Source organism: Capnocytophaga gingivalis (assembly GCF_002302415.1).
Lineage (GTDB): Bacteria > Bacteroidota > Bacteroidia > Flavobacteriales > Flavobacteriaceae > Capnocytophaga > Capnocytophaga gingivalis.
On sequence record NZ_CP022386.1, the window covers coordinates 1325094 to 1555779 of the forward strand.

Consider the following 230686-nt stretch of genomic DNA (forward strand, 5'->3'; position numbering starts at 1 on the left):
GGTGCTAAGAATTCGAAGAGGAACATATAGGGCATGGTCACCAGTCCCAAGCGCCCGTACTTGTAGTTCCACAAGTACTTACGGTAGATCATAAAGAATTGGAACAAACCGCGAGCCCAGCGGGTACGCTGCTTATACATAACCGAATAGTTCGGTGGCCCCTCCGTCCAGCAACATGTATCGGGAATCTCCACGATACGATAATCGTAATTGAAATCTCTCATATAGACAATCATACGAGTGACCATATCCATATCCTCAGCAAAGGATGCCGGATCATACCCCCCTGCATTGATAAGTATTTCCTTGTCAAAGAGACCTAAGCCCCCAGATATATTGGGCACCCCATTGATCACCGACCAACCCATTTTTCCTACCAAGTAGGAACGCAAATACTCGATTTCTTGGAAAGCGGGAAAGAAAGACTTAGGAGGGCTTACACGGACGAGCTTTCCATCTTCCATTTCGCAACCATTGCTCATACGCAGGGTAGCTCCTACCCCTATCACTCGTACCGATGATTTGAGGAAAGGCATAATCATCCGCAACAGGGCATCCTTGGCCAATACACAATCTACATCCGTATTGAGCATATAAGGGTACCTACAAGCATTGACTCCTGCATTGGAAGCATCGGCCTTGGTACCTCCATTGACCTTGTCCACTACGGTAAGCTTGGCATATTTGGGGTTTTTGGACTTGAAAATACGCTTTACGGGCGAGGCTTTGATACGCTCTATATACATAAAGGGCGTTTCTTCCAGCTCATATTCTTCTATCAGTAGCTCCAGTGTCCTGTCCTTGCTCCCATCATTGACGATAACCACCTCATACTTAGGATAGTCCAGGGAGAGAAGCGAGTTCACATTCGAAATAATAGTTGTCTGTTCGTTATAGGCTGGTGCCACAATAGAAATCCCCGGCGCCAAGGGTGAGTTCTTTAGCGTAGTGAGGTCTAAATCCGTATATTTCCACTTGTTATTTCGCAAGTTCTGGCGCGCCATGAGCACCTGTGCACCGATGCACAGAAGAATCATGATCGAATAGATCAGTACCGATATCTGAAAAATATCATAGAGTAGTTCCATTTTCTATAGCGTTCTTTGGTTTAGAGGGTTTTCCACATGCTCAAAAGCCAAGAGTTCCTGAGGCTTGGCCTGTGCTTTTAGTCGCTCGAAGATAGCCTTTCCAGACTCCCCGAAGCACAATAGGGTATAGAGCCCTTGCATTTTTGTCTCCACATTGTGGGTGGTTACTACGGCATTCTCCACAAAAGGTAGGGAATCCTCTTGGGCAAACTCCCCTAAGGTCTTGAGGATTTCCTCCTGAATAAAAGAGGGTTGTACTGGGTATATCCCCATAAGGAAAGTAGCCGCTTCTTTGTACTGCAAGACCCCTAAGGTTCTGATAATCTGTTGGCGGAGCTTCATACCACTGCTTTCGATCATCTTGAGCAAGTAAGGCGAAGCCTCCTTCTGACCATAACAACCCATCTCGTAGACCAAGAACGACTTGAGTGCCTCACCTGCTGAGTGGTTCTGTACCCAATGGATGAAATTAGGGATCGTTTCCTGTGGTTTCTTGCTCAGGATCTCATGGATCTCAATATTGTCCCATTCGGAAAATTGGTCATCGAAATCATTGTCGAAGAACTTGAAGGGGTTATTCTTACTGATATATATGTACAAGCTACGGGCTTTCCTTCTCAGGATAGAGTTCTTGATGGTAGTCATAGGAATAATCACCGACTCGGCTATGACCAGGTTCAGACCCTTTATCTTGCGCAAAGCTCTTTCTTTACGTTTTTTAGAGCCTTTGAGGAGTTCCTCTTCCCAGAATTTTTTGAGCTTGAGCTCCTCCATGAGTAGTTCATAGTTCTTCTTGTTCACCTGGGGATATGTGTCGATGATCTCCAGTATAAGGTTGGTCAGCTCCCGCTTGAATCCATTGTCATAAGAGCTAACTCCCAGATAGTTATGAAAATCACTACTGCCGAAGACCTGCTCGGTAAGGAGAATTTCTTTGATTCTCTCAAAATACTCTCGGCGGAGATAGGCTACTCTCCGCTGTGTCTTGCGTCGCTTGAAGTGCTTTTTGATAAGAAAAAGAATATTATACGCACATAGGCACGAGAGGATAAAAACCAAGGTGTATAATATTTTTAGGAATAAACTATTGATTTGAAACAATTCATAGTAATATTCCACATTCATTAGGAATTTTTCCATCAATTTATTTTACTTTAACGATTAAATCTCAGTGTTTTATGAAAAAAATTTGGGGCAAAAGTACAACTATTTTCCAAGAAAGAAAGCTCAAAGCTGTTAAACGTATTGTAAACTTATCTAAAGGATTTGGAAACAAAAAAGAGGCTGCCTCATAGTCGAGACAGCCTCTGCTTATTTAACAAAAACAATTATATGACCCCTTGGTCGAGCATCGCATGGGCTACTTTCATGAATCCAGCGATATTAGCTCCTTTTACATAGTTGATATATCCTTCTTCTTGTCCATACTTGAGGCAAGCATTGTGGATAGACTCCATGATCTGGTGTAGCTTCGCATCTACCTCTTCGGAAGTCCAAGAAAGGTGAGCTGCGTTCTGAGTCATTTCCAAACCAGAAGTAGCTACCCCACCGGCATTGACAGCCTTACCTGGAGCAAAAGGCAACTTAGCATCTTGGAAAGCTTTGATAGCCTCAGGAGTACAACCCATGTTGGACACCTCTGCTACGAGTTTTACTCCATTAGCGATAAGCGTCTTGGCATCGTCTCCATCCAATTCGTTTTGGAAAGCACAAGGCAAGGCTATATCACAAGGGATCACCCATGCTTTTTTACCTGCGGTGAACTTACTTTCTTTCGCAAATTTTTCAGCGAAAGGTGCTACGATATTGCGGTTAGAAGCGCGGAGCTCAAGTAGGTAGTCGATCATCTCTTGAGTCATACCTCCAGGTACTTCTACACAACCATCAGGTCCAGAGAGACCGATTACTTTAGCACCAAGTTGGGTTGCTTTTTCTGATGCTCCCCAAGCCACATTTCCGAAACCAGAAACTACCACACGCTGTCCCTTGATATCGCGACCGAGCTTTTTGAGCATATGATCTACAAAATAAAGAGCTCCATACCCTGTCGCTTCTGGACGGATAAGGGAACCTCCCCAGTTGATACCCTTGCCTGTGAGTACCCCTGTATTGTATTCGTGTGCCAATTTTTTGTACATACCGTACATATAGCCTATCTCACGGCCTCCTACCCCTACATCGCCTGCAGGTACGTCGGTATCAGGACCTATGTATTTCCACAATTCGAGCATGAAGGCCTGGCAGAAGCGCATGATTTCCGCATCGGACTTGCCTGTAGGATCGAAGTCTGATCCTCCCTTAGCACCTCCCATAGGTAGGGTAGTAAGCGCATTCTTGAAGGTTTGTTCGAAGCCTAAGAACTTAAGCATAGAAGGATTCACTGCCTTGTGGAAGCGGATACCTCCTTTGTAAGGACCTATGGCAGCATTGAACTGCACACGGTAACCAAGGTTGGATTGTACCTCTCCCTTGTCATCTACCCAATCCACACGGAAGGTATGGATGCGATCAGGTTCTACAATACGTTCGATGATTTTTGCCTTAGCAAATTCTGGATGCTGGTTGTACACATCGTGTACTGATTCCAACACTTCATGTACTGCTTGTAAGTACTCTTTTTCTCCTGGGTGCTTTGCCTCCAATGAGGCCATAATCTTTTGTACGTCCATTATTATTTTTTTTATTTAAATAGCTTAGGTTAGTCGTTAGTTATTAGGCAACCTCTGTTCACTGACCTCTGTTCACTGTTCACTGACAACTGACAAGCAAAGGTACGTATTTTTATGAGAATAAACAAGCAAAAAGACAACAATTTTCACTTTCCCTTTATTCCTGCAAGGTTGTGACATAGAAAGAGCGTGAAACCCGTTGCTTTCCTTGTCTTTCTCAAAGAGGACTCTTAGAAATAAGAGAGTATCAAAATAGTAACAAATGCAAAAGGAGAGGCATAGATAAGGCTGTCAAGCCTGTCGAGCAATCCTCCGTGACCGGGGAGGATGGTGCCACTGTCCTTCTTGCCGGCTACACGCTTGAACTTGGATTCGACTAAGTCGCCCAAAGTGCCCGCCACGACCAGTACCGCCGCAATAACCAACCACTTCCACAGCTCTTTGTTGCTATAAAGGGAAAGCCATGCTGCCACCAATAGCGCCCCTACAAAGCCTCCTACGAAGCCCTCTACGGTCTTCTTAGGCGAGACAGAGGGGAAGAGCTTGGTGCGCCCCAAAAACCTCCCTGATACATAGGCGAAGCTATCACTCGCCCAGATAATCGCCAAAAGGGCTATCATAGTGTGTTGCGCCTCTGAAAAAGCCTCAGAGAACTGCCATTGGGAAAACTCCCAAAAAGCAAAAGACGTGGCTGTAATCTCTTGTTCGTTCTTGTATATCTCCACCTTATAGAGCAGTGAGATAAAAAGACATCCTCCCCCTACATAGAGCAAGGCTAAGAGGAATTTCTGCCATTGGGTATAGCTCACCGCCTCATGCCTGTAGAGGTAGAAGCCTAAGTATACATCGGTGGAAATCACTGCCAAAAGTAGTAGGTATACGACAAAATTATTACTGAAACCCTCCATTGGGATCAGATAATTGAAGCACCACCACAAGCACAGAAAAGCCAAATAGACGGCACTACTGGAGAGGCGTACCAACCTCTTGAATTCGTAAAGACAAATAAGTCCAAAGACAAGGAAGAGAAAGCCAAAAGCCTCAGCATTGGAGAGCATAATGGCAGTAAGAAGAAGGAATACATATAGGATTCCTGTGATACTACGCTTTAATAGTTCGTTCATTCGTTGGTATTTAGATCTTCTAAGAGAAGTAAGTAAGTGGTTCGATAACAATTCTCATAGAGAATGGAATCTTTTTCCTTAGGAGGCAAAAAAGCCCTAAGAGTACGGATATTGTTGGGGCGGTTCTGCTGTGTCTGCCTATTGAGTCCTCCCATAGCATCGAAGAGCGTGGCAACAATCTGGCTTATTTTGGCCACTACCACAAGGTTCTGAGGGAGTTCGTCCAAGTGCTTCTGCCCCAGCTGTCGGGAAGAAAATAACAGAGACCCTTCCTCGGCTACTAAGTACTCACAATCGGTGAGAAAGTGGGTAGCTTCTTGGTCATCATCGGTAAAAAAAGTATGAGGTACAGCCGAAAACAAGGCTTCTACCTGCTCATTGTGCGAAAAGACAAGGCTGTCAGCGCCCTTGTCCAAGAGTATCGTTTGTAATATATTAGGGAGCTCTATTGGATTCTCTATGTAGATAAAGATACCTCCTTTATTCTTGAAGTTGTTTACAAACGCTTCGTCAATAGGGAGATCGCTATTCTTTCCTTCGTATACTTCAGAAGGTGCTTCGGAAAAAGCTCCTTTGAATAATTTTTCAAGCCATTTCATCTACTTTAATGATTAATGATCAATGATTAATAATTAATGATTTATTGTTGAATGGTCATTTACCTATAGTTGGTGCATTTTTTATAGCTTGTGCTTATTATTTAGGTAAAGTTGTGTGAGCAATAACATTTTCCACTTTTCATCCCTCACTCAAATGAGGGGGTAAAGGTAAGGAAAATAATAGAAAGAAAGAAATGTTTTATGCTTTTATTTTATTTTTCGTCCTTTATGACTCCTTCCCCTCTGAATCTTTTTTAATCTCTCCTAATATGCCCTCAGGTCAGGGGTATTGCCTTACGATCTACACAAACTATGTTCTGAATGGCTGCTCAAAACACTCCTCTTACATAGGGAAACGCTCACGCACGTTAAAAAAGTTAATTTATAGCCAAAAACTGTTTTTTTAACGCCCTTTTTTTAGAATGTTTTTGTAATTTTGCGCCCTCTAAGATATAACATGGATATTCGTCTAAAGAAAAAACGCTTAAAAAACAGCAACCAACTTACCCTGAATATAGGAGGCTCAAAGAGTGAGAGCAACCGACTACTACTACTCAAGCAACTCTTTCCTTCCTTAGAAATAGAAAATATCTCCCCCTCGAAGGATACAGACATGATGTCTCGAGGATTGCACCTTCTGGGAGAGGAAATCAATGTAGGAGACGCCGGTACGGCTATGCGCTTCCTTACAGCTTACTATGCCTGCTGCACTGACCGCAAGGTGGTACTGACAGGCTCGGAGCGTATGCAACAGCGTCCTATAGGTATTCTGGTGGAGGCACTACGTCAGTTAGGAGCTTCTATTGACTACCTTTCTACAGAGGGCTTCCCTCCCCTATCCATAACAGGAAAACATATAGAAGGTGGAGAGCTGACCATCAAAGCCAATGTCAGCAGCCAATACCTCTCCGCCCTGCTCTTGGTAGGGAGCACCTTCCCCAAGGGACTCACCCTACACTTGGAGGGAGAGATCACTTCCCTACCCTACCTGAGGATGACCCTCGCTCTCTTGAACCAATTGGGGATAGAAGCAGTACTGGAGGATAATATCATCACCGTATACCACACCCCTGAGGTAGAGGCACAAACTATTGTAGTGGAGCCCGACTGGAGCTCTGCCTCATACTTCTATAGCATGATAGCTCTCAGTGAGGTAGGCACCTCCCTATTCCTGAATCATTATAAGAAGGAAAGCCTACAGGGAGATCGTATCTTGGCCGACATCTACCAGAGCTTTGGGGTAAAGACCATCTTCTGGAGGGATAAGATACAGCTGATCAAGGAACGGGACGACTTCTCTACTATTTTCTCCTATAATCTGATGGATTGTCCAGATATAGCCCAGACCATAGCTGTCACTTGCTTTGGCTTGGGGGTAGAGTGTTTCCTTAGTGGCTTACACACTCTCAATATCAAGGAAACCAACCGATTAGAAGCGCTACGAGACGAGATTACGAAACTTGGCGGAGAGGTACACATCTCTCAAGGGGAAATATGGATAGGGGTTCCTCGCAAGATAGCCCGCAATGTCTCCATAGCTACCTACGGAGATCATCGTATGGCCATGGCCTTTGCCCCCCTCTGCCTGAAAGTCCCTCTTACAATCGAAAAGGGAGAAGTGGTGGAAAAATCCTACCCTAACTTCTGGACAGATTTTGAGAATATCAGCGAGTAGTACTCGGTCATAATATGACCAAATAGCTTTCGTTTGTAGCCATAATACCCCTTATGAGAAGTTGCCTAAGGGGTGGGCGTGGTGTAGGCTGGGGGATATAGCTAATATTCAAACTGGGAAAAAAGATGCAAACTATGGAGATAAGAACGGAAAATATCCTTTTTTTACTTGTGCTCTACTCCCCTTAAGATGTAACAATTATTCTTTTGACATGGAAGCTGTATTATTGCCGGGGAATGGTGCTAATGTTGGAGAAGTAGTCTATTTCAAAGGTAAATTTGAAGCTTATCAAAGAACTTATATTCTAAATTTTAATATAGGAAATATCCGTTTTTTTTATTATGTATTAAAAGCACTATGGAAAAAATCTCTTGAAGGGAAACAGTTTGGTTCAGCGACAAATTATATTAGACTTTCTAATATAGAAGAACTATTTTTCCCTCTCCCTCCTCTTGCAGAGCAACATCGCATTGTTCAGCAAATAGAAAACTACTTTACAGTTTTTAACCAAGTAGAAAACGAATTAGCATAGGGGCGAATGACCATCTATGAGCGAATTGCATTCAAGGGCGAATGGCCATTCGCCCCTACGGCTTACCAATTGACAACCGTATCTACAATGGCTTGCTGCTCGCTGGCAGTACGTCTGAGATAGATACGAGTGGTCTCAATACTTTCATGCCCCATCAGATCGGCAAGGAGCGTAAGGTCATTGAAGCGCTCTAAAAAGTTCTTAGCAAACCGATGTCTGAAAGAGTGAGGATATACCACTTTAGGATTAAGCTGGTACTTATGAGCAAAGACCTTGAGCTGCTGGGCAATTCCTCTTGGGGTGATACGTTTGCCAAAGCGATTGAGGAAGATATAGCCTGAAGTAATTCCCTTTGCCTTAAGCCATTGGCTACTTTCTTCGCGCAAGAGCTTTGGAATGTATAGGCGGCGCACCTTTCCACCTTTGCTATAAAGATCCAAATAACCTTGAGTGAGGTGTTCCGCTTTTATCTGAATCAGCTCACTGACACGAGCTCCGGTAGCGGTGAGAAACCACACGAGAAAATACCAATCCTCATATCCTTCCTTTTTGAGCTGTGTCTTTAGGAAAAGATAATCCGCATGGCTGATTACATGCTCTAAAAAGTTCTTTTGCTGTACCTTTACAAAGGACATCTTCAGGGAACCTTTCTTGACGAAGTCTAAGTACTTATTAATCGCCTGCAAACGTAGGTTGACGGTTTGTGCTTTGTACTTGTCCAGCAGGAAATTCTTGTAAGCCATCAGGTTAGGCTTGTTGATAATGGGGTATTTTTCTAAGAAATACCTCACTGTCCACACATACGACTCTATCGTATTGCGCGCTAAGTTGCTTTTCTGTAGAAAAGACTTGAATTGTTCTATCATTTCTTTAAAATTTAGAAATGATAATAAACGAAGTTTTTACAAACTATCTTCTATGGTATCTAGAAAAGAAAAATAAGTCTCTATTTTTTGGACGATACGGTGCTGCTCTGCAAGAGGAGGAAGAGGAAAAAATTCTTTCTGTAGAAACTGAAAATGCCTACTATATCCTCTGTTTTCAATTTTGTAAGAAGCATTGAGAATGAGATAATAGAGATATTTTGATAGATTATTGTTGGGTAGAATAACTTTAACCCCATCTGCACCCACAATAAAATCAAAATCTATATATTTTACAACTCTCGTATGGTCTCCAAAAACAATGATAAAATCTTCTACCTTTAGAACCTTTGTTTCATCAGAAGAAAAACCTTCTATATAATTAGCACTTTGACTTATTACAGGAAAATCCCCATTTTTTTCTATTTCAGACTGCAAAATCTGATACGGTTTTGTAGCTATGGTCTTCGTGATATCCCCCAGCCTACACCACGCCCACCCCTTGGGCAACTTCTCATAAGGGGTATCAGTGGCAGTTGTTTTGCCTATACGCTTAAGAAGTGCTTCCGCAGGTTCATCATTAGGGTCTTGGTGAGTGAGTTTGCCCGCTATGGCATAGTTGAGCACCTGATTCCTCGCCTGCTTAACATCGGATTTGAGCTGCTCTTTATGGGTTTCTATAGTATCCACAAGAGTAAACAGCTGCTCTATCTTTTGGACAATACGGTGTTGTTCGGCAAGAGGAGGGAAGGGAACTCTCATATTCTTAGATTGAGATAAAGAAATATTTATCTGTCCTGCTGAACCTTTGGTTGATATTGAATTGATTTCTGACATTTCAGACAGGAAGTAGAACAAATATTTATTGATGATATTTTTGTAAAGATAGGGACGTATAAGTACTGCTGCTTGATTAAAATTACTTTCAGGCAAAGATGTAGGTATAATAGCCAACTTTCCTAAAGGAGGTCCTACTATATTCATTATAAGATCTCCTATTTCTGTTTTTGAGCGTTTTAGTATCCCATTGTGAATAGATTCCTTAATATACTGAGGTTTGTAATCAAAGTCAATAGCTTGATTTCGCAAATTATAAACTTTTAAATATGGTATTCCTTTATCAACAAATGAAGAACTTTCGGGAGTACTTCCTGCTGCTATATAGGCTATCTCCCCCAACCTACACCACTCCCATCCCTCTGGAAGTTCAAAGGGGACTTCATCAATCGGTTCGTTGTCTTTTTTATCTCGTTTGAGTTTTTTGTCTTTGATAAGCTGCTCTTTCTCTGCACGAATACGCTCCAAGAGCACAGAGGCAGGTTCATCGGTGGGGTCTTGGGGGACTAACTCCCCACGGATAGCTAGGTCTAATATCTTTTGTCGTATTTGCTTAGTGTTCATGATTCAAGAAATTTATCAAAATCCGATTGGAAAAGGCGGTCTTGTACGATACGATACTTTTCAAACTCCGCTAAGGCATGGGTATGAGCGATCTCGGCGGTGATTTTACCAGCGTCTTGTAAGACCTCTCGGTCGGCAAATTCTAAAAAGCGGTTGAGGCGTACCTCCCAATCACTCATGGTCATCGGGATATGCCTTAAGGCCATATCTTCTGCCATATCCAAATAGGCAGAGACCAAGCGCTGTAGCTGTGCCATCTCATTTTCTGTAAGGTAGTTCTTGGCAACGACCACATCAAAGGGATAGATTTTCCCCTCGGGGGCATCCTTCCAAGAGGTCAGTCCCATGTGAGGCTTTTCTGCATTGGCTCGCTCGTAAATTACCTCAGCAGCGGTATGTCCGTGGATAGCCCAATGTAGTTTGTTCTGTACAGTGGCAAAAAAGCGCTTCGTAGCGGAGGATTTAGGATCGTAATCAATGGAGGTGGCGTAAATGTCAGTGATTTTCTGATAGAATTTGCGTTCGGAGAGGCGTATCTCTCGGATACGCTGTAGCTGTTCCTCGAAATACTTCTTTCCTAGCAGGGTTCCATCGTTTTTCAGCCGCTCATCATCCATGGCAAAGCCCTTGATGGTAAATTCTTCTATGATTTGCGTAGCCCATTTGCGGAACTGCACCGCCCTTTCCGAATTGACCTTATAGCCTACCGCAATGATTGCCGACAGGTTATAGTGCTTCGTATTATAGGTTTTCCCATCATCGGCAGTTATTAGAAAATTTCTAATAACTGAATTCTCGTCTAATTCATTGTCTTCAAATATCTTCTTTAGATGGTAATTGATAGTAGGGATTTCTACCCCATAGAGCAGCCCCATCATTTTTTGGGAAAGCCATACATTCTCGTCGGCATAGAGGCTTTGGATATTGCTCTCTCCTGTGGCGGTGACAAAGGTCAGATACTCCGCTACAGAAGCCCTTAGCATGTCTTTAGGTTTCTTTGGACTACTCATTTCCCATAATGGCTTTTAGTTGTGCAATAGCCTCAGTGATTTTGGCTGCTTTTTCCTCCATAGTGGCTATGAGTTCGCTCAAGGGGATGTCTTCGGTTTCTTCTCCCTGACGCATCCAGCTTAGGTCAAGGCTTGTTTTGTCACGGGCACAGATTTCCTCATAGGTGTATCGGCGCCATCTGCCTTGGGGATTTTCCTCGCTATAGGTTTCTTGGCGCTTAGGACGGTCGTCACGCTGATAGCACTGTACAAACTCGTCAAAGTGTTCCCGCTTGAGGGGATTGGTTTTCCCGAAGTTAGGCATATTACTACGGAGGTCATAGAACCAAACCTCTTGAGTATTGCCTTTGTCCGAAAGTCCTCGTTCGAAAAAGAGCACATTGGTCTTGACCCCTTGGGCATAGAAAATCCCCGTAGGTAGGCGCAGGATGGTATGTAGGTTACACTTTTCCATAAGGTCTTTGCGGATACGTTCGCCATCGCCATCTACAAAGAGCACATTGTCGGGGAGTACTACGGCAGCACGACCGCCTTTTTTAAGACTGCGGTAGATATGTTGTAAAAAATTCAGCTGTTTGTTAGAAGTAGGAAAGGTGAGGTCGTCACGGGTCGCACGTTCGCCCCCTTTCTTGGTGCCAAAGGGTGGATTGGTCAGTACCACATCATAACCAGTCATCTGCTTGCCTAAGGAGGAAAGCGTATCACCAAGCTGTATAGGTCCTTTGATATCGTGCAGCATGGCGTTCATCAGTGCCAAGCGGTGGGTCTCATGCACCAATTCGCCTCCTGAGAAAGCCTCATTGATCTGGAACTCTTGCACCTCTTGCGAAAGAGAGAAAAGGTCATCAGTCTGGTCTTTGATATACCGGTCAGCGGCAATCATAAAGCCAAAAGTACCACAAGCAGGGTCATTACAGCGTTCACCCGCTTGGGGGTTCGTAAGTTCCGTCATTACATCAATGAGCACACGAGGGGTAAAGTACTGCCCTGCCCCTGATTTCTTTTCGTTGGCGTTCTTCTCTAGCAAGCCTTCGTATAGGTTACCCAAGCCTTCTTCTTTGGCAGAATACCAATCAAGAGCATCAATGGTCTTGATGATTTTCTCGAGGTTTTTAGGCTCTTCTATATTGGATTTAGCCCCTGCATAGATTTCCTGAATCCTTCCTCGGCACTGTTCGCCCAAGTGTTCTAAGAGCTCCTTATAGAATTTCTTTAGTTCTATACCGTCTTTGCTCACAAGAGTGTCCCAACGATAAGCCTCAGGTATTTCCCCTTCGGAATTGGTTTCCTTGGCCATTTTTAGGAAAAGGATATAGGTCAGCTCTGTTACATATTGATGGTAGGTGATACCATCATCACGGAGCACATTGCACAATGCCCATAGTTTGGCTACAATTTCTTGGTTGTTCATAGTAATAATTTATATTTAGAAAGGGCGAATGACCATTCGATTAGAGGGTAAATTGCCTCTCATATTCATAGAATTATCATTAAGGGTCTTTATTATTGATTGATATTATAAGACATAAAGTTCTAATGATTAATAATTTAAAGAGTACTAAAAAAACATAAAGATTCCTGCATTATCACATATTTTCTTTCGGTTATTTATAACACATTCTTCTAAAAAGCAACCCAAAAAAACTCTACCTCCTCCAAATATAGGGCCATTCCTAAAATCTCTCAGAGTAAAGATAGTGTCTTTTAGTATAATCTTAATAATGTCTTCAGACTTTAAGTTTTTAGGACTATTTATCACTATGTTATGATCTAGAATCCTATAATCTATCACAATAGTGTCTTTATTGTGAATTTGTAATATTTGGGCTCCTTGTAGTTCAAGTTCTTCAGGAAAATAGAAGTTAAATTCCTCATAATAGAAACCTATATTTGAATCATTGAAACATTTTTTAGAAAGTTCCTCTTTCTGCTTCTCATAATAATTCGATATAATTACTCTAGCTATGATAATAGCGGTAATAACCATTATTACAATTATAATCCTTTTTGCCCTTTTATTTAACCTTAATGTAGCCATTGTAATTGTTGATAAAATGAAATAAAGAGATTGCTATGTTACATATTTTCCCCCAAGAATAAACTGATAAAGAAACTTCCACAGAATCAAAAAAGTCTTTCTTTTTTCAAACTTAAGTTCAACTTTTTATGAAAAGGAGCTACATGCTCTATTTATAACTGGTACGAGCGACACGTTCACACCAGTATATGAACTTTTGTTATGTCGAATTTACGTTAATTACAAATTTTAACTTACACTATTTCAAACAAATATTCCTTTAATTCATCTACAATTTCCCCCAGATGGTTTTTAAATACCTTATTGATCTTCTCGTAGCCTCCTGCATTTTGGAAAGCTCCGGTATCAAAGTCGGCCTTTTCTATATATTGTTCCTTCTCTAAGAAAGTCTTGACACGGTCAAGCCATTTGGTTTCCATAGCATTGAAGCTGTGTGTCTGTTTGAGCTTTTCAAAAGCATTGTCCAAGCGTACTTTATAATCCACTAGGGCACTGCCCAAGGCTAAGGTACGTATCATACCAATGAGGTCGGCGGTGATCTCTACATTCTTGGCATTGTTCCATGCCTTATTCAGCTCTTTCAGGGTATAGCCTTCTTGAGCCATTTCTAGGTAAAGATGCTTCAGATCACTACGAGTAAGCTCCGAAGGGCGTGTACAGAGCAGGTTCAGGGCGGTGAGCTTATTGCGATTCTCCGCTATATAGGCTGAGAATTGTTCTATATAGTCCCCTGGGCGTTTTTCGGTCTTGCCATAGCCTACATAGTGTTCGCGTACTTCATCTGGCTTGTCACTGATATATTTGTACTTTACTGTCTTAGGGTGGGAATAGAACAAACAAGCAATAGCTTTTACATTCTCTTTGATAAAAGTCTTTACCTGTTCGGTGGGTGTATTTTTAAGGGTGGCTAAAAAATCCTTAGGGGATACCCCCTGACTCAGGCTACAGAAATAATCAAAATCCTGCTGGCTAATATTCTTTTTTCGTCGCTGCAATCGAGCTAAGAGCTGTTGGGTATATTTGGCAATCAGCTCAGGGTCTTCAGTATGTTCAAAGCCATTGATGATATCTTCTAAAGTGGTATTGGGATTCACTACAATAGGTACCATTTCAGAGACTTCTGCAAAGAAATCAAAGACTCCCACGGGATCATATACCTCAAAACTCTCCTTGTTTATCTTAGGACAAAGGCGGGTAGCGCGCCCCATCATTTGCTCGAAAAGAATACGTGATTTCACCAAACGTAGGAATACCAAAGTGGTAATTTCAGGCACATCCACTCCTGTGGTAAGCAGGTCTACGGTTACTACTATATTAGGGTTGATCTCATTTTTGAATCGCTTAATAGCATCTTCCACTCGTTTCTTATCCCCTATGCTACCTGTTATCTTTTGGATAGCATCGTTATCTACTCCTTGCTCAGCATAGATTTCTTTGAGAATCTTCACCACAAGGTCGGCATGGGCATCATCTACGGCAAAAATAAGGGTCTTTCCTTCGCCAGTAGGGTCTAAGAATTGAGAAACTTCCTCCAATACAGCACGGTTAAACCCTTCTACGATGATATTTCGGTTGAATTGTTCTACCTCAAAGTTCAGTTCGTCAGGTATTTCTGACAAATCTATCACTTCATTTTTCTCAGCGTCATATACCTGTACAGTTTCTCCTTTAGCAAAGTGAATCCCTTCTATACGCTGTTGGGTAAAAATATGGTGAGGTAGGTTATAATCTACTAAAAATCCGTCCAATACAGCTTCGCGATAAGAATACTCAAAGACAGGTTTGCCAAAGAGCTGGGTAGTGTGTAGGGCAGGGGTAGCAGTAACTGCTATTTTCACCGCATCGAAGTAGTCAATTACCATAGTGTATTTGCTGATAAAATCCTCCTGATTGCGGAAATCAAACTCGTCCTCGCTCATCTCTTTATCAAGGATATAGCCGCGGTGTGCCTCATCTACAATTACCAAATCGTAATCCGATACGGAGGGCATATCCTCCGCTTCATTATAGAGAATACGCCTTACCATAGCCTGTACAGTGCTAAGTTGTATTTTGGTTTCTTTCGCTATTGTTTTTTCACCAAGTTCATTGATAGGATAGATATTATAAAGCGTTTGTAGGTCTTCGAGTTTTACATCCTTGAACACATCAAGTGCCTGCCTTCCTAAGACATTACGGTCTACCAAAAATAAGATACGCTTAAAGCGTTTGGCAGCCAAAAAGCGGTAGATCATCGCCAGCAAGGTGCGTGTCTTTCCTGTCCCTGTTGCCATAGAGAGGAGCACCGAGCGGCGCCCTTCTGTTAAGGCTTTTTCGGTGGCTTCTACAGCGCGGATTTGGTAGGGACGTAGGTTCAGTCCGTTGGGGTCTCTCAGCAGGTCATAAGGGGTCTGAGCGAGGTCTTGAGTAGCTTTGGCTATATCTTGTGCCAAATCCTCCAAGAGTCCTTGAGGACTTTTCCAGCCTTGTAGTGCTTTAGAGATATTGCCATTATCTCGTACATCTAAGAACCAAATCCCTGCTTTGGTATCCAATTGCTTAAGGTATTTTCGCCCATTGGTGGCAAAAAGGAAGGGTACCTGATAGTCTCCCCATTGCCCAATAAGATAGCAGGCATGCTCTTTCTTGACATGGGTGGCGTAGTCCTTGCATTGGTTGGAGAGGATACTTGAAATATCTTTGTGTTTGGCTTTGGCCTCCACGATACCCACCAGTTGTAGACCGACAAAAAGGGCATAATCGGCAAAACCTTTGTCTGTCGGCCATTCGGCAATGGCAAGGTTTTTCCCTTTCTCAGGGCGGGTACCTTTGCTATAGCGTAAGTGCTCTGTATCGGCCTGCCACCCTGCTTCACACAGTTGTGCATCAATGAGCTGGCGTGTTTCGGCTTCTGAGAGTTGAAGGTTTTTTGTATACTGTTGGGTACGGCGTGCACGCTCTTTTTGAGCATTTATAAACTCTTTGGTCTGGGCGGCTTCCCAATAGCTTTGCTGTTTTTGTAGTTCAAGGAGTTGCTCCGTAAGGGCTTTGATTTGCTGATCTTGCGCTTCTTTTTCTGCTTGTAGCTCAACGGCATTGGGAATATCCCCCTCCTGAGGCATAACAAAGGTATGCCCTCCTGTTCCCTCACCATAACTCAGGGCATACCACTGAGCCAGGTGATAGGCCATTTGCAAGAGGGTTTTAGCTGAAGTAAGTGAGTCAAAGCCTGCATGAACCGCCTCGTTACCTCTTTGTCTCAACTCGTTTAATATACGACCCAACTGGTGTTCTATAATCCCTTCCCGCTTAAGCACACTGATTCTATTGGCCTGATTGTTATCATAAGGCAGGGGAATATGTTCTATCTGAAACACCTCATTGACCATAACCTCGGCAAACTGGCGTAGCTTCATCAAGCAGCCATTGGGGTCGGTATATAGGTACGTCTCCGCCAAGTGGGCAATACGATAGAGTATATGGGGTTCAATCTCTTTTAGAAACTCAAAATTACTTCTCATAATGTAGCCTTATAGGAAGTTACAAAAGTAGCATATTCTCCTTAAGATTTTAACTATATTAACAAATAATTAGCAAGTAAAACACTTCTCTTTTTACACTTCTCTCTTCACTCCTCTGACTCCCCTAACGAGTATCACACTATAAAGCACACATAGCACTATAGCCAAAGCGAAAGCGACTAAGGGCAAGGTAAAACCTGTGGGAGTGAAAGGAAAGAGCTGGGAGAGCTTGGCCATATAGAGGTTGCGCAACCCATAGCAGAGAGACAAGGCAGCAATTATCGCCCCGATGGTGAAGAGACTGACTGCCCATTGGTAATAGCGGGCGATCTGGGCGGGCGTATAGCCTATGGAGAGCAGCGAATGGATCTGTTCCTTGTTGCGCTGCAAGACCAAATGCAGGCTCAGTACTACCACTCCTACCGAGAGGATAAGGATCAGAAGGGCGATCCCTACCACTACCCAGAGGGCAGAGGAGAAAAAGAAACGCATCTTACTTAGCTCCAGCTCGTCCTTGGCTATGGTGTAGTTATGAGCCTTGAAATAAGCTAAGATTTCCTTTTGGGAAGGATCATGAAACTCTACCAAGAGGCGTGATACCTGTGAGGTAGGCGACCCATAGGTAGCGTTTGCCCAAGAGAGAAAGTCCTCAGGAACAAGAATAGAATTGATCTTGGCAGAAAAGCCTACAATACGGCTGGAGAAGGTCGCTTCCTTGCCATTGCCTGAGAGGCGCAATCCGAAGGTGAACTTGTCTATCAAGCCCTTAGAGAGTACGGGTAAGCCTTGGCTCTGAGCAAAGCCAAAGTTATAAAGGGATAGGTAATTCTCAGGGATGATAATAGGCACAAAAGAGCGGGATGGATTCCACTCCCATTGGTCACTCTTGACATCGATATACTTATCGGGGATGCTCTCAAAAAAAAGGTCTGTAGCGAAGAGTGGGAACTCTCCCTCACTCTCACGAGTGTAGGCCATGATCTTGAAGGTAGCCACTGAGAAGGGTGCCATACTCTTGACAAAAGGTTCTTGTCGTAAGGATTCCTGCTCGGCTGGGGTAAAGTAAATCATCTCCTTCTGGAGGGAGCCTATGGCGGAGATAGGCTTGGTCACCACGGCATAGTTGTTTGAGAAAATATCCGTCTGCTCCTCCAGCAAGGGCTTTACATCCCTATAGAGCTGCCAGATGCCTCCGAGCAATACCACAGCAACCATCAGGGCGAAAGCATAGCCCAAGAGCTGTCCCTTGGGGAGGGTTTTTCGTTGGAGCTTATGGAGCATACTTTAGGGATTTAGAGCTGTAATACTTGGTCATAATTAAGTAAGTCATTGACTTCCAAGGAGGTCATTAGTAATGTAGCACCTCTCTGGGAGCATTCTTCTTGTAAGAGCTCACAGAGCAGATGGGTATTTGCCTCGTCCAAATGGCTGAAAGGTTCGTCCAAGAGGAGCACCTCGAAGGGCTGGGCTAAGGCACGCAGGAAGGCCACACGCTGGCGCTGTCCTAAGGAAAGAGCTGCCAAAGGAGTATCTGCCTTATGAGCAAGCCCCACCCGCTCGAGCAGTTGGCTAACTTGCTCAGAGGAAAAGTAGCCCGTCAAGCGGTTCTTGAGCTGTATATTCTCCTTGGCTGTTAGCGAGGGGAAGAGACGCAGGTCTTGGAAGAGGTAACTTAGCTTGTTGCTCCGGTACGAGAAGAGGTCTTTGGGGCGAGCCACTCCATCGTAGGTAATAGTACCCTCGTAGGTGTCTCGATCCCCATAGATAAAACTCAAAAGAGAGGTCTTTCCCCTACCCGACTGAGCGCGAATAAGATAGCGCTTGGCTGGAGCAAAGACGACCCCCTCCCTCAGATAGATATCCGAGGGATGTAGCTCGGCTTCTTCCATATAAGTAGGCTTGAGATGGCGTAGAACGAGTTCCATTATTGCTTATTCTTCATCTTTTTCGATTATGATATCTTCGTCCGTTGCGGAATCCTCTTCATATACTCCATCATCTTCGTATGTGCTGTCGTCTTCGGTGGCCTTATCCTCTTTGTTGGCTTTAGTTGTATCGACCTGCTTGGCAAACTGAAGAAAGCTATAGAGGCTGTTGCGCTTCACATTCCTCATATGATAGATAAGGGTAGCGGTGTTCTTCTTAGCATCAGCTTTGATTTCCAAGTTCTTAGAATGGTCTATCATCCACTGAAGAGAAGCCTCGTTGCGGGAACGTTCGTCGGCCTTCATTGCCCTCTTGAACACGGAGGGATAGTCATCCATATTCAAGTTAAAAAATCCATAGAAGGTATTCTTACTTGCCTGTGAGGCCAAGGAACTACTATAGGCGTTATTTTTGCGTTTCCCAGCGAGGAAGGCATCTACCTCATCGGAGGAGTTGCTTATGAAAAAGGCCTTGTCGTTGTAGGCGAAATATACATTTACAAAGAAGAAACTGAGGCTATAGCGGTCACCATCTTTGGTAAAGGATCCCTCTTCAGCGACCATCTTGTCCAAGATTTTTTTATCATTGACCTCAAAACAAGCGCCTATTACTGGGATAGGGATACTCATACCCGTCTGGAAGTCCTCCAAGGCTATGACGAAACTACCTCCAAAGAGGTTCAAGAGGTTATCCAGCTGAAGGTCTTTCTTAGCAAGCCACTCCTTGATATCGGCTTCTTTGACGAGTTCGGGTTCTGCTTCCTTGAGGAACTCATAGTAATGCTTCACATTGAGCGCCCCTGTGATTGCCATAGGCATTTTCTCTGGGAAATGCTTGAAAAGCTTTTTGTTAAAAGAGGCATCTCCTATATGGTGTTTGTCTAAGAGCTTTTGGTATTTTTCGTTGTATAGGGTACGAGCTGAAAGGGCTATTGCCTCTTTTTGGAAATCCAAAGTAGCATAGAGATAAGTACCCTGTTGTAGGTTGAATAGCGAGGGGGAAAGGGCGGCAGTGGAGGGTAGCTTCTCATCTAAGGTTGCGTAAGCAGATGCTACATTGACCCATATACTGATGTCCTTCTGATCGTGAAGGAAGTCTCCAAAACCACTAAGTGCTGTGATTTGCTTTTTAGCCTCCAAGGAACGGAGTTGCTTGGCCTTCAGGAAGGTTTGCAAGCCTGAGGAAGACTCTCCCTTGTCGTCCTCTGCCCCCAGAAAGAGCACTTTGTCATCATCCCAACTCAATGTATACTTACCCTCAGATAGGTTCAGCAACTTATAGCCACCTTCCTCGGTAAGGTTCTTTTCCTCTTTAGCCAAGGCAAAAAGTTGATTGAGGGTGTTTTCAAACTTTTTCTTATCCGAAAGGACACACGCTATCCCGATATAGTTCTCCATACCATTGCCCCCTTGTTGTCCATACTGGAATAAATAGACAGGATCTCGAAAGCGTATCCCTGAATTTCTTGGGTTGCGGAGCAGCTCTCGAAGGAAATCCCGCTGCTTGTCTGTTAGGGAAAGACTATCAATCCACTGCTTGAACTCCGCTGAGTCCTCAGTGGAAGCAATATCCGCTTTTTGGTAGAGTGACTTAAAGTCAATAGAGACTACCCAAGCGGCATCGCTGGGGACCAGCGCCAAAGAGGCTGGCTGCTTAGAACAAGAAGCCAAAAAGATAAGGACTAAGCCAAGTAAGAATCGCTTCATAAGTTTTGAGTTTTTAATTTTAAGTTTTTAATTTTGAGTTTTAAGTTTTTAATTTTGAGTTTTTTAATTCTAAGTGATTAGTTTCTGACAACCACTCTCTGTTCACCGCTCTCTGTTCACCGTTCACTGACAACTGCTCACTGCTCACTGACAACTGTTCACTGCTCCTGCATAGATCTAAGTATGGTAAGGACAGCTTCGGTATTGCCTTCGTCAAAGCGTCGTGCCCAAAAGGTATAGACCCAGCGGACGTAACCATCACTGGGGCTGTTACTATCCGTTAAGTCTCTTTCAAACTCGGGGATATCGTACTCCTTGAATACCTTTTTAAGCCCTTTTATATGGTCTTCTATATAGGAAGAGCGATTCATCACATCAAGAATGTCCTTATAGAGTTGGCCATTCTCTCCTTGTAACTCATAGACATTCAATAGGTCTGCTATTTGTCCATTGAGTGTACGGTGCATATAGGTATTTTCCCCTAACTGCCCGCTTTGATACATCGCCTCCATAACACTATCGCCAAAATAGTACCAAAAGGCAAGGAGCTTATTGTTATCTCTGTCTATATAGTGCTGGAGATGATAGAGTGTAGGCTGTTTTCTGGATAGGGTATCTCCCTTTGCATAGATACTCATAGGATAGAGATACCCATCTTCTTTGATGAAAAATTCATTTAGATCGTATACCTTTTTATAGGCTTCATTATTTAGGAGCTTTTGTAGGGAATCCTTATTGAATGCTACAAAATCCCATTCAGGGGCTTTTACTTCTTCTCTTTGGTAAGTATCTTCGGTATCTGTATCGCTAAAGGTCTTGCGCTCTTGCCCTATATAGCTACCGTCATACTGGCTCTCATCAACCACTTGGGCGGAGGGACGACGCAGCAGATCAAAATAATCGTAATCGGTATTGAGTTCTCCCTTGAAAAAGAGATAGATACTCACTCCCAGCCCATAAAATAGGCCTACGCCAAAGAGCCCTAAGAGGCTCATCCCCATAAGGCGATAGCCTTTTCTGCTAAGAAAGCGCCCTAAGAGAAACAATACGGCTGTTATAGGTAACAGGGCAAAGAATATATAGCTAGAATTGTCCCTATCTTGGGCATCGTCAAAAGAGGTGAAGAGTGTCCAGAAGAGTGCTCCTACAGCCAAGACTCCCAAGAAGATTCCCTCAAAAAGAAGGATATCCTTCATCCACTCAGTCAGGGGTAGCGGCTCTTTCTTTAGCAACTGACGAATCTTCGTCACTACCGCGCCTATGAGGATACTTATCCCTATAAGTAACACCCCTACTAAGAAAGCCGCAATAACAGAATAGTGAAACCTATGACCTATAAGCGCATCCAAGGAGGAAAGCAAAGGCGGGTTCACTACCTTGGAAAGGGCAGTAAAGGGTTCTATTTTGGTCAGAGACCAAATAAAAGGATCCAGCCAATAGACCCCTGCCAAACATAAAAAGAAGAACCCCAAGACAATGAGCTGCACCCAAACAATGGCGGGCATCATTCGCTTTAAGTTTTGGGTTATGAGTTTTAGGTTCATAGACTTCTAAACTAGTGCAAGATGAGACGCAACAACTTCATCCAAAGGAGGTTTTTCTATAGGATAATGCTCATCTTCATAGCTTTCCACAAGGTCTGTAAGAAGCATTAATTCTATATAATCTGGATTATCCTCAGGGGTATTATCATCAACCACTTCTAAAAGTTGGTCTATACGCTTCATAATAGCGTTGTATTGTGTTTCATTTTTTATCATAATCTTATATTTTATCTATATTTTCTATATCATCATATTCCTTATGAGTACCTACAAATCGAATATACAGAATTTTAGGTGTAAATAGTATAAGAGCCACTATTCTGAAATGATTACCTTTAATATTGAAAACAAAACGTTTGTTCCCTACAGCATCTACGCTGTTAAAGCTCTTTTTTATATCTGCGAAACATGTCCATTGAGCATCTATTGTTTTTCTATACCAGTCCTCCAAAGATAGTTTCGCATCAGGATAAAGAGTATAGAAATCAACCAATGCTTTCTTAGCTATGATTCTCTTAATTTATTTTTGAATACAAAGGTATAAAATATTTTGATACACAAAACATTTTTTTTGAAAAAATGAAATAAAAGTCAGTATGGATAACGTTTTTTTACTATCTTTGCCTATTATTTTTAAAAAACCAATTTTTATATGAAAAAAATTATTTTTCTTTTATGTTTCCCCTTAGTCGCCGGAGCACAGGAGGTACTCTCTGGACGTATAACAGATAGCTTGGGAGTAAGATATGGCATTAGAGGAATCAAGATTAGTGATTAGTAACTAATGACTAATAGTTCAAGTGATATTTTTCACTCTTCGCTTTTCACTCTCCTGCTAACTCGTTTTCTTATAGTTCCAAATTGCCCAGCTGTTCAGCAGCAAAGCAAAGCCTACTAAATACAAGAACTCAGTACTGAGTTGTGCAAAACTACTGCCTTTCAGCACAATAAGGCGCATCGCATTCACAAAATGGGTTATCGGAATGGCGTTGCTCACCTGCCTACTCCACGCCGGCATACTGTCTACACTGGTGAGGAAACCGCTCATCAGTAGGAAGATCATTATAAAGAAATAGGCAATAAACATAGCTTGCAACTGCGAATTAGCATAAGTGGAGACCAGCAGTCCGAAGCCGAGAATTGCGATGAGGTACATTATCGCAAAGGCGTATAAGGTGAGTAGATTCCCTGCGGGGAAGATACCATAGACTACATACATCACCACAAGCCCCAAGGTGAAGAGGATTAACCCTACTACCAAAAAAGGAGTGAGCTTGCCCAAGATAAACTGCCACTTCTTGATAGGTGTTACATTTATCTGCTCAATAGTACCTATTTCCTTTTCTTTAACTACATTGAGAGCTGAAAGAAAGCCCCCGATAATGGTGAGTAATATAGCTAAAATGCCTGGAACAATATAGCGAGTGTATTGCATATAGGGATTGTACCAATGGGTACTCTCCACCCCGATTTTGGCTACATTACCTATGCGCTGAGGTGTTTTTACATTTACATCGAGCTGAGTGTTGAAGTCGCGTATCACCGAAAGCAAATACGCCCCTCCTAACGACGACTTACTCCCGTTAATGGCATCGAGAGAGACACCGAGAGGTTGCTTTCCTTCGCGTACGAGGTTGCGCTCAAAACCTTCGGGGACTTCCAAAACTACATCAGCTTTGCCATCTTCTATCAGGGCGATACCTTCCTTATAAGAGAAAGGAGCATCTACAAGCTTAAAGTACCCTGACGCAGTAATCTTCTGTATGAGCTCGTGCGAGTACGGACTCTGGTCGTGGTCGATATACACAAGATTGATATTCTTCACGTCGAAATTGGCAACCAAAGGCAGTATAATCAGCTGCATCATAGGCGCCACAAGCATCATTGCCAAGATCGTCTTATCTCGGAATATCTGCTTAAATTCTTTTTGGAGTATAAAGCTTAATACTTTCATTTCTTCTTTATTGTAATCTAATCTTAAACTTCTTCATTGCAAGGCTTAAGAAAATTACCGCCATTGCTATTAATATCAGCGTTTCTTTCCATACGTAAGTGAAATCTAATCCCTTGAGCATTACTTTCTTTACGATAGCGTAGTAGTAACTAGAGGGGAAGACTTTGGATATTCCCTGAAAGATAAGAGGCATATTCTCTATGGGGAACATAAAGCCAGTAAAGAAAGCCGTAGGGAGCATCATTCCCATCATAGCGATGAGCATAGCCGTTTGTTGTGAAGCAGTAACGGTGGATATGAGTAGCCCCAACGACAAACAGATGATGATAAACAAAGTGCTTTCGGCGTACAGCAACAGCAGATTGCCACGTATCGGGACATCGAGCATATAGACCGATAGCAGGAGTATCACGGTGAAGTTGATGAGCGAGAGAATAAGGTAAGGCACGGCTTTGGCAATGAGTATCATTATAGGTTTGAAAGGCGATACCAAAAGGATTTCCATAGTGCCTAACTCTTTTTCGCGCACCACCGCTACCGATGTGAGGGCAGTGCTCACTATCATAAAGACGAGCGCAATCACCCCAGGAACGAAGTTCATAGAGCCATTCTGCTCCTCATTGTACAGCATTCGGTTTTCAACGGTTATCTGGTAGGGTAGTTGTACAGCAGGGTTCAGCTCTTGCTGATAGCTAGCTACCATAGTTGAGAAGTAGTTTTGCACCGTTTTAGCCGTGTTGGGGTCGCTCCCATCGGTGATGAGTTGTAGGGGAGTGCCACTGGGGGTGTAGAGGTCTTTGCCGAAATCGGGAGGGAAGATGAGCGCAGCTTTTATTGTGCCACGCTTGAATTGGTCTTCTACTTGATTGTAATGGTACAGAGGCTCTTTTAGCTTAAAATACGGACTTGCCTGCAAGCGGTGTGTAATTTCTTGGCTATAGGTATTATTTGCCTCATCTAATACAGCGATACCAATGTTCTTGACCTCGCTGCTGAGGGCTTGACCGAAAAGGATAATCTGCGCTATTGGGATACCAAAGAGTATGAGTAGCGTGCGACGGTCGCGGAATACGTGATAGAATTCCTTGCGTATAAAGGCGATGAGTTGTTTCATTGTTTAGTCTGCTGAACGTTTTGCTTTACGGGCGAGTTGGTAGAAAACCTCGTCCATTGAATGAGTGTTAAACTGTGATTTAAGTCGGGTGGGCGTATCCATTGCTTCCACTTTGCCGTCTACCATTATGCTGATGCGGTGGCAGTATTCGGCTTCATCCATATAGTGGGTGGTAACGAATACAGTGATGCCCTGTGCCGAGGCTTCGTATATCATATCCCAAAACTGACGGCGCGTTATCGGGTCTACGCCACCGGTGGGCTCGTCTAAGAACACGATTTCGGGATGGTGGAAGATAGCCACCGAGAAGGCGAGCTTCTGTTTCCAGCCCAGCGGTAGCGAACCTACGAGTTTGTTGGCTTCTGCCTCCAAGCCAAGCTTGGCGATAAGCTGGGTACTGCGGGTTTTGATTTCCTTGCGACTCAAGCCATAGACACCTCCGTAGAAGGTGATGTTTTCCTGCACGGTGAGGTTGTCGTAGAGCGAAAACTTCTGACTCATATAGCCGATGTGCTTTTTAATCTGCTCTTGCTCTCGATAGACATCGAAGCCTGCTACAGTAGCCTCGCCCGAAGTAGGGTAGGAGAGTCCGCAGAAGATGCGTATAGCGGTGGTTTTCCCCGCGCCGTTGGCACCGAGGAAACCGAAGATTTCGCCTTTTTCAACGGTTAGGGAAATCTTGTTCACGGCTTTGAAATCGCCGAATTGCTTTGTTAGGTTATGACAGTGGATTGCGTTCATTTTATTAAATTAGCAAATTAGCTCCCGTTCCCCCAAAGGGGACAACTTATAAAGGGGATTGATAGCGATTGAAGGAGTGCTTTTTATTTGTAATAATAATACCAATTTCCGTTATATTCTTTATCACAATCTTCTTGAGAGGCGAAAGTACAGTCTTTTATACCTTCTTCCGGGTATTCCTTCTTGCGTAGTAATTGTTTGTGATAATTGCTTATTTTTTGTAATAATCCTATCTCTTTTGCTTTATTTAAAGCTTCTTCTGTCTCGAAAATATAAGACACAAAATAATCTTGTGGGGCTATATAAGCTCCAAAATCTAAGGAAGCATATACTTCACTAAAGGTTGCTTTTACCTCTTCTTGTGTTTCAGCAACAATATTTTTCCATATTTTGCTCATTGTTTATCTTTTTTAATTTCAACTTTGCCAAAGTTTTGGTTCAGAATTTATATATTCCCTTTTTCCTCCATTAGGCGGATAAAACTGTCCTCTATGGTGGGGGTGATGTGCTGCCAATCGAGGTGGGGGAAGGTGGTTTTCAGCTGTTGCTCGAATATGGGAATGTGGGTGTTTTCCTTGAGAGTAAGGTGTAGGTACTCGCCAAAGGGGTAACAGCTATCAATGTAGGGGTCTTCGCGCAGGTGCTGGAGCAGTGCGTACAGATTGGACGCCTTGATAGCATAGAGTGCCGTAGGGTACTGAGCGATGATTTGCTCGGGGGTGCTGGTGGAAAGCACCTTGCCTGATTGTATTAAGGCTATGCGGTCGCATAGGCTGGCTTCGTCCATATAAGGGGTGGAAACGAGTATGCCGATACCTTGCTCCTTCAGTTTCTTCAGCATCTCCCAGAACTCTTTGCGCGAAACCACATCTACCCCCGTGGTGGGCTCGTCTAACAAAAGGACTTTGGGCTTGTGAATGAGAGCGCAACAAAGAGCTAACTTCTGCTTCATACCCCCTGAGAGCTTGCCCGCGCGACGGTTGCTGAACGGCTTTATTTGCTCGTAAATATCTTTGATAAGGTCGTAATTCTCAGAAATAGTCGTACCAAAAACGGTAGCGAAGAAGATGAGGTTCTCCTCGACAGTGAGATCTTGGTACAGAGAGAAACGCCCAGGCATATAGCCCACGTGCTTGCGGATTTCCTTATAATCTTTGACGATATCCCAGCCCTCGATGCTTGCAGTGCCCTCATCAGGCAAGAGGAGGGTGGTGAGCATACGAAAGACGGTGGTTTTGCCTGCCCCATCAGGACCGATGAGCCCGAAAAGTTCGCCCTTTTTAACTTCTAAGGAAAGGTGTTGCACGGCGTGGATATCGCCGTAGGACTTGCTGAGATTATGTATAGTGATACTTGTCATTTTTCAAGGATATAATCGTCTATAAGTTTGATATGCTTCTGAGAAAAGAAGGTTCTTAGTAAATAATAATTGTCACGACTCAATTTCATATGTAAAACGCACTCTTTCTTGGAGGTGTACACCTTTATTTGAGGGTATACCCTCGTAGCGATCCCTTCGTTGATAAAGGAAAAACATATATGGAGAATGTGGTTTAAAGGGATTGTCTGCTTGAGTGTTCTCCTATAAAAAAAGTAAATTGACTCGTTTCGTATCTCTAAAGTATAGAGTGTATTTGGGTAATTCTTTATAAAACTATAAGCGAAAAGAACTATACCAATTATTAAAATAGCAATTAACAAAGGTTTCCCCATAGTAATATGCTGTAATATCCACACATTAAAGCATACATAACAAACAAATGACACACCCTGAAAAACTTTATTGTTTACGCCTTTGATCCTAATGACAGTAGGTAACTCTCCTTCTGCATATGGATTGTAAAGGGTACGATTTTTGAGTCTCATTGTAAAAAATAGTACAAATAGCACCATCAGCCCTATCATAGGAAAAAAGAAGTGGATAATTTCCTCTGTATCCCTACTAAAAATAGGGGGAAACTCCTCCAATGTGATATACAAAAAATAGCCAAGTGGTACTATCATTAGCACTACCAGCGCTATTTTCAGTAATTTTTCAGGGGATATCCCTTGGTCTTTTAAGTCTTTTTCAGGGTGTTTGTTTTTTGTGGTATTCATCAGTTCAAGGACTTATAAGTTACTACTTTTTGTTGCTATATAGCTTGCGACATTGTGTTCGTGTAGGTTGCCATAGGGTGTCACGAGCTACAAACTAGCACCAGCTGGGGGTATATTAGTTTAGGTATTTTTGGATAAGGGTAGATAAATAGGCTTTATCCACAGCAAACCATTGGCTTTCTTCTTTTTTATCTTGGTAACTCCAATGCTCGAAAAGGAACTTATCAGGTGTTGGAATAAGAGCTGCAATGTGTGAGTAATAGTATTCTCCCTCTATAATAGGCTCATAACCTTTTATCACGCATTCACTAATAATCTCAAGGGTATCTAAACTAAAGGCATACCATATTCCTTGTGTACTGGAGAAAATACCAAAATGCTCGTCTACTTGCCATATATTAAGTATACCCTCACCGTCAGTATCAGAGAGTTGTTTTTCTTTTAGTATCTCAAAATCGGGATAGGAAGCTAACATCAGTCTGTCATCAAAGTTAGTAAGAAGGGAACGATTGCCAAGAGTAAACATATATATGTAGCTATCAGGCAGTTTTTGATAGATTTTCAGTTCATTACCTTCTAAAGCAATATAGTAACTTTCTGACCAACCTGCACCATCTAATAAGGAAATAGTTACTTCATTTTCTTTAGGCAGATGGGTAAGCCATAAACTCGCTGCACCAAAAGGGTCTTCCATCTCCAATGAGGCTATAGTTTTGCCATTTTCATCAATAGCCATAAGAGTAAAAGTCTCATTCTCATTGTATAAGGCACACCATAGGTAGGTATGATTTAGAGATTCTTCGTAATGAAGCACATCCCCTTTGATAAAGTATTCTTTACCTGTTTTTGTGTTCTTTACCGAGAGTCCTTCATCGGTAAGAGTCATAAGTTTATCCCCACTGTTGAGTTTTTCAGGAATAGAAGTAAGGGTTTGAAATTGTTCAATGTAAATCATAGTATAAAGGTTTTATTTTTCTCTTTTCTTCTTGTACCTAACCACAATAGAAGTATAAGTACCCACATTATAATACTTTCAGGAAGTATTTTAGTACAGCTAGCCCAATTGCTGGGTAATATTATTCATTTTTCTGATTTGTCAATTTATCGATTTTGCCAATGAGATACAAACTCTTTTCTTGGTAGGCACGAGCTACAAGAAAAGCACCAGCAAAATTATTTTATTTGTTTTTCTTTGCTATTATTATATCATATATAGCTCCATAGATTAGGAAAAAGATAAATACAATCCCTAACAAAATGGGCTCTCCTATACTTATTGAGGCATTTTTATCTAACAATGATATTTCACCTCTTTCGTATTTTTCGAGTAAAGAATCTTCAAAGTGCATAAATAACATAGAGGAAAAACTGAATAATATACCCCAAAGAATACACCTATATCCCCAAATGAGTCGTTTTTTATAGGTAAAATAACATATTGGCAAGAATAGTATTGTTATCACTACCACTATCGTATTACTTAACTTAAAAGCCTTATTGAAATATTGAGGGGCATACTCTATATTAGTTAATAGAATAAAAGCGAGTAAAAATAAGATAGCGCTTACTTTGCCAAAGTGTTTGTTATGTATATTTATGTTTGTCATTTTTTGATTTGTCGATTCATCAATATGTTATTTTCTTAAAATGATTGCCATTTAAGCAGTTGGAAATCATCTAAAATATATTCTTTTCCCGTGTAACTATTATAAAAATAAATCTTATTTTCTTCTGCTTTGACAGAAGGATACCAGTCATCTAAACAGGCAAATCTACTATGTTTCGGATCAATAATTAGGGTTACAACGCCTGACCATTGATGAGGTTTCACGGCTTCTATTGATATAAAGAAACTTTTGGTCGATTTATCAACACTTATTTGCTTGATATTTCTCAGGTAGCACCAATAGGGCAATTCATTGTTTGACTCAGGGAAATATACAGAGCAAACCTCATCTCCGTGTGGAGGCTCTGTTTCATATCTTAACAACATACACCCTCCTAAGTAGGCTACTTCGTATGTATACTCTGTAAGGAGGGTTATTCTACATTCTTCTATATCAAACATATTTTACTAATTATGAGGTTACTTTCCGTTTTCTATATCAAGGCAAAAGCAGAGGTCTTTGCCTTCGGGGTCTTTTTCTATATAACAATCTTTTCGCAAGGGATAATCCCAATCGCCGTTAAGGTTTTTTACTTTCTGATAAGGGGGTACATATACAGTGCCTTTGTCCCAAAGGATTTGAGCATATAGTACTCCGTTGCAATAGGCATAATGCCCAAAAGGGTTCATTTCCTTTGAGGGGTAACACATCTGAAAGTTCTTACGACCGTCATAATCGCGTAGAGCTTGCGCCCCCATAAACTTCTGAGTAAAGCATTCGTTATCCTCACCGAGCTCGTTTTTGTACAATTCGTAGAATGCAGGACGATCTTCTTCGAACAAAGCGTAATCGTCGGCACTTATCCGGTAATAGCGTTCATAGCCTGCTGCCCAACTTACAAGTACTTTCATCAAATGGGTTTCGAGTGCTTCACAATATCCTAAGGTAAAGAAATGTTCTCGGTCTACGAGTTCTTTAGTGAGCTTTATGTGTTCTATGAGTTTTAATTTCATTTTCAGTAAAATTGTTATATTTTTGCCACGAATTTAGATACTATACTTATATGCATTACCTATACCTCACTTTAGCGATTGTTTTAGAGGTCTTAGCCACCGCTCTTTTAGGTAAATCGGAAGGGTTTAGCAAATGGTTGTTTGCTGTAGGCTCACTATTGTCTTATGGTGTTTGTTTTTATTTTTTATCCTTAGCCCTCAAGAATATTCCGCTGGGGGTAGCCTACGCTATCTGGTCGGGGGTGGGGATTGTACTGACAGCCATTGTGAGTATTCTTGTTTTTAAGAGCAAAGTAGATTTGCCTTTTGTACTGGGTGCGGTGCTTATCATCGCTGGCGTAGTGGTGATTAACCTTTTTTCAAAGGCAAATGGACACTGATTTTCCCTTATTTTTTGTCTTTTCTTCTTGTTATCAAAATAAATACTACGCATATTACCAGTCCTACAAGAGCGGGTTTGGCTACTGACCAACCGCTTGCGCCACTGCTCACTACGCTCCATAACAGTTTTAAAAGCGCTGCTAACACTACGGTGTAGAGCAATAAGCGCCATTTTCTCTTCCACGCTGAGACTATCAGCAGATAGAAAAAGAGCGGTACACTTAGTGAGAAAAGTATCTTTTTTGTGTCCCACGTGCCTTTGAGATAGTCCATTTCGTAGGCTAAGAAGCCGAGCACCTTAGGGTCGGTTTGTTGTGGAGTGGGGAACCAAAACATACTAGTAAATAGGCAAAAGATACTTAATGACACTCCTGCATACGATTTTCTCAAAGCAAAATACACCATAGGCACGATAAAGAGTGGACGGACATACCAGCTCAATATATTGTGATGTCGCACAAAAGTCCACTCAAAAAAGGAGTCATTAGTGAGAAAGACTACTATAAAAACTATGGTAAGCAGGACGAAAACCGTTGCTATTACTTTGTCGTATTTCTTTAACATAGGGTTGTATTTGTTAGTAAGCTACAAAAAATGTGCTAAGAATGTGAGCTACAAGCTCTATTCTTGATAGACACGAGCCATAGGCTCGCGCCAGCGGGGGGGTTCATATATAAATCTCTTTTTATTGTTCTTTTTTTCTTGCTCCTAACCACAATAGGAATATAAGTAGCCACATTATAACACTTTCAGGAAGTATTTTGGTAAGGTTACCTCCATCGCTTGTTAGGGTACTAAATGCAATACTTGCCCAACGTACTGCTAATAAAGCCATTACAAACTGAGCAATATACTTGCCTGCGTTGTCGTTTTTGCACAGCGCTATAAGCACTAAAGCAACACCCATTACTATGTTTTCGGTAGCTATGATATGCCAAAGATAATTGAATGTTACCCTGCTTTCGGCATCGATGTTGGTGTTTGACAAGGCAGGGAAAAGGGTTGTGAAGCCGTTCATTTCGTGAGTAACGGCAGAGAGTAAGCAAAATACTCCCACTACAAGGTAAAAATAATTACGTATCATATTTTTTTTATAATTGTTACTAATTCGATTTATGTGTTATTAATCTTAGAGAAAGAGGCGGGCGAGAAGGCTCAGGAGCACGAGTGCTAAGGTGATGAGTGATAGGTTGAAGCTGGTTGTGCGCTTATGTTGCCTCTTTCTAAGGCTGTGTTGGTACATAAAATTAAGGTTGATTTCGGCTATTATCAAATAGATGAAAAATAGTGGGAATATGATATAAGTTATGATAAAAACGACTTTGGATAGAATTATCCCAAAAGTTGAGTCGCAACAATCGGGATATAGTAAGCGCATTGCTACTATAACGAGTCCGAGTATGGCTGCGGATAAAAACGCAATACTTAGGTATAAAAGACGTCTTTTCATCATTGTTTTTTTGGATCTATTATCTACCTTAATTTATTAACAATTTGTTGTCTTAATGACAAAAATACTTACTTATAATAACGTTCCAACGCTTCTTTTGCCACTTCTACAATCTTATCGTTTACATCTTTGGCAAAGGAGATTACACGACAGGGAACAAGTACCATTATGAGTTTTTCTTCGTGCCAAAACATATAACAAACATGTGACATTTTCATTATGGGGTCGAATGCTATATAATCTTTATCCTTTAGAGAGTGTACAAACTTCATTAACGACTTATTGGCTGATGAGAACGAAGATAATACGTACAAGTCGATAATGTGATCGAAAAAAAGTTCTGTATTGGTATACACATAAAGATTCGTCAGACAATAATGTGCTTGTGGGTTGCGAACCAATATTTTATTCTGCGATAATACCGACGAAAGCGACCACATCAAAAGTCTATGTGTAGCTTCAGCTTCTCCCTTCTCTCCTTTCTCTATGGTAAAGTGTCGTGAAGAATAACAAAACTTCTGATGCTCTCCCATATTTTGAATAGCAAGACTGTCTTTTGCTAAGTGGGTATATTTTTCGAACTCGTCAAATTCTCGTATATTCCTAATACTGTCTACAGTTTGTGCTATCCCGCATACAGAGACAAAGAAGATGACAATACATATATAATAACGTTTCATATTGCTTGATATTTTAATTATGATTATGACAGAGTAAGAGATTGAATTCTTCTCAAGTTGATACTTTTATTCATCATCTAAAATAATTAACATTAAATGTGAGAGAAGTTAGCTTCGAAATTTAACTTCTGAGCTCTAATGTTTAGCCTCCGAACTTATATGGGAGTGATGGCTCGGATGTTCATATTTTTTGTTATTTTTTATTTCTAAAAACGAACTACCATAAAGACTTACTTCTACTTCTTCAACCTCTTTAACAGAACATACCGCATTGCGTCGTAGAAAAGAGCAGTGGATAAATGTCCCGTGTTCCAAATTTCCACTTCCAGATTTCCATAAGCGGAAGCGTGCTGGTGAAGTGGTAAAAACAGATCATAGCGAGCCATAACCGGAAATACATTTGGGGATTGATTTTCTTGCCATTGGGCTGAGAAATTTAAGTGATGTGTAATGATTTTGTTTCGCTCAATTTCACTTTCAGTAATATTTTTCTTCTGGAAAATAAAAAACTTTTCGTGTGCTACTGTTCCTACTATCGGTACATAGAAATCCGCCGAATTATATGCCACTCGATGCCTGTTTGCTATCACAGCCCCCAAGCTAAATCCGCCAATTTCAATAGTCTGTACTCCTTTTTGTCGTAAAGTGTGAATCAGCTTTTCGGTTAATTTCACACTCATTGCCATCGTTGCCATAAAGGTCGATAGGTTTGCTGTGCCCTGTTTCAAAGCCCCTTTTTGCTTGTGAAAAGGAGTTCGGACTACGATTAGGTTTATACCCAAATCATTGAGTATCTCTTTTTTGAAAATCTTAGAAAAAATCCCGTAAAAAGGATATTCCGATGCTCCGTGATGAAAAATGAGTGTATTGGAAGTGTCCGAATCCCATTTGTATACTAAGAATGCGGGATCTAAGACACCTGCTTTGGTAGAAGCTTTTACCTCGTATAATCCTTCTTTGTCCCAATCGGGAATTTCTAAATTTATAGCTTCTAAGTGTTCTGTAAAATCAACTGTTTCCACTCCGTTAGGAAAATAAACAGGTTCGGAATAAGCTACTTTGTCTACCAAAAAATTCAGATTAAGAGCAGGAATTTCTTTTTTAATTGCAGAATCTGTTGCTTGTACGAATGTTTTATCTATTTTTTCGTAAGACGGGTTTCTAAACAACCACAAAAGACTGATTGCTAAGAAAATAATAACTGATAATAAAAATAAGTATATCATTTTTTTGATTTTCATCATAAGCATTTTTAAATTACCCTTTTGCTCTCTGTGCCCTTACTTTGGCAATCACGTCCCATTTGCCCGATGCGTTTTTAAGCTCTTTCCGCCATTTGAAGGAAGTAGATGTTATCTCTGAGAATACATATCTCATCTCTTCAGTAGTATTTTCGGTTAGAATAATATCCTCCCCTACCTTGTAAGCTGTCAAACGGATAGCCTCTCCTCTGCAAGCATAGAAAATATCCCATGCTGAAGTTTTGGGATTGAATATCCGTAGCGTAGTCCCATATTCAGCATCTGGTTGTTTGTTTTGCAAACGCTCTGAGCGTGAAGGGACAATAAAAACATCTTGTATGGCTGCCCCTTCTAGTACCCAAGAGAAAATCCATTCGCCTTTTACTCGTCTGGGTTCGTCAACCTCTAGATGGTCTACCCATTCGATATCCCACTCGCCCACAAAAACTCCAAAAAAATTGTATTCTTCCGGTATATGTGGGTCTTTTTTGTCATAATACAATGCTTTGATAAACTGATTCATAAATTATTAGATATTTTTGTTGCTATTATAATGACAAAGATACGAATTTTTTGTTTTTGTCCCTACCCTCTCCTATACAATTTCTCTTTTCCATACATATTTCATATGTGTAAAGAAATATACCTAAAGCTAATAAGAAAAATGTTGAAAATAGTCACTTTTCTTTGGTCAGTTTATTTTTTGAACACCACTTCCCCATACATTCCAATCTTTAAATAACCATCGTTTTTTACTTTAACCTTGATAGCATAGACCAGGTTGGCGCGTTCGGATTTGGTTTGAATCGTTTTTGGAGTAAACTCGGCCTTACTGGCTATATAGGTGATTTCGCCTTGATAGGTGCGTTGTGCTCCTTCTCCTGCATCGGTGCGGATGGTCACTTGCTGTCCTAACTTGATTTGGGTCAGCTGGTCGCCAGTAATGTAGGCTTTGAGAGTAAGAGTCTCGATATTGGCAATTTTATACAGTGGCTTCCCAAAAGTCTGCATTTCACCTTTGAGAGCGTAATTGGTGAGTACTGTCCCTGCAATGGGGTTGATAATCTCTCCTTGGTTGATTTGTGCTTGAACAGCCTGAGCATTCTTTTGCAAAGGGGCTTCTTGGCTGAGCACATTGCGGTTCTGGGTGTTGATATTGGTTAGGCTCACCTTGAGTTGGTTCTGAGTAACGGCAAGTTGCTTGCGGAGCTGGTCTACTAAAGCGGTGAGGTCGTCCAATTGCTTTTGGGTAGCAGCGCCTCCCGCCACGAGTTGTTGCACACGGGTAAGCTCGCGCTCCTGCTGTTCGAGTTGTGCTTTCTGTACCTCGTATTGGCTACGGATGAGCGCTACTTGGTCGGCAGGACTTAGGGTCTTCTCTTTGAGGGAAGAAATGGTAGCCTCGACCTGCTCTTTTTGGAGCTTGAGGACTTCTACATTGATTTGCCCCACCTTTTGTCCTTCGGTGAGGGTCTTGCCTTCTTCTACTTCGTAGGCGATGAGTTGCCCTGTTTGCTGGGCGGAAACAATCACTTCGTCGGCAATGAAGTTGCCAGAAGCGTCGAATTGAGGTTTGTTGTTGCAGGCGATAAGGACTGCAAGGGCGGTGATGAGTGTTATCTTTTTCATTTTCCTATGATTAATTGTTGTTGTTCTTGGGCTTGTAGCAGCTGTATCTCATGCAATAGGAGTGTTTGCTGTGCCAGATGCCAAGCATTGACCTTCTGCAGGTATTCGTGGGTGGTAATCACCCCGTTGTCCAACTGCACTTGGGCGGCTTGGGCTACCGAGTGGCGTAGGGCAGCGCTCTCTTTGTCCTGCTCCATTAGGCGCTGGAGCTTGCCCAGCTGTGTATCCTGCTGGGTAAGATCCAGCTCGGTGCTCATCAGGAATGCTTTGCGGTCTGCCAAGAGCGATTCCCCTTGTAGGCGTAGGAGTTGCTTCTTATTCGAGAGGCTATAGAGCGGACTGAGATTCCACTGCAAGCGTACCCCTGCTATATAATACCAGTCGAACTCGTTCTTGATGATATTCAGCGTAGGGCGACCATAAGCCCCCTGAAAGAAAAGGCCTATTTTAGGTAGATACTCCGAGGTAAGTAGTCGCTCTTGAGCATCTAATACTGTCTGTCGCAGGTCAAAGCCTCTGAGCTCAGGACGGTGATTGCTATGACTAAGTACCCTTGGCTCGGGACGTTGCAAAGCTGTATCGAAGGGCAACTCCTTCCCTATAAAAGTGCTAAGCATTTTCAGATACATCCCTTTTGTGGCTTCATATTCTGTACGTTGCATCGCAAGGCGCAAGAGTTCCGCTTTGAGCTCTGCTACATTGCTCGGCAGAGTGGTTCCGTGCTTGAGTGCCACCTGTGCTTTTTCCAATTGTGACTGTAAGGTTTCGGCGTTCAACTGGTTTTGAGCCAGTTGTGCCTCTATAAGCAATACCCCAAAATAGAGATTGCTCACCCGTTGCTTCAGGGCATAGAGTTGGGTCTCCACTGCCTGAGCTTGCACGGCACTTTGTGCTTTGGCGAGCTCTTTTTGTGCTCGAGTAGCTCCTCCATTATAGAGGAGTTGGCTCACCTCTCCTACCACTTTATATTGGTCTTTGCTTACCTCTGGTAGTGCTATAGGTAGTGGTAACCGCCCGATAGACTGGGAAAAATCAATCGTCTCGGACTGGTAAGTAGCCTGTGCCGAGAGACTCACTTGTGGCAAGTAAGCCTTGTTGGCATTGGCCAAAGTATAGTCCTTACTCTTGGCTATCAAGTCCAACTGCTGTACTATTGGGTAGTGCTCACGGGCTAACTCATAACAGCGCTCCAAGGTAAGTCTCTCTTGGGCAAAGACTACTACAGGTAGGAATAAGAGTAAAACTGATAATCGCATTTTTTTAATGATTAATGGTTAATGAGTAATAATAGAATTTAATCATTTAGTTTAACCAATTGGTTAATATATGGGTAAAAAAATATAAACTATTCTTTTGAGGACAAAATTGGCTCCTCTATTTCTTTCATGGGTGCTTTACCTCACACCCTGCTCTTATGAGGGATTGGGGAGGAACAACATCCCTTTGATCCATTGTGGGATAAGGGTTTTTCGCTCGAGCATTAGAGCTTTATACTCTTCCTCAGGTAGGTTGGTAATTGCACTTAATATAGGCTTGGCAACAAAAGGGAATATCACCAACCCAATGACATTGAGAATAGCGTGCATTAAGTTAGGCTCGCTGATTTCGCCACGGGCTACAGCTTCAGCATATTGACGGGTGAGCACCGAGTTAGTAAATGCTTCTCTTATAGGACTTTGCTCTACAAAGAATTGCGGGTTAGGACGCACCTCGTTGAGTATAAAGGTTGGCAGGTCAGGTTCTTCCAAGAGCAAATCGATATAGTTAGCCACTACTTGCTCTATTTTCTCCTCTAAAGAGGTACTTTCATCATTGAGGATAACACCTACTCCTTTAAAGAATTGTCCCATTGTTTCCATCATCACAATGCCAAATAACTTTTCCTTGCTACGGAAATAATAGTTGAGCATCGCGTGATTGATACCTGCTTCCTCGGCAATGTCGCGGGTGCGAGTGCCTGTATAGCCCTTCTGGTGAAAGACTTTACGTGCTGCTGCTTTGATACGTTCTTCAGTGGATGTGTCTTTAGTGTTACTCATTGTTGTTTGATTTCAGGGGCAAAGGTATATTAAATATTTGGATTAACCAAATGGTTAGATGTATTTTTTATATTAATTGTTAGAAATCTTTTTTAAACGGTAAAAAGGTTAATTTTCAGCCTCATATGCAGCACACAAAAGCATAGAATTTTCCCCACTTTCTAAATTTGTTGAAAAAGGAATGATAAACCTAAATTATTTAGTAAAGAAAAAATTTCAAACGGATTACGCTGAGACATAGAAGCATAACAATCAGATAGATATATTACTAAACAAATATAATATTGAATAGATAAAACAGCTATATTTAAAAATAATAAATTTATTTTAGTTCAATCTAAAAATAATTTGTACCTTTGTCGAAAAATAACAAAGTATGAATTATAAAGTATTTATTTTATCAGTGGTAGGTGGATTGAGCTTGACTGCCTGTGAGAAAGAAAAGGGAGAGGAAACAATCTTATCAGTCACGAAAGATGTAAAAATGTTAAATGCAACATCGTATCAGAAATGGGTATATTACTCATTCGAAAAAGGTGCTGTGGTAGAGGTGAGTTCTCCAGAAACAGACCTTAGCTGGGACATTGCTTTTCAACGTTGGTATATAAAGACCAATAGTGGCACATCGGGAAAGGGAAAAGGAGGAGCTATTAACACTAAAAAAACGGATTGGAATAAGGTGGTTTACGCCTCGCCCTCTGGCTACAAAGAGGATGCAATAGGAACCCTAAACGGCTGGGACATCATTAAGAATGTTGAAACCAAGAAAGAAGGTAGTTTTTCACAAGAAGCTTCGCTATATGTAACTTATATAAGTGGAGGAAAGTATAAAAACCGGAATGAAGTTTACCTCCTAAAAACAGCTGAAGGTAAGTTTGTAAAAATTCAGTTCTATGATTATGTAAATGAAAGATTAAAAGGAGGTTATCCAAGTTTTAGATATAAGATAAGTAATGATGAGAATTTTTAATATGAAATATTTGTGGACTGCACTGTTTTGGTTATTAACAGTGCCATCTAATGCACACGCTATTTGGATTGAGACCAATACAGAGGCAAAGGTAGGTGATTGGCATGAAGTACGGGTATTTTTTGGTGAACCTAATGAAACGAACAAACCTACACCTACTGAAAGGTGGTATTCGGATTTGAATACGCTTTCGCTTTTACTAATATCTCCTTCAGGAAAGGTGGTCACTCTAGAGAAGAAGCAGGCCGAATTATATTATTATGCGAATTTCAAGGTAGAAGAAGAGGGTGTCTATACACTCAGCATCAACCATCTAGTCGCTAAGGTGTACAAACGAATGCGATTGAGATACCAATCCGTTGCTTATGTGAGTACGCATCCGCTTAAAGAGACAATTATTATGGGGGATAAGTCTTTCTTCCGGTTGGGAATAGTTCCTGCTGAAAAGGAAGGGCAGAAGTACAAGGCTTTCTATAAAAAACGTGGCCTAAAGGAAGAGAATGTTACCTTTGACTTTTCAGTAGATAAAAGTGTTACCGTTCGTACTGATAAAAAAGGTGCTTTCTATTTCAATCCTGATACGTCTGATAGATATGTACTGAATTTGGCTAAGAAAAAGAAACACCGAGGAAAGCATAATGACAGAAAGTATCTTTTTGATTATATCTGGCTGACTTTTAGACATTAGCCCCAAACTAACCTACTCTTTCGGAGATAAATCCTTTTAACGAATAACTATAAAAAATAGCAAAATTAGTCATCAGTTTTCTCTCATTAGTCTCTAATAACCGAAAATCAAAAACTGATGACTAAGCACCGAAATTTGTTATTAGTTTTTTGTCATTTGTTATTAAATTTTGTATATTTGCCCTTTCAATACACATAAAATGACTTTCCCAACCGACCTTGCCATAGCGCAACAAGCCAAAATACTGCCTATCAGAGAGATAGCGAAAAAGTTAAATATCTCCGAAGATGATATAGACCCCTATGGAAAGTACAAGGCCAAGCTGCCTTTGTCCTTGATAGACCCTAAGAAGATTGCCCAAAACAAACTCATCTTGGTTACTGCCATTACCCCTACTCCCGCCGGAGAAGGCAAGACTACTGTGAGCATCGGTCTTACCGAGGGACTCAACAAAATTGGCAAAAAGGCCATCGCTGTCCTTCGGGAACCTTCCTTAGGCCCTGTCTTCGGTATCAAGGGGGGTGCCGCTGGGGGTGGTTACTCCCAAGTGGTGCCTATGGAGGATATTAACCTACACTTCACGGGCGATTTTGCCGCTATCGAGCGCGCCAACAACCTCTTGGCGGCTGTCATAGACAATAATATACAGAGCAAAACACACTCCTTAGGTATAGACCCTCGTACAGTAGTCTGGAAGCGTGTGATGGATATGAACGACCGTGCCCTACGCCATATCATCGTAGGCTTAGGCGGGACTACTCATGGGATTCCCCGAGAAGATGGGTTCAACATCACCCCTGCTTCCGAAATCATGGCTATCTTGTGCTTAGCGGAGAACTTTTCCGACCTCAAGCGCCGCTTAGGCAATATCTACGTAGGAAAGAAATATGATGGCACTCCTGTTTTTGCTCGTGATCTCAAGGTCGTAGGTGCGATGGCGCTACTGCTCAAGGAAGCTATCAAGCCCAATCTGGTACAAACCCTTGAGGACAACCCTGCCATCCTACACGGAGGTCCTTTTGCCAGTATCGCCCAAGGTACCAATACGGTAGTAGCTACCAAAATGGGGCTTTCCTTAGGCGAATATGTAGTTACTGAAGCAGGTTTCGGGGCTGACCTCGGCGCCGAGAAGTTCCTCAATATCAAGTGTGTATCAGCTGGACTCGCCCCCAATGCGGTAGTTATTGTCGCTACCATACGCGCCCTACGCCACCATGGAGGAGCTACTAAGGAAGAGTACAACACTCCTTCCTTAGAACGAGTGAAGAAAGGTATTGCCAACTTAGAAAAACATATAGAAAACGTACAGTGCTTTGGTCTGAAGGCGGTAGTGGCCATCAACCACTTCCCGCATGACAGCCAGGAGGAAATTGCCTATATCCAAGCCTTCTGCAAAGAACGAGGCGTGGAAGCAATTGTCAGCCGGGGCTTTAGTGAGGGCGGCGCAGGTACCCAAGAGCTTGCCCGTGCGGTGGTAGCCTTAGCCGAGAGCGGGGAAAGCCACTTTACACCCCTATATGACCATGCCGCTTCGGTAGAGGAAAAAATAAAAACGGTAGCTACCCGTATCTATGGGGCTAAGGGGGTAAAATATAGTTCCACAGCCCTAAGCCAGCTCAAGCAGATCAACAAATTAGGTTTCGATAAGCTCCCTATCTGTATGGTCAAGACCCCTAAGTCGCTCAGCGATGACGAGAAGAAACTGGCACGCCCGACCGACTTCGAGGTAACTGTCCGTGAGTTCGAGTTTGCCTCAGGCGCTGGCTTTATCATCCCTATCTTAGGAGACACCGTTCGTATGCCTGGCCTTCCAAGTGTCCCTGCGGCCGAAGGTATGGATATTGATGATGATGGAATCATTACAGGACTTAGCTAATGACAAGTAACTACTCCCTAATGACTAAGCCCTCTTTAGAAGAAATAACTAAAAAGATAGATCAATTCCTTGAGTACACTGCCCTCGGATTCTCTGGGGGTGTGTAAGGAGCAGTGGGCAGCGTTCGTATGGGCGTATGCCTAGAACTATCACGCCCAGCAACAGGGATTTGAGCGGCTCTCTATAAGGACTGCCGAGGGGATAGAACTGATTCCCTTAGCCAGTATTCTCTATTTACAGAGCGATAAGGGCTATACAACATTCTGCCTCGAAAGTGGGGAGACAATCCTAATCAGCAAGGTACTCAAAGTATACGAAGCGCTTTTGCCCGCCTCACAGTTTATACGCTGCCACCAATCCTATTTGGTCAATGCTCGTTACGTGCGAAAGTATTACAAAGAAGGCATTTTAGAACTGACCACAGGCGAACATATTCCTGTGGCCGAACGCCGCAGGGAGCTGGTACAGCAGTGGTTAATGAAAAGCGAGTGACTCGCTTTTTTCTTATTTATAAGCGGATATCTACCCATCTCACGCAAATATTGATTCTTTTGTTTATAAATGCTAAAATTATTATATCTTTGATCTGTATAACATAAAACCTTTAAATAATGAATACTGAGATTCCACAAAACATGGCAGCCTACTTTCAGGCTCACCCAGAACAATTTGTCCTCAAAGCAGATGTAGCAAAAAAATCCACCTATGGGCTACTCTTTGCGGTTTGCTTGGTACTGATGATAAAGCCTGACCTTATCCCTGTGGGCGAGCTATGGATATGGCGTGTCATCGCTTGGATTGGTATGGGCTTTGCAGGGATTAGTTTATTCCTTGCTTCTGATTATTACAACAAGCAAACCCAAACCAAGATCAAACAAAAAGGACATAAGAAATTTGATTCTGGACACACCACCGTGGAAGAGCTTTCCCGCCTTTTAGAACAAGGCAACTACCAAGAGCTAGCGAACCTACCTTCCAAGAACAACCAACCTCTACAGATGTATGTCTATGAAGATACACAGAATAAAACCTTCTATCTCCTCTTGATGAAGTATTTCTCTCCATCAGATTTCAGAGGGGTTACTCCTGTGAAAGTGGTCTCTGGGGCGGACTATGACCGCTATAAAATGGTTATTAGAGCCATTGATGGATACTAAAATAGTGACTAATGACAAATGACAGATTCTATAAAAGTATTTTATTTGTTATTTGTCATTTGTTTTTATTTTTGTACATTTGCGACATATTTAGATAGAAATGTACAGAACTTAAATTAAGGCACTATGACTACCACTACTTTATCACCCTCAGAACCACATTTCCTTACAGACAAACAAGGAAACACTATATATGCTGTATTGCCCATAGACCAATACCATCAAATGTTGGATATAGTAAGATCATATGAAATGGGAGATGATCTACTTACAGAAGAAGACATTAAAGAGATTACTATATCTAGAGAACAACTAAAAATGGGATTAGGAATAAAAAATGAAGATGTTTTCAAAGAAATAGAAGAAAAAAGAAAGAAAGGATGGAAATAATTTGGTCTCCCAAAGCAAAAGATAATCTTTTAGAAACACTTGAATATTGGGAAGTCCATAATGGAAGTCCGTTATATTCAGATAAAATCATTGAGGAGATAAAATCCCTATTACAAGAACTCTCAAATAACCCTTATTTCATGGGAAGATATATTGAAAAACTAAACTTGTATGTAAGACCTATTTTAAAAGGAAGATTCCTAATATATTTTCAGCTAAAAGAAGACAATTCAATAGAAATACAACATTTCAGAAGTTCTAAACAAGAATCTCTGGAATAACTCAAAACTCAAAAACTCAAAACTCAAAACTTATTATGACCCTATCCGAAGCTAAAGCATCTGTCCTCTATGAGGCAGGAAGAGAAAAGCGTATTACCTTGAGGAACCTTATCATCGTCGGGATACTCGTACTTATAGGAATTTTCTTAGGCGTGAAATACCTCCTACCTATCCTCTCACAACAGGTTACCAATGTACCTACTTATGTAAAATTCATACTCCCCTTAGCCTTGCTTCTGACCATAGGCTACCCTCTTGTGCGAGTATGGAAAATCTTCAAGCGCAGGGAACAAGTGGAAGAGGCCTTCTCCTTAATCGCCAAAGGAGAAGAATGCCGTATCACAAGTGAGACAGACGACTACCTCACCGTAATTCCTTTTGGCAAGCGCTCTCGTATCAATATGGATCCTATCTCCTACCTTGGGGTGACGATCAAGAACAAGAACTACTTGCTCCCTGTTCATTACCGTGCCGGTTCGGCTGAGATCAAGCGCGTGCTTACAGGAGCCGATGACGGAGCTTACAAGGAAGTCATGTACGAGCTCTATAACAAGCCACAGGCCAACTCCCTATTTGACAAGGCTGCTGAGAGAAGTGAGGTTGATAAGGCTCCTATCTCCCTAAAACCTGTTTCAGAGTTCCGCTCCTTCGCCCAGAAGGAATTAGCCCCTACCCTCGCCTCTATGGAGAAGGCGCGTAGCACCAACCAAAGTATGTTCAAGGGGCAGACGATTATCGCTATAGCTTTTGTAGTGGTGATGATGATCTTAGTCTTTACAGGAGTGATCAATTTCTCCTCTCAGACAAGTGTGCTGTATTTCATCATTGGCTTCGCTGTTTTTGGCTTTTTATACAGTTTCCTTTCTATGCAACATGCCAAAAAGAAATTGGCAGGCACAGAGGATTACACCCAGCTCAAGACAAAGATTTTCAGTCGTATAGTGCACTACATCAGCCCTGATTTCCAGTATATAGAGAAGGGACATATAGGCATAGGGGATCTTTTGGCGTCTTTCCTTTTCCGCCAAGAACGCTATGATCTTACTGGCAGCGACCAGATTGTAGGTCACTACAACGGAATACCTTTCCAGTCCTGCAACTTAGCGCTGACCTATCGCCCTACTATTCGCTTAGAAAAAGAGCCCGATGATATCGCTTTTTATGGAAATTATTTTGTGGCTCGCTCACCCAAGACCTTTGAGCACCCTATTGTAATCCACCCTGTCAAGAGTTTCTTCGGCACGCTCAATGATAATGATATAGCCGCTTACCTCAACACAGGGGGCGAACGTATTCGCTTGGAAGACCCTGAATTCCAAAAGATGTTCGAGGTATACTGCGACGACCAAGTTACTGCCCGCTATGTACTTACTCCAGCTTTCATGGAGCGCCTCAAAAAGCTCAACGAACGCTACAAAGGACAAGTATATATCGCTATCAATACCGACAATATCGTCATCGCTACCAATCATGGAAATGTACTGAGCTCGGTAGATAGCCCCATCGGTGCGCTCTTCCAAAAGATAGACCTCAACTTGGTGACCGAGGTATACGAAGAACTTGTCGAACAATTACAAATGATAGATACCCTGAAACTTAGCAATCAGTAGTGGTCTGTTCCTGACAACTCAAAACTCAAAACTTAAAACTCAAAACTTAAAACTCTTTATGGTAACTTACATTCTATGTGGTATAGGAGTACTCGTAGTCCTATATGTAGTGATGGCCTTCAACAGGCTTTCTACGCGTCGTAACCAGATACAGAACGCTATCTCCTCCCTGGATTCTCTTTTTATCCAGCGAGCAGAGCTTATTCCGAATCTTATCGAAACTACCAAACAGTATATGCAGTATGAGCAGGAAACACTCACTCAGATTACAGAATTGCGCTCCCCTACTGTTACAGAGAAACAAAATCCCTATCTACAACCCGAACAGGGCAAAAAGGTACTGATGAATTTCATGGCACGTGCTGAAGAATATCCCGAACTCAAGGCTAATACCCAGTTCATACAGTTGCAACGTGCTTTTTCGGACTGTGAAGAACAAATCTCGGCCGGTAGGCGCTATCTGAGTGCCTCCATCACCGACTATAATGATGCTATTGTTACCTTCCCCTCCAATATCATCTCTGGACTTTTTGGATTTACCAAATACCAATGGCAGTATGCTACCGAGAAACAGCGACAAGCCATCGATGCGAAGGAACTATTTAAATAATGATCAATGTTTAATGATTAATCATTAAACATTGATCATTAAACATTAATCATTGATCATTATTTCACTGCTATGCATGAGATTTCCACAGCGACTCCTTTAGGAAGTTTAGCCACTTGGTAGGTCTCACGAGCAGGGGCGCCTTCTCCAGGGAAGTACTCCCCATAGAGCGTATTGACCGTATTGAAGTTGGCCAAATCGTCCAAGAGGATGGTTGTCTTTACTACTTGGTCAAAGCTATACCCTGCTTCTTCCAGAATAGCTTTAATGTTTTTCATCACCTGTTGTGTCTGTGGTTCTATTCCTCCAGCCACCACCTCGCCTGTGGCAGGGTTGATAGGAATCTGTCCAGATACATACAGAGTGCCATTTGCCTCTATGGCTTGGCTGTAAGGCCCTATAGGTGCAGGAGCCTTAGAAGAAAGAATGACTCTTTTCATATTTTATAAGTATTATAGATTTTTTTAAGAGGGTTTATTAATTATTAATTATTAATTATTAATTATTAATTATTAATTATTAATTATTAATTATTATTCATTGATCATTATTCATTAATCATTGATCATTAATTAAGTACTCTATCTGGCGACTTGTTCTTCTCCCACTTGAGGTCGGAAAGCATAGAAGCCTTAATTCCTATGAAGAAGTACCAAGAGTTACGATCTCCAAAGGGCGAAATGCTAAAGGACATCCTAAAGCTGTTCAGATCTCGCTCAAAACGCAACTGGGTATAAGTTACCCCTTTCTCCTTGAAATCATATCCAGAGGACGCCCCTACCCGCATCTTTGGGGTGAGGTCTATATTTCCCGATACCATCAGCGAATTGGTCGAAATCATAGGATTACGGTTGGTGTTCGAATACGAAAGCGAGTACGCCAAGGTGATATCCCATGGCATAGAGGCATAGTAAAGGCGTTGTTTCTCCTCCTTCTCCTTATCGTTGGGGTCATCTTCCTTCATAGGTTTACTCAGATCAGTATTCATCGCCGAACCGAAAAGATCATCCGAACGACCTCCCGACTGGGTATTGTCCGTATTTTTTCCTTTCTTAAAGTTTTTACTGGAGAAAGAATAATTCAGGGTCATATTCGCATTGGTAAGCCTAAAGAGACTTCCCCCGTTATTGATATTGAACTTCTCCATCTGTACCCCATTGGCATCGATAGCATAGGGGTTCATGGTTGCACCAAAGTTCAGCCCGAGCTTATTGTCGAAGAACTGGGTACCGCCTGTCATATTCAGCGGAGAAAAACGCTTAGTCACTAAGTCATAGCCTGAAGAGAAGTTCAGACTATTGAGCAGCATCACCTTCTTTGGCTTACCATCTATAGAATCCTGCTCGCGATTACGTACTTTTGCCTCAAAGGTATTGCTCAGTGAGAAGCTCATCGAGCTGGACTCATTGCGCCCAGGAGCCCCATAGAGTCCTCCCTCAAAACGGCTATAATCACGCTTGGTACCAAAAGCATCGGCTATATAATAGTTGTAATAATTGTCAAACGAAGGTGTATATCCATAACTCACCGAAGGGCGCATTACATGGCGTATAGCCTGTATTTTCTTATCCTTGCCAAAATTGAAAGTCCCATAGATGGTTGTCCCTAAGCTCGTCCCAAAGTTATAGGTCATATAGCGAGAAAAACCATTAATAGTATCCTTGCGTATCTTGCCCGCGAGCTCATCATAGTCGTGATACTTGACCGTCTTGAACTGCCACACTTCATCCAAGGAAGTATTCAAGGACATACTGACAAACTTGAGAATCTTAAAGTTAGTTGAGATAGGAATGCTATGACGGAACCCTGTTTGCCCCTTATCAAACATCTTTTTAGAAAAGAAATCCCTATCAGAAGTATCGTACCTATTATCCCCCTGTAAGCTATAGTTGAAGTTGATATTCTTTATCATCCCCTTCTTAGGCGTTCCTTCCTTAGCAAACGGATAGATACGCTCCATGCTCACCCGCATCGCCGGTAGGGTCATCTGGATACTCTGGGTATTGGTGTTCTGCGAGTGAGAGGCCGTAAGCGACAGATTCACAGAAGGATACGAAGGAAATGTACGTGAGTATGAGATGGACGAGGATAGGGTGTTGTTCAGAAAGTTAGCCGAGTTCTGTTGGTTATAGGAATTACGGTAATAGGTCGAGCTCCCCAAGTTCACCGAAGCGGAAAAAGTAGAGAGTGGACTGGCCTTGCTATCCTGAGAGTGTGACCACTGTATGTTGTAGATAGAGTTGCGGCTATAATCAGGGAATCCCCTTTGGCTATAGATCAGGTTCTCGTAGCGTACCCCGAAATTGCCCGAATATTTATAGCGCTTGCGATAGGTAGAGGCTCCACGCAATCCGTAACTCCCATTGGTATAGTAATCCCCAGTAAGTGCCAGATCAAAATAATCTGAGATAACAAAGTAATACCCTCCATTCTGCAAGTAGTACCCCCTGTCATTGACCTGTCCAAAAGTAGGAAACAACAGCCCTGAGGTACGAGAATCCACCATAGGATAGTAGGCAAAAGGCAATGCTATAGGGGTAGGTACATCTGAGATATACATATTGCTAAAGCCCGCAACGATTTTCTTCTTAGGAACAAACTTTGCTTTGCGCAGGCGGATATAGTAATCTGGATCTGAAAGGTCTTCCGCGGTGGTGATCATCCCCTCCTTCAAGAAGTATGTAGAGTCATTCTCTTTTTTGATAATCTGAGCTCGTATCTTATTCTCGTCCTGTATGGTATAGGCATTGCGGATGATTGCCTTCTTAGTCACATAGTTAAAGCGAATCGAATCGGGTTCTATCACTTGTTGTGCTTGCTTGAAGACAGGTGCTTGTACCAGCTCTCCCACACTATCCTTGATACGCCCGGCATAGGCTTCTCTCTTTTGGTAATCGATTACACTAATCCCTGCCTTCAGGTCAGTATCCTCATAGGTAATCTGTGTCTGGTCATAGAGGGTAATTTTGCTCAAGGGCTTGCTGATCACCACACAATCCTTGGCATGATAGCGCACCACATCGGTAAGCATAGCGGGTTTCTTAGGTAGGGAATCCTTGACCTGTGCTAAGGTATCTTTGCCCTTACCAAGGGTATCTTTACTCTTGGTAAGAAGGTCTTTCCCCTTGGCTCGAGATGAAGCGCTCTTTAGGGAATCTTTGCCCTTGACAAGGGTATCCTTCAGAAAAGCCTCTATATGCTCACGTTGCGGAACTTTGAGCTCCCGCGGTCGCTGAGCCGAAAGTCCTACAAAACAGGCGATAACCCCTATGAGAATGGTATATTTTTTGTAAATATGCAAAATATAAGCAAGCCTATGTAATAGTTCAACATTTTTTTTTACCTTTGCATTTTGAAAATCAAAGATTTAAGCAATAGGTAAACTCTTTATTTTCAGAGGTCAAACTTACGGATATTTTTTGTATCCTAAAAGCGATAAACGAAGTTTGTGAATGTTTTTAAAGAAATTTTAGAATTGATGAAATATTTTTATTATATTTTTTTACTTTTTTCTCTCTCTGTCTCTGCTCAGACCGAGCGTTTCAAGGTGGTTTTAGATGCGGGACATGGAGGAAAAGACCCTGGAAAGGTACATAAGAAAATATTTGAAAAAGAGATAGCCCTGAATATCACCCTATTGGTAGGAAAGGAACTGGAGAAAGATCCTTTGTTCAAGGTTACCTACACACGTAAGGATGACCGCTTCATTGAGCTCTATGAGCGTGGAGCTATTGCCAATAAGGCCAAGGCTGACTTGTTCATCTCCATTCACTGCAACTCCTCTCCCAGCAAGGATGCCCATGGGTCGGAATCCTATGTATTGGGACTACATGCCAACGACCTGAACTTCGAAGTAGCCAAGGGGGAGAACCAAGTAATCTACTTGGAAAAGGACTATAAGGAGCGCTATGCAGGGTACGATATCAACTCGCCTGAATCCTTCATAGGCCTTTCCATCATGCAGGAGGAATTCCTCGAACAAAGCATACAAGCGGCCAAGCGCATACAATCTTCCTTGGCCGAGAATCCTGTACACCGCGATCGCGGGGTCAAGCAAGCGGGATTCATTGTCCTACACCAGACCTATATGCCCTCGGTACTGATAGAAACAGGCTTTTTAAGCAATGCCGAAGAGCGTGATTACCTATACTCTGCCCAAGGACAGAAACAAGTAGCTGAGGCCATTGCCAAGGCTATCAAGAACTACCGCTATTGGCTCAAGAACAGAAACCAACTCAGCCCTGAGAATGCCGCCAATGATCTTATCTATAGGGTACAGATAGCCACTAGCAACAAGGACTTGGCTGCTACGCCTTCCAACTTCAAGGGACTCAGCCCAATCCTCAAGGAAAAAGTAGGCAACGCCTTCCGCTACTATTATGGTAAGGAAACAGATCTTAAAAAAATAGATGAACTCTTACAAATCGCTAAGAAAAAGGGATTCACCGATGCCTTTATCGTCTCTTTTTCTGCCAATGGCAAGAGAAATGTACAATAGCTGTTCACTGCTCTCTGTTCACTGTTCACCGTTCTCTGCTCACTGTTCACTGAATTTATTTGGTTATTCCCTCTTAAAATCGTATCTTTGCAGAAATCAGCCTGACAGACTATAGTCAAACAGAAATGGTTTGGGAAAAATTAGCGTGAGCATGTGTAGGGGCGAATTGCAATTCGCCCTTGAGAAAGAGCAAATAAAGAATTGATCTCTTGTTCTATTTATTCGCAATTTAAATATGATTGACTATAACAACTAAAAAAACCTATAATTCTTAGAAAATGAAAATACAAAATTCTGAACTTATTCTCTCTGGGGAGGGGCGTATCTACCACCTCAATATACAGAAAGAGAACATCGCTCCTACTATTATTCTCGTAGGAGACCCTCAGCGCGTACCCGTGGTCAGCGCTCATTTTGACAAAGTAGAATTTACCGCTCACAAGCGAGAATTTGTCACTCACACAGGCTACTACCAGGGCAAGCGCCTCTCGGTAGTCTCCACCGGAATAGGCCCTGATAACATTGATATTGTCCTGAATGAATTAGACGCTCTTTTCAACATTGACTTAGAGCGAAGAGTACCCAAGCAAGAACACACTCCCTTGACTTTCGTTCGCTTAGGCACCTCCGGTAGCCTACAAGCCGATATCCCTGTGGATAGTATCGTTCTCTCCGCTTATGGCTTGGGCATGGACAACCTCCTACACTCCTACAAGGATAGCCCTAAGGTACGTGAAAGAGCTATGGAAGATGCCTTTATCGCTCATACCCAATGGAATATGGACAAGGGACACCCCTGTATCGTACAAGGGTCGGAAGCCCTCCTCGAAAAGCTCTACTCTCCTGAGGTGTTCAAGGGCATCACCGCCACCGCACCTGGATTCTATGGCCCTCAGGGACGCCAACTTCGCTTGATCCCTCAGGACGAACATCTCAATGAAAAATTGGAATCCTATGCTTTCAACGGCTACAAAGTAACCAATATGGAGATGGAAACCGCCGCTATCTATGGACTGAGCAAGCTCTTAGGGCATCAAGCACTTTCGATGAATGCTATCATCGCCAACCGACCTGCAGGTACCTTCAGCGCGGATCCAGGTAAAGCCGTAGAAAAATTGATACAATATGCTTTGCCAATCATCTGCAAGGAGTAAACAGTGAGCAAAGAACTATAATCACAAAAAATCCTCACCATGCTATGGTGAGGATTTTTACTTAAAACTAACTGGGTTTCTAATGAGGTTAAAACAACTGATATAAAAACACTAAAAAAGAACTTACTCATTAGAACACGTAATGGAAATGAAATACTAAAAACATTCCTTACAGACGGATTTTTACATCCAAACAACAACAGTGCAAAGATATAACTTTTTTCCAAATAAACAAACATTATTTTTAATTATTTTAAATAAATATTTTATTTTATTGATATACAAGTGGTTATAAATACGCATAGCAAGAGAAACTCATACATTTCCACAGAGAGAATACATTGCATTTTCTCCTTATTGCCGATACGAGCTACAAGAAATGCGCCCATAGGCTCTGGTAAATAAAAAATATCTTTTATCTTTGCTCAAGATGTTGTACTTTTGCACTTAGAACTGATACCACAGATGAAACGACTTGATTTTTCCGAATTTCTCAAGAGTTATGCCTTTGTTATTGGCGTACTTAAGTCCTTTGCGATCCTCTCCTGCGCCATAGCGGGGTGGATCTTTGGCAATGTCTCGGCGGGACTTACAGCAGCCACTACAATCATTATGATTGCCCCCAGTGACATCCCAGGCAACCGCAAGCACCACTTGGGAGGGATTGTCATTGCGACCCTTTTCGTAGCTATCAGTTCCGTAACGGTCAATTTTGCTCATGCTTACGGACACCTCTGGCAGCTCCTCGCCCTGATGGCATTGCTCACCTTTGGTTATGCTTATATCTCCCTCTATGGAGCGCGTGCGGCCATGGTCTCTATTGCGGGGATTTTCACCCTTACCTTGGCCTTGGTACGCCCCCAGAAGGGCATCGATATCCTATACAATGCCTTGTATATATTCATGGCAGGGGCTTGGTATATCTTCTTAGTACGCATACTGATGTGGATACGCCCACGCCAATACAGCGAACAGCTCTTGGCAAAATGTATGACCCTTACCGCCAAGTACTTACAGATACGCGCCCTACTAATCCGCGACACCGAACACCGCTCCGCCAACAAGCAGCTGCTCCTCTCCCTGCAGTCCTCCCTCAATGAAGAATACGAGAAACTACGGGCTGTCCTCTTGGACTCTCGCTCCAAGTCGGGCAAAACAAACTACCTACAACGACAGTTCCTTATCTTTATCGAGATGGTGGATATCTTCGAACTGGCCATTGCCAACCCGATTCCTTATGAAAAAGTAGACAAATACGCTACTAAAAATGCCGGTTTCTTGGATCAATACACCCATTTCTTAGAGGAACTATCCCAAATACTCCTTAAGATGGCTGAGTACATTGGAGAAAGAAAAAAAGGCACCTATGACATCAGCCTCAAAAGTCTCTTAGAAAAACAATTACTCTTCAAGCAGACCTATCTCAGCATCAGTCAGGAAGGTTCTTTCTCTGAAGAACAGATGCTTTTGGAGAAAATGTACCTTTATCTAAGCAAGCAAACACAGAATATCTACAACGTACAACAGATATTCAACAACTATTATACCCAAGAGGTGAGCTTCCGCGACGAAAAGAGTTTCCGCCGCTTTGTCAGCGCGGACAACTACTCCATCAAGCGCTTGGCAGATCACTTTTCTTTCCAGTCCTCCTTCTTCCGGCATGCCCTTCGCCTTGCCATCGTTACAGTCATTGGTTACCTGATAGGGAGCGCCTTTGAAGTACAGAACCCCCATTGGATTCTCTTTACTGTATATGTGATCATGCGCCCAGGGTATGGCCTTACACTCAAGCGCTCCAAGGACAGAGCCTTGGGTACCCTCATAGGAGCAGGCTTTGCGTTTGTCTTAGTATATATATGCCAATTTGTACTACACTTGGACTATGAAGTTTATAAATATATCTATGGAGCAGCGATTCTTATGAGTATGCCCTTTGGCTACGGGCTATTACAGGAGAACTTTAGCATGAGTGCTATTTTCCTTACCCTATACATCGTCTTGGCTTATGCTCTTTTCGTCCCTGATGCGATGAGCGTAGTACAATACCGAGTGGTGGATACCCTAATCGCCTTTGTTCTTTCGGTAAGTGCCAACTACTTGCTCTTCCCCTCATGGGAGCACAAGAACTACAACCTACTGATAGTAAAGAGCTTAAGAGCCAATTTAGGCTATACCAATGAACTTATCAAGCGAGCAGAGCATCCAGAAATCACCACCGAGTACAAGGTAGCCCGCAAAAAGGCTTTCTTGGCCTTGGCCAACCTGAATGCGGGCTTGCAGCGTATGTTACAAGAACCCAAGTCCCAACAGAAGAACTACACCCAGCGCAATGAGATACAGGTACTCCAGCAGGATTTCCTCTCCTGTGTGGCCACCCTGAGTACGCAGCTCAGTGAGCACCCCTCCCCTATCATCAAAGACCTTTTCGTCCGCGCCATACAGGAGATACAGCACAAGCTCCAGCACTGTGTAGCCCTCTTGGACGGCAAGCTCGATCAGGAGATACGTCCCTTTGACCCGAAGGTATTCCAAGAAATACGCCAAGCAACTCTGGAACTTTTTGCCCAGCAAGACAAAACCCCTACCACTGACAATCCCTTAGCCACCATCCGCCCCCAAGAGATGCTCTTCTACACCGAACAACTCAACTACCTAAGAGAACTGACAGAGAATATTGAGAAAATGATTAAAGCCATTGTTACGGATTAGTGGTATGTGATTATTGTATCTTGACAATAGTAATACCTTTATCAATATTGTCAAAGTCATTATCGGAAGTTACCAATATCCAGTCATTTTTAGCACATAGTTCGAGATAATAAGCGTCATTGTAGTCTATATGGAAATTCTCTATGATATGATTGCTATTAATAGCATTGAAGTCGTCTGGATATTTTTGTACAAAATCTAAATCATAGATCTTACGGAGCATTATTTTCACATCCTCAAGATTATTTTTATAGTCTTGACTTTGTTTGTAATCCTTTTTGTAATCCCCTGACACATTTTGAGGATGTTTTTTCCATATATTAAAGAAAAAACGCATGGAAGTATTAGCAAATTCACTCACCACAAGGCTTACCAAGGCTATCTGTATATTGTAAGTAGAAATATTCTTAAAAAAACGCGTTGCTCTTTCTTGCTTTTTCTCATTGCTATTAATCATAGGAGCAAGTAGCATGATCCAAATATTATTGTCAAAGAAATAGGTTTTATTTGCTTTGAACTCATATTGTTGATAGGGGATAATAACATTAGGCATCTCTATAGAATTTCTTCAACGGCTTGTTCAAAGGCTTCTTGGTTAGCAAAATATTCTTTGGCATAGGTCGCTACCATCTTAAAAAGGGCTTTATCCTTATCATCTACATTTACTAACTTGAGATGACTATTGAGAAAATCACCCTTAAAATCTTGATAGAGCTTTCCTATAGCCATATTAAGGAAGGCCGTAATGACAATAGTAATCCCTTGAAAATCCAATTCTACTATATCTTCTCTGCGAAGTGCTTCTACTATAGCCTGATAAACCTTCTTGCCATCATCGGAGCTAACTGCCAAATCCGAATCTATGATGTTTTTAACTGTCAAATGTTGGTTTTTCGTTTCCATACTTAAAATATATTGTCTAAACTCTCTTCTTTTAACCAGTAATAGTGTTTATCATTTAGATTAAATGATAGATTTATTAGTGTTCCTCCAAAAGGAGAGATTAACCCTTTAGTAATGACTTTCCCATTGGAAAATTCATAATATCCATCAGAAGAAACAATATGTATTTTCCCTTTATTGAGCTTGATAAATTCGAATATAACACCTAATCCCAAGCCTCCAACTTCCCTTTTAGTGGTATTCCCAGAGACCATAGCCCATTGTATTGCTTCTCTTCCTGATATTTCTGTTTCTAAGAAAGAAGAAACATTCTCCTTAATCGTAACCCCTCTATCTACAATCGTGAAATGAAGTGGCTTTTTAGGATCTTTTGGAAAAAACTGTCCACAGACATGTATGTAATTACACCTGCCGTGTGTCCTTGCGTTTTCATATAGTTCAAAGATATTTTTAACAATCTCACGACCTAATCGGTCACTAAGAGAAGGAAACTCTGGTTTGGAAAACAATTGCCTGATATAATCATAAAATAAAGCATCTTCTTTAGGATTTAGCCGTTGATACCTTAAGGAAGTATCGTACCTGTCAACCAATTCAGAATAACCATAATTCACTAAAAAACTATTTTTCCTCAAGATATTAGAGAGCTTATGAGGTATATTTTCTAAGCTGATAGTATTCCCATTGCTTTCCAATTTTTCAAAAAGCGCGCCTATAAGTGCACATAGGTTCGCCTCCATGAAATCAATTTGACTGAAATCAAATAGAATAGTTTGATTGTGATATTGTAGGGATTGGTTATATAAATCACACAAATAATTATATCCTCGAAAATCACTTTTTATTTGTCTTTCAGAAAAGAACACCCTTTCCACAAGCCTCTGATTTAAACCGCAAAAATACTAAATATTTCGCTCCTTTACAAGAAAAAAGAGAGATTTAGATTTTAGGGACTAAGAGTTAGTTCCTAAAACCTATCATCTACCTTGCAAAATTACAATATTGAGAAGCAAAAGTCAAGAAAACAATAAGATAAAAAGTAAGAATTTATACAATACATATTCAACTAACAAGAATAATTTTTTAAAACAAAAATACAAATTTTATTTGTATATATAAAAATATTTTCTTAATTTTACACGTTCTAAGAGCTATTTAAAAATCAAAATTGCTTAATCTTTAAAAAACCTAAATATGATTCAAAGAATTTTTCATCCTATAGGCCAAGGTGCTTTTTATTCTGAAAGACATGAAAATCATAACATTGTCTATGATTGTGGAAGTATGTGTGTTAGTAAGAGTAAAAAAGTTGTATCTCAAAGTTTTAGCAAAGAAGATGTAATTGATATCCTTTTCATCTCGCACTTTGATTATGATCATATATCTCTGATTGAAGACTTAAAGACAACAGTAAAAGAAATCAGAAATGTTGTAATACCATTACTACATAATAATGAAAAGATTTTATTATCTAATATATTTAAAGCTCTAGGAGAAAATAACTTGGCAACCTTAGTGAAAGAGCCTAAGGAGTTCTTTGGAGCAGAAACTCGTATTATTAGAGTCGAACCTAGCTCTGAAGAAAAAATAAATGAAGGCACCCGATCTATTTTCTTAAATGATGCAAATCAAAAACTACAGATATCAAGTGGAACTCTAATAGCTATAGAGAAAAATTCTGATTGGATTTTTATTCCTTTTAATTATGAATACAAAGACCGAAGTAAAAAATTTCTTGATAAATTGAAAAAGAATGGTATTGACATTAATAAACTTGAAAACGTACCTGATGATTATACCGAATATCGGAAGATAATAAAAAAAACATATGAAGAAGTAGGTGATATTAATGAAAATTCCATGTTCTTATATTCAGGCCCCACCATCAATAAGAAAAATTTTTATTACACTTACCTATATCGTCCAAATAAACACTATTGTTATTTTTATTTTCACCCCTTTCACAATATAAAACAAGACCGAGTTGCTTGTTTATACACAGGTGATGGAGATTTAAACATTGTAGATGGAGAAAAAACGGTTATAGAAAAAATATATGAGAGATATTGGAATTTAATAGGAACGATACAAATTCCTCACCATGGAAGCCTATATTCTTTTAACAATAAGATACTTAAAGACAATGTATTTATTTGTCCTTTCTCTGTAGGAAAGAATAATTTACATGGACATCCTTCAGGAAAAGTCATTAGTGAAATATTATCACACAAGAGTTACCCTATATATGTAACAGAGGATGTTGATAGTATATTTATTGAAATAATTGAAAAAAAAATAAAGAGTAATACTCTTGTACATTAGAGGTAGAAATAAAACATCTCCCTCTCTTACAAAAAAGAAAATTTAAAAATAGTAGGCTTGCCTTGTGGCAAGCCTACTATAGTTTTAGGAGTTTTCCTCCTTATTCTCTCCCTATTTCTCTTCAGGATTTTCTGTTTTTTCTGGAGTATCTTCTACCTTCTCTTGAGCCAATTTTTCTTTGATTTTGTTCTCTATTCTTTCTTTCACTTCCTTACTAATACCTCCTTTCTGTTTTCGTTCTTGCTCGAATTTTTCAAGCCTTTCTTTATGTTTTTTGAAGCCTTCAAGAAAAACGGTCTCACCAATTGTCTCTGTAGATTGTTGTACAGCACTTGTAAGACTTTCCAAGACAGCATTTTTTATCTCACGCCCTGAAAACCCTTCTGAAATCTCAGCTAATTTCTTACAGAGTTCCTCTCTGTTTACTTCCTCAGAAAAAGGCACTTTAGAAGGAATCGTAATAGAAATAATAGCTTCTCTATTTTCCAAAGTAGGTAAATCAAAATGAATATGCTTCAAAATACGAGATTCAAAAGCTTTATCATAATTATCCGCTAAGTTGGTTGCAAAAACAACAACCCCTTCAAAATCCTCCAATAGAATAAGCATCTGACTTCTAAGAGAGTTAATCGCTTGATCAGAGCTACTGGATACATTTTGGATACGCTTACCTAAGAAAGAATCAGCCTCATCAAAGAAAAGCACGGCATCTGATTCTTTGGCAGTGTTGAAAGCCTTGAATAGGTTCTTAGGAGCATCCCCTACATATTTGGATTCAATTTCTGCATAATTAACGGCAAGAATATTCTTATTCAACATCTTAGCAATAGCATGAGAAACCATTGTCTTTCCTGTACCAGGTGGGCCATAGAAGTTTAGTATAAGCTTAGGTTTGGCATCCACTTCTTCGAATCCCCAATCCTCATAGATACGTTTCTGATTCTCTATAAGTGTAAGGGACAGAAGTACATCCTCCTTTACTGAAGGAGGCAGGATTACTCGCTCCAAAGAGAATTTAGGTATTTGTGGAATAAAAACCATTTCTTCTTGCTTCCTATTATTAGAAGCCGTATTTGATTTCTGTCCTTCCATTTTTTCCTTATTTTTAAAGATATAAACATTAGGCAAATCCTTAATAAAGTCCTTATAGTCTCTAAGAATTAGGTTTTTACGAAAATAAAGAGCCTCTTCCAGTTTCTTATTTCCTTTATAAAGATCTTCTTCTATAAGAATCCCTACCCTATTAGATATTTTTACCTCATAAAATTTACCTGCTTTTTTATCAAAGTCCTCCTCGAAATAAAGTCCTTCTTGTACTTCTGTTGCAGTTGTCTTTATTTTTTGGATAACTTCAAGAACTTTAGATGAATAGTCATTCATAGTTATGTAAGTACCAATTTCTTTTTATTCAATTCTCTATCAAGTTCAGGGTCTATTGAATCATAACTTGCCTTTTCCGCATAACGTATCTCTCCATTCTCAAAAACCCCTATAATTGTCTCATTAGGATTATCACGAGATATAAAACCTCTTTCTAATCCAATGTCTATTGGAATTTCTTTCTTTATTCTACTGCCTATATAGGAACTTGTCATTTTTTTAAAAGCTTCTTTCTGTCTTATTTTTTCAGAAGTGTTAGGCGATTTTTTCCAATTATTATAATTGGTTCTTATTTCCCTATCTACAATTACTTTAGAAAAAAATATAAAAGGCATAAAGGTTAACCCTACTACATTTCCTATAAAATTTGCACCTTGCTTTACAAGATCAGGATTCTTGAGTGCAAAATTAGTAATTTGTGCCGCAGTCGAATTAGGTTTGTTTAGGATATCATCGCCTATTTTTAATAGCAGACTAAATAAATTCATATTTTCTAATTTAAAACAATCATTTCTTTATCTCCAAAAGCATCCTTTAAGTTACTATCTATTTCCTTTGTAGCAACAATTAGGGTATTATCTTCCAATATCTCTTCTTTACTTTCATTATAGTAAGTAAGAACAAAATATTTAAAGCCTTCTTCAAAAACGATTCCATAATCGTTTGATTCTTTGATAGGAAACATTACAGGTTTATTATCTTTAATACTTACTCCTTGCTTTACAAAATACTCTTTCACATAATGAAGTGTCAATTTTTCCACCTTATTTTGTTTCAATTTTGATACTTTTTTTGTATTCTGTTTTAGAAGGAAATAAGCTATTCCTCCCAATACAACTACTGATGAAATTATAGCGAATGTTTTCATTAGCGTATATTTTTAAGTTAAAACAATCATTTCTTTATTACCAAATCGAGACTTAGTTGCTTCATCCAAGTTCTCTGTCTTTATGATTTCTGTTTCTTCTTCTATGATTTCTCCTGTTGATTCATCATAGAATGTATTAGCTATATAATCCTTATTATCATCCAATCCAATAGAGATCTCATTATATTGCCCCTGATCCATTAAAGACTTAAGTTTTATAGAAACTGCCTTAATATTTGGGTGCTTCTGTTTTATTCTATTATACCTTGCTTTGAACCAATTTACAATATTTGCAAAAAAATTGAATATAGCAACAGCGATTTTTTTAATAAAATCCCATGCTCTTTTAAAAAAACTTATAAGTGTATCTAACATAGTTTTATAATTTAACAATTAACAATTCCTTATCCCCAAAAGCCTCCTTTAATGCTTCTACCATTATATCACAACGAACACAGATAATCTTATTCACGTCTAAAGCTTGCTTATCTTGATCCATATATTGTAGGTATAGCTCTAATTTATCCTTCTTATTGCGTCCACCATTAAGTACTGCTAAGAACTTAGCATCTTCCACTTTTGTTTCTCTGATAATTTCCTTTAGGTTTTCCATATCCAATTTTTCTGTGGTAATCATCTCACAGGGCAAATCGGTAGCATCTTTGACTCTCTGAGAGAGGTTATCTATGGCTTCTATTATTCCATTTTGGAACTTTTCCATCATTGCAGTAAGTTTTTCAAGATTTTCCTCTACAAAAAAATCTTGTATTTTACCTACTGTTTTTTCAAAATTTAGTTTCATTTTAAACTTGTATTTAATTAAACAATTATTTTTCTATTAATCTGTCTTTATACCTACTCCAAGCATTTTCATAAGAAGAACGAGAGCCTTTAGGAATTTCTATGTCTATATTTGGATTAGGAAAAACATCCTTGCCAAGTGTTGGAGGGGTCACAGCTTTAATTCTAACTGTTTTTAGTGAATTACAACCATAAAAAGCTCTATCCGCAATCAACTTTATATCTTCTCCTATTTCAACTTCTTCTAAAGCTGTACAATCTCGAAAAGCTTGTATATCTATTGTTCTTATACCTTTAGGAAGTATAATTGATTTTAAGGCACTACATCCTGAAAAAGCCTCATTTTCAATTTCTCTACCTTTCACTTCATTTGGTATAGCATTCGGAAAAATGACCTTTTCTAGTTCTTTACAGTTTTCAAAAGCTTTTTCTCCCACTATCACTATATAGGGTGGAAATTCAACAGTTTTCAGTGACTTACATCCCGAAAAAGCATAACCTCTAATCATAATCAAGTCCTTCGGTAACACAAGAGAATCTATAAGATGGGTTTTACACAACCGTTCAACATCTGTTTCATAAATATTAATTCCACAGAACTGAACACCTTTCTGAGAACCATTATTTATTGTAATAGATTTTAAACTGCAATTTTTAAAAGCTCTTCGATTTATTAATAAAGTTTTTTCTAATATAATACTTCCCATTTTTTTATTATTTATATAATTTTCTCCACTTTCAGCACCGCTCCCAAAGTATGGAAGATACTACTGATATCGATACCGAATACACGCTGGAAGGCAGCGATTACGTCTTTTCCACCGTTTACGGAAACGGGGTTGGTGGTAGTCTGAGTAGGGATCACAACTTGCATCCCTGATTCTAAACGGATACCATTGGAGGCTACCGTCTTACTTACAGTTACTTGATATAAGGCCATAACTTTTAATGATTAATTTTCAATGGTTAATAGTTATTCTACAAATAGTTCTTGTTGTTCTTCGACACACAGGTCACTATAAATATTTACAAATTTCATTCTTCCCCCCTCCTTATTTTGCGGCAAAATTATAAATCAACTCGGTCAAACTACGACCACCTTGCAACCATTTTTCTACTTTAACACTTCAATCACTATAGGACACAAAAAAAGCGCGACATTCCTTGTTGCTTATTCTCGAAAGCCCGACCAAAGGCCTACACCAAAAGCAAAAGGAATGCCCACGCCTGAAAACGTAGGCATCTCCACTTTACTTTCCCTTGGTGTTGAAAAAATTGGTCGTATTTTCGAGAATGGGAAAATATAAAGCGAAACGCTATTTCTAATAATTAATGATCAATTGTAATAATTAATGATCGCTGTGACTATCTGTTATTTCTATGTTTTTCCTAATTATAACTAATCAAGCGCAAAGATAGTAAAATTTTATTAATATACAAAGATAATTTATATTTATTTTTCTACTTTTTTCTTATCTTTTTCTGACGACAAAAGTAAGAAGTAAGTCGGTCAAACTATGACCATCTCTTAAATATTTTTACTTTCCTCTCAACTGCAAAAAATAAAACTGAACTCAGTCAAATTACAACCGAGTTCAGTTATCAGTTACCTCTTTTGAGGACTATAGGAATTCACAGCCCCTTAGAGTGTATAGGATTCCCCTATACACTTAAAACTTAGGTTTCAGGCTATACTTTAGGTAGAATTTCTCGATGATTTCTTCTACTTCATCCGCAGTATCTACAATCTTGAAGATATCCATATCCTTGGCGGAGATATTGCCAAACTTGTCCAAGAGCACTTCCTTGATCCATGCTACCAAGCCACTCCAGAACTCCGTGCCAACCAAGATGATCGGAAAGGGTTCTATCTTGGTAGTCTGTATCAGGGTAATCGCTTCAAATAGCTCATCCATGGTACCAAAGCCTCCTGGAAAGACTACAAAGGCTTGAGAGTAGCGGACGAACATGACCTTACGAGCAAAAAAGTAGTTGAACCTTAGGTTCTTATCTCTGTCCACATAGGGGTTGTCATGTTGTTCAAAGGGGAGTTCTATATTGATTCCCACTGAAGGTCCTCCCTGCTCGTGGGCGCCCTTGTTAGCCGCTTCCATGATCCCTGGCCCGCCTCCAGTGATGATACCAAAGCCCATCTCAACAATGCGTCCGGCAATCTCGGCGGCCAAGTTGTAGTACTTACTATCAGGCTGAATACGTGCTGACCCGAACACCGATACACAGGGGCCTATCTCCGAAAGGCGCTCATAGCCTGTGACAAACTCACTCATGATCTTAAAGATCCCCCAAGAATCATGTTGCTTTAGCTGAATCTCTTCAAATTGTCGTTTTTTTACCATATTTTAATAATCAATATTTAATGAGTGATGCTTTCTCTTTTCCTCACATCATAGAGGGAATAACCTGCCGAACAGACATTCAGTAGCGCAACAGAGAGTAAGAGAATCGTATTTAGTAAGGAGGTTTTCTCTTCTCTTACTAAATAATAAATAACAACGGCGACGGAAAAGAGCAGACAGAATACAAAGTAAAAGCTCCTAGCGTCTTTTCTTAAAAAGGATTTCATAGATTATAAGATTAAGGTTTAATTCATTAATAAATGACCTTGCAAAGATACGATTTTTAAAAGTAGAAGTCAAACATTTTCGCCAAGTTTTTTTACCCTCAACCTTTTAGACTTCTGTAGAGTGCAAGCCTACAAGAGATGGGATTTTCAGCAAAAAAGGAAAATAACCCTTCTCTCACGTCTCAAGTATTCTACAGCACTGTTTTTTACAAAAACACAAAATTAACACCCATAGTATAAAATTCCCATTCAAAAAATAGGAAATTTAATAAAAAATAATTAACTTTGCAACCTATTTACTACATTAACCATTAACCATTAACCATTAACCATTAACCATTAACCATTAACCATTAACCATTAACCATTAACCATTAACCATTAACCATTAATCATTAACAATTATGAAAAGTTTTTTCTTTGCTTTCCTTCTTTTGGGAAGTATCCCCCTTTGGTCACAGAACTCCTTGGAGAGACAAATCCTACAGAGCAAGTATGCGGTGGACTCTATCATAGCTACTCAAAAAGCTCATTTGTTCAAGCAGTTAGGCTCAGTAGAAGATCTCTTAGAACAAGGAAAAATATCCAAGGACGAGGCCGAACAGATGAAAAAGGACTTCAAGCAACGTGCCAAGCAGCGCACCCAGCAGCTGCTCTACACGCAAGCTCAGTTCCTTAGAGACCAATTGGACAAGGAGTTACAGTCCTTTCCTGCGGACAGCCTTCTGATGCCCGCCGATTCCTTAAACCCTCACCTTCCTTATGAGAAAACCATGGCTCAGGTGGATTCCTTAGCACAACGACAGGAAGCCAACACTTACCTACGCCGATATATGAATAGGGGGGATATCTTCTCGCCTTATCTGGCTCTGGGGATACTGAACCTACACTCAGCTGGGCATTTTGGAGATAAGCGCCTGAGCCCTCTGGGCTCTAAGTCCTTTGAGTTGGGGATCTATACCAACTACCGCCTAAGAAAAAACGACAACCTGCTGCACCTGAACCTTGGACTCTCTTGGCTGTATCAGAGCTTTAAGATACGCGATGGACTCTACTACCAGCACCAGGCAGGCAACACCCTCTTAGTCCCCTATGGCAGCGAGCTGACCAAGTCTAAGTTCCGCACGCACTACCTGCTCCTTCCCATAGATCTGGAATGGGATTTCTCCAAGGAGGGAATGCATAGAAATATCTCCTATTTCCAGACACATGAGCATCTGTACCTTGGCGTAGGGGCTTTTGTGGGGATTCTCTTGGATGCCAATCAGAAAGTGAATGCCGAGCGAGAAGGAAATACCTATAAGACTCTCATTCGGGAGGACTTACACACCAACCGATGGACTTATGGCCTCTCAGCTCATATAGGAGTCAAGGAATGGAGCCTCTACTTCCGCTATAGCCTTGCCCCTCTCTTTACTGGTAATAGCAAAGGCGAATATCCTTTTATGATAGGCATACGAGCAGGACGATAATTAGTGTTCATTGTTCATTAATTTAAGTTTCAAAAGCTCTGTAACTTATTGATATTCAAAATCTCCCCCTACGCCCTCCAAAGGGGGAATGAGATAGTTTATGATTCTCAAGGAGTTAGAGAGAGGACATTTTCCAGATTGATAGACAATTTTTATCTTTTTCAACGAATTTATTCCCCCTCTCGGAGGGGATAGTCCGTGAATACATGGAACGGAGTATGTGAAGGGAGGTTCGTTTTGCAATATATTGATTATTAACCAATTATAAATACAATTATAACCTAAAAATGACTTGCGAAACTTAAATCATTGTTCATTAATCATTGTTCATTAACCATTCATTTATGCGTTTTTTCTTTCTCCTCTTTACCTTGCCCTTATGGGCACAACAACAGGTGCTTTCCTCCAAGGGCACCCCTGTAGAATATGTCAATATAGGCATAGTAGGAACTTCCAAAGGACTTATTACCAACGAGCAAGGAGAGTTCACCTTGGAAAGGCTTGAAGCAGCTCCGACAGATAGTATTTACTTTTCACACTTGAGTTATAAGCGTAAAGTGCTTTTAGCCAAGGATATACAAAAGAAAATTATCTTAGAGGAGACTGACATCAAGCTCCCCGAGGCTTCTTTTACCTTGCAAAAACCTAAATACTACACCCTTAGGGGCAAGGGGCTGCCTATTGTCTTCAAGCTCTATGGCGAGATGAAGGATGGCTTTGAGCCTACCAGCAATCGCAAGTATCTCAATGCGGAGATAGGAGATTTTCTGTCTCTCAAGCACGATGCACGCCTTACAGAGCTAAGTATAGATATAGACCGAAGTGACTTCTATATGGCTGTACTACGTGTGGTGGTCTACCAGACAGATCGAGAGCATAAGGCCTTTACGCCCTTGCTTAGGGAACCTATTTATATAGAGGTATTTCCCAGTCCCCAACCGCAGACTTTCACCCGCAAGCTCTCCGTCTTTGCCCCTAAGGGCGAGGTATGGATAGGGGTGCAGTTTGTCGAAATGCGTGGCAAAGACTATGACAGGCTTATGTTCCCTGCCACAGTCAATACCTGCTATATCCGCTTTGCCGATGGCAAGATACGCCCTCTGAACAAGCATTTAGGGATTCCTTTCTCTATCAAAGGATACGATTATATAATGGTTAATGATCAATGATCAGTGATTAATGGTTAATGATACGCGCGTTGACACTGATTTGTAGGAGGCTATCCAAAACATTATTTTCAAATTTTATTCTATTGAAAATCAGTTGTTTTTAGATTCTGTTGTAGGGGCGATTTGCAAATCGCCCTTCAAGAATAAGGCTTTTTGGACAGCCTTGGAATTAATATCTATAATCCTTCGATTCCACCTTTATACAACCCTATAATTTTTATTTTAGAACCAACTAAAAACTAATTTCTTTTTCTTATTTAAAAAATATTTCTTTTTTCATTAGTAAATAAAAGAAAATTTGTATCTTTGCGCACTCGATTTGTCACTAATCATTAATCATTATCATGAAGGTTCTCAAGTTTGGAGGGAAATCCCTCGCCAATGGAAAGGGCTTAGAAACAGTACTTTCTATTATCATTGACAAGGTAAAACAAGGACAGGAAATCGCCGTAGTGGTCTCTGCCCGCGACAAGGCTACAGACCAATTGGAGTCCATGCTGGAGCGTGCCGCTGGTGGGGAGGACATCTCGGACGATTTCAGCGCTTTTAAGGAATATCAGCTCGCTGGGGAGGATATTGATTTCTCTGAGGAGTTTTCTGTCCTACAGCGCATCTTCGATGGGGTCTCTCTCCTTGGGGATTATAATGATAAGATCAAGGACAACACCTTGGCTCAGGGGGAAGTCCTCTCGGCCAAGTATGTCGCTCACTTACTTAGAAAGCGCGGAATACAGGCTGCCTTTGCCGATAGCCGTCAGTTCTACGTAACCAATAGCCTCTTTGGCAATGCGCAACTTCAGGAAGAAGCCTCTCACAGGCGTACCTTGGATTATTTTGCCCAATTCCCCAAAGGAACAACTCCTATCGTAACGGGCTTTATCGCTGCCAACGAACTGGGGCAAACTACCACTCTGGGGCGCAACGGAAGCAACTACTCTGCCTCTATCTTAGCCAATATTCTCAACGCAGAAGAGCTTCAGAACTACACCCATGTAGATGGTATCTTCACCGCCAATCCTGAGCTGGTGACCGATGCCAAGATTATCGAGCGCCTTTCCTTCGAAGAGGCCAATGAGTTGGCCAATTTCGGTACCTCTATCCTTCATGCCAAGACGATTATCCCTCTCTTGGAAAAGAAAATCCCTTTGCGTATTCTCAATACCTTCAAGCCCAATGACGCTGGCACTCTCATCTGCGAGGCTCAGGACAGCATAGGCGGAATCCGCGCCATCTCTGTATTGGAGAACTATGCCTTGGTCATCCTCGAGGGGCGCGGGCTCTTAGGGAAAGTAGGGGTAGATGCGCGTATCTTCCGCGCCTTGGCGCAGGCTCAGATCAGCGTGAGTATCATCTCCCAGGGTTCCTCCGAGCGTGGAATTGGATTCTTGGTAACCAATAAGGAGGCTCACAAGGCAAAGCAGGCCTTAGAAAAAGAGTTCGAGTCGGATGTATATAGCCATGATGTCAGCGGGGTGAGCCTCGTAGAAGAGGTAGGGGTAGTCTCCATCGTAGGACAGAACTTGGCCGACTTTGACAAGCCTTACAATGCACTCATTCGCAACCAGGTAATCCCGCTACTGATCAACAACTCCGCCACAGGGCGCAATGTCAGCGTGGTGATCCATAAGAAAGACCTTCCCAAAGCGGTCAATGTGATCCATGGGGAAATCTTCCAAATCTCCAAGCGTATCAACCTGGTGATCTTCGGTCGTGGTACGGTAGGGGGAACGCTTATCGAACAGATTTTCCAGGCTCGTGCCGATATCCTCAAGCGTAGAAATATCAACTTGCAGATCGTCGCTATAGCCAACTCAAAAGAGGTGGTGTTCAATCACAAAGGAATATCCCCTGCGGACTACACCGCCTTCGATACACTCAAGGTTCCTTACCAGATAAGCGAGCTGATCGCTCAGGTACAGCAGCACCATTTGGAGAACCTTATCGCTATAGATGTCACTGCCAGCAAGGCCTTTGTCGAGAACTACCTCCCCTTGGTAGAGAATGGTTTTGACCTTGTATCGGCTAACAAAATAGCCAATACCATCGGCTATCCTTTCTATAAAAAACTCAGAGAGACCCTCACCCAGTATAAGAAACAATACCTCTACGAAACCAATGTAGGAGCTGGCTTACCGCTGATTGATACCATCAAGCTACTACACCACTCAGGAGAGAATATCACCCGTATCAGGGGAATCTTCTCCGGTACACTGAGCTTCCTTTTCAATACCTATTCGGCCAGCGATGCTCCCTTCAGTGAGATTCTCCAAAAGGCTATTGACAGTGGCTATACCGAACCTGACCCACGCGAAGACCTCTGTGGAAACGACGTAGGGCGTAAGCTATTGATTCTGGCTCGCGAATTGGATTTGGAAAACGAGTTCGAGGAGGTCTCCATAGAGAACCTAATCCCTCCTGCTCTACGTGAGGGTAGCCGTGAGGAGTTTCTCAGCCGTCTCAAAGAGTTTGACCCTATCTATCAAGAGATCAAGGACAAAGCACCTCAGGGCACGGTTCTACGCTATGTAGGCGACCTCCATGGCGACCTCTCCCAGACGGCTACCGCCCGCTTGGAGGTCAAGCTCGTATCGGTACCCGTAACCAGCGCCTTAGGACAGGTCAAGGGTGCTGACTCCATTTTCGAGATTTACACCGAGTCCTACGGCGAAAACCCTATTGTGATCCAGGGAGCCGGAGCCGGTGCCGCTGTCACTGCTCGGGGGGTATTTGGAGATATTTTACGTATAATAGGAAATAAATAGTTTACCATGCATATTCACAAAAAAGACCTTGTCGCTACCATTCGTCTTGAGGCTGACGAAATTAGCTTGGATACAGCCAATGTACTGCTAAAGGATCCCACCCTGAAGCCCTGCCATATCATCATTGATCTCTCGGCACTGACCGAGCTGGACGAGGAGCAGCTCGATGCGCTCTTCTACCTCTCTGAGATGTTTCGCAGCGAGACAGAACACTCCTTCGTAGTGGTGATCCCTTCCTATGACCCTGATACCTTCCCTGAGGAAATAGCAGCCTGCCCTACCCTACAGGAAGCTTTGGATATTATCGAAATGGAAGAAATAGAAAGAGACCTCTTTGATGACTAAGAGGTCTCTTTCTTTGGGTATTTTTATATCGTCATACTGAAAATACGTGTCGTGGGCACATTGCGCTGCAATCTCAGGTCAAAGGCCATACAGATATTCCGAACAAAGGGCTTGCCTACATCGGTAACTTCAATACCCTGAGGGTGGAGGTGTATAAGCCCATCTCTTTCCATCTCCGATAGGCGCATTTTTACTTCCTCTGCTTCAGCAAATTGTAGCTGGGGCGCCTCCCATGAGGTGTGGAACTGGCACATCAGGTTCAGTATATGGCGGCGCAGGATAAGGTCTTCCTCCGAGAGGATATGCCCTCTATATACAGGGATTCTGTCCTGGGATAGGACTTCTTCGTACTCCTTGACGGTCTTGACGTTCTGAGCAAAACCATACCAACTATCACTAATGGCCGAGATACCCAATCCTATCATCAGCTGTGTCTTGGAGGCAGTATAGCCCATGAAATTGCGATGGAGTGTACCCCTGACGAAGGATTCATACATCTCATCCGAAGGCAGGGCAAAGTGATCCATCCCTATCTCTATATAGCCGTTGTCCAATAGCTGTTGCTTGCCGATCTCATAGAGGTGGCGCTTTTGGTCTGGGGTGGGTAGGTCATTCTCGTCAAATCCACGTTGACCGGTGCCTTTTACCCAGGGTACATGGGCATAGCTATAGAAGGATATACGGTCGGGGCGCAGGCGATTGGTACAGTCTATCGTATAGCGCATGTCTTCCTCCTTCTGAAAGGGCAGACCAAAGACCAAATCATGGCTGATGGAACTATAGCCTATCTCCCTTGCTTGTAGGGTTACTCGCTCCACATTGGCAAAGGGTTGGATACGGTGAATCGCCTTTTGTACCTCTGGCGAATAGTCCTGCACTCCATAGCTCACACGGGTAAAGCCTAAATCGTAAAGTCGTTGCAAGTGCTCACGGGTAGTGTTGTTCGGGTGTCCCTCGAAGCTGAACTGAAACCCTTCTGCCCTATCAGCTCCTTCAAATATCTGATCGATAAGATACTGCAAATTCTCTGGCGAAAAAAAGGTAGGGGTACCGCCTCCTAAGTGGATTTCCTTGATCCTCGGTCTTGAGGGCAGCACGGCCAAGTAAAGGCGCCATTCCTTCAGAACATTTTGGATATAAGGATCCTCCATCTCATGGCGCTTGGTGATATGCTTATGGCACCCACAGAAGGTACACAAGCTCTCACAGAAAGGCAGGTGTATATATAGGCTAATCCCTTGTGTACTATTGCTTTCTGTAAAAGAAGTCCGTACGGAATCAAGCCATTTCTCATAAGAATAAGAGCTATCCTCCCAATAAGGCACTGTCGGATAGCTGGTATAGCGAGGACCGGGTACGTTGTATTTCTGAAATAAAGAAGACATTTTTAATTGTTAATAGTTAATCATTCCTCATTAGTTTTTCTGCGCTGCTCTCATGAATCTTTTCCCCTTTTATAGCACGATTCTCTTTAGCAAAAAAGCCGCTTTTCTCCTTTCTGTTTTGCCTTTCTCTTCTTGTATTATCACTTTGGTTATAAGTTTGATTTTTTAAAAATAGCTCAAAAACAGACAGATACACATTGGCAAAGGGTATCTACAATGTAGCCATATTCATGGTGCTTGTTCTGAGGGCAAAGTTACAAAAAAGTTTTGAGTTTCGAATTTTGAATTTCAAGTTACTTCTATTCCCCTTCAACCCTATAACCCTTCATTTCTTTATATAGAAAAAATCTATAATAAAAGATCTCTTGTTACCAAATATTTTTTGTAACTTTGCGGTCATTAATCTTAAAGTTAACAGATATGGCATTACAAATAACAGATGCTTCTTTTGAAGAAGTAGTACTCAAAAGTGATAAACCCGTATTGGTAGATTTCTGGGCTACATGGTGTGGACCTTGCCGCATGCTCGGCCCTGTAATAGAGGAAATCGCAACCGAATACGAAGGACGTGTTGTAGTAGGTAAGGTTGACGTAGATAGCAACCAAGAGTATGCCGCTAAGTATGGGGTCAGAAACATTCCTACCGTATTGGTATTCCAAAACGGCGAGGTAGTAGGCCGTCAGGTAGGCGTAGCTCCTAAAAATACTTACACTGAAGCATTGGATTCTCTTTTGTAAAATTTTAATTTTATCTATAAAAAGAGGCTATCCAAAAGAGGTTTTTTTGGGTAGTCTCTTTTTTTAAAACAGCTCATTTTCTAACATCTAAAATAAAATACTATGGATATTGCAAAATATATTGATTACACCTTGCTTAAAGCAACGGCAACACCTGCCGATATCGAAAAACTCTGTAAGGAGGCGCTCGAATATGGTTTTTACTCTGTATGTGTCAATAGTGGCTATGTACCCTTGGCAGCAGAACAGCTAAAAGGATCTAAGGTCAACGTATGTACAGTGGTAGGCTTCCCCTTAGGAGCTATGAGTACCCAAGCCAAACTCTATGAGACTTCCGTAGCGCTTTCTCAAGGAGCGCAGGAGATAGATATGGTGCTCAATGTAGGTCTTTTCCTATCAGGAAATGTGGCTAAGGTACTAGATGAAATAGCCTTACTCAAACAGGAAACAGGCGATCGAGTGCTCAAGGTGATTATAGAGACTTGTTATCTGAACGATGACCAGAAGCGATTGGCAAGCCAGGTATGTGTAGATGCAGGGGCTGACTTTGTCAAAACTTCTACCGGCTTTGGTACCGGAGGGGCAACCCTCGCCGATGTACAGCTGATCCGAGAGGTAGTAGGTGACCGCGCTAAGATAAAGGCTTCCGGAGGAATCCGAGACAAGCAGACCGCCCTACAATATATCTCCCTCGGTGTAGACCGCATCGGAGCTTCAGCTATCTTCGTTTAGGGAAAGATAATATTCCAAATCAATTAGGTAAAATATTTTAGAGGCTGTCCAAAAAGTCCAAAACATTATTTTTCAAATTTATTCTATTGAAAATCACTTGTTTTAGGTTCTGCTGTAGGGGCGATTTGCAAATCGAACTTCATGAATAAGACTTTTCGGACAGCCTCTTTTATACAATAATTATAGCTCCCTCTTCACCACATACCCAAGCTCATTCGCTTAGCTACATTCTTCACTCTTCATTCTTCATTCTTCACTCTTCATTCTTCACTCTCCCCTGCCTGAATCGTCTGTATAAAGATATCACTAACACTCGGGATTTGTTGGTTGAAATGAGTGATTTTCCCCAGCTGCATAAGGTACTGTAGTAGCTCATGTACCTCTTGGGTAGGGCTGAGAGCAACCAGCCATTTCTCCTCGTTGTGGATAGTGGGAAACTGCGCGGCAGTAGGGGTGTAGCGGCGCTGAAACTCCTCGAACGATGTTCCCTCATAGGGGATAATCCCTACCTCATAAGTGTTCTCCTGAAACTGTCGCTTGATGGCAGTAAGCTCTCCACTGAGTAGCAGCTTAGAGCGGTTCAGTAGGGCTATGTGATCACAGAGACTCTCCACCGATTCCATACGGTGGGTAGAAAATAGAATGGTACTACCCTGCTCCCTCAGATAAAGAACTTGATCCTTGATAATCTCTGCATTGATAGGGTCTAACCCACTGAATACCTCATCGAAGATCAGCAGCTTAGGCTCATGAAGCACCGTCGCGACAAATTGTACCTTCTGTGCCATCCCCTTGGAGAGCTCCTGTAGCTTTTTCCCTTTCCAATGGCTGATATCCAAGCGCTTAAGCCAAAAATCCAATCGCTCCTGTGCCCGTTGGCGACTCAATCCCTTGAGTTGTCCTAAGTACAAAAGCTGTTCCCCCACGGTCATATTCTTATACAATCCGCGCTCCTCTGGCATATAGCCTATATGGGAGATGTCCTCTGGTTGCAAGGGATGTCCCTCTAGGAGCACCTGCCCCTCATCGGGGAAGATAATCTGATTGAGAATGCGGATAAGGGTGGTCTTCCCCGCTCCATTAGGGCCTAATAGGCCAAAGATACTCCCGCGAGGAATCTGTAGGGAAACGCTCGAAAGAGCAGTGTGCTTGCCATAGTGCTTGCTAAGGTTTTCTATTTGTAGTAAAAAATCGCTCATAGCTATTTTGTTTTTGTAAGAGAGGTAAAAAGTGCTTCTAAGTCGGTATGACGATGATTCATCTGGAGGATCTTTAGCCCATTCTCCATGGCAAAATCAAAGAGCTTAGGGCGCATATCTTCCTCGGTGTCAAAGGTAAGGGTAAAGAAAAATTCTTCGTTGTTGTGAATAGTCTTCACATGGGGGATACGGCGTAGAAGCTGTTCCTCCACACGGAAGTCAAAGAGTACCTCCACTGTCTGTTCCTTGTCCTGTAGGGCTGTCATAGGCTCGTTGAGGATTATTTTCCCCTGATGAAGGATTAGCACACGCTGGCATACAGCCTGTATCTCCTGCATGATATGGGAGGAGAGCAGCACCACCTTTTCCCGCCCTAAGTCTCGGATTATCTGGCGTATTTCGAGAATCTGCTGGGGATCAAGCCCATTGGTAGGCTCGTCCAAGATCAGCACATCTGGGTCGTGTAGCAGGGTCGAGGCCAAGCCTATACGCTGGCGATACCCTTTCGAGAGGGTGTGTATCTTCTTATGAGCATGGCTCTCAAGCTGAGTCAGGGCGATACTTTCCTCTATACGGTGCTTAGGCGCCTTGTAGATGTCTGCTACATAGCTAAGATATTCCTTTACATACATATCCGTATATAGCGGATTGTGTTCCGGCAGATAGCCAATGTGCTTTTGGGCTTGTTCGCGCTGGGTAAGAATAGAGTATCCTAAGACACTCACACTCCCTTGATCAGGCTCAAGGGCGCCAGTCATCATCTTCATTGTGGTGGTCTTCCCTGCCCCATTCAGACCTAAAAAACCCGTAACCTCTCCTTTGTGGAGGGAAAAGCTCAAGTGATCTACCACGGTTTGTCCCGCAAATTGTTTGGTTAAGTTCTCTACAATAACAGCCATAATAGAGTGTTGGTATACATACAAAAATAAGGGCAAATGTACGGAAAAAATACTTTGGATAAAATATATTTAACTCAAAAAAAACTACTCCCCCATCCCTCTACCTCCCAAAGGGGGAAAACTCTCATCCCTCGCCAATCCTCTTGCCCCCAAAAAGGGGAAACTCTTCATCCTTTCAAGGGCAAATTGTTATACCCTCTGAAGCTAAAAGGCGAATTGCAATTCACCCCTACTGACCCCTGTTCACTGTTCACAGCTCTCTGCCCCCCGCTCCCCACTCCCTGATCCCTGCTCCCCGCTCACTGCTCACTGCTCCCCGCTCCCTGTTCTCTGACCCCTGTTCTCTGTTCACTGTTCACTGACCCCTGTTCACTGACCCCTGTTCACTGACCCCTGTTCACTGTTCACTGCTCTCTATTTTATGTTAAAAATCTCTTGTAATACAAAAAAAATCGTACCTTTGCACCAAATTACTTTTATGGGGGTCGACTGGTTTTGACAGCAAGCCTAAGCATAAAGTAAGCACGCCGAGCTATGAAGCTAATGCTCGTTAATCTCTGTTTCAACACTTTAAATGGCGAGAATAACTACGCTCTTGCTGCCTAATCTGAATTATAGTAAGATTTCTGGCTAAGTCCCTACAAGGTAGGGAAGCGAGATGTCTCTGAAAGCCCTTGTTGATGGCTCGTCGCTAAAGAGACACCATGAATATCAACATGGAACCCTTCGGTGGCTTCTTCCTTGGGGTTCAGCTCTTAATAGAAGCTAAGGGTAGTGTGGGGCGTTTCCACTCAGCACTACCTCGAAAAACAAATGGAAACTAAGCGTGTAGAAAGCCTTGTGGTTACTTGTTTGGACGAGAGTTCGAATCTCTCCGACTCCACTATCCTAAAGCCATTCCCTCCCTTGGGGGAATGGCTTTTGCTTTTTATCAAGACAATCACTTTAAAAACTTCTATATGCATTCGTTAGATGATTTTATCTCTGCTCGTGAGCATCTCGCTCAAGTACTCTTGAGTACCAAGCTCATCTATAGTCCTATTTTCTCAGAGGAATCTGGAAATAAAGTTTTTATCAAGCCTGAAAACCTACAGAAAACAGGCTCTTTCAAGATCCGTGGGGCTTATAACAAAATCCTAAAACTCTCCCCCGAGGAAAAGAAAAGGGGGGTCATCGCCTCTTCTGCAGGAAACCATGCCCAAGGGGTTGCCTATGCCGCTAAGAAGCTGGGGATCAAAGCCGTAATCGTCATGCCGCAGTCTACCCCGCTGATCAAGGTGGAATCCACTCGTAAGTATGGCGCGGAGGTAGTCCTCTATGGCGATGTATATGACGATGCTTATAAAAAAGCAAAAGAGTTAGAAGCCAAAGAAGGATATGTATTTGTACACCCCTTTAACGATGAAGATGTATTGGAAGGACAGGGTACTATTGCCTTGGAAATCTTGGAGGAAGCCCCCGATACGGATATCATCTTGGTGCCCATCGGTGGGGGTGGCCTTATCTCGGGAATTGCTTGTGCGGCTAAGCTCATCAAGCCTTCTATCCGTATCATCGGAGTAGAACCCGCCGGAGCAGCCTCTGCCTTGGAGGCTATCAAGGAGAATAAGGTCGTAGAACTCCCCGAAGCCAATACCATTGCCGACGGTACTGCCGTGAAGCGCATTGGGGAAACTAACTTCGAGTATATCAAGGAATATATTGATGAGATTATCACCATCTCGGACTATGAGCTGATGGAAGCTTTCCTCCTTCTGGTGGAAAAACATAAGATTATCGCTGAAAACTCGGGTATCCTACCTATGGCAGCGCTCAAAAGGCTTCACCAAAAGAATAAAAAGGTAGTGCCCGTGGTCAGTGGTGGCAATATCGATGTACTGATGATCTCTTCCATGATCAACAAAGGGTTGGTAAGCCGCAATAGAATCTTCAACTTCTCGGTGAGCATTCAGGACAGACCTGGAGAATTGGCTAAAATCACTCAGATTATCGCACAAGAGGGGGCGAATGTGGTCAAACTCGCTCATAACCAGTTCAAGAATCTTTCCCGATTCCGCGATATCGAGGTACAAGTCACCGTGGAAACCAACGGACTGGCGCATATCGAAAAACTCACCCAAGCTTTCCGTGAGAAAAATTACGAAATCACACCCACTAAGTAGCACGAGTTCGATATAACTATAATTAACTTACAATAACCTCCCCCAACTCACTCGCCTTAGCGACTTCCTGACAAGGGGGAGGTTCCCTAGATCAATATTATTTCCATTATGAAAAATTGGATTCTTTTTCTTATTCTTATGCTCTGTGGCAACAATTATGCCCAAGTAGGCTCTTTAGTAGTAGGTTATGAGTATATTGGTAGAAATACCTTCCATACAGGAATCACAGGAGAAATTCGTTTGGATGAAGATAAAAAATATGCCTTTTTTGGCAGTACAGGAGTACATCTGACAGGCTTTCAGGGAAGCACACGAGGGATCTTTGAGTTCTCTGCGGCACTGAAGTATTGCCATACATTTGCAGGAGCTACCTATACTCCCTACGCCATCATCCCCAAGGTAGGGCTTGGTACAAAGGATATATATGCTTATGCTGGCTATGTAATCCCCACCAATGCTTATGCCTCTGGCGATAATAATCCCTTGAGAAGGGGCTTTGCCGTAGGAATCAATATCGATCCTAAGGCTCTCCTGATCCTTCCCTTAGCCTTGATCATTGGGGATTCTTTGAAGTAAGGCTGTTTTGCCCTCAACAGAAAAAGAATTACCCCAAGCAACTTATAAAGTAAGTGTACTCTTAGAGAAGACGTCTCTTAAAATTGTGTAGTGTATAGCAGATTTTGATTGTAGAGAGTTCACACAAAGGGAGTCTTTTGTTTTCTAAGGGCAATCGCAAATATTCTTTTTAGGAAAAGAAAATTTTCCTTTACTTCTTTTATAGAATGTCCATTCTATATCCTTTTTTTAATTGAGGTGTCTATTTAGCTACATACTAATTGACTTTGGGAAACGGGAGAACGCTCTACAATTCTTTTCATTAATTTGTTAAAGATAGTATCTTTATTTTGTGAGCGATTGATTCTAAAACTATACTCAGCTAAATATCGGTCTATGTTAAATTCTGATACCCAAGAATATATACCTCGTAATTTGCGACAGCAATATCCATCTTCCCACTTTAAAGAAGCTAGCTATTCTTCGCAATCTAAGTCTGTTTTAAAGCGTTCAGTAAACTCTAAGAGGCTTTGTCCCTTAAATAATTCCATAATACATTAATTTTCAGAGTGCAAATATATGAAATTATTTCGACACCTCAAAAGTTTTATTTTAAACCTTGTTGTACTGTGGGTGTACAAAGCAGTTAAAGGTATCGTTATACCGCTTGGCAAGGCGGTTTTTTAATTTTTATTTCCTTTAAAGTAAATAAGGGATAATAGGAAACTTTTTATAGTAATTAAAGCATATTTACTAAAAGTGTTATATGGATATTTTAGAAATAAATGTACTATATCAATAATATAAAGGAGGTAGGCTAATAGAACAATAATTACAAACTTATATATTTTATTATTTATTCTGAAGTATATGGCTACGAAGCTAATTAATATTATTGCTGAGAGCAAGAATGTAATAAGAATATTTTTTATAAATAATTCTTGTAGATGTTGTATTATTCCAAAATAAAATGCAGCAGCAAAGTAGAGCATCATTTGATTGTCTATACTCTGTAGTGTAATATATATTAAGAATGATATAATAAAAAAGAATAGTGTGTTTCTATAAATATGAGTCATAATTACTTGAATTTAGCATTCCATTCATCTATTGTTATCATTTTACCTTCTTGCATTACTCCATCCTGAGATACTAAATAGGATCATTCCTTTCATATTTTTTAATACATCTCCCCATTGCTCGCTTGATAACAATGTTGCTTGAACATTTCCAATCTATTATTCAGTTTGAACTTTAATAAAATAATAATCTAAATAATCTCTCATATAATCCTCTATCCATTCTTTTTGTAATCTATCATTAGATAGTAGGTTGTAATAGGCTTTCTTTAAATTTTTATTTGACACATTATATAATTTATAACATTTAGACACTATCAAATAACCATTATAATAACTATTCTGAACACCTTCAAATCTCTTTTTGTATTTGTTGTGATAAGTCTCTAACACCTTCTTTATTTCTTCTTTTTCGAAAAATCGGGGTAATGGTTCTAGATGATTAAATGTGGTTGTGTAGTTATCTTCAAATGTTTCTGTGTATAAATAAGTATCATTACAATTACAAAAACCATAAAAAACGAATTGTTCAAAAGATTTACTATCGTTTTGTAATTTTAAGTACGTCTTACTAATCAGTTCTTTGTTTTGAGCATTACAAAAAATGCTAAAAAAGACTATTATAATGTTTAACAATTTCATATTCAATTATTTTAATCGAGGTGTCTATTTAGCTACATACTAATTGACTTTGGGAAACGGGAGAACGTTCTACAATTCTTTTCATTAATTTGTTAAAGATAGTCTCTTTGCTTTGTGAGCGATTGATTCTAAAACTATACTCAGCTAAATATCGGTCTATGTTAAATTCTGATACCCAAGAATATATACCTCGTATCCAAGATTTTACTTGATGTATTACCTTATGTAATGTAGGAAAATTCTTCCCATTATTACTAGGAATTTGAGTTATATCAAAGTCTTTTATAGGTTTATATCCTTTCCATTCGTCAGTAGTAACTTGTGCTGTTTTACTAATATGTTTGTCAAATATTGTTCGTAATGATTTTGAGGAAAAATCAGGTGTTTTTAGTGCGTAAAAGCACTTTACTTTGCCTCGGTCAGTAAGTTCCATTGCACAAAGAACTTTCTTTTTCTTTGTGTCATAGCTTCTACCTTGTTTTCCTTCCTCTTTTCCTCCTATGGTAAATTCATCAACCTGCACTCTATCATTCATTTTGTGCGATTCATTGGATTTCATATCTTCACGGACTTTTTGCATAAAATAATGTGCAGTCTGACGACTAATTTCATAACGACGAGCAACTTGTGAGGCTGATAACCCTTTAGTTGTAGTTGTCATTTCAAAACATATAAAAAATGCTTTACGTAACCCAAATTTTAGTCTATGAAATAGTGTTCCAGCAGTAGGACTTTCTGTATCTGAACAGATATTGCAAGTGCGTGAAAAATCTTTTCTGACTTGGTATTTTTTATGACCATATTTGCGACAGTAATATCCATCTTCCCACTTTAAAGAAGCTAGATATTCTTCGCAATCTAAGTCTGTTTTAAAGCGTTCAGTAAACTCTAAGAGGCTTTGTCCCTTAAATAATTCCATAATACATTAAGAAATAGCTGATATGAAGAAAGAACAACTTTCTAAGAAGCGCAAATTTACTTCTGAAATAGAGAAAATAGTCAAAGATAAAATTTGTAATGAGCAGTGGTCGCCCAAACAAATTGTAGGTTATTACAAAAAACTAAAGGAAGAAGGTAAAACCGATGTAGAGATGGTTTCTCACGAACGTATCTATCAATTTGTACGTGAGGATAAGAAAAAAGGAGGTAAAATATACCTAAATACACGACATAAACTTAAGAATAGAGCTTCTATCTTCACTAATATCAAAATTTCTATCTTTAAAATATACAATATGATATTTTCTAATACCTATTTTAACTAAACTACAGTATAAATAACTAATACTTAATCCAAAATCTCTTTTCTTTCATACATTATCTCTTTTTTATTATATACAATAATTTTCTTAATATAATTTTTATTCTCATCTAATATGAACTCAACTAATGCGATTAAATCTCTATCGTAAATTAAGCCATTATCGCTAATTTCTTCGGTATCATTCAAGTTAATTCTCCTATACCACCATCTTTTAGTATAAAAAAAGCAATATATCTCTGCTCTTTTATTTTTCGCAATAGATGAAATATAACTATTATCAACAAAATCTTCTATTTCATATGCTACCTTGCTATAATCCTTATGGGTATAGTTTTTTATTTCATAGTAGAAATAATTAAACTTGTAAGATGAGTTTTCATTCATAATCTGTAAAATTCTAGCATTGTAAGATTTATCCATTTCGGATATTTTGATATTTTTACTACAAGAAAAAAACAGAAAAGAAATAATAAAATATACAATATAATTCATAGCAATATTGTTTCAGAGTTTTCAACTTTAGTAATAAAAGGTACATAACCTCTAAAATGTTGCAATACAAACCATTCCCAAAAAATATTGTGGTCCCAAGCAATCCAAGGACTTGGAGCTCTTTTTTTCTCTAAATCAGGGTAGTCTAAGCCAAAATGATCAAAGTAAATAAAATTTAAAGTTAAATAAGTGAACTTATGGTTTGGACTCCAAGGATAAATCACTTCTTTAATTTCTTTTATCCATATTTCATACGCCCAAATATCATTTAGCATAATTCCTAATCCACTCATTTTGTCTGGGAATCTAGGACTATCAATTTCTTTGTCAACCAGTTTTTTATATAATATTCCTTCGCCATCATTTGTTATTTTCATATTTGAAACAGCATAGTCAATTGTTAAAAACTTTTTTATTTCTTCTTTGACCTCATTTATTACAGCATTTTTGAAATTAATATGATTTGAGTGTTTATTTACTTCTATATCTAATCGCTTATCTGAAAACTCATATGTGTTACTTTTGTTAGTTTTCATTGTATCAACCATTTTTTTTGCAACATCTTCTAAAACTCCTTTAGAATAATATTCTATATCACTTTTAAAGTCCTCAAATAATTTTTCACTCGTTTTTTTACAAAATTCGCTTATTTTCCGAACTACTTTATTAGCTCTAGCCAAGGCAAAAGCCTTATTTTGGGTATGATTAAAGTTTTCTATATAAATCTGTCTCCATAGTTTTTCAAACCCTTTTTCATCTTCAGTATAATCACCATACATCAAATCCAAGTGAGGCTTCCCCTCCATATTTTTTCCCTTTCTTCTTTTACCTCTAAGAATCAAAATATCTTTATACAGAACTTTTTCATTTATTTTTCCTCCTTCATAAGCCCCTACAATGGTTTGAGGGCTTGTCCATTCATTTTTACCACCTGCACTGAAAGTTAAATCACCTCCAAAGGTATGAAATTCTATATCTCCATCACTTGAGATGTTCATTGTTCCTTTTACAATTCTTGTTCTCATAGTATTATCTTTTAGCTTTGATTATTATATTCTCCACTCTTCTTTTTAAGAGAGGTAGCAGAATTTACTTTCATATTGTTAGAGCTATCTACAATAGTCTCTTTCGCTGTATATTGGCTTCCTCCTTTTGAATGGCTATTTAGATCCCCCTCAATCACCTCAGTTAAAGCACCATTTACATATACAAACATATCTCCACAAATATCACTTCTCTTAGCCTTTCCTGCTGTTTCAGTGATATTTACATTAGCATCAAAATCAATACTATCACTTGCCTTTAAATTGATGTTCTTAGCTGTGATATTAATAGTCTCAGGAGCAGAAATCTCAATGTTTTTGCCTTGAGTATCCAACTTAATTACATTGCCATTCTTGTCGGTAAGTAGGATGCTCTCATCTTCGGTAAAGATGAGCTTATGTCCACTTTTGGTATGAATTGCCTTTACACGATTATCAGCATTGTGATACCCACTTTTTGCCTCACCATTATAATGCGCTCCTAACACAAACGGACGTTCGGCATTACCTCCTTCAAAATCCACTAATACCTCTTCATATTTTTATCAATCTTTCTCTATTTTAGCAAGTTGTTTTTCATAAACAACCCAATCAGAACAAGCTTTTTTCCCTTTTTCATTTTTCATTGTATGATAGGTTATAGTAACTCTTATTTTTATTTTAGCTTCAGGTGTATTTTCTAATATGATTATTTTTATTTTTGCAATCCCATTCCATTTCCTCTCTATTAAATCTTTCCATCGTTGTCTTACGGCTTCCGAGGCAAAACTTCGTGTGCAGCGATTTGCTCATCAGCATTAGAAGCTGCCAACTCAAAAATTATATCAAGGTTCTGTAAAGATATAATCAAGTTTTTCATCGTTTTCACCAAACGCTGCTCTATATCTTTTTGCGTACTCTTGTTTTGAAATCTGTTTTCCAGAAATTGCATCTATAAAATAATGTAGATCACAATTTCTATATGTACAAACTATCAGATGATCCTCTTCTCTTTTTTGTTTTTCTTTTTTTGCTAATTCTATATATTTTTCTTTTTTTGCTAATTCTATATATTTCTCTAAACATTTATCTTTTGGGTAACCATCTTTTATCACAACTTTCCACATATTCATTTTTTGTACATAATATAATTCAAATCCAAAATAATTTGTTCCTCTAATATCAACAATTCTACCTTTTCCAGTTTTAAGGTTGATATGTCCTTTCTTTTCCAAGAATTGTAAAATATAAGGATATTTAATTTTCTTGAATTTCTTATCTTCATCTACAATTCTTTTAACGCCTTTTTTATTGTAATAAACAGATTTTCCGATAAGTACATTTTCTCCTATAAAATGCTTGATGCTTTTAATTTTTCCATTCGGATAATAATCTTTACGGCGTGTTATAAAAGAAGGGGAGGGCAAACTTTCCTCTATATACCCCCCTTTTTCTTTGTCAAAACTAATCTTATAAAGAATACAACCATCTGTTTTTAAATACTGATGTCTGTAAATATCAGCATTTTTTCCAAGATTCTTATATAATTCAAAATCAAACGTTTCATTTTTAGGTTGTGCTATTACATAGGAAGCATACAAATATAGTAATACTAAAAATACTCTCATAATTGCTCATTAATTATTCTATTTAATATTTCTTTTATTGCGGGGTTTATTAATTTCCATTGCCATTGATAGAGAGCAACTCCTTTCTTAAATAGGGTTTCTGTTATCTTTTTTTAGAACATAACTGAGATATAAATCATAGTATCCACTCTGCTTTTACTTTTCTCACACTATTACTCTTTAAAGAATCTATTAAATAAAAGTCGTATCTCTATCCTTTCTATATAACTTTCTATATAAAATACCTTTTTTTTCATTATAATAAAAATAAAAAGTTTTTTGATTTTCTGGATTTTCCATCATTTGTAAGTGATAGATTAAAAGAGAATCTTGTTGGGAAACCCTTTCTATTTTCCACTCATATGGTGCCATAATATTCCAACCATCAATAAGCATTGAGTCAGTAAAAATAATTTTAGCCATATCATAATCGTCTTCAAGATATGGGTATATTGAGAGCCTCAATTCTCCATTCTCCTCTTTTTTATCTAAATAATAAAACTTTTTGTTCGCTAGTGGATTGTTTATTTTGGTATCAGATTCGATACTTAATGATTCATTTAGTGGATCTTTTTCAGTGTTATTATTAACAACGTTCTTACAGGAACTCACTGTCCCTATTAAGAATAAACTAATAAGTAATAATTTTATTTTTTGTTTTTTCATTTGTTTTTTTGTTTGTTATTTCTTCTGTTATTTTTCTTATATTTCGTCTTATTAGGGCTATGGCATCTCTAACGCTGTCGCACAGCAATAAAATGGCTGCTGCTTAGCTTCATTCCGTCTATCCAATTCACAGGATAATGGGTGAGTAGATTGTTCATTTGATTTTACATATCTCATTAATCATCCGAAAATTCTGTTTTTGTTGCAATTTTCTTTATTTTGTTAATATACAATGAATCTATTAGTATAAAGGTTGTATCTTTTCTTATATTATACATTAATCCTTTTTTAGCATTATAACTCAAACATAAAGAATCAATGGAAGAATCCCCATCTTCCAACTTTACAAAATAAGTTAGCAGAGTATCTTTTTCTTCTATTTTCTCTATGGTCCATTTATTACCTTCCATTGTATTCCAATTATCTATAAGCATATCATTGATAAATACAATTGTAGGCATATCATCATCTACAGCAAGAAAGAGTTCTCCATCATCTTCACCTTTATATAAATAATAGAATTTTTTACCTATAAGAGGATTGTTTATTTCAGCTTTATCATCAAAATCTAAACTTGATATACTATCAGTAGGATAATCTTTTTCAGTGTTATTATTAACAACATTCTTACAGGACCATACCCATATTAAGAATAAACTAATAAGTAATAATTTCATATGTTGACTTTTATTTTGTTTTGCAAAGGTAAGGTTTTTTTTATTTAAGGTTTATAGTAGTCTTCCCAGCCATATTTTCTATATTCAGGAGCAGGAAAAAATTCAGCTGCACCTATATCTAAGTCTCCTGAGCAAGGGATGCGACAAATGCCCCAATTAGCTACTTTTTTTACACCTGTCTTATAACTTGTCCAAGTCCCTACAAATTGGTTGTTGCTATAGTCATCTGAATATTCTTCAATATCATCAAATAAAAACACTCCTTTATTATTAACATACCATCCTAATAAAACCTTTCCTTCAAAAACACCAGTAGCTGATAATTTTTTATCTTCTCTAAAATAATAATCTGCAATAATAATTCCTTGTGATTTTATTTTCCCCACCATATCATCGTCTGCTCCTCTAGAATGCTCTGCAAAAAAATATACATGTTTGATTTTTATATCTCCTTCAAACAATCTTACATTTTTACCAACTTTTGTTTTCCCTTTTGCTATATAAAGACTATCATTTGTTGTTGATTTTTCTATTTTTAGAAAATTAATCTCTAATCTTCTTTTAATCTTTATATCAATAAACCCAATATAAGGAATAACCCCATAAGAAAAAGATGGTTTAGAGAGCATTGAACTTATATCAATGTTCCCTAAATCAAGTCTTCCTTTGCTATTAAAAACGCCATTTGTATAGCCCATCTCTTCCTTAATAAAATCTTCAAAATCACAATGTTCTTGTGCATTAGATATGGTATCAGATATGGTATCAGATATGGTATCAGATTCGATACTTAATAATTCATTTTGTGGATCTTTTTCAGTGTTATTATTAACAACATTTTCACAAGAACTCACTGTCCCTATTAAAAATAAACTAATAAGTAATAATTTCACATATTGTTTTTTCATTTGTTTTTTCATTTGTTTTTTTGTTTATTATTTCTTCTGTTATTTTTCTTCTATTTCGTCTTATTTGTGTTATTGTATATTCTTTTGAATTATGTGTTTTAGAGGCTGTAAATATTCCATCTTCCCACTTTAAAGAAGCTAAGTATTCTTCGCAATCTAAGTCTGTTTTAAAGCGTTCAGTAAACTCTAAGAGGCTTTGTCCCTTAAATAATTCCATAATACATTAATTTTCAGAATGCAAATATATGAAATTATTTTAACACCTCAATTATAATTTATTTAAAAAGCGATATAAGTATGGGGTGGCTTGCCCTTTATATATATAATCATATTCATAGTCATCTTCATCTACCCTTTTATAGATAGTTAAGTTGTTTGTTAAATAAGAATAATTAATTTTAAAAACTTTTGCTCCATCTTTGTAGATGAGAACACTTATATTAAAATGATTTAATAAAGCTCTTTGATGATAAAAACTTTTCTTTTGTTTTAATTTTTGGCGTAATATTTTTTCTTGTTTGTGAGTTAGTTTTTTGGAAGATAACTCCTTAAAAATATCCCTGTCATGAGAACCAATCTCTGACAATTCTTTATCTCTATAATAGTATCTTTTTACAATAATACTATCCGTTTCACCTAAATAAACTTGTGCCTTTACGGAAAATGTAAGTCCAAAAAGTAATAATGTGATTATAATATGTTTCATTTTAAAGAATAATATAAATTAATTGAGGTGTCTATTTAGCTACATACTAATTGACTTTGGGAAACGGGAGAACGCTCTACAATTCTTTTCATTAATTTGTTAAAGATAGTCTCTTTATTTTGTGAGCGATTAATCCTAAAACTGTATTCCGCTAAATATCGGTCTATGCTAAATTCATCAACCTAAACGCTATCATTCATTTTGTGCGATTCACTGGATTTCATAGCTTCACGAACCTTGTGCATAAAATAATGTGCTGTTTGTCGACTAATTTCATAACGACGAGCAACTTGTGAGGCTGATAACCTTTTAGTTGTAGTTGTCATTTCAAAACATATAAAAAATGCTTTACGTAACCCAAATTTTAGTCTATGAAATAGTGTTCCAGCAGTAGGACTTTCCGTATCTGAACAGATATTGCAAGTGCGTGAAAAATCTTTGCGAACTTGGTATTTTGTATGTCCGCATTTACGGCAACAATACCCTTTTTCCCACTTTAAAGAAGCTAGATATTCTTCGCAATCTAAGTCTGTTTTAAAGCGTTCAGTAAACTCTAAGAGGCTTTGTCCCTTGAATAATTCCATAATACATTAATTTTCAGAGTGTAAATATATAAAATTATTTTGACACCTCAAAAATATTATTCTTTTCATTCTACTTTCATTTTAGTTAGCCTTTATTTCCTTTTTCAGAACAATAGTATCAAGGCCTGAATAAGGTAACCATTTGCCTCTTATCTCACTAAAGTCATAATACCTTATTGTGTCTGTTATATAATATTCTTTCTTAAAGTAGATTTTTTGATGGAATATATAGTCTTCTTCTTTTATCTCAAAATACCCATTTTTATTAGAATAAGCCAAAATCTCATTTTTGAAATTTGAAATTTCTACACTATCCAAAGGATTTCCGACTATATCCATTACCCACCCTCTTCTGGTGATTATCTCATCTGTGGACATTTTTGTATTGTAACAACCTGTCAGTAATACAAATATTGATAGGGAAAATAATGCTTTCATAAGATTATATTCATTTTAGTTAGCCATAATAGTCCTTTTAAATCTTCTTCAGAAAGGATATTTCATAACATCTATTACTTGGAACAATCTATTGGGTGAGCGTATATCCTCTAAAACTTCCTTTAAGAGAATGACGAGATCTTGCTGCTATCTATTTCACGACATCATAATTTATAAGACTGCTCTTTTTAACAAAATTCCATTTTTTATCAAAGAAAAGTGAGTTTGCACCTTCATATATTGTAACAGGACAATTATAGATCATTATTTTTTCTCCTGTAATTGGATGTGTAATATATTCTTTTGAAAGAATTCCAAAAGAAGCATCTGTTCTAAATACTAAAAAATAATAAGTTCCTTTTACATCAACATAACGATTGGAGTTTACTACCTTTAGAGAACCTATTTTTTCTTCTGCTAAGTTATCAGAAGGAATAATTTTTAGAACAAAATAATTTTCTTCTGTATCCAACATTAGAAATATATCATTGCTCGTTTCCTTAACTTTTTCTATTTCTTGAGCTACTATAGATAAAGTTTCTTCTTTCATTGGAAAATGATATTCTAATGAATTTGCATTGGTAGGCAATTCTCTTTTTATATTATTAATAGTTGCCTTACATGAAACAAATAATATTAGAAAAATAAATATTTTTTTCATCTACCTATTTTTAAGTTGAGACATTCTAATCCTATATTTACCATATTATTTGCATCTCCATTTCCTTTAGTGGCACCTACTTTCTTCATAATACCTGTAGGTGAAACTCTATAGATAGAAACTTTTGATGTCTTTTTATAAAAGTTCCAACTATCTAATTCATAGACATAAATGTGTAGATCACGTGCTAAATCAGCGTCTTCTTTTGATGTTCCATAATCATTAACTCTATCATTTTCACTATATAACATTTCTCCACCAGGTATATGTTTTTCTCTTGGTGTTATAAAAGGATGTGTATGAACTTGTCCTAATAAAGCCATTTTGGTTCCATTCACATCTACAACAGTATTATTATTAACTTTTGAAGAAGGAATAAAACAATTTCTTTCAGTTCCTATTGGTCCTAAGAATGATTTTATTATAGCAGAAGAACTTTCTAAACATATAAAAACCTGATGTTCTTTTCCTTTTTCTTTTGAATAATTGGTTTTTACATGTATTTCTTGTAGCATATCTTGTATTTGCTGATCATCTACTTCCACTTTTTTACTGTTTTCTAATAAAAAGCTATTTCTTTGATCTAAAGAAAGATCTTTACTTTTCTTCCAGTAGGAAGAATCTATAGATCTCACTTGGCCATCTTTTTTACCATAATTAATATAGACCTCTGCTGTAAAAGAATCAATGTAAATATCTTCTATAGCATTCTTTTTTGATACGACATTTGGAAACTTTATTTCCATTTGATTTCCTCTACCGCTGCTAAAACGAACAATAGCTGTATTTGTTTTTTTATTCTCTTCCATAAGTTCTATTTTTTAGGTTCAACTGTCTTTAATTTTATACGAGTAGTATTTCCTGTTATGGAGATATCCTTTAGTACATCATTCTCTACTATTTCTCCCTCATATTCATAATCCAATTGTGGATCATTCAGAGCTATGGTAAGGGTTTGATCCAAAGCATTTTCGGTTTCAAGATATAAGTATATTTCCATATCAGGCTCTAATTCCTCTTGATTTATAGGATTCCCTTCTATATCCTTAAAGTAATACCCAACTATTTCAGGTTCGTCATTCGACAATTGTTGTGTCTTCTCCTTAGGCTCCACATAGTCAAACATAATAGCATAATACTCAGAGTTAATAATAAACTTATGGTCATATACTCGCTCACGAGCGAAGATTTCAAGAGTAGTTATCATACCCTTTTCTTGGTCGTAGTCGACCCTAAAGCTCGTCGCAAGGGCTGTGGTAAGTTCATAATGTAGAAACTCTTGCCCATAAGAGGTATCATCATAAAAGGTAATTGTGCCATTGTACCATTGTCCTTTCTGCCATTGGTAGTGATTATTTTTGCCATACATCCAGTCTGCAAAAAAGTCATCTCCTTCTTCAGTCAGAAAAGAAACCTTAAAGAAATGGGCAATAGGAAGGCTATTGGGATAACCTTTCTTACTAACGGTTTTACTATAAGAGGTGGTAAGGCTGAGTAGTTTTCTTTGGTGTCCTGCTATGTTAAGTATGCCTATCATATTTTAGTTAGCCTTTATTTCCTTTTTTAGAACAATGGTGTCTAAACCTAAACATGGTTTGTACCCTCCTAATCTTTCGATGTTTATATAATACTGTATAGTATCCCTAATATACCCTTCTTTTTGGAAAAGGACATATTGATGAAGTATACGCAATTCCTCTTTTATCTCAAAGTACCCTTCCTTATTAGAATAAGTCATAACTTCATTTCTGAAATTTAAGATCTCTACACTATCCAAAGGGGCTTTTTTTGTATCTAACACCCTCCCATTGATAGTAACTATTTCACATGAATCATCTTCATATATTATAGGCTTACAACAGATAGCTCCTAATGCGATGAATAAACATAATAATTTTCCTCCCTTTTTCATAAGATTATATTCGTTTTAGTTAGCCATAATAGTCCTTTTAAATCTTTTTCAGAAAGAATATATCATGAGATCTATTTCTCAGCACAACCTATTGGGTGAGCGTATCCTCTATAACTTCATATTCATAATTTCCTAATTTTACACTTTTCAAATCCTCAAAATAAAGAATACCTAAGTTAAAAGTATCCCTATCCATACATTTTTCATATCTTTTCTCTTTTAAATCAAGAATCTTAACTATAGAATCTTTTCTTATAAAAAATTCTCTACAATAGGTCTTCTCCATAGAACTTCTTTTATGTGTTATAAGACCTTCTACATAAAAATAACCCTCCTTATCTGTTTGTACATCTCCTTTTCTAGGCTCTTCATATAATAAATAATGATTTATATATATATCAGCTCCAACAATAGGTTTATTATCTTCTTTAGAATACAAATTCCCCTTCATATAAGGAATTGACAAAAATTTCTCCTCATAACAGCTTACCAATAACAATGATGTTATTAAAAATATTATCCTTTTCATTCTACATTCATTTTAGTTAAGCCTATTAAATGTATGACATCAAGCTCAGAAGCTACGGTTCTTTCAATCTCATAATAATTGCTATAATACTTGAATTTAAGAAGTATTAAATCAATATCATCATTCTGCATTATCTTCCACTGCCTTTTGAAAAATAAGGTCAATTACAAACATTTTTTTTGGAAAAAGGAATTATTCCTTTCATATATTTATAAAAAATCCATTCTATATTTTCTCCTTTTATCCGTTGTTTTATATAAAAAGTTCTCTCTATTTGTTCTGACCAAATATTTAATTGACTAATTTTTATCTTTTTTTCTCTACAATCAAAACTATCTGTCGTATAATATATTCTATTAGTAAAAAAATAAGGGAAATATAGGTCAATTTTATATACTTGATAAGTAGAGGTTTCTTTATTTTTCTTATAATACTTTACAAAATTATAATAGGGTTCTTTATTTAAAGATTTTATTCCTCTTTGAAAATGACAAGTATAAAAATGAGTCTCATCTTCAATTACTTTATAGAAACCATTTAAAGAATCAATACTTCCTTTTTGAGCATAATATCTCGTACGATAAGAACCTGTTCTTGGGTCTTGAGTATAGATATCTTGCTCAATAGGAATAATATCGCTTTTATTTATAATAATAGTATCTTGCTGAGCATATAACAAATAATTATAAAAAAATATAAAAAGAAGTAAAATATTATTTTTCATTTTGAATTATAGGTATTAAGTCCTTATCATCATTTTGCATTATCTTCCATTACCATTTGAAAAACATTTCTGTTTTAAGATTAGGATTTCTAATATTATTTTTATATTTTTCATTTATATAATCGTTTACCTTATTTGTCCCTCCCCTTTTCATAAGATTATATTCATTTTAGTTAGCCAATACCCATTATTTTTTCTTTAAAACAATAGTGTCAAGACCAGAAAAGGGCATCCATTTGCTTCTTATTTCACTAAAGTCATAATATCTTATTGTGTCTGTTATATAATATTCTTTCTTAAAGTAGATTTTTTGATGGAATATATAGTCTTCCTCTTTTATCTCAAAATACCCATTTTTATTAGAATAAGCCAAAATCTCATTTTTGAAATTTGAAATTTCTACACTATCTAAAGGGGCTTTTTCTGTATCTAACACCCTCCCATTGATAGTAACTATTTCACATGAATCATCTTCATATATTATAGGCTTACAACAGATAGCTCCTAATGCTATGAATAAACATAATAATTTCCCTCCCTTTTTCATAAGATTATATTCATTTTAGTTAGCCTTTATTTCCTTTTCCAGAACAATAGTATCAAGGCCTGAATAAGGGAACCATTTGCCTCTTATCTGACTAAAAGTATAATAGCTTATTGTGTCTGTTATATAATTAGCTCTTTGAAAAAAAACATCATCCTGAAGAATATACTCTTGTTCATGTATCTCAAAGTACCCTTCCTTATTAGAATAAGTCATAACTTCATTTTTGAAATTTAAGATCTCTACACTATCCAAAGGGATATTTTCCGCATCTAACACCCACCCCTTGATAGTAATTATCTTATATGGATCATCATATATTATAGGCTTACAACAAATAGCTCCTAATGCTATGAATAAACATAATAATTTTCCTCCTCTTTTCATAAGATTATATTCATTTTAGTTAGCCATAATAGTCCTTTTAAATCTTTTTCAGAAAGAATATCTCATATCATAGATAGCTTATTGAGAGAGCGTATCCTCTATTACTTCATATTTATAATTTCCTAACTTTACACTTTTCAAGTCCTCAAAATAAAGAATACCTAAGTTAAAAGTATCCCTATCCATACATTTTTCATATCTTTCCTCGTCCAAATCAAGAATCTTAACTATAGAATCTTTTCTTATAAAAAATTCTCTACAATAGGTCATCTTCATAGAACTTCTTTTATGTGTTATAAGACCTTCTACATAAAAATAACCCTCCTTATCTGTTTGTTTATCTCCTTTTGGGGAATTTTCATACAATAAATAGCGGTTTATATATAGCTGCTCCAGCTATAGGTTTATTATCTTCCTTAGAATACAAATTCCCCTTCATATAAGGAATTGACAAAAATTTCTCCTCATAACAGCTTACCAATAACAATGATGTTATTAAAAATATTATTCTTTTCATTCTACTTTCATTTTAGTTAAGCCTATTAAATGTATCACATCAAACTCAGAAGCTACAGTTCTTTCAATCTCATAATAATTACTATAATACTTCATCAAGTCTATTTCCCCCTTTTTTGGATAGTTTGTCTTGGATTTATCATTCTCATCTTCTATAGTTTCTTGAGTGAGAAGAGTAAAGGTACCTTATTTAACAAAATTCCAATTCTTGTCAAAATACAAAGTAACTATTCTATCATACAAATAATTTTTGCTTCTTACTATATCATACTTCATGCCATTATCTTCTATAATTTTATCTTTTTTCTTAGAAAGTTCATAGTCAAAATCAAACAAAATATAATAATTTTTCCCTTTTATATTAGTTCTTCTATTAGTATGATCAATTCTCATTGAGAATAATATAGTTTGTCTAAGATTTTTTGTAGGAACGATACTAACTTTATAGAATTTTTCTTCATATCCCAAAATGATAAAAATATCCTCTTTGGGAAATTGTTCAATAGCTTTTGATATCATTTCTGTAACATTCCCACTTATAAAATAATATTCCAAAACATTATTCTCTTTTTTTACATTTTTAGAAAAATATTCTGTATTACACGAAAATGATATTGATAATAGTATAATAAGTACAATTCTATTCATCTGCCCACTCTAAAATTTAAACATTCTAAACCTACATTTACTATATTCTCAGCATCACCTTTACCTTTAGTTGTTCCTACTTTTTTCATGATACCTGTTGGAGAAACTCTATAAATATACACTTCAGCATTCTTTTTCCAAAAATTCCAACTATCTAAGACATAAATATATATACCCAAATTAGAGGCTGACTTTTCGTCTTTCTCAGAGGGGCCAAATTTGTTTTTCCTTTCTTTATTTTGGACTAAATTATGAGTATGTACTTGTCCTAAAAGAGCGCCTTTTATATTCTCAACCTCTATCATAGGAGGACTTACTATTTTTTCTCCTTTTTCATTATATTCTTTTATAAATCTATATGACTCTATGATACACTCTCCATCAGTTCCTTCTTTTCCTTTAATAGAAGTAATCTTAAAGGTTTCTCTACTTAAATAAATATAAATTTGTTGTTCTTTATCTCTTGTCAGATGATGAATTTCCTGCATCATATTTTGGATTTGTTCATCATCAACTTCTACCAAATGACTATTTTCTATCAGAAAAGAGTTTTTTTCCTCAGTAGAAAGACTTTTACTTTCTTCCCATTTCATCCCCTCAATTGCTCGTATATCACCATCTTTTTTACCATAATTGACATAGACTTCTGCTGTAAAAGAATCAATGTAAATATCTTCTATAGCATTCTTTTTTGATACGACATTTGGAAACTTTATTTCCATTTGATTTCCTCTACCACTACTAAAACGAACAATAGCTGTATTTGTTTTTTTATTCTGTTCCATAACTTCTATTTTTTAGGTTCAACTGTCTTTAATTTTATACGAGTAGTATTTCCTGTTATGGAGATATCCTTTAGTACATCATTCTCTACTATTTCTCCCTCATATTCATAATCCAATTGTGGATCATTCAGAGCTATGGTAAGGGTTTGATCCAAAGCATTTTCGGTTTCAAGATATAAGTATATTTCCATATCAGGCTCTAATTCCTCTTGATTTATAGGATTCCCTTCTATATCCTTAAAGTAATACCCAACTATTTCAGGTTCGTCATTCGACAACTGTTGAATTTTATCTTTAACCTCCACATAGTCAAACATAATAGCATAATACTCAGAGTTAATAATAAACTTATGGTCATATACACGCTCACGAGCGAAGATTTCAACAGTAGTTATCATACCCTTTTCTTGGTCGTAGTCGACCCTAAAGCTCGTCGCAAGGGCTGTGGTAAGTTCATAATGTAGAAACTCTTGCCCATAAGAGGTATCATCATAAAAGGTAATTGTGCCATTGTACCATTGTCCTTTTTGCCATTGGTAATGATTATTTTTGCCATACATCCAGTCTGCAAAAAAGTCATCTCCTTCTTCAGTCAGAAAAGAAACCTTAAAAAAATGGGCAACAGGAAGACTATTGGGATAACCTTTCTTACTAATGGTTTTACTATAAGAGGTGGTAAGGCTGAGTAGTTTTCTTTGGTGTCCTGCTATGTTAAGTATGCCTATCATAATGAGTGATTTAGTATGCCACAAAGATAATATTTTATTTTCATCTCACAAAATTATTTTACACTGCCCTCTCTGCGTTTATCTTAGACAATTCCTTGAAAAAGAACCCTTAACAATTGTCCCTTAACAATTAACTATTTCCCACCGGTGGTTATCTCGTTTTTTTTCACTACTTTTGCACCCTTATAACAAGGTTTGTTTTTGATGGAAAAAGTAATTGATGAAACCCGCCAAGGGGCGCCGCTCTCTCTGGAGGGGGATGCCAAGAATACTCGTAAGCTCTATATAGAAAGTTATGGCTGCCAGATGAATTTCTCTGACAGCGAGATTGTTGCCTCTATCCTGCACAAGGTGGGCTTCAATACTACGGAAGATCTTCAACAGGCGGATTTGGTACTGATCAACACTTGTTCAGTGCGCGAAAAGGCGGAACAGACCATCCGCAAGCGCCTCGAACAGTTCAATGCCGTAAAGCGTCACAAGCCTGCCATGAAGGTGGGGGTGCTGGGCTGTATGGCCGAGCGCCTCAAGCATCAGTTCTTGGAGGAAGAGCATATCGTAGACCTCGTGGTAGGACCCGATGCGTATAAGGACTTACCTAACCTCTTGCAGGAGGTGGACAATGGCCGCGATGCGGTCAATGTGCTGCTCTCTCGCGACGAGACTTATGCCGACATCTCCCCTATTCGCCTCAATAGCAATGGGGTGACAGCCTTTGTCTCTATCACTCGGGGCTGTGACAATATGTGTACTTTCTGTATCGTTCCTTTCACCCGTGGAAGGGAGCGCAGCCGTGACCCTCACTCTATCATCCACGAGATCGAGGATCTCTGGGCGCGAGGATTCAGGGAGGTTACCCTGCTGGGACAGAATGTCGATAGCTACCTCTGGTATGGGGGCGGACTAAAAAAGGATTTCGAAAAAGCCTCTGATATACAGAAGGTTACTGCGGTCAACTTCGCCAAGCTCCTCGATATGGTCGCAACTCAATTCCCTAAGATGCGTATTCGCTTCTCCACTTCGAATCCTCAGGATATGACCTTGGATGTGATTGATACCATGGCCAAGCATCACAATATCTGTAAGTATATTCACCTGCCGGTACAGAGTGGTAGCAACCGCATCCTCAAGGCGATGAACCGCCTACACACCCGCGAGGAGTACTTCGCTCTGATTGATGGCATCCGTGAGCGTATCCCCGAATGTGCCATCTCTCAGGATATGATCACGGGGTTCCCTACCGAGACGGAGGAAGATCACCAGGATACCCTCTCTCTGATGGAGTATGTCAAGTATGACTTCGGCTTTATGTTTGCCTACTCCGAGCGCCCTGGTACACTCGCCGCTCGCAAGATTGCCGATGATGTCCCCGACGAAGTCAAAAAGCGCCGCCTAACCGAGATCATCGACCTCCAACAAAAACATAGTCTCCTACGTACCCAAGCGCAAGTAGGGAAAACGGTAGAGGTGCTCATTGAGGGAAATTCTAAAAAATCTGACCAAGAATGGATGGGACGCAATACCCAAAATACCGTCGTGGTCTTCCCTAAGGAACACTACAAAGTGGGGGATTTTGTCAATGTAAAAATAACCAACTGTACCTCTACCACCCTCATCGGGGAAGCGGTAGGGTATAGTGAGATGAATTAATATATAATCCTATGGCAACAAAGCTAATACATCCCTATTTCGGCTCTTTAGATACTTCCAAGGTGGAAACTCTGGAGGATGATACGTACGATGTCCTTTGGGAACAAGAAATCCCTTACAAGGACAGTATTGTATGGGTCTCTTTCTGGTTCTCCAAAGGAAATGACCTCTTGAAAGAACGCTTGGATGCTTTTGAATCTTTTATAAAAAAACTACCCCTAAGGGAAGAACAAGCCCGAAAAATCCTTATACAATACCTGAAAGAGCACCCTGACTATTTCAATCACTTTAAGGAAAAAACAAAAAGAACTCCCGATGATATCGAAACTTTCGTAAGCGAATTGGAGCTCGATATGATTGATTTTTGGTATCCCCAAGAAGGAGAAGCCGAGGTAGATATGTACTTCGCTCCTTATTATGATGAGGATATCGAAACCGAGGAAGTCATCGCTGTACAGTTCGCCCTCTCAGGAGAAATCCTTTCTATAGATTGGGATTCATAATTTTTTTATATAAAGTATTTTTTATATCTTTGTCCCATCTATAATTCGTGATTTTATGGAAAGAAATATAGGAAAATTAGACAAACAAGTACGCTTGATTTTCGTACTTGTCAGTGCCATTCTGGGAGTGACTAAGGTCATTACCAACGATACCATTGCCTCTATCTTGGGCATCATCTCTATCGCCTTTATCGTCACCATTCTACTGAACTTCTCCCCTCTCTATAGGCTCTTTGGGATCAATACCTATAAGAATAAGAAGTAGCTCTCCTTCAAGAATCAGAGGATAACCCCTGCTTAGAAAATAAAAAGAAGACTTTTGAAAAATCAATCAAAAGTCTTCTTTTCTATATTCTGGATTCTGGGCAAATCGCAAGTTACGTCTTTGCTGGTGCGAGTCTCATACTCACTTCCATATATTCGCAACTTTAGCTTTATTTTCCATCACATACCCAACTGTGAGCATTCTTCTCTCTTCATTCTTCTCTCTTCATTCTTCACTCTTCATTCTTCACTCTAAAAAACTACCCCACACTGCCTTCCAAGCTAATTTCCAAAAGTTTTTGGGCTTCTACGGCGAACTCCATAGGGAGTTTGTTAAGTACTTCCTTTCCAAAACCATTCACGATGAGGGAAATAGCTTTTTCAGTATCTATTCCTCGTTGATTACAGTAGAAGATTTGGTCTTCTCCTATCTTGGAGGTAGTTGCCTCATGTTCTATCTGAGCAGTAGGGTTCTTTGCTTCTATATAAGGGAAGGTATGCGCCCCACAGTTGTTGCCCATCAGTAGGGAATCACATTGAGAGAAGTTACGCGCATTCTTGGCATTGGGCACTACTTTTACCAAACCTCGATAGCTGTTCTGCGAGCGCCCTGCCGAAATCCCCTTGGAGATAATCGTGGATTTGGTATTGTTGCCCAAGTGAATCATTTTAGTCCCTGTATCGGCTTGTTGGAAGTGGTTGGTCACCGCTATAGAGTAGAATTCTCCTATGGAGTTGTCTCCCTTGAGCACTACAGAAGGATACTTCCAAGTGATAGCAGAACCTGTCTCAACCTGTGTCCAAGAGATTTTCGCATTTTTCTCCGCTAGGGCACGCTTGGTTACAAAGTTATACACCCCTCCTTTTCCATCCTTATCCCCTGGGAACCAGTTTTGTACTGTAGAGTATTTTATCTCTCCTCCTTCCATAGCGATGAGCTCTACCACAGCTGCATGGAGCTGGTTTTCATCACGCTTAGGGGCTGTACATCCCTCCAAATAGGATACATAAGCACCCTCATCTACAATCAGAAGCGTACGCTCGAACTGTCCTGTTCCTGCCTGATTGATACGAAAATAGGTAGAGAGTTCCATCGGACAGCGCACGCCCTTAGGCACATAGCAGAATGACCCATCGGTGAATACGGCTGAGTTCAGCGCCGCATAGAAGTTGTCGGTCTTAGGCACTACGGTTCCTAAGTATTTGCGTACAAGGTCTGGATGTTTCTGGATCGCCTCTGAAATCGCACAGAAGATAATCCCTTTCTCTGCTAAGGTTTTCTGGAAAGTAGTGGCTACCGATACGGAGTCCATCACTACATCCATAGCCACAGCAGGTTTGTCCTCTACTCCGGTAAGGCGCTTTTGTTCCTCAAGGGAGATACCCAACTTCTGGAAAGTCTCCAAAAGCTGTGGATCTACCTCATCCAAGCTGTTGAGTTTTGGCTTCTTCTTGGGGGCTGAGTAGTAAGCTATATCTTGGAAATCTGGTGTTTCAAACTTGATATTTGCCCAATGAGGCGGCTCTGGCATCGCCTGCCATATACGGAAAGCCTCCACTCGCCAGTCGGTCATCCATTGGGGTTCGTTTTTCTTCTTCGAAAGGGCGATGACTACCTCTTCGCTGAGCCCTTTGGGGAACGTATCGGATTCTATATCGGTATAGAACCCATATTTGTACTCACTGTTCTCTAATTCTTCTTTGAGTTCTTCTTCGGTATATTTGGCCATTTTTTTGTTTTTTTAAAATAAAATACTGTATAAAAGATAATTAAGTCTTTTATAGCAACGTCAATAAAAGACTCCAATAACAGAGGGCAAAAATACTACTTTTTTTGCACTTCTTTCATAATAAAAAGTGAAAATATAGGACTAAAATTAGGATTGGATTTAGCCCCACAAAGATAATAATTCTCTTCTTAGCTAACAAATATATTTCGTACTTTTGTGCTTTAAAATCTGGTAGCGTATGAATGAGTTTTTCTCTGGGCTCTCTAACCAACATTTTGTAGGGGAGCTCTCCTTAGGGGTGGTTTTCTTCCGATTGTTCTTAGCGGTAGTCTTTGGCGGACTGGTAGGCTTCGAGCGCGAACGCAAGCGCAAGCCTGCTGGCTTCCGAACCTATATACTTGTGTGCTTTGGGGCGGCTATTGTCTCTATGATTCAGGATCAGTTGCGCATCCATATCATTGATTTTGAGAACACACATAGTGGCTTAGCGGCAGTCATCAAGACCGATCTGGGGCGCTTGGGAGCTCAAGTGATTAGTGGTATTGGGTTCTTAGGTGCGGGGAGCATTATCAAGGAGCGTGGGGAGAGCATTGCGGGGATGACTACCGCCGCCGGCATCTGGGCTACAGGCTGTGTCGGCCTGGGTATCGGTTGGGGATTCTACAATATCGCCCTGGTGGCCATCGTCTTTATGCTCATTATCATGATTGTTCTCAAGACAGTGGAGTCCAAGATTATCAAAAAATCTTTCGTTACTACTCTTGAAATCTCTTATGCTCAAGAGCAAGACCCTACCCAACTACTGGAGACTTGTGCAACACTCTTGCGTAAAAAATCTATTTCCATTACCAAAATCAAAAAGGATCCTGCTCATAACTGCTTTACCCTATCCCTATCCTCTGAAGAGATTTCCAACTTCTCCGAATGGGTGCTCCTGCTATCCGCCCAAGAGGGAATTCTCTCGGTGATGGAAAAATAAAAAACGGGCTTTCGCCCGTCTTATTCTAAAAAAAGTCGTCCAACATAGTGCCGAACTCTGCCTTACACTTATAGAGCAAGGCACGCGAGATGCCTATATTACATTTGTCTCTATCCAAAGCGGTGATCGAGAAGAATTTCCCTAAGGCCGAAATCATTAGCATAAAGGTGATTTTATTGGTCTCTATCAGCACATAGTCCAGCTCCAGCTGCTCGGATGAAAGATTGGTCTTGAGCACCTGATTCACCTGATTGACTATCATTAGGTGATAGGGCGACCCTTCTTCTATAATCTTTGCAGTCTCTTCGTTTGATGAGGCTTTCGAAAGTGTGTTCCCATCGGTGGTGCTAAGAATCCCATAGAAAAGAAATCCTGGCATGTTTCTCTTCATATCCTCACAATGAGCATCTAATAATTGTTGCAGTTCTGCTCCTGTCATATAGTTTTAATTTTTAAAATTGAACACAAAGGTAGTATTTTTTACTGAATCTTATTATTTTTTAACAAATAATTAAGACTAAAAAGTCTATATATCCTCTTTTTCAAAGAGTTCTGTTTTTCACTACTTCATCTGTATTTATTCTAAAAAAAATCGTCCAACATAGTACCGAACTCTGCCTTACATTTATAGAGCAAGGCACGTGAGATACCTATATTACATTTGTCTCTATCAGCTCCAGTTGCTCGGACGAAAGATTGGTCTTGAGCACCTGATTCACCTGATTGACTATCATTAGGTGATAGAAGGCTAAATTTATTAGTCAATATGAAAAAAAATTCCTTCTATAACTTATTGAATTTCTAATACTTACTAACTCCACCTCTTGAAGGGGGTTAGAGGGAGGTTTTGGGAAGCAGCAACTTATAGAACTTTCAAAACTTGAGTCAATAAGAATTAACAATTGTCTCTTGATAATTAATCATTGTTTTTTTGTACTTTTGTCAGCTGAAAACAATATCATTAATCTCGATACCTTATGTTACGATTCGATGCCTTAAGTGAAGTGCGACAAAGGAAACCGCTACCGGTTTCCTCCTGCGAAAGACTCTCTGATCTCTTCGCTCAGAATGTCTTTCATGAGGGCGCCATGCGTGAACGTATGACCCGCGAAGTCTTCGAGAGTGTCATGAACTCCATCCGCCGAGGAACTAAAATCGACCGACATATCGCCGACCAAGTGGCTATGGCAATGCGCGAATGGGCAATCTCCAAGGGGGCTACTCATTATACTCATTGGTTCCAACCGCTCACCGGCGGCACTGCCGAAAAGCACGATGCTTTCTTTGACCCTATATCCTCCCGCGAGGCTATCGAACATTTCTCTGGAAACCTCTTAGTACAACAGGAATCCGATGCTTCGAGCTTCCCCAATGGCGGTATCCGCAATACCTTCGAGGCTCGCGGCTATACTGCTTGGGATCCTTCTTCTCCTCCTTTTGTCTATGAGGATGTCCTTTGTATTCCTACGATCTTTATCGCTTATACCGGTGCCGCTTTGGACAACAAAACTCCCTTGCTCAAGGCGCTCACGGCTATCGACAAAGCGGCCACTCAGGTAGCTCAGCTCTTCGATAAGCACGTAAGCCATGTAACCACTACCTTGGGCTGCGAACAGGAATATTTCTTAATCGACAAAAGCCTTGTCGCCACACGCCCTGACCTGCTTATCACTGGGCGTACGCTCTTGGGACATCAGGCGGCCAAGGGGCAACAGCTCGAGGATCACTATCTCGGGGCTATCCCCTCCCGTGTATTGGCTTATATGAAGGAGCTCGAAAGGGAATGTCTCCTGCTGGGGATTCCTGTGAAAACACGACACAATGAGGTCGCTCCCAACCAGTTCGAGCTCGCTCCTATCTTCTCCGAGGCCAACCGCGCGGTGGATCAAAATGCCCTGCTCATGCACCTGATGCGCAAGGTCGCCGAAAAGCATGACTTTACAGTGCTCTTCCACGAAAAACCTTTCATCGGGGTCAATGGCTCTGGAAAGCATAACAACTGGTCGCTCTCTACCGATACGGGGGTCAATCTACTCTCCCCTGGGAAGACTCCTATGAGCAACCTACAGTTCCTTACTTTCTTCCTCTGTACCATACGTGCTGTACACCGCTACGAGGCTATCCTAAGGGCATCTGTGGCTTCCGCTACCAATGATTACCGCTTGGGAGCCAATGAGGCGCCTCCGGCTATTATCTCTGTCTTTATTGGCGAACAGCTTACCAAGATTCTCCAGACCCTAATTCAGGGTGGGGACAAGGAAATTTCTCAGAAGGAAACCCTCAATGTGATCAACAAAATTCCGGATCTTTTCATCGATACAACCGATAGAAATCGTACCTCGCCTTTTGCCTTTACAGGGAACAAATTCGAGTTCCGCGCCGTAGGTTCCAGTGCTAACTGTGGAAAGCCTATGATGGTGCTCAATACCATTGTCGCCAAGCAGCTTACCGACTTCAAGAAAGAAGTGGATTCTCTGCTGCATTCCTCTGGGAAAAAATCCCTCAAGAAAGAGGAAGCTATTCTAAAAGTATTGCGTAGCTATGCCAAGGCCTCCAAGCCTATCCTCTTCGAAGGGGATGGCTATAGCAAGGCTTGGGAAGAGGAGGCTGCCAAGCGGGGGCTGAGCAATCACAAGACCACACCTCAAGCGCTCAAGGAGAATGTCTCCGAGACTGCTATAGCTCTCTTTGAGGAAATGAAGGTACTGAGCCGTACCGAACTCCTCGCTCGCTATGATATTGATCTGGAGGAATATATCAAAACAGTACAGATCGAAGCACGGGTACTGGGCGACATCGCTCGCAACCATATCATCCCTACGGCTGTACGCTACCAGAATATCCTTATCGAAAATGTACAGGGACTCAAGGATATCTTCGGGGAGGGGTACAGGGAATTGGCTTTCGAGCAGATTGACCTGATCCAGCATATCTCTGAGCATATCAAGGAAATTCACAGTAAGGTGTCTCTTATGGTCGAAATTCGTAAAAAGGTCAATAACCTCCCCTCCGTGGAGGAAAAAGCACTCGCCTACTGCCAGGAGGTGCGCCCGTTCTTTGACCCAATCCGATACCATTGCGACAAGCTCGAACTGATGATCGATGACGAGCTCTGGACACTAACCAAATATCGCGAATTGCTTTTTAATAATTAAAATACTGATAATCAAATTGATACATCGTGAAGATTGCTATATATTCTCAAAAATATAAGGTAGAATACCACCCTCTGCTCTCCTCCATCTTTCAGGAGCTGCGCTCCCATGGGGATACCATCCGTGTAGAGGCGGATCTGCTGCGCCGTTATAGAGAGCAGGCTCCCTTGGAGGGGGTCGAGACTTTCCATTCGGTGGAGGATCTCCCTGCCGATACTTCTCTGATGCTCACCATCGGGGGCGATGGCACCATCCTCTGGGCGATGACCTATATCCAGCACTTACAGATTCCTATCCTCGGAATCAATGCCGGTCGCTTGGGCTTTCTCGCTACGATCTCTCAGGAGGAGATTACGGATATGTTTGCCAAAATTCGCGCGGGTAGGTTCCATACCGATCAGCGTTCTGTCCTACAGATCACTCATACCGACGGACGACCCATCGCTCCTCTGAACTTCGCCCTGAACGAGATTACCGTCATCCGGCAGAACTCCACAGCTATGATCACTGTGGAAGCCTATCTGAATGACCAATACCTCACTTCCTACTGGGCTGATGGACTCATCATCGCTACGCCTACAGGCTCTACGGGCTATTCGCTCAGCTGTGGGGGGCCTGTGATCATGCCGCATTCCAAAACCTTGGCACTCACCCCTATCGCCCCTCACAATCTCAATGCCCGACCTCTGATCATCCCCGATAGTACAGAAATCACCCTCCACGTATCCAACCGTGAAGGGTGTTATCTGGCCACCTACGATGCCCGCTCGGCTATCTTGCCTTGCGAAACCTCGGTGAAAATATCCCTGGCGCCGTTCCATCTCAAAACCATCGAACTTGAAGGAAACGACTTCTTCAAGACGCTCCGCAACAAGCTCCTCTGGGGAGAGGATAAGCGTAACTAAGTAGCATAGTGGATTTCTTTTGGCTCCAGTAGGGGCTCTCCTCGCATACGCAAAAGAATCTGCGCTACCGTGAGAGTATCTTTTTGGCAGTATTGGGCGATGCGCGCTATATCCTGCTCTTGGTAGTAGACAGCCCTAACCTCTGCCCCTGTGATATCGTCCTTAGGTGAGGGAATACCCAGCACATAGGCCAATAGGTTCAGGGAGGTATAGTGCTTATAGTCGCCAAACTTCCATAGGTCTAAGGTATCCAAAAAGCCCAACTCCCATGGCTTCTTGCCAAAGAGCTGTAGCTTCTCGGGAAGAGCAAGCCCCAGTATCAACATCCGCCGCGCGATAAAAGGAAAGTCAAACTCCTTGCCGTTATGCGCCGCCAATAGGTGCTCCCGCCCACTGAAAAACTGGTTCACTAAGTAGGAAAAATCCTCTAAAATATCCCGCTCTTCTCCTACAAACGAGCGCACCCGAAACTGACGTTGCCCATTCTTAACCACAAAATAGCCTACCGAGATACAGACTATCTTGCCGAACTCCGCCCAGATTCCTGCTCTTTCATAATAATCCTCCGCAGGAACTTCCTGACGAATGTAGCGCGTCTTGTCCTCCCACAAGCTCCTCTCCACGGGAGATAGCTCCTCGTAGGAGGGCTGTAGGGGTACCGTCTCTATATCCAAAAAAAGAATATGAGAGAGTTTTAGGCTCAAAAGGGCTTCCATTCCCCTATTCTTCTTGCATGCCTAAACCATTCTCTATAGCATAGGCCATATTCTTTATAATAGTGGCATGTTTCCTGACAAAAACATTGCTCTCATCCCACACATATCCTGCAAGGACAGAACATATCTTTTTCTTCACCTCTTCGTTGCCAGGTTCGTGGAAGAAGAGGGTCTGCAAGTTGCCTGTATACCACTCCCTTACATACGAGGTAAAGACATCTATACCGCGCTTCATGTACTGGGTGTACTCCTTCTCCCAGTCTACCTTTTCTCCAGAGAGCTGGCGCTTTACCAATTTCGCCGCAAGCATTCCCGATTCGGTAGCAAAGGCTACTCCTGAGGAGAACACAGGATCCAAAAACTCTGTACTATTGCCCGTAAGCACATACCCATCCCCGTATAGGCGCTTTACGGCACAGGAATAGCTCTGTATCTTCTGTGGTGGAAAGAGAAAATCTGATTTCTCAAAGCGCCCTCTGTAGAAGTCGGAAGTCTTTATCGCTTGGCGTAGCGCCTCAGCTGTATCGCCTGTTGCGGATAGGCTGTTAATGTAGTGAGTAGGTCCCACCACCCCTACACTGGTATTGCCATTGGAGAATGGAATCACCCAAAGCCATACCTCACGCTCCAATATATCAAAAGAAATAAGTGTTCCTTCTTCTCCTTCTGGACGAACTTTCTCCTCTTTGATATGGGTAAAAATAGCCGAATGATCGTCCAATTTCGAAGGCTCATTCAGATCCAATAAGCGAGGCAATACACGCCCGTAACCGCTGGCATCGATGACAAACTTAGAGCGGATCTGGTAAGTCTCTCCCTTCTTATCCTTCACGGTGGTGAGCTGGTAACCATCGAAGAACTCTACATTAGTCACTTCTGTCTCGAAGGCCAAAGGCACTCCTTGGCGCACCACTTCCTGTGCCAAGACATTGTCAAAATCCGCACGAGGCACCTGCCATGTCCAGTCCCAACCTTTAGAATATTTCTTAGAAAAATCGAACTGACATACTTGCTCGCCACGAATGAAGCGCGCCCCCCATTTTACCTCATATTTCTGTGCTTCCAAGGCTGGGAGGAACCCCGCCTCTTCGAAATGATCCATCACACGAGGAATCAAGCTCTCCCCCACTACCAAGCGTGGAAAGCGTGTCTTCTCCACCACCCTTACGGCTACTCCCTGCTTATGCAAATACGCAGCGGATACACATCCTGAAGGCCCTGCCCCTATGACAAGGACATCTGTTTGTTCTTGTTTCATATAAGTTTTATTTTGTTTCTCAAGGGCAAATGTACAAAAAAAATAGAAACCTACCTCCACCCCTCGAGATTATTTTTAAGGAAACATCCTCTTTGCCAATCGCCCTATGCATCTACATAGTCCTCCCCAGCAACCTCAATCACGACCTATTTCACGACCTAACCAATGATGGATATCCTCCTTTGATAATTCTTCTTTAATTAGTTCAAAAATATTTGATATAGGCGACTGAGTGCTTACTTCCAATTTATTAAAGCTTTGAGTAATTGCTTCTTTTAAATTATTGACAAATAGCAACAAGGAATCATTATTTATTATAAACGTGTTTAAACTTTTTTGAGGAACTTGGATATAAATCCTAATAGGAGCATTCCAATCCAAGTCACGTCAAGATACTCATATCTCATTATCAAACCTTTATATCCGCCAAGCCAACCATTTGCTTGTTCAATTTTAAACCTATTTTTGTACAATTCTTCATCAAAATAAACATCTGGTTGCTCTCCATTTCGGGGATTAGGTTTTATATTTGCTATAATTTCTTTACTTTCTAAAAACTCTCTAAGAGACTTACTATCAAATCCTGCGTCAGCATTGAGAAATAGACCTTTATGCTCTATTCCTGCTTCTTCTAACAAAGCTAAGATTTCTTTTAGTACTTCTTCTATTTCATATAAGTCATTGTGATTTCCAGCTTTAGGACTCCCCATTGCTATCATTTGCCCTTTATTATCACAAAAAAAATGCTATTTGTGATTACGGATTTTTTTCTTGCTTGATAGCCTGTAGATTCTCCTTTTTGCCGACAATGTGTATGACTACCATCCAATTGAACGCAAGACATATCTAACTTTCTTTTCTTCTTCCTTAATAGATTCAACCATACTCGCTGAAAACTACCATCTTTACTCCATTTATTGAAGTAGTAATAAACATTTTGCCAAGAGATTTTTCCTTTTTCAAAATAGCTCTCAATTGGAAGTTCTCTCCATTGCACCCTTGTTTTTAATCTCTTGATAATCAATAAAAATATTGATCTAAATCAAAATTACTTTTAAATCCTCTTTTTCCTACACTTAAAAAGGGAATAATCCAATTATTTATTGTATCTTTGTCCAAAGTTCCTAAATTTTGGTGTTTTTTCTCAAACACAAAATTACTAATTTTCGGGAACTTTTACTTTATTATAAAAAAAAGTTTAAACAGCTTCGTAATACTAAAACAATTAAAACAATAGGCAAAACAGTAAAAAGAGAATTAAAATACGTTTGGTGGAAAAGAAACTATTTCCCCCATATCATCTTAGAACGCCCTCGAGGAAAGAACGAAATGTGTAAAGAAAATGGTATCACAAGAGCAGATGACCAATTTTATATAGTAGATAAATCTTTATATACAGGAAAAATGTATATGTATATAGGGTTATTTTTTCTTATTTTTGCATTTTTCGGGGCTTTTTCAAGAGATGCCTTTGAAATACCGGGTGTTTTTTTTCTTATTCTTTATTTTCTTACGGGTATTCTTTTAATTGTGTATCAATACACTCACCCTCCTAAAAAAATTATATTAGACCGCCTCAACGGGATCATTACCTTCCCTGGGGTATTCTATGGCAAACCTATAACTATGCCCTTTGATAAAGTGTCAGCAGCTTTAAAATTCAACGGAATAGGGGCAGGCGTATCTCTTGGTTTTTCTCATCACAAAATTTTAGCAACCGATATAGATTTAGATTATACACCTATAAAATCTTGGTCTTTCATTGTATGGTATATGGATAAAAACCGCCCTCTACCCCCAGGAAAAGTGTTTGACCCCTATCGCAAAAGAGATTATGAGCGCCGCAAAGCCGAGGGTTTTCCTGAACCACTTTACGAGAGCTGGATCAGCATTTTCGAATATTATGAATATTATGATGAACAATTCCGAGTCCGTAAGGAACAGGAAGAAAGACAAAAGAGAAGAAATAAGCGTAACAACAAGTATAAATAAACACTTATATCCTTGCCAATTACCTAATAGATGACGAGTTTGAACGCTATTTCAAAAATAGCTGGTTGAGAAGCGATAGTGATGTGAAGCTATACCAAAAGGCTTTAGATACCCCTTCGTGGTACTACCTCCACCAAGTTTACAGAAATCGCAACCTATTGATGAACAGCAAAAATAAAAAATTGATTAAACCTTGGCAAAGAAACATACACTTGTGTTATCAATCTTTCTTAAACTTGTTCAACAAAAGTGATTTAAAAGTAATAGGAATTTCCCGTAATATGGATTCTTTATTTGATAATAATAATAATAGCATTTATTGCTGTACGGGAGGGGTTGATGAAGTGGATATTGTAGCCTTTCCCGAGTTTAGCGATAGTTTAAAGGATGTAGACCAATTCGATTACAGAATCTTTGTGCAGAACGCTGTAACAAAAAGCATTGAAGAAGTTCCAAAAGGAGCCATAAGCACACCTATATTAACCACAGAAAATGGGAAGTGGTGTATAAAGGTAGATATTTGTATTTCTCAGTGGCGGAGATACAAATATGGAACTGCTATGGGGGTAAAATTTATAATTGCTTATAAATTACAACTCAACCAAGAGGATTTCCCGTATACTTACGCAGGCGACCCTAAATATTTTATAGTGTCTGTACCTCTACATCTAAATTATAGAGAATATGGATCAAACAACTATAAACCAAGTGTTTATTACTCTTATGAATTTACGGCACCTTTAAAAAAAGAAACTGTAGGCACAATAAACCAACTCATAAATGGTAAATTAAAACTATGAAAAGAGAATTAAAATACGTTTGGTGGAAAAGAAACTATTTCCCCCATATCATCTTAGAACGCCCTCGAGAAATAAATGAAATGTGTAAAGAAAATGGTATCACAAGAGCAGATGACCAATTTTATATAGAGGATGAATCCATATACATAGGGAAAATGTATATTTATTTAGGAGTAGTCTTTCTTGTTTTTACATCTTTCGGGGCTTTTTCAAGAGATGCCTTTGAAATACCCGGTGTTTTTGTTCTTGTTATTTTTTTTCTTACGGGTATCCTTTATATTGTCTATCATTACACTCATCCTCCTAAAAAAATTATATTAGACCGCCTCAACGGGATCATTACCTTCCCTGGTATATTCTATGGCAAACCTATAACGATGCCCTTTGATAAAGTATTACCGTTTTTAAAATTCAACGGAATAGGGGCAAGCGTATCTCTTGGTTTTTGTCATCACAAAATTTTAGCAACCAGTATTCGTATAGATAATACTCCTAAAAGTTCTTGGTCTTTCATCGTATGGTATATGGATAAAAACCGCCCTCTACCCCCAGGAAAAGTATTCGACCCCTATCGTAAAAGAGATTATGAGCGCCGCAAAGCCGAGGGGTTTCTTAAACCGCTTTACGAGAGCTGGATCAGCATTTTCGAATATTATGATGAACAATTCCAAGCCCGTAAGGAACAGGAAGAAAGACAAAAGAGAAGAAATAAGCGTAACAACAAGTATAAATAAACACTTATATCCTTGCCAATTACTGGAGAGATGACGAGTTTGAACGCTATTTCAAAAACAGCTGGTTGAGAAGCGATAGTAACGCAAACCTATACCAATTCGTTCAGCCATTGAAAAAGCAAAAAGCGCCCTCTCTCTATCATCTAAAGATTCTATTCTTTGATATATTATTACATTATCCATATTTACACCCTTTTTGCCTATTTTTATTTTCTCACCTCTTATTTCTGCCTCCATTGGCACTTTTCATATCGCTTATACCACACGCCTCGCTCCAAAAAATCCCTCTATGGAGTAGTGTTTCGATGTTTTGGCAATTACTAATTTAAGTTTCGCAGGTCATTTTTAGGCTATAATTATATTTGTAATTAGTTAATAATCAATATTTTACAAAATAAACCTCCCCTCACATACTCCGTTCCATGTATTCACGGACTATCCCCTCCGAGAGGGGAAAGCCAGCGAGTGCTCACAGCTGGGTATGTGGGATGCGTTGAAAAAGATAAAAATTGTCTATCAATCTGGAAAATGTCCCCTCTCTAACTTCTTGAGAATCATAAACTATCTCATTCCCCCTTTGGAGGAAGTCGCGAGAGCGAGTATGTGAAGAGGGGGGGGGAGTTTTTGAAAATCAATAAATTATACAATTTACGAAACTTAAATTATTAAATCAACAACATCCTGATAATTTAAAAAAGTAGCATTCTTAAAATTACTATACAAAAAAGAATCTCGCAAAGAATGTTTCTTTATATCATTATTAAAAATAGTTTGAGCCCCACAAAAGTACAACTTTTATACCTGTTTGTCAAGTGTTTTATCACTTTCTTTCCCAAACCTCCTTAGAAAACAACCCGAAAATTGCTATTCTATCATCCTACATAAGAGGATTATATGAGTTATTGTATTTAACAGCAAAAGAAGTTGTATTTTTGTGATTATTTTCAAGAGAAGTAACTTTGCTTGATTTTATAAAAAGAAGAAAAATAAAAGCCTTTTATAGCTTTTTGAGTGTATCGATAATTTCTTGGAGACCATTGGTTTTAATTTCGAAGGTAGTGGCCAAGAGCATTCCGAGCTTTCCCTTAGGGAAGCCCTGAGAGGCAAACCATTCTAAGTAGTACAGAGGCAAATCCGCAATCATCGTGCCCTTATACTTGCCATAAGGCATAGGAGTAGTGATTATTTCTCGAAGAATTTCGTGGTTCATAATGGTTAATATTCAATGGTTAATGATTAATAGAAAAAAACCGAACTATTCTTATGAATAATTCGGTTTTTGATAAGAAGGCGGCGACATACTCTCCCACAAAATGCAGTACCATCTGCGCTAAAAGGTTTAACTTCTCTGTTCGGAATGGTAAGAGGTGAGACCTTTCGCTATAACCACCTTAAATTTTTATATAATGATTAATGAGTAATATTTGATCATTAATAATTAATTATTGACTACATTGGATAAGACACCAAAACAATGTTTATTTTGATAATGATTAATGTTTAATGCAATGATTGATCATTAATCATTAAAAAAGAATTTTTGTACAATAAGTCTTCGGGTTATTAGTATTACTTGGCTTTGATGTTACCACCTTTACACCTGTAACCTATCAACGTGGTCATCTCCCACGACCCTCAAAAGAAATCTCATCTTGTGGTGGGTTTCGTACTTATATGCTTTCAGCACTTATCCCTTCCTAACATAGCTACTGAGCTGTACCCTTAGGCAGAATAACTCATACACCAGCGGTTAGTCCAACTCGGTCCTCTCGTACTAGAGTCAGCTCCACGCAAATTTCTAACGCCCACAGTAGATAGAGACCGAACTGTCTCACGACGTTCTGAACCCAGCTCGCGTGCCACTTTAATGGGCGAACAGCCCAACCCTTGGAACCTTCTCCAGCCCCAGGATGTGACGAGCCGACATCGAGGTGCCAAACCCCCCCGTCGATGTGAGCTCTTGGGGGAGATCAGCCTGTTATCCCCGGCGTACCTTTTATCCTTTGAGCGATGGCCCTTCCATACGGAACCACCGGATCACTATGCTCTACTTTCGTACCTGATCGACTTGTAGGTCTCTCAGTCAAGCTCCCTTTTGCCATTGCACTCTACGCACGGTTACCAAGCGTGCTGAGGGAACCTTTAGAAGCCTCCGTTACTCTTTTGGAGGCGACCACCCCAGTCAAACTACCCTCCACGAATTGTCCTCTCCCTACAGGAGAGTTAGGCCTCAGATAAGCAAAGGGTGGTATTTCAACAACGACTCCTGAAGCACCGGAATGCCCCATTCATAGTCTCCCACCTATCCTACGCATCACTTATCCAAGGTCAATACGAAGATGTAGTAAAGGTGCACAGGGTCTCTTCGTCCCACTGCGGGTAATCGGCATCTTCACCGATACTACAATTTCACCGAGCTCATGGCCGAGACAGTGTCCAAATCGTTACACCATTCGTGCAGGTCGGAACTTACCCGACAAGGAATTTCGCTACCTTAGGACCGTTATAGTTACGGCCGCCGTTTACTGGGGCTTCAATTCAGACCTTCGCTTACGCTAAGCCCTCCTCTTAACCTTCCAGCACCGGGCAGGTGTCAGACCCTATACCTCATCTTTCGATTTTGCAGAGTCCTGTGTTTTTGATAAACAGTCGCTTGGACCTTTTCACTGCGGCCTATCTTACGATAGGCGACCTTTCTCCCGAAGTTACAGGTCTATTTTGCCTAGTTCCTTAGCCATGAATCTCTCGAGCGCCTTAGAATTCTCTTCCCAATCACCTGTGTCGGTTTACGGTACGGGTAGTATCTCTCGCTTTTCTTGGAAACGTTGTCTACGCATTATCACCTCGACCGTAGCCTAAGTGTACTATCAAAGCCATAACAGCTCCTTCAACGCAACTCCGTCTGTGCGCAGCGTATATCTCATTCCGTCGCTTTTATTGAAATACTAGTACTGGAATATTAACCAGTTGTACATCCACTTCCCCTGAAAGGGTACGCGTTAGTCCCCGACTAACCCTCAGCTGATTAGCATAGCTGAGGAAACCTTGATCTTTCGGCGGGCAGGTTTCTCACCTGCCTTATCGTTACTTATGCCTACATTTTCTTTTCTATCAAGCTCCACTATGGCTCACGCCTTTAGCTTCAACGCCTATAGAATGCTCCCCTACCGGTATCTCTACCCCATAGCTTCGGTAATATGCTTATGCCCGTTTATTCTCCATGCCGAACCGCTCGACTAGTGAGCTGTTACGCACTCTTTAAATGTATGGCTGCTTCCAAGCCAACATCCTAGCTGTCCATGCAGTTCAACCGCGTTTTTTCAACTTAGCATATATTTGGGGACCTTAGCTGATGGTCCGGGTTCTTTCCCTCTCGGACTTGGACCTTAGCACCCAAGCCCTCACTGCTGTAAAACATTTAATAGCATTCGGAGTTTGTCAGGAATTGGTAGGCGGTGAAACCCCCGCATCCAATCAGTAGCTCTACCTCTATTAAACTTTATTACAACGCTGCACCTAAATGCATTTCGGGGAGTACGAGCTATTTCCCAGTTTGATTGGCCTTTCACCCCTACCCTCAGGTCATCCGAAGTCTTTTCAACGACAACCAGTTCGGTCCTCCACACTGTGTTACCAGTGCTTCAACCTGCCCAAGGGTAGATCACCAGGTTTCGCGTCTACTCCTACTGACTTAAGCGCCCTATTCAGACTCGCTTTCGCTTCGAATGCGCACCTTAAGTGCTTATCCTTGCCAGTAACAGTAACTCGTAGGCTCATTATGCAAAAGGCACGCCGTCACGGCTCTCGCCGCTCCGACCGCTTGTAAGCGTATGGTTTCAGGGTCTCTTTCACTCCGTTATTCACGGTGCTTTTCACCTTTCCCTCACGGTACTAGTCCACTATCGGTCTCTCAGGAGTATTTAGCCTTACCAGATGGTCCTGGCAGTTTCAGACAGGGTTCCACGTGCCCCGCCCTACTCAGGATACTGCTATCACTTATTTATCTTACCTATACGGGACTATCACCCTCTATGGTCACACTTTTCCAAGGTGTTCTAATTCGATAAACAGCAAATATCGCAGTCCTACAACCCCTGCATTGCCGAAACAATACAGGTTTGGGCTCCTCCCATTTCGCTCGCCACTACTCTGGGAATCACTTTTGTTTTCTTCTCCTCCGCCTACTTAGATGTTTCAGTTCAGCGGGTTTGCTCATCTTGCGATGTAGTATACCTTCAGTATACTGGGTTGCCCCATTCGGATATTTGCGGATCATCTCGTATGTGCCAATTCCCGCAACTTTTCGCAGCTTATCACGTCCTTCTTCGCCTCTGAGAGCCTAGGCATCCCCCATACGCCCTTACATAACTTATTTGTACTCGTATGTAGTAGTTTTGAGTTCTTAGTTTTTAGTCTTGAGTTATAACAACTCAAAATCTAAAACTCAAAATCCAAAACTTACCTATTAATTCTTGTATCTACTTGTTTTAATTTTTGATATCTTATCCAATATGTCAATGAACTTGTTCTAAAATGCTTCTTATGGCATTCTTTCTGTGGAGAATAAGGGATTCGAACCCTTGACCCCCTGCGTGCAAGGCAGGTGCTCTAGCCAGCTGAGCTAATTCCCCAAGTTATTTTTGAGTTTTGAGTCTTGAATTTTGAGTCCCTATATTGAGTCAGATTTTCCTAACTCAAAACTAAAAACCCAAAACTAAAAACTTCTTCAGCTTCTAGAATTTCCTTTCAGCTTTGTAGTCCCAGGCAGACTCGAACTGCCGACCTCTACATTATCAGTGTAGCGCTCTAACCAGCTGAGCTATGAGACTGCTTATCTTTTATATTTCTTAATAACACAACACAGATCTAAACTAAGCTGACCCTCAACTAGTCATTTCTCTAGAAAGGAGGTGTTCCAGCCACACCTTCCGGTACGGCTACCTTGTTACGACTTAGCCCCAGTCACTGGTTTTACCCTAGGCAGCTCCTTGCGGTGACCGACTTCAGGTACTCCCAGCTTCCATGGCTTGACGGGCGGTGTGTACAAGGCCCGGGAACGTATTCACCGGATCATGGCTGATATCCGATTACTAGCGATTCCAGCTTCACGGAGTCGAGTTGCAGACTCCGATCCGAACTGTGACCGTCTTTATAGATTCGCTCCTGCTCGCGCAGTGGCTGCTCTCTGTAACGACCATTGTAGCACGTGTGTAGCCCAAGATGTAAGGGCCGTGATGATTTGACGTCATCCCCACCTTCCTCACGGTTTACACCGGCAGTCTTGCTAGAGTCCCCAACTTTACTTGCTGGTAACTAACAATAGGGGTTGCGCTCGTTATAGGACTTAACCTGACACCTCACGGCACGAGCTGACGACAACCATGCAGCACCTTGAAAACTGTCCGAAGAAGGGCGTATCTCTACACCTGTCAGTCTCCATTTAAACCTTGGTAAGGTTCCTCGCGTATCATCGAATTAAACCACATGCTCCACCGCTTGTGCGGGCCCCCGTCAATTCCTTTGAGTTTCACACTTGCGTGCGTACTCCCCAGGTGGGATACTTATCACTTTCGCTTAGCCACTCAGCTTGCGCCAAACAGCTAGTATCCATCGTTTACAGCGTGGACTACCAGGGTATCTAATCCTGTTCGCTCCCCACGCTTTCGTCTCTCAGCGTCAATTGTCTGTTAGTCCCCTGCCTTCGCAATCGGTGTTCTGTGTAATATCTAAGCATTTCACCGCTACACTACACATTCCAAGAACTTCACAGATATTCAAGACTACCAGTATCAAAGGCAATTTCTCAGTTAAGCTGAAACCTTTCACCCCTGACTTAATAGCCCGCCTACAGACCCTTTAAACCCAATGATTCCGAATAACGCTCGCATCCTCCGTATTACCGCGGCTGCTGGCACGGAGTTAGCCGATGCTTATTCATATGGTACCGTCATCAACGTACACGTACGCCTTATTCTTCCCATATAAAAGCAGTTTACAACCCATAAGGCATTCTTCCTGCACGCGGCATGGCTGGTTCAGTCTTCCGACCATTGACCAATATTCCTCACTGCTGCCTCCCGTAGGAGTCTGGTCCCTGTCTCAGTACCAGTGTGGGGGATCTCCCTCTCAGGACCCCTACCTATCGTAGCCTTGGGGTGCCGTTACCACTCCAACTAGCTAATAGGACGCATGCCCATCTTTCACCACCTCAGTTTTAATTATCAAATGATGCCATCCAATAATATTATGGGGTATTAATCCAAATTTCTTCGGGCTATCCCCCTGTGAAAGGTAGGTTGCATACGCGTTACGCACCCGTGCGCCGGTTTCTGCCCCCGAAAGGGCTTCTCCCTCGACTTGCATGTGTTAGGCCTGCCGCTAGCGTTCATCCTGAGCCAGGATCAAACTCTTCATCGTTAAATCTTTAAATCTCTTTTGACTCGTATAAAGCCCGCTTAGTCTAAATCTTTCTGTGCTGTATTATCAATATTTCTTAATGAACTTCTCGCTCTTTTGGCGGGTGCAAAGGTATAACCTTTTTTCCTTTCTACCAAATATTTTTTAAAATATTTTTTTCAGCTTCATTTATCACCCTCATCTTTTTTGCGGGTGCAAAGGTACAACCTTTTTTCCATTCCACCAAATCTTTTTTAAAAAAATTTTTTCGTCTTTTCAATGAGCTACGCTCCCTTATCGAAAGCGGGTGCAAAAGTACAACAAGTTTTTTAATTGACAAAATGTTTTTTGAAATATTTTTTGATTGTTTTTTTAAGTGATTGAAAGTCAGAAATATTAAAAATGCTTTCTGATAGGAATGATGTGTGAATTAGGAGTGAAATTGAGGAATTATCTGGTTAAAAACCCCACCTTCTTAGGGGAAAGGGCGGGGTTGTACATGGAAAATTTATTGTTACTTAAGGCTTAGTGGCCACATATACGCCAAGAACACTTTTGTAGTTAACTTCACTTCCAGCTGGAACAAAAGCTGTCACCTTTCCTGTATCTTCAAAAATACGACCTTTAGGTGTATAAGGAGGATTTTCTGAATTAAAAGTAACTTTTGTTAATTGCTTATTATTATAGAAAGCAGCAGCTACAATCTGCACTACATTCTCAGGAATTACAAGCGTTGTCAGATTACAATACATGAATGCTCCCTCTCCTATAACCTTGAGTCCTTTCGGAAAGACAATTGAAGTTAGGTTAGTTTGCCCATAAAATGCTTGATCTCCAATAGTTGTAACATTCTTTAGTATAGGGTCTGCCTCCATATCAAGAGTTGTAGTGGAGCGATTTTTCCAAAATTTCAAAGTCTTTCCATCAGGGCTTAGGTCATAATCATTGGAGTGTCCTGAGTGTCCTGACTGTGCTTGACCTTCACTTGCGGTGAGGCTCATATAGGTAGTAGGCCAGCCAGTGGCTGTTTTTGGACCATACAATCGTTTGTTTTGAGTATCTATATACCAATCACCTTCATTACCTCTGCTATTAGCAGGTGCTCCTATGCCTCCATATATTTTAGAACCATCCTTTCCATCTCTACCATTAGTACCTGGGGTACCTTGAACTCCTTGGGCTTTCACTCCTGTATCTGTAGTACCTACAAACCAATTACCATTCCCTCCTATATGAGGAGATACTCCATTAGCTCCTGGGGTGCCTGGTATACCTTGAGTTCCTTGCGCTTTCACTCCTGTATCCGTAGTACCTACAAACCAATTACCATTCCCTCCTATATGAGGAGATACTCCATTAGTTCCTGGGGTACCAGGTATACCTTGAGCTCCTTGCGCTTTCACTCCTGTATCCGTAGTACCTACAAACCAATTACCATTCCCTCCTATATGAGGAGATACTCCATTAGTTCCTGGGTTATTTTGTCCATTTTGCCCACCTACCTCGCTTTGAGGTCTCTGCGCTTTGACTCCTAAATCAATATTCCCTACAAACCAGTTGCCATTATCTCCTATATGAGGAGTTAGACCATCTACTCCTGGGGCGCCTTGAGCTTTCACTCCTAAATCGGTATCTCCTACAAACCAATTGCCATTTTCCCCTATACGAGGAGTTAGACCATTAGTACCTGGTGATCCTTTTGCTTTTACCCCTAAATCAGTATCCCCTACATACCAATTCCCATTCTCTCCTATACGAGGAGTTTGGCCGTTAGCCCCTGGAGTACCCTTAAGGCTTAGGGGAAGTCCCCAACCACTTTTGGACTTGGCACCATATAAGTTAGCATTGGTAAGGTCAAGATAATAATCCCCTTCCTCTCCGAGTGTTGCCTCAGGTATCCCTGTCCCCGAAAGAATTTTATTACCTTTTTGTACTTCTATTCGTTCTACGATAGTCTCTTTACGACAACCTATCGTAACAACCCCTGCTATTAGGGCTAATGAAATAATTAGTTTCTTCATTGATAATTATTCAGATTATTGATTATACTTTTATTATTGTATAGTAAAATTCTATATCTTCATTTTTTGTAGTATCCCATTTTTCAATAGTGTGTCTTCCCTTTAGTGAGATTGTAGGAAGTCTTTTTGCTAATTCTACATCTCCATCCCATCTCAAATCTCCTATACGAGATGCTCCCGCTTCCATAGAGAATGGAGCTGTAGCCCCTCCTGATATTTGTTTATAGCTTTTATCATTTGTTACAAAAACACAAAATCCAACTTGTACATTCTTAAATCTTTCTTTTATTCGTTCTATACGTTCTATATCCTTCCAAAAAGAATATTTCCCTATATTTTGAGCACCTTGCTTTTTTAATCTTATATTCGAACATTCTTCTCCAAATCTGTTAAGTTTTCCTTCTTCTTTCTCTGTTTTATACTTGAGTTCTATAGGAATATATTTTCCGTTTTCTTCTACCACGATATCTATTCTAACATCAGCTGAAGACTTACTATCCGGATATAGCTCTTTAGTTGGTAAAGAATATTCTAAGAATACATTATTATAATACCCTTTACTTTTCAAGAAAAGAGCTAAATTCACTTGTAAATCGCGCTCATTATAAAATAATTTAGTATTTTTGCTTAGAAACTCTTCTATATGGAATCTTACACTTAACAGGTATTCGATTACCTTACGTCCAAACCAGTCCGTATTCCACCCTTTTTCATAAGGAATATTATATTTTTCAGCTATTGTACGTAGACCTTCTTTAGTATCTCCTTCAAATCTTTCTCCACAGATAATTGCGCCATTAGCATCTATATACACAATATAGTTATCATTGGCAATCGCTGGAGCATCACTGCTTATTCCTTCCATTAATTTTTTGCCAAACTGACGAGTAGTCCAGTTAGTGTTATACTCAAAGCCTTGCTCTTCGGCTATTTTACGTAAGGCACCTTTAGTATTGCCATATCTGTTATAGACTCCTATAGAATCGTCTTCATAACGTGCTACAATATAATCCTCTGTAGTAGCTACTTGTTTGATTTGTTTAGCCATAAATTTTTATTATTCAAATTATCAATTCTCTTATCCCAAAAAATATAGCATTCTTTCTACTATATCAGATCTTTTTATTCAATTGTTAATTATCAATCGTACAATTAACATACAGTTACAATCCCAAAATTCTAAATAAGAACTACCTCTTATAAGACAAATCTTTACCATTCACAAAAATACAACTTTTTTTGTATTTTTGCAAGTGTTTTTTTGATAATTTTTTTATAATTACAACATATTTAAATTAGAATCCAATCGGCAACCTCATTGAAAGACAAGAGCATCAGTCATACCTCTCTTTAATCCTTACAGATATTGGTTATTAGTCATCGATCTATATTCTTCATTCTTGATTTATCTTGGGAGTATCTTCGTGAACAATCTGTTTGTTAGGGTTGTATAACTTAGGGGAATAATGTACTTTTGTTCCTTAAAAAAGAGTATTCCTGAGCATGAGATATCCAATAAACAATGACTGTAATCAAACACATAGGGCTATACTCAAAAAATCCTTGATAAGGAGCTAAAGATAAAAAACATGAGCAGACAGTTAAATTTTTATGCTACAGATGCTGATAGAAAAATCATAGCAGCTATATTGCGTGAACATTTTGGAGAAATGATAGAAGTTCCCTCTCCGAAAGATAGCCTACACCTATTTGAAGATACCATAGATAAAAAACTTTACCTCCTAACGGATACGGAAGGTAAAGAACATATTACCTATAGGGAGCATACTTATCATGACCTAAGGAAAGCCCTTGTATTGGATGAATATAACAGTTCTATATTAGAATATTCTACAGCTTTCAAAAGTCCCTCAGGAGCCTATGTAAGTGGACGTTTTTACACTTGTACGAATCATAAAGATTTTTCGGCAAAAGTAGCAAAATTCTTTACCAAACTTAAAAAGGTATTTATCTACCTGAAGCCTCAAAGACTTTATATTTCAAAAAACATAGACTTGGATAGCGCCTTATTCCTCTTGTCCAATAGAATTGTTAAGCTTAGCATAGATGGCACAAAGGAAGTCATACAGGATGTAAAAAAGACTTCTAAAAAAGCTCCCTCTGTAAAAGTGATTCCTGACAAAATGAATATCTTTAACAAGAAATAAGTTTTCTACAATAATACTACCCTTATACTTGATACTTTTTATCTCGGTAGTATCTCAGCGGTGAGTCCTGCTTGGGTGAGCTTGCTACAGCGGGGAAGGAGGTCTTCGTAAGAGCCTTCTTTTACGGGGCATTTGCCAGAGAAGTGAACCAATACCGCACATTGTTCAGCCTGCTCGTAGGTATGGTCACATATTTCTATAAGAAGCTCTATCACATAATCGAAGGTATTGTAGTCATCGTTGTAGAGCATGATTTGGTAGTTATCGGCTTGCTGGGTGAGGAGCTCTTCTTGGCTCTCTTTTTGGGGAGTAGGTTGTGTCTGTGGCATAGCTATTGTTTTTTTCCTTTGTTATTCTTCTTACTGCTTTTTTTCTTATCTCCAGCACGGAAGAAAGCACGCTTGGCAGCGCGTTCTTCAGCCTTTTTCTTGGAGGTATCATGTGCTTTAGCAAATACCTTATCATTGATCATCACCTTGGCTTGGAAGTACTTGGTACGTCCCTTATAGGTAGGATCTTCTTCGGAGACAAAAGCAATAGTTTTGTGGTACTTTTGAGCCCATTCGACCATGAGAGACTTATAACTGATGACCTTGTTCTCTAGATCGCGCATGCTCAGGTTGGTATCTATGAGTATACGATGGATAAATTCGGTAGCTTTGCTATACCCTCTATCCAAGTAGATAGCTCCCACGAGCGCCTCCAACAAGTTCCCCGCAATATTGCCACTGAGGAGGGTACGCTTATCGGCAAGGAGATATTCCCTCAGGCGAAGGTCTTCACCTATTTGATTAAGATTCTCGCGCCTTACCATACGAGTGCGCATTTTGGTCAGGTCGCCCTCATTCTTATCAGGAGCCTGTAGGAAGACAAAGTGAGCGATGACCGCTCCGAGGATGGCATCGCCAAGGAACTCCAAGCGCTCATAGCTGATATGAGGTTGGGCACTATCGGTACGTACTGTGCCGAGGGTAAAAGCCTCTTCGTAGTAATGAATCTCCTTAGGAGGGAAGCCCAGAAGTTGCTCCATCTTATCAAAAAAAATCCCGTCTTTTTTTTTAAAACGGGATAAGAATTTATGAAAGATATTCATCTAATCTATTTTTTTAAATAGCACACATGCATTATGTCCTCCAAAACCAAAAGTATTACTCATAGCGACATTGACTGTACGTTTTTGCGCTTTGTTAAAAGTGAAGTTGAGTTTTTGATCGATATTTTCGTCTGGATTCACGAAGTTAATCGTAGGAGGAATTGTTTGGTGTTCTATAGCTAGTACGGAAGCGATGGCTTCAACAGCGCCTGCTGCTCCGAGTAAGTGTCCTGTCATGGACTTAGTAGAGTTAAGGTTAATTTGGTAAGCATGCTCTCCAAATACCTCTTTCACCGCCTTCGTTTCAGCTATATCTCCTAGAGGTGTAGAGGTACCATGTAGGTTGATAGCATCTACCTCTTCGAGAGAGACCTTAGCATCGGCAAGGCAGTTAAGCATTACGGCCTTGGCGCCCACTCCGTCAGGATGTGGGGCAGTGAGGTGATAAGCGTCGGCAGAGAGACCTCCTCCGGCGAGTTCACAATATATCTTAGCGCCGCGAGCCTTGGCATGTTCGTATTCTTCTAAGATAAGAGCTCCAGCTCCTTCGCCGAGGACAAATCCATCACGAGTGACATCATAAGGGCGGGAAGCTGTTTTATACTCATCATTACGAGTAGAGAGTGCGTGTAGGGCATTGAATCCTCCGATACCAGACTCATTGACAGCTGCTTCAGATCCTCCAGTGACAATGACATCGGCATAGCCCAGGCGGATATAGTTTAGTGCATCAATCAGCGCATTAGCCGAAGAGGCACAAGCAGAGACTGTAGTGAAGTTAGGACCACGGAGCCCATGACGGATAGAGATCATACCAGGAGCGATATCGGCGATCATCTTAGGGATAAAGAAAGGATTGAAGCGCGGTGTTCCGTCGCCCTTGCTAAAGGCGAGCACTTCCTCTTGGAAGGTCATCAGCCCGCCAATACCAGCACCCCAGATAACCCCGATGCGGTCTTTGTTTTCTTTTTCTAAGTCAAGAGATGAGTTCTTGATAGCTTCATCAGAAGCGACGATCGCCATTTGGGTAAAACGGTCCATCTTGCGCACCTCTTTTTTATCAATAAAATCGGTAGGCTCGAAGCCCTTCACCTCACAGGCGAATTGAGTTTTGAACTTAGAAGCATCGAAATGAGTGATAAGGTTCGCCCCACTCACACCCTTGAGTAGGCCATCCCAATAAGCTTCCAAAGTATTACCAATAGGAGTAATGGCTCCTAATCCGGTTACAACTACACGTCTTGTTTGCATACTAATTGAGGTTTTTCCATTAAAGTTTGTAGTCCCTACATATACCAAACGGGGAGTTGCCTCCCCGTAGAGCATTTTTCAAGCGAGTAATGCTATTGTTTATTATCTTCAATATACTTAATAGCTTGTCCCACGGTTGAGATGTTTTCAGCTTGGTCATCAGGGATCTGGATGTCAAATTCTTTTTCGAATTCCATGATCAATTCCACAGTATCCAAGGAATCAGCTCCCAAATCATTGGTGAAACTTGCCTCAGGTACTACTTCGGTTTCATCAACTCCGAGCTTATCCACGATAATAGCTTTTACTCTTGATGCGATGTCTGACATAACTTTAAATTTTAATTTAACTCGTTGCAAAAGTACTAAAGTTTTTTTTATTACACACTACTTTGTTGAAAAAAAAGCGTTTTATTCAGTTAAATACTTGTTTATCAAGATTTTAAATTTAGTTTTTTAGCTGTTTTAGCTGTAAAAAATTATTAATTCTTTGTGAAAAAACTATGTAGAATCATTTCATTTAAGCGGATAATTCCTTTTTTTGCTTGCAAAGGCATGAAAAATGAAAAAAAATTTATACATTTGCCCATTATTATTTATCGCTTATGAGATTTCTTTTTCTTACCCTTTCCCTACTGAGTTTTGGGAGAGGACACAGTCAAAACTTCACTATAGATGGGAATGTGAGCAGTCCATACGAAGGGAAAATATACCTATGGTATGGAGACAAGGTAGACAGTACCACGGTGGTGAACAAAGAGTTTCGCTTCAGCGGTGAGGTAGGCTACCCTACGAAAGCTTCCCTTTCGGTAAGTCGTAAGTTCAAGGACACAGGATTCTTTGTTCTGGAGGCGAGCAATCTTTCGGTGGACATAGCCATAGAGAATCGCCACCAAGTATATATCAAGAGTCTCAATGGGAGCCCTTCGTTGACACAAGTAAAGGACTTTTTAGTATATAAGTACAAGAATGCGAGCCTCTCGAACCTTCCAGAGCTGCTGGTGGCACGCCTGGAGACCATTATCAAGCAGAACCCCAAGAGCCAGTTTGCCGGCATGCTCCTCTCGGAACTTATCACCGATAGAGAGATTCCCTATAAGCAAGCCCAAAGACTGTATAACCTTTTGGACAAGAAGACCCAAGACAAGGAAGATCTTGAGAAGATGGATGTGCTTCTGGGGGCTATGAGCAGAACCCAAGTAGGCAGCCAACTCCCCGATATTTCCTTTGAAACAGAGAAAGGCACTCCAGAGAAACTCTCTTCTGTGAGAAAGAAATACACCTTGGTACTCTTCACTGCCTCGGACTGCATCCCCTGTGTGGAGAACGACCGCCAGTTCGCCAACCTATATAAGGAATATCACCGCTCCCATGGTTTTACCATCTACTCGGTATACCTCGATGGAGAGCGCAACACTTGGCTGGATCACATCCACCGAGAAGGGGTGCGCTGGAGTGCTACCATTGCTCCTAAGAAATTCAAGGACGAGACCCTGAAATCCTTAGGAATCACCGAGATACCCTCGAACTTTCTCATAGATGAGAATGGAAAAATCTTGGCTGTGAACATCACTCCCAAGGGAGTACACCGTGGACTCGATCCCGAGGCAGCAGCCTACGTGCCCGTGCCTAAGAAAGACAAAAAAGGCGCCAAGAAGAATCCACCTTTGAAACCAGTGAACAAGAATAAGAACACTAAAAAAAGAAAATAATGATAGATCCTCAGTACATTGGCTATTTTGCCTCTGTATGTATTGTCCTTAGCTTCGTGATGAAGAAGGTACAACACATTCGTCTTATCAACCTTGTAGGTTGTTTATGCTTTGTCATCTATGGGCTTATGAATACACCCCAACTATGGCCAGTGATTATTCCCAATGCCCTGATATGTATGGTACAGGTATATTACTTATGGATTAAGAAAGAGGCTCAGTGAGCCTCTTTTTTTTCGTTCCAGAAATCAAAATAGTTAAACCACTGAAGGGGATACTTGTGGATCATCTGCTCCATATTGAGAGTAAAAGCCTCCAACAAAGCCTGAGGATCTCGGCTCTTGACCTGCGCCATACGGGCATATAAGTGATAGTGTAAGCCCTTTTCCTTCATCACATAGACAAAAATAACAGGGACTCCCAAGCGAGAGGCAATCAAAAAAGGCCCTGCGGGGAAGAGTGTTTCCTTTCCCAAAAAAGAGGCCGTCAGGTGCTTAGTGCCCTCGAAATAGCGATCGCCCGTAAAACAGATAATCCCATTGTCCTGAAGCACCTGATGTATCTCAAAAATATGAGACATATCCTCCTTGACAAAGATAAACTTAGGGGTATACTCCTTGAGAGAGACACTCTCAAGATACTCCTTGATGGCTGAGCGCTCCATATCGGTAGTGACCGTATGTATCTGACACTCTACATCTATTTCCCTAAAGAAAGGTTCGGCAACCTCGAAATTGCCTATATGAGCAGAGATGAGTACGCCCCCCTTGTGCAATGCTAAGAGCTTATGTAGCTGCTCCCGACCATCGAACTCATAGGTAAAGCGATGGCGGAGGTTGGAGAAAATAGCGATTTTGTCAATAATTGTTTGCCCAAAGACATAATAATTTCGGTATACTGACACCCCGGCTCTAAGCGGGGTATAGCCTAAGCGATGGCGGAAATAACGGTACAGATAGCCATTGGACGTCCACTGAGAGAGGAAATAATAAAGAGCCACAAAGACAAGCAAGAGATACGCTGAGCGTACCCCCAAGTGCTTGATAAGGAATACAAATATCCTATATCCTAAGACATTGCCCTTGGACTTGCCTTGCCATTTGGTTTTGGAGGTCTCTTTACTTTCCATTGATTTTTTGCTCTAAGGTCGCATAGAAGTCCTCAAAAGTAACTATAGATTTGAAATCGGCTTCTACGAGCTTCACGCCAAACTTTTCTTCTATGACCACCACTAAGTCTACATAGTCTAAGCTATCCAAACCGAGGGACTCTCGGAAGTCATTCGCGGGCTGAATTTTGCTACCCTCGACTTCAAATTCTTCTACTAAAACCTCATTGATTGTTTTAATAATTTCGTCTCTTTTCATTGTATGTATTTTGAGGTGCAAAAATAAGCATTTTTTAGCAGATACGAAAACAAAAACCGCCTTCCTCGTTTTTCTTTCCTCTGAAGGGATACCTCACCGGAGAAAAAAGTACCCTTTTTAGGTGATTTTTATCTCAATTTCTCAGATAAATGTATTTTAAAATACTTGATAATCAATCAATTAAAAAATAATTGATATTTTTTTAAAAAAACTATTGTTAGAATAAAAAAATGTTGTATCTTTGCACCGCAAAACAAAAGCGAGGTCTGGTAGTTCAGCTGGTTAGAATACATGCCTGTCACGCATGGGGTCGCGGGTTCGAGTCCCGTCCAGACCGCTAAAAATTTAGTTGTGTTGTTTTGTGTAATATTTGGTTTTACACAGGTTTATCTAAACCAATGAAAGGCTTTCCTTTGGAAGGCTTTTTTTATTTTAGGTAATAGATAATAGGTAAGAGGTAATAGGGATGTCTTATTCATGTTCTAAAATGGTTGATGATAAAAATATCTATCTTATTAGCAAATAGTCTTAAAAATAATTCGTATATTTGTCTTTGAAAATAAAAAGACATGAGCAAAAGTATTGTAAGAGATAAATCTAAGAAATTTGCTATACGAATTGTTCGATTATACAAATATCTGACTCAAGAAAAAAACGAGTTTGTTATCGCTAAACAACTTCTACGCTCTGGAACAAGTATTGGTGCTAATCTCGCAGAACAAGAATTCGCTGTCTCTGAAGCTGATTACCTGAATAAAACCAGTATCTCCTTAAAAGAATGTGCAGAAACTGCTTATTGGCTTGAACTACTTTATGAGGCCAATTATATCTCCTTAAAAGAGTATGAGAACATCCAAAAGGATTGTTCCGAAATTATTAAAATCCTCATTGCTATCGTAAAAAATCTGAAAACGAAAAAACTTAAATCAGATAAATAGGTAATAGGGGTCTTGTCCTTCGCTTACCATTGCAATAGTTCCGAGAGGGGAACTTTTCTCTTGGGTTGTCGGCATTCTATAGCACCGGTGAGGGCATCGGGTGCATCGTCATGGGCGTTGCCTCCGGTGCGTAGATAGCCTATTAGGTCGTGCGCAAAGGCAGGAAAGCGCTCCTTCCAGTCCATAGGCATAAGGGTCATGCGCTGCACCGAGGTGGAGCAGGCAAAGATACGTGCGGCCTTGTTCTCCCGCTGGTGAAAGGGGAGAAAGCGGGTGAGGGTGTTGCCCATATTGCGGGAGAGTTCTTCTATATTCTGAGAGAAATAATGACCGCCGTTGTTACTCTCTATATGACAACGCTCCACCTGATGGCGCATGAGTAGGTCTGAGAGCAGGCACTCGGTACGCTCCATGGGTTCCTGAGTGTAGAGCACCTCAAGGATATAGTTCCCCTCATCGGCCTCCTTGTAGATCAGTGCACAGAGGTAGTCGTTGCCCGAGTCGGCTACATCGATATACGCCACCACAGGAGCATATACAGGGGCAGACTCATATACGGCAAACTCCTGATAGAGCAGTCCCTCACTTGGCTGAGGGTTCTGCTGGTATAGGCTCTCGAAGACCTGAGGGTTGCGCTCCTTGAGCGAGAGGAGCTTAGGGAGGTCATGGCGCTGGGGCCATAGTGGGGCGCCCATCTCCCGAGGGTCCTTGGGCGAAGGCGGGACGTTCTGTATAGCAGGGAAGGAAATGACCTGCCACCCTAAGGGATTGTTCAGGGCATCGTAGTGTCCTTCCTGCTCGAGCAAGCGCCCGGCAAGGTCGTCCTCATGCCAGCGTGTAAAGACTAAGAGTTGCTGGCTATCGTTGTGCAAGCGCGTAGTGGCCACCGTATCGTACCAGTCGGCTATATTTTGACGAATGGTAGGCGACCACGCGCTGAGGGCATCCTTGTAGAGGTCGTCCATGATGAGCACATCCACCGGTTCTCCAGTGAGGGCACCACCTACCCCGAGAGTCTTGAAGCTCCCACGGTGACCTACTATCTCACACTCATCGGCATTGCGGGCATAGGCACGGTGGTTGCTCCTCATCCCTTGTGGAGCACCCCCTGCGAGGAAGGTTTGTGGAAACAACTGTTGGTAGCTTTCCTCCTGTAGGATGCGCTGCAACTCACGGTTGAACTTGCGTGCCTTGGTGGTATTGTACGAGACAATAGCAATACGGCACTCAGGGTTGCGCCCGAGCAAAAAAGCTGGAAGACGGCGGGTAGCACCTTCGCTCTTGCCATGTTGTGGGGGCATGGTGATCATCAGCTTCTGGATGCGCCCCATGGCAAACTCGGTGAGTTGGCGGTAGTAGGAGTGGTGGAAAGCCGCTGGAGCAAAGTAAGGAAGGGTATACTGGGTAAAAGCCAAGAGATCCTTCTGGGCAAGTGCCTTTTTGATAAGCCCCTTCTTCACGGTGGGTTTTGCTATAGGAATACGGGTAGGAGGTGATTCCTCGGCGGAGAGGACAATACCCTCGGCATCGGCGTCGTCCACCTCTTCTTCCTCATCCAAGATTTCCTCAAAGGGATTATCACCCTCCTCGAGCGCCTCGTGGGTGTGCTGGAGGTCTTGGGCGATGATTTCAGCGGCTTTCTGAGCGGGTTTGTCCCAGCCTTCCCACTTGCCGAGGGTAGTGAGTGCGGAGATACGTTCGCGTACAGAGGGATAGATGGTTTTTTCTCCTTGAGGGATGGCATCGCCCTTGGCGATTTCCCAGAGAATGGATTCAGCTTGTTTTTTCAAGATTTTAGGTTTTAGTAGTTAGTAGGTTAGAGACATAAGGAAGAATATAGAGGGGGCGATTTGCAAATCGCCCCTACACGTATGTTATCTGTATGTTGCCCTTTGTTCTTCAATTATTTTGCGGCAAAGGTACGATATCACAGGAGGGAAAGTCAAGGGAAGAAGGCAGCAGAAATGAGAAGAGAAATGATCAATGATTAATTTAAGTTTCGCAAGTTGTATAACTTATTGATTTTCAAAAACCTCCCCCCTGTCCCCCTCCAAAGGGGGAATGAGATAGTTTATGATTCTCAATGAGTTATAGAGAGAAAATTTTACGTATTGACAAACAGTTTTTGCCTTTTCAACGCATCCCACATACCCAGCTGTGAGCACTCGCTGGCTTTCCCCCTCTCAGAGGGGATAGTCCGTGAATACTTGGAACGGAGTATGTGAGGGGAGGTTTTATTTGTAATATATTGATTTACAAATATTTATAATCTTAATTATACTCTAAAAACGACTTGCGAAACTTAAATGATTAATTTTTAATGGTTAATGATTAATGGTTAAAATGTATAAGGCTTCGAAAATCAGAAATATTTATCTTCTCTATTACTTTTAAATATACTTTTGTGATTTTTATTAAAACCAATATTTTACTTTTTTAATTTCAAACATACGATTGAAAAATTTCATTATATTTATAAATATAATATTGTTGATAAATTTTTATCATTTTTCGTTTGCTTGCGTGAAATTATTTTATATTTTTGCAGTGTATTCTAAGAATGTAAAACCACTTAGTGTGTTTGGGATCGAAGAGTATTTGGTATTTGTTGTGTATTTTAAACATCAATCCTATGATATTATGTAGAAACATTTTCCCCTTATCACGTATCTCTGTATCGATAAATGATCAAAAAATAAGCCTTGCTCCTGGAGGACGTGTAGAAATACCTTTGGAGGAGAGCGATCACTATGTCATAGAGATAGTATCCCCTCTGCTGCTTAAGAAGAATAGTAAGACAGTGAGCGATCTACACGAAAATTCTGTCATAGAAATAAGAACCTCCCTACCAGATAGTTACTACTTACTGATGGGAGGTGTATCGTTGGTTATCTGTGTTTTATTCTTTCTCCAAATGGTATCTGCTATTATCTTCGGTATGGTACTACTCCTCTATATATTTCCTATAGTGTATCATACCTTTGTCAAAGCAGATGAGTATTTTTCCATTTGTGTGAGGTAACTATTTCCTTTTCCCTAATCGCAATGCATTGGCAATTACACTCACAGAGCTAAAGCTCATTGCCAAAGCACCAAGCATGGGAGAGAGCAGTATCCCAAAAAAAGGATAGAGTACTCCGGCGGCGATGGGTATCCCCAGAGCGTTGTACACCAAGGCGAAAAAGAGGTTTTCTCGTATATTCTTCACCACGGCCTCACTGAGCTTCTTTGCCTTGACAATGCCGCTGAGCTGCCCCTTAACCAAAGTGAGCTGGGCACTCTCTATGGCGATATCGGTACCTGTTCCCATGGCAATTCCCACATCGGCTTGTGCCAAGGCAGGCGCATCGTTGATCCCATCACCGGCCATGGCTACGACCTTCCCTTGTTGTTGGAAGAGCTTGACTTGCTGTTGCTTATCCTCGGGGAGCATACCCGCCTTGTAGTGGGTAATGCCGATCTGCTGGGCTACTGCCTGAGCGGTAATAGGATTGTCACCTGTGAGCATAACCACGGTAACTCCCTGCTCTTGTAAGTCCTTGACCGCTTGGGCGGCGTTATCTTTGATCTTGTCCGCTATGGCTACCGCTGCGACGACTTCTTTCTCTATGGCGAGGAAAGAGAGTGTCTGTCCTTGGCGCTGTGCCTGAGCCACTTGGCTAAGCTGTTCCTCGCTCAGGGAGGCACCTATCTCCTGCATCAATCGGTCATTACCGAAGTAGTAGTGCTTACCCTCATAGGAAGCCACTACGCCACGCCCTGCTAAGGCCTTGAAATCGGTCATAGGCAAGGGAGTCACTCCATGTTCGACCGCATAGGCATTGGTAGCCTTAGCCAAAGGGTGTTCGCTGGCTTTATTGACCCCATAGAGAATCGGCCATAATGTCTGCTCATCATACCCTGCCCAAGGGATGAGTGCCCTGAGACTGGGTTTGCCCTCGGTAAGAGTACCTGTCTTATCTACAATGAGGGTATCCACCTGCTTCATACGCTCCAAGGCCTCCGCATTCTTGATAAGGATTCCCTGACGTGCCCCCTGAGAGACCCCTACCATCACCGATACTGGTGTGGCCAAGCCCAAGGCACAAGGACAAGCGATAATCAGCACCGATATGGCATTGACCAAGGCATACTCCCAAGCATGTTCCTTGGCAAAGACCGCCCAGAGAATGAAAGTCAGCACCGATATGGCTATGACAGTGGGGACAAAATAAGAGGCGATACGGTCGGCCAATTTCTGTATAGGTGCACGACTGGTGGAAGCCTGCTGTACCATGGTAACAATTTGGGAAAGCAGTGTATCGCTACCCACCTTATCGGCTTGCATGACAAAGGCCTGAGCGCCATTGATCGTACCGGCAGAAACTGCTGCTCCTACCTGCTTCTCTACCGGTAGAGGCTCTCCTGTAATCATACTCTCATCGATGGTAGCCTCCCCTATGGTGATACGGCCATCTACAGGAATCTTAGCCCCGGGTCTTACCCTGAGTAGATCCCCCTTGACTACCTCCTCCACGGGCACCTCCACCTCGTGGTCTCCCACGAGCTTTATAGCTGTATTGGGCGCCAACTCGAGCAACATGCGTACGGCCTGTTGGGTACGGTTGTGCGCATTGGCCTCCAAGAGTTGGCCTAAGATGACCAAGGTCAAGATCACCGTAGTTGCCTCAAAGTAAAGCGGTACTGAACCATGTTCCTTGAACTGCTCCGGTAGGCTCTCAGGCACACAGAGTGCGACCACACTGAATAGCCAAGCGGCGGCAGCGCCTATGCCTATAAGGGTGAACATATTGAACCTTAAGGTCTTGATACTCACCCATGCTCGAGAAAAGTACGTCCATCCGAAATAGAAAACTACCGGCAGGGATAGGGCAAACTGTACCCAGTTCCAATAGCTCAGTGGCATGAGCTTATACATAGGATTGTCATGCCACATCCCCCCCATGGCGATGATGAAGATAGGCAGGGTAAAAGCCACTGCTCCCCAGAATTGGCGGCGTAGCTCTTGGCGCTTGTGATCCTCCTGATTGCCCTGCTTGAGGCTTTGGGCAGAGACCTCTTCGACCAAGTCCATCCCACAAACAGGACAATGGCCAGGATGGTCGTAGGTCTTGTTTCCCTCACAGCGCATCGGGCAGTAATATACCCCTGTCCCCTTGTGGGTAGAGGCTTGAGGCTTAGCAGCAGAAGTAGCCTCCTCCAAGGAGGTTACCAAGGTGTAATGAGTACCCTCCAAGGCGGTTTTAAGCGTTTCAAAAGGCACATGTTGGCTCATCTCCACTACAGCGGTTTTCTCCTTAGCATTGGCCACGACCTTGCTGACACCCTCTATAGCCTCCAGACTCTTTTTGACGGTCATCTCGCAGCCGCTACAACTCATGCCCTTTACATAATAGGTGTGTGTCATCATGTCAGTCTTTTTTAATAGTGTAATCAGTACCTTCTAAGGCTTTTTGGAGTGCTGGCAAAGACACTTCCTCTTTGGATTCTACAAAGGCCTTTTGCGCGTTAAAATCTACTTTAACGGCAGTAACGCCTGCTACTTTAGACAATCTTTGTTCTACGGTGGTTGCACACCCAGTGCAGCCCATTCCTTTGATAGTATATACTTGCATGATATTAATTTTAGCACCCTTTTTATTTGCAAATATTGTGCCAAGTTAATGATCAATGTTCAATGATTAATGTTTAATGTTCAATGATTAATGATTAATGTTCTTAAAAATTGCTTGACAAATGGCCGTTATTTTTGTACCTTTGCCCTTCTAATCTAACACCTATGTAGAAGCAAAGGACACCCGGTAGGTGATAGATATTGAGCAACTCAATGCCGAAGTAGCACAAACCATAGTGCGGATTAATGAGCTGAGGGGTGATATTGAGGAGATTATTAGAGAAATAGAGGGGTAATTTTGGTATTACTAAAAAGAAGAAATAATGAGTAGATTTACGATAGAACAACTAAAATTCTTAAAAGAGTCAGAAGATAAAGTAGAGTTTAAGAGAGCTGAGCAAGGGAATTTAGCTTATGATGGAGGTAATAGAACTAAGTCAAATGAACGAAGAAGATGTATCCTTGGTTATGTTACTGCACTTTGTAATGAAGGAGGTGGTTCTTTGGTAATCGGTATGAGTGATAGTTATCCACATAAAGTAGTGGGAACTAAGCAGAATGAAGGAGCTATAGGTGAATTAGAAAGCAATATTTACAGAGATACCTCTATCCGCCCTCATATCTACGAACTTTATGAGAATGAAAGTTCAAAAACAGGACGTGTGCTTGTGATAGAGGTGCCTGCTCGCCCTATTGGGCAACTTTTCAAATTTGAAGATGTCGCTCTAATGCGAGTAGGAGAAGAGCTAATACCAATGTCTAACGAGGTAATGCTTAGTATATTACAAGAACAAGATCCCGATTTCTCTTCTACAATAAGTGAGGAACTTACTATAGAGGATTTAGACAAGGAGGCTATTAGAATACTTAAACAGAAATACGCAACCAAACAGAAAAATCCAAATTTTCTTACACTACCCGATGTTCAAGTACTAAGTGATTTACAGCTGATAAAAGATGAAAAAGTAACTTTAGCTGCCCTTATACTTTTGGGTAAGAAGGAAAAAATCAAGGAAATACTACCTCAGGCTTCTGTTATATTGGAGTATAGAAAATCTGAAAATCTGATCCCTTATGATAACCGACAGGTGTATTGTGAACCTTTTTACAAGATGATAGATGCCCTTTGGCATGATATCAACCTGAGAAATGATAAAATTGATATTGTTGAACATTCATACATTTTCAATATTCCTTTTTTTAATGAGGAAGTAATCCGTGAAGCTATCAATAATGCTATTGCCCATCGTGATTATAGACGTACCAGTGAAGTAGTTATCAAGCAATATCCACAAAAGATGGTTATTATGAATGCAGGAGGGTTCCCCTCAGGCGTAAATCTTGATAATTTGCTCAGGGTACAGAGTACCCCAAGAAATAGACTACTTGCTGATGTATTGGCAAAGACTGGTATCGTAGAGAGATCAGGACAAGGGGTTGATAAGATTTTTAAAAATACTTTATCAGAAGGGAAGGATGCGCCTGACTATACACATAGCGATCCTTTCCGAGTAGAATTACATCTCTCGGCTACTATAAAAGACAAAGCTTTTGCTATGTTTCTAAACTCTGAACAGAGGGATTTGCCTGAGGAAGAGCGACTTTCTGTTTTTGAGGTAATTGCCCTAAACAAAATAAGACAAGGAGACTCTCAACAAGTAGCTAAGGAAATGATAGACAAATTACTAAATCGTGGTTTGATAGAGAAGCGAGGAAAAACAAGAGGAGTCTATTATATATTGGCTAAAAGTTATTATGAAATTTCAGGGAAGGAAGGAGAATATTCACAAAAAAATGATTGGGATATCAATCAAGTTACCTCTGTTATAATGCCTCACTTAGCAAAGTTTGAAAAAGCAAAGATGAAAGATTTTGCAAAATTATTAGAGGGGCATCTAACCTATAGACAGGTGAGAACCATTATTGATAAGTTGGTTGATTTACAACATCTGATTAAGGAAGGAGAAGGGGCTGCAACTACCTATAGAATTGCTGAAAAATATATAGAAAACTCAGCTTTAATGGTACGAGCACTTAATTTAGGAATGGAAGAGATGAAAAAGAGAGGAGAGATAGAATAATTTTAAAATGTCTAATTTCTGTCTAATATTATATGATTTATAAATGTTATAACATTTTTTATTCGACATAAAACGCTGATTATAAACGATTTAAAAATGTCTAATTTTTGTCTAATTATTTATTCCTTAGAAAATTTATGAGGCCTATGGAAGATAAGAGATAATGGAAGGATAGAATGATTTTAGAAATATTCCCTACGCTGGTGCATTTCTTGCAGCTCGTACCTATTATAATCAGAGCTTGTAGCTCTTTTTGAATTGTCAAGAAAATCTTAACAGTTCAAAAAGAAGGTAACCAAGAAGTTAGGCAACAATATTAGAAGAAAGTGGTATGTCGGAAATTCCGACATACCACTCAAAAAGTTTAAAAGCATTAGAGAAAAACACAGCTAAACTATTGAAAACGAAACACAAATAACAACCTACGACACAAGAACCTAAAATATTCCCTTATATAGAAAGCCTCCTGCAAGGCGCTGAAGTAGTATGGAAACCGCTGGGAGGGGTAGCAGAATTAATCACTACTGGAAAATTAAACGCTAATGCAATGGAAGAAAATGGTATTTATCCATTTTTTACTTGTAATGAAAATCCTTACAAGATAAATGCTTATGCTTTTGATATGGAAGCAATATTAATTTCTGGAAATGGCAGTCAAGTAGGACACATTAATAGGTACTCAAAGACCGATTAGTGCAAGATTATAAATCTACTTATAACGATATACGTGATTGGGTAAGCAAGGAACGTGAGAACGCAGCGCAAGAAAAACAGTTAATTGACTGGGAAGAGGTGGTTTTTGAAGTAGATTTGCTCAAATCTCAAGAAATAGATCTTGATTACATCCTCGAACTCATCTTAGAACACCACAAAAAGAACAAAAACAAAGAGGCTTTAGTAGAGGAAGTGCGTCGCATCATCCGTGCCAGCATAGGCAACCGTGCCAAAGAAAGCCTTATAGTAGATTTTATCAACGAAACTAATTTAGATACTATTGACGACAAACCGACTATCATAGCAGCGTTCTTCACTTATGCCCAAGAGCGACAAAAAGCAGAAGCGGCTGAGCTAATCGCGGAAGAAAACCTGAATGAGGAGGCGGCTAAACGATATATACAGCTTTCTCTAAAACGCGAATATGCTAGCGAAAACGGCACTGACCTCAATAGTATTTTGCCAAAAATGAGCCCGCTAAATCCACAATATCGAACCAAAAAACAAAATGTCCTTCGCAAAATAGCTGCTTTTGTAGAGAAATACAAAGGCGTAGGAGGAGAACTGTAAATAGAGAGCGGAGATAAGGGGACAGTAAGCAAGAGGTAGTGAATATTAACAATTACCCATTGACAATTAATCATTGTTTTTGTACCTTTGCGTCTTTTAAAAATACACATTGCTGCTTTGTGAATGGATTAAGCAATTTTTACCCTCTCATAAGCAAGGCAAAATTTTAATTATAATCTATTGATTATCAATATAAAAATACTGCTAAGCAATTTTTGAGGGGAAATAAGCAATTTTTTAATATTCCTAAAACCTAAACCCTAAAAAATAATGGAAATTACCAAAGCAAACCGAAAATGGTTAGATAACCTACAACTCCCTCACCCTGTAGTGATTGCAGGTCCTTGTAGTGCCGAGACAGAAGAACAAGTCCTTAAAATCGCCCATGCGCTGAAAGATACCGACGTTACTTACTACCGTGCTGGTATCTGGAAACCTCGTACCCGCCCTGGTATGTTCGAGGGAGTAGGTGCTTTAGGACTCAAGTGGCTGGAACGTGTCAAGAGGGAAACAGGTATGAAGACCGCTACCGAGGTAGCCAACAAAGACCATGTACGATTGGCCTTGGAACACGATATAGACCTGCTCTGGATCGGTGCTCGCTCCACAGTGAGCCCCTTCATCGTGCAGGAAATCGCTGACGAACTCAAGGGTACTGACAAGGTTGTCCTTGTCAAAAACCCTGTAAACCCCGACTTAGCCCTCTGGATAGGCGCTATTGAGCGACTCCTGAGAGCTGATATCCAAAACTTAGGGGTTATCCACCGCGGTTTCTCTACCTATGAGAAAACCAAATACCGCAATATCCCCGAATGGCAATTGGTCATAGAGCTGCAAAATAAGTTCCCTGACCTCCCGCTGATCTGCGACCCTTCCCATATCACGGGCAAGCGAGAGTTGATCTTCGATGTCTCTCAGACAGCCCTTGACCTGAACTTCAACGGCCTGATGATAGAAACCCACTGCACCCCCGATGAGGCTTGGAGCGATGCGGCACAACAGGTTACTCCCCAGCGATTAGTGCAGATAATGAATGACTTACGTATACGAAAAACCTCTACTTCCGAAGAGGACTATGTAAGCCAGCTCAATGGGTTGCGCTCTCGTATCGATATCTTAGACGACCAACTCTTAGACTTGCTTAAAAAGCGTATGGACATATCCGATGAGATCGGGCTGCTCAAGAAAATCAACAATGTAGCTATCCTACAGAACCAGCGCTGGCATGAAATACTCGGCAAGGTGATCTTGGATGGAGAACAGCTCGGACTCAATGAGGAGTTTATCATACAACTCTTCAAAGTTATCCACCAAGAATCCATCAACCGACAAGAGAAAATAGTAAAAGCAAAATAAGCATGTACCGCCTTTTTTTTGATTTTTCTTTTCACCCTGATTTTCAATTATACTTACCTCAAGCCCTCTTAGCTCAGCAGCGTAGCAGTAGCTGGTTTCTGCTCAAAAAGGCCTCGCCTGAGGTAATGAAGAATATCCCCATCCCTCTAAGAGCCTCCGAAAAGGAGGCTTTAGCCATTACTTACAGCCTACAACCTCATCTACTTGCACAGAAATACAACCCTAAGAATCTCCCCATCGAGGAACTCTTCAAGAACAAATCCCAAAAGAAATATATCCAAGAACAGATAGAGGAAAAAACCAATGCCCTTCTCTCCCTGATAGCCAAGGAAGCACTATGGCTTACTACCCATTGCCAAAAGGAACAACCTATAGAGCGGCAACTTATTGAGGTCTCCCCTAAGGAGCTACATACTGTATTGGAATTTGAGAAAACCCCAGAAGGGATCGCCTACCATTTGTTCCTCCTTGCAGAAGAAAAGCTCATCCCTGCTAAGCACCAAATCACACTGCTTAGTCAGAAGAAATCATGGATAGTTATCGACCAGAAGCTCACCCTCCTTGAAGATATTCCTGCACAGCTGCTCAAGCCTTTTCTGGGAAAAACTTCTGTGGAGATTCCCCAGAGGATGGTTCAAGAGTATTTTGACAAATTTCTCAAGGAAGTTCTCCAAAGGGTAGAGGTATGCTCTGTCGGCTTTGATATACTGACCAAGGACAGTCTGCAGGGCACCTCCCTTCACTTTGTCCACGACTTCCTTTCTGGGCAATACAAGCTCTATGTCGCCTTTGATTATGGCGGATATACCTTCTATAGTAACCAACGCAGGGCGCAACAGTCCCTCTTGGATATTACTCCTGAGGGAGATATTCATATACAACACTTTAGGAGAAACCCCATAGAAGAAGCGCGTAAAGTACAAATACTAAAAGACTTAGGACTACAAGAAGTAGAAGGGTTCTTTTGGGTGGATGATCCTTATCCCTTTGCTACTTACCTGCACCTATTGCCCTACAGAGAGGTCTTGGAAGCCCAAGGGCTACCCCTTGCTCCTATAGAAATTGAAGGGAAGCAAACCTATCTGCAACATTTTGATATTCAGCTCAATGAAACCACAGGGCAACAGGACTGGTTCGATGTAGATATCTGGATTACCCAAGGGGATTTCCGCTTGCCTTTTGCCTCCCTTATAAAAAACCTGAGGGAGAACAACCCCCTCTATCCCCTACCCGATGGCTCTTGGCTGGTGATTCCTAAGGAATGGTTTGCTCGGTATGAACGGCTGGCAAAGTTTGGCCAAGAACATCAGGGAAAAATACGCCTTGCCAGAAGCCACTATGCCCTCTTGGACACCCTTGCTGAGGCTAAGCCCAAGGAATGGGTCAGTGGCATTCACTATCAGCCATCACCACGCCTGAAAGCCTCCCTACGCCCCTACCAAAGGGAAGGCGTAGAATGGCTCTTGGAGCACTACCACAACCAGATGGGAGCTTGCCTTGCCGACGATATGGGGCTGGGGAAAACGCTCCAGATCCTGGCCATGCTCATTGCAGTACATGATACTTACCCCCTGAAGCAAACGGATTTTCCTACAGATATTTTCCAGTTAGGACAGATGCAACGCGAGCCCCTCAAGGCACTTATCGTGCTACCTTCGTCCTTGATTTTCAACTGGTATGAGGAGATCAAGCGCTTCACTCCTGATCTGAGGTGTACCCAGTACATAGGCAATGACCGGAAAACAAAGGTACGCCGCTTGCTCAACTATGATATCGTGCTAACCTCCTACCCTATCCTTACCCGAGATATTGCGCTCTTGGAGAAACATCTCTTCTCCTTCATCATCTTGGACGAAAGCCAGCGTATCAAGAACAAGAATTCACAGGTATTCAAGGCAATAGATAGGCTACAGGGAACCCACCGCTTTTCCCTCAGTGGTACCCCTATAGAGAATTCTCTAAGTGACCTATGGGCACAGATGCAGTTTATCAACCCCAATATATTGGGAACTTTCGCTCAGTTCAGCAAGTATTTCCTCCCCGAGATACAGAAGAAGCACAACCCTATTGCCTTAGAAGAGCTCAAGACAATTATCAATCCCTTCCTACTGAGACGTACCAAAGAGCAGGTACTACAGGACTTACCCGATATGGAAGAACAAATCATCTATTGTCCTATGAGTGACCTACAAGGGAAATGGTACGAACAGGAGAAGTCCAAGGTACGCAACGCCCTCCTACAGGTAGCCCCTCAGGGCAAGAATATTCATTCGCTAAACATGCTCATGCGTCTAAGACAGATCAGCAATCACCCCCAACTGGTGGATCCCAAGAGCGATATTCCCTCTGGGAAATATGAAGAGGTGGTCAGCTGCTTGGAACAGCTATTGTTATCTGCGCAGAAAGCGCTTATTTTTAGCAGTTTTACCTCTCACTTAGAAATATACCAAAGATGGTGTGACGAGCAGAAAATCAAGTATGCATTGCTCACAGGAGCCACAGCGCTACCCGATAGAAAAGTACAAGTGGAGCGGTTTCAGAAAGATAAAGAAGTACCCTTCTTCTTTATCTCGCTCAAGGCAGGAGAAGTAGGGCTGAACCTAACGGCAGCCTCGTATGTGCTTTTATTAGACCCTTGGTGGAATCCCTTTGCCGAGCGGCAGGCCATAGCCCGAGCCCATCGGTTGGGACAGGAACAGAAGGTCAATGTAATTCGGTTTGTAAGCCAACATACTTTAGAAGAGAAGATTATTCGGCTACAGCAGCACAAGAGGGAACTCTCCGAGCACATCATAGAAGAAGATACCCTGATGAAGGAAGAACTATTAGAATTACTTGAATAAAAAAGCGGCCAAGAGGCCGCTTTGTTTTAAACCTTATTCTTTATGAGCATTACTTCAATAATAGAAATGGCGGTTTTTTCTGGTACAGTTAGCAATTCAGCTAATTGGTTGATCATATCCTTTTCTTCTTCTTCTAAGATACCATCAGAAGTAGCGATATCTACTGCGCAAGCAAAAGCAGTAAGACGAAGTTCAGAAGGAAGACCTTGCACTGATTTTTCCACTAAGCTTCCTGGGCCTTCTTTCTTAAGAATACGGAAAAGCTTATCAAAAAGCTTATCAAAAGCAGAGCCAGTGTAGCTGTCATAGATACGAAGACGGTTCATGTAATTCACGATTTCGTCCCACTCTCCATGGCCTACGTTACCATCGGCTCCTGCCATAGCAAGAGCAATCCCTGCGAAGGATTCTTGTTCGTTTAGTTTCACTTCCTCGGTTACTCCTTGGAAGATCTTTCCGAATAAACTCATAAGTTTTAATTTTAAATATAGGGCAAAGATAAGAAAAAATCTGAACAAAAAAACTTTTATCCAAATTTTTTTTACAAATTAATGATACTGATATTAATTACTGTTGGTATTAATCATTAATCGGTTTGTTTGCTCATCAGGGAAGATGACAGTAGGTTGGAAGGTTTTGGCCTCTTCGAAATCCATAAGAGCATAGGAGATAATGATCACAATATCCCCCTTCTGTACCTTGCGAGCGGCAGGGCCATTGAGGGTAATGGTACCAGAGTTTCGCTCACCACGAATGATATATGTCTCGAAACGCTCGCCATTATTGACATTCACGATAGAGACCTTCTCACCTACGATGAGGTTGGCCGCTTCCAAAAGAGCTTCATCAATAGTGATGCTCCCTATATAATCCAAGTCTGCACCGGTTACTTTTACACGGTGGATTTTTGATTTTAATACTTCTATTTTCATGTGACAAAGGTAAAAAATATTTGGATAATTCTTCCGTTTTTCTTTGCTTTTTTGTATATTTGTCCTCTTGAACCTAACCAATATACTATCTTATGAGAAAGCTGCTATTTTTAGCCCTGCTAATAGTAGGCTGTAAGCCCTCCTATGTGACTGAGATTCCGCGTGATACGAATCTTCGCACAGGAATCCATCTAAAAGATCCTAAGCGAGTGGTCATCTTTGCCGAAGATGCCACCTACTATAAGTATGCACAGGAACACCCAGAGTATAAGGAAATTAAGGCACGCATCTCCTCCCTACTTCCTGCTGCTTCAGAGAGCTGTTTCTGCGGGATTACCCTACACGGAGGTATCATACGGATAGACGGGGAGAAATCGTGGATTATTGACACAGAGAAGCTGCCCTATATAGCTGCTTTGGTACTGTACAATGGCAAAGGAAAACCCGAGGTAGTACTCGATCCTAAGCAATACGAGAAGCGTCTTCGGCAGATGTGGGGCAGTAAGTCCACTTGGTAAAAGAGCTTCAATAAAAAATCTCTTCCCCTGTGGGGAAGAGACTTTCGTATTGTAAAAACTAAGAAAAGAATTATTTTAATTCTACTTCTGCTCCAGCTTCTTCTAATGATTTTTTAAGGTTTTCAGCGTCAGCTTTAGAAACCCCTTCTTTCACTTTAGATGGAGCTCCATCTACTACTTCTTTAGCTTCTTTTAGTCCAAGACCAGTAAGGTCTTTTACTAATTTCACTACTGCCAATTTGTTGTCACCTGCACTCTTAAGAATTACATCGAATTCAGTTTTTTCAGCAGCAGCTTCTCCACCACCAGCAGCAGGACCAGCAGTTACAGCAACAGCTGCGGCAGCAGGCTCGATACCATACTCATCCTTAAGGATTTGAGCGAGTTCATTTACTTCTTTTACAGTTAAGTTAACTAATTGTTCTGCGAAATTTTTCAAATCTGCCATTTCTATCGTTTTTTAATGGTTTATAAATAAAATTAATGTGTGTGCTATTAACGTTCAGAGAGTGTTTTAACAATACCTGCGATTTTTCCTCCTCCAGACTTAAGAGCAGAAACAACGTTTTTAGCAGGCGATTGCAAGAGGGCAATGATATCTCCGATAAGTTCCTCTTTGGATTTGATAGAAGAGAGAGCGTCCAACTGGTCATCGCCGATGAATACAGCTTCTTCTATATAAGCTCCTTTGAGAAGGAGTTTTTCAGATTTTTTTCTAAAGTTTTTAATCAACTTAGCTGGAGCATTTCCCACTTCGGCATACATCACGGAAGTATTTCCTTTGAGTACAGAAGGAAGATCTCCGAAATTTTTGTCAGAGGCTTCCATAGCTTTTGCTAAGAAAGTGTTTTTTACTACAGCGAGTTTGATATTAGCTTTGAAACAAGCGCGACGAAGGTCGGAAGTCTCCTTTGCATTGAGTCCGGTGAGGTCTGCCAGATAGATCACATGATTGGCTGCTAACTGAGCGGTTAAATCCTCTATTACTACTGATTTTTCTTCTTTTGTCATAATTTTCTCTTTTAACTACTTGTTAGACTGCTTTTGTATCTATAGCTACACTGGGGCTCATAGTACTTGACAAGTAGATAGACTTGATATAAGTACCCTTAGCGGCAGTAGGTTTTAGCTTAATGAGGGTCTGAAGGAGCTCAGTGGCATTCTCAGTAAGTTTTTCAGCAGTGAAGGATACTTTTCCGATGGAAGCATGAACAATTCCTGTTTTATCCACACGGAAGTCTATTTTCCCTGCTTTTACTTCTTGAACAGCCTTACCGATTTCCATAGTTACAGTACCTGTTTTAGGGTTAGGCATAAGCCCACGAGGACCGAGGACACGCCCCAAAGGTCCCAATTTACCCATTACAGCAGGCATAGTAACGATAACATCTACATCAGTCCAGCCGTCTTTGATTTTCTGCAAGTATTCGTCAAGCCCTACATAGTCAGCACCGGCAGCTTTAGCTTCAGCTTCCTTGTCAGGAGTAACGAGCGCCAATACGCGTACATCCTTACCAGTTCCGTGAGGAAGAGTCACTACACCACGTACCATCTGGTTCGCTTTACGAGGGTCAACCCCCAATCTTACTGCGATATCCACAGAAGCATCAAACTTAGTAAAAGAAACTTCTTTTACTTTTTTGCTTCCTTCTGCAAGGCTATATAATTTGTCAGCTTCTATTTTAGATAAAGCCTCTTTGTATTTCTTTGTCAGTTTTGCCATAATCAATCAATTAAAAAGGTTTATCTCCAGTGATTGTGATACCCATAGAACGAGCGGTACCTGCCACTATGCTCATAGCCTTCTCAATAGTGAAAGCACTGAGGTCAGGCAATTTATCTTCAGCGATAGCGCGTACTTGATCCCAAGTGATATTGGCTACCTTTTTACGGTTAGGCTCTCCAGAACCTCCCTTAATTTTGGCTGCTTCCAAGAGTTGAACTGCCGCAGGTGGGGTCTTGATTACAAAATCAAAAGATTTATCTTTGTAAACAGAGATAACAACAGGTAATACTTTACCAGGCTTGTCCTGAGTGCGCGCATTGAATTGCTTACAGAACTCCATGATGTTAACTCCAGCAGCCCCCAAGGCAGGTCCAACCGGTGGCGAAGGATTCGCAGCACCTCCCTTAACTTGTAGTTTAACTACTTTGTGTAATTCTTTTGCCATTGTTCAACTTTAATTTATAATTCTTTAAAATGTATATTCCGCTTTAGAGCGAAGTTTGTTATATTTTTTCTACTTGTGTATAGCTGAGCTCCAGTGGGGTTTTACGACCGAAGATTTTAACAATCACCTCAAGCTTTCGTTTTTCCTCATTTACCTTATCCACATTGCCGGTAAAGCCATTGAAAGGGCCATCGATTACCTTGACAGACTCCCCTACTTGATAAGGGATAAGAACTGTATCGACTTTTTCCTGTAGCTCATCTACAATACCGAGCATTCGATTGACTTCGGACTTTCGGATAGGAGTAGGAGCGCCCCCTTTTGTTTCTCCTAAGAAACCAATCACTCCGGAGATTCCCTTAATCAAGTGAGAGATTTCGCCAGAGAGGTCAGCTTTGATCATCACATATCCAGGGAAGAACACTTTTTCTACATTGACTTTCTTTCCATTGCGAAGTTGTGGTACCTTTTCAGTAGGCACAAGCACCTGCTCTACATAGTCGCCATAGCCCAATCGGCTAATTTCAGACTCTATGTAGTTCTTTACTTTGTTCTCTTGGCCACTTACAGCACGTACTACATACCAATTTTTTTCAAGGACTGCCATTTAGAAAATTTTAAAAATCTGAGCGATGAAGCTTTCAAAGAGGAAGTCCACGCCAGCAATGAATAAAGAAAAAATAACGGAGAATATAGTTACCACCCATAGTAGGCGTTGAGCCTCATTGAAGGGAGTCCAGGTAACATTCTGTGTTAGTTCTGTATAAGATTCTTTGATATAGTTGATCATTACGATTCGTTTTGTCAGTTTATAAAAAACTATATATGGCACGGGTGGAGGGATTCGAACCCCCATCAATGGTTTTGGAGACCACTATTCTACCCTTGAACTACACCCGTATAAAAAGAGTTTTGTTGCCAAAACCCTTTTAAAATATCATGAAATCAAGTTTTATTAGTCAAGGATTTCAGTTACCTGACCAGCACCTACGGTACGACCACCTTCACGGATTGCGAAGCGAAGACCTACGTTAAGAGCGATAGGTTGTAGCAATTCCACAGTGATAGTAAGGTTATCGCCAGGCATTACCATATCTACTCCTTCAGGAAGGTTGATAGTACCAGTAACGTCGGTTGTACGAACGTAGAACTGAGGGCGGTAGTTATTGTGGAATGGAGTGTGACGTCCACCTTCTTCTTTTTTCAAGATATACACTTCAGCTTTGAACTTAGCGTGAGGTTTTACAGAACCTGGTTTGCAGATTACCATACCACGACGGATATCTTTTTTGTCGATACCACGGAGTAGGAGACCTACGTTGTCACCAGCTTCACCACGGTCAAGGATTTTCTTGAACATCTCAACCCCAGTGATAGTAGAGGTAAGCTTATCAGCTCCCATACCGATGATTTCAACAGCGTCACCAGTGTTAGCGATACCAGTTTCGATACGACCTGTAGCCACAGTACCACGACCAGTGATAGTGAATACGTCCTCGATAGGCATCAAGAAAGGTTTGTCAATATCACGTTGTGGAAGTTCGATCCAGTTGTCTACAGCGTCCATAAGCTGCATTACAGTATCTACCCATTTTTGTTCTCCGTTAAGAGCACCAAGAGCAGAACCTTGGATTACAGGACCATTGTCACCATCGTAATCATAGAAAGAGAGCAATTCGCGTACTTCCATTTCTACGAGTTCCAATAGTTCAGGGTCATCCACCATATCCACTTTGTTAAGGAACACAACGATACGAGGAATACCTACCTGACGACCCAAAAGGATGTGCTCACGAGTTTGAGGCATAGGCCCATCGGTAGCAGCAACCACAAGGATAGCACCGTCCATCTGAGCAGCACCAGTAACCATGTTCTTTACATAGTCGGCGTGGCCTGGACAGTCTACGTGAGCGTAGTGACGGTTCTTAGTTTGATATTCTACGTGTGAAGTGTTGATAGTAATACCACGCTCTTTTTCTTCAGGAGCGTTATCGATAGAGTCGAAACTTCTCGCTTCGGAGAGACCTGCATCAGCCAATACTTTAGTAATAGCAGCAGTCAATGTTGTTTTTCCGTGGTCAACGTGTCCAATAGTACCAATATTAAGGTGCGGTTTGGAACGGTCAAAATTCTCTTTTGCCATGTTTAAATAATTTTAATCTTAGTTATAGAAATTAATATAAAAGGTATATTTCTTATACTACAAAAGAGCCAATGACGAGATTTGAACTCGTGACCTCTTCCTTACCAAGGAAGCGCTCTACCCCTGAGCTACATCGGCTTGTAAAAGAGCGGGAGACGAGGTTCGAACTCGCGACATTCAGCTTGGAAGGCTGACGCTCTACCAACTGAGCTACTCCCGCAATCTTATTAAAATATGTCAATCAAGTAGTGGGGAGAACAGGATTCGAACCTGTGAAGGTGAAAACCAGCAGATTTACAGTCTGCCCTCGTTGGCCGCTTGAGTATCTCCCCTAAGAATCAACAAATAAATATGATAAACATCGAGCCGGTAGAGGGATTCGAACCCACGACCCCGAGATTACAAATCACGTGCTCTGGCCAACTGAGCTATACCGGCATTTTTTGTTCTTTTTCAAACAAAAATTACTCCTTGTTTAACGAGGTGCAAATATACGACATTTTTTTATTCTACCAACAAAAAAATGTATTTTTTTGAAAAATAAGTTATTAACAACCTTATTCCTGCTCTTTACTCTTGATAAAAGTAGGATGTTGCTCTATGGCAAAGGCTACTTTTTCTATGATTTCTTCTACGCTTTCTCGCTCATAATCAATCTCTAAGGGAGCTTTTATCCGCATGGTCTGTTGGATTCCTTTCTTTTTGACCACCACTCCTTTTTTGTCAAAAGAACGCCTGAAGCCATCTATAACAATGGGCACGACGATGGGTTTGTAGGTCTTTATCAGGTGAGCTGTCCCCTTGCGTATGGGTTTCCAAGGCGAGGTAGTCCCCTGAGGGAAGGTAATGAGCCACCCATCTTGGAGGGCAATTCCTATATTTTTGATATCATCGGGATTGACCTCACGGTGTATTTCCTTGCCTTTTTCGCGCCAAGTACGACTGACTTTTACAGCGCCCACATAGGCGAGAATCTTGGGGAGTATCCCCGAGCGCATGGTCTCGGAGGCTGCTACATAATACAGATTGAGCTTAGGTTGCCATACATAGCCTATGTTCTTGAGAGAGTCCTCCCGCCCCTTGAGGCTGGCATTGAACACATGATACATAGCGATAACATCGGCAAAATATGTCTGGTGATTGGAGATAAAGAGCACCCCTCGCTCAGGTAGAGAACGTATAATCTCTGATCCTTCTATATGTAGGTCGTTAAACCCTCGGTAGCGCCTATGGGTAAGCGAGCCCAAGGTACGTATGATAAATTTTTTTATCCAAAGGGCATGCCCAAAGGGATCTTGTTTCCAGAGTTTGAATCTTGACATTTCTTTTCTTTTTTATTCCCTCAGCCAATGTTCAGGATTGAGTTTGTTGGTGTTTTTATAGACAAAGAATTTCATTTCGGTACGTCCCTCACTATCGGTAAAAATCTTCCCCAGGGGTGTCTTGGCAGAGACCTTTTGTCCCTTACTCACATATACCTGAGTGAGGTTATAATAAATGGTAATAAAATTCCCATGGCGCACCTGTACCGCCTTGTTCCCTCCAGGGACGGAGATGACCGCGGATACTTCCCCATTGAAGACACAGCGAGCATCAGCCCCTCGGGGCGCCATAAGAGAGACACCATTATTATAATGCTTAAGGTCAGGATACACAGGATCATCATAGGTACCGAACCCTTGTGACTTGTACCCTCGTTCGATAGGCCAAATGAGCTTACCCTTATTGGCTTCGAAGTCCGAGGAAAGCGCTTGCCCCTCAGGAGTAAGGTCAAAGACCTTATCACTGGCAGCGGCAGTGGTAGTAGTCTTGCCTGTAGAAGAAGTCTTAGGCTTTGCCTTCTTATTGGCCTCGACTATGGCCAAGCGAATCAAGCGGTCTATTTCTCGGTCTATCTTATTGGCTTGCGCTTGTTTCTTCTTAATCTCAGCGGCATACTCACTTTCCTTCTTCTTGATAGAGGCCACCAAGGATTCTTGTTCTTTTCGTTCCTGAGAGAGGCGTGTCTGCTCCTTTTGGTTTTCCTCCACTATCCTGCGCTGGTAGTTATACTGGGAAGAGAGAGAGTCGGCGAGTTGTTGTAGGAGGGTATTCTTTTGCTGAATCTCTTGCGCTTGTTTTTTCCTATATTGGGTATATTGTTGTAAGTACTTTAGGCGCTTGTACCCCTGAGTGAAACTCTCGGAAGCGAGCAGGAACATCCAGCGGCTTTGGGGAGAACGTGACTTATAGGATTGGAGAATCACCGCTGCATAATTCTTCTTGAGGCTCTCCAGATCCTTCTTGAGCGTGGAGATCTGGTTTTGGTTGTCCTTAATCTGTTGGCTGAGCAGATTCGCCTGATGATTGGTCAGGCGGATAAGCTGTGTACGAGCTGATATTTTTTCACTAATTTCCTCAATCTGAAAGGCCAAGCTCTTGCGCTCCTGCGCCTGCTGAGAGCGCAGTGCGGACATCTCTCGGATCTGTTCCAAGAGCGCTTTCTTCTGCTTTTCCAGCTGCTTTTGTTTTTGAGAAGTTTGCGCAAAAGCACCTGCAAATGACAGGATACATATGAATACTACTAAGCGATGCATTAGGGACGAAGGGTTAAGGGTTGGTAACCAGAGGGGACACTATAGGGGAATCGTACCGCCACATTGCGCTGGAGAGCACTAAACTGCAAGCTTAGCTGCACTTGCTCCCCCCCCTGACTGCCCTGTAGCAATAGGGAAAGTGGGAAGAGCTGTCCTTCTACCGTCTGATATGTATAAGCAGCGGAGAGAGAACGCTCTTGCTGAGTTTTTTCCTCCTGTACGATCAGCAAACTATCCATTCTGAAAGCGGTATTGAGAAAGAAAGACAAGTCCAAATCATCCTTCTTAAGCGCTCCTTTGTAGCGCTCCCCCTCAGGGGTGAGGGTGGTATGCCTATCGCGGAAAAGCAATTGCCCTAAGAGCAAATTCTCCAAAGCCTCAAAGCCAAGATGTACCCCTAAATATTTTTCCGAAATGGAATAATCCCCTTCAAAATACGTATTGTCCAGCTTGTTATAGAACTGTACCTTATCCTTGGTAATGAGTGCCTTGGCCATTCCTAAGGGAGCACTGAGCCAGATGGTTTCTCCCTTTTTCATTCTAAAAGACAGTGGGATAGCCTGCCCGATCTTACCTGCTTTGGAATAAGTGACCGTCAGTGTTCCAGCCAGTGTCTCAAAAGCGGGGAAAGTCTCTTGATGCTTTTCGAGAATTTCCTTTCCTCTGAGAGAGGTATCGGCGACCCCTTGGGTATTGGTAACCTTAGCCGTGCGGCAGCCTGTAAAAAGCACTGCCAAGAGAAAAATATACGAGAATAATGATTTCATTACGCTTTCTGTTTTAAAAGGGTAAAAGTACAATTTTTTCAGCATAGCCCCCCATTCTTGCTGTATTTTATTATACTTTTGCATTTTGTTAAGAATAATTAGCAGCTGCTTTTTTTAATAATGAGGATATATTCCGTCTTAGGCGAGAGGGAGCCAGAACAATAAGGCTACTGCCAAAGCCCAAGATCAGGCGCTCCAGCTCATAGTTATGGCGTACCCTGATACGAAAGACAACCCCATCCTCCCGCTCTTCTACTATCTCTTGAGAATGATGAAAAGGCTTGGTGATCACATAGTTAGCATTGTTCCTATCCACCCAGAAAACCACCTCCTCGATAGGGTTTCCCTCCGAGACTGTAACCCCTATAACATCCTTGAAATACTCATTGGCATCGATATTTTTATCAACATAAGGAGCGGACAAAATATTCACATTTTCCATGCGATCAAGCGCCAAGGTAAGCAAGCTTGTCTTGTAGAAAGCAACTAAAAACCACCGATTGTTATACTCCTTGAGGAACTGAGGATGCACGTGCATAGTAGCACTATGGCGCGCCTTGAAGGACTTGTATTCTATAGACAAGGGCTTTTTCTGCTGTATGGCTTGGTAGATAGGGTCTATATAACTGAGCCCCCTGAGGTGCTCATTCTTATCCAAATGTATCACCGGATGGTGAGATAGGGTGAGGAAAACAGCATCCTCCAAGCGATGCAGCACCCCATTCATCTGTTGGAAGAAAGAAAAATCCTTGAACTCCTTGAGGAACTCCACCGCCTGACGCATCTTCTTGATATCCTCGTAAGGGATTTCCGTTTTGGTAATACTATAGTCCGAATCGGCATAGCGGTAGTACTTATTGTCAAAGACCTCGATAGGGGCATTGTAGCCTATCTTGTCGCTGCGCATATTCTGGATATCGAGCTGTATGGTACGCTTGCTCACGACATTTTCCTTGCCCTCATACTCACAGAGTGCCTCGGTACAGGCGGCGATAAGATCGTCCAAAGTCCACAAGCGTGTGGTGTCCCTCAGACACTTATCAATAGTCTTATAACGGATCAAGGCATTTTTGTTAGTAGCCATAACAGTTGAGAATTTGTAGGTGTTTTTTGGAGAATGCAAAGGTAAAAAGAAATGAGAAAAAATAGTCCTTGTTTGGGAGTTTTTTCTTATATTTGTACGTTTTTTCAAGTTTTTGATTTTGCAGTTATGAACATCATCACTCTTACCACGGATTTTGGGGAGCAAGACTACGGTGTAGGCGCCCTCAAGGGGCAGCTCTATAGCCTTATTCCTCAGGCACGTATTGTAGATATTTCCCATCAGGTGGATCGCTATAGTATCTCGGAAGCTGCGTACCTTTTGGAAGGTGCCTACCGCTATTTTCCTAAGGGAACCATCCATATCGTAGGCGTCAATAACGAACTTTCCCCTGAGTGTGGGCTGCTCCTCTTAGTACATGAGGGACACTACTTTATCACGGCCGACAATGGATTTGTCTCCCTACTGACGCACAATGCCCCAGAGACAGAAGTTTATCTTCTTGACCTACCCAGTAGAGTGTCCATCTTCCCTACGCTGGAGTTCTCCACCCATATTGCCCAAAAGCTCTGTGAAGGAGCCTTGCCCTCCACATTAGGAGCACCCTGTGAGAAGCACCTATATATCACCGACTTTGTTCCTAAGGTGCGCGCCCAAAGGATAGAAGGCACTGTTATCTACATTGATCACTTTGGTAATGTGGTGTCCAATATCACCCGTTCACTGCTCACCCAAGAGGCTAAGGATAGGCGATTCCATGTATATTTCCGCTACCAAAGCGTGGAGAATATCACCTTGGATTCTATTTGTTTGCAGTACAATCAGGTAGAGAAGGATAGCCTTTCGGCAGGAGAGGTCTTTCTGCTATTCAACCATTTAGACTATTTGGAGATGGCCATCTACAAGGCCAATCCGGATGTTTCGGGCGGAAGTGCTAGCCTTATGGGCATCCAGAGAGGAGATACTGTAAGTATTGACCTTATATAAAAATAAAAGAGAGCTTGCGCCCTCTTTTACCAATTCTAACCACAAAATCTAATATATGAAAAACAATTTATCTTCTCGTTGTTTTGCGGTGCAAAGGTATGGCGGTTTTCGCCTCTGAGCAATAGATTTTTATTATTTTTTTCTATAGCACTATAAGTTTTTTATATACCCTGAAGGGGAGAGTATCTTTGCAGTGATCATTGAGCATTGGCAATTAACCACTTACAACTATCTTCGTCCTTTTTCAGTTGTGCCTTGAGCGCCTCTAAGGAAGGAAACTTGACCTCATCACGGATAAAATCTATAAAATAAAGTCGTATTTCCTTGCCATATAAGTCACTACTGAAATCAAAGAAATATACTTCTATACTTTCACCTTTGCCTTCTATGGTAGGATTTTTCCCTATAGAGAGCATCCCAAAGACCTTTTTTCCTTCCCAAAGCATATACACGGCATAGACCCCTATCTTAGGGATGAGCTTATGAGAATTTTCTATCTGTAGGTTGGCCGTAGGATAGCCCAAGGTACGGCCTAACTTCTGTCCATGTACCACGGTACCTGCCAAAGAAAACGAATAACCGAGATAGTGATTAGCCGTCTGCACGTCGCCCTTCTCGAGTGCTTGTCGGATTTTGGTAGAGCTCACCGAGAGGGAGTCTACCTCCTGCACAGGGATTTCCTCCACTTGAAAATGATATTGCTGTCCAAAGGCCTTGAGCTCTTCTATCCCAGCGGAACGGTTTTTCCCAAAACGATGGTCATAGCCTATGATAATCTCCTTGGCTCGAAGTTTTCCCACTAAGAGTTCTCGTACATAATCCTGAGCAGAGAGTGCGGCAAATTCCTTGCTGAAAGGCTGAATGACCAGCTGGGCAATCCCATAGGAAGCCAGAAGTTGTGCCCGCTCCTCTATGGTCTGAATCAGCGCAATAGGAGCGGAGGGGTCGAGTACCATACGCGGATGAGGGAAGAAAGTCAGTACCGTAGGGAGTAAGTCCTGTTCCTTAGCCCTCTCGACCACTTGGGTGATGATTCTTTGGTGTCCTATATGAATCCCGTCGAAGGTGCCGATGGTTAGCACCGTATGCTCAGGAGATTGAAAATGAGTTATATCTGTTACAAGTTGCATCCAAGGTAAATTATTGGTTAGCGTTTTCCCGGCTGGCTAAGAAGAGGTATCTTTTTTCTTCATTGGTGAGACTGTCATAGCCACTTTTGCTGATTTTGTCCAGAATGGTATTGATTCGTTCCTGGGCGTGCTCATTAGTATAGGGAGAAGTGGGAGCCTGTCGAGCTCTTTTGGGAAGAGAGAAAGAGAGCTTCCCCTTGAGAAACAAGCCATAGAGTATTCCTACAAGTGCTCCTCCTAAGTGGGCGATATGCCCTCCTGCATTGCTTATGGGGATACTAAGGAGGTCTGTGGCCACCATCAGTACACCCAACACCCACAAGGGAACAGCCCATACCCCAAAGAGATAAATCCTAAGTGTAGGAGTGTAGGTGGTTAAGAATATCAGTACCGCCATGATCCCTGCAGATCCGCCCAAGAGGTAATCCTCCCGATGAGCAAAGACCGGAAAAATAGCATAGGTAAGCATAAAAAAGAGCCCGCCTGCTACTACCCCTGCTATATATATTCCTAAGAAACGCTTTGGTGTGAAGAGATTCATGAACAAGATCCCTACGAAGTAAAGCATAATCGCATTGAAAAAGCTGTGGATAAAGCTGGCATGGAAGAAGCTATAGGTAATGGCTGTCCAGGGTTGCTGCAATAGCTGGGAAAAGTCCTGTGAGAGTGCAAAGAGATCCCTTACAAAAGGGTCGGTACGCTGCCAGAGGAAGGCAAATAGCTGCGGAAGGATATAACCACAGAGGTAACTTACGATGAGTATATACACTAATGACAGGGAATGCTTGCCCCATATTCTTTTTACAGTTCTATTCATGATCCATTTCTCTGTTATACTTAGTACAACCTTCTGTCATTGAAAGAATTTTTTTGCCAAAGCTTCATCAAGATAAAGCCTATCAGCGCCCCACCCACATGAGCAAAGTGGGCAATATTGCTACCAAAGATGGAATAACCAGTCACCCCTGAGAACAAATCCAAGGCGATGAGGATCGGAATAAAGTACTTAGCCTTGATCGGGATGGGGAGGAACATGAGCATGAGTTCGGCATTAGGGAAAAGAACCCCAAAGGCTACCAAGATCCCATAGATCGCCCCAGAGGCACCTACAGCAGGAATCATATAAGCCGACATCATATCCTTGAAATCACTCTCGGAAAGCGCTTCTTCCCAGCCCGTATTATACATACCTTTCTGTAAGAGCTCCTGCGCCTGGCTTATCGAAAAACCTTTGCTCTGCAAGATGTCCAGCGCTGAGTGAAACTCGTAATAGTTCACCGCTGTATGTAAGAAGGCTGCTCCTAAGCCACAAGCAAAATAAAAGACAATAAAGCGATTGCTACCAAAGTAGCTTTCCAGAGGCATTCCGAAGGAATAAAGAGCAAACATATTAAAGAAAATATGCGCTACAGAGGCGTGCATAAAGAGGTGAGAGAACACCTGCCACCACTGGAAATTGGGGTTTTCTATATAGTAGAGAGCCGCCTTGTCCTGCAACATAGGTATAAAATGTGCCAAGAGGAAGAAGAGTACATTGGCAATGATCAGGTGAGCGACCGCCTTAGTTATATTCATCATCATTTGTCAGAGGGATTAGTTGGGGCTTTTTGTCTTATTTTTGTAAATTCTTAATCTTTTCCGTCAGGCGAGGGACTACCTCAAATAGGTCTCCCACAATACCATAGTCGGCCGCCTTGAAGAAAGGCGCTTCGGGATCGGAGTTGATCACCACCTTGACCTTGGAGGCATTGACCCCAGCGATATGCTGGATAGCTCCCGATACCCCCAGAGCGATATAGAGTTCGCAAGCGAGCGGCTTACCCGTTTGCCCAATATGCTCACTATGAGGTCTCCACCCCATATCGGCTACCGGCTTAGTGCAAGCGGTAGCAGCCCCTAAGGCATCGGCGAGATCCTCCACCAAGTGCCAGTTGTCTGGAGTCTGCATACCACGCCCACCAGAGACCACGATAGCGGCATCATCAATGGATATTTTACTGGTAAATTTCTCCGTACCCAAGTGCTTGATGCGCTCCTTGGGGAGCTGAGGGGTGTATTCCTCCACCACAGCCTGGACTGGTGCCTCCTTTATCTCGACCGTATTTCCAGCTAAGGTAATGACCTGCTTAGGCGCCAAAGGCACCCAAGAGATGGCCTTGGAGGAGAAGATTACCTTCTGCACCTGTCCGTCCTTGGGCAAGGAGCTCACATTGGAGAGATAAGCCGCCTGCCAGCTGACCGCCAGCATAGGCGCTAAGTAGCGTGTATTGGCCGAACTGGGGAGCACCACAAGAGAGACCTGCTCTCGCTGGGCTACCTGGCTTAGGAGCTCGGCATAAGGCTTAGCCTGAAAAGAGGAGAGCTCAGGAGCTGTTACCTTGACAATCTTACTTACTCCATAGCGGGCTAAGGGTGTAGGATCGGCTACATTTATGGTAAGGGCAATTACCTTGTCAGAGAACGCTTGGGCATAGGAGAGCGCTTCCAAGGTTTTTTTAGTGAATTGGCCGTCGTTGTATTCGGTATATACTAAAGTCATTTTGGTGTCGTTTTAGAATAGTTTTCTTTTGTTGTGGAGTTCGTCGATAAGTTCGTCCAAGTTGTTCGGGTCAATCATTTTGACCGGCGCTTTGGGCTGAGGTTTTTCCAAGGCGGTTATCTTAGGCTGGGAGGAAGCCTCCACAGGGGAGAGCACCTGCAAGGGAGCCTTGCGCGCCATCATGATCCCCTTCATGCTGGGGATACGGATTTCGCTTTCTGGGACGATTTCCTTTTGGATGCCCACTACCACAGGTAAGGGAACTTCCAAGTGCTCCTTGCCGCCATCGGTCATACGGGTGATCTTGGCAGCCTTATCCCCCTCGAAAGAGAAGGCAGTTACCTCATCGACAAAGTCGTAATCCAAGAGTGCAGCAAGCATACCGCCCACCATACCGCCATTATAATCCAAGGATTCGCGTCCGCAGAAAATGGCATCGTACCCAGGAGCAATAGCTGCCAACTGCTCAGCTACAAAAAAGCCATCCGTAGGGAAAGTATCGATACGGAGCATGTGGTCAGCACCCAAAGCAAAGGCCTTGCGCAGCACTGGCTCACTATCGGAAAGTCCTACATGGACTAAAGTAAGCTCGGCGCCTACCTCCTCCTTGAGCTGGAGCGCTCGCATAAGCGCTGCTTCATCACTGGGATTGAGGACAAACTGCACCCCTGAAGGGTCAAAAGCACTTTGATCTGAGGTGAAATTTATCTGAGAAGTGGTATCAGGCACCTGATTGACACATACTAATATTTTCATGAAACTAATTTTTATAAGGGACAAAGATACAATTTTAAGTGAAAAATGAAAAGTGAAAAGTGAAAAATATTTGAGAAGAGAAGAAAGACAAGAGAAAAATGAAGGAAGAAAAATCAGATAATCTTTTATAAATGACAGATATTCAAGTGTTGAATTAATAACTATTGTAAGTTCTGTTAGTAAGTGAAATTTTTATACAAGGTTTTGTTGTTCTGAATATTGCCACACAGAGCAATATTCTGAACAACAAAAAAGAGAGAAAAATCTAATCATTTTTCTCTCTTTAAAAAAATCTTATTTTATCAAATAACCATAAGTTATATGGTCATTCTTCACTTTCGTTACGCTTTTGGTATAAGGGATTTGTAGAAGACAAAGCCAAAACCAAAAGTAAGCATCAGGTGGAAAGGAAACAACCCAAAGTCATTGAGCTTGATGCCACTGTACAACCCAAAGAGGAAATAGCACATGAGTAAAAACTCAAAAATCATATTGGGAGAAAGCTTTTTGTTAATATACTTATTCCCTTTCCATGAATCCTTCAGAGAGCTAATATTGAACTTAGGGGTACGAACGAATTCGGTTTTCTTGCCCCAATAGCCCTGCAATACTGCTGATACATTGTGCAAAGAAAAGCCCAATGCCACAGAGAAGAAGCTAAAGAAAAGTTTGACATAGTCCACAAAGTCATCAAAAGTCTTTCCCTGTATATTCTTATAAGTAATCCAATAACAACCAAAGAGAATCACAGTACTAACGATAAAGAAGCTGGTGAGCTTGAACACCCAACCCAAATCTGGATAAGCTTCCTTGATATACATCATTGGTACACTGAGTATCGCTACAATAAATACATAGAGGAACATGGAACTATTGAGCAAGTGCATCACTCCATGGAATTTGGTCTTCCACCCTATGTTCTTAGAAGCCAAGATATTGCGCACCGACTTGCGGAACACCTCTGCCCCACCTTTGTTCCAACGGAACTGCTGAGAGCGAGCTGCGGAAACCACTACAGGAAGCTCTGCAGGAGTTTCTACATCCTCCAAATACTTGAACTTCCATTTCTTAAGTTGAGCTCGGTAACTTAGGTCTAAGTCCTCTGTAAGGGTATCCCCTTCCCAGTTGCCTGCATCCAAGATGGTTTTCTTTCTCCAGATACCGGCAGTACCATTGAAGTTGATAAAGTGTCCTTTGCTATTGCGTCCTACTTGTTCGAGGGTGAAGTGTGTATCGAGCGCCAATGCTTGTATCTTGGTGAGTAAGGAATAGTTACGGTTGATATGCCCCCAACGGGTCTGCACCACCCCTATTTGTTCGTCCTTGAAGTAGACTACTGTCTGCTTAAGCCAGTCGGGCTTAGGAAGGAAGTCCGCATCGAAGATGGCAATAAAATCCCCTTTGGCGATAGCGGTTCCATACTTAAGGGCACCTGCCTTGAACCCTTCTCGGTTTTCGCGGCGGATATGAACGATATCCAAGCCTGTTTGCTGAAGCTCGGCAATAATGCGTGCTGTCTCAGCTACTGAGTCGTCAGTAGAGTCATCCAACACTTGTATCTCCAACTTGTTCTTAGGATACTCCAGCTTGGCTATATTCTCCAAGAGACGAGGTACTACATATTTCTCATTGTAGATAGGAAGCTGTACAGTCACATAAGGGATCTCATTAGGATCCAATAAGTTGAACTTGGGCGCTTCGTTATTCTGATGCTTGTTCTTTAGATAGTTCACAGACAGGTTGAGTATTGTCAAACTATAAAAGAAAATCAACAACAATGACAAGCAATATATAGTGATAACTACATAGGTGATGATAAGTCCTAAATTCATAATCACACATTTTTAATTGGGGGCAAAATTACGTTTTTTTTCGCAACCCACAATAATTATTTTTGATATTTTTAAAACAAACTTCTTTTTTTCTTAAATAAAAACAAACTCCCCCTTCTCAGGAGGAGCTTGACAGAATAATTTTAAAACTTATTTATTATGAAAAACCTTTCTATTTTTGGAATTTGGCATATTTGCTCTTGAACTTATCGATACGTCCAGCGGTATCTATAAGTTTTGCCTTCCCTGTATAGTATGGGTGGGAAGTACGAGAAATTTCCAACTTAACCAAAGGATATTCTACGCCTTCTACTTCTATAGTATCTTTGGCTTCTACAGTTGACTTGGTGATAAAGATATCATCATTGGACATATCTTTGAAAACAACCAAACGATAATTTGAGGGGTGTATCTCTTTTTTCATATTTTTCTTCTCATTTTTTCGAGGTGCAAAGGTACTACTTTTTTTTGAATTGACAAATAAAAAAAATGTTTTTTATTCACAACCTCTATTTTTAACATTTTTTATCTTTTCCATTCCTTCTCTACGGTGAGCAAAGTACCGAAAATCAGGACTTTTTCTCCGAACTGAAGGAAGAGTTCTTTGCGGTGCGGCGCTTCTACAACTTCTTGAAAATGAACAATATCTTCTTCTTTTTCCGCTTCATACTGCACGCCGAAGGCTTTACTGCCGAGAGCATCGGTATGTATCTGTAAAAGCTTTGCTGCGGAACATTTACTTTGCCTTAGCAAAGGCTCCAAACGTGAAGCTATCCACTCCTGCCAGAGCGGATATACTTCCTCTTCTATGTGATAGGTAAGGTTGTAAATATATTTCATATGCTATCCTCGACAATAATTGGGCTATAAGTTCCACTTGAGTCCCACAAAATAGGTGCGCCCTGGGGAGATACTCGAATAGAAACTGGTAGAGGGTGTTACGTAATCGAATAGGTTATCTATCCCTGCATTGAGTGTAAAGTGATAAGGGAGATTTTTAGAAAACTGTAAGCGCCAGATGCTATAGGGGGCATAATATGTGTAAGTATTTTCCCCATCATAAATATCCGACCCGCTGACATACTTGCCACTGAGGATGACATTGGGCAGGTATTTTATATCAGCCTGTTCTACGTATTCCGCCTTGGCAGTAAAAGTATGCGGACGCACATCCGAACGGCTATTGCTGCTGGTATAATAAGCATAAGAACCCTTCAGACGGAAATACTTACTGGGGCGATAGGTAGCTGCTATTTCGGAACTCATGATATCGGTATTCCCTCCGTAATTGACATAACGAATGGTATCGCTGGCTTGTGTCCACCTATAAGCAATCTTATCCTTAACCTTGGAATATTGTGTCATGGCAGTAATATTCCATTTTCTGGCATTGAAATCCACGGAAAGTGTAATATTACGACTCGTTTCTGGCTTCAGGTCTTTGTTGCCCATGATCTGAAAGCCTCCCCCCCATGGATGAAACCAATTGGTATACAGTTCCTTGAGTGTAGGAGATCGGAAACCTGTAGAAAACCCTCCGCGGAAGGTGAACTGCTCCACCCTGAACATCCCTGAGAGGCGATAAGTCAAGTATTCTTTAAAAAGAGAATGGTAATCCATACGCACTCCGGTAACTAAAGTAAAGGCATCCGAAAGTGCCCATTCCTGCTGGGTAAAAATCGCATAGTTCTGAGCATTTTTCTTTTCCTCTGTTCCCTGATTCGTAAAGCGAAAACTCAATAGTTCATCAGAATTTCCTTCGGCACCTGCCACCAAGGAATGTTTTTCAAAAAGTGTTTGGTTATACTGAGCCCCTACCCGTAGGATAGAGTTTTCATAGCTTTTTTCCTTCTCATTGAGCAATACATAATACTTGTACTTATCATAGCGATCGTAAGCAGCCGAAAGACTCAGGGTCTTGCTATCAGTAATTTTGTAATCCGACTTGAATGCTGCTGTATAATTATAGTAACGATCTCTGAGCTTCTTAGAACTCTCCGTACCTGCATTGCGCTCACTGAAATAATAGCTGGGCGTCAAGGTAATATTCCACTTAGGTGAGAGGTTAAAAGAGAGCTTAGGCGTAGCCCCATAGTTGGTAAATCCAGCTATGTTCAGTTCGCCCATCGGGGAGAGTATTTCTGAACCATTTTTGTAGGTTTTCAGAGGTTCTTTATCCACTATGACATAGGGTTCTCGGAAATTATAGAAAGAAGACAGGCGCAGACTTCCCCATTTTTGCTTAGTCGCTACAGAGAAATTCGTCTTATGATCTTTTTTGGTATTATAAAGATAGCTTGCACTAAGCTCCAAGGGTTTTTGGGCATTCTTTGTAATGATATTGATCACCCCCCCCAAGGCATTAGAGCCATAGAGAGAAGAGGAAGCCCCCTTGATAATCTCTATACGTTCGATATTGTCCAAGTCGATACGATCATAGTCGATATTGTCAAAGGTCTCCCCTGCCATACGTTCGCCATCCATAAGGAAAAGGACATACTTCCCGCCGAAGCCCATCATATTGATATTGGGCATTCCCCCATCATAGGTAAAGTTGATTCCAGAGAATTCATTTTCCAAGAAAGATTGGAAGTCAGGAGCCTGAGCCTTTTGAATCTCCTGAGCGGTAACCACTTGTACCGTGATAGGCACATTCTTTAGATTGCGTTCTGTACGGGTAGCGGTAACCACTACTTCCCCTACTTCTATTTCTTTGTCCTTGCAGAGGGCAAAGATATAGTTTTTTTCGTCTTTTTTGAGAGATACTTTAAAGAAATGGCCTTTGTAATCATCCTTAGTCACATAGAAATGATGAATCCCCTTCGGAAGGTCAGGGAAAGAGAACCGCCCCTCGGTATCGGTTTGTACACTTTTTTTCAGTGAAGCCAGCTCGACAGTAGCCCCAGATAAGGGGTGGCGTGTCTGGCAATCGGCAATCGTTCCCGTGAAAGTATATTGAGCCTGTAGCGTACCGACGCCACAGAAGCAAAGCAGCCAAATAAATATTCTTGACATTGTATATATTTTTCAGTAAAATAGAATTGCTATACTCTATAGGGGTATAGCAATTCTATTGAAATAGAGTTAGAGTTGGTATTGTTAGAACTTTCCATCCTCACTGAGGACATACTGGAAGGAAGGATAGTTTGCATCCGTTTTATCATTATAAAAATCAGTTACTTGGAACTTCACAAAAGCCCCTTTGGCTGTTTTGAGTACATATACCCACTTGGTAGGAGCATATACGCTTGGCCATTTTCCTCCGCTGGACTGTCTATTATTAGGATTAAGCGACACATAACCTGTTGGAGTATCAAAGCCTCCTGAGAGCAAATGTGAGAAAGCATCTTTTCTCTCGGTCAGGTTAGGATAGCTACCATAGGACATTGTTCCTTCAGCATCCTGCTTGTATTCGTTAGGCAAAGTAGCAATAGCCGCAGAAAAATCCTTGTTTTCAGTTTTTGCGACCCCAGCCTGTCCTTTACCAGAAGCCCCACCATTGAGCTTAGCATAGTAAGCGAAGAAAGCTATATCCCAATCCAAACTATTTTGAGGATCCGCTACCTGTACAATAGCATTTTTTTCAAAGGAATAATACACCCATTTGCCTTGGCTTGCATTGAGATTCTTCTCCTGTTTCACATTGGCAGGCTTTTTTTCTTCTTCCTTATTACTATCTTTACTGCAAGAGGTGAGTGTAAAGATACCTGTTACTAAGGTAGCTAAAAATAACTTTACTTTCATAATTTTCTATTTATTCACTTACAGTCTTACTCAATTGGTATTTTAGCTTAGGAGTTCCCCCTAATACATCTGCATTATCTTTGTAATAGTCGGTTACTTGTACTTTTGCATAAGTACCATCTGCTGTTTTAATTACATATATGTAGTTAGTGGGTACATATACTTTAGGGGCTTTTGTAGGGTCTAATCCTATGATACCTGTTTTTGTACCAAATCCTCCTGACATATATTGAGAGAAAGAGGCATCTACTTTTGTAATGTTAGGGTAATTACCTTCGTTCATCTTTCCTTGAGCATCTTTAGCAAAACCTGCTTTAGGAGCTTCTGTTACTTTAGCAAAATCAGTTCCTTCTACTTTAACTACTTCTGCCTTTCCTTTTCCAGAGGTACCTCCATTGAGTTTTACATAATATCCCTTGAAAGCAATATCCCAAGAAAGATCGTCAGCGGGAGTTGCAGGAGTTACTTCTCCATTTTTTAGAGAGAAATATTTCCAATCGCCTTTAGCATCCAATTGTACTTCTTTTGCTTGACTGCCAGAGAAATCCAAAGTCACTTTTTCTACAGGTTTAGCCACTTCTTTTTCAGTTAAGAAATCATAGGTGAAGGTAATATATCCTGTTTCATTTTTATCATTGGTGTATCCAGTAAGTTGGATTTTCACATACTTGCCACCTTTGGCTGTTTTGAGCACATATACATATTTGGTAATCTCAAAATGAGGAGTGTTTTCTCCTTGTTTAGGAGGAGTATAGTTGTACCAACCTTTAGAATCTTGTTTGTTTACAGTACCAGAAATCACGGGGTTTTTTTCAAATTTAGTCACAGAAGGTTGTGTCTGTCCTTGACGAGGACGTCCGTATTCTGTAACTTCTTTATCTTTTTCATAACCCTCAGCAGGCGCTTTGGTAACAGCAGCAAAATCCTTGCTATTGGTATTGACTACTTCAGCCTCTCCGATACCAGATACTCCTCCATTGGTACGAATATTGTAGCGATTAAAAGCAATATCCCAATTATCAGTAGTTTTAGGATTGGTTACCTCCACAAAGTCCCCTGTTTCAAAAGAGAAATACACCCACTTTTGCTCATCAGAAGCATTCAAGTTTTTCACTTCTTTCACTGTATTCTGTGGGGTAGGAGGTGTTGGGGTAGGAGTTTTGTTGTCATCTTTACTACAAGAAGTAAAGGCTACGAGACCTGTAAGGAGTACAGGCGCTAAAAATTTTACTTTCATTTTACTCTAAATTTTATAGTTCATGCCCGCAAAGGTACGTTTTTATTTAGAATAAAACAAAATAAAATTTAATAATTAACGATTGATTGTTAGCCATATAACTGTAAGATATTGCTAATCAAGCTCTAAAAGATTAAAACTAAAGGTTATTCAACCCTAAAATATTTCAACAGTGCTTTGTACTCATCTTGTGCTGCCAAGCAAGTATCCAAGAGATAGCCTTCTACTTGTGGCCAATTCTGTAGTCCTCGATAGTAGTACCATCGGAGCTTCTCCGTGATGATAAAAGGAACTATCCCCTGTGCTAAGCATTCCTTAAAGAGCAACAAACGCCCTACTCTTCCATTACCATCCTGAAAGGGATGAATAGCCTCAAAACGCCAATGAAAAGCCACCAAATGTAGATTCACTTGTCACTCATCGTTAGTCACTACTCACTTCTTTTGACAAACTCTCTGACTAATGCTAATACTTTTGGCATGGTAGCATTAACAGCATTGAGTACCTCGGTATGGGAGACATTAGGGGCGATATCCTTTCCTCCCAAATCGGAGATAATGGATAGAGCAAAGACCTTCATCCCCTGATGGCGTGCTACGATTACCTCCGGTACGGTACTCATCCCTACGGCATCCCCACCAATGGCACGTACCATACCATATTCTGAAGGGGTTTCGAAGGTAGGACCTTGCAAGCCTACATAGACTCCTTTTTGTAGTTTTGTTCCTTGCTCCTTGGCGATATCCTCAGCAAGGGCAATCATAGAACGATCATAAGCCTCGCTCATATCAGGGAAGCGGGTGCCAAACTTTTCTAAGTTCTTTCCTCGTAAAGGGTGCTCTGGGAACATATTGATATGATCACGAATCAGCATAATATCTCCTATGGAGAAGTCAGGATTTACCCCACCAGAAGCATTAGAGACAATCAATTTTTTGATGCCTAAGAGGTGGAAAATACGAATAGGGAAAGTAACCTCCTGCATAGGATAGCCTTCGTAGTAGTGAAAACGGCCACTCATCAGTAGCACATATTTGCCGGCTAAGGTACCATATATGAGTTTGTTGCCATGCCCTTCGACAGTGGACTGAGGGAAGTTAGGAATTCCTGCATAAGGGATTTCCACAATAGGAGTTACTTCGCCCTGTAAGGAAGAGAGTCCAGAGCCTAAGATAATGGCAAACTCAGGGGTTTGTTCAGTGATGAACTGGCGGATGTAGTGAGCTGTCTGCTCGTATTTTTCGTACATAATCTACTATTTTAGAGCCACAAAGGTACGGCTTTTTTAGGGATTATGCAAGAGGGTTCTGAGTTTTGAGTTGCTAACAACTCCTCACTGACCTCTGTTCTCTGTTTTTAGCTGTTGAATTTCTTTTTGTAGATAGGCGATGAGGTTATCTTTCTCCAAAAGGCGTTTCTCATATTGCTCCATGAGCTTATCTGAAAGTTGATTGATGACATAGCCGCCGCTATATTGGCAAGAAGTATTGTTGTTATTGATGACGATATGATCGGCTTTGAGCAGTTCTTCGGGCTGTATACCAAAGAGGTCACACAGAGGGAGGATATAGCCCGCCCAAGAGTTACTTGCCCCGCTCTCCATACGAGCATAAGTAGACTGAGATACATGAATATATTCCGCTACCTCCTCCTGAGAGAGGTTTTTGCTCTTGCGGAGGTTTTTGATTTTTTCACCTACGATTTCGTTCATCTCTTGTATTTTTATGCAAAAATAGGGTAAAAATATCTATTTTTCAGCATAAACAGCTGTTTTTTTTCTTCTTATTTTTGTATGAGACTTTTTTAGCGTGAAACCGCTTTTATATTTATCTAATTATCAACATTTTAAATCGTTCAATTCCATGAAAAAAATTTTCGTATTTTTGGCATTAGGGCTACTTTTAGGCTCTTGTTCCGACAAACTTACCTCCTCTAAGGCGGAGAAATTGGTAGAAAAATCTCTTGAAGAGAACCCTATGTATGGAAAAGTTCGTCTCTATACAGGAAAATTGAGAGAAAGTTCTTTTGATAGTAAAGAAGAGGTCGAGCTTTATAATAAATTGGCTACTGATGAATATATAAAAGTTATTACAGATAAACAACCTGTCTTAAACTGGAGAGGTGAGCCAAAAGAAGGAGAATTTAAGTATCTTTATACTGTTTCTCTCACTGAAAAATCTAAGGATTTTCTATTACAAAGTGATCATTACTCAGATGATGTATATACAAACACCATGAAAAGTTACACTGCTAAAATTGACAAATTGGCTGACTTTCATATTGTCTCAGAAAAAGAAGCCGAAGCAAATGTTACTTTCTTAAAAAGAGATAAGACACCCTTTTTCCCTTTTGAAAAAGATCAAACAGATTTCTTTACTCAAAAAATAACTTTTATCAAAACTGAGAAAGAAGGATGGAAAGTTTTTAGAAACTAGAAAATCTACTTTTATATAAATCATAATTCAATTTTTTATTTATGGAAAATACAAATTCCCAAGCTCCACAAGGACAGAATAGTGGAGAAAACAAACAAACAATTATCATTCAGCAGCCTGCCTCAAAAAGTAATGGAATAGGTACCGCTGGATTTGTATTAGCACTGGCTGCCCTTGTATTAGTTTGGGCTCCTATTCTTAATAGTATTCTTTGGCTATTAGGTCTTATCTTATCAGGGGTAGGGGTTACCAAACAACCTCGAGGCTTAGCCATAGCTGGCCTTTGTATTTCCTTGATAGGATTGGTTGTCCTACTGACCATCTTTGGTCTATTTGCAGCTAGTGCTGCCGCTGTTGGACACTAAGAAATAAAGAATCCTCTTTATGGACTGTTTTATCCCATAGAGGGGATTTTATCTTTAGAAATATCACTAAAAACACAATATACATGAGAAAGTTATTCCTTCTATTTGGCCTATTCTTCCTATCGCAGATAGGGTTCTCACAAAACAAAGATTGGGAGAAAATAATCGTTACTAAAAACCCTGAGGATGTAAAGGGACTCACACGCCTCAAGGAAGTATCTGCGGAGGCGGCTCGCTTCTATGGGAAGCAATCCAAATTGCGAGAAGAAGCCACCAAAAAACTAAAACAAGAAGCCGCTAAACTCGGGGCTACTGCGATACTCCTCTCGGTGGATGAGTTTGCCATGAGCCCTGTCAATAATGTAAGTATGGTCGGGATGTGCTTTACCGATGGCAGTGTTCCTGTAAAAGAAAATACTGACACTGAAACCTCTACCGCTTCTAATGAAGATATCATCCTCACCAAAAATCCTGATGACATCAAAGGGCGTACTCGCTTAGGGGATGTAAAAGGAGAAGCCAGTCAGTTCTTCGGTATGCAATCCAGACTAAGGAAAGATGCTACCAAAAAAATGAAAGAAGAAGCTGCCAAACTTGGGGCTACTATTATTCTTGTTACTACCGATAGTTTCACTATGACTCCTGTCAATAATGTGGTCATGGAAGGAACTGCTTACAAATAACCTCAAACTGAATGCTGTGAAAAGCCGCTTCCGCTTTGGAGGCGGTTTTTATTTTCCCTTTTTCGTAGGGCTATAAAGTTTTCTTAGGACAAGTAAGAACTGCAAGAAATAGGCCGCTTAGAGCGGAATCAGGCACTATAAATTAATCCTGTAAAGATAACATTGCGAGAGGTATATTAACTAAAAAACCGCCCCAAAATAGGGACGGTTTCTTTGTTTTAAAATAATTATTATGCCTCTGAAGAATTTCCTTCTTTAGCCTCAGGAGCAGCTTGTTCAGCAGCGGCTTTCTTGCCACCGCGGCTTCTACGAGTAGATTTCTTCTTGGCAGTACCCTTAGGAGAGTATCCTGCTTCGTTGTAGTCTACTAATTCGATAAGCGCCATTTCAGCGTTGTCACCCAAACGGTTACCCAGCTTAATGATACGAGTGTATCCCCCTGGACGGTTGGCTACTTTTACTGAAATATTTTTGAAAAGCTCCGTAACGGCATATTTGTTATGCAAACGGCTGAATACGATACGGCGGTTGTGCGTAGTATCCTCTTTTGATTTGGTAATCAAAGGCTCTACAAATACCTTCAAGGCTTTAGCCTTGGCCAAGGTAGTGTTGATACGCTTGTGCTGTATCAAGGAGCAAGCCATATTCGCCAACATAGATTTTCTATGAGCGGCGGTTCTTCCTAAATTATTTATTTTATCTCCGTGTCTCATTTTCGTTGAATTAATGTATTATACCAGAATTAATTACTCTTTCTCCAATTTGTATCTTGAGAGATCCATACCGAAGGTCAGTCCTTTGCTTTCTACCAGCTCATCGAGCTCAGTGAGAGACTTTTTACCGAAGTTGCGGAACTTCATCAAGTCCGTTTTAGTGAAAGAAACCAAATCCCCTAAAGTATCCACTTCAGCTGCTTTGAGGCAGTTAAGGGCTCGAACAGAAAGATCCATGTCTATAAGCTTGGTCTTGAGGAGCTGTCGCATATGTAGAGACTCTTCGTCATAGCTTTCAGGCTGCACAACCTCTTCAGGCTCAATGGTGATGCGCTCATCGGAGAAAAGCATGAAGTGATGAATAAGAGTCTTAGCCGCTTCCATCAAGGCATCCTTAGGATGGATGGAACCATCTGTTTTGATTTCAAAAATCAACTTTTCGTAGTCGGTTTTTTGTTCCACACGATAGTTTTCGATGCTGTATTTTACATTTTTGATAGGTGTAAAGATGGCATCGGTAGGGATGGTACCCATAGGCATATTAGGTTTGGTATTTTCCTCAGCGGAAACATAACCCATACCCTTATCAATGGTGATATCCATTTTGATAGCCACGTCGGGTTCCATATTACAGATAACCAAATCGGGGTTAAGTACTTGAAATCCTGTTATAAATTTTTGAAAATCACCCGCAGTCAATTGTTTCTTACCGGTTACAGAGATAGAAGCCTTTTCATGGTCAGTACCTTCCGTTTGCAGTTTGAAACGCACTTGCTTCAAGTTCAAAATGATTTCAGTAACATCTTCAACCACCCCAGTGATGGTAGAGAATTCGTGTTCTACTAAATCTATTTTAACCGAAGTGATTGCGTAGCCCTCTAAGGAGGAGAGCATTACTCTTCGTAATGCGTTACCGATGGTGAGTCCATAACCTGGTTCGAGGGGTCGAAATTCGAATTTTCCCTCAAACTCAGAGGATTCAATCATGATAACCTTATCTGGTTTTTGAAAATTGAATAATGCCATAATGTGACTGCTGACTAATATTATTTAGAGTACAACTCTACGATTAACTGTTCTTTAATGTTTTCAGGTATTTGGATACGCTGAGGGAGTGCGACGAAAGTACCTTCCAATTTTTCAGGATTCCAGGTAATCCATTCGTACACAGAGCTATTACTTGCCAAGGAATTTTCAATCACAGTAAGAGATTGTGATTTGTGGCGTACTCCTACGATATCACCTGGTTTTAGGGAGTAAGAAGGGATATTGACCACTTCCCCATTGACAGTGATATGGCGGTGAGAAACGAGCTGGCGAGCAGCACGGCGAGAAGGAGCGATACCCATACGATATACAACATTGTCCAAGCGTGCTTCGCAGAGCTGAAGGAGCACCTCACCGGTTACCCCCTTGCTACGGCGTGCCTTTTCGTACATATTCTGGAACTGACGTTCAAGGATACCATAGGTATATTTTGCTTTTTGTTTTTCTTGTAGCTGGATTGCATATTCAGAGCGTTTGGCTCTTTTGCGGTTTATTCCATGCTGTCCAGGAGGATAGTTCTTTTTAGCAAAAGACTTATCTTCTCCGAAAATCGCTTCACCAAACTTACGAGCGATTTTAGTTTTTGGGCCTGTATATCTTGCCATTTTACAATTTTGAATTAAAGTGAGAGAGGATTATGAATTAAGGCTTGTCCTTCGATAATCGTGGCCTCTCTCTGAAGGGTTACATTTGTTATACTTTACGTCTTTTAGGAGGGCGGCATCCGTTGTGAGGAAGAGGAGTAACGTCGATAATTTCAGTTACTTCGATTCCTGCATTGTGAATACTACGGATGGCAGATTCTCTACCTACTCCAGGACCTTTTACGAATACACGTACTTTTTTAAGTCCTGCGTCGAAAGCTGTTTTAGCAGCATCTTCGGCAGCTACCTGAGCTGCATAAGGAGTATTTTTTTTAGAGCCTCTGAACTTCATTTTTCCTGCAGAAGACCAAGAAATCACATCTCCTTTTTTGTTAGTAAGAGAGATGATGATATTGTTGAAAGTAGCTGAGATATGAGCTTCTCCAGAAGATTCAATCACTACTTTGCGTTTTTTGGTAACTTTTGTATTTGTTTTTGCCATATCGCTACTTATTATTTAGTTGCTTTCTTCTTGTTAGCAACAGTTTTTCGTTTTCCTTTTCTTGTACGAGAGTTATTCTTCGTTTTTTGACCGCGCAAAGGCAATCCAGAACGGTGGCGGATACCACGATAGCAACCAATATCCATAAGTCGCTTGATGTTCAATTGCACTTCAGAACGCAATTCCCCTTCTATCTTGTAAGAAGAAACTGCTTCACGGATACGAGTGATCTGCTCATCGTTCCAATCGCTTACTTTGATGTCTTCATCTACTTGAGCTGTTTTCAAAATTTCTTTAGCTCTACTTCTACCAATTCCAAAGATGTAAGTAAGTCCTATGACTCCTCTCTTGTGTTTTGGTAGGTCAATACCTGCTATTCGTGCCATAATTTATCCTTGTCTTTGTTTGAATCTCGGATTCTTTTTGTTAATTACGTACAATACCCCTTTTCTTCGCACAATCTTGCACTCGGGGCTTCTTTTTTTAATAGATGCTCTTACTTTCATCTGTTGTCTGTTTTAAAAACGAATTATATTATTAATATCGGTAAGTGATGCGTGCCTTGGTAAGGTCATAAGGTGTCATCTCGAGCTTTACCCTATCGCCAGGAAGGAGCTTAATGTAGTGCATACGCATTTTCCCAGAGATGTGAGCGGTCACCACATGACCATTGTCCAATTCTACACGGAACATTGCATTAGAGAGAGACTCTATGATAGTTCCATCTTGTTCTATTGCTGCTTGCTTTGCCATTATCTTCTCTTTTTACCTGTTTTCATAAGGCCATCGTAATGGCGATTGAGTAGGTATGAATTAACTTGTTGCATAGTATCAATAGCTACCCCTACAAGGATGAGCAAGGAAGTACCCCCGTAGAAGAGCGCCCACTGCTGGTCGATCTCCAATAAAGGCAACTTGTTCACTACGGCAGGAAGTACAGCTATAGCCACTAAGAATAAAGATCCTGGGAAGGTAATGAGCGACATGATTTTGTCCAAATAATCACTGGTCTCTTGCCCTGGTTTCACCCCTGGTATGAAGCCTCCGTTGCGCTTAAGGTCATCAGCCATCTTATTGCTAGGTACGGTAATGGCCGTATAGAAATAAGTAAAGATGATAATGAGAAAGCCAAAGAGGACATTGTACCAAAATTCAAAAGGTGAACGGAAAGCATTCTGGATGCTAAGTGCCCAATCGGACTTAGAAAGTCCTGCCAAAGCAGCGGGAACGAACATGATCGCTTGTGCAAAGATGATTGGCATCACCCCTGCTGAGTTGAGCTTAAGGGGAATATACTGTCTGGCACCGAAGATATTCTTCTCCACCTGACCACCGGTAGTTCTTCTGGCATACTGCACAGGAATCTGACGCACGGCCAAGGTAAGGAAAATACAACCTAAGATCACCAAGAGCCATAGAAGAATCTCTACAATAACAATCATAGGGCTGTGAACCCTGTTCATCTCACCGAAGAAAGCGTGAGGCATACGAGCGATAATCCCCACCATAATGAGCAAGGAAATACCGTTGCCCACTCCCTTATCAGTGATTTTCTCACCGAGCCACATCGCAAAGATAGTTCCTGCCACCAAGATAATAACAGAAGGGATGATAAAGCCTAATCCTTTTCCTTGGATAAAGGCCTCTTCAGGCACCCCTAAAGCACTGATGGAGTACAGGTAAGCAGGAGCTTGTACTATACAAATGGCAATGGTAAGCCAGCGAGTAATCTGATTGATACGCCTACGACCACTCTCCCCTTCTTGTTGTAGTTTTTGCAAATAAGGAATAGCGATTCCCATGAGCTGCACCACGATAGAGGCAGAGATGTAAGGCATAATTCCCAAAGCAAATACAGAGGCCTTAGCAAAAGCCCCTCCAGTGAAAGCATTAAGAATATCTAACAATCCTCCCTCTGAAGTCTTCTGAGTAAGGCTACTTAGTTGCTTGGCATCAATCCCAGGGAGAATGATATGTGCTCCAAAGCGGTACACTAACAAAATCCCAATAGTAAGGATGATACGATTACGAAGCTCCTCTATTTTCCAGACATTTGTTAAGGTCTCTATAAACTTCTTCATAAGATATCATTTATTAGAGCGTTATAGCTTCTCCACCTAATTTTTCCACAGCAGCTTTAGCGCTAGCAGTGAACTTATGAACAGAGATCTTAAGTTTTGCTTTCAACTCTCCTCCACCAAGGATTTTAACCAAGTCATTCTTATTAGCCAAGCGGTTTTCCACGAGGATATCGAGATTGACTGTATCGGTAACTACACCCTTGTCTACCAATTCTTGTAGTTTTCCGAGGTTGATACCAGTATATTCCTTACGGTTGAAGTTTTTGAAACCAAATTTTGGTACGCGACGTTGAAGAGGCATTTGTCCCCCTTCAAAGCCAATTTTAGTAGAGAATCCAGAGCGAGATTTAGCTCCCTTGTGTCCACGAGTGGAGGTTCCACCTTTACCAGAACCTTGACCTCTACCTACGCGCTTCCCATCTTTGTGTACTGAACCTTGTGCAGGTTTCAAATTACTTAAATTCATAATTAAATGCTACTTTGTTTATTATGCTTCTTGTACAGAAACTAAGTGTTCTACTTTATTAATCATTCCCAAGATACTTGGGGTAGCCTCATGCGTTACGGATTTCCCGATAGTTCCCAACCCTAAAGAGATAAGGGTGAGTTTTTGGGTTTTAGCACGCTTTATGCTACTACGAGTCTGTGTTACGATAATTTTCTTTGCCATGAGAATGCTTTTTAACCTTTAAACATTTTATCCAAGGAAATACCACGTTGCTGAGCAATGGTTTTAGCACTTCTGAGCCTAAGCAAAGCATCGAAAGTAGCTTTTACCACATTGTGAGGGTTAGAAGATCCTTGAGATTTGGAGAGTACGTTATGTACTCCTAAGGATTCCAACACGGCACGTACTACTCCACCGGCAATTACTCCGGTACCTTCTGCGGCAGGTTGGAGATATACACGAGCTCCGCCGAATTTTCCTTTTTGTTCGTGAGGAAGGGTAGTACCATTTAGGGGGATACGAACTAAGTTTTTCTTAGCATCTTCCACCGCTTTGGCAATAGCCTCAGAAACCTCTTTAGACTTTCCGAGTCCTTGTCCTACTACGCCATTTTCATCTCCTACCACTACAATAGCAGAGAATCCGAAAGCACGTCCTCCTTTGGTAACCTTAGTTACGCGTTGTACGCCCACCAAGCGATCCTTAAGTTCCAATCCGCTTGGTTTTACATATTCTACATTTTTATAGTTCTGATACATAGTTTCTTAGAATTTAAGTCCGCCTTCTCTAGCTCCTTCTGCTAAGGATTTTACACGTCCGTGATACAAATAGCCACCTCGGTCAAAAGAGATAGATTCGATACCAGCAGCTAAAGCTTTTTTAGCGATAGCTTGACCTACTTGTTTTGCTTTTTCAGTTTTGGTACCTGTTGCCTTTAGATCCTTATCACGAGAAGAGGCTGCTACTAGAGTAACACCTTTGGTATCATCGATGATCTGTGCATAGATTTCACTATTACTTCTAAAAACAACCAAACGAGGTTTTTGAGCAGTTCCAGAAACTATTTTTTTGATTCTGAACTTAATACGTTGTCTTCTTTCTATTTTTGATAATGCCATTATGTTACTTTTTAAGCTGATTTACCTGCTTTTCTTCTGAGTTCTTCACCTACAAACTTGACACCTTTTCCTTTGTAAGGTTCTGGCTTGCGGAAAGAACGAATCTTAGCTGCTACTTGTCCTAATAATTGTTTATCATGAGAGGTAAGCTTAATGATAGGGTTCTTACCTTTCTCGTTGATAGTTTCTACTTTAACTTCTTGAGGGAGTTCCATGAGGATATTGTGAGAGAAACCGAGCGCAAGGTCGAGTCTTTGACCTTGGTTAGTAGCACGGTAACCTACCCCTACAAGTTCTAACTCTTTGGTAAAACCTTCAGATACTCCTACGACCATATTGTGAAGTAGGGCACGATAAAGACCGTGTAGTGCATTACCTTGCTTAGTATCTAATTGTCTTTCCACTATGAGTTGTCCATCTTCTTGCTTTACAGCAACGTCTTTAACCACTTGGGTTAATTCGCCGAGTTTTCCTTTTACAGTAACAATATTTTCTTTGATAGTAATTGTCACTCCTTGAGGAATACTGATGGGAGCTTTACCTATTCTTGACATTTTTTAAGTCTATTTTTTTAGTAAACATTACAAATTACTTCTCCACCTATGTTAAGAGCTCTGGCTTGTTTTCCAGTCATAACACCCTTAGAGGTAGAAACGATAGTGATACCAAGTCCGTTCAATACACGAGGAAGCTTGCTAGCCCCTACATACTTACGAAGTCCAGGGGTACTTACACGTACAATTTTTCTGATAACAGGTTCTTTGGTTTCTTTATCGTATTTGAGGGCTATTTTGATAGTACCTTGTACATCATTTTCTTCAAACTTATAGCTAAGGATATACCCTTGGTCAAAAAGGACTTTGGTAATTTCCTTTTTAAGGTTTGAAGAAGGGATTTCTACTACTCGGTGCCCTGCACTACTGGCGTTGCGAATTCTAGTCAAATAGTCCGCGATTGGGTCTGTGTACATAACTTTTCTTATTTAATTACCAACTTGCTTTTTTTACACCCGGAATAAGTCCTTTGTTTGCCATTTCACGGAAGAGCACACGAGAGATCCCAAATGTGCGCATATATCCTTTAGGGCGACCTGTGAGTTTGCAGCGATTGTGCAAGCGTACAGGAGATGCATTTTTAGGTAGTTTTTGTAATGCTTCATAGTCACCAGCTTCCTTAAGAGCTTTGCGTTTTTCTGCATATTTTGCTACCAATTTAGCTCTTTTGACTTCACGAGCTTTCATTGATTCTTTCGCCATATTAATTCTTTTTAAAAGGTAATCCTAATTCGGTTAATAATGATTTTGCTTCTTTGTCGGTAGGAGCAGAAGTAACGAAGGTAATATCGAAACCTGCGATTTTGTTGATTTTATCAATATCAATCTCAGGGAAGATAATCTGTTCGGTGATACCTAAGTTATAGTTGCCACGTCCGTCAAATCCTGTAGCCTTGATTCCTTGGAAATCCCTTACACGAGGAAGGGCAGTGGTGATGAGCCTATCGAGGAACTCATACATACGTTCTCCACGGAGAGTTACTTTAGCTCCGATGGACATACCACGGCGGAGCTTAAAAGAAGCCACGTCCTTTTTGGAAGTAGTAGCGACGGCTTTCTGACCGGTAATCTTAGTGATTTCCTCTACGGCATACTCTATTTGCTTTTTGTCAGCAACAGCAGAGCCTACCCCGCGGCTTACTACGATTTTTTCAAGTTTAGGAACTTGCATTACATTTTTGTAACCAAATTCTTCCTTAAGAGCTGCAATTATGCGCTCCTTATATTCCTTTTTAAGTCGAGGTATATATGTCATAATTACACTACTTGTTTTGATTTTTTAGAAATTCTTACTTTTTTACCATCACGTTGTTCATATCCTACGCGAGTAATTTCTCCTGTTTTAGGGTCTAAAAGAGAGAGGTTAGAGATATGAATAGGAGCTTCTTTTTTGATGATGCCCCCCTGAGGGTTTTGTGCACTGGGTTTGGTATGTTTAGATACTAAGTTCACACCTTCCACGATAGCTCTATTTTTTTCGCGATCCACTTTGAGTACTTTACCTTTTTCCCCTTTGTGGTCACCAGCGATTACTTGCACGGTATCGCCTGCTTTAATTTTTAGCTTTATCATTATCGGACAGATATTAAAGCACCTCGGGTGCTAATGACACAATTTTCATAAACTGCTTGTCACGGAGTTCGCGTGCTACAGGGCCGAAGACACGGGTACCTCTCATTTCACCAGCAGCGTTGAGTAGTACGCAAGCATTTTCATCAAAACGGATGTAAGAACCATCTTGGCGTCTTACTTCTTTTTTGGTTCTTACCACTACAGCGGTGGATACTTGGCCTTTTTTTACAGTTCCGTTAGGAGTGGCTTCTTTGATAGTAACCACAATTTTGTCACCTACAGAAGCATAGCGGCGCTTAGTTCCTCCAAGTACACGGATAGTCAAAACTTCTTTGGCTCCGGTATTATCTGCTACTTTTAATCTTGATTCTTGTTGTACCATAATTACTTCGCTCTTTCTATGATTTCTACTAATCGCCAGCACTTAGTTTTGCTAAGTGGACGTGTTTCCATAATGCGCACGGTATCCCCGATGTTGCAGTCATTTTTTTCATCGTGTGCAACAAACTTTTTGGTTTGTAATACGAATTTTCCGTACATAGGGTGTTTTACACGTTTTACTACAGATACCACAATGGATTTATCCATTTTGTTGCTGGTAACTATCCCTATTCTTTCTTTTCTGATATTTCTCTTTTCCATATTAAGCCACAATGATTATTGTAATTTCCTACGAGTTAGCTCACTTTCTATACGTGCGATAGCTCTACGCGTAGTACGGATAGTTAGTGGATTCTCAATTGGAGAAATGGCGTGAGCCATTTTCATTCCCGAATATGTATTCTTAAGTTCGATGAGCTTTTGCTCGAGCTCAGCGACTGATAAATTTTTAACTTCTGACTGTTTCATTGTTAATAAAATTAATCTTGATAATCTCTCGCTACAACGAACTTAGTAGTTACGGGTAACTTCTGAGCGGCAAGGCGAAGGGCTTCTTTGGCGATTTCCAAAGGTACACCACCTACTTCGAATAGGATACGTCCTGGCTTTACTACCGCTACCCAGTACTCAACAGCTCCTTTACCCTTACCCATACGTACTTCCAAAGGTTTTTTGGTAATAGGCTTATCTGGGAAAATTTTGATCCAAAGCTGTCCTTCACGCTTCATATAACGAGTAGCTGCTACACGAGCGGACTCTATTTGACGGGCAGTAATAAAAGCTGATTCTAAGGATTTGATACCAAATGTTCCGTTAGAGAGCTGATGTCCTCGCTGAGAAACACCTTTCATTCTTCCCTTCTGATCCTTACGATATTTTGTTCTTTTTGGTTGTAACATTGCTTGACTGAATTTAAATTATTTTTTTCGGCGAGCACGTTTTGCATCAGAACTTCCCTCTTTGGAAGCAGAAGAACCGTTAAGGTTTTTCTTAGTCATTCCCACTAGTGGAGAAAGTTCTCTTTTACCATATACTTCACCTTTCATGATCCAAACCTTGATACCCATACGGCCATAAGTAGTATGAGCTTCGTCGGTAGCATAATCGATATCGGCGCGGAAAGTAGAAAGAGGGATACGACCTTCTTTGTAGCTTTCGTTACGTGCCATTTCAGCACCATTGAGACGGCCAGATATTTGGATTTTGATACCTTCGGCATTCATGCGCATAGTAGCAGCGATAGCCATTTTGATAGCACGACGGTAGGAGATACGGTTCTCAATTTGTCGAGCGATACTTGCTGCCACAAGCGGAGCGTCAAGTTCTGGTCTTTTGATTTCAAAGATATTGATTTGAATATCTTTTCCAGTAATTTTCTTAAGTTCTTCTCTTAGCTTGTCTACCTCTTGACCTCCCTTACCGATGATGCTTCCTGGTCGGGAAGTAGTGATAGTAACGGTTACAAGCTTCAAAGTTCTTTCAATAATTACGCGAGAAACACTAGCTTTAGCCAAACGAGTATGCACATATTTTCTGATTTTGTCATCCTCAGCCAATTTGTCTCCGTAGTCATTTCCTCCGTACCAGTTGGATTCCCATCCTCTGATAATTCCAAGGCGATTCCCTATTGGATTTGTTTTTTGTCCCATACTTTTATCTTAGCTTTCAGTGTTATTTTTAGCTCCTAATACGATAGTTACGTGATTGGAACGTTTGCGAATTCTGTGTGCTCTTCCTTGAGGAGCTGGGCGAAGTCTTTTGAGCATCGCACCCCCATCTACACGGATTTCCTTAATGAATACTTGTGCAGCTTCGATATCTGCCCCTTCGTTTTTAACTTTCCAGTTTTCAATAGCTGAAAGTAATAGTTTATGCAAAGAGGTTGCTGCTTCTTTTTGGTTGAACTTTAGAATAGCTAGTGCTTTTTCTACAGAAATACCACGAACCAAATCAGCTACCAAGCGCATCTTGCGAGGCGATGTAGGGCAATTATTCAATTTAGCAAAAGCCACACTTCGTTTCGCTTCTTTAATCTCTATTGCTTTTTCTCTTTTACGAACTCCCATAGCTTTTATTTTTTACCTTTATTCTTTGCACCTGCGTGTCCTCTAAAAGAACGAGTAGGGGCAAATTCTCCTAACTTATGTCCTACCATGTTTTCAGTAACATATACAGGAACGAATTGTTTTCCGTTGTGCACTGCGATAGTTTCTCCTACGAAATCAGGAGTAATCATAGATGCTCTTGACCATGTTTTGATAATGGTTTTCTTTCCTGTTTCCTTATTTTGGAGTACTTTTTTCTCCAAGGCATAATGAACATAAGGACCTTTTTTTAATGAACGAGCCATATCTTACTTATTTCTTTCTACGTTCTACAATATACTTATTACTAGCCTTGGTTTTAGAACGAGTTCTGTAACCTTTGGCAGGGATACCCTTACGAGAGCGAGGATGACCTCCTGAGGCACGTCCTTCACCACCACCCATGGGGTGATCTACAGGGTTCATTACTACAGCACGTGTACGAGGACGACGACCGAGCCAGCGAGAGCGACCTGCTTTACCAGAAAGTACCAACTGATGGTCGGAGTTCGATACAGCGCCGATAGTTGCTAAACAAGTGAGCAAAATCATGCGGGTCTCTCCTGAAGGCAATTTGACAGTAGCATACTTACCTTCTTTAGCCATAAGCTGCGCGAAAGTTCCAGCTGAGCGAGCCATGATAGCTCCTTGTCCTGGGCGAAGCTCTATATTGCTGATTACAGTTCCTAGAGGGATCTGAGCCAGTGGCATAGCGTTACCTACTTCAGGAGCTACATTGTCTCCAGAGATAATCACCTGACCTACCTTCAATCCTGCTGGAGCGATGATATAGCGCTTTTCTCCGTCAGTGTACTGAACTAGCGCGATGAAGGCTGTTCTGTTTGGGTCATACTCAATAGAAACAACGGTAGCTTCTACACCGAATTTGTTTCTTTTGAAGTCAATGATACGATACTTTTTCTTGTGACCACCACCTATGTAGCGCATGGTCATCTTCCCTTGGTTGTTTCTACCCCCGGTCTTTTTTAACGGAACGAGCAAGCTCTTTTCCGGCTTATCAGTGGTAATCGCATCGTAATTATTTACCACTCTAAAACGCTGACCCGGAGTCGTGGGTTTCAATTTTCTTACTGACATAAGGTCTTTTAAATAGTGTTATAAAAATCTATGATTTCTCCTTCTTTTACAGTCACTACAGCTTTCTTTACTGCATTAGTTTGTGAAAGTTGTAAGCCATTTTTAGTATAGCGAACAGAACGCTTTGGTGCATAATTAAGAGTACGTACTTTCTCAACAGTAACTCCATAAGCCTCTTCTACCGCTTTTTTGATTTGAATCTTGTTAGCCTTTTTATCTACAGAAAAGGTATAACGATTATTCACTTCGCTATCATTAGTGGCTTTCTCTGTAATGATTGGTTTTATCAATATACTCATAATCTTACTTTGTTAAATTTGACTGAATCACCTCTACTGAGCTCTCCAACAATACTACAGTTTTTGCATTGGCAATATCGTAAGTATTTAGTTCTGAGGCTGTTACTGTATTTACAGATGGGATATTGCGAGAGGACAAATATACATTTTTATTTGTATCCGCCAATACAAAAAGTGATTTTTTATCTTGGATCCCCAAAGCGGCTAAGATCTTAGTGAAGTCCTTAGTTTTAGGAGTTTCCAAAGAGAAATCTTCCAATACAATAATAGCTCCCTGTTGTGCTTTTTGGCTTAGGATAGAACGGCGAGCTAAGCGTTTTACCTTTTTGTTAAGTTTTTGAGTATAGTCCTTAGGGCGAGGTCCGAATATGCGTCCACCACCTACGAAGACAGGGGATTTCACGCTACCTGCACGAGCAGTACCTGTACCTTTTTGTTTTTTGATCTTACGAGTACTTCCTGCTACTTCGTTACGCTCTTTGGACTTGTGAGTTCCTTGTCGCTGATTGGCCAAGTATTGTTTGATATCCAAATAAATGGTGTGATTATTAGGCTCAATCCCGAAAACAGCCTCAGAAAGGGTTACCTTTCTTCCTGTTTCTTTTCCTTGTATATTTACTACTGCTACTTCCATTATTTATGAATCGTTACATAAGCATTTTTGTGACCTGGAACACATCCTTTTAGGATAATAAGGTTCTTTTCAGGAATCACTTTCAACACTTTTAGGTTTTGTACTGTTACTTTTTCAGCTCCCATACGTCCTGCCATACGCATTCCTTTGAATACGCGAGAAGGGTAAGAAGAGGCTCCTACAGAACCAGGTGCTCTGAGTCGGTTATGCTGACCGTGAGTAGACTGACCTACTCCACCGAAACCGTGGCGGCGTACTACCCCTTGGAATCCTTTCCCTTTGGAAGTACCTGTTACATCCACAAACTCACCTTCTACAAAAAATTCGGCAGTAATTGTATCGCCTAATTTGTAAGTGCTCTCAAAGCCTTGGAACTCGACAAGTTTCTTTTTAGGAGTAACGCCCGCTTTGGCAAAGTGCCCAGCTGCTGCTTTTGAAGTATGTTTCTCCTTTTTGTCATCGAAACCAAGCTGAAGAGCTTCATACCCGTCAACCTCTTTGGTTCTGACTTGGGTAACTACGCATGGTCCTGCTTCGATGATGGTACATGGGATATTCTTTCCATTCTCATCAAAAATGCTGGTCATGCCTACTTTTTTTCCAATTAACCCAGACATATAATAAAATTTAATTTGAACTTATTTTTTTCTTTACGCAAAATCAGGAAAACTTCTATTGTGAAATAATCCCAATTTTACAATCTGAAATTCAGGGTCAAATATTTCAACCCTGAATATCACTTGTTATACCGTTTTTCCCTCACGCTATTGTTTTGGGACAAGTCAAGCAAATCTTCCGTTTTGCTTTTATCACACTTTGATCTCTACTTCTACTCCACTAGGAAGCTCAAGCTTCATAAGAGCGTCAATAGTTTTAGGAGAAGAACTGTAGATATCCAATAGGCGCTTGTAAGAGCTCAATTGGAACTGTTCTCTCGCTTTCTTATTCACGTGTGGAGAACGAAGTACCGTAAATAACTTTTTGTGAGTAGGAAGAGGAATAGGTCCTACTACTCCAGCTCCTGTTGATTTCACTGTTTTTACGATTTTCTCAGCAGATTTATCCACCAAGTTATGATCGTATGATTTTAATTTTATTCTTATTTTTTGACTCATTTCTTTACAAAATTAATTACCTCTTGCTTTTTTGATCACTTCTTCAGAAATATTGGAAGGTGTCTCTGCATAGTGAGAGAACTCCATAGTAGAAGTCGCACGCCCTGATGAAAGGGTTCTAAGAGTGGTTACATAACCGAACATTTCAGAAAGTGGTACGTTGGCTTTGATCACCTTAGCACCATTTCTATCCCCCATGTCATTTACCTGACCACGGCGACGGTTAAGGTCTCCTACGATGTCCCCCATGTTTTCTTCTGGAGTGATTACTTCAAGCTTCATAATAGGTTCCATAAGCACGGCTTTGGCAGCACGAGCAGCCTCTTTGTAACCAAGCTTAGCAGCCAATTCGAAGGACAATGAATCGGAATCCACAGGGTGGAAAGAACCATCCTTAAGGGTAATCTTCATAGCATCCATTTCGAAGCCAGCCAAAGGTCCATTCTTCATAGCTTCTTTGAAACCTTTTTCGATAGAAGGGATATATTCTTTTGGAATGTTACCTCCCTTGATTTCATTGATGAATTCTAATCCGGTCTTACCTTCTTCAGCAGGTTCCATAGTAAAGACGATATCGGCAAACTTACCACGACCCCCTGTTTGTTTTTTGTAGACTTCACGGTGATCAGCCTTACCAGTGATAGCTTCTTTGTACTCTACCTGAGGTTCTCCTTGGTTTACTTCTACCTTGAACTCACGTTTTAAGCGGTCTACGATGATATCCAAGTGAAGTTCTCCCATACCAGAGATAATAGTCTGTCCTGAAGCTTGGTCTGTTTTTACTTGGAAAGTTGGGTCTTCTTCAGCGAGTTTTGCCAGAGCCATACCCAATTTGTCCACGTCGGCCTTAGTCTTAGGTTCTACTGCAATACCAATTACAGGGTCAGGGAACACCATACTTTCCAGTACGATAGGATATTTCTCATCACAAAGGGTATCCCCTGTTTTGATATCCTTGAACCCTACTGCAGCTCCGATATCACCTGCTTCTATATATTCGATAGGATTTTGCTTATTAGCGTGCATTTGGTAGATACGAGAGATACGTTCTTTGCTTTCTGAACGAGTGTTCAATACATAAGAACCTGCATCCAAGTGTCCTGAATAAGCACGGAAGAAAGCCAAGCGCCCTACATAAGGGTCAGTAGCAATCTTGAAAGCCAAGGCAGCGAAAGGCGCATCTACTGAAGGCTTGCGAAGGGCAGGCTCTCCTGTCTCAGGGTTAGTTCCTTCGATAGCTTCTTTGTCAAGTGGAGAAGGCAAGTAGCGGCATACAGCATCGAGCATGAACTGTACTCCCTTGTTCTTGAAAGAAGAACCACAAGTCATAGGGATGATAGCCATATCCATTACTGCTGCGCGAAGTGCTTTGTGTACTTCTTCTTCAGTGATAGAGTTTTCGTCTTCCATGAATTTCTCCAAAAGACCTTCGTCATATCCAGCCACCTCTTCGATAAGTTGTGCACGATATTTGGCAACATCGGCTTTCATATCTTCAGGGATGTCTACGATGTCGAAAGTAGCTCCTTGAGTTTCCTCATGCCATATAATAGCACGGTTTTTGATCAAATCCACCACACCTTTGAAATCAGCTTCTTCCCCTATAGGAAGTACGATAGGCACGGCATTGGATTTAAGCATATCTTTCACCTGTTGGCATACCTTAAGGAAGTCAGAACCTTGGCGGTCCATTTTGTTGACAAATCCCATACGAGGCACTTTATAGTTGTCCGCAAGGCGCCAGTTAGTTTCGGACTGAGGTTCTACCCCATCTACAGCAGAAAAGAGGAACACCAAACCATCCAATACACGAAGAGAGCGGTTTACCTCCACGGTAAAGTCCACGTGGCCTGGGGTATCGATAATGTTGAAGTGATATTCCTTAGCATCGGCTGTAGGTTTTCCATTTTCTGTAGGGAAGTTCCACTTACAAGTGGTAGCAGCCGATTGGATAGTAATCCCGCGTTCTGCTTCTTGTTCCATCCAGTCCATAGTAGAAGCACCATCGTGTACTTCCCCTATTTTGTGCGTTTTACCTGTATAGAAAAGGATACGCTCAGTGGTAGTAGTTTTACCCGCATCAATGTGAGCGGCAATACCAATGTTTCTTGTATATTTTAAATCTCTACTCATACTACCACAAATTAAAATCTAAAGTGAGAGAATGCCTTGTTGGCTTCTGCCATCTTATGTGTATCCATTTTTTTCTTTACAGCGGCACCTTCTTCTTTGGCAGCGGAGAGGATTTCTCCTGCCAATTTCTGAGCCATTGACTTTTCATTGCGCTTGCGAGCATAGCCAATAAGCCACTTCATAGCCATAGACACTTTGCGGTCTGGGCGTATTTGCATAGGGATTTGGAAAGTAGCTCCCCCTACACGGCGAGAACGTACTTCCACATGAGGCATTACATTGGAGAGGGCATCTTTCCACACTTCCAAAGCCGTTTTTTCCTCATTATTTTTCTTTTGTTCTACGATATCAATAGCATCATAGAAAATCTTAAAAGCCACTGACTTTTTACCATCCCACATTAGGTTATTCACAAAGCGAGTAACCAACTGGTCATTATATTTTGCATCTGGTAAAAGAGGTCTTTTTTTAGCTTGTCTCTTTCTCATTTGATTCTTTTAGACGGTTTTAAAAAATTTACTTTTTCTTTCCTTTAGCTGGTGCTGCAGCTGCTTGTCCTGGTTTAGGGCGTTTGGCTCCATACTTAGAGCGTCTTTGGGTTCTTCCATTTACCCCAGCAGTATCCAGTGCACCACGTACGATGTGGTAACGTACCCCTGGTAAATCTTTTACTCTTCCGCCTCTTACCAATACTATCGAGTGCTCTTGGAGGTTGTGTCCTTCTCCTGGGATGTAAGCGTTCACCTCATTCCCATTGGTCAAACGCACACGCGCTACTTTACGCATAGCTGAGTTTGGTTTCTTAGGAGTAGTGGTGTACACACGTGTACATACGCCACGACGTTGAGGACATGAATCCAAAGCAGCCGATTTACTCTTCTTGGCTATTTTAGCTCTTCCTTTTCGTACTAATTGTGAAATTGTTGGCATTTATAAAATATTTTTTTAAGCGAGGGCAAAGGTACAAATTTTTTCCTAATTGACAAAACGCAATTCGCTAATTTTCAATATTTTTTTATTAACAATGTGATTTTGACTGCTTTTTATCCTGTATATACTTGCAAATAATTGATTTTTAGTTTGTTACAAATCGCTATTTTCTTCTCTGAAAAAATCTATTTTTTTGGGAAAAGTTATTAACATAAAAAATGAAACACACTTTTCTCATGATAGTTTCATATTTTTTTCGTAACTTTGTTCTGATAAAATAGATAACTAAAACATACTATGACTAAGCATAATAGCCCTACTGGGTATATGGCTATTAAGGATTGGGCGGATACAGACAAGCCGCGCGAAAAGATGATAGCGCAGGGCAAAGCGGTACTGAGCAATGCCGAGCTCTTGGCGATTCTTATCGGTTCGGGCACAACTCATGAAAGCGCAGTAGCCCTAAGCCAGCGGATTCTCTCTTCGGTAAGTAATAGCCTAACAGCCTTGGGCAAGCAGACCCTTCAGCAGCTCCAAGCCTTCAAGGGAATAGGGCAGGCCAAGGCTATTACTATCTTGGCAGCTACCGAACTGGGACGCAGGCGCAGCGCGGAATTACCAGAACCCCTTTCGCAGATCAACAGTCCTGAGAATGTCTTTTCCCTTATGCAACCCCTCATAGGAGAGCTCCCCCATGAGGAATTTTGGGTGCTGTACCTGAGTAGTGCTCACCGTGTGATGCACAAAGCACGCTTGTCCATGGGAGGTATCACCCACACTATTGTCGATGTACGCTTGCTCTTCAAAATGGCCTTGGAACAGGGCGCTGTGGCTATCATCTTGGTACACAATCACCCCTCTGGCAATCCTACTCCCAGCCCAGAGGATATACAACTGACACAAAAGGTGAAAAGCGCTGGAGAGACCCTTGATATTCAGCTCTTAGACCATGTAATCATCACCGAAAAACAGTATACCAGTCTCTGTGACGAAGGGCTTTGCTAAGAGGCAGTACTACAAATGCCTCGCCTACAGAGCTCCATAACAAATACCCAGAAGTATCATGCCCTCATACGTACTACCATAGCGGTATTGCTTCCTCCGAAACCGGAGGCAGTTTTAAGAAAATGGGTCACCTCTCCCGACTGCGTTTGTGCCAATACCTTAATAGGTTGGGACACACCCAAGGTGCTGTATCCTTTGCTCTGCAAGAGTTTTCCTCTTTTGGAAAGAGCGATAGTCAGTAGCGTTTCCAAGAGTCCTGAAGCCCCTAAGGTATGCCCAAAATAGCCTTTGTAGCTATTGATAGGCACTCCCAATAAGCCTGCTCGGGAGAAAGCAATGGCTTCCATCTCATCATTATAGAGGGTGCCTGTACCATGAGCATTGATCAGTTGTAACTGCTCAGGGGTAATCCCTGCTTGTGCCAAAGCCTTGCATACACTCAGGTATAGCCCTTCTCCCGTTCTTGAGGGGCCTGAGATATGGTTGGCATCATTGATGGAGCTGCTACCTAAGATCTGGGCGGAAGCTCCCATAGGATTCATGGAAAGAAAAACAGCAGCAGCAGCCTCGCCAAGGGTAATCCCTGTACGCTCCTTGTCATAAGGACGGCAAGGCTCGGGGCTGACAGCTTGGAAGGACTGAAAACCCGAGAGGACAAAGGAGGAAATCTCATCTGCGGCCACTACAAGGGCATTGTCATACTGTCCACTCTCAAGTAACCTATCCGCTACCGAAAGAGCCATGACTCCCGATACACAGGCATTGGACACCACTATGGGTTCTGAGCGTATCCCCAAAAGACCTGCGATACTCTTGGCCAAGCGTGTCAAGTAGGGGAGATGCTCCCTATCCATCTGGCTGTTGAGCTGGGATATATTTCCCTTGGTCGTGGAGAGGATAAAAGCCGTATTCTCTGTAATGCGTATCGTAGGCAACAGAGGTACCGCCGCCAAAAGAAGCATCTTCTCCAAAAAAGAAAGCTGCTCAGTAGCACTGATATAGGGAAAAGAATCCTCTATAGTGTCCATGGAGATTTTCGAAAGATATATATCCGAAAAACTCTCATAATGAGGGTAAAACTGTATACCTACCTGCCCCTGTAAAAGAGCTTCTACATTTTCTCGTACCGTAGTCCCTAAGGGAGTTACGCAATTATAGGAATGAATATATGCCACCTTATTATTTTTTAGTTTTATGACCTATTTTTTTACCTGATACATACCATTCTTCAAAACTCAAGATACCTTCTCCTGCTATATCTATACTATCCATTTTCCATTGGAGTGCTATTGTATCTCCTTTTCGGAAAGAAATTTCATCATCATAGTAAATAATTCTGGCAGTATCCTTTTCTTTAGAAACTAAGAAAAAGAAATAATCATAATCTGTAATATTTTCTAAAAAAACAACTGTATCCTTGTATATTTTTCCTATTTCAAGTACTTGATCTCTTCGTAAATTACTACTTCTATTGAATTTCCCTATATTTTCAAGAACTTCAGTTATTTTTCCATTGTCTATAATTATTTTCCATCGTATAACTACATATTTTCCTTCTGAATAGTCCAAGTCCATATAGGTCATACTTTCAGCTTTTACAGGAAAACTTGTTTCTTTTCCATTCTTTTCAACCATTAAAGTAGTAGGAGTGATTTTTTTAATCAAAACAACATCATTGTAATAGTGATCAAGACTTAGTTCTTTATCCGGTAACAATTGACTTCTGAAATTTTTTACCAAAACAGTTGTATCTATAGAAGAATTTATTTGTTCTTCCATAACTATACTATTTGCATCTACACTATCCGTATTAGGAGTATTTTCTCTACAAGAGAATAATAAAAGGGATAGAAGAATACTATACTTTTTCATATTTTCTTAGCTCCACATATTCTATAGAGGTGAGTTCTATATTTCGCTCTCTAAAGGCATTATAAATATTCTTGATAAGATCGGACTTGATGATATACATATTTTGTGGTTCAAAGGTTACCGCATTGATCTCATAGGTAGCATTAAGTTCATTGAGGGAGATATGATATATATAAGGAGTTATCTTGTCCGTAACTCCCTTGGTAGCTTGTGCAGCGGCGATAAGAGTCGCATCCACATCCTCCAAACGAGCATCGTAGCGTACTTTCACTTGGGTGGTGACCACCAATCCATTGGTACGTCCCATAGAAGAAAAATTCATCGTAGAGCTTGACAATATCATAGAATTAGGTACGGTAACCTCTTCATTATTAATAGTTTTTAGGCGAGTAACTAAGCTATCTTTATGAATAACCATCCCTATGTAATCCCCTACCTTGATCCAATCATTCTCCCGAAAGGCACGCATATAGGTAATGAATATCCCCGCCATTCCATTAGATATAGTAGAGGAGGAACCCAGGGAAATAAGTAGCCCTAAGAAAATAGATACTCCTTGAAAAGCTGACGATCCTGATCCTGGCAGGTAAGGAAATATTACTATAAAAATAAAACACAAGAAGAGTATCCTAACCATTTTATAAGTAGGCTTTGCCCATTCCTTATAGAAACCCTTGATCTTGAGTGCGCCCCGCTCTATCTCATAGAGGAAGAAACGCATAAGGTTCAGCACCAAGCGGGCAATTAGGGCGATAATGCCTATAATGACCAAATTGGGTAAGTAATCCACAATGGCATTGCCCACTTGGCTTAGTGGTTCCAAAAGGAGCTTGAGCAAGCGCTCCGCCCAGAGTTGGGTATAGGGGAAGAGCTTCAGCGCCACAGGAATACTTAAGAATATAACAATGAAAAAGATAAGAAACTTTACCAAGTATAGTATCCGTGTGAGGATGTAGTTGATCTTTTCCTTGTCAAGTATCTGGTAATTTTTTACTTTTATTCCATTTCCTAAAAAGGATTGCTTTAAGAGTTGTTTTCTGAGCTTTCTAAAAAGGAAATTAAGCAGGTAGAAGAAGGTAACAATAACCATAACCAGTAGAACCAACTCCCCTATACGCATGAGTTTTTGCTGCATACTATGTTCCTTCCTATAGTGAGTTACTCCCTTGAGAATATCCCTTTGGAGAGATTTTGCCAATTCTTCTTGAGAGAGGTGTGCCATGATAGCATCTTCCTTAGTTACTGCTTGTATCCATTCCCCTTGGTAGGTGATCATCAGTAGGTTATCATGGGATTGTATCTTGAGAGAATCGTGCTTGAAAGTGGGGAGTTCTGCTAATTTTTGTAGTTTTTTTTCGGTATATTCGGATCGCTCCAAAGGCGAATAGAGTCCTAAACTGGTATATAGAGTATAGAGGGTATCCTTTTCCAGACACACAGGAGCTCCATTGGCTTTGGAGTAGATACGCTTTATTTCTTCCTGACGCTGTTTTTCATAGAGAGAATCCTTAGAAGTATCCGCATACTTGGTATCCAAAAGTAATAAGGCTTGTAGCTCTTGGCTTAGCATATTCACCTTTAGCGAATCTTGACTGCGCTGTACTTTTAGCTCCCTTACTTGGCGCTGGAGTAACTGCAATAAGCTGTCCTGTGCTTGCCCAAAAAGAGCAGCTACAGAGAAAAAATTACTTAGCAGCAATAACAACCGGATGTTCATAATGGATTTATTCGGAAGGCAAAGTTACGAAATAATAGCTAATTATCAATAAATAATAATTATTTTTTCACTATTAATCTTAATAAAGTGAGTATAGGGCATAAAAAAAATTGCCTCTTGCGAGGCAATTCCTTTTTTAACCAATAAATTCCAATATTATGAAACAGTGCAAAGGTACGACTTTTCCCTGAATGCACTATATTTTTAACCAATATTTAACTTTTAATTACAAGTAGTTGATAATATACTGATTCCCTTATCACTTTTGAAATTGCTGGCTCTTCTAAGTTCAGTAAGTTGTACTATTTCTACTTGTACACAATTGAGGCTCGCATTGCCTCGAATATCGAGCTTATCTGTCAGCCTTGGAGCTCTGGATATATCGAGCTTAACAAGCTTGTTACCACTTAGGTTCAGCTCTTCCAAGGTAGTATTCCTAATAGTAGCAGTCTCTATCTTGTTATTAGAGAGGTCTGCTTTTTTCAGGGTGAGCATTTTTTCCAATCCTTCCAAGGAGGTGATATTCTTATCGGCAGCCATAAGTGTCTCGATTTGGGCTAATTCACTATCCTGCATGATACCGTCATTATTCCTATCATAGCCTGCAGTGAGAAGATAATCCTTCAGGGTAAGGGTAGCTTGTCTGGTATTAGTATCCGTGTTGATCTTGTCATAATACTTATTAATCACCGTATTCTCTACCTTTGATTTATCACAACTTGCCAAGGATAGCATGGCTACAGCCATTACAAATATTCTTTTCATAAGACTCTAATTTTTTTGTTAGTTAATTCACGGGGCAAAGTAACTTATTTTTTTTGAAAAAATAATAAGGTTTAACATTTATTTTTCTGTTAATAGTTTTAGCTTGGTAATAGGAAGTATAGAAAAGAATCCAAATTCACCCTTCTATGTAGGAAAATCCAGCAATTACTGACAACTGTAGGTAGGGTAGGGGATAGGTATTGAACCTTAATCATAGAAAATTGAGTATTATAAACATGTTTGTTTATTTCTTTTAGGAAAATACTCATTATCAAGTACTCTAAAAAAGTGAGTTTTGTTGATAAATTTACAATAGAAAATAAGAAAAAATTTGCTCATTACCTTTTTCTGTATATACAAGCTACACAAGGAAAAAAACAAATTTATTTACTAAGAGTTATCAACCTTTTATAAGGTGGTTTGGTGAATTTTTTAGAGACTTTTTTATAGAAAATAAAAACTGATAACAACTTTCCACTTTTAGTGAATAAACTAAGTAATAGACTATAAATCAATATATTATAATACCACTGATACGTTAATAACTGGTGATAAACTCCTATATCTATACCTACGACATTTTTCCTATTATTTTTTTATCTAAATTCACCCCGTATCATCATCATCATTTTTTTTATTTAAAAAAAGATTTTATTTTTATGTATATTGTGTTTGTGGAAAAATCGAAAAAAAAATTTTTATTTTTAAATTCTTTGTACCTTTGCGCCATAATAGAAAGAGGAGTAATTTGAAAAATATGATCAAATGAAAATTTCAAATAGAAAAATAATTATAGCCCTATGTACATTGATTCCATTTGTATTCTTATCGTGTGCAAAAATGTATCATAGAGATTTATATAAGGGGTTTATCAATGAAAAATCGTTTGTATTAGGAGAATCTACCATTAAAGATATTCAAAAAAGATTCGATGCTTACAAAGATTTGGAAATTTTCCCCAATAATGATAGCCTTTATACTACTAAGGTTGAAGAAAAAGACGGTTTTATAAAGATATTATCTCAAAAAAGATTTCTATTTAAGGATAGTTTACTTCAGAAAGTTGAATTGGTGGTAAGTACAAGTTGTTGTTGGAATAATGATTTCAAAGAAAATGATTTTGCAGAGAAAAAAGATGAAATTTTTAGAGCATATGACGAGTATATTTCTACCATAAAATCAAAAAATTCTAAATCAAAATGCTTTAATTTTCAAAGTATTGATACGACAATGTTTCATAAAACCACCTTATTTAAGTGGGAAAAATAAAATCAGAAAAAATCCATCGACTATATTGTAAATCAAAGTAAGGTACGCAGTGGGGGTGCTATTGAAAAAAAACAAATCAGAAATAGAAGAAATTATAAAACCATAAAAGGACTTAAATAAATATTCAAAATATAACACTCAAAATAACTTATATGAGTAGGAAAAAAATTAAGCAAAAAAAGAAAAAGAACAAGGATTTTAGCAGAGATATTCTGGTGATCCTTCAGAAAAATAGCAATAAGAGTTTTACTTGGAAACAGATCGCTGAGAAGCTCAAGGCGACCTCTACCGAGATGCGTAATGATATCATTGCTTCCTTGACAAAGCTTGTAAAACAGTCTCATATTCAGGAAACTACACAAGGAAACTACCAAGCACAGGAATCTACTTATTACCACAAAGGGGTGGTCGATATGGCTTCTAATGGCAATGCTTATGTGGTTTGTGAGGATTTGGAACAAGATGTATTTGTTCCTAACAACTTGCTTAACAAGGCTCTACATGGTGATGTAGTGGAAGTATACGTATTCCCACGGCGTCGAGAGAAACTCGAAGGGGAAATCACCCAGATCATAGAGCGTAAGCGTACTACCTTTGTAGGGGTGGTACAGATGCAGAAGAATTTTGCTTTTGTAGTGCCTACCGATAGGAGAATGTATACAGATATTTTTGTACCTAAGACTGATTGTAATGGAGCTGAAGATGGGGATAAGGTCTTGGTACGTATTACTCAGTGGACATCGCGTGCCAATTCTCCCTATGGGGTGATAGAGAAGATTCTTGGCAAGCCTGGGGAACATGATACGGAGATACATGCTATCTTGGCCGAATATGGACTTCCTCATGAGTTTCCTAAGGAAGTAGAAGAATATGCACAAGGCTTGGATACTTCTATCAAGGAGGAAGAGATTGCCAAGCGTAGAGATATGCGCGAAGTGCTTACTTTTACCATTGACCCACGTGATGCTAAGGATTTTGACGATGCACTTTCCTTCCAAGTACTTGAGAATGGAAACTTTGAGATAGGGGTACACATAGCCGATGTCTCTCACTATGTACAGCCCAATACGATTTTGGACGACGAGGCTTACCAGCGTGCCACTTCGGTATATTTAGTGGATAGGGTAGTGCCTATGCTTCCTGAGGTGCTATCTAACTTTGCTTGCTCACTGCGCCCTGAAGAAGAGAAATACACCTTCTCGGCAATCTTCGAACTCTCTCCGAAGGCAGAAATTCGCAATACTTGGCTGGGTCGTACAGTGATTCGCTCCGATGCACGCTTTGCCTATGAGGAGGCACAGGCGGTGATTGAGGCTTTGGGTACCCCTCATACAGAACCGACGGATTTTGTGATGCCTCAGGAGATTTCCATTCGTCCTGAAGGGAGCTATACTGTTTCTAAAGAGATAGTAGAGGCTATTCTTTCGCTGAATGCCTTGGCTGAAATTCTCCGTGAGAAGCGCATGAGAGCAGGAGCTATTTCGTTTGATAAGGTGGAGGTGAAATTCCTTTTAGATGAAAATAATAATCCTTTGGGAGTATATACTAAGGAGAGTAAGGAAGCTAATAAGCTTATAGAGGAGTTTATGCTATTGGCCAATCGCAAGGTAGCCGAGTATGCCTCTAAGCTCCAAAAAACATTCGTATACCGTATTCACGATGTCCCCGATGAGGAAAAACTCCTACAGATGCAGGGGATCATCTCTCGCTTTGGTTACCGCCTGAACCTCAAGGATAAGAAGAATATTTCCCACTCTATCAATCACTTGTTAGAAGAAGTACACGGCAAGAAGGAACAGAATTTGGTAGATACTTTGGCGATCCGCTCTATGAGTAAGGCAGCGTATTCTACTCATAATATTGGGCATTATGGTTTGGCTTTTGACGATTATACTCACTTTACTTCTCCTATTCGCCGCTATCCGGATGTGATGGTACATCGCTTGCTGCAGCGATATTTAGATAAAGAAGCCTCGGCAAATGAGGCTGAGTACGAAGAGAAATGTAAACATTCGTCTCAGATGGAGAACTTGGCTACTTCTGCCGAGAGGGATTCTATCAAATATATGCAGATCAAGTATATGGAGGATCACAAGGATCAGGAGTTCTTAGGAGTGATTTCAGGAGTGACCGAGTTTGGTATCTATGTGGAAATTATAGAAAATAAGTGTGAGGGGATGATACGTGCTCGTGATATCAAAGACGATTACTATGTATTCGACGAGAAAGCCTATGCACTGATAGGGGAGGTGAGTAAGAAGCGCTATACCTTGGGCGATGAGGTATGGATACGTGTAAAGAATACAGACCTTATCAAGCGGCACTTGGATTTTGAGTTAGTAAAATAATTTTCCATTTTTGAGAAATCAAAAGAGGCTGTCCGAAAAGGATAGCCTCTTTTTGAATACTTTACAGTTATTTTTATTCTATAGTAATAGTGTATTTAGGATCAATATTGGTGCGCTCATCAAAGACGAAATCTATATAGCCTGCATCATCTTTTTTCCCACTAAGTTCTTGCTTAACGCGTCCTACCTCTTGCATTTGTTTGTCAAATGCTTTTACAGTTACAGTGCCTTTAAAATCTTCTTCAAAGATGAAATATATTGAGATTTTGTTATCATTCCCAGACAAGGTTTCTATTTTGTGTCCTCCAAGCTTAATTCCTTTTTTGCTAAGGTCTTCTGAGAGTTTTATAAAAGAATTTCCTGCCTTATCCAATCCTTCACCTACACCATCGGCAAATCCTCTGGTACTTCCTCCGATGATTTCTCCTGCTTTGGTAGCTGTCTTATTAGCTACTTCTTCAGTAGTATTGGCAATAGTACTTCCCAGATTACACGCTGAAAGAATAAGTACACTTACTGCTAAAATAACTTTTTTCATAATAGTTCTTTTAAATTGGTGCAAATATACAAAAATAATTGATTTATCAATAGCTTTTGGTATTTTTTTTTCTGAATTAGACACTGACAAACCCTTTGTTACTGCTTTACTACTTTTGAGATTCCCGATGCGGTAACTTCATTGACAGCATTTCCTTTGTACTGGACGGTAAGGATACCACTGATGCTACCTTTGAGTGTGTCCTCTACCCATAGGCGCATAGTTCCTATGCCATTTACTTCTTTGAAGAATACATTTTCTACTCTTACGTTTTCAAAATTCAAATTACCATCGCATCCTTCTATTTCTAAGTTTCCAACCTTTCCACTGAAAGCAATCTCTTTGACCCATCGGCTGTACAAAGTACAGTTTTTGGACTGTAGGGAAACGGAACCTTTTCTTGCCAATCCTATTTTCAGCTGTAGGTCATCTACACGGAGGGGGAGGTTTAGGTTACTGACATACTCCATCTCGATAGCCGCCTTTTTAAGTTTGAGTTCTTTCTCACAACTTATATTACCAGCCATTTTAAAGTGTATTTTTTGGACTTCTTCAGACACTGGTAGGCTTATGTTTATTTTTCCTGTAGTAAGGAAAACAACCCCGCCTTCTGTTTCTATATTCAGCTTGAGAGTATCTTTCTCTACCCTTGCTTTGATGATAGGGTGTATAGCATCATCAGCCTCTATCTGGATCTGGCGATCTCGGCTATTTCTTAGGGTGATATCGAAATGACTTTCGTCTATAAAAATATTCTTATAGCGATCCACTTCTACGGTTTTTACGCTTCTTTTTCCAGAAGGTTCATACACAGTTTGCCCATACATAGTTATTCCAACAAGGAATGCTATGAGGAAAAATAATTTTCTTTTCATAAATAATATTTTTAAATAATCTGGACAAAGATACGAAAAATATTGATATCTGGCTTATTTTCCACTATTGATTTTATTTATTGAATTATTCAGACATATTATTTCTTTCTATAATAAAAAAAAAATAATTTTTTTCATTTTATTTAGAAAAAATGTCGTACATTCGTACCGATATAAATCATAATTTTGAAAAAATATGGAACGTAATTATTTTTTACTCTTATCCGTACTATTAGGAGTTTCTATGTTTGCGCAGGAGAAAGATTCTCTTGGGATGAAAAAAAAGTTACCTGATACAGAAGAAAATAGAAATGTTATGCTCAATGCATCGTCCAATTCTGGTCCTCGTGAGGTGAATATAGGGCTTCCTTCTTCGGTAGGTGGAATAACTGTTTTAGAAAATGATCTTCCTGTAGTGTATCATTTTTGGCCTGAGCTTCCTATGCGGACTTGGCGTCCCTCACAGAGTTTAGATATGAAAGGGCTTATTTCGGTTAGTGAATCCACTCTCACTATTGCTGACTTTGGTTATGCGGTGAATTCCTATACTAAGACTGGGGGAGAGAAGACCCAGCTGGTAGGAACCCTCAAAGCTAATCACCACGGCTACTATTTAGGTGATGTAAACCTTAACGGTCGCTTTGGACAAAGTAATTGGTATTATGCTTTAGGCACCTTAGTCACTGGAGACCCAGGAGAGGCTAAACATAAGGGCAGTAGACTTATTGATGATACTCAGATATTCAGAGGCGTATTGACCTACCGATTTGGTGAGAAAGATGAAATTAACTTAGCTTATAAGTATTCTCGCTCTAAGATGATAGGACATTACGCCCCTTTTGTATATCATACTAATGGAGTAGTAAAGGAGTATGATGGCATAGGTATAGGTACAGATTCTTATATGATTAGTGATGGTTACCTGAACTTCAAGAATGTACTTACAGGAGAGCCTTATAGAGCGGATTTTACAGGAAGTGATTCTAAACTTTGGTCAAGTTCTCATACATTTGACCTTTTTGGTAAGCATGATTTGGGTAATGACTGGTTACTAAGACACTCTACTCGCTTTCATGTAGCTAAGTCTTCGGCCTTATTACCTTTGTTGATAGGAGCAGAGAAGCGAGGTAATAATTCTTATACTTACTTAGATGGTACACCTTATACGGGTGAATATGTACAACGTATGCTTGCTATTCTTTCTCCACAGACTCCCACTACTACTCTGATGACACGCTTGTGGGCAGAGAAGAAAACAGAAAGACACAATTGGCGATTGGGTATGTTAGGACAATACTACAATGTAGATGCCTATCACCAAGATCGCTCTTTTCTTTTTCATTCTGTAGAGAAACAACCTCGTATTTTACGAAAAAGTAGCGCTACTGATCCTTTCTTTAATTACAATATTGGAGGAGAATATCATAACGGATATGAAACAAAAGTTACCGCTTATGTCTCTGATAGTTGGAATGTAGCCCATTGGCTTGATTTCTCCTATGGAGCTAATTTCCAATACCAGAAGCTCGAAGGGGATTATAGTCTTCAGCCACGTGGAGCCAATGTAGTGCTGAACCAACCTTTTACTACCTTCAATCATGATTGGTATCACTTCAATGGAGACCTAAGGGCGGTAGTTAAGCTCAATGACCAATTTGGTTTTTTGGCTAATTTTACTTATCAAGAAAAGCATGGCTATTTGGAAGATTATTCAGGAGCTTATACTCCTGACTTTGCTAAGACTAAAACTCCTTTCTTAGCAGCAGGAATCTATTATAATAATAAGTGGTTGAGCTTGGTATCCCAAGTATCCACTCTTACACGTAATAACTATAAGACACGCTTGAGTATTTCTGATCCAGTAACCCGACGTCCGGAAGTGGTTTCTGCTCATTATGACATTCAGACAAAGGGATGGACTACCGACATGTTACTAAAACCTTTTCCTAATTTCCAATTGCATTACCTTCTCACTCTACAGAATCCAGAATATAGTAATTACAGCTGGGTGAATCCTTTCAATACTGCTGAGACTATTAGCTATAATGGTAATGTAGTGACAGGAATTTCTAAAGTGCTGATGGAAATAGATCCTTCTTATACCATCAAAAAGTTCCGTTTTGGTCTTAACCTACGTTACTTTAGCAAACAATATGTGAGTCTTACTAATCAATTTTTCATAGAACCTCGTTGGGAATCTTTCTTTTCTTCTTCTTATGAGATTAACAAATATCTGAATTTTGGTTTCAATGTAGTGAATATTTTCAATCAAACAGGTGCTTCTACTAGTATTGCGGATTCTGAGTTTCCCTATGCCAATATCAATGATGCAGATGGTCGCTTAGTGACAGGTTCTTATATACGTCCGCTTACTTTTGAGTTCCAATTGAATTTTAAATTTTAGTCATTTTATGAAAGCAAAAAATATTCTTTTACCCTTAAGTTTTTTGGTGGGACTAAGCACCCTCGCGCAAGAAGCTGATATCAAGTACGTAACTAACAAAAAAGGAGCTACCTTGGGTTATAGTACTACCTCAGGAGTGAAGATACTTACCATAGGAGGTAAGAGCTTCAAAGACCTGAACAAAAACGGAAAGTTAGACAAGTATGAGGACTGGCGCTTACCTGTAGATGAGCGTGCCAAAGACCTTGCCAAACAAATGAGCATAGAGGAAATAGCAGGACTTATGCTCTACAGTAACCACCAAGCCTTGCCTGCCCCTCCTGATGGTTATCGCAAGAGTAGCTATGGAGGTAAGCCCTTTGCCGAGAGTGGTGCCAAACCCTCCGACCTTACCGACCAACAGAAAACCTTTTTGGATCGTGACCATGTACGCCACGTATTGATTACTACGGTTTCCTCTCCTAAGGATGCAGCTATTTGGAGTAATAACCTACAACGTACTAGTGAGAGCCTACCACTAGGTATTCCAGTAAATATCTCTTCCGACCCACGCCATACCACCTTGGTAACTGCAGAATACAATGCAGGAGCAGGAGGAAATATCTCCCTTTGGCCTGATGGATTGGCCATGTCCGCCACCTTTGATCCTTCTATCGTACAGAAGTTTGGTGAAATCGCTGCCAAGGAATACCGTGCTATGGGGATTACCACAGCTCTTTCCCCTCAGATAGACTTGGGTACAGAACCTCGCTGGAATCGTATGGTCTTCACTTTTGGAGAATCTCCAGAACTGACTACTGATATGGCACGTGCCTATGTAGATGGTTTCCAAACCTCGACAGGGAAGGCTGAAATCAAGGACGGATGGGGTTACGAGAGTGTCAATGCTATGAGCAAGCACTTCCCAGGTGGAGGCGCTGGAGAGGGCGGTCGTGATGCGCACTTCGCCTATGGTAAATATGCTGTATACCCAGGTAAAAATTTCGAGATGCACCAAAAACCCTTCGTAGAAGGTGCCTTTAAGCTTCATGGAAAGACCAAATCCGCTTCTGCGGTGATGCCTTACTACACTATTTCCTACAACCAAGATACCAAAAACCATGAAAATGTGGGTAATGGTTTTAGCAAATATATAGTAACTGACCTATTGCGCAACAAGTATGGCTTCGATGGGGTAGTATGTACTGACTGGCTCATCATTGCCAAGGAACCAAGCACACCAGGGGGATTTGCTGGTAAGCCTTGGGGGGTAGAAGACTTAGACTTGCCACAGCTCCACTACAAGGCTTTGGAAGCAGGGGTAGACCAATTCGGAGGTAACAATATGGTGGCTCCTGTGGTAGAAGCCTATAAGATAGGGGTAAAAGAGCATGGAGAGGACTATATGCGTAAGCGCTTGGAACAATCAGCGGTACGCCTATTGCACAACATCTTCCGCTTGGGTCTGTTTGAAAATCCTTACCTTAACCCTGAGGAATCAGCTAAGATAGTGGGTAATCCTCAGTTCATGAAAGCAGGTTACGATGCTCAACTCAAGTCTATTATCATGCTCAAGAACAAAGGGCAAGTATTGCCTATTGACAAGAAGAAAACCGTCTATATCCCTAAAGTGTATAACGAACCTCAACGTAACTGGTGGGGGGTATATACCGAAGGAAACATTGCTTATCCAGTAAATATAGAGAACGTGAAAAAGTATTTCAATGTAACGGATGACCCCAATAAGGCTGACCTTGCCATTGTATTTGTTAAGAGTCCTACCCAAAACCACCCAGGATACAATGACGAACTCTTCAAGGCAGGAGAAAATGGATATATTCCTATTTCTCTACAATACAATACTTACACTGCTGAATATGCTCGTGAGCACAGTATCGCTGCTGGTGACAAAGTGATTGCTCCACAAGTAACCGACCGTTCTTACAAGGGGAAAACAGCCAATGCATCCAATATCACTGACCTATACGATATCTTGGAGACCAAAGAAAAGATGAAAGGCAAACCAGTGATTGTATCCATTACCGCTTCTCGTCCTATGGTATTCCACGAGTTTGAACCTATGGTAGAGGGTATACTGCTTAACTTTGGTACTTCCGAACAAGCACTTTTGGAAATCCTCTCTGGGAAAGTAGAACCTTCTGGCTTGCTTCCTACTCAGATGCCTGCCAATATGAAGACGGTAGAACAGCAGTTCGAAGATGTACCTTTCGATATGCAGTGTCATAAAGATACCGAAGGCAATGTATATGACTTTGGCTTCGGTCTTAACTGGAAAGGTGTTATCAAGGATGCACGTACTGTCAAATATATAAAACATAGAAAATAGTTTTCACTTTTAAATTTTGTAAAAATACAGCAAGTTATTTTTTGGCTTGCTGTATTTTTTGTACTTTTGTCAGCCGAAAAGAAATATATTATATGCCGACTATTTTATCTATAGAGACTTCGGGTAAGAATTGTTCTATAGCATTATTTACTGATCATCATTTAGTACAACTAATAGAGGAGCGTACAGAACAATTTTCTCATTCAGAACATTTACATGTATTCATAGAACACATACTCGAGGAAACACACACTCAGCCTAAAGATATTCAGGCTGTAGCTATCAGTATGGGGCCGGGTTCTTATACAGGATTGCGTATAGGTACAGCTACTGCTAAGGGACTCTGCTATGGTTGGGGTATCCCTCTCATAGCCTTGCCTACCTTGCGTATCTTGGCCGAGCAGGTAACCTATGAATTTGCAGATATTGAATATATTATTCCCATGATAGATGCTCGCAGGATGGAGGTTTTTACTGCTGTATATAGTCGTGATTTTTCTCCTATACTGGAGGAACGTTCAGAAATTCTTACAGAAAGTACATTTGACACCTACCTTAACAAAGGAAAAACCATTTTTTTAGGAGATGGAATCACTAAGTTCCAAGCTATTTGTAAGCATGAGAATGCTTATTTTTGGGAGAATAAATTCCCTTCTGCTAAACAAATGGGTCGCTTAGCCTTAGAGAAATATCAAGCGCAAGCCTTCGAAGATATAGCTTATTTTGAACCTTTTTATCTCAAGGAGTTTTACTTTAATAAATAATAGATTGTTTCACGTGGAACTTTTATAAAGTAAAATATAAAAGTGTTCCACGTGAAACAAATTTTACAATTGATCATTAGAGAATAAATATACTATATGAATCAATAGTCTTAGCCAGTGTCAAGGTGGGGACGCAATAAGTTGTATCTTGTGATTATGTCTTATAATTGTAATTATGATTACATCATTAAAGAATTACTTACTGGGTTTGTAGAAAAATTATTGCTATCATAGAATAGTAAAATATATTTACCTAATAATCTATGAAAACATACAATAGTTCAATTTTCATAGCCATAAAAATTTGATTATTGATTTTAAAGCGTGATTTTTTATTATTTCTAATTATGATGAATATTTATATTTAAAATAAAAAATAATTAAAATTTGATAGGTTTGTAGAAGTGATTTTTTTAATTTGTTTTTTAAAATACTTATATGTCAGAGAAAATACGTTGTGCTTGGTGCAAGGATGATTCACTCTATATAGCTTATCATGATATGGAGTGGGGGAGACTTATCACTAAGGATACCCTTCTTTTTGAGTTTCTCATATTAGAGAGTTTTCAGGCAGGACTGAGTTGGATTACTATTTTGAGAAAGCGTGAGGCTTTTCGTGAGGCTTTTGATAATTTTCTAATAGAGCAGATTGCTAATTATTCTCAAGAGAAGATAAGCGCACTTCTTACGAATGAGAAGATAGTACGCAATCGCTTAAAGATACAAGCGGCGGTAACCAACGCACAGGCATTTATAAGAATACAAAAGGAATTTGGAAGTTTTGTTAGCTATCTTAATACATTTATTCCTACTCCTATTGATAATCATCCTGAGTCACTTTCGGATATTCCTACTCACTCTTTCCTTTCAGATAGCTTGAGTAAAGACTTGAAAAAGCGTGGGTTTAAGTTTGTCGGAACTACTATTATCTATTCTTTTCTACAAGCTACAGGGTATATCAATGATCACGTTAGTAATTGTTGGGTAAGAAAAAAATTAAATGTTCCACGTGAAACAAATTAAAAAAGGAATAGAAGGTAAAGATAATAGTGGATACTATGCTAATGAGAGAGTCTTTGGTGTGTCATGATAGGGATACAATTTATTGTGTCTTATAGTTAATCATATTTTTAGATTGCGAATAGATGGAACAGGAGATTATTTTTTTAGCAGCGAATTGCATCATATATTTCGCTTGTTCGTGGACTTTGCCTCTATACCTGCTCAGGGTAATTTTTCGTAAACCATTTCTGTTTGACTATAATTGTTATGATTATGAATCTTGTTACTTTTTGCATAGGATTAATGCTAAAAATTGGCGCTAAAAACATAAAAAATTATTTAAACATATAAATTTTAAACGATTTGTATAGTGAATGAATATTTATATTAAAAGAAAAAGAAAATAGAAATTTGACACGTTTCTGAAAGTGAAATTTTTAACAAATGTAGAAATTTTGGTGTAAAAAATGATTTGGATATAAAAATATTTTTCACTTTTCATTTTTCACTTTTTACTTTATTCAAGGTTTCACGTGGAACAAAAACTTAAAACTTAAAATTCAAAACTCAAAACTTTAATGAATATAATAGACTATAGTGTAAGTAAGGAAGAATTTTTCTTGGAGTATGACCCAGTGTATAAGCTCTATCGTACAACCCCTGTGCCGCAAGAGCTGGGAAGGTATTACCAAAGTGATGCCTATATATCCCATACTGATGGGAAAAAGGGTCTTTTCGAAAAGCTTTACCAATGGGTAAAAACCTATACGCTACAGCAGAAAATAAAACTCATAGAGCACTATGTACCCCAAGGGAAACTCTTGGATATAGGTGCAGGTACAGGCGATTTCCTAAGAGTGGCAGCACAGCGAGGATGGAGTGTAAGCGGGGTAGAACCTGAAAAAAAAGCCCGCGAAAGGGCAGAGGAGAAGGGAATCTTTCTGAAGGAAGATAAAACCCATATCACGGATACCTATCAAGTAATTACCCTTTGGCATGTGCTGGAACATGTTCCTAACCTACAAGAGCAGATTGCTTTTCTCAAAGACCATTTGACCAAGGGAGGATTGCTTGTAATTGCCGTGCCTAACTATAGAAGTAGGGATGCCCAACACTATGGGAAATACTGGGCTGCCTATGATGTACCCCGACACTTATGGCACTTCTCCCAAGAGAGTATTCGCTTGCTTTTCACTGAAAAAGGTTTCCAACTCATAGGAGTCAAGCCCATGCCTTTTGATGCTTTCTATGTGAGCTTACTTTCCGAAAAGTACAAAACAGGGAGTATGAACTTCCTTAAGGGAGGTTATCAGGGACTCCTATCGAACCTCTCTGCACTGAAAACAGGAGAATATTCGTCCCTTATTTACCTGTTAAAATTGCATGAATAAAATAAGATAATAGGGTACTTATCCTACTTTTTATAAGGGTAAACGTTAAATATTCATTCTGTTCCTATTTGTTTTGTTAAAAATGAAGATAATTGATATTTTCTTTCGTACTTTTGTGCCTACATTTTGAAAAAGTATAGTTATGAATAAAATTATCTTAGGTGTAGCACTAATGTTAAGTCTTGCTTCTTGTCAGCAAGGACAGAAAATTGCTTTTGTAGATAATAGCAAGCTCTTGGATGATTATCAAGAAAAAAAGGACTTAGAGGCGCTTCTCAAGGGAAAAATTGACAAATACCAACACAAGCGTGATAGTATTTCTCAGGCTTTCCAAGTGAAGGCTCAGGCTTTCGAAGCACAAGCAAAAACCTTGGCTCCTGCTGTAGCTCAGCAAAAGTATAGCGAACTGGCTCACGAAAGTCAGCTATTGCAACAACAACTCATGGCTGAAGAACAAGCAATCCAAGAGGAAAGCCGTACCAAAATGGATACACTACTGAAGAAAGTAAAGAACTTCATCAAAGAATATGGAAAGCAACATAGCTATGACTTTATTCTTGGTGCTAATGACGGAGGTAGTGTACACTATGGAAAAGCTGATAAAGATATTACAGCCGATATAGTAAAGGCTCTGAACGAGAAAAAGTAAAAAATTGTTACTTGTTTGTTTAAATTTTAATTGATTATTGATGAAAAGTGTTTCTTCTGTACAAGGAGAGACACTTTTTCTATAGGAAAGCCTCTTTTACTGCTGCTAAAGCATTGGGGAAAACTCCATTGAGTAGTAGAAAAATTCCAAAAATAACTAAGAAGATATGGATACCCTGCTTTATTTTATGGATATTGGTAGGAGTGAGCTTGTGGCGAAGCCGCTTAGCGATGAGTATTTTTACAATATCTGTGAGCAAATAGGTCAGTAGTATAGTGCCTAAAAAGACCAGTACTTTTGTTGTGGTAGTACCTGCACTCGAGGAGAAAGTAGCAATGGTAGCTACCCAATAGAAAAAAACCCCTACATTGATGATATTCAAGAAAAATCCTTTGTAGAAAAAAGTAAAATAATTTCCTTCCTTGATCTCCACTATACGTGTCTGTGGAGGGTGTAGGCGATAGTCCTTGTGCTCTTTGAAAAAAGAAAATAACCCATATATGATGATGAGAATCCCTCCATATACGAATAGGTTAGGGTTATTCTTTATATAATCCGAGAGCTTACTTGTACCCCAATAGGCCAAGAGAATAAAAAAAATATCCCCAGAAATAGCTCCAAAATCAAAGGCTAAAGCCGAACGAATCCCCTTGGTAATACTCGTCTCTATCAGGATAAAAAATACAGGGCCTATGGTAAAAGCAAGCATAACTCCTAAGGATATGGCTACAAAAATACTCTCTATCATCTTTTGGTATAAAGGGCAAATGTACTAAAAAAATAGCAATTACAAAAGAACTTTTTATTCTATATCCACTGTGGGGTTATATTTTTGAACAATATCTCTCAGATAAGGATAGACTATTTCAGTCATGGTGGTGATAAACCATCGGGAAGATTTTATCAAAATAGTTCTATTTCCTCTTCTAGAGCTCCAAAAACGAATTTTTTTTATTTGCTTAGGGTCGAGTTCGCGAAGTGTAAAGAAAGTAAAAAAATATACCTTTTCTTTGCATAGTATGAAAAAAGGAAAATATTTCCTGATCCAGAGCAAGTCCTTTTGTACTTTTAGTAGATAGGCGAAATCTTCCTTGCTCATTTCTTCTAATAACAAGTGTTGGGCTTTGGCATGTCGTTTTACTACATAGCTCAGCAGGTAGTATATCATAAGGAAGAGAGAAAGAGGAATCATCAGTAAAGTGAGCTGCTCAGGGACACTAAAATTGACTCCTTCCTTGGAGATTGCTACAAAGAATATAACAAAAGGTAGGACAATGAAAACGCTTAGGAATATTCCCAGTCCTATACAAATGTATCGCTTGTATTTCTCTACTTTTTCCATATAGGTGCTGCGCTCCCTCTCCAAAGCATGATAGGGAATGTAGTGGGCTACACGCTCTTCAAAAGCATTCTTGCGAACAATCACAAAGTACAACAAAACTCCCATAGACAAATAGGGGAGGGAAGAGACTATCAGAATAAGAATATCAGGGTTCATGGTTATCTGTATTTTTGAAAGTATTCATGAATGAGTTTCTCTAATTCCTCAAAAGAGATTTCGAGTTCGCTATCGTTTAGATAAATACCTGTGAAGTCTTTGCTCATACCCTTGAGCTGATTTACATATTTTTCAGGGTGTTTGAGTTTGATATGGATGTGTTGTCCATAATAATTTACTTTTCCTATAGAAGCTATTTCACTCCAAGGGATTTCACCTACCCTTTTACCCAGAGGAGTTGCATTGCTTTTGAGGTAGTCGGGGGTGAGGATAACACCTTCGTTCTTTTTGTTCGAGCGCCATAATTCTTGTATGTGTTTATAAAAAAGATAAGTTCCCGCTATAAAAAGGACTATAAAAAGCATTAGATAGAATAAGTTTATGCTATCAGCTGATAGGATAAAGAAAATAATAGCAGCAATACCAAGCATTACAAGGATATATAAGCCTAGGAGTTTGACCATTTTCTTTTTGCTAAATGGGATAATGATAGTGTTATTCATTTTTTTGTATTTAGTTAATAATTAAAATTCCTGATTTGTATATTGTTGAATAATTTGCAAGAAATGAGGGAGTACTTTTTTAGGTAGGGTAAATATTATTTTTTCAGGAGCTTTGAATTCTATAAAAATACCATTTCTACGATAGCTCCAATCTAGATCGGTTATTTGGGTAGGGTCAATTTCTTTGATAGCAAAGAAAATAAAAATGTATAACTTATCGTTGCAAAGCACAAATGGCGGATTATATTTGCTTGTGAACGACAAACTATCTTTAACCTTGAGAAGGAGCTCAAAATCATCATCGCTCATTTGTTCTAAAAGCATATGCTGGGCTTTTTCGTTGCGCTTTATTACATAGAAGAGAAGGTAATGCAGTAACAAAATAGGTACATAGACAGATAGTAAGGTCATTTTTGTATCATCATAGATTGATAATATATTGAGTATTCCTGTTTTCTCATATTCTTCTTTGAGCAATATTGCTATAAAAACATATAGAGGGAGGTATAAAATCACTAAGAGTATGATATTTGCGTACTTGCTATATTTGCGTACTTGCTGCCTATAGGCTTCCCGCTTTTGTGAGAGGTGGCGAGTAGGGCTAAAGAGAGCTAAGCGCTCTTCAAAAGCATTTTTGCGCACTACTGTAAAGTACAAAAAGACGAGGGTGAAAAGAAATAAAGGAGCAAAACAGATAATATAAAGTGAGTCCATACTTATTTATTTTTTTGGTCTGTTAATAAATTGAGTTTTGTATATTGTTCTACAATTTGCAAAAAGATATCCAATGCACTTTTAGATATACTAAAGGCGGTAACTTTAGCTTTAGGGTCTTTAATACGTACTATAAACCTATGTCTATTACTATACCATTTTACTGAGGTGATTTGAGTAGGGTCAATTTCTTTAATTGTATGGAAAAGAAAAATATATAAGTGATTGTTACACAACACAAATGGTGGGTCATATTTGTAAGGAAAAGATAAATTGTCTCTTAATTTGAGGAGCAGTTCGAAATCGGTATCACTCATTTGTTCTAAAAGCATGCGTTTGGCTTTTCTACTGCGTTTCTGCATATAAAAAATGATATAATAGCACACGAAAAGAGGCAGCAAAGTGGCTAATATTAACATCAAGTTCTCATCAGAAAATGAGGTATTAGCTTCGCTTATTTCTTGATAGTTTTCTTTGAACAATACATAGACTAAAATGAAGAAAGGCAGTAAAAACAGGGCGAACATTATATGATTATATTTACTAACCTTCTGCATATAGGCTTCACGTTTTTGTGGTAGCTGGCGGTAAGGATAAAAAATAGCAAGGCGTTTTTCAAAATCATTTTTGCGCATTACTACAAAGTAGAAAAGCGCAAAGAGAAAAAGAAATAAGGGTACGAACCAGATCATGTAAATTATGTCCATAGTTACTATAATTTGAGTTTTGAGTATTGTTCAATGATTTGCAAGAAATAAGAGAATCCTCCTCTAGGTAGGCCAAGGGTTATTCTTTGGGGAGCTTTGAGTTGTACAAAAATACTATCTTTACCACGACTACAGTTTACTTCGGTTACTTTGGCAGGGTCAATTTCCTTGATGGTAAAAAAAGAAAAAACATACAACTGATGGTTACATAATACAAAGGGTGGACTATATTTGCTTGTGAATGACAAACTATCTTTTACCCTGAGGAGGAGCTCAAAATCATCATCGCTCATTTGTTCTAAAAACATACACAAGGCTTTTGCTTTGCGTTTTTTTAGGTAAATGATCAGGTAATGTGCCAAGAAAAGAACTAGTAAGATCATCATCATATTATTAGAGATTGGTATAACTAGTTTGCCTGTTTCCTCATATCTTTCTTTGATTATCAAGGTTATAAAAAAACACAGAGGGAGGTAGAATATTATTAAGAGAATAGCATTGAAATACTTGTGGTAGTTGTGCACCTTCTGCATATAGGCTTGGCGCTTCTGTGAGAGTTGGCGAGTGGGGCTAAAGAGTGCTAATCGCTTTTCAAAAGCATTTTTGCGCACTACTATCAAGTAGAAAAAGAGTAGTTCGAAAAGCAATAAAGGCAGAAAGTATGTGAAGGAAAGTGAGTCCATAGTTTATTAACAATATTGTTCTAGCTTTCTATTTGAGCATCAGGACTATATTTCTTGATAATCTCTACCAAAATAGGATATATATTCCTATACAAGGAAATTGTTGTAGATGTTGTAGATTTGATGCGTACAAGTATATTTCCTCCCCTAGCATAAGTAAAGCTTACTTTTTTTATACTTTCAGGGTTAATTTCTTGAACAACAAACCCAAAAAAATACAATCTATCTTTACAAAGTATAAAAGGAGGAAAGTATTTAAAAGGATATGATTTTTTTTGTATATCTAGCAATAGCTCAAAGTCACTATCACTCATCTGTTCTAAGAGTAGTTGCTGTTTCTTTATATTTTTGGCAAAAAAACGATACATTAGATAAATGCACAAGCATTCTATTAGTATTATGAAAATTGTAAAAAGAAAGATAATAAGACTATCGTTCACATCTTGAGATAATAGAAAGACGAATATAATCATTAATGGGAGCCCTGTTAATAGACCTATAATTATGCTCGCTTTTTTGAAATATCGTTCTGCCCCATTAATATATTCTTGTCGTTGGTGAGGAAGGTATCGAGGAGTATGGTAGGTTAAGCGTTTTTCGAAATCACCTTTTCGATTTATAAAGGTGTATAATACAAAAATAACTATAAGTATAGGTACTATAAGTAAAATCATCGAGGTATTCATAGTTGTAATTCATTTAAATTTTCTGACATATAATTAGGGGTTAATTTTTAGATTCTAAAAACTAACCCCTGAAATTTATTACTAACTCACTATATTAATAATCCTATTAGGCACTACAATTACCTTTTTAGGGGTGTTGCCTTGTAGCTGTTCTGCGGTTTGAGGATCGGCGAGGATGGCTTGCTCTATCTCTGCCACACTCATACTGGTAGCATAGGCGCGTTTGAAGCGTACTTTGCCATTGAACGATACAGGATACTCCTTGCTGTCCTCTTGCAAATACTTATCCTCGTGTACGGGATAAGGTGCATAAGTTACACTTTCGGTATTTCCAAGCCTTTTCCAGAGCTCTTCGGCGATATGTGGAGCGAAAGGAGCTACCAGTACCGCAAGAGGCGCTAAAACGTCTCTATGGTGGCATTTTAGCGATGATAACTCATTCACGCATATCATAAACTGACTCACCGAGGTATTGAATGAGAAATTCTCGATATCTTCATTTACCTTTTTGATGGTTTTATGCAGTGCTTTGAGCATCTCGGGTGTAGGGGCTTCATCGGTTACTTGCCAACCGTTGTCATTGAAATACAAACGCCATAGCTTGCGCAAGAAGTTATATACCCCCGAAATACCTGCTGTGTTCCAAGGTTTAGCTTGTTCCAAAGGTCCTAAGAACATTTCGTAGAGGCGCAATGTATCAGCTCCATACTGCTCGCAAATATCATCAGGGTTTACCACGTTGTATTTGGATTTCGACATTTTTTCGACTTCTCTTTCTAAAAAGAATTTACCCTTTTCATTCTTAATAGAATTCTTCTCTAAATTAATAAGACGAAAATCTTGGTTTGTCTTTTTAAAATCAAGTTCATTATCTATTGAAACATAATCAATAGGAATGTGTAGAGTTAGGGGTTCAAAAGAAAAGCCTTCTAATTCTGTTTCATCTAAAAACTCTAGTTCATACTTCTGTATTAGATTATCTCTCAAATATGGAGACAATCCAACAAGAGGTATTGTTGTGTTTTTCTTAGGTATTATATCATTTGATACAAAAATATTCTTTGACTTAGAAGCAAATTCTTTAAGTTTTTCTAAATTCTCTTCTTTAACATTTGGAATAATAGGTTTTGCCCATATTGGAAAGGCACTCATCCCCAATATCATCCCTTGATTGATGAGTTTTTTAAATGGTTCTTCAGTAGGAGCAAAACCGCGGTCTTTGAGGAATTTGTTCCAGAAACGAGAGTACAAGAGGTGCCCTGTGGCGTGTTCGCTACCCCCTACGTAAAGGTCTACGTTTTGCCAATAATCTACTACGGCTTTGGTAGGGAAGGTTCCACGTGCGTCTTTTTCCATCATATACTCTAACCAATACCACGAAGAGCCTGCCCAACCTGGCATCGTATTCAATTCTAATGGGAATACGGTTTGGTTATCAATAAGTTCGTTGCTCACTACTTTGTGGTTTGCGGTATCCCACGCCCAAGCAGTGGCGTTGCCCAACGGTGGGTTACCCTCTTCGGTAGGGAGGTATTTCTCTACTTCGGGTAGGAGAATAGGGAGGTGCTCCTCGCCTATCATCTGTGGCAAGCCGTTTTTATAATATACTGGGAAAGGTTCGCCCCAATAACGCTGACGTGAGAAAACAGCATCGCGGAGACGGTAATTCACCTTGGCTGTACCTGCTCCTTTAGCTTCTAAGGCTGCTAACATTTTGGTAACTGCTTCGCCAAAGTTAGTGCAACCATTGAGAATGTCAGAGTTTTGGTAAGTCATTCCCTCTTTGTCGGTAAAGGCGTTTTCTGAAATATCTTTATCGAAAATGTTAATCACTTCGGGCATTCCTTTGGCTCCCTTGAAGTGTTTAGCAAAGGCATAATCGCGGTCGTCACCAGCAGGCACTGCCATTACAGCGCCCGTACCATAGCTTGCCAATACATAATCGCCTATCCAAATAGGGATTTGCTTGCCGGTAAGTGGGTGTACCGCATACGCCCCTGTGAAAGCGCCTGATACGGTTTTGGTATCCGCCATACGGTCGCGCTCTGAACGTTTGGCAGTAGCTGCTATATAAGCCTCTACCTCAGCACGTTGCTCCTCTGTAGTGATTTGCAATACTAAGGGGTGTTCGGGGGCAAGGGTAAGGTAAGTAACGCCGAAGAGGGTGTCGGGGCGAGTGGTGAAGACCTCAACTTTGTGCTCGCCTCCGGCGAGCACAAAGTCGATAGAGGCTCCAACTGATTTTCCTATCCAGTTGCGTTGACTTTCTTTGATGCTCTCACTCCAATCAATGGTGTCTAAGCCTTGCAAAAGGCGTTCGGCATAGGCGGTGATGCGCATACTCCATTGGGTCATCTTCTTGCGGATCACAGGGTGACCGCCACGTTCGGATACACCATTGACGATTTCATCGTTGGCCAGTACAGTTCCTAAGGCAGGACACCAGTTTACTTCGGTTTCTGCCAAATAGGTAAGTCGGTATTTTAGTAAATGACGTTGTTTGCTTTCAGCTGTCATTGCGTGCCATTGGGCAGCAGTGAAGGTTGGGGTATCGTCGTCACAGGCAGCATTGACCTTGCTATTGCCTTCTGTTTCAAAGAGAGCGATAAGCGTTTCGATAGGCTCTGCCTTGTCGGTTGCGTTGTTATACCACGAGTTGAAGAGTTGTATAAATATCCACTGGGTATGGCGATAATAGTCGGGATCGGAAGTTTTGACCTCGCGACTCCAATCGAATGAAAAGCCTATTTTATCAAGCTGCTCGCGGTAACGAGCGATGTTCTGCGCGGTAGTAAGGGCAGGGTGTTGCCCTGTTTGTATAGCGTATTGCTCGGCTGGCAGACCGAAGCTGTCATAACCCTGAGGGTGCAACACATTGAACCCTTTGTGACGCTTGTAGCGCGCCACGATGTCACTGGCGATATACCCCAGTGGATGCCCTACGTGTAAGCCCGCCCCTGAAGGGTAAGGGAACATATCAAGCACATAGTACTTAGGTTTGTCACTGTCGTTTTGAGCTTTGAAAGTCTGGTGTTCTGCCCAATATTCTTGCCAAAAGGCTTCTATTTCTTTGTGATTATAGGTCATATTAGTCGTTAGTTTTTAGTTGTTAGATGTTAGTTCGGGGCAAAGGTAGTAATAATTTGTTGGTTCTTTAAGCTAATTCTAAAGATACAATCTCTGCTTTTTCTCCATTTTCAGTTTCACAGACGATAGAGATATAGTCAAAGCCATTTCTTTTCACTTCTTCCCAAGGGATATTTTCTCCATTAATAAGGGTTACTCTATCTTCTTCATCTACTTCATAATCTTCTTTTTCTTCTTCGTAATCAATAGAATACCCAAAATCTATATGAATCTTGCAAGGAGCAATATTGTATTTTACCAAAGTTCGTTTTTCAACTTCTTCTGGGTCAAATTCCTCACAAAACATTGCATTATAGCCGTGTCGGTAGCCATCAAAAAGCAATATTTCTTCACCTGTTTCTGTATCTTTGGCTACTATTTTACAAGGAATTCCAGTTTTATTATCTACAATACAAGGGAGTTTTTTTCTCTTTACTTCAAATAAATCTCCATAATAATACACTTCAAAGAGTGTATTTCCATTTTTCGATTGTATATCCACAGAGAGATAATCGCCTGATTTTACATTACAAGCGTTTTCACTTAAGTAGGTAGGAACTTTTTGCATATACAAAATTATTTAGAGTGTATGTTATATTTTTATTTAAAATTCCATTGTCTTTGGAAAGTTGCTTTTTCAAGAAATTCATCAAAGGTATCAGCTACTAATTCGGTATAAAGGTCATCATATATTACCCACACACTATGATTTTCGGGGTGGAAGAAAAGTATACCGCCATCGGAAACACCAAAGGCAAAAGCTGTTTTTAGAACTTCAACTGAAGGAAGTTTGTCTATACTATTACCTTCTATTGATTTGTAGAAAAAGTCTTTTTGTGCAAGTAGTCGATAAGTAGGAATCAGCTTTTCACCATTATCATCAGTTTCACGGGTAAGAGAGAAAAAACCTTGTATTACATAAACTCTTTTAGGAAGAGTGGGTTTCTTACGGCGTGCATATTCGTAGAAAAAGTTAGATTTTTCAGGAATAGTAGCAAATAAATCTCGGTAGGACTGGGGAACATTTTGCTCTTGTATATTCATTTTATAATGTTTTTTTTATTTGTATTTAAAATATGAAAGGTTTATTACTTGACCCTACACCCCATTTTTACTTAAGTAGGAACTTTTTGCATATACAAAATTATTAAATGTAAAGTATAATTCTTAATTTGTCAATTTTCTAATTAGCAAATTTGCCAATCATTGTGCAAAGGTAGTGATAATTTGCCAAACAACCAATAATGGAATTTAATAATAGACAATACTCCTTGTGTTGTGCCTTACGCAATGGGGATTGGTAGTATCCTTTTTGTGAATCCAATTGCCGTGGTCATCATACTCATAGGTAGTGGTAGGTGAAGAGCGCAAAATACCATTTTTGTAAGAACCTGTAAATGTACGGATTTGCTCTGTGTAGGGCACTTTACGATTCTGCTCAGTACGTTCTATTTCTTTCTCTATGTGTTCCTCTTCACCTCTTTTGTAGTGATAGGTTTTAGTCTTTGTTATTTTATCTTGTTTGTAAAAATAAACTTTGAGGGTTATTTTCTCCCCTTTATAGGAATAAAGATGCTCTTGGAAGGAGTCTTCCCAAGCATACCAAATGTTCTTTACTACATCTCCTTGAGTGTCAAACTCAGTAATGCATGTCCATTCAACATAGTCTATGCAAGCAGCACACCCTCCTGAATAGGAAGTAGTAGTGGCTTTTACTTGTTTTACTTTTCCTTTGAGGTCATACTTTTCCCAATCAGTTTGTTGGGCTTGCAAGTTGAAAACAAATGTTAGGAAGATAAGCAGTAAAAATAGTTTTTTCATAGTGGTTTATTTTCCGCAAAGGTAGTGATAATTTGTTAAAAAACAAACAGGCTACCTGAGAAGGACAGCCTGTTTTGTTTTATAAAATGATAACAGCTTATTTTTTCTTCTTACCATCAGCTTTAGCAGCTTCTTGAGCGGCCTTAAGAGCGGCACGAGATACACGTACTTGGCATACTACGGTATTGTCCGGATGCATGATTTTGTACTTTTCTTGTGCGATCTTAGTGATGTAGAGACGGTTACCCATTTCCATCCAAGAGATGTCTACAGGGACGAAGTCAGGCAAGTTCTCAGGTAAGGCTTTTACTTTAAGCTTACGGTTTACGATGCGGAGAGTACCCCCTGCCATAACCCCAGGAGCAGTACCTACGATCTGGATAGGCACAGCTAAGGTGATTTCTTTGTCCTTGTGTAGTTCATAGAAATCCACATGGATGATGTTGTCCGTAACAGGGTCAAACTGAATGTCCTGAAGGATAGCGTTGTAAGTCTTTCCTCCTAATTCAATCGTTGCTGTATATACATTAGGAGTATATATCAACTTTTTGAATGCTAAAGCATCCGCTGAAAAGTGAATGGTACTATTCCCTCCGTATAACACGCAAGGAACCTTTCCAGCATTACGTAAGGCCTTGCTTGCTGCTTTGCCCACGCTTTCTCTTTGAGATCCTACGATTGTAATCGATTGCATAAAATATATTAATTAAAAAATTTACATAATGAATTTGTCACTGATAGAGACATGTTGGTGTACGGAGTGCATCACATCAGCAAAGAGTTTTGCACAACTGAGTACATGTATTTTCTTTGTTCCCTCTAGGTTGTGAGGAATAGAATCAGTTACGATAATTTCCTCCATAGGAGAATTTTCTATTCTTTCTATAGCATTGCCACTAAGGATAGCATGGGTACATACCGCTCTTACACTAAGAGCCCCCTTTTCCATCATAATCTCAGAGGCTTTGGTAAGAGTACCTGCAGTATCAACCATATCATCTACCAGGATCACATGCTTGCCTTCGACCTCTCCTATAAGATCCATTTTCTCAATCACATTGGCTTTCTTGCGCTGTTTGTAACAGATTACCACATCGGAGTTCAGGAACTTGGCATAGGAATGAGCTCTTTTGGAGCCTCCCATATCAGGAGAAGCCATACAGAGATTTTCAAGGTTGAGCGACTTGATATAAGGCAAGAAAATAGTAGATGCATAGAGGTGATCTACAGGTATTTCAAAGAAGCCTTGTATCTGATCTGCATGTAAATCCATGGTAATGACACGTGTTGCACCTGCTGTTTCAAGCAGATTGGCTACAAGCTTGGCAGCTATAGGGACACGAGGTTTGTCCTTTCTGTCCTGCCGTGCCCAGCCGAAGTATGGAATGACCGCAGTGATATGCTTGGCAGAAGCGCGCTTAGCAGCATCTATCATCAGCAGCATCTCCATAAGGTTCTCCGAGGAGGGTTGGGTGGATCCAATCAAGAACACACGCGTTCCTCGTACAGATTCTTCAAAAGAAGGTTGAAATTCTCCATCACTGAAATGAGAAAAAATAATTTTCCCCAGCTCAATGCCATATTCTTGTGCGATTTTGCTTGCCAATTCGGTGGATTGAGTACAAGCAAAAATCTTAACGGCTGGCATAGAATATTCCATAAGTCAAGTGATTATAAGTATCTTAGATTTTTTTTATTGCGTATTACGAATGCCTTATAAGAGGTTGCAAAGATATAAATTAAAAATGACTCTTGAAAAAAAATTTTATTCTTTTTTTGCAGATTCAAAAAATAGTTGTACTTTTGCACTCGAATTCATAACACTACTTGCCTGAGTGGCGGAATTGGTAGACGCGCACGACTCAAACTCGTGTTCTTCGGAGTGAGGGTTCGATTCCCTCCTCAGGTACAACAATCCTCTTACTACTAAGAGGATTTTTTATTAACTTCCATCAAACACTTTATTTGTTATGAATACAATCATTGTCAATCCCTATTATACGCTTATTGCAGCGACTTTGGTATTGCTCATTGGGCGATTGCTTGTAGGGAAAATCAAACTACTTCAGAACTTCAACATTCCAGAACCTGTAGCAGGGGGCTTGCTCATGGCTTTTTTAATCTATATGCTATATATAGGTACGGGACTTTCCTTTGAGAATGGAATCCATATGGGGCAAGGACTCTCTTTGGATTTTGACAAAAGTCTACAAGATACTTTTATGCTTATCTTTTTCTCCTCCATTGGGCTAAGTGCTGACTTCTCTCGCCTAAAATCAGGAGGTGTCGGTTTGTTTATCTTTTTGGGAGTGGTAGCTCTTTTCATTGTGATACAGAACCTTGTAGGAGTGAGCTTGGCTACTGCTTTTGGGCTCAAGCCTATTATAGGGCTGATGACTGGTTCTATCACCCTTACCGGTGGGCATGGTACTGCTGGTGCATGGGGAAAGGTATTAGAACAAAAATACAGTATAGAGGGGGCTACAGCCTTAGGAATGGCAGCTGCTACCTTTGGCTTGGTATTAGGAGGGCTTATAGGAGGTCCTGTATCGCGCCGATTGGTCAATAAGATGGGTAGAAAGCCCCTCACAGAACCTGGTGATGAGAGCTCCGAAGCAGAAGTAGGAGTATTCGAACATCCGGAAAAGCAGCGCCTTATCACTGCCAAATCGGCCATAGAGACTATGGCGCTCTTTGCTGCCTGCTTGTCCTTCTCTGCCCTGATGGATACCGATTTTGTCAAATCTTTTTTCCCAGAAAAATTCACCTTACCTCAGTTCATATGGGCTTTGCTCTTTGGGGTAGTTCTTCGTAATGTGCTGACTTCAGCTTTCAAGATTAATATGTTCGATCGTGCCATTGATGTATTTGGGAATGCTTCTCTGAGTTTGTTCTTGGGTATTGCTCTTTTGAACCTCAAGCTCTGGCAGATCATGGATTTGGCCTTGCCAATGTTGGTAATCCTCGCTGTACAGACCTTTGTGATGAGTACCTATGCGTACTTTGTTACCTACCGCCTTATGGGCAAGGACTACGATGCCGCTGTATTGGCAGGGGGGCACTGTGGTTTCGGTTTGGGAGCAACCCCTACTGCTGTAGCCAATATGCAGTCTATCACTGAGAAATTTGGTCCTTCGCATAAGGCCTTCCTTATCGTGCCTATGGTAGGAGCTTTCTTTGTCGATTTTGTCAATGCTTTTATTCTTACAGGGTTTTTCTATATTTTGGGATAGTGAGCAGTGAAGGGAAAGAGGCTGTCCGAAAAGTCTTATTCATGAAGGGCGATTTGCAAATCGTCCCTACGACAGAACCTAAAACTACTGATTTTTCAATAGAATAAAATTTTAAAATATTCGATTTAAACTTTGAAAAATAATGTTTTAGACTTTTTGGACAGTCTTTTTTAAAAGGCTTGTGTGGCAGTTTTTGAATAAATAGTTAGAGCCCTAAAATGGCTCCCTCGTCATAATACACTACCTTATCTCCCATAATTCGCGCAGGAGCAGTGTATTTGTGAGGCTCGTCCTTACCTATGGCCATGATGTGGTCTACTTGCCAGCCTTTGGCTTTTAGGTAATCCGATATCATAGATCTATGACAGCGCCACCAGAGAGCTTCGGCACACATATAAGCGGTGGTTTCTCTTTCGGCAATGGCTACAAGCTCAGCAATACCTTTTTCAAAATCAGGTGTCTCCATATAATCGGCATAGGCGCGGAAAGAGGCGTTGTGCCAGCGGGTATTCTTGGAGTCTTTGTTCACTCTGCGTCTGCCTCCTAATAGTGGCAAATGAGTATAAGCAATGCCAACTTGGGGCAATACCACTTCTAAATTTTCTTTGTTGAATTGAGGGTATTTGTTAGAACCTGGCAGTCCCCTGACATCTACTAAGTGCTGTATCTTAAAGGATTGCAACATTTCTGTAAACTCTTCTAAAGTATGAGTGGAGTGTCCTATGGTATATATTTTCTTCATAATAAAAAAATAGTGAATTATCCTTATAAAAAACAAACTTATGAAACAATATAAAATTACAGATTTTACACAGCACACTGACGACCCTACTTCTTATGATGGGATGGTGGTTATCAATGGAGAAGAATTAAGGGTGGACATCATCCTTGAAGATGAAGGCGAAACTGAAAAGATAGAACAGCAGATGAACTACTTTTTCAGTGAGATAGACACCCTGTCAAAAAAAGCCAAAGAATGTATTGCCGAGAAATATTTAGACCTGTACAATAGCAATTGGCGTTTTGGCGATGATGACGAGGATGATCCTGATAAACCTGAGCTCACCAAAGAGGAATTTATGGAAAGTCTTAGCTTGCAGAGTCTCTTGTTTTACAGCGAGGATATAGAAGTTTTCTTTGATGACAACGATATGTTCTTGGGGCACTCACTTATCGCCTCAGAGTTTGACGGTGAGAATTTCAATGATGCCCAAATGTTTGGATAAAGAGTAGGGGTGAATATCATCACTCCTCTTTTCAGTTTTGTGATGGTGGTTGCGATGATTGTGAGTATAGGGTGCCAGACCTTAGGGTCTATCATAATTGCTACTTTGCGCGGGGTGGTATTCATCGGTATAGGGATGCTTATTTTGCCTACTTTTTTAGGTGAACGAGGCATTTGGCTAACTCTTGTGCTTTCGGAAGTACTCACTTTGGCAGTAAGTATATTTCTCGTTCGAAGATCGGTAGTGTTTAACGAATGAGTTTTACTTGGTGGGCTATAAGTGTTTTCATTTGAGCAATAGCGGTTTTGTTGAGTTCCACTAAGCGTTCAGCTTGTGAGAGCCCTTGCCGAATAAGTAAAGCATTGATACTCTCTAAATTGCTCAATACAACCAACTGTTCTAAGGTAGCCTCATCACGAATATTACCTTCCTTATTAGGGTATACTTCCCGCCACTCTTTGGCAGTGATACCGAATAGAGCAATATTCAATAGGTCGGCTTCGTCTGCATAGATAAGTTGCATTTGTTTTTTGGTAATTTCTTTAGGAATAAGGTTTTCTTTGATTGCATCGGTATGGATATGATAATTGACCTTGGCGAGGGTGCGTTGCAAGTTCCATTCGAGCTTTAAACGACTGTTTTCTTCTTCTTTAAGACGCTGGAATTCTTTGATAAGAAATATCTTGAATTGTGGGCTAATCCACATACCAAATTCAAAGGCTATATCAGGATGAGCATAAGTTCCTCCGTACCTACCTGTTGTAGCTTTTAGCCCTATTGCATTCGTCTTTTCAACCCATTCTTTTACACTGATTTTATAACTATTAAGTCCCGCTTGACTTTTAATTATGGCGAATTCGCCATAATTAAAACTGGGATTATATACACTTTCCCAAATACCTAAATATTCTACAGTATTTCTGTTACGTAACCAATCAGATATAAAGAAATCACCATCTTTGGCTTTTAGCATATCGGTAAGAGAAATATATTCTTTGCCCTTGCTTTCAATAATAGTTATTTCATTGCCTTGTACATTGAGCTTTTTGCTTTTTGACATATTAGAAAAGTTTTTGAAAGTACAAAGATAATGAAAATCCATCAATTTTCCTTATCTTTGCCACAAAAAAGAATATTATGAGTTTAGAAACGATCATTACCCATTACAGAAATCGCTTAGTGGCATTGCCCGATGCCATACTTATAGGCGAAATCCCCGAAGGTGCTAAAAATATTTCCCCAGAGGTGTTACAACTCATAGCCCCTGCACATTGTGCTTTTTTAAAACTTTGCAATGGTGGCTCTTTTGGCGATATCATTCTGTGGAGTACAGAGGAACTATTAGATAACCAATACCGCATCCCTGCCGAACAGCCCTCGTGGTATGAAATAGGGCAGTTATTGTATGAACCTCTTTTCCTTGATAAAGATACCCAACACGTAATTTTCCCTACTGATAGTTATGAAGGTATTGAGGAGATTGATGTTGATTTTGATACTTTTGTAAAGGAATACATCTTTGGCAGTAAGTACAAGGAAAAAATTATAGGTTATGACAATGCCGATGATGATTGGTCTGGATTTTTAAACAATTCTTCTATATGTTAAACCGCTATATAGTGGAGTTACAGGGCATAAAAACATCAAAAAATGGATAAGGAAAAAGCAATTATGGAGGTTTTATATTCTAAATATGGATCTATTTTAGAAAAGTATGGTTATAAACCTAATAAAGCGAAAAACAAATACAGCATCAAAACAAAAAACAGTCTATCAGAAGTTAGTTTTCTTTTTTCTAAACGCAGTAATATCCTGCATCTTGTATATTCGTATACAGATTTGAAAGCAGGAAAATTACATATAGATATAGAAAACCAAATCCGTATGGAAGAGGGAAATAATGCGCTTAAATTTCTGCGACCCACCTTTATCATCACCGATTGGAAAGATATCTTTACCTTGTATGGTTATGACTATCGCAAAATGACAGGTTGGTTCACTTCAATTGAAACTATTGAACATTTGGAGGAAAAAACAAAAAATACATTTCCACAAGCCTTAGAAATAATCATTGATTTAGATGAGAAATTTAAAACATTGGATGGGATATTAGATGTTTTATGGAAAAAAAATAGCTTAAATGAATATATGGATGTTTATGATGCCATCAATATATTGGTAATAAACAAATTAAAAAGTGAAGAAAATCTATTAGAATCCTATCAAAATATCATTTCTTGCTCCCAATATAAAAACCTCTCAGAGAACGCTCAACGAGAAATTACAAAATATTTCAATACCCTGAAAAATAGCTAATTCCTTATACTAAAAAGAAACATTTCACAGCTCCCCTACCCTTACACCAATGAATTAAAAAATAAGTTTTTCGTATGCAAATAAAGTATTTTCCTGTAAACTCTAAAAACTCTTATGTCGTTTTTGAAAATAATGACAAAATAGAAGAATTAGAACCTTTTATGAAGGAAAACAAGCTATCACGTGTTATTTTCTCAGGATTTTTAGGGTATAGCAAATCTGTTATTCCCTTCAATGAGAACATAGATTTGATTGAAGAAATTTCCATTCAATGCTCAAACATAACTGATGTAACCTCTCTTTATCATTTAAGTAACATTAAAAAAATCAGTATAGAAGAAAATGTGGCTCTTGCTCATCTGTTTGATATTAGAAAAATAGCCCAACTCACTGATTTCTTTACCGATGACACGCTTAAAATAGACGGTTTTTTTGACCATCCTACATTGAAACAGCTACACATAGAGCCTAAAAAAACAAAAAAATTAGACATACATAACGAAAATAATATTTTAGAAAGCCTTAGCATTGCCAATAGTCATATACTAGATTTATCCAATTGTAAGAAATTCACCAACCTAAAAGGTTTATATATAGCTTATTTGCCTAAAATTGAAGATATTAACTTCATTTTAGATATGCCTACACTCACAGATATTGAAATATGTTCCTGCAAAAAAATTGACAACTTGATTGCTACACTTGCCCAAAAAAATAACTTAGAAAAACTAACTCTTTGGAATCAAGGCAATTTAGACAGTATCATTCCGTTATCAAAATTAGAACATCTGACCACCCTCAACATTTGGGAGCAAACCAAAATTATTGATGGAAAGATTTCATTTTTGGAAGAAATGCCAAATCTAAAAAAAATAGATATAAGAAAATATACACACTACCACTGAAGCTAATTTGCTAATTAGCAAATTATTACTATCTTTGCCCCTAATATTAAAACTAACATCATAAATACTTAACATTATGAGTTTTTTGAAAAAGCTTTTTAATTTACATCAAGGAGAAGAGAAAAAGGAAAAAGTAATTGAAGATATCCTTAGCAATATCTCTTTTCGTGGCGCTAACTTGTGGATTTTGGCTTGTGCTATCCTCATTGCTTCCATTGGGCTGAATGTCAATTCTACCGCTGTTATCATCGGGGCGATGCTTATTTCACCTTTGATGGGACCTATCGTAGGGGCAGGATTTGCATTGGCTACTTACGATTTCGACCTATTGAAGAAAACCGGCAAGAGTTTGCTCATCGCTACGGTAGTGAGTCTTATAGTATCGTTTATCTACTTCTATATCAGTCCATTTAAGGATGTGCAGTCAGAGCTTTTGGCACGTACTTCGCCCACTATTTACGATGTGCTTATCGCCTTTGTGGGTGGGTTGGTAGGGGCTATCTCGCTAACGCGCGAGGATAAAGGTAACCCTATACCAGGGGTGGCTATCGCTACTGCCTTGATGCCTCCGCTCTGTACAGCTGGTTTTGGCTTGGCCACCGGCAATATTAGTTACTTTTTAGGTGCTTTTTACCTATACAGCATTAACTGCTTCTTTATAGGAATTGCTACTTTCCTCATCATCAAATACCTGAAATACACTCCTAAAAACACGGGTAACGAAGCGCTCAACAAGCGTTTGCGTGTTGTTATCACCACATTGGTCATCCTCATTGTTACCCCCAGTTTGTATTTGGCATATAGTCTTTTGAAAGAGAAGGAATTCAACGAGAATGTAGCTCATTATATCACTGCCGAGTTCGAAAACAACGGTTATACTATCATTTATAAGAAAATACGCTACAATACGAACCCTAAAAGCATTGAATTAGCGTTTTTGGATAAGAAATTTAGCGATGAAGAGTTAAAAATGCTGCAAAGCAACCTTAAAAACTTCAATCTACTCAATACTGAGCTTATTGTACGACAAAAAGAATCGGAAATTGATAAAGAAATACTATCGGAAATCAACAAAAACAAATCGTCGCTCTCTAGTAAAGATGTGATGATAAAGAACCTAACTGACGAACTAGAAAAATACAAGCCTACTGATGCTACTTTTGCTAAAGAAATGCAGGTATTATTCCCAAGCATAGACGATTTTTATTTTGGCAAGCTGAACCACTTGTCTAATAAAGATTCTCTACAAACGGCTACTGTACTGCTCTACACCCTGAAAAAAGATACTATAAAGGGCAAAGAAGTGGTCAAAGAAATAGATGCCGCGCGATTGCAACAATGGCTCGCTGAGAAATTTGGCGATAAGAAAGTGATTTGCCAATTAGCCAATTAGGCAATTATAAAAAACTCCCTGTAGTGTGAGCTATGCACGCAGTAATTATGGGGAGTTTATTAGCTAATATCAAAGAATAACAATGCCGCATAACTTATTTCAAAATATCTATAAACACCCTCTCATAGGAGCGCAAGAACTACAACAAATACAAAAAGCTCATCAACCTATTGCTTTTCACAAGGGCGATTTTATCTTGCGCAAGGACGAAATAGCTTGTGGTTATCTCATCTTGCAGAGGGGAGTTGCTCGCGCCTTTGTGTATGACTATGAAGGGAATGATATCACTACCGACTTCTTTTGTGAAGGTGAAATTATCGTGCAAGAACTTTCTCTTTTTAAGCATTTACCTTCTGCCGAAAATATCCAAGCCCTTACCGATTGTGAGGGCTGGCATATCGATTATGAGGATTTTCAAAAACTTTATCACAGTTTGAAAGGATATTCCGAATGGGGGCGACTCTTTATGACAGAGAAATTGTTTGAGGCAAAAAAACGTTCTCTTGAAATGATTACACTCCCTGCCAAAGAGCGCTATATGCAGTTTATTAAGGAAAAACCCAGTGCTATAAAGTACGCTCCCTTAAAACATATAGCCACTTATTTAGGCATCACAGATACTTCGCTAAGCAGAATACGAAAGGAGGTTTGTTGAGAAAATCTTGTCATTTTAAAAATTACCAGTAGAGGCTTTCCGCTAATTTTGTACCCTGATTGAATTATAAAAAATGAAATACAGAGAAATAAAACCCATTGGGTTCTTGACGAACTTTATTCAAAGTTTTTGGGAATATGAAACCTTTAGTACAGAATTTGAACATACGATTATTCCAGATGGATACTTCGACCTTATTGTAGGATTTGAAAACAATTCATTTAAACAAATAAAACTAACTGGGGTTTGGATAATGCCTATTAATGTAGTGATACCGAAATCAACTAAACTTTTTGGCATTCGGTTCAAACTTTTGGCAGCTGAATATATATTTCAGCGAGAAATAAAATCTATTCTGAACACAAACATAATTTTACACGATACATTCTGGAACATATCAAGTTATCAAACCAATGACTTTGAAATATTTGTTTCAGAAATCTCGAATTATTTGGAAAATTCAATCAAACATTTTAAGGAAATAGACAACAGAAAACTCAAACTTTTTGAATTAGTTTACCAAAGGCAAAATTTATCTGTTGAAGAACTTTCAAAAAGTGTGTTTTGGAGCAGCCGACAGATAAATCGGTATTTTAATCAGATGTTTGGGTTTTCATTGAAGCTATTTTTAAACATTGTTCGCTGTAATGCTTCATATAAAGACATCTCGAAAGGAATTCTTTATCCAAGTGAAAACTATTTTGACCAAGCTCATTTCATTAAAGAAATAAAAAAATATACGGAAAAAACACCGAGAGAGTTGTCAAAAAACGAGAATGTCCGATTTTTACAATTAGCAACCAAGCGCAACGAGTAATTTTGCATTTTAAATTTAAAAGATTTATTATGAAGATTACAAAACTTACCCCAAATTTTGAAGTAACGGATGTGAAAAAATCGGTTGCTTATTATGAAAAAAACTTCGGGTTCAAATTGATTATGACTGTTCCTGCAACTCAAGACGGAATTGAACAAAGTTTTACCGAAGGTAAAGAATATGTTTATGCTATGATGCAAAAAGATAATGTTGAAATTTTCTTTCAACGTACCGATACATTTAAGGAAGATGTTGTTTTTGCAACAGGTTTGCCAATCGGAGCTTCCGTTTCTTTTTATATGGATATTGAGGGAATAGACGAATTTCATCAACAAATGAAAGCGAAAAAGTTAGAAATAACCGAATTAAAAACAACTTGGTACGGAATGAAGGAGTTTTACCTAAAAGACATTAATGGATACATTCTCGGATTTGCCGAAAAAGCTGAACAATAATGAATATTGAAGAATTGAGAAATTTTTGTTTATCATTAAAAGGCGCAGAAGAATCTATGCCTTTTGACGATAAAACGCTTGTGTTTTCCGTAAAAGGGAAAATGTTTTGTGCCACCGACATAAATACTTATGAGTTTGTTAATTTAAAATGTGATCCTGATAAAGCTATTCAGTTACGAGAACAATATAACGAAGTAATTGAAGGATATTATATGAATAAGAAACATTGGAACAGTGTAAAAACCAAAGGGAAAATTACTGACAAACAGTTTCAAGAATGGATAAAAGATTCGTATGATTTAGTTGTATTAGCTCTTCCAAAGAAAATACAAAAAGAACTCAACGATGAATAAAAACGTCATATAACAGGCGTTTGGTTATTTTTGGACAACCCAACAGCCGAAGATGATTTCTGGGGATAAACATTCATCATTGAAAACTTAAAATCTTGTCTTATGGCAAGATTTTTTTTATTTGAAGGCTGTACTTTTGCCCCCGAATTTTAAACAGTATTTAAAAATGACAAAAACAAAACACTTTGATTTTCTTTTATCCATTCGCAAAAATCTATTGACTTACTTAGATAATCTTACTCCTGAACAATTAGGCTATATCCCAACAGGCTTTTCTAACAACATCTTTTGGAATATAGCACATTGTATTGCTGTACAGCAATTCTTATGTTATCAGCTCAGTGGAAATAAACTGCTAATAAGCAATGATTTTTTAGAGAAATACAATCGTGGCACCTTTCCTCAAAAGATTGCACCTTTAAAGGAAGAAATCTACCAAGTAAAGGAATTGTTACTCAGTACGGCAAATCAATTACAAGAAGATTATCAAGGAAGGCTATTCAATGAGTTCCCAACAGTTAAGGTAGGTTTATTTTCTATTGATACTATAGAAGAAGCTATGTATGTAAACAATATGCACGAATCGAGACATCTGGGAACTGTAGTAGCTTTAAACTATTTTAGTTCAAAAATCTAATAAAAATGGCTTATAGTATAACACTTGCGAATAGAGTTCGCGAATATTTAGCCGAAATACCCCATATTACGGTAGAAGAAAAAGCGATGTTTGGCGGTTTGGCTTTCTTGGTGAATGACAAGATGTGCATCAGCATAGGGGAGGATTGCCTAATGTGTAGGTTTGACCCTGAGCAGACAGAAGAAATTGCCGAAAGGCAGGGCTTCTCGCCAGTGGTAATGAGAGGCAAAGAGCTCTCTGGCTATTGCTATGTAGACCCTAGGGGGTACAACCCAAAAAAAGACTTTGATTTTTGGTTACAACTCTGTTTAGAATTCAACAGCAAAGCAAAGAGTTCTAAGAAGAAGAATAAAAAAACAACTAATTCGCAATAATATATGTTTGATTTCCTTACAGAATTTGCAGAAAACAATAATAAAGAATGGTTTGACGCTCATAAAGCACATATGAATCGGCTACAAGGATTATTAGTTATGCGTCCTTTTTTTGACTTTATGACTGAAGCGCTCACAACAAACCTCAATAGGGAATCGATATCGAATAATTAAAGAAATAGAACTCCCTATTGAAGAACAATATTTTGGTTACTATGGTAGCTTTAGGGATAAGTTTGGTATTGGTTAGATATTTTTATGCTAACTTTTTAAAAGTAAAACTCCCCGTGTAGTGAATAACTGCACGGGGAGTTTTTTATTTGTTAATTTTTACTATCTTTGTCCCCATAGAGGAAATTCAATCGTTATAGGGGTATAATATTAAATTCAAAAACGTATGAAAGATTTTGTATTAATTTTTCGTTTGAACAACATCGCTGATTTCAAGCCTACTGCTGAGCAAATGCAGGAACGTATGAACTGGCTTGCGGGCATCGCTTCACAAAACAAATTAGCTGATAAAGGCAATACCCTTTTGCCTATTGCTGGCAGTGCTAAAACTATCAAAGCCGATAAGGTTGTAACCGATGGTCCCTTTACCGAAATTAAAGAGTTTATCAGTGGCTATGTGGTAGTGAAAGCTGAGAACATAGACGAAGCAGTGGAAATGGCTAAGGCCAACCCTATTTTTGAACAAGTAGGTGGCAGTATTGAAGTGCGTGAAGTGCTAAAAAGAGATTAAAATGCCTCACTCATAACTTTTATCCGATTTGTTTCGAAAAGAATACGCTAAAATGGTGGCAGTCTTATGTCGCCATTTTGGCTTTTCTCATTTGGAGATTGCTGAAGATATTGTAAGTGATACTTTCCTAAAAGCCTATGAATTGTGGGAAAATGAGCCCTTGCCTCCCAACCCTACTGCGTGGCTTTACACCGTCGCCAAAAACAAAGCTAAAGACTATGAAAAACACGTAGCTATATTCCAAAATAAAGTAAAAAAGGCACTTACACCTACTGAAAAAAGCGAAGAACTTACCTTTGAAACCTCTGAAATAAACGACAGTCAGTTAGAAATGCTCTTCAATATCTGCGATCCTTCTATTTCTGTAGAGTCTCAAATAAGTTTGGCTTTGCAAATACTTTGTGGTTTTACAGTGGAAGAGATTGCTAATGCCCTGCTTACTCATACCGAAACTATAAAAAAACGACTTCTTAGAGCTAAAAACAAGCTCAGAGAGCATCATTTTCAAATCAAAACCGTAAGCCCAGCCGATATACAAGCACGATTAGAAACTGTATTGCGCTGTTTGTACTTATTTTTCAATGAAGGCTATTTTTCCGAAACTAACAATCAGTTTATACGAAAGGAGTTTTGCAAAGAAGCCTTGCGCCTTACGCTCTTACTTGCCGAACACCCTCAAACTGATACACCACAAGTGAATGCTCTTTTATCGCTGATGTGTTTCCAAAGTTCCAGACTCGAAGCTCGTACCAGTGCCACTGGTGAAAACACTCTTTATGAACAACAAGATAAAAGCAAATGGGACAAAGAACTCATACACAGAGGCAACTATTACTTAGTAAAAGCCTGCGAAGGATCTCAAATCTCTAAATATCACTTAGAAGCTGGTATTGCCTATTGGCATACTACCCCTACCGATGAAAATAAGTGGGAGTATATTCTCCGCCTATATAACCAACTCATTATCATTGAATATTCTTCTGTAATAGCCTTAAATAGGACTTTTGCTTATGGCAAGGTATACGGCAAAGAAAAAGCTATTGTCGAGGCTGAAAAATTAGGATTGCAAAACAATCGTTACTACCACGAGTTATTAGGATATTTGTATACTGATATCAATAACCAAAAAGCAATTGCTCACTACCAAAAAGCGATTACTCTCTCTAAATCCCCCAACGAACGTGCTACACTGCAAAAACAGATAGAACAATTAGTGAAATAAGAGGAGTTTTTGCAAATTTGCTAATTGTTAATTATTTTATACCTTTGTGTTTAGAAAAATAAATGTATTACAAGTTACACTAGAGGAAGTTTGTTACAAATCGTAGTGTGTTAAAAATCATACTTTTAAAATAAGAACAAACAACATTTAAAAATTAGTAAATAAAACTTTAAAACTATGAGTGAAGCAAAAGAAAAAGCAAAAAAGGAAGCTGCACGTATAGATATGAAGCAACATGCAAACAAACTTATTCAAGGTTTTGAAAAGTTAGATGGAACTGATGCTAAAAGAGCTATCTGGGAACTTCTCCAAAATGCAGTTGATGTTTCTGAGAATTGTGAAATCATTATATCTATCACTGATAAATCTCTTATTTTTCAACATAATGGAAAACCCTTCACTACAACTACATTAAATAGTTTAATAAAACAAGTAAGTTCAAAAGCTTCTCAAAATAATGATGATGAAGTAGGACAATATGGGACAGGTTTTATAACTACACATTCTTTTGGAAAGAAAATATTATTATCAGGTTCCTTGAAAAAAGAGGAGGGTTATATCTATTTTGATAATTTTGAAATAGATAGAACAGCAAAAGATTCTGACGAATTAATTGAAAAACTAATAATACAACAAGAAAAAGCTTTTGACTTAATTGATATAAATGACACTAAAGAAGAACCATCTAAATTTACTACATTTGAATATTTAGTAGCAACTGACTTAGAAAAAGAAAATGTAGAAAAGGTAATTGATGAGCTAAACTTAGCGTTACCCTATGTAATGTCTCTAAATGATAAATTGATAAAAGTTACTATAATTGATAAAAACAAAAAGGAAACTATATTCAAAAAAAACAAAGGATATTTTGAGAATACAATAAAAGTTACTCCTATTCTGATCAATAGTATAGAAAAAATAATCTACTCTATATCAGAGGCAGAAAGTAAAATAGTAGTAATTCTCCCATTAGAAAATCCCAATAAAGCTATTTCTTTTGATCCGAAACTAGCTAAGTTATTTTTATACTATCCTTTAATAGGTACAGAAAACTTTGGTTTTAATTTTATTGTTCATTCAAAGCAATTTGCACCAACAGAACCAAGAGACGGGATACATTTAAGAAGCAATAACGACCAAACACAAGAAAAAGAAAAAAGTAATAGAGAATTATTAGAGGTAGCTTTTACTTTGATTAGTAACTTTATAAAAGAAAATGCTAATATAATAGATAATATACACTTATTATCAAAAATCAACTTCAACACCAATATACCTAATAACTCTATACTCTGTGTATATTTTAAAGAGCTAAAAGAAAAATGGGTAAATAATTTCAAATCTTATCCTTTAGTAGAAACTAATGGAGAAAGAATTTGTCCTGAAGATGCTTTTCTCTTTAGTGAAGAATTACTGAAAGACGACACTTATTTCGATTCGATTTATACCATTGTTAATTTGTTTTGGAAAAATGAAATTCCTCAAAAGCACATTGTAAAAGAATGGACAAAGTATATTACAGAATGGGAAGATACAACACTAAACTTCATAGATATTACTTCAATAGCCGAGGAGATTGAAAAATCTGAAACACTTAGTTTCTATGAAGAAACAAAAGAAGATTTAAAAAACTTCTATACATATTTAATTAAGTATAATCACACAGAGATTTTCAATCAATATAAAATACTACCCAATATCAAAAATGATTTTTGTCAGCAATCACAATTAAAATCGTGCTTAGACATTGATGATGTATTAATAGATATTGCTAATGTTATAATCCCTGATATATCAAAAAAATTCTTAGCAAAAGATTTTAAATTCGAACTCAATTTAGATTCGTATGAACGAAAAGATTTTGTAAAAGATATAAATGCTAAAATTGCTGAAAACTACAAATCAGAAAACAATTTTCTGTTAGCTTCTGAAACTTTAAGTGCTATGATAAAATATTGTTCTATTTTCCCTGATACATCAAAAGGGATACGGGCAGATTTACTATCTATTATAAATGATTTTTTTGGCTTAAAACAACCTATTATAAATATTAGAAATCTTTCTGATGATGGTTCTAATTGGTGGCTAACAGCTCTAAAATGTTTACTACGCAATTTTATATACGAGTTAAATAAAAAAGATAATGAGTGGATAAAATCAAATTTTGACTTTCTAACTAAGTTATCTGAGTCTGGTGCATATACTTATTCTGATTTTAAAGATATTATTTCCATTTTTAAAATATTTCCTAATCAGCAATTTGATTTATGCACAGGAACTAACTTGAAAATTGATAATAATATATCTGAAAAACTAAAAGACTTATATGACGAGATCTTTAAGAATAATTCTGATACATCTAAATATCCCATTAGAAATTTTTTAATACATAATGACTTTAAAGATTTTCTACCTCATAAAGAAGAAAAAACCTCTGAAAGTTTGGGTCAAGAAATAGAAAGTTTACTCAAGATACAAGATAATACTAATATTAATCAATCACCTTATATTAAACAGATCTTAGAAATTATAAAACTCATTTCAGATAATCCCGAATGGAAAAAATATTTCCCTATTATTGAAAGCAAGAAAGCTTCAATAATGTTAGATCGCATTTCAGATAGTGAAACAAAAGAAGATTTATTCTCCATTATAGGATTAGAAAAAGAAAAAATATCTCTATTAGGTAAATTATCTAAAAAGGATAATTTTGAAAAAATAATTAAGTTAGGCACTGAATTGTTAGAAGAAGAAGAGTATAAAAAAACTGACTTTCAATTTAAAAAAACAATAGGAACACATATAGAAAAATTAGTAAGAGAAGAAATTAAAGTTGATTTAAAAACATTTGAAGTAAAGGTACAAGAAGAGCAAGGTGGTCAAGATATTACTATAAAATACAAAGGTGAGATTATCTACTATATTGAGGTAAAATCTCGTTGGGATAGTAAAAATTCAGTTACTATGAGTTCTACACAAATGAAAAAAGCTGTTGAAAATCAAACAGAATATTCTCTTTGTTGTGTAGATATGACTGATTATAAAGTTGGCACAGAAGAAAGATATAAAGTTTCTGATATAAATGAGATACGTGATAGAATTTATATTCTATCTGATATTGGTAGTAAAATAGAACCTATTTTAAAGGGAATATTATCCGTAAAAGATAAAGAAAATGAAATCTCTATCTCTGAAGATTATAGAGGCGTTATTCCTCAAGCAATAATTAAAGAAGGGGGAAGTTTAGATTCTTTTATTGAAATGTTGATAAAGAAACTAGCAAATTAATCTAATTGTTTTCTAGACATCAGAACAATGAAAGAATATTTCTAAACTTTCACTACTTTTTACACTTTAAGATTACAATAATCAACTCATAGCACGATAACCAATAAAACTCCCCGTGTAGCTAAATATACTATACGGGGAGTTTTTCATAAAAGCTACAAATTTAGTAGGTTAAGTAAAAAATAATATGTACTTTTGCATATTATACCGTTTAAAGGTAGCCTGTGGCTACCTTTAAATGCACAAAAAGCAGGGATAGCCACCGCAGCAGTAAAGAAACAATTACACCAAATGACCCTCAAAGGCTATATACAGCGCAAAGAAACAGATGGTTCATTGCGCATCTTTGCCACTACCTCAATATAATTAGCAAATGAAAAAGAAAAAGATGTATATCCTTATCACCATACTATTGCTCTTGCTCGTGGCAGGAGCTTACTATATATTCCGTCCTGCGCTTTTTGCAAAACCTATGGGCAAGTATGCCGTTGGTACGGTGAGTTATTGGGTAACCGACCCTGATAGGGAGGAGATTTTTATCACGGATAAACACCAAGCCAGACAAATCCCCATACAAGTGTGGTACCCTACCGAAAATACCTCTCACCCTGATTACGCCCCTTATATCCCTGAAGCTACAAAGGTGAGCGAGGCTATTTCAGAGCTTTTGCACATCCCAAAAGCATTACTCTATCCGTTGCAATTCAAGCGCTCAAATGCCTTAGTAAAAGCTCCTGTAAACAAGGAAAAATCGCAATATCCTGTACTTCTGTACCTCACAGGACTTTATGGTCACCGATGTATAAATACTTTTCAGATACAAGAGTTGGTCTCTCAAGGCTATATAGTGGTGGGTATTGATTGCCCGATAGCGGTAGCCTTGGCAACCTTCCCCGATGGCAGTACGCTCAAAAGCCTGCCGCGAACGCTCATCGACCCTATGCTCAATGAGAGCCTTACAGAAGAAAATCCACTTTTGAGTTATAAGGGAAAAACCTTTGAGGGGGGATTGATAGCCTACTTCGCCAAAGATGTATCGCGAGTAATAGATTTCCTTACTGCGCTCAATATAAACGACCCTAATCATCTTCTTTACAACAAACTCAACTTGGATAGATTAGGAGCTTTTGGGGTCTCTCTCGGGGGAGTTATCGTATCGGAGGCCTCATGGAGGGATAGACGTATTAAGGCAAGCTTAATTATGGAATCTCCCATTCCTAAGAAGATAGCACAAACAGGTTTGCCTGTTCCTACAATGGTTATCACACGTCCGGCAGAAGCTATGCGTGCTGAACGCAAGAAATCGGGAGGATGGACAGAAAGTGACATAGAGCAGCATCTCAGTACAATGAGGGCTTTGTTTGAGAATACAGCTGAAAGTGAATTTGTACAACTTCCTGATATGTTCCATGTGGATTTTACCGATGTACCCTTGTGGGTGCCTTTTCCTCATCTTTTGGGATTTAGTGGTAAAACCCCTATAGAGCAGACCCATGACAAACTGAATGGACTTACCCTTACTTTTTTTAAAGAATACTTATAATAAACTATATGAAACACTTCATTACATTCCTATTATTCCCGTTCTTAGCAGCTGCACAACCTATTATTAGCTGTACAGATGTGATAAAACCTTATGGAGACTTCCAAAGTCCATTAGCTTTTGAAGAGACCGTAGTTGTACTTTAGAAAAACACCAGAAAAAATAGATGTTACAATGCTATAGTTAATAAATTCGTTAATTGGAGTGCTCAGAAATAAAGGAATTATCCTTATCTTTGTACTTTCTTAGAGAACACAAAAGATGAATGCCATTATCAATACTTCAGCCTACAGAGAATGGTTAGAAGCTCTTAAAACAAATATTCAACAAAGCCAAATCAAAGCAGCTATACAAGTAAATAGTGAGCTATTGCACCTTTATTGGCGAATAGGGAAGGATATAGTTCAAAAGCAAGAACAAACCCAATGGGGTGATGGTTTTCTGCAAACCCTGAGCAGAGACCTACAAGAAGCCTTTCCTACTATGAAAGGGTTTTCTTATCGGAACTTAAAATATATAAGGCAGTGGTATTTGTTTTATAATCAAGAAAATATAATTGGGAAACAACTTGTTTCCCAATTAGAAATGACCCTATTCAATATCCCTTGGGGGCATCATATAATGATTATACAGCGTTGTAAGAACATATCTGAAGCCCTTTTCTATGTCAATAAAACCATAGAAAATCACTGGAGTCGCTCGGTGTTAGAACATCAGTTGGGGTTAAACTTCTATGACAGAGAGGGAAAAGCTATTACGAATTTCAAGCAGCAACTTCCTGCTATACAATCCAATTTGGCACAACAACTCACTAAAGACCCTTATATATTTGATTTTCTTACCCTAATGAAACCCTATACAGAGAAAGAGCTTCAAAGTTATTTAGAAGAAAATATGACTAAGTTTCTCTTAGAACTTGGGAAAGGATTCTGTTTTTATGGCAAACAAGTACATATAGATGTAGGTGGTGATGATTTCTATATTGATTTACTTTTCTATAATGTTCGCCTTCATTGTTATGTAGTAGTAGAACTTAAGTCCGTAAAATTCAAACCAGAACACGTAGGACAACTCAAGTTCTATGTTACCGCTGTAGATAAACAGATGCGTACTGAAGCAGATAATCCTACTATTGGTCTGCTTATTTGTAAAGACAAGAATGATGTAGTGGCTGAATATACACTTTCAGATGTTAATAGTCCTATTGGGATTTCCTCCTATCAGTTATATGAACAACTATCAGAAGGATATAAGTCCTCTCTCCCCAGCATTAAAGAGATAGAAGAGCAACTCAAAGATTAGCAAATCATCACTACCTTTGCACTCAAAAACAATATTATGGCTTTAAAATTACAAATAATGTTATTTTTGCTATTTCCTCTTTTGGGAATGGCACAGATTAACTCTACAGAACTAAAAACCACCACCGAGTATATGGTGCAGAGTCCGTATACTTTTACACAAACTATAGAAAGGCTTCAGAAGGTTTTGAAGAGTAAAAACATCACCATTTTTGCTACTATCG

Annotated in this window: 251 protein-coding genes, 9 tRNA genes, 3 rRNA genes, 1 other RNA gene and 7 pseudogenes (2 of these 271 only partly in view); 84 read left to right on the forward strand and 187 right to left on the reverse strand. The window is 40.0% G+C overall.

Features of this window, described 5'->3' with window-relative positions; genetic code table 11:
• The 5 genes from CGC50_RS06135 to CGC50_RS06155 form a co-directional block, all read right to left on the reverse strand.
• Positions 1-1088: the 5' portion of a glycosyltransferase family 2 protein gene (locus CGC50_RS06135; protein ID WP_095910115.1), read on the reverse strand. The gene continues 349 nt to the left of window position 1, outside the view; only the first 1088 of its 1437 coding nucleotides appear in the window; the start codon lies at positions 1086-1088; the stop codon falls past the left edge of the window.
• Positions 1089-1091: 3 nt separating this feature from the next.
• Complete coding sequence (locus tag CGC50_RS06140) at positions 1092-2228, reverse strand: hypothetical protein (RefSeq protein WP_095910116.1); 1137 nt, start codon at positions 2226-2228, stop codon at positions 1092-1094.
• Positions 2229-2416: 188 nt separating this feature from the next.
• On the reverse strand, positions 2417-3757 hold the full coding sequence (gdhA, locus tag CGC50_RS06145) for an NADP-specific glutamate dehydrogenase (RefSeq protein ID WP_002667416.1): 1341 nt from the start codon (positions 3755-3757) through the stop codon (positions 2417-2419).
• 230 nt (positions 3758-3987) lie between these two features.
• The gene (locus tag CGC50_RS06150; protein WP_095910117.1) at positions 3988-4881 is read right to left on the reverse strand and encodes a phosphatidate cytidylyltransferase; all 894 of its coding nucleotides are present in this window, start codon (positions 4879-4881) and stop codon (positions 3988-3990) included.
• Positions 4878-5480, reverse strand: coding sequence for an LUD domain-containing protein (locus CGC50_RS06155; RefSeq protein ID WP_002667522.1), 603 nt, complete (start codon positions 5478-5480; stop codon positions 4878-4880). Before CGC50_RS06155 ends, CGC50_RS06150 begins: the two co-directional genes overlap by 4 nt.
• Positions 5481-5937: 457 nt before the next feature.
• Between CGC50_RS06155 and CGC50_RS06160 the strand changes: the two genes are divergently transcribed.
• A complete protein-coding gene (locus tag CGC50_RS06160; protein WP_095910118.1) occupies positions 5938-7155 on the forward strand; it encodes a 3-phosphoshikimate 1-carboxyvinyltransferase in 1218 nt (405 codons plus the stop codon).
• A gap of 61 nt (positions 7156-7216) precedes the next feature.
• A complete protein-coding gene (locus CGC50_RS06165; protein WP_157909428.1) occupies positions 7217-7687 on the forward strand; it encodes a restriction endonuclease subunit S in 471 nt (156 codons plus the stop codon).
• 62 nt (positions 7688-7749) lie between these two features.
• On the opposite strand, the gene CGC50_RS06170 is transcribed toward CGC50_RS06165, so the two are convergent.
• The 12 genes from CGC50_RS06170 to CGC50_RS06225 form a co-directional block, all read right to left on the reverse strand.
• Positions 7750-8553 carry a tyrosine-type recombinase/integrase gene (locus tag CGC50_RS06170; protein ID WP_095910120.1) on the reverse strand — a complete coding sequence of 268 codons (804 nt, stop codon included), beginning with the start codon at positions 8551-8553 and terminating at the stop codon, positions 7750-7752.
• Between the two features lie 36 nt (positions 8554-8589).
• Positions 8590-9951: a restriction endonuclease subunit S gene (locus CGC50_RS06175; RefSeq protein ID WP_198541646.1), complete on the reverse strand. Its 1362-nt coding sequence runs from the start codon at positions 9949-9951 to the stop codon at positions 8590-8592.
• A complete protein-coding gene (locus CGC50_RS06180; RefSeq protein WP_095910122.1) occupies positions 9948-10961 on the reverse strand; it encodes a virulence RhuM family protein in 1014 nt (337 codons plus the stop codon). Before CGC50_RS06180 ends, CGC50_RS06175 begins: the two co-directional genes overlap by 4 nt.
• Positions 10954-12372 (reverse strand): class I SAM-dependent DNA methyltransferase, encoded by a 1419-nt coding sequence (locus CGC50_RS06185; RefSeq protein ID WP_095910123.1) that lies wholly within the window; start codon positions 12370-12372, stop codon positions 10954-10956. Before CGC50_RS06185 ends, CGC50_RS06180 begins: the two co-directional genes overlap by 8 nt.
• A gap of 147 nt (positions 12373-12519) precedes the next feature.
• Positions 12520-12999 (reverse strand): hypothetical protein, encoded by a 480-nt coding sequence (locus CGC50_RS06190; RefSeq protein ID WP_095910124.1) that lies wholly within the window; start codon positions 12997-12999, stop codon positions 12520-12522.
• 233 nt (positions 13000-13232) lie between these two features.
• Entirely contained in the window at positions 13233-16499 is a 3267-nt protein-coding gene (gene hsdR, locus CGC50_RS06195) for a type I restriction-modification system endonuclease (protein WP_095910125.1), read from the reverse strand.
• 93 nt (positions 16500-16592) lie between these two features.
• Entirely contained in the window at positions 16593-17780 is a 1188-nt protein-coding gene (locus CGC50_RS06200) for an FtsX-like permease family protein (protein WP_095910126.1), read from the reverse strand.
• Between the two features lie 11 nt (positions 17781-17791).
• Positions 17792-18424, reverse strand: coding sequence for an ABC transporter ATP-binding protein (locus CGC50_RS06205; protein ID WP_232781206.1), 633 nt, complete (start codon positions 18422-18424; stop codon positions 17792-17794).
• Positions 18425-18430: 6 nt separating this feature from the next.
• On the reverse strand, positions 18431-20131 hold the full coding sequence (locus CGC50_RS06210) for a DUF4836 family protein (protein WP_095910127.1): 1701 nt from the start codon (positions 20129-20131) through the stop codon (positions 18431-18433).
• Between the two features lie 158 nt (positions 20132-20289).
• Positions 20290-21639, reverse strand: a complete 1350-nt coding sequence (locus CGC50_RS06215; protein WP_232781207.1) for a hypothetical protein — start codon at positions 21637-21639, stop codon at positions 20290-20292.
• A 42-nt stretch (positions 21640-21681) separates the two neighbouring features.
• On the reverse strand, positions 21682-21891 hold the full coding sequence (locus CGC50_RS06220; protein WP_095910128.1) for an XRE family transcriptional regulator: 210 nt from the start codon (positions 21889-21891) through the stop codon (positions 21682-21684).
• Positions 21892-21895: 4 nt separating this feature from the next.
• Complete coding sequence (locus CGC50_RS06225; RefSeq protein WP_232781208.1) at positions 21896-22168, reverse strand: type II toxin-antitoxin system HigB family toxin; 273 nt, start codon at positions 22166-22168, stop codon at positions 21896-21898.
• A gap of 159 nt (positions 22169-22327) precedes the next feature.
• On the opposite strand from CGC50_RS06225, the gene CGC50_RS14250 reads away from it, so the two are divergent.
• Entirely contained in the window at positions 22328-22453 is a 126-nt protein-coding gene (locus tag CGC50_RS14250) for a hypothetical protein (RefSeq protein WP_262482351.1), read from the forward strand.
• A 57-nt stretch (positions 22454-22510) separates the two neighbouring features.
• On the opposite strand, the gene CGC50_RS06230 is transcribed toward CGC50_RS14250, so the two are convergent.
• From CGC50_RS06230 to CGC50_RS06275, 9 genes are all read right to left on the reverse strand, one after another.
• Positions 22511-23629, reverse strand: coding sequence for an ABC transporter permease (locus CGC50_RS06230; RefSeq protein ID WP_095910130.1), 1119 nt, complete (start codon positions 23627-23629; stop codon positions 22511-22513).
• A 7-nt stretch (positions 23630-23636) separates the two neighbouring features.
• Complete coding sequence (locus tag CGC50_RS06235) at positions 23637-24743, reverse strand: ABC transporter permease (protein WP_095910131.1); 1107 nt, start codon at positions 24741-24743, stop codon at positions 23637-23639.
• A 3-nt stretch (positions 24744-24746) separates the two neighbouring features.
• Positions 24747-25484, reverse strand: coding sequence for an ABC transporter ATP-binding protein (locus tag CGC50_RS06240; RefSeq protein ID WP_095910132.1), 738 nt, complete (start codon positions 25482-25484; stop codon positions 24747-24749).
• Between the two features lie 83 nt (positions 25485-25567).
• Positions 25568-25882, reverse strand: a complete 315-nt coding sequence (locus tag CGC50_RS06245; RefSeq protein ID WP_095900794.1) for a hypothetical protein — start codon at positions 25880-25882, stop codon at positions 25568-25570.
• Between the two features lie 47 nt (positions 25883-25929).
• Positions 25930-26844 carry an ABC transporter ATP-binding protein gene (locus tag CGC50_RS06250; protein ID WP_095910133.1) on the reverse strand — a complete coding sequence of 305 codons (915 nt, stop codon included), beginning with the start codon at positions 26842-26844 and terminating at the stop codon, positions 25930-25932.
• 852 nt (positions 26845-27696) lie between these two features.
• On the reverse strand, positions 27697-28536 hold the full coding sequence (locus CGC50_RS06260; RefSeq protein ID WP_095910135.1) for a hypothetical protein: 840 nt from the start codon (positions 28534-28536) through the stop codon (positions 27697-27699).
• A gap of 223 nt (positions 28537-28759) precedes the next feature.
• The gene (locus tag CGC50_RS06265; RefSeq protein ID WP_002667315.1) at positions 28760-29188 is read right to left on the reverse strand and encodes a hypothetical protein; all 429 of its coding nucleotides are present in this window, start codon (positions 29186-29188) and stop codon (positions 28760-28762) included.
• A 35-nt stretch (positions 29189-29223) separates the two neighbouring features.
• Complete coding sequence (locus tag CGC50_RS06270; protein ID WP_095910136.1) at positions 29224-29649, reverse strand: hypothetical protein; 426 nt, start codon at positions 29647-29649, stop codon at positions 29224-29226.
• 18 nt (positions 29650-29667) lie between these two features.
• Complete coding sequence (locus CGC50_RS06275) at positions 29668-30201, reverse strand: hypothetical protein (RefSeq protein ID WP_095910137.1); 534 nt, start codon at positions 30199-30201, stop codon at positions 29668-29670.
• Positions 30202-30251: 50 nt separating this feature from the next.
• On the opposite strand from CGC50_RS06275, the gene CGC50_RS06280 reads away from it, so the two are divergent.
• Entirely contained in the window at positions 30252-30581 is a 330-nt protein-coding gene (locus CGC50_RS06280) for a DMT family transporter (RefSeq protein WP_095910138.1), read from the forward strand.
• A gap of 7 nt (positions 30582-30588) precedes the next feature.
• Here CGC50_RS06280 and CGC50_RS06285 read toward each other — a convergent pair whose 3' ends face one another.
• The 8 genes from CGC50_RS06285 to CGC50_RS06320 all read right to left on the reverse strand — a co-directional run bounded on the left by CGC50_RS06285 (position 30589) and on the right by CGC50_RS06320 (position 37621).
• On the reverse strand, positions 30589-31146 hold the full coding sequence (locus CGC50_RS06285) for a hypothetical protein (protein ID WP_095910139.1): 558 nt from the start codon (positions 31144-31146) through the stop codon (positions 30589-30591).
• A gap of 121 nt (positions 31147-31267) precedes the next feature.
• Positions 31268-31666 carry a hypothetical protein gene (locus tag CGC50_RS06290; protein ID WP_095910140.1) on the reverse strand — a complete coding sequence of 133 codons (399 nt, stop codon included), beginning with the start codon at positions 31664-31666 and terminating at the stop codon, positions 31268-31270.
• Between the two features lie 434 nt (positions 31667-32100).
• Positions 32101-32712, reverse strand: coding sequence for a hypothetical protein (locus CGC50_RS06295; RefSeq protein ID WP_095910141.1), 612 nt, complete (start codon positions 32710-32712; stop codon positions 32101-32103).
• Between the two features lie 236 nt (positions 32713-32948).
• Positions 32949-33953: a hypothetical protein gene (locus tag CGC50_RS06300; RefSeq protein WP_095911305.1), complete on the reverse strand. Its 1005-nt coding sequence runs from the start codon at positions 33951-33953 to the stop codon at positions 32949-32951.
• Positions 33954-33969: 16 nt separating this feature from the next.
• Positions 33970-34476: a hypothetical protein gene (locus CGC50_RS06305; protein ID WP_095910142.1), complete on the reverse strand. Its 507-nt coding sequence runs from the start codon at positions 34474-34476 to the stop codon at positions 33970-33972.
• Between the two features lie 173 nt (positions 34477-34649).
• Positions 34650-35582: an HlyD family secretion protein gene (locus CGC50_RS06310; RefSeq protein WP_095910143.1), complete on the reverse strand. Its 933-nt coding sequence runs from the start codon at positions 35580-35582 to the stop codon at positions 34650-34652.
• Positions 35579-36838 (reverse strand): TolC family protein, encoded by a 1260-nt coding sequence (locus CGC50_RS06315; RefSeq protein ID WP_095910144.1) that lies wholly within the window; start codon positions 36836-36838, stop codon positions 35579-35581. The genes CGC50_RS06310 and CGC50_RS06315 overlap by 4 nt, the downstream gene beginning before the upstream one ends.
• Positions 36839-36994: 156 nt before the next feature.
• Positions 36995-37621: a TetR/AcrR family transcriptional regulator gene (locus CGC50_RS06320; RefSeq protein ID WP_095910145.1), complete on the reverse strand. Its 627-nt coding sequence runs from the start codon at positions 37619-37621 to the stop codon at positions 36995-36997.
• Positions 37622-37997: 376 nt separating this feature from the next.
• Here CGC50_RS06320 and CGC50_RS06325 point away from each other — a divergent pair, with 376 nt between their 5' ends.
• From CGC50_RS06325 to CGC50_RS06365, 9 genes are all read left to right on the forward strand, one after another.
• The gene (locus CGC50_RS06325) at positions 37998-38591 is read left to right on the forward strand and encodes an HmuY family protein (RefSeq protein WP_002667495.1); all 594 of its coding nucleotides are present in this window, start codon (positions 37998-38000) and stop codon (positions 38589-38591) included.
• Between the two features lies 1 nt (position 38592).
• Positions 38593-39279, forward strand: coding sequence for a hypothetical protein (locus tag CGC50_RS06330; protein ID WP_232781209.1), 687 nt, complete (start codon positions 38593-38595; stop codon positions 39277-39279).
• 199 nt (positions 39280-39478) lie between these two features.
• The gene (locus tag CGC50_RS06335) at positions 39479-41155 is read left to right on the forward strand and encodes a formate--tetrahydrofolate ligase (RefSeq protein ID WP_095910146.1); all 1677 of its coding nucleotides are present in this window, start codon (positions 39479-39481) and stop codon (positions 41153-41155) included.
• Between the two features lie 225 nt (positions 41156-41380).
• Complete coding sequence (locus CGC50_RS06340) at positions 41381-41647, forward strand: LytR/AlgR family response regulator transcription factor (protein ID WP_232781217.1); 267 nt, start codon at positions 41381-41383, stop codon at positions 41645-41647.
• 119 nt (positions 41648-41766) lie between these two features.
• Entirely contained in the window at positions 41767-42312 is a 546-nt protein-coding gene (locus CGC50_RS06345) for a hypothetical protein (RefSeq protein WP_002667287.1), read from the forward strand.
• 126 nt (positions 42313-42438) lie between these two features.
• Positions 42439-42702, forward strand: a complete 264-nt coding sequence (locus CGC50_RS06350) for a hypothetical protein (RefSeq protein WP_002667544.1) — start codon at positions 42439-42441, stop codon at positions 42700-42702.
• Positions 42693-42983, forward strand: a complete 291-nt coding sequence (locus CGC50_RS06355) for a type II toxin-antitoxin system RelE/ParE family toxin (RefSeq protein ID WP_002667317.1) — start codon at positions 42693-42695, stop codon at positions 42981-42983. Before CGC50_RS06350 ends, CGC50_RS06355 begins: the two co-directional genes overlap by 10 nt.
• A 35-nt stretch (positions 42984-43018) precedes the next feature.
• Complete coding sequence (locus CGC50_RS06360; protein ID WP_095910147.1) at positions 43019-44593, forward strand: DUF3137 domain-containing protein; 1575 nt, start codon at positions 43019-43021, stop codon at positions 44591-44593.
• Positions 44594-44651: 58 nt separating this feature from the next.
• Positions 44652-45203 carry a LemA family protein gene (locus CGC50_RS06365; RefSeq protein ID WP_002667569.1) on the forward strand — a complete coding sequence of 184 codons (552 nt, stop codon included), beginning with the start codon at positions 44652-44654 and terminating at the stop codon, positions 45201-45203.
• 59 nt (positions 45204-45262) lie between these two features.
• Here the strand turns inward: CGC50_RS06365 and CGC50_RS06370 are convergent, their stop codons facing one another.
• Complete coding sequence (locus tag CGC50_RS06370) at positions 45263-45643, reverse strand: RidA family protein (RefSeq protein WP_002667097.1); 381 nt, start codon at positions 45641-45643, stop codon at positions 45263-45265.
• A 128-nt stretch (positions 45644-45771) separates the two neighbouring features.
• Complete coding sequence (locus tag CGC50_RS06375) at positions 45772-48504, reverse strand: putative LPS assembly protein LptD (protein WP_198541647.1); 2733 nt, start codon at positions 48502-48504, stop codon at positions 45772-45774.
• A 177-nt stretch (positions 48505-48681) separates the two neighbouring features.
• Here CGC50_RS06375 and CGC50_RS06380 point away from each other — a divergent pair, with 177 nt between their 5' ends.
• The 3 genes from CGC50_RS06380 (at position 48682) to CGC50_RS06390 (ending at position 53564) form a co-directional block, all read left to right on the forward strand.
• The gene (locus CGC50_RS06380) at positions 48682-49701 is read left to right on the forward strand and encodes an N-acetylmuramoyl-L-alanine amidase family protein (RefSeq protein ID WP_198541648.1); all 1020 of its coding nucleotides are present in this window, start codon (positions 48682-48684) and stop codon (positions 49699-49701) included.
• Positions 49702-49979: 278 nt separating this feature from the next.
• On the forward strand, positions 49980-50855 hold the full coding sequence (locus CGC50_RS06385) for a nucleoside phosphorylase (protein WP_198541649.1): 876 nt from the start codon (positions 49980-49982) through the stop codon (positions 50853-50855).
• Positions 50856-51320: 465 nt separating this feature from the next.
• On the forward strand, positions 51321-53564 hold the full coding sequence (locus CGC50_RS06390; protein ID WP_095910148.1) for an FUSC family protein: 2244 nt from the start codon (positions 51321-51323) through the stop codon (positions 53562-53564).
• A 10-nt stretch (positions 53565-53574) separates the two neighbouring features.
• Here CGC50_RS06390 and CGC50_RS06395 read toward each other — a convergent pair whose 3' ends face one another.
• The 3 genes from CGC50_RS06395 to CGC50_RS06405 are packed head-to-tail and all read right to left on the reverse strand — an operon-like array spanning position 53575 to position 55342.
• Complete coding sequence (locus CGC50_RS06395; protein WP_095910149.1) at positions 53575-54117, reverse strand: PIN domain-containing protein; 543 nt, start codon at positions 54115-54117, stop codon at positions 53575-53577.
• A gap of 2 nt (positions 54118-54119) precedes the next feature.
• Positions 54120-54467 carry an STAS-like domain-containing protein gene (locus tag CGC50_RS06400; protein ID WP_232781211.1) on the reverse strand — a complete coding sequence of 116 codons (348 nt, stop codon included), beginning with the start codon at positions 54465-54467 and terminating at the stop codon, positions 54120-54122.
• A 2-nt stretch (positions 54468-54469) separates the two neighbouring features.
• Complete coding sequence (locus CGC50_RS06405; RefSeq protein WP_095910150.1) at positions 54470-55342, reverse strand: ATP-binding protein; 873 nt, start codon at positions 55340-55342, stop codon at positions 54470-54472.
• A 319-nt stretch (positions 55343-55661) separates the two neighbouring features.
• Between CGC50_RS06405 and CGC50_RS06410 the strand changes: the two genes are divergently transcribed.
• Positions 55662-56789 (forward strand): ComEC/Rec2 family competence protein, encoded by a 1128-nt coding sequence (locus CGC50_RS06410; RefSeq protein WP_095910151.1) that lies wholly within the window; start codon positions 55662-55664, stop codon positions 56787-56789.
• Between the two features lie 111 nt (positions 56790-56900).
• Here CGC50_RS06410 and CGC50_RS06415 read toward each other — a convergent pair whose 3' ends face one another.
• The 9 genes from CGC50_RS06415 to CGC50_RS06455 form a co-directional block, all read right to left on the reverse strand.
• Positions 56901-58169: an ATP-binding protein gene (locus tag CGC50_RS06415; protein ID WP_095910152.1), complete on the reverse strand. Its 1269-nt coding sequence runs from the start codon at positions 58167-58169 to the stop codon at positions 56901-56903.
• 2 nt (positions 58170-58171) lie between these two features.
• On the reverse strand, positions 58172-58657 hold the full coding sequence (locus tag CGC50_RS06420; protein ID WP_095910153.1) for a hypothetical protein: 486 nt from the start codon (positions 58655-58657) through the stop codon (positions 58172-58174).
• Between the two features lie 5 nt (positions 58658-58662).
• The gene (locus CGC50_RS06425; protein WP_095910154.1) at positions 58663-59037 is read right to left on the reverse strand and encodes a hypothetical protein; all 375 of its coding nucleotides are present in this window, start codon (positions 59035-59037) and stop codon (positions 58663-58665) included.
• Between the two features lie 12 nt (positions 59038-59049).
• Positions 59050-59412, reverse strand: a complete 363-nt coding sequence (locus tag CGC50_RS06430) for a hypothetical protein (protein WP_157909430.1) — start codon at positions 59410-59412, stop codon at positions 59050-59052.
• A 4-nt stretch (positions 59413-59416) separates the two neighbouring features.
• The gene (locus CGC50_RS06435; protein WP_095910156.1) at positions 59417-59839 is read right to left on the reverse strand and encodes a hypothetical protein; all 423 of its coding nucleotides are present in this window, start codon (positions 59837-59839) and stop codon (positions 59417-59419) included.
• Positions 59840-59864: 25 nt separating this feature from the next.
• Complete coding sequence (locus CGC50_RS06440) at positions 59865-60545, reverse strand: leucine-rich repeat domain-containing protein (protein WP_095910157.1); 681 nt, start codon at positions 60543-60545, stop codon at positions 59865-59867.
• An 11-nt stretch (positions 60546-60556) separates the two neighbouring features.
• A complete protein-coding gene (locus tag CGC50_RS06445) occupies positions 60557-60778 on the reverse strand; it encodes a DUF6140 family protein (RefSeq protein WP_095910158.1) in 222 nt (73 codons plus the stop codon).
• 730 nt (positions 60779-61508) lie between these two features.
• On the reverse strand, positions 61509-62195 hold the full coding sequence (locus tag CGC50_RS06450; RefSeq protein WP_095910159.1) for an LOG family protein: 687 nt from the start codon (positions 62193-62195) through the stop codon (positions 61509-61511).
• Between the two features lie 17 nt (positions 62196-62212).
• On the reverse strand, positions 62213-62422 hold the full coding sequence (locus CGC50_RS06455; protein WP_095910160.1) for a hypothetical protein: 210 nt from the start codon (positions 62420-62422) through the stop codon (positions 62213-62215).
• A gap of 404 nt (positions 62423-62826) precedes the next feature.
• On the opposite strand from CGC50_RS06455, the gene CGC50_RS06460 reads away from it, so the two are divergent.
• The 4 genes from CGC50_RS06460 to CGC50_RS06475 all read left to right on the forward strand — a co-directional run bounded on the left by CGC50_RS06460 (position 62827) and on the right by CGC50_RS06475 (position 68170).
• Positions 62827-63894, forward strand: coding sequence for a porin family protein (locus tag CGC50_RS06460; protein ID WP_095910161.1), 1068 nt, complete (start codon positions 62827-62829; stop codon positions 63892-63894).
• Between the two features lie 344 nt (positions 63895-64238).
• Positions 64239-65063: a carboxypeptidase-like regulatory domain-containing protein gene (locus CGC50_RS06465; RefSeq protein ID WP_095910162.1), complete on the forward strand. Its 825-nt coding sequence runs from the start codon at positions 64239-64241 to the stop codon at positions 65061-65063.
• 344 nt (positions 65064-65407) lie between these two features.
• Complete coding sequence (gene thrA, locus CGC50_RS06470; RefSeq protein ID WP_095910163.1) at positions 65408-67825, forward strand: bifunctional aspartate kinase/homoserine dehydrogenase I; 2418 nt, start codon at positions 65408-65410, stop codon at positions 67823-67825.
• A 6-nt stretch (positions 67826-67831) separates the two neighbouring features.
• Positions 67832-68170, forward strand: a complete 339-nt coding sequence (locus CGC50_RS06475; protein WP_095910164.1) for a hypothetical protein — start codon at positions 67832-67834, stop codon at positions 68168-68170.
• Between the two features lie 23 nt (positions 68171-68193).
• On the opposite strand, the gene hemN is transcribed toward CGC50_RS06475, so the two are convergent.
• Positions 68194-69555 carry an oxygen-independent coproporphyrinogen III oxidase gene (gene hemN, locus CGC50_RS06480; protein WP_095910165.1) on the reverse strand — a complete coding sequence of 454 codons (1362 nt, stop codon included), beginning with the start codon at positions 69553-69555 and terminating at the stop codon, positions 68194-68196.
• Between the two features lie 420 nt (positions 69556-69975).
• On the opposite strand from hemN, the gene trxA reads away from it, so the two are divergent.
• Positions 69976-70293 (forward strand): thioredoxin, encoded by a 318-nt coding sequence (gene trxA, locus CGC50_RS06490; RefSeq protein WP_002665982.1) that lies wholly within the window; start codon positions 69976-69978, stop codon positions 70291-70293.
• 102 nt (positions 70294-70395) lie between these two features.
• Entirely contained in the window at positions 70396-71025 is a 630-nt protein-coding gene (gene deoC, locus CGC50_RS06495) for a deoxyribose-phosphate aldolase (RefSeq protein WP_095910167.1), read from the forward strand.
• Between the two features lie 260 nt (positions 71026-71285).
• On the opposite strand, the gene CGC50_RS06500 is transcribed toward deoC, so the two are convergent.
• Positions 71286-72224, reverse strand: a complete 939-nt coding sequence (locus CGC50_RS06500) for an ABC transporter ATP-binding protein (protein ID WP_095910168.1) — start codon at positions 72222-72224, stop codon at positions 71286-71288.
• 2 nt (positions 72225-72226) lie between these two features.
• Positions 72227-73123, reverse strand: coding sequence for an ATP-binding cassette domain-containing protein (locus CGC50_RS06505; RefSeq protein ID WP_095910169.1), 897 nt, complete (start codon positions 73121-73123; stop codon positions 72227-72229).
• Positions 73124-73604: 481 nt separating this feature from the next.
• On the opposite strand from CGC50_RS06505, the gene ssrA reads away from it, so the two are divergent.
• From ssrA to CGC50_RS06520, 3 genes are all read left to right on the forward strand, one after another.
• Positions 73605-74009: a transfer-messenger RNA gene (ssrA, locus tag CGC50_RS06510) on the forward strand.
• A 73-nt stretch (positions 74010-74082) separates the two neighbouring features.
• Positions 74083-75285 carry a threonine ammonia-lyase gene (gene ilvA / locus CGC50_RS06515; protein ID WP_095911310.1) on the forward strand — a complete coding sequence of 401 codons (1203 nt, stop codon included), beginning with the start codon at positions 74083-74085 and terminating at the stop codon, positions 75283-75285.
• Between the two features lie 108 nt (positions 75286-75393).
• Complete coding sequence (locus tag CGC50_RS06520) at positions 75394-75861, forward strand: hypothetical protein (protein ID WP_095910170.1); 468 nt, start codon at positions 75394-75396, stop codon at positions 75859-75861.
• Positions 75862-76106: 245 nt separating this feature from the next.
• On the opposite strand, the pseudogene CGC50_RS14350 reads toward CGC50_RS06520, so the two are convergent.
• The 3 genes and pseudogenes from CGC50_RS14350 to CGC50_RS06535 all read right to left on the reverse strand — a co-directional run.
• Positions 76107-76274 (reverse strand): annotated as a pseudogene (locus CGC50_RS14350) (IS1595 family transposase); the annotation flags it as partial.
• An 804-nt stretch (positions 76275-77078) separates the two neighbouring features.
• Entirely contained in the window at positions 77079-77561 is a 483-nt protein-coding gene (locus CGC50_RS06530) for a hypothetical protein (RefSeq protein WP_002680302.1), read from the reverse strand.
• Between the two features lie 28 nt (positions 77562-77589).
• Positions 77590-78480, reverse strand: coding sequence for an IS1595 family transposase (locus CGC50_RS06535; RefSeq protein WP_095910171.1), 891 nt, complete (start codon positions 78478-78480; stop codon positions 77590-77592).
• Positions 78481-78502: 22 nt separating this feature from the next.
• On the opposite strand from CGC50_RS06535, the gene CGC50_RS06540 reads away from it, so the two are divergent.
• Positions 78503-78826 carry a hypothetical protein gene (locus CGC50_RS06540; RefSeq protein WP_095910172.1) on the forward strand — a complete coding sequence of 108 codons (324 nt, stop codon included), beginning with the start codon at positions 78503-78505 and terminating at the stop codon, positions 78824-78826.
• A gap of 23 nt (positions 78827-78849) precedes the next feature.
• Here the strand turns inward: CGC50_RS06540 and CGC50_RS06545 are convergent, their stop codons facing one another.
• The 23 genes and pseudogenes from CGC50_RS06545 to tssD (CGC50_RS06655) all read right to left on the reverse strand — a co-directional run bounded on the left by CGC50_RS06545 (position 78850) and on the right by tssD (CGC50_RS06655) (position 93380).
• Positions 78850-79245: a hypothetical protein gene (locus CGC50_RS06545; RefSeq protein ID WP_232781213.1), complete on the reverse strand. Its 396-nt coding sequence runs from the start codon at positions 79243-79245 to the stop codon at positions 78850-78852.
• Between the two features lie 68 nt (positions 79246-79313).
• Positions 79314-80342 carry a DUF3289 family protein gene (locus CGC50_RS06550; RefSeq protein WP_095910174.1) on the reverse strand — a complete coding sequence of 343 codons (1029 nt, stop codon included), beginning with the start codon at positions 80340-80342 and terminating at the stop codon, positions 79314-79316.
• 11 nt (positions 80343-80353) lie between these two features.
• Positions 80354-80884, reverse strand: coding sequence for a hypothetical protein (locus CGC50_RS06555; protein ID WP_232781214.1), 531 nt, complete (start codon positions 80882-80884; stop codon positions 80354-80356).
• Positions 80885-81184: 300 nt separating this feature from the next.
• On the reverse strand, positions 81185-81967 hold the full coding sequence (locus tag CGC50_RS06560; RefSeq protein WP_095910175.1) for a hypothetical protein: 783 nt from the start codon (positions 81965-81967) through the stop codon (positions 81185-81187).
• 192 nt (positions 81968-82159) lie between these two features.
• Entirely contained in the window at positions 82160-82633 is a 474-nt protein-coding gene (locus tag CGC50_RS14070) for a hypothetical protein (protein WP_095910176.1), read from the reverse strand.
• A 176-nt stretch (positions 82634-82809) separates the two neighbouring features.
• Positions 82810-83310 (reverse strand): hypothetical protein, encoded by a 501-nt coding sequence (locus tag CGC50_RS06570; RefSeq protein WP_095910177.1) that lies wholly within the window; start codon positions 83308-83310, stop codon positions 82810-82812.
• A 44-nt stretch (positions 83311-83354) separates the two neighbouring features.
• On the reverse strand, positions 83355-84230 hold the full coding sequence (locus CGC50_RS06575; protein ID WP_232781215.1) for a hypothetical protein: 876 nt from the start codon (positions 84228-84230) through the stop codon (positions 83355-83357).
• A gap of 103 nt (positions 84231-84333) precedes the next feature.
• Positions 84334-84435: pseudogene (locus tag CGC50_RS13660) on the reverse strand (IS1595 family transposase); the annotation flags it as partial.
• 51 nt (positions 84436-84486) lie between these two features.
• Positions 84487-84924: a hypothetical protein gene (locus CGC50_RS06585; protein ID WP_095910179.1), complete on the reverse strand. Its 438-nt coding sequence runs from the start codon at positions 84922-84924 to the stop codon at positions 84487-84489.
• 185 nt (positions 84925-85109) lie between these two features.
• Positions 85110-85508 (reverse strand): annotated as a pseudogene (locus CGC50_RS06590) (IS1595 family transposase); the annotation flags it as partial.
• 81 nt (positions 85509-85589) lie between these two features.
• Positions 85590-85946: a hypothetical protein gene (locus CGC50_RS06595; RefSeq protein ID WP_157909431.1), complete on the reverse strand. Its 357-nt coding sequence runs from the start codon at positions 85944-85946 to the stop codon at positions 85590-85592.
• Positions 85947-86097: 151 nt separating this feature from the next.
• The gene (locus tag CGC50_RS06600) at positions 86098-86607 is read right to left on the reverse strand and encodes a hypothetical protein (protein ID WP_095910181.1); all 510 of its coding nucleotides are present in this window, start codon (positions 86605-86607) and stop codon (positions 86098-86100) included.
• Positions 86604-87416 carry a hypothetical protein gene (locus CGC50_RS06605; RefSeq protein WP_095910182.1) on the reverse strand — a complete coding sequence of 271 codons (813 nt, stop codon included), beginning with the start codon at positions 87414-87416 and terminating at the stop codon, positions 86604-86606. The genes CGC50_RS06600 and CGC50_RS06605 overlap by 4 nt, the downstream gene beginning before the upstream one ends.
• 5 nt (positions 87417-87421) lie before the next feature.
• Entirely contained in the window at positions 87422-88144 is a 723-nt protein-coding gene (gene tssD, locus CGC50_RS06610; protein WP_095910183.1) for a type VI secretion system tube protein TssD, read from the reverse strand.
• Between the two features lie 3 nt (positions 88145-88147).
• On the reverse strand, positions 88148-88519 hold the full coding sequence (locus tag CGC50_RS06615) for a carboxypeptidase regulatory-like domain-containing protein (RefSeq protein WP_095910184.1): 372 nt from the start codon (positions 88517-88519) through the stop codon (positions 88148-88150).
• An 88-nt stretch (positions 88520-88607) separates the two neighbouring features.
• Entirely contained in the window at positions 88608-89048 is a 441-nt protein-coding gene (locus CGC50_RS06620; protein WP_157909432.1) for a hypothetical protein, read from the reverse strand.
• A 160-nt stretch (positions 89049-89208) separates the two neighbouring features.
• Positions 89209-89772: a hypothetical protein gene (locus CGC50_RS06625; RefSeq protein WP_095910186.1), complete on the reverse strand. Its 564-nt coding sequence runs from the start codon at positions 89770-89772 to the stop codon at positions 89209-89211.
• Positions 89773-89959: 187 nt separating this feature from the next.
• Complete coding sequence (locus CGC50_RS06630) at positions 89960-90319, reverse strand: hypothetical protein (RefSeq protein WP_095910187.1); 360 nt, start codon at positions 90317-90319, stop codon at positions 89960-89962.
• A gap of 15 nt (positions 90320-90334) precedes the next feature.
• Entirely contained in the window at positions 90335-90703 is a 369-nt protein-coding gene (locus CGC50_RS06635; RefSeq protein WP_095910188.1) for a hypothetical protein, read from the reverse strand.
• A 78-nt stretch (positions 90704-90781) separates the two neighbouring features.
• A complete protein-coding gene (locus CGC50_RS06640; protein WP_157909433.1) occupies positions 90782-90979 on the reverse strand; it encodes a hypothetical protein in 198 nt (65 codons plus the stop codon).
• A 426-nt stretch (positions 90980-91405) separates the two neighbouring features.
• Positions 91406-91867 carry a hypothetical protein gene (locus CGC50_RS06645; protein WP_095910190.1) on the reverse strand — a complete coding sequence of 154 codons (462 nt, stop codon included), beginning with the start codon at positions 91865-91867 and terminating at the stop codon, positions 91406-91408.
• Positions 91864-92652, reverse strand: coding sequence for a hypothetical protein (locus CGC50_RS06650; RefSeq protein ID WP_157909434.1), 789 nt, complete (start codon positions 92650-92652; stop codon positions 91864-91866). The genes CGC50_RS06645 and CGC50_RS06650 overlap by 4 nt, the downstream gene beginning before the upstream one ends.
• A gap of 5 nt (positions 92653-92657) precedes the next feature.
• A complete protein-coding gene (tssD, locus tag CGC50_RS06655; protein ID WP_095910192.1) occupies positions 92658-93380 on the reverse strand; it encodes a type VI secretion system tube protein TssD in 723 nt (240 codons plus the stop codon).
• Between the two features lie 204 nt (positions 93381-93584).
• Here tssD (CGC50_RS06655) and miaB point away from each other — a divergent pair, with 204 nt between their 5' ends.
• The 3 genes from miaB to CGC50_RS06670 are packed head-to-tail and all read left to right on the forward strand — an operon-like array spanning position 93585 to position 95798.
• Positions 93585-95030, forward strand: a complete 1446-nt coding sequence (gene miaB / locus CGC50_RS06660; RefSeq protein WP_095910193.1) for a tRNA (N6-isopentenyl adenosine(37)-C2)-methylthiotransferase MiaB — start codon at positions 93585-93587, stop codon at positions 95028-95030.
• A gap of 11 nt (positions 95031-95041) precedes the next feature.
• Positions 95042-95533 carry a hypothetical protein gene (locus CGC50_RS06665; protein WP_095910194.1) on the forward strand — a complete coding sequence of 164 codons (492 nt, stop codon included), beginning with the start codon at positions 95042-95044 and terminating at the stop codon, positions 95531-95533.
• 55 nt (positions 95534-95588) lie between these two features.
• Positions 95589-95798: a YgaP family membrane protein gene (locus CGC50_RS06670; RefSeq protein ID WP_095910195.1), complete on the forward strand. Its 210-nt coding sequence runs from the start codon at positions 95589-95591 to the stop codon at positions 95796-95798.
• Between the two features lie 259 nt (positions 95799-96057).
• Here CGC50_RS06670 and sufB read toward each other — a convergent pair whose 3' ends face one another.
• Entirely contained in the window at positions 96058-97527 is a 1470-nt protein-coding gene (sufB, locus tag CGC50_RS06675) for a Fe-S cluster assembly protein SufB (RefSeq protein ID WP_095910196.1), read from the reverse strand.
• A 238-nt stretch (positions 97528-97765) separates the two neighbouring features.
• Between sufB and CGC50_RS06680 the strand changes: the two genes are divergently transcribed.
• The gene (locus CGC50_RS06680; protein ID WP_095910197.1) at positions 97766-98506 is read left to right on the forward strand and encodes an MgtC/SapB family protein; all 741 of its coding nucleotides are present in this window, start codon (positions 97766-97768) and stop codon (positions 98504-98506) included.
• 25 nt (positions 98507-98531) lie between these two features.
• On the opposite strand, the gene CGC50_RS06685 is transcribed toward CGC50_RS06680, so the two are convergent.
• Together CGC50_RS06685 and CGC50_RS13865 are read right to left on the reverse strand one after the other, a co-directional pair.
• Positions 98532-98945, reverse strand: a complete 414-nt coding sequence (locus CGC50_RS06685; RefSeq protein ID WP_095910198.1) for a hypothetical protein — start codon at positions 98943-98945, stop codon at positions 98532-98534.
• Between the two features lie 143 nt (positions 98946-99088).
• A complete protein-coding gene (locus CGC50_RS13865; RefSeq protein ID WP_198541674.1) occupies positions 99089-99271 on the reverse strand; it encodes a hypothetical protein in 183 nt (60 codons plus the stop codon).
• 212 nt (positions 99272-99483) lie between these two features.
• Between CGC50_RS13865 and CGC50_RS06690 the strand changes: the two genes are divergently transcribed.
• Positions 99484-101661 (forward strand): glutamine synthetase III family protein, encoded by a 2178-nt coding sequence (locus CGC50_RS06690; protein WP_095910199.1) that lies wholly within the window; start codon positions 99484-99486, stop codon positions 101659-101661.
• Positions 101662-101687: 26 nt separating this feature from the next.
• Positions 101688-102566, forward strand: coding sequence for an NAD kinase (locus CGC50_RS06695; protein WP_095910200.1), 879 nt, complete (start codon positions 101688-101690; stop codon positions 102564-102566).
• Here CGC50_RS06695 and CGC50_RS06700 read toward each other — a convergent pair.
• The 4 genes from CGC50_RS06700 to CGC50_RS14080 form a co-directional block, all read right to left on the reverse strand.
• Positions 102563-103282, reverse strand: coding sequence for a 3'-5' exonuclease (locus CGC50_RS06700; RefSeq protein ID WP_095910201.1), 720 nt, complete (start codon positions 103280-103282; stop codon positions 102563-102565). The two genes, CGC50_RS06695 and CGC50_RS06700, sit on opposite strands and share 4 nt — an antisense overlap.
• Positions 103283-103286: 4 nt before the next feature.
• Entirely contained in the window at positions 103287-104600 is a 1314-nt protein-coding gene (locus tag CGC50_RS06705) for a tryptophan 7-halogenase (RefSeq protein WP_394363696.1), read from the reverse strand.
• A gap of 266 nt (positions 104601-104866) precedes the next feature.
• Entirely contained in the window at positions 104867-105259 is a 393-nt protein-coding gene (locus CGC50_RS14075) for a transposase (protein WP_232781056.1), read from the reverse strand.
• The gene (locus tag CGC50_RS14080) at positions 105256-105537 is read right to left on the reverse strand and encodes a hypothetical protein (RefSeq protein WP_232781057.1); all 282 of its coding nucleotides are present in this window, start codon (positions 105535-105537) and stop codon (positions 105256-105258) included. Before CGC50_RS14080 ends, CGC50_RS14075 begins: the two co-directional genes overlap by 4 nt.
• A 137-nt stretch (positions 105538-105674) precedes the next feature.
• Between CGC50_RS14080 and CGC50_RS06715 the strand changes: the two genes are divergently transcribed.
• The 3 genes from CGC50_RS06715 (at position 105675) to CGC50_RS06725 (ending at position 108066) form a co-directional block, all read left to right on the forward strand.
• Complete coding sequence (locus tag CGC50_RS06715) at positions 105675-106532, forward strand: hypothetical protein (RefSeq protein ID WP_232781058.1); 858 nt, start codon at positions 105675-105677, stop codon at positions 106530-106532.
• A 161-nt stretch (positions 106533-106693) separates the two neighbouring features.
• Positions 106694-107332, forward strand: a complete 639-nt coding sequence (locus CGC50_RS06720; protein ID WP_095910203.1) for a hypothetical protein — start codon at positions 106694-106696, stop codon at positions 107330-107332.
• On the forward strand, positions 107329-108066 hold the full coding sequence (locus CGC50_RS06725; RefSeq protein WP_095910204.1) for a hypothetical protein: 738 nt from the start codon (positions 107329-107331) through the stop codon (positions 108064-108066). Before CGC50_RS06720 ends, CGC50_RS06725 begins: the two co-directional genes overlap by 4 nt.
• 51 nt (positions 108067-108117) lie before the next feature.
• Here the strand turns inward: CGC50_RS06725 and CGC50_RS06730 are convergent, their stop codons facing one another.
• The 9 genes from CGC50_RS06730 to CGC50_RS13870 all read right to left on the reverse strand — a co-directional run bounded on the left by CGC50_RS06730 (position 108118) and on the right by CGC50_RS13870 (position 117531).
• Entirely contained in the window at positions 108118-108303 is a 186-nt protein-coding gene (locus CGC50_RS06730) for a hypothetical protein (RefSeq protein WP_157909435.1), read from the reverse strand.
• A 760-nt stretch (positions 108304-109063) separates the two neighbouring features.
• A complete protein-coding gene (locus CGC50_RS06735; RefSeq protein ID WP_002665952.1) occupies positions 109064-109276 on the reverse strand; it encodes a DUF3820 family protein in 213 nt (70 codons plus the stop codon).
• Positions 109277-109351: 75 nt separating this feature from the next.
• A 5S ribosomal RNA gene (rrf, locus tag CGC50_RS06740) occupies positions 109352-109460 on the reverse strand.
• Between the two features lie 149 nt (positions 109461-109609).
• Positions 109610-112441, reverse strand: a 23S ribosomal RNA gene (locus CGC50_RS06745).
• Positions 112442-112623: 182 nt separating this feature from the next.
• Positions 112624-112697: transfer RNA gene (locus tag CGC50_RS06750), tRNA-Ala, on the reverse strand.
• A 124-nt stretch (positions 112698-112821) separates the two neighbouring features.
• Positions 112822-112895, reverse strand: a tRNA-Ile gene (locus CGC50_RS06755).
• 74 nt (positions 112896-112969) lie between these two features.
• Positions 112970-114483 (reverse strand): 16S ribosomal RNA (locus CGC50_RS06760).
• Together the 16S, 23S and 5S rRNA genes with 2 tRNA genes alongside form the textbook arrangement of a ribosomal RNA operon.
• Before the next feature lie 497 nt (positions 114484-114980).
• Positions 114981-116483 carry a leucine-rich repeat domain-containing protein gene (locus tag CGC50_RS06765; RefSeq protein ID WP_095910206.1) on the reverse strand — a complete coding sequence of 501 codons (1503 nt, stop codon included), beginning with the start codon at positions 116481-116483 and terminating at the stop codon, positions 114981-114983.
• Between the two features lie 22 nt (positions 116484-116505).
• The gene (locus CGC50_RS13870) at positions 116506-117531 is read right to left on the reverse strand and encodes a hypothetical protein (protein WP_198541598.1); all 1026 of its coding nucleotides are present in this window, start codon (positions 117529-117531) and stop codon (positions 116506-116508) included.
• A gap of 541 nt (positions 117532-118072) precedes the next feature.
• On the opposite strand from CGC50_RS13870, the gene CGC50_RS06775 reads away from it, so the two are divergent.
• Positions 118073-118651, forward strand: coding sequence for a hypothetical protein (locus CGC50_RS06775; protein WP_095910207.1), 579 nt, complete (start codon positions 118073-118075; stop codon positions 118649-118651).
• A gap of 38 nt (positions 118652-118689) precedes the next feature.
• Here CGC50_RS06775 and CGC50_RS06780 read toward each other — a convergent pair whose 3' ends face one another.
• From CGC50_RS06780 to CGC50_RS06795, 4 genes are all read right to left on the reverse strand, one after another.
• Positions 118690-118980 (reverse strand): ATP-dependent Clp protease adaptor ClpS, encoded by a 291-nt coding sequence (locus CGC50_RS06780; RefSeq protein WP_002666618.1) that lies wholly within the window; start codon positions 118978-118980, stop codon positions 118690-118692.
• A 2-nt stretch (positions 118981-118982) separates the two neighbouring features.
• The gene (locus tag CGC50_RS06785) at positions 118983-119744 is read right to left on the reverse strand and encodes a ribonuclease III family protein (RefSeq protein WP_095910208.1); all 762 of its coding nucleotides are present in this window, start codon (positions 119742-119744) and stop codon (positions 118983-118985) included.
• Positions 119745-120995, reverse strand: coding sequence for a beta-ketoacyl-ACP synthase II (fabF, locus tag CGC50_RS06790; RefSeq protein WP_095911314.1), 1251 nt, complete (start codon positions 120993-120995; stop codon positions 119745-119747).
• Between the two features lie 92 nt (positions 120996-121087).
• Positions 121088-121324 carry an acyl carrier protein gene (locus CGC50_RS06795; RefSeq protein WP_095910209.1) on the reverse strand — a complete coding sequence of 79 codons (237 nt, stop codon included), beginning with the start codon at positions 121322-121324 and terminating at the stop codon, positions 121088-121090.
• Positions 121325-121599: 275 nt separating this feature from the next.
• On the opposite strand from CGC50_RS06795, the gene CGC50_RS06800 reads away from it, so the two are divergent.
• Together CGC50_RS06800 and CGC50_RS06805 are read left to right on the forward strand one after the other, a co-directional pair.
• The gene (locus CGC50_RS06800; protein WP_095910210.1) at positions 121600-122706 is read left to right on the forward strand and encodes a TlpA disulfide reductase family protein; all 1107 of its coding nucleotides are present in this window, start codon (positions 121600-121602) and stop codon (positions 122704-122706) included.
• On the forward strand, positions 122706-122930 hold the full coding sequence (locus CGC50_RS06805) for a uroporphyrinogen decarboxylase (RefSeq protein ID WP_198541599.1): 225 nt from the start codon (positions 122706-122708) through the stop codon (positions 122928-122930). The genes CGC50_RS06800 and CGC50_RS06805 overlap by 1 nt, the downstream gene beginning before the upstream one ends.
• Here CGC50_RS06805 and CGC50_RS06810 read toward each other — a convergent pair.
• A complete protein-coding gene (locus tag CGC50_RS06810) occupies positions 122924-123835 on the reverse strand; it encodes an LpxL/LpxP family acyltransferase (RefSeq protein WP_095910211.1) in 912 nt (303 codons plus the stop codon). The genes CGC50_RS06805 and CGC50_RS06810 overlap by 7 nt on opposite strands.
• Positions 123825-124073: an acyl carrier protein gene (locus CGC50_RS06815; RefSeq protein ID WP_095910212.1), complete on the reverse strand. Its 249-nt coding sequence runs from the start codon at positions 124071-124073 to the stop codon at positions 123825-123827. The genes CGC50_RS06810 and CGC50_RS06815 overlap by 11 nt, the downstream gene beginning before the upstream one ends.
• A gap of 263 nt (positions 124074-124336) precedes the next feature.
• Between CGC50_RS06815 and CGC50_RS06820 the strand changes: the two genes are divergently transcribed.
• Positions 124337-124410, forward strand: a tRNA-Asp gene (locus CGC50_RS06820).
• Positions 124411-124642: 232 nt separating this feature from the next.
• Positions 124643-125011, forward strand: a complete 369-nt coding sequence (locus CGC50_RS06825) for a four helix bundle protein (protein WP_095910213.1) — start codon at positions 124643-124645, stop codon at positions 125009-125011.
• Between the two features lie 23 nt (positions 125012-125034).
• On the opposite strand, the gene terL is transcribed toward CGC50_RS06825, so the two are convergent.
• Positions 125035-126801, reverse strand: a complete 1767-nt coding sequence (gene terL, locus CGC50_RS06830) for a phage terminase large subunit (RefSeq protein WP_095910214.1) — start codon at positions 126799-126801, stop codon at positions 125035-125037.
• 842 nt (positions 126802-127643) lie between these two features.
• Between terL and CGC50_RS06835 the strand changes: the two genes are divergently transcribed.
• Positions 127644-128033 carry a hypothetical protein gene (locus CGC50_RS06835; protein WP_095910215.1) on the forward strand — a complete coding sequence of 130 codons (390 nt, stop codon included), beginning with the start codon at positions 127644-127646 and terminating at the stop codon, positions 128031-128033.
• Here CGC50_RS06835 and CGC50_RS06840 read toward each other — a convergent pair whose 3' ends face one another.
• Together CGC50_RS06840 and CGC50_RS06845 are read right to left on the reverse strand one after the other, a co-directional pair.
• Entirely contained in the window at positions 128034-130421 is a 2388-nt protein-coding gene (locus CGC50_RS06840) for a heavy metal translocating P-type ATPase (protein ID WP_095910216.1), read from the reverse strand.
• Position 130422: 1 nt separating this feature from the next.
• On the reverse strand, positions 130423-130626 hold the full coding sequence (locus tag CGC50_RS06845) for a heavy-metal-associated domain-containing protein (protein ID WP_002666458.1): 204 nt from the start codon (positions 130624-130626) through the stop codon (positions 130423-130425).
• A 322-nt stretch (positions 130627-130948) separates the two neighbouring features.
• Here CGC50_RS06845 and CGC50_RS06855 point away from each other — a divergent pair, with 322 nt between their 5' ends.
• The 5 genes and pseudogenes from CGC50_RS06855 (at position 130949) to CGC50_RS06870 (ending at position 138189) form a co-directional block, all read left to right on the forward strand.
• A complete protein-coding gene (locus CGC50_RS06855; RefSeq protein ID WP_095910217.1) occupies positions 130949-132706 on the forward strand; it encodes an ATP-binding protein in 1758 nt (585 codons plus the stop codon).
• A gap of 547 nt (positions 132707-133253) precedes the next feature.
• A complete protein-coding gene (locus tag CGC50_RS14085) occupies positions 133254-133400 on the forward strand; it encodes a restriction endonuclease subunit S domain-containing protein (RefSeq protein ID WP_157909436.1) in 147 nt (48 codons plus the stop codon).
• Positions 133382-133990 (forward strand): annotated as a pseudogene (locus tag CGC50_RS06860) (type I restriction endonuclease subunit R, EcoR124 family); the annotation flags it as partial. The gene CGC50_RS14085 and the pseudogene CGC50_RS06860, both read left to right, overlap by 19 nt.
• Before the next feature lie 270 nt (positions 133991-134260).
• On the forward strand, positions 134261-135346 hold the full coding sequence (locus CGC50_RS06865) for a bifunctional 3-deoxy-7-phosphoheptulonate synthase/chorismate mutase type II (RefSeq protein ID WP_095910218.1): 1086 nt from the start codon (positions 134261-134263) through the stop codon (positions 135344-135346).
• Between the two features lie 2 nt (positions 135347-135348).
• Positions 135349-138189: a DEAD/DEAH box helicase gene (locus tag CGC50_RS06870; protein WP_095910219.1), complete on the forward strand. Its 2841-nt coding sequence runs from the start codon at positions 135349-135351 to the stop codon at positions 138187-138189.
• Positions 138190-138215: 26 nt separating this feature from the next.
• On the opposite strand, the gene CGC50_RS06875 is transcribed toward CGC50_RS06870, so the two are convergent.
• Positions 138216-138659, reverse strand: a complete 444-nt coding sequence (locus CGC50_RS06875; protein ID WP_040359554.1) for a tellurite resistance TerB family protein — start codon at positions 138657-138659, stop codon at positions 138216-138218.
• A gap of 93 nt (positions 138660-138752) precedes the next feature.
• Complete coding sequence (gene panD / locus CGC50_RS06880; protein WP_002666691.1) at positions 138753-139121, reverse strand: aspartate 1-decarboxylase; 369 nt, start codon at positions 139119-139121, stop codon at positions 138753-138755.
• A gap of 92 nt (positions 139122-139213) precedes the next feature.
• On the opposite strand from panD, the gene CGC50_RS06885 reads away from it, so the two are divergent.
• Positions 139214-139639, forward strand: coding sequence for a hypothetical protein (locus CGC50_RS06885; protein ID WP_095910220.1), 426 nt, complete (start codon positions 139214-139216; stop codon positions 139637-139639).
• Positions 139640-139709: 70 nt separating this feature from the next.
• Here the strand turns inward: CGC50_RS06885 and rplL are convergent, their stop codons facing one another.
• The 16 genes from rplL to CGC50_RS06965 form a co-directional block, all read right to left on the reverse strand.
• Positions 139710-140087 (reverse strand): 50S ribosomal protein L7/L12, encoded by a 378-nt coding sequence (rplL, locus tag CGC50_RS06890; RefSeq protein ID WP_095910221.1) that lies wholly within the window; start codon positions 140085-140087, stop codon positions 139710-139712.
• Positions 140088-140134: 47 nt separating this feature from the next.
• Complete coding sequence (rplJ, locus tag CGC50_RS06895) at positions 140135-140650, reverse strand: 50S ribosomal protein L10 (protein ID WP_002666851.1); 516 nt, start codon at positions 140648-140650, stop codon at positions 140135-140137.
• A gap of 22 nt (positions 140651-140672) precedes the next feature.
• A complete protein-coding gene (gene rplA / locus CGC50_RS06900) occupies positions 140673-141362 on the reverse strand; it encodes a 50S ribosomal protein L1 (RefSeq protein WP_002666749.1) in 690 nt (229 codons plus the stop codon).
• 10 nt (positions 141363-141372) lie between these two features.
• Positions 141373-141810, reverse strand: coding sequence for a 50S ribosomal protein L11 (gene rplK, locus CGC50_RS06905; protein WP_002666655.1), 438 nt, complete (start codon positions 141808-141810; stop codon positions 141373-141375).
• Positions 141811-141868: 58 nt separating this feature from the next.
• Positions 141869-142417, reverse strand: a complete 549-nt coding sequence (gene nusG, locus CGC50_RS06910) for a transcription termination/antitermination protein NusG (protein ID WP_095910222.1) — start codon at positions 142415-142417, stop codon at positions 141869-141871.
• Positions 142418-142600, reverse strand: a complete 183-nt coding sequence (gene secE / locus CGC50_RS06915; RefSeq protein ID WP_002666472.1) for a preprotein translocase subunit SecE — start codon at positions 142598-142600, stop codon at positions 142418-142420.
• Positions 142601-142636: 36 nt separating this feature from the next.
• Positions 142637-142710: transfer RNA gene (locus CGC50_RS06920), tRNA-Trp, on the reverse strand.
• Positions 142711-142765: 55 nt separating this feature from the next.
• Positions 142766-143953 carry an elongation factor Tu gene (gene tuf / locus CGC50_RS06925; protein WP_002666853.1) on the reverse strand — a complete coding sequence of 396 codons (1188 nt, stop codon included), beginning with the start codon at positions 143951-143953 and terminating at the stop codon, positions 142766-142768.
• 66 nt (positions 143954-144019) lie between these two features.
• A tRNA-Thr gene (locus CGC50_RS06930) sits at positions 144020-144091 on the reverse strand.
• A 9-nt stretch (positions 144092-144100) separates the two neighbouring features.
• Positions 144101-144173: transfer RNA gene (locus CGC50_RS06935), tRNA-Gly, on the reverse strand.
• A 29-nt stretch (positions 144174-144202) separates the two neighbouring features.
• Positions 144203-144285: transfer RNA gene (locus CGC50_RS06940), tRNA-Tyr, on the reverse strand.
• A 32-nt stretch (positions 144286-144317) separates the two neighbouring features.
• Positions 144318-144391: transfer RNA gene (locus tag CGC50_RS06945), tRNA-Thr, on the reverse strand.
• A 119-nt stretch (positions 144392-144510) separates the two neighbouring features.
• Positions 144511-145275 carry a lysophospholipid acyltransferase family protein gene (locus CGC50_RS06950; protein ID WP_095910223.1) on the reverse strand — a complete coding sequence of 255 codons (765 nt, stop codon included), beginning with the start codon at positions 145273-145275 and terminating at the stop codon, positions 144511-144513.
• A 12-nt stretch (positions 145276-145287) separates the two neighbouring features.
• Positions 145288-146529 carry a murein hydrolase activator EnvC family protein gene (locus tag CGC50_RS06955; protein WP_095910224.1) on the reverse strand — a complete coding sequence of 414 codons (1242 nt, stop codon included), beginning with the start codon at positions 146527-146529 and terminating at the stop codon, positions 145288-145290.
• Positions 146529-147296 (reverse strand): DUF4292 domain-containing protein, encoded by a 768-nt coding sequence (locus CGC50_RS06960; protein ID WP_095911316.1) that lies wholly within the window; start codon positions 147294-147296, stop codon positions 146529-146531. Before CGC50_RS06960 ends, CGC50_RS06955 begins: the two co-directional genes overlap by 1 nt.
• 88 nt (positions 147297-147384) lie before the next feature.
• Complete coding sequence (locus CGC50_RS06965) at positions 147385-148380, reverse strand: helix-turn-helix transcriptional regulator (protein ID WP_095910225.1); 996 nt, start codon at positions 148378-148380, stop codon at positions 147385-147387.
• A 126-nt stretch (positions 148381-148506) separates the two neighbouring features.
• Here CGC50_RS06965 and CGC50_RS06970 point away from each other — a divergent pair, with 126 nt between their 5' ends.
• A complete protein-coding gene (locus CGC50_RS06970) occupies positions 148507-149325 on the forward strand; it encodes an SAM hydrolase/SAM-dependent halogenase family protein (protein WP_232781059.1) in 819 nt (272 codons plus the stop codon).
• A 197-nt stretch (positions 149326-149522) separates the two neighbouring features.
• Here the strand turns inward: CGC50_RS06970 and CGC50_RS06975 are convergent, their stop codons facing one another.
• The 14 genes and pseudogenes from CGC50_RS06975 to CGC50_RS07040 all read right to left on the reverse strand — a co-directional run bounded on the left by CGC50_RS06975 (position 149523) and on the right by CGC50_RS07040 (position 162274).
• Positions 149523-150455, reverse strand: coding sequence for a bifunctional riboflavin kinase/FAD synthetase (locus tag CGC50_RS06975; RefSeq protein ID WP_095910227.1), 933 nt, complete (start codon positions 150453-150455; stop codon positions 149523-149525).
• Positions 150456-150465: 10 nt separating this feature from the next.
• Complete coding sequence (locus CGC50_RS06980; protein WP_095910228.1) at positions 150466-151272, reverse strand: rhomboid family protein; 807 nt, start codon at positions 151270-151272, stop codon at positions 150466-150468.
• 20 nt (positions 151273-151292) lie between these two features.
• The gene (locus CGC50_RS06985; protein WP_040359547.1) at positions 151293-152033 is read right to left on the reverse strand and encodes a rhomboid family intramembrane serine protease; all 741 of its coding nucleotides are present in this window, start codon (positions 152031-152033) and stop codon (positions 151293-151295) included.
• 34 nt (positions 152034-152067) lie between these two features.
• The gene (locus tag CGC50_RS06990) at positions 152068-152994 is read right to left on the reverse strand and encodes an electron transfer flavoprotein subunit alpha/FixB family protein (protein WP_095910229.1); all 927 of its coding nucleotides are present in this window, start codon (positions 152992-152994) and stop codon (positions 152068-152070) included.
• A 12-nt stretch (positions 152995-153006) separates the two neighbouring features.
• Entirely contained in the window at positions 153007-153750 is a 744-nt protein-coding gene (locus tag CGC50_RS06995) for an electron transfer flavoprotein subunit beta/FixA family protein (RefSeq protein ID WP_095910230.1), read from the reverse strand.
• 341 nt (positions 153751-154091) lie between these two features.
• Complete coding sequence (locus CGC50_RS07000) at positions 154092-155582, reverse strand: cellulose synthase family protein (protein WP_002666693.1); 1491 nt, start codon at positions 155580-155582, stop codon at positions 154092-154094.
• Between the two features lie 172 nt (positions 155583-155754).
• Positions 155755-156006, reverse strand: coding sequence for a type B 50S ribosomal protein L31 (locus CGC50_RS07005; protein WP_040359524.1), 252 nt, complete (start codon positions 156004-156006; stop codon positions 155755-155757).
• 101 nt (positions 156007-156107) lie between these two features.
• Entirely contained in the window at positions 156108-156422 is a 315-nt protein-coding gene (locus CGC50_RS07010; RefSeq protein ID WP_002666522.1) for a DUF4286 family protein, read from the reverse strand.
• 24 nt (positions 156423-156446) lie between these two features.
• A complete protein-coding gene (locus tag CGC50_RS07015) occupies positions 156447-158597 on the reverse strand; it encodes a TonB-dependent receptor (RefSeq protein ID WP_095910231.1) in 2151 nt (716 codons plus the stop codon).
• Between the two features lie 84 nt (positions 158598-158681).
• On the reverse strand, positions 158682-159326 hold the full coding sequence (locus CGC50_RS07020; RefSeq protein ID WP_095910232.1) for an HmuY family protein: 645 nt from the start codon (positions 159324-159326) through the stop codon (positions 158682-158684).
• Between the two features lie 10 nt (positions 159327-159336).
• The gene (locus CGC50_RS07025; RefSeq protein ID WP_095910233.1) at positions 159337-160563 is read right to left on the reverse strand and encodes an HmuY family protein; all 1227 of its coding nucleotides are present in this window, start codon (positions 160561-160563) and stop codon (positions 159337-159339) included.
• A gap of 146 nt (positions 160564-160709) precedes the next feature.
• Positions 160710-160961 (reverse strand): annotated as a pseudogene (locus CGC50_RS07030) (Fic family protein); the annotation flags it as partial.
• Positions 160962-160993: 32 nt separating this feature from the next.
• Positions 160994-161812, reverse strand: a complete 819-nt coding sequence (locus CGC50_RS07035) for a purine-nucleoside phosphorylase (protein ID WP_002666922.1) — start codon at positions 161810-161812, stop codon at positions 160994-160996.
• 84 nt (positions 161813-161896) lie between these two features.
• On the reverse strand, positions 161897-162274 hold the full coding sequence (locus tag CGC50_RS07040; RefSeq protein WP_095910235.1) for a helix-turn-helix domain-containing protein: 378 nt from the start codon (positions 162272-162274) through the stop codon (positions 161897-161899).
• Between the two features lie 97 nt (positions 162275-162371).
• Here CGC50_RS07040 and CGC50_RS07045 point away from each other — a divergent pair, with 97 nt between their 5' ends.
• From CGC50_RS07045 to CGC50_RS07055, 3 genes are all read left to right on the forward strand, one after another.
• Positions 162372-162998: a hypothetical protein gene (locus CGC50_RS07045; RefSeq protein WP_157909437.1), complete on the forward strand. Its 627-nt coding sequence runs from the start codon at positions 162372-162374 to the stop codon at positions 162996-162998.
• A 41-nt stretch (positions 162999-163039) separates the two neighbouring features.
• A complete protein-coding gene (locus CGC50_RS07050) occupies positions 163040-163363 on the forward strand; it encodes a hypothetical protein (protein ID WP_002666624.1) in 324 nt (107 codons plus the stop codon).
• An 83-nt stretch (positions 163364-163446) separates the two neighbouring features.
• Positions 163447-164046 carry a heavy metal-binding domain-containing protein gene (locus CGC50_RS07055; RefSeq protein ID WP_002666822.1) on the forward strand — a complete coding sequence of 200 codons (600 nt, stop codon included), beginning with the start codon at positions 163447-163449 and terminating at the stop codon, positions 164044-164046.
• 230 nt (positions 164047-164276) lie between these two features.
• Here the strand turns inward: CGC50_RS07055 and rplQ are convergent, their stop codons facing one another.
• The 32 genes from rplQ to rpsL all read right to left on the reverse strand — a co-directional run bounded on the left by rplQ (position 164277) and on the right by rpsL (position 181339).
• Complete coding sequence (gene rplQ, locus CGC50_RS07060; RefSeq protein ID WP_095910237.1) at positions 164277-164759, reverse strand: 50S ribosomal protein L17; 483 nt, start codon at positions 164757-164759, stop codon at positions 164277-164279.
• 33 nt (positions 164760-164792) lie between these two features.
• Positions 164793-165785: a DNA-directed RNA polymerase subunit alpha gene (locus CGC50_RS07065; protein ID WP_095910238.1), complete on the reverse strand. Its 993-nt coding sequence runs from the start codon at positions 165783-165785 to the stop codon at positions 164793-164795.
• A gap of 20 nt (positions 165786-165805) precedes the next feature.
• Positions 165806-166411 (reverse strand): 30S ribosomal protein S4, encoded by a 606-nt coding sequence (rpsD, locus tag CGC50_RS07070; RefSeq protein ID WP_002666729.1) that lies wholly within the window; start codon positions 166409-166411, stop codon positions 165806-165808.
• Between the two features lie 88 nt (positions 166412-166499).
• Positions 166500-166892, reverse strand: a complete 393-nt coding sequence (gene rpsK, locus CGC50_RS07075; protein WP_002666650.1) for a 30S ribosomal protein S11 — start codon at positions 166890-166892, stop codon at positions 166500-166502.
• Positions 166893-166903: 11 nt separating this feature from the next.
• On the reverse strand, positions 166904-167278 hold the full coding sequence (gene rpsM / locus CGC50_RS07080) for a 30S ribosomal protein S13 (protein WP_002666562.1): 375 nt from the start codon (positions 167276-167278) through the stop codon (positions 166904-166906).
• Positions 167279-167281: 3 nt separating this feature from the next.
• Positions 167282-167398, reverse strand: a complete 117-nt coding sequence (gene ykgO, locus CGC50_RS07085; RefSeq protein ID WP_002666762.1) for a type B 50S ribosomal protein L36 — start codon at positions 167396-167398, stop codon at positions 167282-167284.
• A gap of 31 nt (positions 167399-167429) precedes the next feature.
• Positions 167430-167645 (reverse strand): translation initiation factor IF-1, encoded by a 216-nt coding sequence (infA, locus tag CGC50_RS07090; RefSeq protein WP_002666434.1) that lies wholly within the window; start codon positions 167643-167645, stop codon positions 167430-167432.
• Positions 167645-168973 (reverse strand): preprotein translocase subunit SecY, encoded by a 1329-nt coding sequence (gene secY, locus CGC50_RS07095; RefSeq protein WP_095910239.1) that lies wholly within the window; start codon positions 168971-168973, stop codon positions 167645-167647. Before secY ends, infA begins: the two co-directional genes overlap by 1 nt.
• Before the next feature lie 13 nt (positions 168974-168986).
• Positions 168987-169439 (reverse strand): 50S ribosomal protein L15, encoded by a 453-nt coding sequence (gene rplO / locus CGC50_RS07100; protein ID WP_002666677.1) that lies wholly within the window; start codon positions 169437-169439, stop codon positions 168987-168989.
• Between the two features lie 21 nt (positions 169440-169460).
• Positions 169461-169643, reverse strand: coding sequence for a 50S ribosomal protein L30 (gene rpmD, locus CGC50_RS07105; RefSeq protein ID WP_002666626.1), 183 nt, complete (start codon positions 169641-169643; stop codon positions 169461-169463).
• A gap of 11 nt (positions 169644-169654) precedes the next feature.
• On the reverse strand, positions 169655-170179 hold the full coding sequence (rpsE, locus tag CGC50_RS07110) for a 30S ribosomal protein S5 (protein WP_002666854.1): 525 nt from the start codon (positions 170177-170179) through the stop codon (positions 169655-169657).
• A 6-nt stretch (positions 170180-170185) separates the two neighbouring features.
• Positions 170186-170539: a 50S ribosomal protein L18 gene (gene rplR / locus CGC50_RS07115; RefSeq protein ID WP_002666877.1), complete on the reverse strand. Its 354-nt coding sequence runs from the start codon at positions 170537-170539 to the stop codon at positions 170186-170188.
• A gap of 11 nt (positions 170540-170550) precedes the next feature.
• On the reverse strand, positions 170551-171093 hold the full coding sequence (gene rplF / locus CGC50_RS07120) for a 50S ribosomal protein L6 (protein ID WP_002666716.1): 543 nt from the start codon (positions 171091-171093) through the stop codon (positions 170551-170553).
• A gap of 17 nt (positions 171094-171110) precedes the next feature.
• On the reverse strand, positions 171111-171509 hold the full coding sequence (gene rpsH / locus CGC50_RS07125; protein WP_002666601.1) for a 30S ribosomal protein S8: 399 nt from the start codon (positions 171507-171509) through the stop codon (positions 171111-171113).
• Positions 171510-171525: 16 nt separating this feature from the next.
• Positions 171526-171795 carry a 30S ribosomal protein S14 gene (gene rpsN, locus CGC50_RS07130; protein WP_002666758.1) on the reverse strand — a complete coding sequence of 90 codons (270 nt, stop codon included), beginning with the start codon at positions 171793-171795 and terminating at the stop codon, positions 171526-171528.
• A 1-nt stretch (position 171796) separates the two neighbouring features.
• Entirely contained in the window at positions 171797-172348 is a 552-nt protein-coding gene (gene rplE / locus CGC50_RS07135; protein ID WP_002666890.1) for a 50S ribosomal protein L5, read from the reverse strand.
• Between the two features lie 2 nt (positions 172349-172350).
• Positions 172351-172665 carry a 50S ribosomal protein L24 gene (gene rplX / locus CGC50_RS07140; protein WP_002666524.1) on the reverse strand — a complete coding sequence of 105 codons (315 nt, stop codon included), beginning with the start codon at positions 172663-172665 and terminating at the stop codon, positions 172351-172353.
• A 13-nt stretch (positions 172666-172678) separates the two neighbouring features.
• A complete protein-coding gene (rplN, locus tag CGC50_RS07145) occupies positions 172679-173047 on the reverse strand; it encodes a 50S ribosomal protein L14 (protein ID WP_002666690.1) in 369 nt (122 codons plus the stop codon).
• Between the two features lie 2 nt (positions 173048-173049).
• On the reverse strand, positions 173050-173307 hold the full coding sequence (gene rpsQ, locus CGC50_RS07150; RefSeq protein WP_002666735.1) for a 30S ribosomal protein S17: 258 nt from the start codon (positions 173305-173307) through the stop codon (positions 173050-173052).
• A 15-nt stretch (positions 173308-173322) separates the two neighbouring features.
• The gene (rpmC, locus tag CGC50_RS07155; protein WP_040359515.1) at positions 173323-173514 is read right to left on the reverse strand and encodes a 50S ribosomal protein L29; all 192 of its coding nucleotides are present in this window, start codon (positions 173512-173514) and stop codon (positions 173323-173325) included.
• A gap of 11 nt (positions 173515-173525) precedes the next feature.
• Complete coding sequence (gene rplP / locus CGC50_RS07160) at positions 173526-173945, reverse strand: 50S ribosomal protein L16 (RefSeq protein WP_002666859.1); 420 nt, start codon at positions 173943-173945, stop codon at positions 173526-173528.
• A gap of 18 nt (positions 173946-173963) precedes the next feature.
• Positions 173964-174695, reverse strand: coding sequence for a 30S ribosomal protein S3 (gene rpsC / locus CGC50_RS07165; protein ID WP_002666843.1), 732 nt, complete (start codon positions 174693-174695; stop codon positions 173964-173966).
• 9 nt (positions 174696-174704) lie between these two features.
• Positions 174705-175112: a 50S ribosomal protein L22 gene (rplV, locus tag CGC50_RS07170; protein ID WP_002666697.1), complete on the reverse strand. Its 408-nt coding sequence runs from the start codon at positions 175110-175112 to the stop codon at positions 174705-174707.
• A gap of 5 nt (positions 175113-175117) precedes the next feature.
• Positions 175118-175396, reverse strand: coding sequence for a 30S ribosomal protein S19 (rpsS, locus tag CGC50_RS07175; RefSeq protein ID WP_002666664.1), 279 nt, complete (start codon positions 175394-175396; stop codon positions 175118-175120).
• 7 nt (positions 175397-175403) lie between these two features.
• Positions 175404-176228, reverse strand: a complete 825-nt coding sequence (rplB, locus tag CGC50_RS07180; RefSeq protein WP_095910240.1) for a 50S ribosomal protein L2 — start codon at positions 176226-176228, stop codon at positions 175404-175406.
• Between the two features lie 8 nt (positions 176229-176236).
• Entirely contained in the window at positions 176237-176527 is a 291-nt protein-coding gene (gene rplW / locus CGC50_RS07185; RefSeq protein ID WP_002666440.1) for a 50S ribosomal protein L23, read from the reverse strand.
• Positions 176528-176531: 4 nt separating this feature from the next.
• Positions 176532-177161: a 50S ribosomal protein L4 gene (rplD, locus tag CGC50_RS07190; protein ID WP_002666846.1), complete on the reverse strand. Its 630-nt coding sequence runs from the start codon at positions 177159-177161 to the stop codon at positions 176532-176534.
• Positions 177161-177778, reverse strand: coding sequence for a 50S ribosomal protein L3 (rplC, locus tag CGC50_RS07195; protein ID WP_002666801.1), 618 nt, complete (start codon positions 177776-177778; stop codon positions 177161-177163). Before rplC ends, rplD begins: the two co-directional genes overlap by 1 nt.
• A gap of 192 nt (positions 177779-177970) precedes the next feature.
• On the reverse strand, positions 177971-178276 hold the full coding sequence (gene rpsJ, locus CGC50_RS07200) for a 30S ribosomal protein S10 (RefSeq protein WP_002666495.1): 306 nt from the start codon (positions 178274-178276) through the stop codon (positions 177971-177973).
• A gap of 12 nt (positions 178277-178288) precedes the next feature.
• Positions 178289-180409: an elongation factor G gene (gene fusA, locus CGC50_RS07205; RefSeq protein WP_002666671.1), complete on the reverse strand. Its 2121-nt coding sequence runs from the start codon at positions 180407-180409 to the stop codon at positions 178289-178291.
• An 11-nt stretch (positions 180410-180420) separates the two neighbouring features.
• A complete protein-coding gene (gene rpsG, locus CGC50_RS07210; RefSeq protein WP_002666721.1) occupies positions 180421-180897 on the reverse strand; it encodes a 30S ribosomal protein S7 in 477 nt (158 codons plus the stop codon).
• A gap of 28 nt (positions 180898-180925) precedes the next feature.
• Entirely contained in the window at positions 180926-181339 is a 414-nt protein-coding gene (rpsL, locus tag CGC50_RS07215) for a 30S ribosomal protein S12 (RefSeq protein WP_002666477.1), read from the reverse strand.
• Positions 181340-181666: 327 nt separating this feature from the next.
• Here rpsL and radC point away from each other — a divergent pair, with 327 nt between their 5' ends.
• Positions 181667-182344: a RadC family protein gene (radC, locus tag CGC50_RS07220; RefSeq protein WP_095911317.1), complete on the forward strand. Its 678-nt coding sequence runs from the start codon at positions 181667-181669 to the stop codon at positions 182342-182344.
• A 56-nt stretch (positions 182345-182400) separates the two neighbouring features.
• Here the strand turns inward: radC and CGC50_RS07225 are convergent, their stop codons facing one another.
• The 4 genes from CGC50_RS07225 to CGC50_RS07240 form a co-directional block, all read right to left on the reverse strand.
• The gene (locus tag CGC50_RS07225) at positions 182401-183519 is read right to left on the reverse strand and encodes a beta-ketoacyl synthase N-terminal-like domain-containing protein (RefSeq protein ID WP_095910241.1); all 1119 of its coding nucleotides are present in this window, start codon (positions 183517-183519) and stop codon (positions 182401-182403) included.
• Positions 183520-183523: 4 nt separating this feature from the next.
• Positions 183524-184123, reverse strand: coding sequence for a hypothetical protein (locus CGC50_RS07230; RefSeq protein WP_157909438.1), 600 nt, complete (start codon positions 184121-184123; stop codon positions 183524-183526).
• Between the two features lie 79 nt (positions 184124-184202).
• Entirely contained in the window at positions 184203-185933 is a 1731-nt protein-coding gene (locus CGC50_RS07235) for a mechanosensitive ion channel family protein (RefSeq protein ID WP_095910243.1), read from the reverse strand.
• A gap of 222 nt (positions 185934-186155) precedes the next feature.
• On the reverse strand, positions 186156-186698 hold the full coding sequence (locus CGC50_RS07240) for a hypothetical protein (protein WP_095910244.1): 543 nt from the start codon (positions 186696-186698) through the stop codon (positions 186156-186158).
• A gap of 765 nt (positions 186699-187463) precedes the next feature.
• Between CGC50_RS07240 and CGC50_RS07245 the strand changes: the two genes are divergently transcribed.
• Together CGC50_RS07245 and rnr are read left to right on the forward strand one after the other, a co-directional pair.
• On the forward strand, positions 187464-187967 hold the full coding sequence (locus CGC50_RS07245; RefSeq protein ID WP_095910245.1) for a hypothetical protein: 504 nt from the start codon (positions 187464-187466) through the stop codon (positions 187965-187967).
• 152 nt (positions 187968-188119) lie between these two features.
• Positions 188120-190315 (forward strand): ribonuclease R, encoded by a 2196-nt coding sequence (gene rnr / locus CGC50_RS07250; protein ID WP_095910246.1) that lies wholly within the window; start codon positions 188120-188122, stop codon positions 190313-190315.
• A 73-nt stretch (positions 190316-190388) separates the two neighbouring features.
• Here the strand turns inward: rnr and CGC50_RS07255 are convergent, their stop codons facing one another.
• A complete protein-coding gene (locus tag CGC50_RS07255) occupies positions 190389-190853 on the reverse strand; it encodes a hypothetical protein (protein ID WP_095910247.1) in 465 nt (154 codons plus the stop codon).
• 98 nt (positions 190854-190951) lie between these two features.
• Positions 190952-191728: a GIN domain-containing protein gene (locus CGC50_RS07260; RefSeq protein WP_095910248.1), complete on the reverse strand. Its 777-nt coding sequence runs from the start codon at positions 191726-191728 to the stop codon at positions 190952-190954.
• 196 nt (positions 191729-191924) lie between these two features.
• On the opposite strand from CGC50_RS07260, the gene CGC50_RS07265 reads away from it, so the two are divergent.
• The 6 genes from CGC50_RS07265 to CGC50_RS07290 all read left to right on the forward strand — a co-directional run bounded on the left by CGC50_RS07265 (position 191925) and on the right by CGC50_RS07290 (position 200264).
• The gene (locus CGC50_RS07265; RefSeq protein WP_095910249.1) at positions 191925-194132 is read left to right on the forward strand and encodes a TonB-dependent receptor; all 2208 of its coding nucleotides are present in this window, start codon (positions 191925-191927) and stop codon (positions 194130-194132) included.
• A gap of 7 nt (positions 194133-194139) precedes the next feature.
• The gene (locus CGC50_RS07270) at positions 194140-196458 is read left to right on the forward strand and encodes a glycoside hydrolase family 3 protein (protein WP_095910250.1); all 2319 of its coding nucleotides are present in this window, start codon (positions 194140-194142) and stop codon (positions 196456-196458) included.
• A gap of 92 nt (positions 196459-196550) precedes the next feature.
• Positions 196551-197222, forward strand: coding sequence for a tRNA (adenosine(37)-N6)-threonylcarbamoyltransferase complex dimerization subunit type 1 TsaB (gene tsaB / locus CGC50_RS07275; protein ID WP_095910251.1), 672 nt, complete (start codon positions 196551-196553; stop codon positions 197220-197222).
• Positions 197223-197660: 438 nt separating this feature from the next.
• Complete coding sequence (locus CGC50_RS07280) at positions 197661-198245, forward strand: DNA-3-methyladenine glycosylase I (RefSeq protein WP_095910252.1); 585 nt, start codon at positions 197661-197663, stop codon at positions 198243-198245.
• Positions 198246-198802: 557 nt separating this feature from the next.
• Positions 198803-199615 (forward strand): class I SAM-dependent methyltransferase, encoded by an 813-nt coding sequence (locus tag CGC50_RS07285; protein ID WP_095910253.1) that lies wholly within the window; start codon positions 198803-198805, stop codon positions 199613-199615.
• A gap of 142 nt (positions 199616-199757) precedes the next feature.
• Positions 199758-200264: an OmpH family outer membrane protein gene (locus tag CGC50_RS07290; protein ID WP_002666661.1), complete on the forward strand. Its 507-nt coding sequence runs from the start codon at positions 199758-199760 to the stop codon at positions 200262-200264.
• A 79-nt stretch (positions 200265-200343) separates the two neighbouring features.
• Here CGC50_RS07290 and CGC50_RS07295 read toward each other — a convergent pair whose 3' ends face one another.
• From CGC50_RS07295 to CGC50_RS07355, 13 genes are all read right to left on the reverse strand, one after another.
• Complete coding sequence (locus CGC50_RS07295) at positions 200344-201012, reverse strand: LysE family translocator (RefSeq protein WP_095910254.1); 669 nt, start codon at positions 201010-201012, stop codon at positions 200344-200346.
• A gap of 54 nt (positions 201013-201066) precedes the next feature.
• Complete coding sequence (locus CGC50_RS07300) at positions 201067-201762, reverse strand: hypothetical protein (protein WP_095910255.1); 696 nt, start codon at positions 201760-201762, stop codon at positions 201067-201069.
• A gap of 2 nt (positions 201763-201764) precedes the next feature.
• A complete protein-coding gene (locus tag CGC50_RS07305; protein WP_095910256.1) occupies positions 201765-202265 on the reverse strand; it encodes an STM3941 family protein in 501 nt (166 codons plus the stop codon).
• A gap of 21 nt (positions 202266-202286) precedes the next feature.
• A complete protein-coding gene (locus CGC50_RS07310) occupies positions 202287-202979 on the reverse strand; it encodes a hypothetical protein (protein WP_095910257.1) in 693 nt (230 codons plus the stop codon).
• 2 nt (positions 202980-202981) lie between these two features.
• Complete coding sequence (locus CGC50_RS07315) at positions 202982-203614, reverse strand: hypothetical protein (RefSeq protein WP_394363697.1); 633 nt, start codon at positions 203612-203614, stop codon at positions 202982-202984.
• Between the two features lie 77 nt (positions 203615-203691).
• On the reverse strand, positions 203692-204369 hold the full coding sequence (locus tag CGC50_RS07320) for a hypothetical protein (protein ID WP_095910259.1): 678 nt from the start codon (positions 204367-204369) through the stop codon (positions 203692-203694).
• Positions 204370-204389: 20 nt separating this feature from the next.
• A complete protein-coding gene (locus CGC50_RS14295; protein WP_317045618.1) occupies positions 204390-204737 on the reverse strand; it encodes a hypothetical protein in 348 nt (115 codons plus the stop codon).
• Positions 204738-205136: 399 nt separating this feature from the next.
• Positions 205137-208142 (reverse strand): leucine--tRNA ligase, encoded by a 3006-nt coding sequence (locus tag CGC50_RS07330; RefSeq protein WP_095910261.1) that lies wholly within the window; start codon positions 208140-208142, stop codon positions 205137-205139.
• Positions 208143-208209: 67 nt separating this feature from the next.
• A complete protein-coding gene (locus CGC50_RS07335; RefSeq protein WP_095910262.1) occupies positions 208210-208749 on the reverse strand; it encodes a hypothetical protein in 540 nt (179 codons plus the stop codon).
• Positions 208750-208781: 32 nt separating this feature from the next.
• Positions 208782-209225 carry a hypothetical protein gene (locus CGC50_RS07340; protein WP_095910263.1) on the reverse strand — a complete coding sequence of 148 codons (444 nt, stop codon included), beginning with the start codon at positions 209223-209225 and terminating at the stop codon, positions 208782-208784.
• A gap of 207 nt (positions 209226-209432) precedes the next feature.
• The gene (locus tag CGC50_RS07345; protein WP_095910264.1) at positions 209433-210002 is read right to left on the reverse strand and encodes a hypothetical protein; all 570 of its coding nucleotides are present in this window, start codon (positions 210000-210002) and stop codon (positions 209433-209435) included.
• A 97-nt stretch (positions 210003-210099) separates the two neighbouring features.
• Positions 210100-210696, reverse strand: coding sequence for a 50S ribosomal protein L25/general stress protein Ctc (locus tag CGC50_RS07350; RefSeq protein WP_002666921.1), 597 nt, complete (start codon positions 210694-210696; stop codon positions 210100-210102).
• A 21-nt stretch (positions 210697-210717) separates the two neighbouring features.
• Positions 210718-211662 carry a ribose-phosphate pyrophosphokinase gene (locus CGC50_RS07355; protein ID WP_002666875.1) on the reverse strand — a complete coding sequence of 315 codons (945 nt, stop codon included), beginning with the start codon at positions 211660-211662 and terminating at the stop codon, positions 210718-210720.
• A gap of 169 nt (positions 211663-211831) precedes the next feature.
• On the opposite strand from CGC50_RS07355, the gene CGC50_RS07360 reads away from it, so the two are divergent.
• A tRNA-Leu gene (locus CGC50_RS07360) sits at positions 211832-211911 on the forward strand.
• A gap of 61 nt (positions 211912-211972) precedes the next feature.
• The gene (gltS, locus tag CGC50_RS07365; RefSeq protein WP_095910265.1) at positions 211973-213235 is read left to right on the forward strand and encodes a sodium/glutamate symporter; all 1263 of its coding nucleotides are present in this window, start codon (positions 211973-211975) and stop codon (positions 213233-213235) included.
• A 205-nt stretch (positions 213236-213440) separates the two neighbouring features.
• Here gltS and CGC50_RS07370 read toward each other — a convergent pair whose 3' ends face one another.
• Positions 213441-213977, reverse strand: coding sequence for a DUF488 domain-containing protein (locus tag CGC50_RS07370; protein WP_095910266.1), 537 nt, complete (start codon positions 213975-213977; stop codon positions 213441-213443).
• 40 nt (positions 213978-214017) lie between these two features.
• Between CGC50_RS07370 and CGC50_RS07375 the strand changes: the two genes are divergently transcribed.
• Positions 214018-214461: a DUF2262 domain-containing protein gene (locus CGC50_RS07375; RefSeq protein WP_095910267.1), complete on the forward strand. Its 444-nt coding sequence runs from the start codon at positions 214018-214020 to the stop codon at positions 214459-214461.
• A 9-nt stretch (positions 214462-214470) separates the two neighbouring features.
• Complete coding sequence (locus CGC50_RS07380) at positions 214471-214719, forward strand: hypothetical protein (protein ID WP_232781060.1); 249 nt, start codon at positions 214471-214473, stop codon at positions 214717-214719.
• Here CGC50_RS07380 and CGC50_RS07385 read toward each other — a convergent pair.
• Positions 214709-215521 (reverse strand): KilA-N domain-containing protein, encoded by an 813-nt coding sequence (locus CGC50_RS07385; RefSeq protein WP_095911318.1) that lies wholly within the window; start codon positions 215519-215521, stop codon positions 214709-214711. The genes CGC50_RS07380 and CGC50_RS07385 overlap by 11 nt on opposite strands.
• 77 nt (positions 215522-215598) lie before the next feature.
• On the opposite strand from CGC50_RS07385, the gene CGC50_RS07390 reads away from it, so the two are divergent.
• The 19 genes and pseudogenes from CGC50_RS07390 to CGC50_RS07470 form a co-directional block, all read left to right on the forward strand.
• Positions 215599-216069 carry a hypothetical protein gene (locus CGC50_RS07390; RefSeq protein ID WP_095910268.1) on the forward strand — a complete coding sequence of 157 codons (471 nt, stop codon included), beginning with the start codon at positions 215599-215601 and terminating at the stop codon, positions 216067-216069.
• Positions 216070-216111: 42 nt separating this feature from the next.
• Positions 216112-216777, forward strand: a complete 666-nt coding sequence (locus CGC50_RS07395; RefSeq protein ID WP_232781061.1) for a hypothetical protein — start codon at positions 216112-216114, stop codon at positions 216775-216777.
• A 74-nt stretch (positions 216778-216851) separates the two neighbouring features.
• Positions 216852-217682, forward strand: coding sequence for a hypothetical protein (locus CGC50_RS07400; protein ID WP_095910269.1), 831 nt, complete (start codon positions 216852-216854; stop codon positions 217680-217682).
• A 76-nt stretch (positions 217683-217758) separates the two neighbouring features.
• Complete coding sequence (locus tag CGC50_RS07405) at positions 217759-219075, forward strand: DUF389 domain-containing protein (RefSeq protein WP_095910270.1); 1317 nt, start codon at positions 217759-217761, stop codon at positions 219073-219075.
• 82 nt (positions 219076-219157) lie between these two features.
• Positions 219158-219730 (forward strand): Crp/Fnr family transcriptional regulator, encoded by a 573-nt coding sequence (locus CGC50_RS07410; protein ID WP_095910271.1) that lies wholly within the window; start codon positions 219158-219160, stop codon positions 219728-219730.
• Positions 219731-219803: 73 nt separating this feature from the next.
• The gene (locus CGC50_RS07415; protein ID WP_009733817.1) at positions 219804-220547 is read left to right on the forward strand and encodes a helix-turn-helix domain-containing protein; all 744 of its coding nucleotides are present in this window, start codon (positions 219804-219806) and stop codon (positions 220545-220547) included.
• Between the two features lie 29 nt (positions 220548-220576).
• A complete protein-coding gene (locus tag CGC50_RS07420) occupies positions 220577-221002 on the forward strand; it encodes a VOC family protein (protein WP_002666885.1) in 426 nt (141 codons plus the stop codon).
• Positions 221002-221355 (forward strand): MmcQ/YjbR family DNA-binding protein, encoded by a 354-nt coding sequence (locus CGC50_RS07425; protein ID WP_002679424.1) that lies wholly within the window; start codon positions 221002-221004, stop codon positions 221353-221355. The genes CGC50_RS07420 and CGC50_RS07425 overlap by 1 nt, the downstream gene beginning before the upstream one ends.
• Positions 221356-221521: 166 nt before the next feature.
• Positions 221522-221992 (forward strand): DinB family protein, encoded by a 471-nt coding sequence (locus tag CGC50_RS07430; RefSeq protein ID WP_095910272.1) that lies wholly within the window; start codon positions 221522-221524, stop codon positions 221990-221992.
• Between the two features lie 5 nt (positions 221993-221997).
• Positions 221998-222366 (forward strand): TfoX/Sxy family protein, encoded by a 369-nt coding sequence (locus CGC50_RS07435; protein ID WP_095910273.1) that lies wholly within the window; start codon positions 221998-222000, stop codon positions 222364-222366.
• 9 nt (positions 222367-222375) lie between these two features.
• Positions 222376-222540 (forward strand): annotated as a pseudogene (locus CGC50_RS14355) (DUF2461 family protein); the annotation flags it as partial.
• A 250-nt stretch (positions 222541-222790) separates the two neighbouring features.
• Positions 222791-223108: a YciI family protein gene (locus CGC50_RS07445; RefSeq protein ID WP_232781062.1), complete on the forward strand. Its 318-nt coding sequence runs from the start codon at positions 222791-222793 to the stop codon at positions 223106-223108.
• Positions 223109-223136: 28 nt separating this feature from the next.
• Positions 223137-224330, forward strand: coding sequence for an RNA polymerase sigma factor (locus CGC50_RS07450; protein ID WP_095910275.1), 1194 nt, complete (start codon positions 223137-223139; stop codon positions 224328-224330).
• 177 nt (positions 224331-224507) lie between these two features.
• Positions 224508-227618: a sacsin N-terminal ATP-binding-like domain-containing protein gene (locus CGC50_RS07455; protein ID WP_095910276.1), complete on the forward strand. Its 3111-nt coding sequence runs from the start codon at positions 224508-224510 to the stop codon at positions 227616-227618.
• 195 nt (positions 227619-227813) lie between these two features.
• A complete protein-coding gene (locus CGC50_RS13885; RefSeq protein WP_198541600.1) occupies positions 227814-227984 on the forward strand; it encodes a hypothetical protein in 171 nt (56 codons plus the stop codon).
• Positions 227985-227991: 7 nt separating this feature from the next.
• A complete protein-coding gene (locus CGC50_RS07460; protein WP_095910277.1) occupies positions 227992-229161 on the forward strand; it encodes an alpha/beta hydrolase family protein in 1170 nt (389 codons plus the stop codon).
• An 8-nt stretch (positions 229162-229169) separates the two neighbouring features.
• Positions 229170-229304 (forward strand): annotated as a pseudogene (locus CGC50_RS13675) (DUF302 domain-containing protein); the annotation flags it as partial.
• Between the two features lie 118 nt (positions 229305-229422).
• Entirely contained in the window at positions 229423-230463 is a 1041-nt protein-coding gene (locus tag CGC50_RS07465; protein WP_095910278.1) for a PDDEXK nuclease domain-containing protein, read from the forward strand.
• Between the two features lie 57 nt (positions 230464-230520).
• Positions 230521-230686 carry the 5' portion of a DUF302 domain-containing protein gene (locus CGC50_RS07470; RefSeq protein ID WP_232781066.1) on the forward strand. It continues 305 nt past the right edge of the window, so 166 of the gene's 471 nt are visible here — the first part of the coding sequence; its start codon is at positions 230521-230523; its stop codon lies beyond the right edge, outside the window.

Coding starts and splice junctions, on each gene's coding strand:
- CGC50_RS06140 (WP_095910116.1), bottom strand. CDS start 2,228: ATGGAAAAATTCCTAATGAATGTGGAATATTACTATGAATTGTTTCAA.
- gdhA (WP_002667416.1), bottom strand. CDS start 3,757: ATGGACGTACAAAAGATTATGGCCTCATTGGAGGCAAAGCACCCAGGA.
- CGC50_RS06150 (WP_095910117.1), bottom strand. CDS start 4,881: ATGAACGAACTATTAAAGCGTAGTATCACAGGAATCCTATATGTATTC.
- CGC50_RS06155 (WP_002667522.1), bottom strand. CDS start 5,480: ATGAAATGGCTTGAAAAATTATTCAAAGGAGCTTTTTCCGAAGCACCT.
- CGC50_RS06160 (WP_095910118.1), top strand. CDS start 5,938: ATGGATATTCGTCTAAAGAAAAAACGCTTAAAAAACAGCAACCAACTT.
- CGC50_RS06170 (WP_095910120.1), bottom strand. CDS start 8,553: ATGATAGAACAATTCAAGTCTTTTCTACAGAAAAGCAACTTAGCGCGC.
- CGC50_RS06175 (WP_198541646.1), bottom strand. CDS start 9,951: ATGAACACTAAGCAAATACGACAAAAGATATTAGACCTAGCTATCCGT.
- CGC50_RS06180 (WP_095910122.1), bottom strand. CDS start 10,961: ATGAGTAGTCCAAAGAAACCTAAAGACATGCTAAGGGCTTCTGTAGCG.
- CGC50_RS06185 (WP_095910123.1), bottom strand. CDS start 12,372: ATGAACAACCAAGAAATTGTAGCCAAACTATGGGCATTGTGCAATGTG.
- CGC50_RS06190 (WP_095910124.1), bottom strand. CDS start 12,999: ATGGCTACATTAAGGTTAAATAAAAGGGCAAAAAGGATTATAATTGTA.
- hsdR (WP_095910125.1), bottom strand. CDS start 16,499: ATGAGAAGTAATTTTGAGTTTCTAAAAGAGATTGAACCCCATATACTC.
- CGC50_RS06200 (WP_095910126.1), bottom strand. CDS start 17,780: ATGCTCCATAAGCTCCAACGAAAAACCCTCCCCAAGGGACAGCTCTTG.
- CGC50_RS06205 (WP_232781206.1), bottom strand. CDS start 18,424: ATGGAACTCGTTCTACGCCATCTCAAGCCTACTTATATGGAAGAAGCC.
- CGC50_RS06210 (WP_095910127.1), bottom strand. CDS start 20,131: ATGAAGCGATTCTTACTTGGCTTAGTCCTTATCTTTTTGGCTTCTTGT.
- CGC50_RS06215 (WP_232781207.1), bottom strand. CDS start 21,639: ATGATGCCCGCCATTGTTTGGGTGCAGCTCATTGTCTTGGGGTTCTTC.
- CGC50_RS06220 (WP_095910128.1), bottom strand. CDS start 21,891: ATGATAAAAAATGAAACACAATACAACGCTATTATGAAGCGTATAGAC.
- CGC50_RS14250 (WP_262482351.1), top strand. CDS start 22,328: ATGAAAAAAATTATTTTTCTTTTATGTTTCCCCTTAGTCGCCGGAGCA.
- CGC50_RS06230 (WP_095910130.1), bottom strand. CDS start 23,629: ATGAAAGTATTAAGCTTTATACTCCAAAAAGAATTTAAGCAGATATTC.
- CGC50_RS06235 (WP_095910131.1), bottom strand. CDS start 24,743: ATGAAACAACTCATCGCCTTTATACGCAAGGAATTCTATCACGTATTC.
- CGC50_RS06240 (WP_095910132.1), bottom strand. CDS start 25,484: ATGAACGCAATCCACTGTCATAACCTAACAAAGCAATTCGGCGATTTC.
- CGC50_RS06245 (WP_095900794.1), bottom strand. CDS start 25,882: ATGAGCAAAATATGGAAAAATATTGTTGCTGAAACACAAGAAGAGGTA.
- CGC50_RS06250 (WP_095910133.1), bottom strand. CDS start 26,844: ATGACAAGTATCACTATACATAATCTCAGCAAGTCCTACGGCGATATC.
- CGC50_RS06260 (WP_095910135.1), bottom strand. CDS start 28,536: ATGATTTACATTGAACAATTTCAAACCCTTACTTCTATTCCTGAAAAA.
- CGC50_RS06265 (WP_002667315.1), bottom strand. CDS start 29,188: ATGACAAACATAAATATACATAACAAACACTTTGGCAAAGTAAGCGCT.
- CGC50_RS06270 (WP_095910136.1), bottom strand. CDS start 29,649: ATGTTTGATATAGAAGAATGTAGAATAACCCTCCTTACAGAGTATACA.
- CGC50_RS06275 (WP_095910137.1), bottom strand. CDS start 30,201: ATGAAATTAAAACTCATAGAACACATAAAGCTCACTAAAGAACTCGTA.
- CGC50_RS06280 (WP_095910138.1), top strand. CDS start 30,252: ATGCATTACCTATACCTCACTTTAGCGATTGTTTTAGAGGTCTTAGCC.
- CGC50_RS06285 (WP_095910139.1), bottom strand. CDS start 31,146: ATGTTAAAGAAATACGACAAAGTAATAGCAACGGTTTTCGTCCTGCTT.
- CGC50_RS06290 (WP_095910140.1), bottom strand. CDS start 31,666: ATGATACGTAATTATTTTTACCTTGTAGTGGGAGTATTTTGCTTACTC.
- CGC50_RS06295 (WP_095910141.1), bottom strand. CDS start 32,712: ATGAAACGTTATTATATATGTATTGTCATCTTCTTTGTCTCTGTATGC.
- CGC50_RS06300 (WP_095911305.1), bottom strand. CDS start 33,953: ATGAAAATCAAAAAAATGATATACTTATTTTTATTATCAGTTATTATT.
- CGC50_RS06305 (WP_095910142.1), bottom strand. CDS start 34,476: ATGAATCAGTTTATCAAAGCATTGTATTATGACAAAAAAGACCCACAT.
- CGC50_RS06310 (WP_095910143.1), bottom strand. CDS start 35,582: ATGAAAAAGATAACACTCATCACCGCCCTTGCAGTCCTTATCGCCTGC.
- CGC50_RS06315 (WP_095910144.1), bottom strand. CDS start 36,838: ATGCGATTATCAGTTTTACTCTTATTCCTACCTGTAGTAGTCTTTGCC.
- CGC50_RS06320 (WP_095910145.1), bottom strand. CDS start 37,621: ATGAGTAACACTAAAGACACATCCACTGAAGAACGTATCAAAGCAGCA.
- CGC50_RS06325 (WP_002667495.1), top strand. CDS start 37,998: ATGAATTATAAAGTATTTATTTTATCAGTGGTAGGTGGATTGAGCTTG.
- CGC50_RS06330 (WP_232781209.1), top strand. CDS start 38,593: ATGAAATATTTGTGGACTGCACTGTTTTGGTTATTAACAGTGCCATCT.
- CGC50_RS06335 (WP_095910146.1), top strand. CDS start 39,479: ATGACTTTCCCAACCGACCTTGCCATAGCGCAACAAGCCAAAATACTG.
- CGC50_RS06345 (WP_002667287.1), top strand. CDS start 41,767: ATGAATACTGAGATTCCACAAAACATGGCAGCCTACTTTCAGGCTCAC.
- CGC50_RS06350 (WP_002667544.1), top strand. CDS start 42,439: ATGACTACCACTACTTTATCACCCTCAGAACCACATTTCCTTACAGAC.
- CGC50_RS06355 (WP_002667317.1), top strand. CDS start 42,693: ATGGAAATAATTTGGTCTCCCAAAGCAAAAGATAATCTTTTAGAAACA.
- CGC50_RS06360 (WP_095910147.1), top strand. CDS start 43,019: ATGACCCTATCCGAAGCTAAAGCATCTGTCCTCTATGAGGCAGGAAGA.
- CGC50_RS06365 (WP_002667569.1), top strand. CDS start 44,652: ATGGTAACTTACATTCTATGTGGTATAGGAGTACTCGTAGTCCTATAT.
- CGC50_RS06370 (WP_002667097.1), bottom strand. CDS start 45,643: ATGAAAAGAGTCATTCTTTCTTCTAAGGCTCCTGCACCTATAGGGCCT.
- CGC50_RS06380 (WP_198541648.1), top strand. CDS start 48,682: ATGAAATATTTTTATTATATTTTTTTACTTTTTTCTCTCTCTGTCTCT.
- CGC50_RS06385 (WP_198541649.1), top strand. CDS start 49,980: ATGAAAATACAAAATTCTGAACTTATTCTCTCTGGGGAGGGGCGTATC.
- CGC50_RS06390 (WP_095910148.1), top strand. CDS start 51,321: ATGAAACGACTTGATTTTTCCGAATTTCTCAAGAGTTATGCCTTTGTT.
- CGC50_RS06395 (WP_095910149.1), bottom strand. CDS start 54,117: ATGCCTAATGTTATTATCCCCTATCAACAATATGAGTTCAAAGCAAAT.
- CGC50_RS06400 (WP_232781211.1), bottom strand. CDS start 54,467: ATGGAAACGAAAAACCAACATTTGACAGTTAAAAACATCATAGATTCG.
- CGC50_RS06410 (WP_095910151.1), top strand. CDS start 55,662: ATGATTCAAAGAATTTTTCATCCTATAGGCCAAGGTGCTTTTTATTCT.
- CGC50_RS06415 (WP_095910152.1), bottom strand. CDS start 58,169: ATGAATGACTATTCATCTAAAGTTCTTGAAGTTATCCAAAAAATAAAG.
- CGC50_RS06420 (WP_095910153.1), bottom strand. CDS start 58,657: ATGAATTTATTTAGTCTGCTATTAAAAATAGGCGATGATATCCTAAAC.
- CGC50_RS06425 (WP_095910154.1), bottom strand. CDS start 59,037: ATGAAAACATTCGCTATAATTTCATCAGTAGTTGTATTGGGAGGAATA.
- CGC50_RS06430 (WP_157909430.1), bottom strand. CDS start 59,412: ATGTTAGATACACTTATAAGTTTTTTTAAAAGAGCATGGGATTTTATT.
- CGC50_RS06435 (WP_095910156.1), bottom strand. CDS start 59,839: ATGAAACTAAATTTTGAAAAAACAGTAGGTAAAATACAAGATTTTTTT.
- CGC50_RS06440 (WP_095910157.1), bottom strand. CDS start 60,545: ATGGGAAGTATTATATTAGAAAAAACTTTATTAATAAATCGAAGAGCT.
- CGC50_RS06445 (WP_095910158.1), bottom strand. CDS start 60,778: ATGGCCTTATATCAAGTAACTGTAAGTAAGACGGTAGCCTCCAATGGT.
- CGC50_RS06450 (WP_095910159.1), bottom strand. CDS start 62,195: ATGGTAAAAAAACGACAATTTGAAGAGATTCAGCTAAAGCAACATGAT.
- CGC50_RS06455 (WP_095910160.1), bottom strand. CDS start 62,422: ATGAAATCCTTTTTAAGAAAAGACGCTAGGAGCTTTTACTTTGTATTC.
- CGC50_RS06460 (WP_095910161.1), top strand. CDS start 62,827: ATGAAAAGTTTTTTCTTTGCTTTCCTTCTTTTGGGAAGTATCCCCCTT.
- CGC50_RS06465 (WP_095910162.1), top strand. CDS start 64,239: ATGCGTTTTTTCTTTCTCCTCTTTACCTTGCCCTTATGGGCACAACAA.
- thrA (WP_095910163.1), top strand. CDS start 65,408: ATGAAGGTTCTCAAGTTTGGAGGGAAATCCCTCGCCAATGGAAAGGGC.
- CGC50_RS06475 (WP_095910164.1), top strand. CDS start 67,832: ATGCATATTCACAAAAAAGACCTTGTCGCTACCATTCGTCTTGAGGCT.
- hemN (WP_095910165.1), bottom strand. CDS start 69,555: ATGTCTTCTTTATTTCAGAAATACAACGTACCCGGTCCTCGCTATACC.
- trxA (WP_002665982.1), top strand. CDS start 69,976: ATGGCATTACAAATAACAGATGCTTCTTTTGAAGAAGTAGTACTCAAA.
- deoC (WP_095910167.1), top strand. CDS start 70,396: ATGGATATTGCAAAATATATTGATTACACCTTGCTTAAAGCAACGGCA.
- CGC50_RS06500 (WP_095910168.1), bottom strand. CDS start 72,224: ATGAGCGATTTTTTACTACAAATAGAAAACCTTAGCAAGCACTATGGC.
- CGC50_RS06505 (WP_095910169.1), bottom strand. CDS start 73,123: ATGGCTGTTATTGTAGAGAACTTAACCAAACAATTTGCGGGACAAACC.
- ilvA (WP_095911310.1), top strand. CDS start 74,083: ATGCATTCGTTAGATGATTTTATCTCTGCTCGTGAGCATCTCGCTCAA.
- CGC50_RS06520 (WP_095910170.1), top strand. CDS start 75,394: ATGAAAAATTGGATTCTTTTTCTTATTCTTATGCTCTGTGGCAACAAT.
- CGC50_RS06530 (WP_002680302.1), bottom strand. CDS start 77,561: ATGAAATTGTTAAACATTATAATAGTCTTTTTTAGCATTTTTTGTAAT.
- CGC50_RS06535 (WP_095910171.1), bottom strand. CDS start 78,480: ATGGAATTATTTAAGGGACAAAGCCTCTTAGAGTTTACTGAACGCTTT.
- CGC50_RS06540 (WP_095910172.1), top strand. CDS start 78,503: ATGAAGAAAGAACAACTTTCTAAGAAGCGCAAATTTACTTCTGAAATA.
- CGC50_RS06545 (WP_232781213.1), bottom strand. CDS start 79,245: ATGGATAAATCTTACAATGCTAGAATTTTACAGATTATGAATGAAAAC.
- CGC50_RS06550 (WP_095910174.1), bottom strand. CDS start 80,342: ATGAGAACAAGAATTGTAAAAGGAACAATGAACATCTCAAGTGATGGA.
- CGC50_RS06560 (WP_095910175.1), bottom strand. CDS start 81,967: ATGAGAGTATTTTTAGTATTACTATATTTGTATGCTTCCTATGTAATA.
- CGC50_RS14070 (WP_095910176.1), bottom strand. CDS start 82,633: ATGAAAAAACAAAAAATAAAATTATTACTTATTAGTTTATTCTTAATA.
- CGC50_RS06570 (WP_095910177.1), bottom strand. CDS start 83,310: ATGAAATTATTACTTATTAGTTTATTCTTAATATGGGTATGGTCCTGT.
- CGC50_RS06575 (WP_232781215.1), bottom strand. CDS start 84,230: ATGAAAAAACAAATGAAAAAACAATATGTGAAATTATTACTTATTAGT.
- CGC50_RS06585 (WP_095910179.1), bottom strand. CDS start 84,924: ATGAAACATATTATAATCACATTATTACTTTTTGGACTTACATTTTCC.
- CGC50_RS06595 (WP_157909431.1), bottom strand. CDS start 85,946: ATGAAAGCATTATTTTCCCTATCAATATTTGTATTACTGACAGGTTGT.
- CGC50_RS06600 (WP_095910181.1), bottom strand. CDS start 86,607: ATGAAAAAAATATTTATTTTTCTAATATTATTTGTTTCATGTAAGGCA.
- CGC50_RS06605 (WP_095910182.1), bottom strand. CDS start 87,416: ATGGAAGAGAATAAAAAAACAAATACAGCTATTGTTCGTTTTAGCAGC.
- tssD (WP_095910183.1), bottom strand. CDS start 88,144: ATGATAGGCATACTTAACATAGCAGGACACCAAAGAAAACTACTCAGC.
- CGC50_RS06615 (WP_095910184.1), bottom strand. CDS start 88,519: ATGAAAAAGGGAGGAAAATTATTATGTTTATTCATCGCATTAGGAGCT.
- CGC50_RS06620 (WP_157909432.1), bottom strand. CDS start 89,048: ATGAAAAGGATAATATTTTTAATAACATCATTGTTATTGGTAAGCTGT.
- CGC50_RS06625 (WP_095910186.1), bottom strand. CDS start 89,772: ATGAAAAATAATATTTTACTTCTTTTTATATTTTTTTATAATTATTTG.
- CGC50_RS06630 (WP_095910187.1), bottom strand. CDS start 90,319: ATGAAAAAGGGAGGGAAATTATTATGTTTATTCATAGCATTAGGAGCT.
- CGC50_RS06635 (WP_095910188.1), bottom strand. CDS start 90,703: ATGAAAAGAGGAGGAAAATTATTATGTTTATTCATAGCATTAGGAGCT.
- CGC50_RS06640 (WP_157909433.1), bottom strand. CDS start 90,979: ATGAAGATGACCTATTGTAGAGAATTTTTTATAAGAAAAGATTCTATA.
- CGC50_RS06645 (WP_095910190.1), bottom strand. CDS start 91,867: ATGAATAGAATTGTACTTATTATACTATTATCAATATCATTTTCGTGT.
- CGC50_RS06650 (WP_157909434.1), bottom strand. CDS start 92,652: ATGGAACAGAATAAAAAAACAAATACAGCTATTGTTCGTTTTAGTAGT.
- tssD (WP_095910192.1), bottom strand. CDS start 93,380: ATGATAGGCATACTTAACATAGCAGGACACCAAAGAAAACTACTCAGC.
- miaB (WP_095910193.1), top strand. CDS start 93,585: ATGGAAAAAGTAATTGATGAAACCCGCCAAGGGGCGCCGCTCTCTCTG.
- CGC50_RS06665 (WP_095910194.1), top strand. CDS start 95,042: ATGGCAACAAAGCTAATACATCCCTATTTCGGCTCTTTAGATACTTCC.
- CGC50_RS06670 (WP_095910195.1), top strand. CDS start 95,589: ATGGAAAGAAATATAGGAAAATTAGACAAACAAGTACGCTTGATTTTC.
- sufB (WP_095910196.1), bottom strand. CDS start 97,527: ATGGCCAAATATACCGAAGAAGAACTCAAAGAAGAATTAGAGAACAGT.
- CGC50_RS06680 (WP_095910197.1), top strand. CDS start 97,766: ATGAATGAGTTTTTCTCTGGGCTCTCTAACCAACATTTTGTAGGGGAG.
- CGC50_RS06685 (WP_095910198.1), bottom strand. CDS start 98,945: ATGACAGGAGCAGAACTGCAACAATTATTAGATGCTCATTGTGAGGAT.
- CGC50_RS06690 (WP_095910199.1), top strand. CDS start 99,484: ATGTTACGATTCGATGCCTTAAGTGAAGTGCGACAAAGGAAACCGCTA.
- CGC50_RS06700 (WP_095910201.1), bottom strand. CDS start 103,282: ATGGAAGCCCTTTTGAGCCTAAAACTCTCTCATATTCTTTTTTTGGAT.
- CGC50_RS14075 (WP_232781056.1), bottom strand. CDS start 105,259: ATGATAGCAATGGGGAGTCCTAAAGCTGGAAATCACAATGACTTATAT.
- CGC50_RS06720 (WP_095910203.1), top strand. CDS start 106,694: ATGAACAGCAAAAATAAAAAATTGATTAAACCTTGGCAAAGAAACATA.
- CGC50_RS06725 (WP_095910204.1), top strand. CDS start 107,329: ATGAAAAGAGAATTAAAATACGTTTGGTGGAAAAGAAACTATTTCCCC.
- CGC50_RS06730 (WP_157909435.1), bottom strand. CDS start 108,303: ATGGAGGCAGAAATAAGAGGTGAGAAAATAAAAATAGGCAAAAAGGGT.
- CGC50_RS06735 (WP_002665952.1), bottom strand. CDS start 109,276: ATGAACCACGAAATTCTTCGAGAAATAATCACTACTCCTATGCCTTAT.
- CGC50_RS06765 (WP_095910206.1), bottom strand. CDS start 116,483: ATGAAGAAACTAATTATTTCATTAGCCCTAATAGCAGGGGTTGTTACG.
- CGC50_RS13870 (WP_198541598.1), bottom strand. CDS start 117,531: ATGGCTAAACAAATCAAACAAGTAGCTACTACAGAGGATTATATTGTA.
- CGC50_RS06775 (WP_095910207.1), top strand. CDS start 118,073: ATGAGCAGACAGTTAAATTTTTATGCTACAGATGCTGATAGAAAAATC.
- CGC50_RS06780 (WP_002666618.1), bottom strand. CDS start 118,980: ATGCCACAGACACAACCTACTCCCCAAAAAGAGAGCCAAGAAGAGCTC.
- CGC50_RS06785 (WP_095910208.1), bottom strand. CDS start 119,744: ATGAATATCTTTCATAAATTCTTATCCCGTTTTAAAAAAAAAGACGGG.
- fabF (WP_095911314.1), bottom strand. CDS start 120,995: ATGCAAACAAGACGTGTAGTTGTAACCGGATTAGGAGCCATTACTCCT.
- CGC50_RS06795 (WP_095910209.1), bottom strand. CDS start 121,324: ATGTCAGACATCGCATCAAGAGTAAAAGCTATTATCGTGGATAAGCTC.
- CGC50_RS06800 (WP_095910210.1), top strand. CDS start 121,600: ATGAGATTTCTTTTTCTTACCCTTTCCCTACTGAGTTTTGGGAGAGGA.
- CGC50_RS06805 (WP_198541599.1), top strand. CDS start 122,706: ATGATAGATCCTCAGTACATTGGCTATTTTGCCTCTGTATGTATTGTC.
- CGC50_RS06810 (WP_095910211.1), bottom strand. CDS start 123,835: ATGGAAAGTAAAGAGACCTCCAAAACCAAATGGCAAGGCAAGTCCAAG.
- CGC50_RS06815 (WP_095910212.1), bottom strand. CDS start 124,073: ATGAAAAGAGACGAAATTATTAAAACAATCAATGAGGTTTTAGTAGAA.
- CGC50_RS06825 (WP_095910213.1), top strand. CDS start 124,643: ATGAGCAAAAGTATTGTAAGAGATAAATCTAAGAAATTTGCTATACGA.
- CGC50_RS06835 (WP_095910215.1), top strand. CDS start 127,644: ATGATATTATGTAGAAACATTTTCCCCTTATCACGTATCTCTGTATCG.
- CGC50_RS06840 (WP_095910216.1), bottom strand. CDS start 130,421: ATGATGACACACACCTATTATGTAAAGGGCATGAGTTGTAGCGGCTGC.
- CGC50_RS06845 (WP_002666458.1), bottom strand. CDS start 130,626: ATGCAAGTATATACTATCAAAGGAATGGGCTGCACTGGGTGTGCAACC.
- CGC50_RS06855 (WP_095910217.1), top strand. CDS start 130,949: ATGAGTAGATTTACGATAGAACAACTAAAATTCTTAAAAGAGTCAGAA.
- CGC50_RS14085 (WP_157909436.1), top strand. CDS start 133,254: ATGGAAGAAAATGGTATTTATCCATTTTTTACTTGTAATGAAAATCCT.
- CGC50_RS06865 (WP_095910218.1), top strand. CDS start 134,261: ATGGAAATTACCAAAGCAAACCGAAAATGGTTAGATAACCTACAACTC.
- CGC50_RS06870 (WP_095910219.1), top strand. CDS start 135,349: ATGTACCGCCTTTTTTTTGATTTTTCTTTTCACCCTGATTTTCAATTA.
- CGC50_RS06875 (WP_040359554.1), bottom strand. CDS start 138,659: ATGAGTTTATTCGGAAAGATCTTCCAAGGAGTAACCGAGGAAGTGAAA.
- panD (WP_002666691.1), bottom strand. CDS start 139,121: ATGAAAATAGAAGTATTAAAATCAAAAATCCACCGTGTAAAAGTAACC.
- CGC50_RS06885 (WP_095910220.1), top strand. CDS start 139,214: ATGAGAAAGCTGCTATTTTTAGCCCTGCTAATAGTAGGCTGTAAGCCC.
- rplL (WP_095910221.1), bottom strand. CDS start 140,087: ATGGCAGATTTGAAAAATTTCGCAGAACAATTAGTTAACTTAACTGTA.
- rplJ (WP_002666851.1), bottom strand. CDS start 140,650: ATGACAAAAGAAGAAAAATCAGTAGTAATAGAGGATTTAACCGCTCAG.
- rplA (WP_002666749.1), bottom strand. CDS start 141,362: ATGGCAAAACTGACAAAGAAATACAAAGAGGCTTTATCTAAAATAGAA.
- rplK (WP_002666655.1), bottom strand. CDS start 141,810: ATGGCAAAAGAATTACACAAAGTAGTTAAACTACAAGTTAAGGGAGGT.
- nusG (WP_095910222.1), bottom strand. CDS start 142,417: ATGGCAGTCCTTGAAAAAAATTGGTATGTAGTACGTGCTGTAAGTGGC.
- secE (WP_002666472.1), bottom strand. CDS start 142,600: ATGATCAACTATATCAAAGAATCTTATACAGAACTAACACAGAATGTT.
- tuf (WP_002666853.1), bottom strand. CDS start 143,953: ATGGCAAAAGAGAATTTTGACCGTTCCAAACCGCACCTTAATATTGGT.
- CGC50_RS06950 (WP_095910223.1), bottom strand. CDS start 145,275: ATGTCAAGATTCAAACTCTGGAAACAAGATCCCTTTGGGCATGCCCTT.
- CGC50_RS06955 (WP_095910224.1), bottom strand. CDS start 146,529: ATGCATCGCTTAGTAGTATTCATATGTATCCTGTCATTTGCAGGTGCT.
- CGC50_RS06960 (WP_095911316.1), bottom strand. CDS start 147,296: ATGAAATCATTATTCTCGTATATTTTTCTCTTGGCAGTGCTTTTTACA.
- CGC50_RS06965 (WP_095910225.1), bottom strand. CDS start 148,380: ATGGCTACTAACAAAAATGCCTTGATCCGTTATAAGACTATTGATAAG.
- CGC50_RS06970 (WP_232781059.1), top strand. CDS start 148,507: ATGAACATCATCACTCTTACCACGGATTTTGGGGAGCAAGACTACGGT.
- CGC50_RS06975 (WP_095910227.1), bottom strand. CDS start 150,455: ATGCAACTTGTAACAGATATAACTCATTTTCAATCTCCTGAGCATACG.
- CGC50_RS06980 (WP_095910228.1), bottom strand. CDS start 151,272: ATGAATAGAACTGTAAAAAGAATATGGGGCAAGCATTCCCTGTCATTA.
- CGC50_RS06985 (WP_040359547.1), bottom strand. CDS start 152,033: ATGATGAATATAACTAAGGCGGTCGCTCACCTGATCATTGCCAATGTA.
- CGC50_RS06990 (WP_095910229.1), bottom strand. CDS start 152,994: ATGACTTTAGTATATACCGAATACAACGACGGCCAATTCACTAAAAAA.
- CGC50_RS06995 (WP_095910230.1), bottom strand. CDS start 153,750: ATGAAAATATTAGTATGTGTCAATCAGGTGCCTGATACCACTTCTCAG.
- CGC50_RS07000 (WP_002666693.1), bottom strand. CDS start 155,582: ATGAATTTAGGACTTATCATCACCTATGTAGTTATCACTATATATTGC.
- CGC50_RS07005 (WP_040359524.1), bottom strand. CDS start 156,006: ATGAAAAAAGAGATACACCCCTCAAATTATCGTTTGGTTGTTTTCAAA.
- CGC50_RS07010 (WP_002666522.1), bottom strand. CDS start 156,422: ATGAAATATATTTACAACCTTACCTATCACATAGAAGAGGAAGTATAT.
- CGC50_RS07015 (WP_095910231.1), bottom strand. CDS start 158,597: ATGTCAAGAATATTTATTTGGCTGCTTTGCTTCTGTGGCGTCGGTACG.
- CGC50_RS07020 (WP_095910232.1), bottom strand. CDS start 159,326: ATGAAAGTAAAGTTATTTTTAGCTACCTTAGTAACAGGTATCTTTACA.
- CGC50_RS07025 (WP_095910233.1), bottom strand. CDS start 160,563: ATGAAAGTAAAATTTTTAGCGCCTGTACTCCTTACAGGTCTCGTAGCC.
- CGC50_RS07035 (WP_002666922.1), bottom strand. CDS start 161,812: ATGTACGAAAAATACGAGCAGACAGCTCACTACATCCGCCAGTTCATC.
- CGC50_RS07040 (WP_095910235.1), bottom strand. CDS start 162,274: ATGAACGAAATCGTAGGTGAAAAAATCAAAAACCTCCGCAAGAGCAAA.
- CGC50_RS07050 (WP_002666624.1), top strand. CDS start 163,040: ATGGAAAATACAAATTCCCAAGCTCCACAAGGACAGAATAGTGGAGAA.
- CGC50_RS07055 (WP_002666822.1), top strand. CDS start 163,447: ATGAGAAAGTTATTCCTTCTATTTGGCCTATTCTTCCTATCGCAGATA.
- rplQ (WP_095910237.1), bottom strand. CDS start 164,759: ATGAGACACGGAGATAAAATAAATAATTTAGGAAGAACCGCCGCTCAT.
- CGC50_RS07065 (WP_095910238.1), bottom strand. CDS start 165,785: ATGGCATTATTCAATTTTCAAAAACCAGATAAGGTTATCATGATTGAA.
- rpsD (WP_002666729.1), bottom strand. CDS start 166,411: ATGGCAAGATATACAGGCCCAAAAACTAAAATCGCTCGTAAGTTTGGT.
- rpsK (WP_002666650.1), bottom strand. CDS start 166,892: ATGGCAAAAACAAATACAAAAGTTACCAAAAAACGCAAAGTAGTGATT.
- rpsM (WP_002666562.1), bottom strand. CDS start 167,278: ATGGCACGAATAGCAGGTATTGACCTACCAAAACACAAGAGAGGAGTC.
- ykgO (WP_002666762.1), bottom strand. CDS start 167,398: ATGAAAGTAAGAGCATCTATTAAAAAAAGAAGCCCCGAGTGCAAGATT.
- infA (WP_002666434.1), bottom strand. CDS start 167,645: ATGGCAAAGCAAGCAGCAATAGAACAAGATGGAACTATCATAGAGTCT.
- secY (WP_095910239.1), bottom strand. CDS start 168,973: ATGAAGAAGTTTATAGAGACCTTAACAAATGTCTGGAAAATAGAGGAG.
- rplO (WP_002666677.1), bottom strand. CDS start 169,439: ATGAATTTAAGTAATTTGAAACCTGCACAAGGTTCAGTACACAAAGAT.
- rpmD (WP_002666626.1), bottom strand. CDS start 169,643: ATGGCAAAGAAAATTATCGTAACACAGACTCGTAGTAGCATAAAGCGT.
- rpsE (WP_002666854.1), bottom strand. CDS start 170,179: ATGTATCAGAACTATAAAAATGTAGAATATGTAAAACCAAGCGGATTG.
- rplR (WP_002666877.1), bottom strand. CDS start 170,539: ATGGCATTATCAAAAATAGAAAGAAGACAACGTATTAAGTTCAGAATC.
- rplF (WP_002666716.1), bottom strand. CDS start 171,093: ATGTCAAGAATAGGTAAAGCTCCCATCAGTATTCCTCAAGGAGTGACA.
- rpsH (WP_002666601.1), bottom strand. CDS start 171,509: ATGTACACAGACCCAATCGCGGACTATTTGACTAGAATTCGCAACGCC.
- rpsN (WP_002666758.1), bottom strand. CDS start 171,795: ATGGCGAAAGAATCAATGAAAGCTCGTGAAGTCAAAAGAGCTAAATTG.
- rplE (WP_002666890.1), bottom strand. CDS start 172,348: ATGACATATATACCTCGACTTAAAAAGGAATATAAGGAGCGCATAATT.
- rplX (WP_002666524.1), bottom strand. CDS start 172,665: ATGATAAAGCTAAAAATTAAAGCAGGCGATACCGTGCAAGTAATCGCT.
- rplN (WP_002666690.1), bottom strand. CDS start 173,047: ATGGTACAACAAGAATCAAGATTAAAAGTAGCAGATAATACCGGAGCC.
- rpsQ (WP_002666735.1), bottom strand. CDS start 173,307: ATGGAAAAGAGAAATATCAGAAAAGAAAGAATAGGGATAGTTACCAGC.
- rpmC (WP_040359515.1), bottom strand. CDS start 173,514: ATGAAACAGTCAGAAGTTAAAAATTTATCAGTCGCTGAGCTCGAGCAA.
- rplP (WP_002666859.1), bottom strand. CDS start 173,945: ATGTTACAACCAAAAAGAACAAAATATCGTAAGGATCAGAAGGGAAGA.
- rpsC (WP_002666843.1), bottom strand. CDS start 174,695: ATGGGACAAAAAACAAATCCAATAGGGAATCGCCTTGGAATTATCAGA.
- rplV (WP_002666697.1), bottom strand. CDS start 175,112: ATGGGAGTTCGTAAAAGAGAAAAAGCAATAGAGATTAAAGAAGCGAAA.
- rpsS (WP_002666664.1), bottom strand. CDS start 175,396: ATGGCTCGTTCATTAAAAAAAGGTCCTTATGTTCATTATGCCTTGGAG.
- rplB (WP_095910240.1), bottom strand. CDS start 176,228: ATGTCAGTAAGAAAATTGAAACCCACGACTCCGGGTCAGCGTTTTAGA.
- rplW (WP_002666440.1), bottom strand. CDS start 176,527: ATGAGTATATTGATAAAACCAATCATTACAGAGAAAGCCACTAATGAT.
- rplD (WP_002666846.1), bottom strand. CDS start 177,161: ATGGAAGTAGCAGTAGTAAATATACAAGGAAAAGAAACAGGAAGAAAG.
- rplC (WP_002666801.1), bottom strand. CDS start 177,778: ATGTCTGGGTTAATTGGAAAAAAAGTAGGCATGACCAGCATTTTTGAT.
- rpsJ (WP_002666495.1), bottom strand. CDS start 178,276: ATGAGTCAAAAAATAAGAATAAAATTAAAATCATACGATCATAACTTG.
- fusA (WP_002666671.1), bottom strand. CDS start 180,409: ATGAGTAGAGATTTAAAATATACAAGAAACATTGGTATTGCCGCTCAC.
- rpsG (WP_002666721.1), bottom strand. CDS start 180,897: ATGAGAAAGAGACAAGCTAAAAAAAGACCTCTTTTACCAGATGCAAAA.
- rpsL (WP_002666477.1), bottom strand. CDS start 181,339: ATGCCAACAATTTCACAATTAGTACGAAAAGGAAGAGCTAAAATAGCC.
- radC (WP_095911317.1), top strand. CDS start 181,667: ATGGCTATTAAGGATTGGGCGGATACAGACAAGCCGCGCGAAAAGATG.
- CGC50_RS07230 (WP_157909438.1), bottom strand. CDS start 184,123: ATGGAAGAACAAATAAATTCTTCTATAGATACAACTGTTTTGGTAAAA.
- CGC50_RS07235 (WP_095910243.1), bottom strand. CDS start 185,933: ATGAACATCCGGTTGTTATTGCTGCTAAGTAATTTTTTCTCTGTAGCT.
- CGC50_RS07240 (WP_095910244.1), bottom strand. CDS start 186,698: ATGAAAAGAATATTTGTAATGGCTGTAGCCATGCTATCCTTGGCAAGT.
- CGC50_RS07245 (WP_095910245.1), top strand. CDS start 187,464: ATGAAAATTTCAAATAGAAAAATAATTATAGCCCTATGTACATTGATT.
- rnr (WP_095910246.1), top strand. CDS start 188,120: ATGAGTAGGAAAAAAATTAAGCAAAAAAAGAAAAAGAACAAGGATTTT.
- CGC50_RS07255 (WP_095910247.1), bottom strand. CDS start 190,853: ATGAAAAAAGTTATTTTAGCAGTAAGTGTACTTATTCTTTCAGCGTGT.
- CGC50_RS07260 (WP_095910248.1), bottom strand. CDS start 191,728: ATGAAAAGAAAATTATTTTTCCTCATAGCATTCCTTGTTGGAATAACT.
- CGC50_RS07265 (WP_095910249.1), top strand. CDS start 191,925: ATGGAACGTAATTATTTTTTACTCTTATCCGTACTATTAGGAGTTTCT.
- CGC50_RS07270 (WP_095910250.1), top strand. CDS start 194,140: ATGAAAGCAAAAAATATTCTTTTACCCTTAAGTTTTTTGGTGGGACTA.
- tsaB (WP_095910251.1), top strand. CDS start 196,551: ATGCCGACTATTTTATCTATAGAGACTTCGGGTAAGAATTGTTCTATA.
- CGC50_RS07280 (WP_095910252.1), top strand. CDS start 197,661: ATGTCAGAGAAAATACGTTGTGCTTGGTGCAAGGATGATTCACTCTAT.
- CGC50_RS07285 (WP_095910253.1), top strand. CDS start 198,803: ATGAATATAATAGACTATAGTGTAAGTAAGGAAGAATTTTTCTTGGAG.
- CGC50_RS07290 (WP_002666661.1), top strand. CDS start 199,758: ATGAATAAAATTATCTTAGGTGTAGCACTAATGTTAAGTCTTGCTTCT.
- CGC50_RS07295 (WP_095910254.1), bottom strand. CDS start 201,012: ATGATAGAGAGTATTTTTGTAGCCATATCCTTAGGAGTTATGCTTGCT.
- CGC50_RS07300 (WP_095910255.1), bottom strand. CDS start 201,762: ATGAACCCTGATATTCTTATTCTGATAGTCTCTTCCCTCCCCTATTTG.
- CGC50_RS07305 (WP_095910256.1), bottom strand. CDS start 202,265: ATGAATAACACTATCATTATCCCATTTAGCAAAAAGAAAATGGTCAAA.
- CGC50_RS07310 (WP_095910257.1), bottom strand. CDS start 202,979: ATGGACTCACTTTATATTATCTGTTTTGCTCCTTTATTTCTTTTCACC.
- CGC50_RS07315 (WP_394363697.1), bottom strand. CDS start 203,614: ATGCGCAAAAATGATTTTGAAAAACGCCTTGCTATTTTTTATCCTTAC.
- CGC50_RS07320 (WP_095910259.1), bottom strand. CDS start 204,369: ATGGACTCACTTTCCTTCACATACTTTCTGCCTTTATTGCTTTTCGAA.
- CGC50_RS14295 (WP_317045618.1), bottom strand. CDS start 204,737: ATGTATCGTTTTTTTGCCAAAAATATAAAGAAACAGCAACTACTCTTA.
- CGC50_RS07330 (WP_095910261.1), bottom strand. CDS start 208,142: ATGACCTATAATCACAAAGAAATAGAAGCCTTTTGGCAAGAATATTGG.
- CGC50_RS07335 (WP_095910262.1), bottom strand. CDS start 208,749: ATGCAAAAAGTTCCTACCTACTTAAGTGAAAACGCTTGTAATGTAAAA.
- CGC50_RS07340 (WP_095910263.1), bottom strand. CDS start 209,225: ATGAATATACAAGAGCAAAATGTTCCCCAGTCCTACCGAGATTTATTT.
- CGC50_RS07345 (WP_095910264.1), bottom strand. CDS start 210,002: ATGAAAAAACTATTTTTACTGCTTATCTTCCTAACATTTGTTTTCAAC.
- CGC50_RS07350 (WP_002666921.1), bottom strand. CDS start 210,696: ATGCAATCGATTACAATCGTAGGATCTCAAAGAGAAAGCGTGGGCAAA.
- CGC50_RS07355 (WP_002666875.1), bottom strand. CDS start 211,662: ATGGAATATTCTATGCCAGCCGTTAAGATTTTTGCTTGTACTCAATCC.
- gltS (WP_095910265.1), top strand. CDS start 211,973: ATGAATACAATCATTGTCAATCCCTATTATACGCTTATTGCAGCGACT.
- CGC50_RS07370 (WP_095910266.1), bottom strand. CDS start 213,977: ATGAAGAAAATATATACCATAGGACACTCCACTCATACTTTAGAAGAG.
- CGC50_RS07375 (WP_095910267.1), top strand. CDS start 214,018: ATGAAACAATATAAAATTACAGATTTTACACAGCACACTGACGACCCT.
- CGC50_RS07385 (WP_095911318.1), bottom strand. CDS start 215,521: ATGTCAAAAAGCAAAAAGCTCAATGTACAAGGCAATGAAATAACTATT.
- CGC50_RS07390 (WP_095910268.1), top strand. CDS start 215,599: ATGAGTTTAGAAACGATCATTACCCATTACAGAAATCGCTTAGTGGCA.
- CGC50_RS07395 (WP_232781061.1), top strand. CDS start 216,112: ATGGATAAGGAAAAAGCAATTATGGAGGTTTTATATTCTAAATATGGA.
- CGC50_RS07400 (WP_095910269.1), top strand. CDS start 216,852: ATGCAAATAAAGTATTTTCCTGTAAACTCTAAAAACTCTTATGTCGTT.
- CGC50_RS07405 (WP_095910270.1), top strand. CDS start 217,759: ATGAGTTTTTTGAAAAAGCTTTTTAATTTACATCAAGGAGAAGAGAAA.
- CGC50_RS07410 (WP_095910271.1), top strand. CDS start 219,158: ATGCCGCATAACTTATTTCAAAATATCTATAAACACCCTCTCATAGGA.
- CGC50_RS07415 (WP_009733817.1), top strand. CDS start 219,804: ATGAAATACAGAGAAATAAAACCCATTGGGTTCTTGACGAACTTTATT.
- CGC50_RS07420 (WP_002666885.1), top strand. CDS start 220,577: ATGAAGATTACAAAACTTACCCCAAATTTTGAAGTAACGGATGTGAAA.
- CGC50_RS07425 (WP_002679424.1), top strand. CDS start 221,002: ATGAATATTGAAGAATTGAGAAATTTTTGTTTATCATTAAAAGGCGCA.
- CGC50_RS07430 (WP_095910272.1), top strand. CDS start 221,522: ATGACAAAAACAAAACACTTTGATTTTCTTTTATCCATTCGCAAAAAT.
- CGC50_RS07435 (WP_095910273.1), top strand. CDS start 221,998: ATGGCTTATAGTATAACACTTGCGAATAGAGTTCGCGAATATTTAGCC.
- CGC50_RS07455 (WP_095910276.1), top strand. CDS start 224,508: ATGAGTGAAGCAAAAGAAAAAGCAAAAAAGGAAGCTGCACGTATAGAT.
- CGC50_RS07460 (WP_095910277.1), top strand. CDS start 227,992: ATGAAAAAGAAAAAGATGTATATCCTTATCACCATACTATTGCTCTTG.
- CGC50_RS07465 (WP_095910278.1), top strand. CDS start 229,423: ATGAATGCCATTATCAATACTTCAGCCTACAGAGAATGGTTAGAAGCT.